The following is a 230,686-nucleotide window of genomic DNA, read 5'->3' as shown; positions in this document are numbered from 1 at the left end:
AGGATAGGCTATTTGATGCGGTTAAATATAGCTATACCTATTTATTTTATGACAGTCTGACTCATGATTTTGAGGGTGCTGATGAAAGCTATAGTAGTGCTCATGCGCAAACCCGCATCCCAACTGACAACGATATTCAGACCCAAGATATCTACAACGCTGCCAGCAATGATGTCATCACGCAGCTTTATCGATCGACTGAAAACTCAGATAAATTGATGAATGGCACAAAAGTAGAATACTTAACTATCCCTTCTGCCAAGCGCGATAGCAGCGATCAAGCAGCGATTGCCAACCGAGCTCCGCTAAAAGGTAAAGCGATCGACCAAGTTAAGGTCATGAAAGTACAAGTAGATGATTATGACCTCGGCATCTATTTGCCCAATGAAAACAACTATTTGCAAAATGCTCATAAGCAAGACTCTGCGCTAGCCGACTTAGTTTCTACTTACGAGCTGCGTCTCTCTGGGCTGAACTCTGTTAGCAAACGTCCCGGTTTAGGTATCAGCTTAGTTGCCTCACTGGATGATCGTTACACCACCACGATTCGCCAGTTATTGGCCTCATCACTATCGGGTCGATTAGCCAATGAGACTGACAATGCAAAGGATAGCGAGCCAAGCTCACGCATTTATCCTACTGGTCATCTACTGCTAACTGGTTTGATCAAACCAAGTGGTGATAGTGTGCTGGATGTACTGAGCAGTCGCCAGCTCGATATTCATCTATACAATCCATACCAAACTGAAACCGTCAACATTCTTAACGATAACTATCCGTTAGCAGCCAATTTCTCAGCAGGGTATGGAATGTGGCTGGCAGAAAACCAGTTAGATAGCGTGGGTTATTTGAACCTCATCACGCGCCAGCCAGATGCTCGTCTACCCAAACTGTTTATGCTCGAACCTTATGACCCTGACAAGCGTGTCATCATTATGCTGCATGGTTTGGCCTCTAGCCCTGCAACGTGGGTCAATCTCACCAACGATATTCTCAATGATGATAAGCTACGCGACAATTACCAAGTTTGGCAAATATTTTATCCAACCAATTTGCCTATTTTAGAAAACCGCTATCAGATTCAGCAATTAATCAACACTACTTACGAGCAGACGGACCCGACAGGACAAAATCGCGCCAGTAAAAACAGCGTGATCATTAGCCACAGCATGGGTGCCCTTATCGCGCGCATGATGCTGTCCGATGATAATTTGGTCGATGATTTGGACAGACTTGATGATCAAGACATTCTCTCTAGTAGTGAAAAACGGCAAATCCGCGATGCACTAAAAGAATCGTTTGGTGAAAAGGAATTAAAAAAACGGTTTGAGCTACAATCCTTGCCACAAGTAGACACCGCTGTCTTTTTATCTGCACCTTTTCGCGGCACTGACTATGCAGACCGCTGGTTTACGCGTGCGCTGCGCCGTATCGTCTATTTGCCAGTCGGTTTGGTCAAGACTGTGACTGATAACTTAGCGACGATTGCCACGCAAGGGGATCTGGCGCAAAACCCATTAGGCGCTTTATATCTACAAAATGGTGCCAGTCAGCTCAGTGACAAATCTTCTTTTATCGAATTAACCAAAGATCTGACGATTAATAGCCGTGTGACTTATCATTCAATTATTGCCAATAATGATGCTGATATCACCAAAGGACTGGCTCAAGCACAGCCTGACGGTGCCAAAATTGATTTATCGCAAGCGGTAGAAGAAGACGCTAAAGACGAAAGCGCAAGTGTCAGCGTGTCAGATGACACATCAGAGCTGCCTCCTGAGCCACTGGTCGCTGCCGTCACTGTTGATAAAAATATCAGTCAGGCCCTAACCCAACGTTTATCAGACGGCATTGTTCCCTATACCAGTGCTCACCTAGATGGCGCTGCCTCTGAAACAGTTATCAATGGCGGTCATAGTATTCAAACCAATCCACAAACTATTTTGACGTTGCGGCGAATTTTGCATAAACAGTTACAAGAATGATGTATGTTTTTGTTATTGGGAACGTTTTAATGCATGGGACACCAAGTAATAAACAGAACAGATGTTTTATGAAGAAATACTCGCTATCCTCAAGTCATTGTTATTCATAACGTTAATTTTATTTTCAAGAGTGTTTTATGATTGTTTTTCTGACTCATAGGTATGTAGCTGTCTAACGGTATGGGTTGCGTGACTATCTAGGGAAGCGCATAATATATACAGCACATGACTGTAATATATGAATTTATAGGGACATAAATTATTCAATTCAGCTAAACAGTGAGTCGCAAGCTTAGCCACAATTTATGCCTAATGTTGCTAAAGTAAAGTTTTGCGTCATTGAGCCATTGCCCGTAATCTTTGTCACCTTGATTTATGTACAGTTACGGACAGTTACTTAAGCGTTGTACGGAAGCCAGCGCTATTCAGCTAACAGATGAGAGTAACCGTTTATGTTCGCTACGTTTATGATTGACCAGCTCGATGCGCTGACACTCGCGCGCATCCAGTTCGCTTTTGTTGTCTCTTTTCATATCGTCTTTCCCGCTTTTTCTATTGGACTTGCCAGCTGGCTGACCGTACTTGAGTTTCGCTGGTTAAGAACAGGCAATCCTGTTTTTGCGGAAGTCTACAAACACTGGGTAAAAATATTTGCCGTGGTGTTTGGTATGGGTGTGGTCTCAGGGGTGGTAATGTCTTACCAGTTCGGGACCAACTGGGCAGTCTTTTCTGATAAGGCGGGTAACGTCTTAGGCCCACTACTCGCTTATGAAGTACTGACTGCATTTTTCTTAGAAGCCTCCTTTTTGGGTATCATGCTCTTCGGTTGGGGCCGCGTTAGTAAGCGCATGCACTTTGTCGCCACTGCAACCGTCGCTATCGGTACGTTGATCTCAGGATTTTGGATCTTGGCCGCCAACAGCTTTATGCAGACGCCGCAAGGCTTCATGGTCGGTGCTGATGGTCTGCTTTATCCAACCAACTGGCTTGAGATTATTTTCAATCCCTCATTCCCCTACCGCTACGCACACATGATGACCGCTGCATTCTTGACGACTGCTTTTGTGGTCGGTGGTATTGGTGCTTATTATCTACAATCCAAAAAACACATCGAACACCGAAAACATGGCCGCGTGATGTTGGGTATGGCGATGATCATGGCGATTTTTGTGGCACCTGCGCAGGTATTAATCGGTGATGAGCACGGACTAAATACCCTTGAGCATCAGCCTGCCAAAGTCGCAGCCATGGAAGGTATCTGGGAAGATGAGCGCGGGGCAGCATTACGTCTCTTTGCGATTCCTGATCAAGAAAATCAAACCAATAAATACGAAGTAAAAATCCCTTATGTCACAGGTTTGATTCTCACCCATTCGTTAGATGGTGAAGTGAAAGGTCTCAAAAACTGGGCACCAGAAGATCAACCACACGTTATTATTGTGTTTTGGGCCTTCCGTATTATGGTTGGCATTGGTATGTTAATGGTGCTTGTGGGTCTATTTAGTGTCTATAAATACTTCAAAAAACAGCAGTTCAATCCTGACAGCAAGCTGTTCCACCGTGCATGGATGATGATGACGCCGCTTGGCTTTATCGCGCTACTTGCCGGTTGGTTTGTCACCGAAACAGGTCGTCAGCCATGGACAGTCTATGGTGTAATCCGTACAGCTGAAAGTATGTCACCCGTAGCGGCCCAACAAGTTGCCACCACGTTAATCGGCTTTATTATCGTTTATACCTTTGTTTTTGGTGCAGGTAGCTTTTATATCTTGCGCTTGATTGGTCAAGGGCCAAAACCTTATACCGATCCTGCCGAAGACAATTTCTACGAGCATTCAGTAACCGAAGGTCAAGGTCGTACGCTGAGCGGAGATAATGATCCTGCTGGTCACACTACCAAGCAAGATATCGACACACCAGCAGATGACATCGATGATGGAGGGTTACGCTAATGTTTAATTTCGGTGATGTATTAGACTTACCCTTAATTTGGGGTGGATTGATTGCGCTTGCAGTCTTCATTTATGTACTGCTTGATGGCTTTGATTTAGGCTGTGGTATTTTATTTCCGTTTGCAGGCTCAGACAAAAATCGTAGCCGCATGATGAACTCTATCGCCCCATTCTGGGATGGTAACGAGACGTGGCTGGTATTGGGTGGCGGCGGTCTATTCGCAGCTTTTCCAGTCGCTTATGGCATCATCATGACAGGGCTGTACTTACCTGTGTTTTTGATGCTGGTTGGTCTGATCTTGCGTGGCGTGGCGTTTGAGTTTCGTTTCAAATCTAGCACGCATCGCTACATATGGGACTCGTTGTTTTTTGTCGGCTCAATCACTGCTGCCTTCTTTCAAGGGGTGATGCTTGGCTCGTTGGTACATGGTCTTGATGCCAGTAATCGTCTGTTCACGGGTGGTCCCTTTGACTGGCTCACGACCTTTTCGATTGTCAGTGGTATTGCGGTCATCATTGGTTATGCGCTATTAGGCTCGACGTGGCTGATCTTAAAGACAGAACATGACTTGCAGGTCTGGGCAAGAAAAATCTCAGGGTGGTTATTGTCAGCACTGGTTGTCGCAATGATTATCGTGACGATCTTTATGTACTTCTCAGACATTGAAGCGCTTGAAAATTGGTTCACCCTAGCACGCTTGCCTTACTTAGCGCCGATGCCGATTATTGCACTCATATTGTTCTTTATCATGCGTAAAGATTTGACTACAGAGCGTGAATACCGTCCTTTCTTATTGACTGTCGCGCTGTTTTTGATGGGTTATATTGGGGTGTGTGTGGCTATGTTCCCTTATATCGTGCCCTATCAGATGACTCTACATGAGGCTGCGGCTGCCGATACATCGCTATCATTTATGTTGGTGGGTGCGGTAATCATGTTACCTATCATCTTAAGTTATACTGCTTATGCGTACTATGTGTTCAAGGGCAAAACTGATCACGAACATATGTACTAGTCATCGTAAATGACAAGCAGCTAGTAATGAGATAAGCAGGTGCTACACATTTTTGTGGCACCTGTGCTCAATTTGTCAGACAAGAGGTCTTTATGAAAAATCTCAGTAAAAAACATTTGAGTAAAAAGCAAAGACAATGGGCTTGGTTCCTAGGCTTATATGCCGCAGGATTTTTGACGATTTTTACGATTGCCCAATTGATTAAGCTGGCAATGGGCGTTTAACACGGTTATCAGACAATACTGTTACCAGATAATGTCGTTACCTATGTGCTACGCTCTCAATTTGCTAGCCCTTGTATTCACTCTTCATTTCTATTGATAAAGATTGGATACGATATAGAAATCATCTGTGTAAAAAAGCAGCGTTGAATAATCAACGCTGCTTTTTTGTGTTTACCAGTGTATTTTTGCTTATCTTATGAACTTACTCGACCTTGATGATTATCGGCATCGTTTTTTTCAATAAACGCATTCACTTGTGCCAAGCGCTCAGCTGTGCCAACATCGATCCAGTTGTCGGTAATCACTTCAGCAGTAATTTGAAACTTTATCATCGCTTGCTTAAGTAATGGTGCCAATGCAGCAGGCTGTCCTGATACGAGCCCCTCTACCAACGTCGGAGACATCACGCTAATACCAGCAAAAGTGAATTTGTCCGCATTGCCAACTGGCTGCTCGCTGGCAAGACCATTATTAATAGCGAAATCACCACCATCATTGTGCTCTGGATTGTCAATCAGTAACAGATGCGCGCGCTGATCCGCGCCTAATGTATAGTCTCGCAACTCAGCAAAATCATAGGTCGTCCAAACATCAGAGTTAACGAGAATAAATGGCTCGTCTCGCAGCTTGCCTGACTGTAATGCCTGAAAAATGCCACCTGCCGTCTCTAACGGTTCATCACCTTCTACTGACCAATGTAGTTTGACTCCATATTGCGCACCGTCGCCTAAGGTATCCATCAGCTTATCCGCCAGCCATGATGCATTGATCGTGATATCGGTAATACCTGCGACTTGTAGTGCTTTAATATGCCAGACAATAAGTGGCTGTCCACCTACTTCAACCAAAGGCTTGGGCGTTTCTAGTGTCAATGGTCGCAGACGTGTGCCCTTACCAGCAGCCAAAATCATGGCTTGTGTAATCGTAGAGCTAGACATGCTTACTCCTATTTTTATTATTTATATCATTAATTTGATTGAGCATCATCTAGGCTGAAGCAAACTTACCTTTGTATGCAGGTACGACAGCATCTTTTAGCCATTGATTAAAAGGTAGGACGGCATGCTTGACCTCATCATTACCTTGTTCAGCCAGCCAGTTTAACTCAATAATTAAATCACGCATGACTTTGGGAATATCGGCCAAATAGCGATCTTTGCCATCGCGTTCAGATAATCGAATAAAAATTCCTAGTACTTTTAAATGACGCTGTACGCCCATTACATTGACGTCGTTTTCAAGCTGAACCACATTATCGGCTGTGGTTAGCGATTGTTGCTTTTGTAGCTGCCAAAAGTCGTTAATCCATGCAGATACTTGGCGCTCTGGCCATTCAACATAAGCATCGCGTACCAATGATACTAAATCATAAGTATAAGATCCGATTACGGCATCCTGAAAATCAATCACACCTAAGCGCGATGTGTCCGCTTGGTCTTGCATGAGGTTACGACTATGATAGTCGCGATGCACAATGACTTGTGGCTGCAGCAGGATTAGATTGATAAGTACCGATTTCAAGTTTTCCCATACCTTCTCATTCAGCTCTACGCCGATATAAGGGATAAACCACTCGCTGAATAGATTCATCTCGCGATCTAATAACGCCGTATCGTAATCTGGCAGCTGATACTGAGATTTTGCAGTACGGGCTGGCACCGTTTGCAGCGCTACTAACGTCTGCATGGCGAGCTGGTAATAGTCATTGATTTGCTCTGGTGTTGCATCATTCAGCAAATGAGCAAACTCTACTGCACCAAAGTCTTGTAGCACCAAAAAACCTTTTTCTAGATTTTGTGCGATGAGCGTCGGCACATTGATTGCAGGCGACATGAGCTTGGCAACATTGATGAACTGCCGCATGGCATCTTGCTCATCAGCAGAATCCATGACGATATAACGCGTATCTCCTGACCCACCAGCCTCTAGCAGTTGAATGCGATGATAGCGGCGCGCACTCGCATCACCCGGTAAGCTGTCTAGATTAAAGGGCTTATCTACAAATACTTGCTGCAACCAATGCTCGAGTTGTTGTTGGCGATTGTCGTTATTGTTATCGGTCATGTCAGGCTCTATAGTGGTTTTATCAGTCATAATGGGCATCGCAGGTTAAATATAAATCATAAATAATTAAAGTAGTGATAAGTCAGGCAAATACTTGCTAAAATGGTCATATCTTAAGCCGCAACAACTGCGTCAGTAGACATATCAAGATATCATTCAATAATTTAACGCTAAGCTGAAATTTTTAGCTCATTTAAAAGCAGCTTGGCTATATTATAAATTTTGGTAAATAGTGTAGCTGATTTGGTTTTTTTTGACTATGATTAGTCGTCATTATATGTAAAACAGCCAAATTCTTGAGATGACGCTATCGATGAGTGATTTTTTAGCCGTTCATTAACAACTCTGTCTTGTTGAATAATACGACTATGCAATTCAGTATCGCAATCCAATAGGCTCTGCAATCATAGGTGTGCCCTTGTTATATTCTCCGCTTTACCAAAGCATTCGTTTGATCTTATTTGGTGCCTTAGGCTTATCTAGCCTAACGGTTAGTGCTGCCATCAACGATGCTGACACACAGACAACTGAGCCATCAAGTGCTGGTAGTACGAGCAGCTACCTCTCTGATACCAATAACAGTAATGTCACTCAAAGCAGTGATTACAACGATATCCGTTATAAAGAAGCGCGCGCTCAGGTCGATAATTCTCAAAGAGCGACTCCTGCCTCTGATTTTGATGACACAGGTTTCGTAAGCGATGCTACGTTAAAGGACAGCGCCTCCGATGATGTTTTGAATATCACAGAGATCAATGAGTCTTCTGATACCGCCTCGATACAATCATCAGATAGGACAGATAGCAATCAGGTAGGCCGCGACACACGCGCTAATGCTATGGTCACGTCTCAAGATACCGTAGCGGATAACCGTCAGCTAGATATCAGTGATGAGAGCGTTCAAGACAGTCTAGTGCGTTTGGCAGAATTTTATGAGCTCACACCAGAGACCCCTGTCTCAAATGACGTAGATAATACAGAAAATGCTGAGTCAGATAGTATACAGAGTATTTTAGCGCCTACAGCGCAGACCATTCCAAAAGTCGGTAAGAACTTACGATTACTGCCAAACGCTATAGATAGTGCACAACGCTGTGAAGGTCAATGGGTCTATCCAAATAGTAACCCCAATTATCAGCGTGCTGTGAATGAGGCTGGCGGTGCAAATGGACAACCCGTACCTGATGTTGACAGTATTCCCAATAATCAAGCACCTCTATTCACAGAATCAGACTACGGTTATTACAATAATATCAATTATGCTGAACTATCGGGTAATGTGAAAGTCGATCAGGGTACCCAGCATATCGAAGCAGAAAAAGTTGTGATTGATCTAAGCAATGGGGTGGCTGCTGCACAAGGTAGAGTCATGTTTACCGATCAGGCGACAGGACAATCACTGCAACGTAGCAACGCACCGAGCAACGCTCAAACCAGCTTTAATGAAAGAGCAAAAAAAGGTGGTCTGATTGGGGTTGCAGACAGCTTAAACTATAATACTGAAACTGGTCAATCAACAGCCAACGATGTGGCTTTTGCTAGTGTTGAGCTACAAGCACACGGTTATGCTAAGCGCTTGAATAAGCCCAATGATAGTGAGTACGAGCTGGACGAGGTCATGTTTAGCACCTGTCCACCCACCAACCGTAAATGGCAATTTGATGCCAAAAGTATCGATTTGAATACTGATACAGGACGCGGCGAAGCCTATAATACGACTTTTCGCATTGCTGACGTGCCCGTCTTTTATCTCCCCTACTTTAACTTTCCAATAGACAGTCGTCGTAGTAGCGGATTTTTGTTACCAAGTGCTAGCGTGAGTAGTGAGAGTGGTGTCGAGATTGATGTTCCTTATTACTTCAACCTAGCGCCCAACTACGATGCCACGCTCAATACGCATGTATACACCGACCGTAATCCTATGGTCTCAGGTGAGTTCCGCTATTTGACCGAAAATTACGGAGAAGGTATTTTTAACGGTTCATACTTGCCTAATGACAAAGAATATAATGACGAAGATCGTAAAAGCTTTTTTTATGATCATTATTGGTCATCCAAAAGTATTCCGCGGTTAAGTGGTGATGCCAAATACAGCTATGTATCAGATGCAGATTATCTTGATGATTTTGATACCTTAGGTTTATCAGATAACACGATCAATCTACCAAGGCGCGCTCGAGTTAATTATTATAATGATTACGTCGATGGTGAGTTAAAAGTAGAAACCTTTCAAACGTTAGATGCGTTTACTGATAATGGTGAGGCTCTAGAGGATAAAGACAAACCCTATTCACGCCTACCACAATTAAAGCTCAACTATCGACTGCCGTGGGCGAAGAACTTTGATATCACTGGTGTACATGATTCTGCCTATTTTAAGAAGTCTATTGATGATGGCTCTGAGGATGAAAAGAGCGGTGCACGCATTTATAACAAAATAAGTGCCGTCTATCCGATGGAGAAGTCTTGGGGCTATATTAGACCGAAGCTAAGCCTACAGCACCTTTATACTTCCTATGATGAAGACAGCTTGGCAGACAATAACATTAGTGAAGGAGATGGTAGCCAATCAGTATTCGTTCCACAAGCCAGTATTGATGCAGGTCTGAATTTCTACCAAGCAGGCTCACCCTTCGGTGCTTTTGATGACACCATGGGTGGCTATCGCCTGCTTAGTCCACGGGTGAAATACACTTATTCACCGTATAAAAATCAAAATGATATTCCTAACTTCAATACTCGTATTGCGTCTATTAACTATGAGCAGCTATTTTCAGACAGTTGGTTCTTAGGCCATGATCGCCTGCAAGATTTGCACTCTATCACGCCTGGCGTCAATTATCGTTACATCGATGCAACGGGTGTGACACGTTTTGATGGTAGCATTGCAGAACAGTTCTATATAGATGATGGTCGTGTTACGCTTGATGATGAACAAAGAGTATTCAACTCTTCTTCCTCAGGTATGGTATGGGATACCAGCACCCAACCTTATAACAATTTTTGGGTTGATGTAAGCGGTGCGCTGACTAACGACTATGATTTGAACTATATCACGACTGAGCTACGTTATCAGCCATCAGACAATAGCTTGTTCAATGTGGGCTATGTCAAGCGTCAGCGTGATGAAAATACGGATCAGTTACCATTGTCCGCATTTACCGCCTCTGCCGTTTTCCCTATCAATAATAGCTGGCGGATATTAGCTCAAGGTCAGTATGACTATAATCGTAACAAGATGCTCGATTCACTCATCGGTGTTGATTATGAAGATTGCTGCTTTGGCTTTGCAGTTTACGGTCGCCGTTACTATAATGACTTAAACGTCAAAGACGAGCCAACACAAGCTGTTATGGCAGAAATTAGATTAAATGGGCTTGGCAGTGGCAGTAGCCGTCTAACACGGTTGCTCTCTGATAAGATATTAGGCTTTGAACCTGTCCAAACTGCATGGAAAGACTAACGAGATTTTTTGCTAGATTACCGCACTATTTGCACAAATATTTATAAGACATTATCTATAACCCTACTATGGGCCACGCTGTCAAATATTTGATTATTAAGTATTGGATTGCGTTGACCGACTACCATCCGATGCGATGACATTGATGAGGAGCATCATGAGATTTTTTTCTTTACGTCAAACCAGCCGCGCTGTACTGCTATCTATGAGTGCCAGTCTTGCACTGACATTAAGTGCTCAAGCAGCGACTGTGAAACCTGCCACAGCACAAGCCTCGACTACTGCTAATCAGAATGCAGTAAGTCGCTTGACACCTGCCAATAGCACCGATGGTATTGTCGCTTTAGTCAATGAAAACGCTATCCTAAAAAGTGAATTGGTCGATGCCATTACACAAACCCAAGCTCGCGCACGAGCAGCAGGAGAACCTATTGCAAACTCAGCGCAACTGCAGTCAGAGGTACTAAACGCGCTTATCTTGCGTGAATTGCAACTATCAATGGTAAAACGTGTTGGCCTATCTCCTGATGAAACTGAGATCAATCAACGCCTTGCTCAAATCGCTCAATCTCAAGGGCTTAATAGCATCTCAGCATTACAGCAACGCTTAGATGCCGCGCGTCCTGGTAGTTATGCCGCATTACGTGCTCAACTGATCGAAGATGCTGCTATTCAAGAGCTGCAGCAGCGTCAAATCAGTCGCCGAGTACGCATTAGCGAGCAAGATATTGATGCATTTTTGGCGTCGCCTGAAGCAAAACGTTTGAACCAAAGTGAATACCAAACTGTGCATGTACGCGTTCCTTATATAGATGACTACAGCCGTCTATCAGCAGCTCAACGTGAGGAAGCGCTAAAAGTTGCACAAGATTTACGTACTCGTTTACTTGCGCCAAATGTCAATGTCTCTGAAGCTGTCGCTGCAAGCCAAGGTAGCTATCCTATCCCTATTCAAGGTGGTGATATGGGCTTTCACAAAGCGGCCTCCCTACCGACAGAGCTATCAAGCAAAATTACCAATCTCGATATTGGTGCAGTCAGTGAGCCGTTACTAACGCCTGAAGGTATCGATATCGTTAAGCTGGCTGATAAAAAAGCCAGTGATACCATGCTGATTCCGCAGTGGCATACTCGTCATATCTTAGTAAAAGTCGATGAGTTACAGACAGATGCACTGGCTGAACAGAAAATTAATGATTTGTATGAGCAACTGCGTAACGGCGCTGATTTTGCTGCCTTAGCATCAACCTATTCAGACGATCCAGGATCGGCTGGCCGCGGTGGTGATCTTGATTGGGTCAGTGAAGAAGATATGGTAGGTCCATTTGAAGCCACAATGAAAAACACAGCCGTTGGTGACTACTCTGCTCCATTCAAAACTCAATTCGGCTGGCATATCCTAAAAGTTGACGGTAAGCGTCAGCAGGATGTCAGCGAGCAATATCGTCGCAATATGGCACGCCAAGCTTTATATCAACGCCTAGCGCCTCAAGCACAAGAAGACTGGTTGCAAGAATTGCGTGCAGGTGCTTACGTTCAAGTGTTAGGCTAACTGCCTATTGTTTGAGTACTCGGCAATGAGCAGTAATATGGGTATGAGACAGCTTAACGAAAAAGGGTATGTGCAGTAGCATGTACTCTTTTTTTATTGCATACACTACGTCAGAAAATGGGGAACTCATGAAAAGTACAGCAGCTAAAATAGCTGAAAGAATGTATGAACTTAATATTACACAAGCAGATATAAAAAGAGCAACAGGTGCAGGTAAAGCGACTATATCAAGCTGGATAAATGGTTATACAAAGCCCTCAAGTCTGTACATTTCTAAACTAGCTACCTGTTTACACTGCACTACCAACTGGCTACTTTCGCATGATGATCAGAAAAACAATATCTACGAAACTACTGAAGACCCTTCTATAGAATGCAGTAGTAAAAGGATGACTCCTATCATTAGCTGGACGATAGCTGCCAACTTTTCTAATAATATACCGACTATAATAAACCATATAGTTGATTGGACACCCAAGCTGCCTCATTTATCTGAACAGGCTTTCTGTCTTGTTATTCAAGGGAGAAGCATGTCGCCTGAATTCAAACCTAAAGAAATTATTTATGTAGAACCAAAGATAGCTTTAGCAGACTTAAAAGATGGCGATTTAGTTATTGTTCGCTATGATCACAATACACAAGCTAATTTCAAGCAAGTTGTTATTGGTGAGGACAAATCCGACATATACCTTAAGACTATTAATCCTGATTGGCCACATCAAGCAATGCAACCGATAGCTGATTTTACACTAATTGGAATAGTTGATAGCAAACTGGTCAAATACAGATAACTAAATACTATAACTAGTCTATAAACAACCTATTGCCTCTCCAAATCATACACAAAGAAAAGCCCCGAACCTAGGGCGATTGGTTCGGGGCTTCAGTGCTTCATGTTATTGTTATTATCTCTCTTCCATGTTGACTCATCCTAAGTCATAAACAGTAACATATAAGACAGCGGGCTGACCTGTTCTTTTATTGATACCGTCTCAACACTGCATCCTTGCGTATCCTTGTGTTGATGAATGTATTATAGGACAATCAATTTGGTACGAATAGAAGCTAAAGACCTTATTTGACGTAAGCATATGCTTACGTTATAAGAGTAAACTTTAACCTATACGTCGTACTCCTCATCAACTAAAACTGCCTTGCGCTTCTCTGCGTTCATCTGACATTTTCTTGCCTTCTTTTTTACCTTCTTCAATCTTGCTATCTGCTTCTGCCACATCTTCTGCTTCTGCAGTAGGCGCATTGCCTTCCTGCTTGCTCGTTTCTTCTGGCTCATATTGTAAAGTCGTCATTACAGGAAAATGATCAGACCCTATAGACGGCATACGTCTGATATCAACCACTGTAAAGCAAGCACTATGAAAAATATGGTCTAATGCCCAACGCAGAAACGGATATTTGACATGAAAGGTGTTGATAAAGTGTCGACCAATACGAGGATCTAGCAGCCCAGAAATACGCTGAAAGCGGCGCGTGGTTTTTGACCATGCCACATCGTTGAGATCACCAGCCAGTATCGCGGTTTGCTCATTTTCTTTGATGTGCTTGCCAACCATCAACAGCTCAGCATCACGCGTGGTAGATTTATCAGCCTCAGTTGGACTTGGAGGCATAGGATGCAAGCAGTATAGCCAAATCACTCGACCACCTTGCAGGCGTAACTGCGTATGAATAGAAGGTATGTCATCAATCATTAGGTACTTCACTTCAGGATCTATGAGCTCAAGCTTAGAGTACAGGTGCATACCGTATAGATTATCCAGCGGAACCTTCACCATATATGGATAATCAGACTCAATTTGCTGTAAGGCTTTCTCCCATTTCTTATCAGTTTCAAGCGTAATTAAAATATCGGGCTGTCTATGCTTGACCAAATCAACCAATTTTTGTGTTTCATCATTGGGTGTTAACACATTTGAGACCATGATTTTTAATTGATGTACTTGCCCTTCTGGCTTGTCTTTTGCTTTTTGAACTTCTTTTTTCCATAGCTTGGTATACGGCAATACCATTCTTAACTGGAACACTAACGTGATACTAAGCACTATAAATAACAACCATTGTCCCAATTGCCACTCCGGGAAAAACATGATCATGCCAACCCATGCAATGACACCAAGCACCATTATCTGAATGCGTGGGAATTCGACGCCACGTACCCACCAATTATCAAGTGGCACCCAACCCCAGATCGTTACAAATGCGATGAATCCTGCTAGCCATTGTAAGCTGTAATATAATAGTGAGAGATCCATAGTATGTAATAACCGTTTATTGAGATGATAATGGGGCCAATGATGATATATGCCATTCATTCCATGACAACACACATCATTGTTTTAAATGAACTGAGTTCTAACTGAACTGACATCAAGTATTAATGACTGAACTGACATCAAGTATTAATGCTAGAAGCTTACTTTAGCATTTCATAAGATTTTCGCCTATATATGAGTCGCGATTCTGCAACAACTGCCATAAAAATTTACAATACCTACCCAATCAAAATAATAAGTATTTTATCGAGAGCCTTATCCTTTACGGATAACCAAATATATTTTGCCAATACCTAAGCGCGACTCTAATAATAACGTAAAGTTATAGTACACATAGTTAATAGTGTATAGAAAACGAGTAAATAATAGCCAAAACGCCTTGCTTTTTTGTACCATTCACGGCATTGTTATCGGTTGGTGATGCAACAAATAATTGTCAATAGGACTGAATTTCATGAGTAACTTAACAGTAGGCTTGGTAGGCTGGCGCGGCATGGTAGGGTCAGTATTGATTCAACGTATGCAGGAAGAAAATGACTTTAACGGTATTACGCCTGTTTTCTTTTCAACCAGCAATGCTGGTGGCGATGCGCCAAAATTCGACGGTATTGAAACTGGCCAACTAAAAGATGCTCATGATGTTGAAGCGCTTGCTGCTTGTGATGTGATTATTACTTGCCAAGGTGGTGATTACACTTCAAAAGTTCACCAGCCACTACGTGATGGCGGCTGGACTGGCTATTGGGTTGATGCAGCAAGTACGCTACGTATGAAAGACGATAGCATCATCATTCTTGATCCCGTCAATCGCAGCGTCATTGATGACGCCCTAGCCAGTGGCAAAAAAGACTTTATCGGTGGCAACTGTACCGTGTCATTGATGCTAATGGCGATTGGTGAGCTGTTTAATAAAGGCTGGGTTGAATGGGTCAGCGCGATGACATATCAAGCGGCTAGCGGCTCTGGTGCCAATAACATGCGTGAGCTTATCTCAGGTATGGGTGTCTTGCATGACGCTGTACAAGATGAACTAGCCAACCCTGCTAGAGCCATTCTTGATATTGATAAGAAAATCGCTCAGACACAGCGTTCAGCAGACTTTCCTACACAGTACTTTGGTGTGCCACTTGCTGGTAGCTTGATTCCTTATATCGATGTGCAGTTAGAAAACAAGCAGTCAAAAGAGGAGTGGAAAGGCGGCGTTGAGACTAACAAGATTCTTGGTAATGACGAAGCTAGCACGATTCCTATCGATGGTATGTGTGTACGTGTCGGGGCAATGCGTTGCCACGCGCAAGGCCTAACGATTAAGCTCAAAAAAGATATCCCTCTAGAAGAGATTGAAGCCGCCCTAAAAAATAGCGGCAATGAGTGGTTAGATTTGGTCGAAGACGATAAAGAAGCCACTATAAAGCGCTTAACGCCAGTCGCAGTGACTGGTACATTAACAGTTGCATTAGGCCGCTTACGTAAGCTTAAAATGGGCCCTGAATATCTAGGTGCCTTTACCGTTGGTGATCAGCTACTGTGGGGCGCAGCAGAACCATTGCGCCGTATGCTGAATATCATTCGTGAGCAAAACAACTAAATCAAATATCCAAAATATCAGATAAAAAAAGACAGCAAGTGCTGTCTTTTTTTGTGATCAATAATCTAAATGACTAAGAACAATGACTATATGCCTTAATACCCATGTATTACTTTTGCTCATAAGCAATCATTACCTCGTTACGACGTAAAAATGGCAATGTCCATGGCTCATCATAACGTGCCAATTCTGGATCACCTGTAGGCGTTAAATTTTTACTTTGCATCCAATTTCGCAGTTCTTGTGTCTTCCTATCTACTTTATCACTTCCAGTAAATCCTGAGAATTTGATAACGCCATAATTTTGAGCGGGTACTTCGATGATTTCAACCTCTGGATTATTCGGTTTTGGTAACGTTTCCATCGTATATTTACTGGGCATCGTGAATTGTACGCGCCACTTTCCATCATCTTGTTGCATACTGACTGGTGCGGTCATTGCGATCTTCTGTGACTCACTATCCGACTTACCATTATCAGGCTGCATGGTGACAGGCGCTGTCATGCTAATTTTGCTGCTACCACCAGTTGGCGCAGTGTTATTACCAAAAATATAATCCGCTAGGATTTTGAACCCTGCACGACTCGCCGCGCGTTGATCACCACTTACCCACGTTTGGGCGATTAATTGCTCATCATAACGGCGTAACTCAAAGTCATCTGATTGTGCCAATAACGTATACTCTGGCTCTTCTGGATCAGCAGCCATCGCCCCTTTTGATATCAATAATATCCCGCCAACCAATAGTAAATAACCTGTCTTTTTCATATAACCTCTCCATTTTCTTAAAGTATGCTCTGATGGTTTTGAATACGTCACTATTATGACTTTTACTTTACCAGCGCAACGTAAGGGTTGTCTGTGTGTTTTGAAGCACTGTCTGTGTCTTTTGGTTATGACAATATTGCATTAATTAAAAAAACGCACTGACTAGCTATATTGACGGCCTGAATATCAATATCCAAAAAATCCCTAACAATGCTATAATTAGCGACATTTTCATAGCTCATATATCGGTTAACATATGCAATTTGTCTTACATAAAACAGCCAGCGGTGCAACTCGTGCACGCCGCGGCACCGTTCATCTCAATCATGGCGACGTGCAAACGCCTGCTTTTATGCCTGTTGGTACTTATGGTACGGTCAAAGGTATGCTGCCACGTGATATCGAAGCCATCGGTGCTGATATCATTTTAGGCAACACTTTTCATCTCTGGTTACGCCCAGGCACGGAAGTGATCGACAAATTTGGCGGCTTGCATAAGTTCATGCATTGGGACAAACCTATTTTGACGGATTCAGGCGGTTTCCAAGTATTCAGTCTGGGTGCCATGCGTAAAATTACCGAAGAAGGGGTTAACTTCAAATCGCCTATCGATGGCGCCAAAGTATTTCTTTCTCCTGAAAAATCCATGCAAATTCAATACAGCTTGAATTCAGACATCGTCATGCAGTTCGATGAATGTACGCCTTATCCAGCGACTCATGATGAAGCGAAAAAGTCTTTAGAGCTTTCATTACGCTGGGGACAACGCTGCGTTGATGAGCACAATAGACTGGGTAGCACCAACGCATTATTTGGTATCGTACAAGGCAGTATGTATCCTGATTTGCGTCAGCAATCACTCGAAGGTCTGCTAGATATCGGCTTTGATGGTTATGCTATCGGCGGTCTTTCGGTTGGTGAGCCTAAAGAAGAGATGATAGACGTCCTAGACTACCTGCCTGATGATATGCCAGCAGATAAGCCGCGCTATCTAATGGGTGTTGGTAAGCCTGAGGATTTAGTTGAAGGCGTACGCCGCGGTGTGGACATGTTCGATTGTGTGATGCCAACTCGTAACGCGCGTAATGGTCATTATTTCGTGACGGGCGATGCAGACAATGCTGGTGTGGTGCGTATCCGTAATAGCCAGTATCGTAACGACGAAGGCCCATTAGATCCTGAATGTGACTGCTACACTTGCCAAAACTTCAGCCGTGCTTATTTGTATCATCTTAATAAATGTAAAGAGATGCTGGGTGCACAATTGGCAACCATTCATAACTTACGCTATTACCAGCGTTTGATGCAAGGTATCAGAGACGCCATTGAGCAAGATCAGTTTGATGAATTCGTTAGCGAATTTTATAGTAAGCGTGGACAAACCGTTCCTGAGTTGAATTTACGTTAATCCATTTTAGTATTTATTGATATTATTAGACATAAAAAAGGGCTTAAGAATTATCTTAAGCCCTTTTTATGTGTGCTGCTTTTATCGCTTGATGATTTACATGTCTAAATCATTATAAATAACTATTAGCCCATCAGTGAGGTAACAAATACCACGATCACAGCGATTGGCGCGATGAATTTTGCAACAATTTGCCAAAGCTGCCATGTAGCATTAGATAAACCAAGCTCTTGCTGAATGCTACGCTGATCCATTTTCCAACCAACGAATACGATGGCGGCAAGACCTGTTAGAGGTAACAGGAATTTACTGGTAATCTTATCTAGTGCATCAAAGATACCGTTACCCATGATAGTAAACTCAGACCATAGGTTGAACGATAGCAATGCGGCAATACCTAATAGCCAAATCACAGTACTGGCAACGATAGTCGATACGGTACGGCTCATCGACGTACGCTCTTCTAGCAGCTCAACCGTTGGCTCTAGCAATGAGATAGATGAGGTGACAGCTGCAAAGGTGATAAGCAAAAAGAACAATGCACCAATGATAGTACCTGCACCCATGCTACCAAAAGCAATCGGTAAGCTGACGAAGATCAGACCAGGACCTGACGCAGGATCTAGACCGTTACTAAAGATAATTGGGAAGATGGCTAGACCGGCCGCCAAAGCGATAACCGTATCCAAAATAACAACGGTACGTGCGGTTTTTAGCAAGTTCACTTCACGACCCAAATACGAACCATAAGCAACCATGATGCCCATACCAATCGATAGCGTGAAGAAGGCATGACCTAATGCTGCAAGCATAACATCAGCCGTCAGCTTACTCATATCTGGCGTGAACAGATAAGCAACTGCCTCACCAAAACCGCCATTCATTACGTTATAACCAACGATAACGAAAAGGATCACACCCAGTAGTGGCATTAAAATCTTAGCTGTTTTTTCGATACCACTCGTTACACCAATACCAACGATGACGGCAGTCAAAATCATAAATACGGTGTGCCAAATCGTCAATGTACCGGCTGATGCTAGCATCGCATCGAAGGTCGCAGCCACAGAATCACTATCTTGACCTGTAAAGCTGCCTGACGCCACTTTGGTGATATAGTTAAGTGCCCAACCACCGATCACACTATAGAAGGATAGAATTAAAAAGCCACCCAAAATACCAGTAGCACCAACGATGGTCCAGCTACGAGATTTACCTTCGCTAGCAGCCACATCCGCAAACGTGTTGACTGGGTTTTTTTGTCCACGGCGACCAATGAGCCATTCAGCAACTAGTATTGGAAAACCGACTAGTGCGATACAGAATAAATAAGCGATAACGAAAGCTGAACCACCGCTCTCACCCACCATATAGGGAAACTTCCATATATTCCCCAAACCAACTGCTGAACCTACTGCCGCTAACACGAAGCCAAAACTTGAGCTCCATTGTGCATGTTCTTGTTTATTGATAGCCATTTTTTGCGTCCTCGTACTTCAAATAACGCTACTGACAATCCTCCTTGATCATCATAAATAGTGACTACTACTATCAAACTATTTAGTAAACACTTCAATGTGAAGTGCCCCGTAACATTAAGAAAGAATTGTTTACAATATCATAAACGCTCAGTTTCTGCTAAGCGACCAAAAAAGTCAAGTACTCATAAATATAAAAAGCCATAACAATTGGTTATGGCTTTTGACAATATTATCTTTTATTAATAGAATTTAGGCAGATTAAAACTGTAAAAAACGACTATCTAGCCTAGATTCTATAGTGGTTCAATATGCGTTTAACGCACCACCCCGCGACGACTTTTTTGTAGTGAATCAATCAGCAATTGAACTTTTGGCTCTTGAGATAGCAGCTCACCTTGCAGAACCTCCAACGCTTTTGCTGTGGTCAGACCCGATCTAAAGATGGTACGATACGCTTGGCGTAAGACATCAATGGTTTCTTTCGACCAATCTTTTCGGCGCATGCCTTCGATATTCAGGCCATGAGCTTTTGCTGGATTACCAGACACCATCGTAAACGCTGCGACGTCTTTTAAAATCAAACTGGCACCGCCGATTAAGCTGTAATCATCTACTGTACAAAACTGATGAATACCTGAATTACCACCGATGATTGTATGGCTACCGATAGTCACATGACCTGCAACGCCCACATTATTTGCCAACACATTATGATCGCCAATCACACAATCATGCGCCACATGAGTATTGACCATCAACAAGTTATGACTACCTATCTTGGTCAGCTCACTATCTTGTGCAGTACCACGATGTAGGCTACAAGCTTCGCGAATCGTATTATGATCGCCAATCTCAAGCCAAGTACGCTCACCTGCATACTTTAGATCCTGAGGATCCTCTCCAACACTCGCAAACTGATAAAACTGGTTATGCGCACCAATGCGAGTCAACCTAGTCACAACGACATGCCTATGCAACACAGTATATGGTCCAATTGACACTTCATCACCAATGATACAGTAGGGACCAATGATGGCAGTCTCATCAATCTGTGCAGATGGTGAGATGAGTGCTGTAGGGTGAATCTGACTCATGATGTGGGCCCTTGTATCATTTAATGCAAATAAATAGTCAGCCAAATGCAGCTGGTTTGGCTTCATGAATGAGGCCAATATCCGCTGCTTTGTTAAATATCAATATAATAGCTCATTATAATTGTGAAGATCGATTCGATATAGCGCCTTATGAATGCTAACTCATTACAAACTTAGGCACTTTTACTGTCTTTAATTTTTTGCTGTTCTTGACGCGCAATCATGATTTGAGCACTCGCAGCAAGTTCGTCTTCGACATGTACCGTACAATCAAACTTATAAATGCCATGGCGCTGCATTACTGTCTTGGCACGAATGATGAGTTGATCACCAGGAATGACTCGGCGCTTAAACCGCACTTTATCTACACCAGCAAATAAATACAGATAGCCATCTTCTGAAGTCAGACCTGCACTAATGAACCCAAGTATGCCTGAAACCTGTGCCATTGCCTCTACCATCAATACCCCTGGCATGATTGGCTCGTCAGGAAAATGCCCATTAAAAAACTCTTCATTAATGGTCACATTTTTGATACCCGTAATGCACTCTCCTGGTGTACAAGCGACCACTCTATCGACCAACATAAAAGGATAACGATGTGGTAAATAATGCTTAATCGTATGATACGTCAGTGGCAGCGTAAGACCTTGCTCAGCCAAGCTTTTGATGTCTTCATCAGTTGGGATATCTATATGGTTATTGCTCATAATGAGGCTTCCTTGCAGTATTTAAAATATTGATTGTTTGTATTCGTATTAGTCACGGCCCATCTGACGAAAACGCACCGCCGCACGTCGCCAGTGAGCAGTTGGCATAGCAGCTGTTCCAGAAGAGTAAGAACCAGCAGTCTTTATAGACTTGGTAACCATGGTCATACCTGATAAAACCACATCATCTGTAATTTCGATGTGCCCTGTGATACCGACAGCACCGCCAATAATGCAACGTTTACCTATAGTCGTACTACCGGCAATACCCGTTTGGGAGGCAATGGCAGTACCGTCACCAATACGTACGTTATGAGCAATTTGAACCAAATTATCAATGATAACATGATTGCCAATAACCGTATCATCAATGGCGCCGCGATCGATGCAGGTGTGGCTACCAATACGCACATGATCACCAATAATCACGCGGCCTAGCTGAGCGATCCGCTCCCAGCCTGAAACACTAGGATTGTTGGTAGGAGCAAAGCCAAACCCTTCGGCACCAATACTCGCACCCGCATGCAATCTTACGTAGTTACCAATGACACAATCATGGCCAATAACCACTTGCGACTTAATAACACTGTCAGTACCGATCTCAGAATGCGCCTCGATCATTACATGGGCATCAAGTGAGCTACGCGCTCCTATCTTCACATAGTCGCCAATGACACAAAAAGGACCAATATTGACATCATCACCAATCACAGCGCTATCAGAGATCACAGCGCTAGGATGGATTCCAGCAGATAGTGACTGACGGGCAAATAGTTGGCTAGCGCTAGCATAAGCTAGGTATGGGTTAGAGACAACCAACGCTAAGGCCGACTCAGGTACTTGGTCACGATACTCTTGGGTGACCAATACTGCACCTGCTTGGCTACCAGACAAACTAGAGATATAGTGAGGGTCTGCCAAAAAGCTTAGCTGCTTTTGGTCAGCAGTAGTTAAACTTCCAACACTGTTGAATGGGTGACGTAACTGCTCAGCACTAATATCAGCTTTATTGATAATGGGCTGACGCTGCTCAATCCGAGTGATAAGTTGCTCAATCGTTATCATAATGACTATTAATAGACTATTGTTATATATAAAACGGTCGTCAAAATAACAATGTGTTTTGACGACCTACTGGGAACTAATGACATTCTAACTTACTTAGACAAATATTTGAGAACGATTAGATATATTTAGATGATATTAGCGATCTAGAATGTATTACCAATCTGGAACTGGACTTTTTCAGTTTCGTCGCCTTCTTTATCACCAAAAGGTACGGCATAACTAAGTGAAATTGGACCAATTGGTGTATACCAAGTCACACCTGCACCTGCACTAAAACGGAAATTATTGTCTTGGGTCAATAGTGGTACACCTGTATCCTCACCGGTGCCAGGATTAACGAAGGTACGGTCTTCTTTGTCACTCGTATCAAATACCTGACCACCTTCAGCAAATAGTACTGGACGCACTTGATCTGCCCAATCCCCTTTAAACGGCATCGGCAAAATCAGCTCACTACCAAAACTAACTAACGCATTACCACCAACCTCTTCTGTACTATACGTCTGATTAGCGGGATCGTTAATAGCATCATAATAAGCTTGTGACTTAGGTCCTAACGTTGATGATTCATAACCACGTACTGAACCATAACCACCCGCGTAAAAGTTTTCGTAGAATGGCAAATCATTACCATAGCCAAGTTTGGTATAACCGCGCGCGATCCAGTCTTTATAAAGCGGATAATACACGTTGCCGCGATAAACGAGTTTCTGATAGCTAGAATCGCCAAGACCAATGGTAGCATCAACAGTGTGGCTCATACCTTTGGTCGGAAACACTGGGCGATCTAGTGTGCTGTAGTCCCAGCCCAATAGTAAGTTGTAAGTCTGATAATCATTTTTAAAGCCAGTACGACCTTCGAAATCCCCAGTGAAGTCTTCAACAGTACCGCCGTCATCGATAATTTCTTGTGCGTTTGATATGCCGAGGAAACGGCCACCACGTACTGTCGTATTGTCGACATTCAGACCAGCACTGACACGCTTGGTCTCATCCACAGGGTAGCTATAATTTAGCGTAGCACCGTAGGCATCAGTGACGTAATTACTAACGTTTCTATCATCATATTTGGTTTCGCGATAGTAAGCACTCACGCCTTGCGAGACGCCATTTTCTGTAAAGTATGGATCGGTATATCCTAAGCTATACGAATCGCGTGTCTCTGAACGTGATAGTGCGGCTTTAACGCGGTTACCAGTGCCCATAAAGTTATTTTGGGTTAAATCCAACTGAAAAGTAACACCGCCGCTCTGCGAGTAACCTGCCGCAATCGTTGAACTACCAGAAGGTTGCTCTTCTACTGTATAGTTGACATCTACTTGATCTGGCTGATTGGGTACTGGTTTTACGTCAACATTAACAGCTTTGAAGAAACCGGTACGCATAAGACGCGTACGCGATAGCTGAATTTTTTCGCTAGAGGCAAGAGACCCTTCCAGTTGACGCATCTCACGGCGCAATACTTCATCTTGAGTTTTTAGATTACCTGTGAAGTTAATACGGCGAACATAAATAGGACGTGCAGGATCGATATAATAATCCACGTCAACCATTTTGGTGTCGTCATTAATGCGTGGTACTGGTCTAACTTGGGCTAAATAATACCCTTCGTTACCATAGCGTCTTTTGAGCGCGGCTGTTGTTTCATCCAGTTTGGCTTGTGAGTATTTTTCATTAGGCGCAAAAGTAACCAACTCTTTTAGTTCGTTATTATCAAAAGTGGGCTTACCTAAGAAATTGACGTCACCAAACTGATACTGCTCACCTTCACTCAAACTGACTTCGATGAACACACTACGTTTATCTTCACTAATATTAAGTACCGCGTTATCTACTGCGAAACGCACATAACCATCGTTTTGATACAATGCTTTTAAATTGTCTAAACTAGCGGCCAGTTTTTCTTGCGCATATCGATCAGATTTTGATAGCAAGCGTGTCCATGATGATTCTTTTACAGCAAAGACATCTTTGATTTCTTCATCACTAAAGTGTTTGTTGCCAATCACATTGATATCAACAACTTTAGCAGGCTTACCTTCGATAAAGCGTACATCAAGCTTGACGCGGTTACCATCAAGTACCGTCTGATCTACTTCAATATTACTGTTGTAATAGCCTTGGCTGATATACTGCTGTTGCAGCTCATTAGCAACGCCTTGCAGGGTCGATTGCTTCAGTACATTACCGACAGACAGTCCAGCATTCCCAAGGCCTTGCTCAAGCCCTTCTTTAGGAATGAGTTTGTTACCTTCAAAATTCACTTCGGCAATGGTTGGACGTTCAATAACATCAAACCTTAGATTGCCACCTTCGACACGGCTTTGAATATCAGCAAAGTTTTCAGTCGCATACAGTGCCTTGATACTGGCAGCTAAGCTACTGTCATTTACCGTATCTCCTACCGTAATAGGTAGAACCGGATAGAGGCTATCAGGGGTTAGGCGTTGCAAGCCATTGAAACCGATGTCAGTCACTACAAATTCTGCAGCCTGTACCGGCATACTCATCATCGCTACAACTAACGGCAACCCAGCCGCGCTCATAAATAAAGGCGTACGCATAAACACTATCCGTCAATAAAAAACTTGCTAAAGTTAAGTTAAAAAGCACATGTTGTCCAGCCCATTTGCACAAAGTCGCAACTCCATGCATGGCTGACTCAGAACACTTTATATAAAAAGCATCACAAAATAAACTAAAAATTACGATTAGTACAGAGGCTATGACACAAAGTATCTTGCGTATAATAGCAACAATCAAAGCGTAAGCGCCATTAAACCATTAGTATATCGTGCTTTATTGATTATATTACTCATTAACCGATCAAAACAGCCTACTGATGTCATTACCAATTGCTAACACCATGAAACCTGCCAGTAAGAGTAAACCGATATTTAACCCCACCATTTGTACCCCTTCAGAGAGCGGTTTACCGCGAATCAGTTCGATGAAATGATAAACGATATGACCACCATCCAATACTGGAATCGGTAAAAGATTCAATACAGCAAGACTCAGGCTAATCAATGCAGCCGTCGATAATACCATCTGCCAACTGATATCAAAGCTTTGCTTGGCAACTTTGGCAATGGTAATCGGACCTGACAAGTTATCCAGACCAATCATACCTGAGAGCATTTTTCCCATCGAGCTTACCGTCATCACGGCTAGCTGCTCAGTCTTCTCGAACGACTTGACCAATGACTCGCCAGGGCCGTAAACCACGGTGGTTTTGTAGGCATCAGGAATAACAATCTCAGTCTGGTCCACCATGGCGCCAATTTGTCCGTAATCATTACCCAAGTTGTCTTTTTTGCCTTGCGGCATAATCTGCAATTGCACCGTTTTGTCATCGCGCAATACAGTAAAATCAAGTAGGACCTCGGGATTATCACGAATAATACGCGTGGCGCTAATCCAATCGTCAATGTTTTGATTATTGATGGCAGTAATACGATCGCCCACCTGTAGACCTTGACGGCTAGCCGCACCATCAGGCGCCAATTCACCAACAATCGGGGCAATCTGTGGCTGCCACGGTAACATACCAAAGCTGGTCAATGCATCTTTACCTTGTGCATCACCCTGCATAAATTGTGTGACTGGTGCTTGATAGGTTTTGATTGACTGATTGGTTGGAGCATCTGACTGCAAGGTAATGCTGACATTATCCGTCTCACCCATACGTCCTGCAAGGCGATAGTTGATACCTTCCCACGTCTGTACGTCGTGCCCATCAATCGCAACAATCTTATCACCGATAGGTAATTGCGCTATCGCAGCTGGGGTATCTGGCAGTACTTGCCCGATTTTGGTAGCCAACTGCTCAGACGGCGTCATAAATAACACCCAAAAGAGCGCAATCGCAATGATGAAATTCATGATAGGGCCAGCGGCGACAATCGCAATTTTCTTGAGCGGATGCTGATAATTAAACGCAAGATGCTGTTCATCTTTTGCGACATTGCCTTCACGCTCATCAAGCATCTTGACGTAGCCGCCGAGTGGCAATGCTGAGATACGATAATCGATGCCACTTTTTTTGCTGGTCCAACCAAATAATTTAGGGCCAAAGCCAATAGAGTATGTTAATACTTTGACGCCGCACATCCGTGCCACGATATAGTGCCCCCACTCATGTAAGGCAATGAGTGGACCTAAGACAAATATTGCCGCAAGAAGCGTTAATAAAAACGTCATGATCTTTTCTCAGTATTGTTGCTTAGCATCATTTTTTAACTAGGAGGCTATTTATTACTAATGATGGCTACGATTATGCCAACTTTGCCACAAGCTTATCAGTAAGGTGACGCGCTATCTTGTCAATGGCTAATATATCTTCTATGTCAGTCGTTTCGTTTAATGGTGGCAGCTGTATATCGTTTAAGGCACGCTCATTGATATCAGCAATGTCAGTTAAACGAATTTGTCCATCCAAAAACGCCGCCACTGCAATTTCGTTGGCTGCATTTAGTACAATAGTCGCCTGCGTACCTGCTTGCATTGCTTGACGAGCCAAACGTAGACAGGCAAATTTTTGTAGATCAGGCTCGATGAACTCCAAACCACTAAGTGCATATAAATCTAATGGCTGCGAGCCACTATCAATACGGCTAGGGTAACTGAGCGCATGGGCAATTGGGGTTTTCATATCTGGACTGCCAAGCTGTGCTAAAAAGCTGCCATCGCTATATTCTACCATTGAGTGAATGATACTTTGTGGATGAATGACCACATTTATCTTATTTTCAGGCAAATCAAATAAATGACAAGCCTCGATCAGCTCAAGTCCTTTATTCATCATTGTGGCTGAGTCGACAGATATCTTTTGACCCATTGACCAGTTAGGGTGCTTGACTGCCTCTGCAACAGTTGCTTGCTGCATCTGTTCAAAAGACTGCTGCAAAAATGGGCCACCAGAGGCTGTTAACCACAGTTTACGGACACCATGATTTGGCTGATGAATTTGGGTGTTGTCTTGCTGAATAGCGAGTGGTAGGCACTGAAAAATAGCATTGTGCTCAGAGTCGAGGGGTAATAACGTAGCATTATGTGTTTTGACCGCATTGATCATTACCTGCCCTGCCATCACAAGCGCTTCTTTATTGGCGAGCAAAATACGCTTACCTGCGCGTGCTGCTGCTAAGGTAGAAGGCAGTCCTGCCGCGCCTACGATGGCAGCAACGACAGTATCAGTTTGTGAATCAGTGGCTATATCTACTAGACCTTCCTCGCCCCCTACTACATCACTATCAATTCCTGCTGCTTTGAGCCTTTTGGCAAAATCATCCACAGCTGCTGTTGGCACGCTAACGCGCTTAGGCAAAAACTGCTGACAGAGCGTAAACAGCTTATCTAAACGATGGTAGCCTGACAATGCGTAGACTTCATAATATTGCGGTTGCGCCGCTAATATTGCCAACGTGCTATCGCCAATCGAGCCTGTCGCGCCTAGTACGGCGATGCGTTGCGTCATAACCATTAATGCCTATGATATTTAATATTTAGAGAATGAGAAAAGAGTAAATGAGGTTTAAAAAATAATCAGGCTATATAGTAATAAATAAAACCGTCGTAAAAGACTAGCTAAAACGGTCACTTAGCTTACTTATCACATTATAAAATTAGCTAAGTGACTTTGTCTTATACCACAATCAGACCAAGCTGCTGTATCGCCCAAAAGCCAAGCGCGAATATCGGAGTTGCAGATAGCAATGAATCAATGCGATCAAGTACACCACCATGCCCTGGTAAGATGGTGCCAGAGTCTTTGACATCAGCACGGCGCTTGAGCATTGATTCAAAAAGATCACCAAGCACAGAAGCCAGAATCGTTAGCGCCGATAGAGCCACAAAGGCGACTAGCGCTGCGCCCGTCAGTTGTAGCTTAAACACACTGATCGCAACGACCACCAGTAGACCTGTAATCAAACCACCGGCCAATCCTTCCATACTCTTATTGGGTGAGACATTGGGAGCCATTTTTCGGCGGCCAAGCTTGCGACCAACAAAATAAGCACCACTATCAGCACACCAGACCAATAAAAATACATAGAGTAGCCACCATGCTGATAGCTGCCAGAGGTAAAAAATCGCAGTAATAGAGGCTGTCAAAATAACCACACCCAACAACGCTAGATGTTTTCCGTACCATTTTGTCTTTGTTGGGAATGCACGCACCCAAGACAGTGCCATCAGCCATATGACAAGCGAGGCCGTCCACCAATATAACCAAGTCACCTTAAACATAAGCGATAGGACAGTTATCACTAAAACTAATAGCACAAAGACAATAGGTTGACGCCACTTCGGCATCAACTTCGCCCACTCATGAGCTGCGATAATGACGCCAACGGCTAAAAGTGGTGCAAATAAAATAGGGGTTTGGCTCGCAAACATTGCAATACCAACGATAATAACGAGAACAATTGCCGTTCTAATTCGTTGCCACATACTTATCGAGCCTTATAATAATGAAGAAGGTACAGTCAAAAAAAATGCATTATAACAGTTAATAGACCTGTGCCCATTAATAGCATTGACCCTCATTAAAACGGTTTATCATCTCGTAAGCAAGCGGTATTAGCGACCTAGAGAATACTGTCTGAATTTTTATGGCTACTATTGCGTCAGCGACTATGCTGATCTATCCCTACCTGCTCGCTGGTTTTACCAAAGCGGCGTTGCCGCTGTACAAACTCAGCAATCATTAAAGCCAGCTCTTCTGGCACAAAATCTGGCCACAAAGTTGGCGTGAAAAACAACTCCGCATAGGCCGCTTGCCATAATAAAAAATTCGATATTCGGTAGTCACCACCAGTACGAACAAGCATGTCTACTGCTGGTGCGTCTGCCAGTTGTACTTGCTCACCGAGCATTTCTGCACTAATATCTTCAGCTCTCAACTCACCTGCCTGCACTTGTTGCGCAAGCTGTTTTGCTGCATGAGCAATATCCCACTGTCCACCGTAGCTAATCGCAATGACTAATGTCATGGCATCAAAGCATGCAGTTTCTGCTTCGGCATCTACCATTAACGCTTGTAATTCTTCACTAAGCTGACTGCGATCACCGATAAAACGTAAGCGAATGCGGTATTTTTTCATACGCGGCATTTGCTCATGAATAGTCGATGCCAATAACTGCATTAATAGTGCAACTTCACTAGGTGGTCGCTGCCAATTTTCGCTAGAGAAAGCAAAAACAGTCAGCACTTCAATACCAGTCTCGACACAATATTCTACGATAGGATCTAACGCAGTTTTACCAGCTATGTGACCTTGACCTTTACCTAGATTATTGGCTTTGCCATATCTGTTATTACCGTCCATGATAATAGCGATATGACGAGGAAGAATGTTAGGAGCCGTAACGGCTGAAGTGGACATAGGCAAACTTGCTTATTGTTAAGGTAAAATAATAATAACGTGTGCAGTAGCGATTAAAAAGCGCCATGTAAATAATTCACAAATTTATCATAACTTAGCGATCAAAATTTTTATAGCTTAAAGTATATTTGAGAAATATCAGTAAACTGCACTTACATTAATAAATCATATTATCCATGTCATAATAAACAGCCAATAACTGCAAGGTATTGGCTGCTAAAATGTAGATAATACTCTGAACCAAGTTTTGCCATGAATGATGAATGGCAAAAATGCTCGTCTTAAACTTCCATCAAGTCGCTTTCTTTTTTACTTAAGCGGCTATCGATAGTTTCAATGTATTTGTCAGTGATTTTTTGGATGTCATCGTTAGCACGGCGCTCATCATCTTCTGAGATTTCTTTCTCTTTGGCCAACTCTTTGATATCATTCATCATATCGCGGCGGATATTACGGATAGACACACGGCTGCTCTCTGCTTCTCCGCGAGCAAGTTTTTGCATATCGCGGCGAGTCTCTTCGGTCAACGCTGGCATTGGCACACGAATCACATCCGCTGTCATCGGGTTTAGGCCCAAGTCTGCTTCGCGAATGGCTTTATCTACCGCTTGTACCATCGTACGGTCAAACGGTTGAACCAATAACGTACGTGAGTCTTCAACGTTCACGCTGGCTACTTGGTTTAGCGGTGTATCAGAACCATAATAGCTGACCATCACGCCTGATAACATGCCTGGGTGTGCACGTCCAGTGCGAACTTTACTGAAAGTACTCTCAAGCGCTTCCAACGTTTTTTGCATGCGTGCTTCGCCGTCTTGCTTAATCTCTTTAATCATTGTGTGTCCTTATTTATCGCTATCGACAAATTTTTTATTTTCTATTGGGATATTTGTTATTAGCCACTCTCTGAAGTGACCAATCAACGCTACATCAATGCAGGGAATTAATTAATGAAAAACGCGTGTGCCTTCGTTTTCACCCATGATGACATTTAATAATGCATTAGGTTTGGTCATATCAAACACTTGTAGCGGTACGTTATGCTCGCGGCATAGCGCGATAGCAGTCAAATCCATCACGCCAAGTTTTTGCTCTAACACTTCATCAAAGGTGAGGCCGTCGTATTTTTTGGCATCAGAATGTAGGCTTGGGTCTTTGTCATAAACGCCGTCGACCTTGGTCGCTTTGAGAATCAAGCCAGCTTCAATCTCGATACCACGCAAACAAGCAGCCGTATCAGTAGTGAAGAATGGATTGCCTGTTCCAGCAACAAAGATACAAACTTCACCATTTTTGAGATAACGAATCGCATTACGACTGCTATAGCTTTCGGTGACTTCACCAATTGGTAATGCAGACATCAAACGCGTTTTGATATTACGGCGCTCAAGCGCATCACGCATCGCCAACCCATTCATGACAGTGGCTAGCATACCCATCTGATCACCCGTCACACGGCCAACCAAACCTTCTTTTTGTAATTGCGCGCCGCGATATAGGTTACCACCGCCAACCACGATACCAACCTGAACACCTAGTCCGCGCAAGTGAGCGATAGACAGGCTCATTTTGTCGAGCACTTCGGTATCGATACCCATGTCTTTGCTACCAGCCAAGGCTTCGCCAGAGAGTTTTAGCAAGATACGAGCGTAACGCGGGTTTTTGTCAGACATGAGGTCACCTTATTATCATGAAATTATAAAGAAAATTATGGGTAAAACACAAATCAAGTTTGCCCGTAACGCTGCACTTAAAGACAAGCGTATTAAACAGGCTAAATTGCGCTAATTGTAGCAAAAACTGCCCGCCATTGGGCAATTTTCACTCGTATATCTTGTCAAAAACCTAGCCTTGATAACTGGCAAATAGATCATATTCGCTGGCATCATCAATCGTCACGGTTAGGAACTGCCCTACTTTAACTTGAGCAGTGATGTCGTCAACATAGACATGACCATCAATTTCAGGCGCATCAGCATAACTACGACAAATAGCGATATTCTCATCGCTATCAATCTCATCGACCAATACCATTAAGGTTTTACCGACTTTTTCTTGTAGTTTTTGCGCTGAGATATCTTGTTGCAGCGCCATTAGTCGCTCATAGCGAGACTGCTTGACGTCTTCAGGGACATGGTCAGGCAAGTTATTAGCCACCGCGCCTTCTACTTCTGAATACGTAAATGCCCCCACGCGATCAAGGCGCGCTTCTACTAGCCAATCAAGCAAGCATTGAAAGTCTTCTTCAGTCTCACCCGGGAAGCCAACCACAAAGGTCGAACGAATCACGATATCAGGGCAGATATCACGCCACGCTTTAATACGCGCCAAGGTGTTTTCGCTGTGGGCAGGACGTTTCATCGCCTTTAGGATACGATGACTGGCATGCTGAAAAGGGATATCTAAATAAGGCAGTAGTTTCTTCTCACCCATTAGCTCGACGACTTTGTCTACATGCGGATACGGATAGACATAATGCAAGCGTACCCAAATACCCAAATCGTTCAATGCTTGGCATAAGTCATAGAATTTAGACTTGAGCGGCATGCCGTTCCAAAAACTGGTCTTATACTTGAGATCAAGACCGTAAGCAGAGGTGTCTTGCGAGATGATAAGTAATTCTTTCACGCCAGCTTTTTTGAGCGCCAGTGCTTCGTTCATCACATTATCGATCGGGCGCGATACCAAATCACCGCGTAAGCTTGGGATAATGCAGAACGTACAGCGGTGATTACAGCCTTCTGAGATTTTTAGATACGCATAATGACTTGGGGTCAATTTGATACCCGCTTCATTAATCAAATCTATTTTTGGATCGTAGTTGGCGTCCAAGCTGCGATTTGGCCTTGGCACGTGCTGTGCAACGGCTGTAATCACTTCATCATAGGCATGCGCGCCTGTCACTGCGAGTACAGCAGGATGCATTTCACGGATTTTGTCCGCTTCTTTGCCTAGGCAACCGGTGACAATCACTTTACCGTTTTTGCTAATGGCCTCGCCAATCGCATCAAGCGACTCTTGCACCGCTGACTCAATAAAGCCGCAGGTATTGACCACGACCAAATCAGCACCGTCATAGTCGCTGGCGACTTGATAACCGTCACGGCTCAGCTCAGTGATAATACGCTCACTATCCACCAAGGCTTTGGGGCAACCTAGTGACACAAACCCAATCTTTGGCGCTGCACTCACTGGCATCGCGGCAGTTGCATTAGCCGTCGAGGCTGAAGTAGCGTGGCTACTTTGAGCAATACTGCGGTTTTGATTGTGGTTGGCTTTATGATGATAAGGCTGGTCAGTATGTGTTTGACTGACATCTGTCTGACTCTGCTCTTGCGGTATTGATGGCTTTGCAGGATTAAAGATAGTGGCAGTGTCTTTTACGGCTGACGTAGGGGCTGTCGTTGTCGTGTTCACTGACTCGGTAGAAGTTTTGGACATGGCTGACCTTGCTAGAGATAAATTGGCTGAGCGCATTGTACGTTTTTTTTGCAAAAATCACCAGTTTTGCCGCTCTATAGTCTTGATTTATGGTTAAATATTGACTCAAACATCCTATTTTTCTGGGCACTATCCATGACTGCTGATTTTATCACCACCAAAACTACCCCTGATTTAGCATTCGTATCACAGCATCTATTCACCGCTATTTTGTGGGTCAATGATCAGTTATCGATAACCCGTTTAAATGCTCAAGCGGAGCAATTACTGGCTATTAGTAGTGGGAGGTTAATCAACCAGTCTATCTTGACGCTATTGGCACCCGATGAATTAAAACTAAAAGAAAATGCTTCTATCGACAATGTCAGTGATGATAGTGAAAATAAACCTCTGGATGAACCCCTCTACTCTTTGACGGAGCGGTTCAATCAAGCACAAAACTACCAACAGCCTTTCATTGACCATGATCACGTCATCCAGACGCCTTTGAATGGCAACCTATTACTTTCGGTCGATTATAGCGTGACGCCTGTTATCTACGAGCAGCAGTCGTATTTTATTATCGAGATGTGGGGCAAAGACCGTCAAAGTCGCATCTCAGAGGAGCAGCGCCAGCAGCAGCAATATGCGGTTGCTCGTCACATGCTACGGTCGGTCGCGCATGAAATCAAAAACCCACTTGCGGGCATTCGGGGTGCAGCGCAGTTATTGCAGCGACAGTTTATTAAATTCAGTGATGCGAATACGACGGCGGCCAATAGTCATTCTAACGCGCTCAGTATCTCACAAGACACTAGCGCTGGCACAAACGATGATTTGCAAAAAATGAATCAAAAGCTGCGTAACTATACCGACATTATCATCTCAGAAACTGACCGTTTGACGCACCTGATTGCTCAGCTGCTTGGCTCAAACCAGCTGCCAAACTGGCAAACGCTGAATGTCCATGAACCACTAGAACATGTTTTGACCTTGGTAGTCAGTCAATACCCACAAGTGACGATACAGAGAGATTATGATTTGTCATTGCCTGAGTTGTGTGCTGACAAAGACCAATTGATTCAGGTATTTTTAAATATTATGAATAATGCGTGTGAGTCTATGACTGAGTTTGAGCAAACGCTACAACAGCACAAGCTCTCTGCGTCTAAGGAATTACCATCAACCGACGTGCAGACCGATAGAGAGACTGCCTATCAGCCAACCTTGCACATTCAAACGCGCGTTGCCTTTCAGCATACGATTGTCGGCCAGCAGCACAAGCAAGTGCTGCAAATCACTATCACTGATAATGGTTCAGGCATTGATCCGGCACTTATCGGACAAATATTTTTTCCGATGGTGACCAGCCGTGCAGCAGGTACTGGTCTTGGCTTATCTATCGTACAAGATATTATCAGCCATCATCATGGTATGATTGATGTGAGCTCTACAGAGGAGGCGAACGGCAAACAAACACGCTTTACATTATATTTGCCTTTTACCCAGCCCGTCACTGAATCATAGAACACATGGCGATATAAAACTGCTAAATTGTAAGACATCCAATCCCAAACCGACAATAATAATTGCTCATTAGGCCCGATACATGACTCAATACAGTGACAACCAAAACCTTAAAAGCGATTCACACTCTCCAATAGTCACCGTCAACAATGCACCCAGCGATCAGCCTGCAACGCTCTGGTTAATCGACGATGATGCAGCGCTGCGTATGGTATTGGCAGATACGTTTGAAGATGCTGGATTGACCGTTATCAGTTTTACCCAAGCGCAGGCAGCATGGACTCGGCTCAATGATGCACTAAAACAGCAAGCGTCAGCCACACAGCTGCCAGATGTAATATTGACTGATATTCGTATGCCAATGATGGATGGATTGTCATTTAGTGACTGGGTACACCAGTACTTTCCGGACATGCCGATTGTCATTATGACAGCGCACTCAGACCTCACCTCTGCGATTAATAGCTATCAGACCGGTGCATTTGAATATTTGCCAAAGCCCTTTGACCTAGATGATGCTGTTGCCACTATCTATAAAGCGATCAACTACCAGCCAAATATGGCGATAGCTCATTATTCGAACGAGTCCGATACCCAAACCACAACTGACGCGCGCGCCGACAGTGATATAAAACCTGAAACACCTGCCAATACCTCCTCTAAACACAGCAAAAATAAAGCTGACGTGACAACTGCCTCTAAAGCTAATAGCAATCCGAGCGGTATCATTGGTCAGTCACAAGCTATGCAAACCGTGTTTCGTGCGATTGGTAGATTGGCGCAGTCCCCTATCTCGGTCTTAATCACCGGAGAGTCAGGAACAGGTAAAGAGTTGGTTGCCAGCGCCTTGCATCAGCACTCACCGCGCAAACAGCAACCATTTATCGCACTTAATATGGCAGCCATCCCACATGACTTGATTGAGTCTGAATTATTTGGTCACGAGAAAGGTGCGTTCACTGGTGCAACGACAACTCGACAAGGACGTTTTGAGCAGGCTAATGGTGGTACGTTATTTTTGGATGAAATTGGCGACATGCCCTTTAGTACCCAAACACGTCTGTTACGCGTACTGGCCAATGGTGAGTTTTACCGTGTTGGTGGACAGCAGCCGATCCAAGTAGATGTCCGTATCATCGCCGCCACTCATCAAAACTTGGAAGAGTTAGTAAAACAAAATCGTTTCCGTGAGGATTTGTTTTATCGTCTTAATGTCATTCGTCTACCGCTACCACCACTGCGCAAGCGTCCCGAAGACATTCCTGCGTTAGCGACCTACTTTATGCAGTCCGCAGCAGAGCAAATGAACACAACACCGAAGCATTTGCATCCTGCGGCCTTACAGATGATGCAGACCTTTGATTGGCGCGGTAATGTACGTCAACTTGAAAATGTCTGCCTATGGCTGACAGTAATGGCGACTGGTGATACAGTAATGGCGACAGATTTGCCACCAGAACTATTAGAAAACACGCCTCTAGACACAGAGCTGTACCAAGAACACGACTCGTCACCACAAGCAAATACAGTGAACCCTCAACTGCAAAATAACGATGACTTGGATAATCACAGCCAAAATAATCACAACCAAAATGATCAAGTTACTCAAGCTCCTGCCAGTCCAAATTGGCAAAAAGCGCTCGCTATTTGGGCTGAGCAGTCTCTCAATACAGGCGAAACTGATATTCTACAAACGGCCACGCCTGAGTTTGAGCGGGTTTTATTGACAGCAGCACTCAACCATAGTGGTGGCAAAAAGATAGAAGCAGCAAGCTTACTTGGTTGGGGGCGCAATACCCTGACCCGTAAATTGCAGCAATTAGATATCTCTGCACCCAGAGTGCCATCCAAAGAGTAAATAAAGGCTTAAAACGCAATATTAAAAAGCCATTAATATCAATTATTTATAAGAATACGTAAAAATAAATGCAAAATAATTAAAAATAATCGCAAATAGGGGTTGACCAAAAATTCAAACTCTATATAATAGCCAACCACTGAGACGCACTACCGAATCAGTTAACTGTCTAGATAGCGTTTGAACTTAATCGCTTTTGATGATAGAGTAACGAAAAATGGGGCTGTGGCGGAATTGGTAGACGCACCAGATTTAGGTTCTGGCGCCGCAAGGTGTGAGAGTTCGAGTCTCTCCAGCCCCACCATTTTCGGATAGTGATAAAAGTTCTCAAACCTATACTAGACCTGCTTTCGAGCAGGTTTTTTTATGTCTGCAATTTGAGTCTAATCCCACGATGGGATAGACCGTGGGATTGCACAGAACTGACCTATCACCCGCAAACCTTGTGTTTATTCGCGTACAGCGCCTTAACTTCTACATCCCATATATTTTAGCGTGGGATTGAGTATAAATATTCGTCATATCTCGTCATTTAAAACATCTAATTATCTGCCCTGCCCCTAGTTACGCTAAAGCCACCGCCAGGATCGTCATGATCGTCGAAAACCATGTTTTTTTATCGTGGGCGAGGCGGGGCTTCGATTGCGTTTTTTGAAAGCCAAAAAAAATCCGCTCGATTTAGAGCGGATATATTGATCTTAAAATTGGTTATTTAATCTTCATCTTTGAGTAGTGAATAGTCTTTGAATCTGATTACTTCCTCACCTAGCCAATCGTTAATCTGTAGCATCGTCTGTTGTAAAGGCATAAGCTCATTGACTGCGAAAACTCTGGCCGCTTTGATTAGATCACCAAAGCCCGCCGCATTGGTCGGTGACGCCCCCATCAGTTGAGGTGGTACTCGATGAGCAGCTGCAATATCTATTCGACTCGCTTCTTTGATTTTAAAGAAGTCATCATTGGCACTGACTTCACTGATCGGTAAGATTTGGATTCCATCCTTTTTACCGTTGGGCGAATACATGAATAGGTTACGAAAGTTACCAGGGCCTTTGCTGTCCTTCAAAGCTTTACGGATTGCATCGATGTCTTCTTTGTTTGTTGCTGGATCATTGATGTATAAGATGTACCCCGCATGACTACCATTCAAGTAATACTTACGTCTGAATAACGTCGCTGACTCATCAAGCCATGCTGCATTTAATGCGGACAAATATTCAGGTGCACCATACACTTCTTGATTAACATCAGGCTCTATAATATGGCAGATATTCTCTGCTTTGTACTTATGGGGTTCGGCCCAGCTATGCGTGGCAAAGTAGTAGCTTTCGCCGTCAGTACCCACACGCATGTACTTACCTAGTGGTACGTTTAGCTTCATAGTTTTTTTTGATCGTGACTGTACTCGCTCAACGTATGCGTTGCCAAACGTCAAATGATCTAGTGCAAGCTTACTGAAATCACGATGTGATAGTAAAGGATGCGGTATAAAAGTACTGGCCAAGATATTGCGCTTAACAAAAATTGCACTACTATGATGTGGTGATGCTCTCATGGTTTTAGACAAGGCATCTGGATCGTATGGCGGCGCATACCATAGTTGATGATTATGACATTCACCCCAGTACAGACTTTGCCACTGCTCCATAACTGGTATCGGATCGCCAAACGTGAAAGCCTCCATACCAGGCATATCTACTGCATCAAGGTTTTCAGTTTCATTCATTAATATATCTCCAGTGCTGATTCGTCATCACCTTGAGCAATTGCCAAGGGTTCTCTATGTAGTGCATGCATAAGTGCCCACGCTAAGTCAGCATGACCAGTATCTTCATTGCGATCGGCTTTATAAGTAACTGCCCTTTCGCTATTGGTAATTGTTTTATGGATCGATGTGAAAGCCCCTACTACATCTGTCCATTCGTGATCAAAGGACAAACGGCCCTTCTTGATAACGTCTTTAGTCTTCAGAACAAACTGCTGTTTGAGCTCTGGGCTATAGTGTAGTTTGACGGCTTGCGGGTAGAACTTAATCACTGACTGATAAACACCAATGCCAAGGCCGGTCACATCAATCGCTATATATTCAACGTTATATTTCTCCGTCATCTCTCTGATGACGTTTGCCTGTGCTTCAAAGTCTGGGTTTTTAAACTGCAAACGCTCTATACCGCGTATCATGCCGTTTGGTGTACTTGGTGCTGCTAATATTACAAGTCCAGCGCTATCACGGCTCAATGACGGATCATAGCCAAGCCATACTGGCTGATTACCAAGTGGCCTTGGCGTGTAAGGCTTCCAGTCATCCCATATCTCTAATGTATCGACCATGCATGACTGTAGTTCGCTGACACTGAAAGCGGACAACGTGTCATCAATAAATTCACACATCAGCAAGTTATTAAACTCGTCCTCGCTGTATTCCATGCGTAAATCATCAATATCAAATAGATCACAACCGCCTTTCATCGCGTCATACACATTGACGATTTGACGCCACTGCTTGTCACCGCAGACCTTGCCATTCTTCAGATTATGCGGAGTCACATCTATTTCGATGCGATCGTCACCTTTACGGCCACGGTTATACAGTTGGCCAGTCCAAAATTTATATGCTTGATGTTGCTTGGATGATGGTGTCGATATGTATGTCTGACGCCATTTTTTGTGCATGGCCATACCTGATGCAACTTTCCTAAATTCAATAAACTTATGAATCCAAAAGTATTCATCCATGTAGACGTTGCCGTGATACGACTGTGCAGTGCGGCTATTGGTGCCTAAAAAATATAAGGTCGCGCTGTAGTCTTTTTCGGGCCCTTCTATATTTAACGTGATCGGATCACCGGTCAGTTCTATCCCTGCAGTTTCCATCGCCCATGCAATGATGTATTCGCGGAATACACGCGCCTGAGCCTTGGATGCTGATAAAAATATTTGATTACGGCCAGTCTCAATGGCATCAAGAAAAGCCTCACGCGCAAAGTACCAAGTTGCACCAATTTGGCGTGACTTTAATAGGTTACGGATACGGTTGGTCAGACCTGCGCTGTACCAGACTTTTTGGTAGTCGAATAGACAGTCACGAAATGAATCTTTGAATTTATCGATGTCATCTATCTGAATGACGTTTGAAGGGTTCTTTTGGCCCTGCTTGCGACCACGATTAGATAGATTTGGATTAAGGTCAGACTGTTTGCCAGACTCTTTATATTTATGGATCTTGGCCATTCTCTCTACTTGACGACCAAGCAGATCAATCTCTTTGAAGTCTTTACCAGTCTTATCGTCCTTATTAATCAGCTGAACCATACGCGCTTCGAGCGTGGACTCTACTCGATCTAAAGGTTTTGCATCATCCCAGCCGTCTGATTTTTTCCAACCATCTACGGTCGTGCGCGGCGTACTGACCATCTCGCTAATCGCGCTGATACTCCAACCTTGCCAATAGAGACCACGGGCAACAGTTTTTGGATTTTCGCCAGTCGGTAGGGTGATAAGGGCAGACATTAACGCAGCTCATAAGGGTATGACGCTACTTTGGTTTATCAGCCTCTCTATATCATGCTTGTTTTGCGTGTATTTGCTCAATCCACGCTTTTTTGTTTTGTTTTTGCCTGTCGCAATAGGTCAAAGTAAAGCTTTGAAATTACGACCCCTAAACTCTCATTATTTACATCATGGACCGTCTATGACTACCAAGACTTTTCGAGTTGCACGAGCTGGCCAAACTACAGACGGCCGTGAAATTACTCGTGACCACATTACTCAAATGGCCGCTGGCTATAACCCAGAAGTATACGGCGCACGGGTGAATTTAGAACATTACCGTGCAATGTTCCCAAACTCTGACTTTCGTTGTTACGGCGATGTGATATCGCTATCGACTGAAGAAGTTGATGATCATTTATATCTATTGGCAGAAGTTGATCCAACGCCTGAACTGATCGCGCTCGCCAAGTCGAAGCAAAAAGTTTATTTCTCTATTGAGTTCTATCCAGAATTTGCTGATACCAAAGAAGCCTATATGGTTGGTTTAGCTTGTACCGATAGCCCTGCCTCGCTTGGCACCAGCTATATGAAGTTTTGCCAAGAGCATCCAGATGAAAGCCCTTTGTCTGCTCGCAAACAAAACCCTGACACTTACATTTCCACTGCCGAAAGCGCTTGGGAATATAAAGAAGAGCCAAAATCAGTCTTTGCAACTGTCAAAGATATGTTTGCCGCCCCTGTCACACCTAAAACAGACAAAGATAAAGATCTGGCCACCGCACAAGCTTTTGCTGAACTGCCGGCAACCATCAAAAGCTTACAAGATGTTATGCAAACAATGGCAAGTTCTATTGACACGATCAACGCCTCTGTTGGGCATTTAAACACGACGGTATCTGATTTTGCTGAAAAGCAAAACGAAGTTGAAACGTCTTTGAAGAGCGTGCAAGACAATCTTGATAATACGCCTGAAGATAATTACACCCAGCGTCCAGCTGCAACCGGCTCATCTGATTACGTCAAATCTGACTGCTAATACTACCTAATAGCAATACTTAACTGACTACTACACACATTAGGACATCACTATATGAAAACTATTACCCGTCAACAGTTTAATGGCTATTTGGCAAATCAAGCACAGCTGAACGGTGTACCCAATGCGACTGATCAATATACTGTCGTGCCATCAGTCCAACAAAAAGTTGAAGTGCGAATCCAAGAATCTAGCGAGTTCTTGAAAAAGATTAATATCATCCCTGTAACTGATCAAAAAGGTGAGGCACTTGGTCTAGGTATCAGCGGTGGTATCGCAAGCCGTACCAATACTAAAAGTGGCAAACGCCGCGACCCTAAAAACGTTGGCGAAGTTGGTCTTATTTATACTTACGTCTGTGAACAAACTAACTTTGACACAGCAATCAACTATAGCAAGCTTGACGCTTGGGCCCGTGTCCCTGAGTTCCAAGAGAAAATCCGCGATGCAGTCGTCAAGCAGCAAGGTCTTGATCGCATTACGATTGGCTTTAATGGCACCGAAGTCGCCGCCGATACTGATATCGAAGCAAACCCACTATTGCAAGATGTGAATATTGGCTGGTTAGAGAAATGGCGTACCAAAGCACCTGAATCAGTCATGACAGAATCAGAAGTCGGTACAGGTCAAGTTTCTGTTGGTGCTAGTGCTGAACACTACAAAAACCTTGATGCCCTAGTCAAAGATTGCCGTAATCAATTGATTGATCCTATCGTCCGTGATGACAGTGCGTTACGTGTCATTTTAGGTCGAGATCTGCATGATTCGCGTGACTTTAATATGGTCAACGACAACAACACGCCAAGCGAAGTCATCGCAGTAAACAGCCTATTAATGCTCGATAAGGTCGGTGGCGTGCAAATTGAGTCTACCCCTCCGAACTTCCCAGCTGATGCCATACTGATTACTCCATTAGACAACTTGTCTATCTACTATCAAGATGAAAGCCGCCGTCGCCATCATAAAGATGAGCCTGAGTATGATCGTGTCGCATTCTACGAGTCAGACAACGAAGCTTATGTTGTTGAAGACTACAAAGCTGGTTGCTTAATCGAAAACGTTGTACTGGTCTAACCAGTACAGCAGTTTCGCAATCTAATGTAGCCAAAAGACTCAATGAAGGATGAAATCATGACAGATAAAACAACCCCAGCGGCTCGACACCGCCAGAAGGCTCTATCACAAAAAGAAGTAACCAATATCACTGCGGGGCCCAATCAAGCCTATCGCATGTTGCAACTAAAATTGCGTGAAGATAAGCAGGCATTAAAGTCCAAGCAATCGATCCAAGCCAAAATTGAGCTGAAGCGCGAATTGGTTGGTCATTATGACGAATGGATCAATGCAACTTTATCAGCTGGCAAAGGTGATCAAGATAATCTCTTGACGACCTTGATGTTATGGCATATCGACATCGGTAACTTTGGTCCTGCGCTTGATATCGCTGAATACGCGATGAAGCATGATTTGAAAATGCCAGACGCGCATCAACGTACGCTTGCTACTGTCGTCGCTGAAGAGATTGCTGATACTGCTAAAAAATTAGCAACCAGCAATGAAATAAATTCTGAGCAAGTCGCTCAAGTACTACGCGCATCCACTATTACCGCTGATGCTGACATGCCTGACCAGGTACGCGCAAAGCTATCACGCCAAGTCGGTGAATTGACTGAGGCTGTCAATCCAGTATTTGCATTAGATAACTTTCAAAATGCGCTGAAATTTGACGAAAATAGTGGCGTAAAAGGCTCTATCAAACGCCTTGAAAAACAGCTCAAAGATGCACAGCCCGAGACTCAATTAGAACCTGTTGCCCCACAATCTGAACAGCTAGAACAGCCAGAACAACCCAATCAACCAGATTCGCCTGAACTACTAGGCGACAACAACTCGTAGCCGCGAGCCGAGGCGGCTCATTGACGCATTCAGTTGATACTGCATATGACTGATATGACCACCGCCTCAACCTATTTTTAACTGTCAAATGGATACTAAAAGAGTAATCAGCTAGTTGGTGAGGTGACGGCTTAACAATACGTGTCTGAGAACAGGCGTACCAAGGCGACGACTATTCGGATGATGACCGGACGATTTATCCAGTATCCCCCTATTTTATTTTTCTTATCAATACTTGGAGTTGTTATGGGTTTTAGTGCTGTCAATCCAGTCGTAGATAACATAGTAATTACTCCTGCATTTATGCCTGATATTTCTGTCAAAGACTTTGCTGACGCAATGAAGCTCGACGGCACAGTAACACCAGCGCGAATGAAATATGCGTTGACTGATTCTGCAAATAGCGTCTGTCGTGAGTTAAAAGCTTGGGCAGCCAATGCACTACACGAGCACGGCTCTCTTACTTTAGAAGATTACGACCTGACTAATGATACAGACAAGTGTTTTAGCTTCAAAAAGGCCGTCTATAACTTAGCAAAGGCACAACTGACTGAACATTATCGTGACTATGACACAGGCAAAGATGCTACTGCTCGTACTAAAGAGCTCACACCGCAAATCGATACGTGCTATCGCAATGCACGCAATGCAATTGCTGATATCAAAGATGAGCCGCATTCAACCATTGAGCTTATCTGATGCGTGTTGTATCGACATTGCAAGGCGACACAGTAGATTTGATCTGCTTACGCTATTTCAGCTTCACTGGCGGCGTTACTGAACAAGTTATGGATCTCAATCCGCATCTGGTTGGTTACGATCTTGTATTGCCTACCGGCGTTGATATCCAATTGCCAGACGCGCCCGAACGTACACAAAAGCAGGTCATTCAATTATGGACGTAACTCAAATTCAGGTATTAACGATTGATGATGTTATGAGTAACCATCTGCAATGGTTGTTGATTACTTTGCCTGTTATATGGGCCGCTGCTGGTGGTGCTTGCATCCGTCTATTGTTGATCCGCGCCGAGCCTTTTTGGATGCGATCTCAAAATGCGACTGCGGGTGTATTGCTTGCAGTTATGCTATCGGATATTACTGCAAAACTATTGACGGGTGGCAACTATGCCACTGGCTACGCGGTCATTTATGGCATGGTCGGACGAGAATTGTTTGTCACATTTTATGACTTTGTGAATGACAATGTACGGCCCCTTCTAATGGCTGCTTTGCGTCACTTTTTCCCTTTTTTATTCAAAGATAAACCAGCCAACGAGGCAGACAATCATGATCATTCTTGAGACGTTATCGACTTTATCTATCATTGTCATTGCCATCGTTTGTGCTATGACAATCATTAAATATCATCGCGAGCTTGGCTCACTGGTTACGCTCACTATTTTATTTTTCGCGCTGAGCTGTGTCGGCTTGGCATTTGATGAGACCACTGGTCGGGACGGTGTGTGGGCCCTACCAATATTTCGTATGCTTGCTGCTGCTGCAACCGCTACTACTTATTTTAAATTACGAGCCTTTTGGGCGCGTTATGGCGTGTTCATTAGCGCTATTAATCAATCAAAAAAGGATAATCTTGTATGAGCACTACCCAACCGATGACACTGATTGACTGTGATTATAAAGTCGCTGCTCGCCGCTTACGTTGTGATGAATCTGCCATCCGTGCTGTTAGTGACGTAGAGTCACGCGGTGCTGGGTTTTTATTTGACAAAGATGACAATCAATGGCGTATTAAAATATTGTTTGAACGCCATATTATGTATCTATTGCTAGAAGACAAACTTGGCCGTGACAAAGCGCTTGATCATGTTCGTACTAGCCCCGATGTGGTCAATACTCGTACGGGTGGCTATAGTGGCGGTACTGCTGAGCACGACCGTCTAAAGAAAGCGCGTCGCATTGATAAAGACCTAGGCTTAGAGTCAGCCAGTTGGGGCATGTTTCAAATTATGGGCTTTCACTGGGAACGAATGGGCTATAAGTCAGCTGTTGATTTTGTGCTAACGCTGTCCAAAGGCGAGCCTGAACAATTAGAAGCTTTTGTCAGATTTATAGAAACTGATCCTCGCTTATTAAATGCCATTCGCACTGGTGATTGGGCTTTATTCGCTGAAGTATACAATGGACCTGGTTATAAAAAGAACAATTACGATACTAAAATGCGCGATCGCAAGAAATACTGGGATAGAGAGCTTGCCGCATGATATTCGATGACAGCCTACGCAAATTCTTAACAGATAAAGTCGGGTTCTTTGCCCAGAACCCTGACCGGTTAATTATTAGCGTAGAAAAAGGTTCTTTGAAATGGACTGGTCAATCATTAAGCCACCGTCAACATTATCAACTGCTGGTCGAAGTTGATGAGTTCCCCGATAGCTTAGATGCCAATTTAGTCATTGTCGCTATTTTGGCATGGTATCAAGAGAATCAAGATCCAGTCCCCCCAAATGGTCCATCACCGATTGAATTTGAATCCTATATATTGAGCAACTACACAACCACGGTAGTCTTTACTATTAAAGTAGAAGAGATTGTCCAGGTATCTACTGATGACACTGGTAACTACGTGTTTAATGCTTGTCCACGTCCAATTCTACACCCGCCAAAACCTTTACATAATCCAAATCTATAATCATGAGCGATTTAACTGAACTAGCCACTGCATTACCTGAATGGGCGACCGCAATAGCGAGTCAGCTAGATAATAAGCAGTTAAAAAAAGTCAATCGCACCCTAGCTATGGAAATGCGAGCGGTCAATCGAGAGCGTATCCGCGCACAAACTGATCCCGATGGTAGCGATTTTGTAGATCCGTTGAAAGCTTCTAACAACCCCATGTTTCGTGAGCTGACCAAAGCGCGTCATCTTAAATTTAACGCAACCAGCCGCTATGCCCAAATTGGTTTCAAAGGTAGCGCCGCTAAGATCGCACGCATCCATCACGAGGGCCAACGCAGTACTGTCCGTCCTGATAGTTCTAAGAAATTCCCCTACCCCAAACGTGAGCTGGTCGGTATCTCTCGCGCTGACAGACATATCATTATTCGAGTACTACGCGAGTCATTAACCGCTGACTAGATGCCCTGCTCTTTTTTGCGTGTATTTACTCAATCCACGCTTTTTTGTTTTGTATCAAAAATCGCAATGAGTGACGATAACGTCATGAATACATCCCCTATCGAAAACGAGCGCCGGCTCCAAAGTTTTATCAATCGAGGCATTGTCACAGACGTTGATCATGCTAATGCTCGTTGCCGGGTGCAGATAGATGGGTTGGAGACCGACTGGCTAAAGTTTGCAGCAGCTCGCATCGGTAAGGTCAAAATTTGGAATCCACCGTGTGTTGGTGAGCAAGTTCTCGTTATTAGTGAGACTGGTGAGCTGTCGACTGGACTGGTAACGACATCGTTTGATTATGATGATCAGCCGATGCCATCCGCCAATGCCGATACGTTTGAGATCCATTGTGATGATGGTGCGACATTTATCTATAACCACGCGACACATAACCTAGGGGTTACTTTACCTGATGATTCTACTACTACGCTTATTTCCAACCGCGTGCAAATATCTGCTAGCGATATTTCTTTTGATTGTAATAACTTTGATGTTAATTGCGAGTCCTATTCTATTGGTTGCCAGTCTTATACCTTGAACGGTCAAACCATCAATCAAAACGGAAAATTAGTTATTAATGACCAACCGTATTTAGACCACGGTCATAAAAACGTTAAGTCTGGCTCAGACACTACTGGGGGCGTTAATGCTTAATCAAGATAACAACGTCACTGTGATCAATGTCAAAGGCATGTCACGCAGTACTGGTCAGCGTATTGACCAAACCAACCATATCTTACAAAGCGTCCGCGATATATTGATGACGCCTATCGGTAGTCGTGTCATGCGCCGCGATTACGGCTCATTGCTACCGTTCTTAATTGACGCACCTATTAATGCCTATTTCATTATGCAGCTTCGTGCCTCCGTCATTCATGCGCTGATGCGCTGGGAAACTCGTGTCACACCAACTCGCATTGAACTGATGACTAACGATAGTGCCTCACAAGGCGTAGCCAGTTTGATGATTGAATATCGTTATGTGATTAGCAAAAAGATTGAACGTACTTATCTGTCATTAGGCGGTGCGCTATGAGTCGTATTGATTTATCTGGCCTACCTGCCCCTGATATTTTAACGCCCTTAGACTTTGAAGCAGAGCTTGCCGATCTTAAAGCTGAATTGACAGCCAAAGATCCACAGCTTGCCGCTGCTTTAACGCTTGAAAGCGAGCCATTGACCAAGATCCTTGAGCTGTTTGCTTATCGTCTGATGTCTAAGACCAATCATATCAACCAAACAGCCAAATCAATGCTGCTTGCTTATACCACTGGCACAACGCTTGATCATCTTGCCGCTGGCGTTGGTGTGACTCGTCTATTGGTCAAGCCTGGCAATCCCAATGCTGTCCCACCGATCCCTGATGTCATGGAATCTGACACGGCCTTACGTCGCCGTGTCCAATTAGAACCTGAACGAGCCTCTGCAGGTAGTAAAGGCGCTTATCTATTTTGGGCACTGTCTGCTGATGGTGATGTTCGTGATGCGAGTGTTGTCACTGCCTCCCCTGGTCGCGTGACGGTCTATGTTCAAAGCCATAATGATGCGATCGCTAGCGATGCACTACGTGAACAAGTAAGACTGGCCGTTGATACGGATGAGCGCCGGCCTTTTACCGATAGCGTACGTATCGCCGCTGGTCAGCCAGAAATTTGGATGGTGCAAGCAGAGCTGACGCTTTATCCAGGGCCCGATAAAGATGTCGTTATCAATGCGGCACGCGCAGCACTTGATAAATATATCGAGCAGGTGCGCTACTTGGGCTATGACGTCACGTTATCTGGTCTATATCACGCATTGCACCAACCAGGCGTCCAGCGCGTCAACCTCTTACAACCCGTACATGATATTAGCTTACCAGATGGCAAGTATGCTGACTGCACCGATGTGATTATCAGTGCTGTGGAGTACCGCGATGTCTAATGGGCTACTACCGAAAAATAGCACCAAGCTTGAGCAAGCGCTTGATACTCAAACTCAGCGTATTGATGCGTTACCTGTTACTTTTGCTCGTTTGATTGATGCTGATAGCTGCCCTGAAGCTTTTTTACCGTGGCTTGCTTGGTCACGCCGCGTCGAATATTGGGACGGTCAATGGACAGAAGCTAAAAAGCGTGACGTAGTAAAAGGCGCAAGAGCTTTTAACGCGCAGCGCGGTACTAAAAGCACATTGACGCAAGCGATGGAAAACCTAGGCATAGGTCATAGTTTGCTTGCATGGCATGAGCTATATCCAAAAGGCACGCCTTATACCTTTACAGTCAAAATTACGAGCGGTCGCGTGAGCGTCCAACAGCAACAAGAGATCTATACCGCGCTGGACAGTGTTAAATCTGCCCGTGATCAGTTCTCTATTGATGCCAGTGTCGTGAATGGCTTGCAATTTTATGTTGCCGGCGCTTGTCGGACTGGCAATATCACTTATCTATCAACTCCAAACGCTTAGGTAACTATTTAGGTAACAATAATGGCCAACTACTATGTATTACTCACTGACTATGGCAAGTCATTTATTGCCAATGCACAAGCGGGTTCACAGCTTGCATTAACGGATGTGGTATTAGGTGATGCTAATGATCAGCCATATCTACCTGATTCGCGTTTGACTCAGACTAGCCTGGTGAATCAAAGAGCAAAAGTAGCTGTAACATCTATCAAGATCGTCAATGACACGACGGCTGAAGTATCTGCAGTTGTCCCGTCCAATGTAGGCGGCTTTAACTTACATGAAGTGGGAATTACCGATAGTAGTGGCAAGCTTGTCTACGTGGGTAACTTTCACGGTGGTTATCGCCCAACGCTGACTGAGGGAGCTGGCGGTGACATGGAGCTTATATTTACGATTACTGCAGACAACCTTGCGACTGTTGTCATTGAAATGGATGGCAATGTGGTCATCGCTACTCGCGATTGGGTTACCGACCGTTTTGCTTTGAAATCTTTAGTGAGTGAACTACACGATATTATCAATCAATTACAGGATGAGCTTATGGCTACTCAGTTTCAATTACTTTCAGATCGTATAGACGAGATACAGGAAGGCATCGCGGGACTTTTAGATTTACAGCCATATAAAGTTGGCGATATTTACCAGACAACTATCAATCATCTGGATGCGGCTGCGGTGGCTACCCATCACGGCTATGGTACGTGGGAACGATTTGCTGAGGGCAGAACCCTTGTCGGACTATCTAAAAAAGCAAGTGATCCTAGCGACTATAAAACTATCGGTAATGAGTTTGGTGAAAATGAGGAAACTCTGACGCTTGCACAGATTCCAAATCATGAGCATACCGTTGATATGCATAGTGGCAGTATTGATGGTGGTACTCGCGCTGGTACTCAGAACACCAGTTCCAGCGCTGCAAATATCAAGACTAACGCTGTAGGTGGCGGTGAAGCGCACAACAACATTCAGCCATCAAAAGTCGTCGGCAAGTGGTTACGTACTGCTTAAAACATTATTTATTTTGGACAAAAAAAGGATCTAGACCATGGCATTAACTACTTACCATCACGGCGTCACTGCTACTGAGACCAGTAATATCACGCCAATTATCAAGTCCGTCAGTACAAGCACGATAGCACTCATCAGTACTAGCGCTGACGCTGATGACACCGCTTATCCTCTTGATACGCCGGTACTACTGACCGGCATTACCACGACTGATGTTACTAACGCAGGTAGCGATGACCAGTTATTGCATCAATGCTTACGCACGATTAAATCTATCCAGAATACGACTGTTGTTGTTCTGCGAGTATCTGAGCCGGTCGATCTGACGACAGTAGATATGCTATTGAGCTGCCAATCTCGCCTTGGCGTTACGCCAAAGATTTTGATCGCGCCTGAAATTGATACCCCAGATATGACACGTAAGCTGATTGAGATCGCCAAAAAACGCCGAGCGTTTGTATATGCCTCACCGCGAGCTGAAGACGGTACGTTGATTACAGTGAAAGAAGATATTGCCGCTTATCGCGATACGTTTGCGGCTCGTGAGTTGATGCTGATTGAAGGGGCTTTTGGTGAGCCGGGAAAGTAATTTCCCCGCCGCCAATCGTGCCACCAGCACCAGTAGGGGCAGTGATATCCGCGTCGGGGTGGTATTTAAAAAATCATAGCATAGCTGGCGAACTGGTCTATTTAGATGCTCTTAAACCAAATAAATCAGGCGGCCTTAGATCAAGCATTACATCCACCGCTTCGACGACAGAGTTAACGCAACATTTATTGAACGACCTCAATATTGATGCCCTTAATTACGCTATTACTGGTTTATTAGGGGAAGATATTGAATGGATATTTGACAAAGCAAACCAAAGAATTAGCTATACAGACACTTTATAGCCTTCAATCATAAGCAAGGATATACGTTATGCAAGACGACCGATTTACATGGATGCACTCAGGCCAATTAGGTGCGCAGCAAATTACAGGCAATAGCAACGGACAGATGCTAAAAGCCTTAGATCAAGCCCTTGTTTTGGGTTTTGGTGATATGACAGTAGAAAGCGCAGTACAAACAGCGTTAAACGTAACCATTACCTATGCTGAGGTGCATAGCTATGAATTACAGCAATTAATTTTAATTAGCGGCGCTGATGACAGCAAACTTAATGGCGTGCATCGCATTATTAGTAAAACAGACACCACGATTGTGATTGATGCCGCTGGTGTAAACAACGTGACTGGCACTATAAAAACCAAGATAGCACCATTAGGTTTTGAGTCTATCTTTGGCACAACTGATCCGTTAAAACGTGCATATCGTAGCGCTAATTTACAAGGTACGCGGACAGTTTTATATCTTGATATGAGCCTACCGACCAGCCATGGCTACAACTCATCGAATCCAGCAAAACGCGCCATGGTCGATATGTGTGAAGATATGACAACGTTAGGTGTTCAAATAAACAGCTATACAGACTCGTATAACAACCGACCAACCGTTAAAAATGGCCAGCTTTTTTGGTATCAAGCAAGGGCGTATGAAAAAAACCACCCCGTGCTTGATACTAAAGAAAATAGCTGGGTGATTGTAGGCAATGGCGATGTATTTTACTTTTTGCAAGATTGGCAGCGATACAATCCTGATACGTTGAAAAATCGCGACTGGTACGCGTTTGGCGATATCCCAAGTTTTGATCCTGATGATAAATTTAATTGTTTTTGGGCGGGGGCTATCAATAGAAATGATACAAGCCCTATCTATTGGGCTTTCAATGCGGCGGCGGCGGGAGGTAATCCTGATAATTTAGAGACTTCATCAAATCCTTTTGCGGTTGGGTTTTTTATCAAGGATGCTATGGGGGTTGGTGGCTTAGAGTTGGTCAGCTTGTCCGTTGACGGCTTAGAAGATCATATTTTATATAGCGGTTCCACCTACAACCCGATGGATGTTAATAGTTTAAACACCGACAATCTAGTAGGACTACCCGCTTATTTAGGTGCTAAAAATAAATTGCGAGCAATCGCACCAAGATTGTTGCTACTGCCTTACAACTTTAACGACAGCTTGGAGTTTGATATTCAGGTGACGGATGAGGTTTTATTGGTTGCTCTATCAAGAGATGGTTTTGCCGATAATGTTTGGGGTTATCTTGCTTTTGACTTAGGGGATTGATTGATATGCCTATTATTAACAGCAACAAACCAAAGGTATTTAGACTGCCTTTAGTTTATCGCAACAACACAGTAAATGGGACTGGTGAAAATGGCTTTATTAAGGGTCGAGTGCTAAATAAAGGCGTGCCAGTTTCAAGGCGGGTTATGTGTTTTCATAGGCGAACAGGACAGTTAATTAGTACCTGCTGGTCAGATTCGGACGGTTATTATCGTTTTGATAATCTTGCTGCTGGTATTAAGGTATTCATCACATCGGTTGACGATACTGTCGCCTCGACTATGCAAAAAGCGGTGACTGGAGATTTTATAACGGTGGCAGATGCGCTGCATGTAGGTGATTTATGAGTGAATCAACAGGCTTTGTCACACTTAATTTTACTGAAACCTTAACTGAGCCTAGTACGATATTGAATTTTGGCAGCGGCGCAACATCCCCGCCCGAACCTCCGACGCCAGTGGTTAAATACTTATCGCTTAGCGCCGTTGTTGAGCGCTTAGTGACTAATGCTAAAGCTGGTCATAAAGCCAGCCAAGAGGCGATTGCTCAAATCGTTATTGATAAATTTAGAACTGATAAATTATTGGCAGAAATAGAAGCCAATGCTTCGGCCTACGCTTAATAAACTAAGGATAAAACCATGACCCAAGTAACCCCAATCATCGCCGTGGCCGCAGCTCTACGCGCTCACTTAGACAAGACGCACCAGTATAGTTTCGTCAAGTCGCTGTCTAACGTTGCCATTGATACTGTTAGTGGTATCAAATATCCACGTACCTGGGATCTAGAAGACCCAGATACTGAGGTCGGCTACCTAAACGCGAATGACGTGACCAGCCTCATCCAACACAATGGCTTTCGATTTTGGGGCAGTCATACCTGCTCTGATCAGGCTGAGTATATGTTTGAGCCAGTCGTGCGTACCTCACAGTTTTTGCTCGATACGATCATCAATGGGTGCTTTCAGTTCATCGATCAACCGCTATCGCCAACGACTGTCCGTGACATCATTCGTGCTATCAATGCCAAGCTGCAGGAGATGGTCAACTTCGGCTATTTAATCGGTGCAAAGTGTTGGTACAACACCGAGCTAAACAGCGAAACGCTGCTCATGCAAGGCAAGCTGTATCTAGATTATGACTTTACCCCAGTGCCTAATCTAGAAAACCTTAACCTGAATCAGACGATCACTGATACATACCTGGTCAACTTTGCCGACTTGGTAGCAGCAGCGGCCTAATAGCCACCTGACGACCCTATTACTAAAAAGGAACCCCTATGTTACCTCGTAAATTAAAGAACTTCATGGCCTACAAAGGCCTTGGTAACCAAAAGCGCTATCAAGGTCAGATCCCAGAGATTGAGCTGCCCAAACTGACTCGTGTGCTCGAAGAGTATCGCGCTGGTGGTATGGATATGCCGGTCAAGGTTGACTTGGGCCAAGAAGCCATGGAGATGACCATCAAATGCGGTGGTCACGAAGCAGATTTGTACCGCGACTTTGCGCGTGCTGGTATTGATAAGGTCGTCTTGTCGTATTCAGGTGCGTATCAGCGTGATGATGACTGCAGTGTGTCAGCGGTCGATATCTATTGCCGTGGTCGCTTAGAAGAGATCGACCCTGGTAGCGCCAAGCTAGGCGACGACACAGAAGAGTCATTCAAGTATGCACTGGCGTATTACAAGCTGGTCGTAGACGGTGAAGATATCATTGAGATTGATGCCATGGCCATGAAGTGTATCGTCAATGGCGAAGACCGACTAAAAGAGATCCGTGAAGCCATGGGAATGTTTACCACCGTCTAAACTGATCATGCAAATTAAGTGACCAAACCAGACACCTATTTGATTAAAACATCGACTAAAAATTACTGATTAAGGATACACCATGAACAACGTAGAAATGCCAACTATCGAACTAGACTACCCTATCATTCGCGGTACTGGCGACAAGCAAAAAGAGATTAAAGAATTCACCCTGCGTCGTCCGATGGGTGGTGACTTACGTGGCCAATCACTGATTGATATTTCAATGGCCAAAGTCGATGCCCTAGCCGTAGTACTCCCTCGTATCAGTAACCCAGTCATCCATGAGCATGAAGTCAAAAACATGGATGCCGCTGATTTGATGGATGTGGGGTTAACTATTGCAGGTTTTTTTACCAAAGCGAAACATCAGTTGCAAGCCGAAACCGAAACCGCAGCTATCCCAACCGCGTAGAAGACTGCATGGCAGACATCGCCTTGGTGTTCGGCTGGACACCAGACGCGATGTATCACATGACGATCGAAGAGCTTGCTGATTGGCGCGAACGAGCGCGTATCCGTAATAACCCTGATGAATGATAACTTGGTTCCCTCACGAATGAGGGAACCAGGACAACATCATCATCATTGATATCAACAATAAAGTGGGCGCAAATACATGGCAGACCTAAGCTTTCGAGCACAGATAGAACTTATCGACCGCATGACTGCACCCATGCGCTCACTCAGTAGCCAAGCCGATCGCTTAGGTCGTCAGTTTGGTGAGACAGCACAAGCAGCGCGTAAACTTCAGTCACAGCAAGGATTGATCAATAGCTTCAGACAACAAAAACAAGCGCTAGCTGATACCTCAGAGGCCGCTGTTCGTAGCCGTGCCCGACTACAGCAGTTAGAGCAGCAAATGCGCGATACGGCCAATCCTAGCGCCGCATTAGTACGTCAATTCGAGGCTGCAGGGCGTGAGTCACAGCGCTTGAATACTCGCCTTGATAGTCAACGGCAGCATTTACAGCAGCTACGTGGTCGTTTATCAGATGCAGGTATTAGCACCAATAATCTATCTGATCATGAGCGTGAGCTTGCGCGTAATATCGAGCGTACCAATCAGCAGCTGGCAGAACAGCGCCGTCGAATGAACGAGGTTCGACAGCTTGAACGTCAATCACAGCAAATGGGTGACATGCGAAACAAGGCCCTAGGTCTGGCCGTAGGTGGTGCAGCAGCAACTTATGCCGGTGCACGGTTCATTCAACCAGGCTTAGACCTAGAACAGAACCTCAGTAAAGTTCAGGCGGTCACCCGTTTAGATAAAAACAGTCCACAATATCAAGCGCTTGTTGCACAAGCCAAAGAGCTAGGAGCATCTACCAGCTTTACATCAGCCGATGCCGCGGCTGGACAGACGTTCTTAGCGATGGCTGGTTTTACCCCTGAATCTGTGAAAGCTGCCATGCCGGGGATGCTTGATCTTGCTTTAGCTGGTGGCATGGAGTTAGACCGAACAGCTGATATCGCGTCAAATATTCTTTCAGGTATGAAGATCGACCCCTCTAAGATGAGTAAGCTTGGCGATGTATTGGCAGGTACTTTCACCCGTTCAAACACAAATATTGAAATGCTTGGCGAAACCATGAAGTATGCCGCACCAGGCGCCGCACTACTAGGTGTGTCATTAGAGCAATCAGCAGCAATGGCTGGTAAGTTGGGCGATGCAGGTATCCAAGCGAGTATGGCCGGTACAGCTATGCGGGCTATTATGTCTAGAATGGCAGCAGGCCCAAAAGCGACAATTGAGGCACTTGATAGACTAGGTATTAAGACCTCTGATGCAAATGGCAACTTGCGCCAAATGCCAGATATATTAAAAGAGATTCACGATAAAAGTAAAAATTTGGGTAATGCAGAACAATCAGAATTGTTCAAGGGCATTGCGGGAGAAGAAGCCGGTGGCGCTTTAGCTGTCTTAGTTGCTGAAGCTGGCAATGGCAAGTTACAAACATTAATCACTGACTTGCAAAACGCTCAAGGAGAAGCTGCTGGATTATCAAAAACAATGGGCGACAATACAACAGGTGACTTCAAAGCGATGACGTCGGCCATTGATGCCCTTAGAACCTCTATTTTTGATGCCAACGGCGGTGCGCTACGTGAGTTTATTCAGTCTATTACGGCGATGACCCAGCGTATGACCGCGTTCGCCAATGCTCATCCACAGCTAATGTCAGTACTAGGGACAATGTTCGCCACGTTAGCCATTGGTGCAGTCGTCATTGGTGGCCTGGGCGCGATCATGCTAACCATCTTAGGCCCTATGGCATTACTACGTGCATCACTGATCACAATGGGACTACCGACGACACTGACACCATTGGGGTTATTAGCCAAGGCGTTTGGTATGATTGGTGGTGCTGTTAGAGCATTGACGCTCACGCTAATGGCCAACCCTATTTTGGCACTATGCCTAGCATTAGCAGTACTGGCTTTTACCATTTATAAGAACTGGGACACCCTAGGGCCGATGTTTGCGGCGCTTTGGGAACGTATCAAAGCCATATTTAATACGGGTATTCAGGCACTTAGATCCTTTATATCGAATTTTAGTCCAGTCAGTGCCTTTACGGCAGCGTTTTCTGCCGTCTGGGGTTACTTGGCTGGACTGGGTGCGACCTTCAGACAGTACGGTGCCAATATGCTCGAAGGGCTAAAAAATGGCATCTTAGGCAGGGCGCAAGCGGTTATCAATTCAATCAGTAATATCGTTGGACGTATCAAGGGTGCATTTACGGGTTCAAAAGGAATGGACATTCACAGCCCTAGCCGAGTCTTTGACAGCTATGGCGGTTATATGATGCAAGGCTTGGGACGTGGCATATTATCCAATGCTGGCATCCCCGTCAGTGCCACTAAATCTATCGCTGGCCAAATCAATGATTATGCACCAATCAGTATCGACAGTCGCAAATCTATCTTGCCGCCTCGTGGTCAGTCTAGTATGGCGATGATGGGCAGTATGAGCAGTGGCAATATTACCATCAACATCAATGGCGCAACCGATCCGCAAGCAGTAGCGCGTGAAGTCCAGCGCGTATTGGCTGGTGAGCAACGCAATCAAATGGCACGTCAGCGTAGCCGCTTATCTGATATTGATTAAGGATTCATTATGTTAGCCAGTTTAGGATTGTTTGTATTTGAGACCACCAGCGCGGCATTTGATGAATTGTCGCGCAAATCTGGTTATCGTTTTGGCACCGGCAACGCTGTCGGTACCAGACCGCATATGCAGTATATTGGCCAAGATAACGACGACATATCACTATCAGGTACGCTGTACCCAGAAATCACAAAAGGTATTGTCTCATTAGATGAATTACGAGATATGGCGGCGACTGGTAAGACCTACGCGCTCATGAAAGGCAACGGTTACTACTACGGCATGTGCTATATCACTGATATCAGCGAGACTGAATCACATCTACTATCTGATGGTACTGGCCGTAAAATTAGCTTTAGCTTAGCACTAAAACTGGCAGATGATAGCGAGCGTGAGCAAGTAGCCATCTTAGATCAGGATCGAGCAGACGTATGACTAACTTATTCAAACTCACAATCGAAGGTATTGATCGCACAGCGCAGGTTGAGAAGCGTCTGATTAGTTTATCAATGACAGACAAGCGTGGTACTGAAGCGGATGAGCTATCACTGACGCTATCTGATCATGACGCAGCGCTGCCCTTACCTACCAATGGCAATGAGATAAGGCTATGGCTCGCGATGCCTGATACTGGCGATATGATAGACAAAGGCACATTTACTATTGACCAAGCCGAGCACAGTGGCACACCTGACCAGCTGCAGATCCGCGCCAAGTCCGCTGACTTTAAATCATCTCTGAAAGTAAAACGCAGTGACAGCTATCATCAGCACAAGCTTGGTGAAATAGCTTTGAGTGTGGCCAAACGTCATGACTTGATATTGGCCATTGATAATGCAGTGTCAGCAATAATGATCGATCATATCGATCAGCACCGTGAGAGTGATATCAATCTATTGACCAGGCTTTGTGATGACCATGATTTGATGTGTACGATTAAGGCGGGACGGCTGATTATCAAACCGATTGCCAATGCAAGATCACCTTTAGGGGCGGCATTGGGAGCAGTCACTATCACTCGTCAGTCTGGGGACAGTCATCGCTATAGTCGTGCTGATCGTACCAGTGACTATGACGAGACGACAGCGAGCTATCATGATGATAAAACTGGTAAGACTAAGCATATCAGCGTCAAAGACGGTAAGTCCAAACCGATGGATGCCCTACCCAATGACAAGTCTCATGTACTGACTAAACCTGCTAAGAGCAAATCAGAGGCGGTATCCAAGGCAAAAGCGAGCGCCAACAAAAAAGCTCGCCAAGTAGCGAACTTTGATTTGACGTTAGCGATGGCACGCCCTGATATTATTGCTGACAGCCCTGCGACGGTGCGAGGCTTTAGACCATATATCGATGAGCATCAATGGACAGTCGTAGAAGTGACACATGACCTATCAGGCAGTGGTTATAGTACTGGCATTAAGTGCGAGGCGGGTTTAACCGAAACAGTTTAGCTACTTAACGCCCAACATTATGAAATATTTGGAAAAACTTATAAGCAGTACGCAATGAATAAACTATAATCATTATTGATAAAAAAATAACTAGGATGAATACAGGAATTTGATATTTTTGAACAAATAATCCTACTACAGCAATAATCAAAGTAAAAAAGTAAAGCAAAGCTAAAATTTTGCTGTTACTCAACAAATTATTATAGTGACTTGTTTTTATCAGATTGGAAACTAGCTTAGTTCCGACTAAGCTCACAACTATTGCAATAAGCGTAAGCAAAAAACCTAACAAGATACCGTACAAAGGTATCAAAACCTTGAATATATCCTTGATAAAATCAGCCTCTTGAGCGAAAAAAAAACCTCTTAAAAAATAGCATATGAGCCCCCCAGCTACTGCACCATAAAGCAGCCAACTATAAGGTTTAATACGCTTCATTAATCTCATCGAGTCTATCCAAATATGCTTTAATTATTTTTTCGTACACACTCTTATCGGGCAATGTTTCTTTTGAATATTTGTAGTCCTTAAAAGTGTACTCAATTTTATCTGCAATTAGGTCTATCCAATCTTTCTCACCGTCTATGTTTATCACTTCTACTTTGGCAGATGTAGCCCCAAGATTTAAAAAATTACGTATAGCAAGCAGGGGATTACTGATAGATCCTGGCATCCTAGTTCTTAGATTGATATTAGTTTCGATTCTTACTGTGTCTGCTCCAGACTTACTCAGTGCCTGTATAGCTTCTGTGCTCCAGTTATCTCCATACTCAGGTATCAGGTCAGGTTTCACCGGAATATTTGCTTGTAGCTTTGTGACAGATTTATTACTTAAAAGCGTTTCCAAAGTACCCTTTGTCAATAAGGGTGAAAGTTCAACCTGAACACCGAATGCTTTATTTAAACAATCTTCAAGTCTTTTGTAATGGTTGCCATGATGATTCCTAATATAAGCAACTATACACTTATTAGGAATGTAAACCAGATGATTAGTTTCAAATTTTCCCTCATCATCACTCATAGCTACATCCCAACCATCAGTACATGCCTTTCCAACCTTTATGGGTTCGCCTGTTCTTACTTTTCTAAAAACTCCACATATATAATTTTCATCAATTGACTGGAACTTATACAAATCACGGTCGTAACTGTCCTGAAAGCTATGATTGCCTATAAGTAATTTTTTAAAGCAATCACTGATTGCTTTAGTATTACCCTGCTCATCTGGCTCAGGCTCTTCAAAAAAACTTACTTTATAAAACTCGACCGTGGTAGACATTTATTATCCTGTACATGTGGCTTGGCATCAAGAGCGAAAGGGTAAGACTCGTCACTATTTGTCGTATGCAAAAATAAAAAATGAGCCAGTATCAACTGGCTCACAATAGATTGATAACGAATAAAGCGTACCACTATGACACGCTTTCATCAATCAGTATTTAACTTCTGTTCATTCAAGCTTTAAGTTCAACAAAATCTAATAGAATTCATCTTTAAAAAAAGCGAGCGCAAACAAAAAAGCCCGCCAAGTGGCGAGCTTTGATTTGACGTTAGCAGTCCTAGTATTCCTAATAAAATGCTATCTATATGTTAGTCATGACCTATCAGGCAGTAGTTATAGCACTGACATTAAATGCAAGGATGTATTATGACTCTTAATTTTCTATTTTAGCTCTCATTACTCTGAAAATAGAGATCGGAGTTATCCCATAAAAATCATCCGGCCTGCCGATAATTTCCTTGTAAGCATCGCTCATTGAAAAAAGAGCATGAAAGAAAGGGTTTGCTTTAACTAGATTACCCTTGAACTTCTCTAAATCTTTCGCATCTTCTTTAACGAATCTATCAGGTATAGCATCTAAGATACCTAGAACTACGAACTCTTCCGAAGATAGAGTTTTATGTTTAAGCGCAGACACCAAATGAGCCGATGTTAAGTATTTTTTATCTAACGCCATCCAAGCATGTTGTGTTGTACCACTGTTCACTTGCATAGTTGCTTGAACGCCAATTGGGTATGCATTGATGACATTAAAAACGGTCTTCATATTAGACTCTTCTTCATCTGAAAACTCTTCTCCAGCTTCCTGATTAAGTTGTCTATGAGCATCTAATGCATTATCGGAGTTTTTACCGAGCGTTTCAAAATCCGCAAAATTGATTAATCCTTGAATCATGACTAATCTACCTAAATTATTGGCAGCTAGTTTTTTAGAAATTAGATTGTATTCATCAAGGAGGTTGATCATATCTCGTGGTAAAACATGGTGCATATCCATCAACTGGTCAAGAGACTCTTCTTTACTATCTCCTTTTATACCTTCCGTATGCAAAATATCGCGAGGACCAGCTGTTACTTTATAAGTAAAATCTTTCTGTTCACGACTAGAAGATGTTTTCTGATTAGGAACGCCATCCATAAGCTGAGCGTAATAAGAATGAATTCTATCTATATCTAGATATATAAAATCATAAATCGATTTCGTGGTTTGTTGCTTTGCCATTTAGTTTCTTTCGCTCTTTTATTCGCTCATCCATCTCATCAAATTCTTTATCAAAGCGCTTCCAGCGGTCACTGAATTCAGACAAAAAAGACGGCAAAAAGTTTTCAGGTATACCTGAATTGCTTTTATCACTCTTATTTGCTTGCTTGTCATTTTTATACATGATGGACTCTAAATAGTTAATTTTACTAAATATTTTCTTTTGTCACATATGAGGATAGCACAAGAATATGTTCGTTTGGACGAATAGTTACAGTTGTAGACCATTATTTACTAAAGCGTACCATTGTGACATGCTTTCATCAATAACTATTTAACTTTTGTCAGTCCCAATCCACCGCTTCACGGTAGACACACCAGCCAAATGGCAATTCTTCAACCAATTCAGCATTTTGCAAAAAGTGCTCAAGCCAAAACGTCATCCATATACTATTTTGTAAATTCATAATATTTTCTAACTTTTTAAGTCTATATGAATGAAGCAAATCCCATTATTGCATTGGCCGGTAGCTAGATACCCTCCCACTGGCTTACTACGGTATTTGCCACCATTTGACAAGTACATAACGGCATCCGCACCCTCACGACCTGCCATAGCCCTAGCCAATTTATAAACATCTTTTAAACTTTGTTGGCTGTACTCAGTAGTTTTAGGTTCGTCTGAATACATATACCAGTTTAATGAGATATTGTTTGGGCTATGAGAAAACCAAGCCGATAAAGGGCTTTCGTCATTCATGATGTACAGTTTTTTAGGCTTACCTTCAGTATCGACAGAGTCTTCCACTTCAGCCGGTTCTAATCCTGCACTAACCAGAATAGCTTTCCCATCAAGCATGCCCACAGTTTCAACAGGCTCGCTTAAATCATCTTGATACCATAGAACTTTGTTCTCTGCTGTTGAATTATCTTCAGACCCTTTAACCTCAATTGCTCCGTTTTCATGAACTACGTAATCATCTTCTGACAGTCCAGCTTCTGCAGCAATCTCCTCCATATCGATTACTTGAGGTTCAGGATCACTACAGCCAATCACGCCAAGTGCCAAAACTCCCACAAAAAATCCTTTTCTAAAGTAAATCACAGTTATTTATTCCCTTCTTCATGTAGACCTTTCTTAATGAATAGACGAACAAACTCAACAAATTCTTCTTTAGTTAATCCAGCTTCATCAAACAAATCATTGCCGATAGTATAACGTTCGCCACTGTCATAACCAGGTATATACCCAGGGAAATATACTTCATTTATCGCAAAACTAGATTCAAGACGGGCAACAATATCAGCGTTCATAGATCGACTATGCGCCTTTGCGGATTTTTTTATTTTATCTCTTAACTCTTCAGGTAATCGAAGCTGGTATTGAACCGTTGTATGTTGGTCAGTCATAGACACTCTCAAAATAAAGTCAGTATTCCACACCCAGTGGGTATTGACAATAATATCCACTGGGTATAATCTTAAAACATATCCAGTGGATATGTTTTTAATTTACTCAAACAAGGTTTTAGTTATGGAAGTTAATCGCAGTCGTCCTTCATCTTACAAACTGAGAATGTCTAAAGATCTACACCAATGGCTCAAAGACAATGCAGCTAAAAATTATCGCACATTAGCTACTGAAATGCATATGCACCTTGAGCAAGCAATGATTAAACAACAAAAAGAAGACGGCAATGTTAAATAGACCTAATACTACCCAGCAGATCAATACTTATATGCGTGGTCAGCAGTTGCTGCATCGTCATTTGCAATTATGTCAGCGTATAAAAAAGGCAAACCGCACTCGCCAAAGTAACCGGTCTGCCTTCACCACAAAAGAAATCAACTTGATCAAAGTTAACTCTTTTAACCAATCAGCTCGAGGAGCTAATCAGTATGTCACAGTATAACACAGCACAAGAAACTATCGATGAAGTTGCAACGCTAACCAAAACAGACTCTCCTGCAGCTTGGATAATGAAAACTGACATTAGTGAAAGCCATGCAAGTATTTTGCATAATTTATTTAATGCACTATTTGTTAGTGAACGTCAGTACAGTATCAAAACTGATCATACACCTAACCATATAAGTATTATTACGCTTGACATCAATCAGGTACAACAGCTCATCAACGCATATTGTGGCAAACTCATTACACATATGGAAATTATTGAAGCGCTCTGCGACTTAGCAGAGCCAAAACTAATTTTGCCATCTCCCGTACCTTTTCGCTCAGAAATAGATGATCAACGAATTGAAGCAATACGATTAGAATATGACCAGTCTAATAAGGCAACGCCACTACCTAAATCTAAGACAGACCAGATTGCGCTTGAACTATCTCAAGTTACTTTTAACGAAGCAGCAGACGAGATAGACAAATGCGATGCCAGTCGGCGATGGATAGAAAGAGCTATGTACCTTGAGGAAAGCCATATAGAGCAGCAAGATACCATTCAGTCTTTGCGAGCCATCATTATTGATATGGCAGAGACACTGCACGTAGCAGACCCGAATGCCCGTATCAGCATGACCAGCAGCGATCTACTGGACTTGGTACACAGTCAAAAAGATATGTCAGACAATGCGTTTTAATAGCTCAATAGTATGAGGAACCAGTCCGAGTGACTGGTTTTTTTGTGCCTACCATTTAATCAATTGCCTCATTTGACTGTATCAATTAAACCCAGTCCTAATGTTGCCAGTATCTTATAGTCATAGTCTTCATTGGCATTTGCCCCGGCTTGTACCAACGCTTCCTCTGCGTGATACATCGCACCCAACAGCCTATCTGAAGGGCTTTCTAGATCCAGTATATCGGGTAGATTAATCAATCTCTGATGATATGACGGCAGATCCTTATGAGATCTTACATCAAGCGCAATATCCTCCAAACGCTGACCAGTCAAGACATACATCACATCAAACCCAATATTCCATAGCTTAATTAACAATGATGAAGGCATATCGCGCTTGCCTGTCTCATAGTTTTTATATGTTGTTTGAGCAATTCTGATAGTTGGCTCTTCATAGACCTCAACCGCCATAAGTCCCAAACGCTGACGCTCTGCTTCTAAGCGCTTCCCCACTTCAATTGACTCCACAGCACACCCCTTATATTTTCGTTTGAATGTATAATATGATTGCAAATACGTTCATTTGACTGTATTATTAAACCGTACCACGTTAACACGCTTTCAATTAGCTATAGGATACCACCAAATGACTGAAACAACATTACAGGCAACGCCCAAGGGAGAGCTGCCACATCTAAAAGATGGTAAACGCAAACCCATACAGCTACGGCTAACGCCAAATGAACATGAAGAGTTGGTAAGCACAGCTGGTAATGAAGTTCGATCCATGAGCTATGTTGCATACCGTCGCTATCAGGCTGGTCTAGAGCTAGAGCAGTCAAAGCAACACTAAAACCAAACCCAGAAGGAAACCAAACCATGAACCCAAACACCAAAAAACTACGCGATAACCCGATCAAAATCAGTGTTGATCACTACGACTATCAGATATTACTGGCCCATTCTGAGCGGTCAGGTATCGAGATGGCCACGCTGGTCAGACAGCTTGCCATGAGCAAGATCCATGACTTGGTATTTCGTGAACAACCTATCGCTATGATACTGCCATCACAAAACACAGTCGAGATGCCATTAGGTCACTTTTGGGCGATGACGCAAGCACCGGTCAGTACCTCAGGAGTAACCAGCCATGCCTAACGATGTCTATATCCACCCAACCCCTGCAGAGCAGCGCTTACTTGAACGTAAGGCTGCCGAGCATGGAGTAAGCGTCGATGAGTTTGTCGCTTGGGCACTGAGACAAGCACTCGCTGAAACAGATAAAGAGTTACAACTCATCGTCAAACACTAAAAGAGGTCTTATATGCGCTGTCCAGCTTGTCATTCCAACTGTTTAATCCTGCGTACCCGCGTCATTACTGACTACTTACGCGACATAGAACACCGCTGCAAAAACGACGAATGCGGACACATATTCGTCACTCAGCAAGAGTATGTACGCTCGATAGTCAAGCCAGACGTGCAGAAAGACAAACCAATCAGCGCAAATGCCTAACCAAACTACCAAACCAGACGAGCAATATTATGCAAACCATGCAAGATGATACCCGTAGCGAGCTAATCACTCGCCTCGTACAAGATTATGGTCTCAAATTCTCCAGCGACCGTCAGTTTTTGCGTTATGGTCGCTGCCCATCATGTAATAAAAAAGAATTATTTACCGGTGCTGATGCACCGTGGACGATCCAGTGTGGCCGCGCTAATAAGTGCAATTACCAAGCATCTACTCGCGATATTTACCCAGACATATTCGCCAATTGGACGAAGAAAAACCCACCAACACCCAGCAACCCAAATGCCACGGCTGACGCTTATCTTCAGTCGGGACGTGGCTTTGATATTGTCAAATGGCAAGGCAGCTATACCCAAGAAGTATTCAAAGACTTCTATTCTGACTTTACCTGTCCTAGTGTCCGTTTCAACATCACCAGCGAAGGGCAAACTCTAGGGTATTGGGAACGGCTGATAGAACCCGCCGCGAATATAAAAAAGGCCCGTGTACAAACAGGCTTTAAATTTAAAGGTCATGCTTGGTTACCGCCAAAGCTGCACCTACAGCATGGTGTCTGGTCATATGTAAAAGAGCTATGGATTACTGAAGGCATCTTTGACGCCATGGCACTGACTGAGAATGGTCTACATGCTATCAGCAATATCACCGCTGGTAACTTCCCAGCGCATACATTAGCGCAGATCAAAGCGCGAATGATTGAGCTTGGCAAGCCCCTACCCAGGCTAGTGATCGCCTTAGACAGCGACCATGCCGGACGCAAAGCCACTGACAAACTGGTAGCCACTGCACGTCAAAATGGCTGGGAAGTCACTGCGGCTCAGTCGAGCGAATACAGTAACGGTGATGATTGGAACGACCTACACAAAGCGGAAAAACTCACTAAGTCAGACCTTGAACGCTACCGCTTTTATGGGGAGCTGCTTATTGCTGAGACAGCAAAGGACAAGGCGCTACTGACGTACAACCAATATGGTACCACTAGCTTTTATATGTTTTTCAACAGTTGCACCTACTGGGTAAAAGTAGACAGCGAAAGCTTTGATAAAGCCAAGCAAATGGACGCGGACAGCGAACCGACAGAGGATCTATTCAATACTGAAGAAGAATTAAAAGAAGCCGTACAGCTATGGCATGACGACCTAATGCAGTCTTGCATGACCGTCACTCAGATCATGAACTGTCAACCGCAAGCACTCTACTATCAGCAAAACCTGGTCACCGATGAATCATGGTACTTTTTTCGTATTCGCACACCACAAGCGGACACCAAAAATACCTTTACCGGTAGCCAACTCTCTGCAGCGGGTGAATTTAAAAAGCGCCTATTATCAGTGGCACCTGGCGTCATCTATCAAGGCAATTCAAAGCAGTTAGATGTGATGCTAGGACGCATGATTAATGGTATCAAGACGGTAGAGACCATCGATTTTATTGGCTATAGCAAAGACCATCAGACTTACATTTTTAATGATGTAGCCATCCGTCACGGTCAGAGCTACCCGCTCAATGCTGATGATTATTTTGACCTGCCAAATAATAAAAGCCTAAAGACACTCGCTGCCAGTCCAAATATCAGAATCGGTGACCGCCCCAAAGATCCAGCCAACTGGTTAGCAGACATCATATCTGGCTGGGGTGTGCAAGGCGTCATTAGTCTGGTCGGCTTCATGGGCAGCCTATTTGCCCAGCAAGTACGCGACCGTCAAAAGTCCTTTCCTTTTTTAGAAATCGTTGGTGAGCCTGGTACTGGTAAATCCACTCTACTTAGCTTTTTTTGGCGCTTGATAGGTCGTGACGGCTACGAGGGTATCGATCCCAACAAAACCACTAAAGCCGGTCGTCTGCGCTCACTATCACAAACCTCAAATATGCCTAGCGTCTTTATTGAGTCTGACCGTGACGGCGCCGGCACTGGTCGCAATAGTCAGTTCAATTGGGATGAGCTAAAAAACCTATATGACGGCGGCACGATTGGTACACGCGGTGTCAAGTCAGCCGGCAACGAAGTCTACGAGCCACCGTTTCGCGGCACTATCGTCATCAGTCAGAATTTGCCCGTGGTGGCCTCCAAAGCAGTACTAAGCCGTATCTGCCACCTATTCTTTGCATTGGACAACCAGACCCGAGATTCTGAAGCAGCAGCCAGACGCATCGAGGCGCTACAGACCGAAGATGTCAGTCATTTCTTAGTCGATATCCTCAAGATGGAAGACAAGATACTGCAGGTATTTTTTGATACCAAAATAGCGCACGAGAATTGGTTAAAAGACAGCGGTGTCAAAGCTTTCCGTGTCGCGCATTGCCACGCGCAGATACTAGCCATGTTTGATGCGATGAAACTGGTATTGCCAGATTTGCAACGCTTGGACGGTGCGGTAAAGCAGGAAGTATTCAATATGGCAACAGAACGCGATCAGACGCTTGATACCGAGCACCCGCTCAATATCCAGTTCTTTGACGTGCTCGAACGATTGAATGCAGCGCCCAACGCAATCGAAGGTGCTGGTCATCATATTCGCCGCTTGCATATCAACCACAGCAAAAACCCAGAACTATTGGCGATCAGTATGCCAGAGATCTATCAGCTTGCGAATGAGTACCGCTATGACCTACCGCCACAATCCGACATGCATCACGCACTACGCCAGTCTAGGCAGTTCAAGTTTGTGGCAGCAAACAAGACCGTAGCGTCTCAGATCACGGGTCGTAGCATTCGTTGCTGGGTCTTTGAAATGCCTAAAAACCTAAGTCTCACTTAAAAGGAAATCAACTAATGAACATTCAAAACCTAATGAAACACGTCGCACAACATGCTGAAAGACAAAGACAGGCTCAAGAGTCTAGCAAAGTAATGGAAACGTTTCGAATGATGATAATGACGACCACGATTAACGACTTGGTGAATCAAGACGCTCTCGATAAAACTTTGCAAAAAAGTGCTGATAAAACGCTGCAAATGTTCAAAAGCGACTGTAAGCCTAGCGATGGCGAGATGGAACAACTTGAAGCGATCGCTAACCTCGCGAAAGTGGAAGTTAAAAGAATATTGAGTGAGTCTGCAAAAATCATGAGGGTTAAGTCATGAACCTAGTCCGCGTCCTATTCCTTTACAACCGTGAAAGCCCTTTACATTGGCTGACCTTCGACACGGTGAGCGGTCAGATGATTGACTGCTCAATGCACCCAACGCACAAGCAGCGCGATCTCTATCAAGGCAAGCATTACAGCATCAACAAAGACAAGATTGAAATGCGCTGTGAGACCGAAGTCTACCAAGAACGTAAGTTTGAATCACTCACTGAAATCAAAATAGGAATAAACTAAATGAGCGACATTATTGACCGCGCCAACGACCAAGCGCAAGAAGAGTTAGAACGTAACTTAGCCAAGGCTGCACGTTTTGATCAGCCATCACTGGCAGAGTGTATCGATTGTGGCGAAGATATTCCTGAGCGCCGGCAGCGCTTAGGCGGTGTCACCCGCTGTATCGATTGTCAAAACAATATAGAGGGAAGGAGGTAGTCATGCCATTACCACTAAGTTTATATCGTTGTCGTGACAGCGTTTGCATAGCAACTGATGAAAACATGGTCAATGAGCATCTAAACCGTGATCGCATGGGTAGAAAATCCCCAGTAAATAAAATGCCAGAAGGTAGCGTTATCTTACATAACAACAAGCCCTACGGTATAGACGAACTGACCAGATTGGCACATAAAAAGGCAAAAACAATGAAACTGGATCTAGACAACCCGTTCTCAATCATCATTGATGATAGGTTTATCAAATGACTATACCATGGACAAAAAAACAGCCCTCACAATTGTGAGGGCTGCTTCTTCAAATTATTTGAGCCAAAGCCCCAAACCAAGAACTCTTAAGTGGCTCAATAGTTACCAAACCAGACCTTTATTATAGCGTCAAATCCGTGTAAAAGCTAGTTATATCAGTCTTTTAAGAGATATTTACATTCATTTGACGTCATAGGAGCATTCAAAGTGGCCAGTATTGAACCACTCAAAACCAGTATTCGCATTATTTGGTATATAAACGGTGAAAAAGACAGCGAAACCTTACTAAACACACCACCAACCGCAGCAAACAAGGCTAACGCGCAGAAAATAGCGGATATGGTTGAGCAACAGATACAAATGGGCATATTCAACCGTGATGCCGTATTCCCATCATCACCAAAGCGACAAGCATCATATTTTGGCTATTACATCCCCGTTTGGGAGAATGCCGAGCAAAGTACAGTCTCTCCAACGACTTGGGCGACCTACACCAGCAAAGTGGCCAACCACATCACGCCATATTGGGAAAATAAGCAAATAAGCAAAATCAGTGCTGAAGATGTCGAATATTGGGTATATAAAGTGCTTAGAGTCAATCTATCACCGAAAACGATTGTCGATATACTAGGTTTATGGCGATCAATATGGAGTTATTGGGCACGTCATCAAAAGAACCCTAACGATCCAAGCCAATACATAAAGCTTAACGCAAAAGATCCCAAAGACATCGAGCCATTCACTCGTGAAGAGATCGCATCAATCATCAATACCGAAACGGACACAACCTTTCGGAACTTATGGACGGTCATGTTATGGTCAGGTCTATCCAGTCACGAGCTGATGCCACTGGCCGTAGAAGATATTGATTTTGATCAGGCAACAGCATATATCAGACGTGGCTTTGTGAAAGGCATTCATAAGGCGACTAAAAACCGACGACGCAAACGGCAAATTGAACTACTACCGATCGTAGCGAATGCCTTGGTCAATCAACGCCAATCGATAACTGATCAAGCCCCTCAAGCTGTCAAGGTACTTGAGCGAGATAATCACACCTATGAAGAACAGCATCTAACGTGGCTTTGGTACAACCCGCGCACCGGTAGCCATTACACATACCCTCAACTTGAAAAACGCTGGAAGCGCCACCTTGATAAATGCGACATACCCTATCGCGCTTTAAACAATGGTCGTCATACTTATGCAAGCCAAGTGCTATCAACGGGCATAATCAGCGCCGAATGGTTAGCCAACCAACTGGGCCACGTAAATACAGACATGATCCACAAACACTATGCAAAGTTCATTCCCAGTGACACGCGCCATATCATCCGCAACTTAGCCAATGCACTAGACAATAGCCAGTAACACAATCAGCAAAAAGCCCTAAATATAGGGCTTTTTTTATACCTCATTTATAGGTTCAAGTAATAAAATACCACAGGGGTAGCAATATAAGGTAATCATAGTAATAGCTTAATAAAACAGCTATAAGTAATTGATATTATTATTATTTATAAATACCTTAATATAGTAATTAAAAGTAATTATTATTACATATATAGTATAAGTATATGATTTATATATATTTTATAGTTTCTTTATTAATACCTTTTAGCTGTGTATTGGATTACTTAATAATTACCTCTAAATTACATAAAAAACCTAATAAAATCAATATGATTACCTATATTACCTAGTTTGCACACCACCCCCAAAAATTTAAAAACATCAAAATAAGACGGTGCACTGGCCACGCTTACGATCTGCTTATATCTTACGTGGGATTACTATGGGATAGCCCTACCTGCTTAAATCAATACTACATACCAACAATATCATGCACTTAGCACCCCAAAAATCCTGAAATTAATAATCATAGAGGTTTCGAGTCTCTCCAGCCCCACCATTTTCGGATAGTGAATAAATTGTCTCAAACCTATACTAAACCTGCCTTCGGGCAGGTTTTTTTGTGTCTGTCATTTAGCATTTCTAGTCATAACTTTTCTAACTCACCTAATACAGCTTCCATACTTTGATACCTTTTCTCTACTCGCTTTACCAATGCTTTATCAACTATACTTTGATAGCGAACATACTCTAGTGGTAATTTTGGAATAGGCTGCTGGCAGTGCTGAATGGCCCAATCTGTCATCGTTTGCTGGCTTTGAGAGTCTATATTAAATGCTCGCTTCCCTATCAGTATTTCAACCATCATGATACCGAAGGTATAGATATCACTTTGTATCGTTGCTCTTTGTCCTTGCCAGCGCTCAGGTGCCAAATACGCTGGTGTTCCACCAGAAAAATTTATTGCGTTTGGTTGATCATTTTTTTGGGCTAATGCAAAATCCGTCAATAGTAAGTCAGGCACTATACACCCACTGTCAGCGTGAGTCGTTAGATTATCACTGAGCAAGATATTACTGGGTTTAATATCATTATGAAGCCAGCCAGCGTTGTGTAGGTTGCAGACTAAATGAGCAGACTCTTTGATCAAGTCATGTTTTTGATTGTCCGTTAACGCTAAATGGTAACTCAACAGCTTAGCTAAGCTGCCGTTTTTATAATGTGGCATGACCAATACCATTAACTGCTGGCTTTGTCCTAATGTATCGATCTCTACATTGTGATGGGCCAATAGAGGTGGTGTAATAGAGATAACTTGAGTTTTCTGCGAATTATATAACGCTTGCAACACGCTTATTTCATGAGTTAAATCTGAGACACTTTGGAGCTTATCTGAAGTGGCGCGCAGCTCCCATTTAATCATGACGCACCCATACTCCAAATGATGTGCACGCGTTAGACCTTGATAATAGCCTTGCTTACTGCTTTGTTTGGTAATTTGCGTGTGACTCTCTTGGGTTTGTTCTGCCCCTTTCTCTATTTGTTGCTGACTGATACGCTGATGCACTATTTTACTATATGCTCGCTCTGATAATGCTTGGGTGATGACTGGTAATAGTTGTCCAGATTGCACTTGCAAGGCTTGTGTAATAGGCAAATTACTGGCACTATTTTTCAAAGTATTATCTCCATATTATAGAGTCGCAATCGCGCACTATCGTTTTACCCAACCGCCACTTTACCGCTAGAGTCATTATGTCACAGTCTAACAATTACGCCCTGCCCGCCCCTTTATTAGCGTTGCTCAGTCAGTATCTGCAAGAACACGTCACACCTACCATTGAGATTGACCCAAGCCAGCTTGCGTATCGCTGGGTCGGTGGACGTACTGGTCACCTGCAGTCTTTGTCTGTCAATCTATTTTTGAGCTTGGAGGATTTGCAAGGTATTGATGTGCAAAAAGCAAAGCTGGTACAAAACACCCGCCAGTTCCTAAAAGGCTATCCTGCCAATCACGTCCTGATGACAGGGACACGCGGTGCCGGCAAATCTTCGCTGATTCGCGCATTGCTACAAGCCTATCACAGTGAGGGGTTACGGATTATCGAGATTGCGCGTGATGATCTACAGGTGCTAGACAAGATTCGTGCCGCGATTAATGCGCTGCCAGCGGACTGCGCTTGTCGGTATATCGTCTACTGCGATGATTTGGCATTTAACGGTCAAGACGAGAGTTATCGGGCGCTAAAAAGTGTGCTTGATGGTGCGCTAGACTCTGAGCAAGACAAGCTACTGGTCTATGCCACCAGTAACCGCCGTCGCTTGCTACCACAGATGATGAAGGACAATCTTGATATTTACAATGGGCAGACGGATGAAGTCAATCCTTACGAGACCATTGATGAGACCGTGTCATTATCGGATCGATTTGGCTTATCATTAACCTTTCATCCTATGGATCAGCAGACTTACTTACAGATTGTGCAGCATTATCTGCGTTTAGAGCAAAGGAAAATTTCAGCTCGCACGGATGCTGATATTGAAATGGATGTAGACGGTGAAAATCTACCTGACAAAATCAGAATGGACGCCTTGCGCTGGGCATCTGAACGCGGTGGACGCTCAGGTCGGGTTGCTTATCAATTCAGCCGTTATTGGAGTGGCAAAACACAATTGGCTATTGCAGACCATAAATCATAGCCGCTAAGCCATACTTTTAAAATTATCTCTTTACAGTCATGCCTAATTGCTGCGTGCAGAGCCTACATACTGCACGCGACTCTCCTTTTGACTGCCCGCTTGATTATCTGCCAAGTCGATAGCCCCATTGACGGTATATTGAGCAAAATCTTCTGCCAGCCATAGATTGCCTTGATAGACACTTTGCGCATCTAAGCGAATATAGGCCATATTTGGCGTTTCGCTATCTGGATTATCAAAGCCCTGATAACGAGCGCTAAAGTGGGTCAAAATGATGTTTTTCAGGCTCATTTTTTGCGCGAATGTGCCCACTATGTGCGCGCTGCTATGCATGGGATCAAAGTCAGGGTTGCGGGCTTGAATAGCCATCATGACCTCGTGCGTATAAGTGGCCTCATGCACCAACAAATCCGCATCCATAACTGCTTCACTCAAACACTCTGGCGTGTCATTGTCCCCTGCTATTACTACTTTTGTCCGCTGCACATCATCATGAACATAGTCTGCTGAACGCAATTTTCGACCGTCCTCAGTGATGACATTTTCACCTTGTTGTAGCTTGCCCCACAGCGCACTTGCTGGGATACCATTTGCTACGAGCTTGTCCGTGTTAAGCGTGCGACGGCTTATGGTCTGCGTGATACCAAATCCATGAGATGGCACGCGATGCGATAACGGATAAACCTCTATCATCAGCTGATGTTGATTATCCAAGTCAATTTTTACTTTACTCTTATTGTCTTCTTGCGACAACAGATCCTCTATCGACACAAAGTTGAGGGTAAATGGCAGATATAGTTCAGTATGTAGGATAAAGGCATCAAGCAGCGCAGAGATGGCTTTTGGTGCAATGAGCGTCAATGGCTCACGGCGACCTGACATCGCGGCACTCGCCAGCAGCCCTGGCAGGCCATAACAGTGGTCGCCATGGACGTGCGTAATACAAATAGCCGTCAATTGACGTAAGGAGAGCTTGGTATGTAGCAATTGCTGCTGTGTGCCTTCGCCGCAATCAATGAGCAGCCACGGGCGTGACTTTTTATTTTGACTGTTGCTATGCGGCTGGTTGCCTTTTGATGAACCAGACGCATGAGGATTCAAGCATTCGATTGCCAAAGCAGTCACATTGCGCTGCTTGGTTGGCACGCCTGCGGAGGTGCCCAAAAAGGTTAATTTTAGCATAGGTCATGTCTTCTATTTATCAGAGGCATGGGTTAGGACCGTTGGCATATCATGGTTTTTTGACCGTCAACCATTTGTCCACCATTGGCTGTACATTCATTGACCATATTAGATTCATAAGATTTCCAGCCACCATAAAAACTAGCGGCACACAGAATCACAACCAGCAGCTTCTGTGACCAAGATTTGATAGATATCTGCTGGTTATCAACCGTTTGCTTGCTTTGCAAGTTCTGATCTAGCGACTGCTTAGCATCAATGTCTTTCTTTGTTTTTGCATGATGCGATGTATTCAAGTCTGTCATTATTTTATCCTAAAAAAGGCTTTGCTTATGAATAAACAAAACCTTTTATCTAAATATTTACTCAAGTATTGAGCAGTGTTAATACAAGCATCCTCTAGAATTGAAGACGGCCGCCCTTCTCTTCCGCTCGCTTAAAGGCATCTCGCTCTTCACAGCGTTGAAGCCAAGTCAAAATACTAGCATATCTGACTTTGTCCAAGCCTGTGCCAGCATTAGCGCCCACAACGGCAAGATGCATTTGAATATCGGCTGCACTAAATTCACTACCAGCAAACCAGTGGTTCTTGCTTAGATGTTGTTCCATCATATTCAGCATTTTTTCCAAACCACTACTGATCATGTTCTTTTCGACCTGGCCTTGGATTTTTTTACTGATAGGTTTGATCAGCATGGGTGATTGATCCACCACCTTTGTAAATACCAAGCGCATCACCAATAGCGGCATCAACGAAGCTTCTGCAAAATGTAGCCAAAACGTATAGGCTTCCCATGCTGTTTCGTCACTATCATCAGGTTTGAACTGCTTTTCTTTATCATAATGCTTAATCAAAAACTCGATGATAAATCCTGACTCGAGCAATACGCGCTCGTCCACTTCTAGCATTGGCGCACTACCAATCGGATGCACTTTTTTTAGGCTATCAGGTGCGCGGTATGCTTTATTGCGCTCATAGCAAGTCAGTTTGTAATCGGCGTTTAGCTCTTCTAGTAGCCAGATGATACGAAACGAGCGTGAGTTTGCTAAATGATGAAGATGTAACATAAACCGTCCTAGTCATATATTATTTTAAGTCAGCCATAACTTATTAGACATGATGCCACGCCTTCAATTAAGCGTGACTGCCCTTGATAATAGCGTAATTTAATCACCTTTGACACTGCAAGTTTGTAGAACTGTAACGAAAGTACGGCCTGACAAGTCAGCTCTACATATATCTAGGACACGGTAATCGTCCGCATTATTCTACATGTAGTGCCTCAATCTTGCGCGTCATCTTATCTATCTTTTGCTGATATTTTTTGATTTGGCGAAAGCGGTGCGCAATTAGTACGCCTTTGATACGGCGATTTTTGAGACGGCGGCGCGGTGGAAAACTACCCACTTGTGGCTCATTGTAGCCATGCAAGCGGTTTTCACGTTTACGCGCCAGATAACCAAGGGCGCTATCAGCAATCATAATCAGCAGTGCGATAAAAATCATGCTGTACATCAGCATGGAGCCGCCTTCATGTAAGTTACGATCCAAAATTGCAATCGAAAATATGAATAAAAATACCGGCTCAAGGTAACACAAAGTCCCAAACAACGAGACAGGTAGCTTTTGACTCGCGACCATCGTCAGTGACATTGCAGCAGTACTGATTATGCCCAATAATGGCAATAGATACCAAAGCTTATGGTTGGTGATTGCCACCTCAAAGCCGCCATTCATATATAACGCAACCAATACGACTGGTAGCAACAATACAAGATCAGAGATCAAGCCTGTGATAGGCGGTACGGCCAGTTTACGACGTAGCAAGTAGTACGGCGGATAACCCAAGCACACAAACAAAGTCGCCCAAGAGATCGCGCCATATTCAAAGATATCGTAAGCAATACCAAGACCTGCACATATAATCGCAGCCCACTGTAGCAAGCTCATGTCTTCATTATAAAAAAAGCGACCGACCACGATCATGATCATTGGGTATAGGAAGTAGCCTAACGTCACCTCAAGCCCCAAGCCATTGACCGGTGCCCACATAAACATCCAGATTTGCGCACCCAAAATCGGAGTAGGTAATATAAATAAAAACCACTCTTTTGCGTTTTTTAGTGTTTTTAGATAATCAAAAATATGCTGCCACTGCTTTAGTACACTCACTAGCAGCACCAGACTAAAAAACATTGTGAGCACACGCCACGAAGCAACTTGCGTACCTGATAACGGTTGCAACAGCAAACCAAATAGGAACAGCAATGAGTATAAAAAATTTGCAGCCACAGCAGTGATCGTACCCTGCGAGGTTTGGTTAGTAGTCAACATCACAACAGCCTTTAGAGATTGGGGCACATCCTTTGCAATTTTAAAAAAAAACAAAAGCCTCAGACGATAACGTCTGAGGCTTTTGCATATAAGGTCGTCGCGCAATCTAAGATAAACGCTTTTAATGTATCTTGCTACATCATGGGCGGCATTATGTCAAAGTCGGCATAGATAAGCAATGCTACTGTGCATCTAGTGTATTAATTTCTACATCCAGTAAATTTAATATATATAAGTGCTTATTTTGCATCAAGTTGTTCGAGTTTTTGCTGTATCTTATCCATCTTTTTTTGGTAACGACGAATTTTGCGAAAGCGATGCGCTTTTAGCACACCATCGATACGCTGATTGATAAAATGACGACGCGGCGGAAAGCCGCCAATCTGAAGCTCTCTATATCCATGCAAGCGGTCATTACGCTGACGAACGAGATAGCCTATCGCACTATCGATTATCATAACCACCAGGGCAAGTGTAATCATGCCGTACATAAAGAGCGAGCCACCTTCATCGAGACTTTGACTCAGAACGGTAATAGACAACACAAATAACAGCAGCGGCTCTATGTAGCTCAGCGCCCCAAATAGCGAGACCGGCAACTTGCTACTCGCAATCATCGTCAGCGACATTGCCAGTGCACTAAATGCACCCAGCAATGGCAGTAGGTACCAAAACTTCATATTTTGTGCCGCCACACTAAAACCGCCAGTGAGATAAAGCATGATCAGTACCACTGGCGTCAGCAATGTCAAATCAAACAACAAGCCAGTAATGGGCGGTACAGCAAGCGTGCGGCGCAATAGATAATACGGCGGATAGCCCAAACATACAAATAGCGTCACCCAAGACACCGAACCATATTGAAAAATGTCGTAGCCAATACCGAGCGCTGCCAGTATCGCTGCCGCATACTGCAAGACACTCATATCCTCACGGTAAAAAAACCGACCAAGCACAATCATCACAAGTGGCAATAAAAAATAGCCCAAGGTGACATCCAGTCCAAATCCATTCACAGGTGCCCACATAAACAACCAAATCTGACCGCCTAAGATCGGTGCAGGCAATATAAATATCAGCCATTCTTTTAAGGTCTTAAGTGTCTTTATATAATCAAAGACATGCTGCCATTGTTTGGTCAAACTGAGCAAGATGACCAAACTTAACAACATCATCAGTACTCGCCATGAGGCTACCTGTGTCCCCGTTAAGGGCAGCATAAACAGTCCAAACAAAAACATCATCGAGAATAAAAAGCTCGACGATACCGCTGCGACAGTTCCCTGAAAAGTTTGATTGGTCGTAAGCATAACAACAGCCTTAAAAGTAAAACCCTGTGTACATTATTAAGAAAAAGTGAATGAAAAATAAAAGCCTCCGACGATAACGTCAGAGGCTTTTTTCTAGAACAATGATCAGAAACTAGACTGAAAAGCTAACTACCAAGACTGTTACTCGTCATCGTCTACTGCATCATTATCCAATGTATAATCGTTGGCATCGCTCAAAGCGGTATTGTCAGTTGCGGCATCGATATCTATCTGCTCCTGACCTTCTACATCAAACGTCCCATCTTCTTTCATCGCATCGACTAATTCATCATCGCCCTCTTCGTGCTCAACACGCGCCATAGCGACTAATTTTTCATCTTTTGACAGGCGAATGAGCGTGACACCCTGTGTATTACGACCAGAGCTAGCGACATGCTCAACTGGCGTACGTACTAGTGTTCCTTTGTCAGAGATTAAAATAATATCATCGGTAGCGTCAACCTTAGTCGCTCGTACCAATGCGCCATTACGCTCACTGGTTTTAATGGCGATTACACCACCACCACCACGATTTTGTGTATTGAACTCTTCGATAAGGGTACGCTTACCAAAGCCGTTTTCACAAGCAATTAGGATTTCATGTACATCATCTTCGATAACGACCAATGATTTGATAAATTCATCAGCAGCCAGACGCATACCGCGAACACCTTTCGCCGTACGGCCCATCGCGCGAGCATCATTCTCATCAAAACGAATCGCTTTACCACTTGAAGCAAACAACATCACTTCTTGGCTACCATTAGTAATGCGAGCGCTGACCAATTTATCACCATCTTCTAGACCAACCGCAATCAAGCCGTTCGAGCGAATATTGGCAAACTGCTTCAGCTCTACGCGCTTCACTGTACCATTAGCCGTGGCAAAGAATACGAAAGGTGGCTCTGCTTGATTGCTATCTTCTACCGAATCGTCATCATTGCTATGCTCTGATACCTCACTTACTACTGAGGTATCTTCTACAATTTTTGGAATTGGCAATATCGTCGTAACGGTTTCATCGCTATTTAAACCAATCAAATTAACCAACGGACGACCACGAGCACCGCGACTGGCAATCGGCACTTCAAACCCGCGTAAGCTAAAGACACGCCCGCTGTCAGTGAAACACAAAACAGTCGAATGCGTTGATGTCACGACTAAATGGTCAATCACATCATCTTCTTTCATCGCGGTTGCAGACTTACCTTTACCGCCACGTTTTTGCGCGACATAATCATCAATCGGCTGAGTCTTGGCATAGCCAGTACGCGACACCGTCATCACAACAGTCTGCTCAGGAATAAGGTCTTCGCGGTTGAAATCCATACGTGAGTCGATGATGTCGGTACGGCGCTCATCACCAAAGTTATCACGAATCTCAATCATCTCATTAGAGATAATGGTCATTAGCTTATCAAAATCACCTAAGATAGACTCTAAATGTGCAATCTCGCGCAGTAGATCTTGGTACTCTTCGGTCAATTTATCCTGCTCAAGACCTGTCAAGCGATGCAATTGCATGTCTAAAATGGCATTGACCTGCTCAAGCGACAAGCGATAACGCTCTTCGCCTTCGATCAGACCAAACGGCGCTTTAGGATCTTCGCCTTCGATGAACTCAGGGCGTACTGACTGACTGCCAGCAGCGGTAAGCATCGCAACGACACTGCCTGAGCCCCATGTGTTGTTCAATAAGCTTTCGCGTGCCAATCCACGGTTTGCTGACGCTTTAATCGTCGCAATAATCTCATCGATATTGGCTAGAGCAACCGTTAAACCTTCGAGCAGATGACCACGAACACGGGCTTTGTTCAATTCATAAATCGTACGGCGAGTCACCACTTCTTGACGATGACGGACAAATGCAGCGATAAGCTGACGTAGAGTCAATAGCTTTGGCTGACCATTATCGAGCGCGACCATATTGATACTAAAGCTAGACTCAAGCGGCGTTTGCAAGAACAAGTTATTAACAATAACTTCGGCAGTCTCGCCGCGACGTAAGTCAATAGCGATACGCATACCGTCTTTATCAGACTCATCACGAATCTCGCTAATGCCTTCGATTTTCTTATCACGAACCAGCTCTGCGATACGCTCGATCAGTTTGGCTTTATTGGCCTGATAAGGGACTTCGGTAAATACAATACGCTCGCGGTCACGGTTGACACCAGTATTACTCATCGGCTCAATATGATAACGACCACGAATATGCAGACGACCTTTACCCGTACGATAAGCATCTAAGATACCCGCGCGGCCGTAGATAATACCGCCCGTAGGGAAATCAGGACCTGAGATATGTGACATCAACTCTTCGGCTGAAACTTGTGGGTTTTCAGCATAAGCAAGACAAGCATTGATCACTTCGGTCAGGTTATGCGGCGCCATATTGGTCGCCATACCGACTGCGATACCCGTCGCGCCATTGACCAATAGGTTAGGAATACGCGCTGGCATCACGCTTGGCATGCGCTCAGAGCCGTCGTAGTTGTCTTCCCAATCGACTGTGTCTTTGTCCAAATCAGCCAGCATTTGGTGGGTCAGTTTGGTCATACGTACTTCGGTATAACGCATCGCTGCCGGAGGATCATCATCGATCGAGCCAAAGTTACCTTGACCATCAACCATTGGATAACGCAAGCTGAAATCCTGCGCCATACGTACGATGGCATCATAGACGGCACTATCGCCATGTGGATGGTACTTACCGATCACATCACCGACCACACGTGCTGATTTTTTATACGGTTTATTATAGTCGTTTGATAGCACGTGCATGGCATACATCACGCGGCGGTGTACAGGTTTGAACCCATCACGCACATCAGGCAGCGCACGCGAGACGATCACGCTCATCGCATAATCCAAATACGACTGCTTTAGTTCATCTACGATGCCAATAGGACTGACCGATTCGCTCATATACACTCCTTCACTCACATTCTTTTTCTAACGTTGACACATCGCTTATGGCACCCATAGATCATATAAAAATACTGCCACATAAATGGGCAGTCATGATCAAAATACATACCATAAAAAAACACTGCTACACGTGCAAAACAATAGGAAAATAGCGATAGTTTTAATGTTTAATAAAAGAAGCTATTTTAGCACAAATTTGTTGATTTAGGGGGTTCTGGCTACCATTAAAATCAAGCCAGACGGTTCATTCACAGTGATATTTTGAATTATTGATATACACTAAAATAATTTTAGTAGCAGGTTTTTTTTGATTAACTGATTTTGCCGTTTTTGCAAACAAACTTGCCATCTGCGAAACAATGAGATACTCCGCCCATTCTACCTGAACAGAGCCTACCAATTGTTCTAACATGAGCTAATGGTTTTCATAACCGTACTATTTTCATAAGTATATTATGGTTTAAATCATGTCAATGAAGCTATTTTTTTAGTGACGCTGGACAAAAAAATCCTAAGCGTTACACTAACTCATCTTTTATAGAACTTAAATAAAGACCTAACAGGCTACTCTTATTATGGATATCATTCTTGCGATTGTTTGGATTTTAGCAATGGTGCTATATAGCTTTTCGAGCGATTATGTTGCTAGCTTTCCTAATCATAACAATCGCGCTGTACCCTATGTCCGTTGGGGAGCACTTTTAGTCGCTATGGCTTTATCAGCATATTTAGCAAAAGCCTATCAAGAAAACTTACAAGGCAACGGTATGTGGGTATTTGTTATCGTCGTATTTGTCATTATTGTTTTAGCCAAGGTCGTCTTTAAATGGGTAATTAATAGACGTTTAAAACGCTAAGCTATACTGAATATTTTTGTTGCTCTCAACCTCTCATCTATTGATCTGAACGCCTTATGACAACTGAACATCAAAACAACCAACTTGGCCTAAACCAAGCCACATCACCAGAAGACACACGAGCAGATCGTAGCTTCGATGCCATTGCCGATCATTTCGAAAAAAAGGTCTACGGCGGTTTAAAAGGTGAAATCCGATTGGCGGTATTACGCCGTGATATTTTTGAATATAGTGCGCAGATAAGTGAAGCGCTTGGGCGACCGCTGCGTATCTTAGATGTGGGTGCAGGGCTTGCACAAATTGCAATAGAGCTTGCCGCTCAGGGTCATAGCGTAGTCATCAATGATATCTCAGCAAATATGCTCGAGAAGGCAAAAGCAAACGCTGAACAGATCGATCAAAAGCTGGATATCACCTGGTACGTCTGTCCATACCAAGCGCTTGAAGAAACGCTTGGTAAAGAGGAAAACGATAAGTTTGATTTGATCATGTGTCATGCCCTGCTTGAATGGTTGGCAGAGCCCGCTGCCGTCATGGACTTCTTTGATCAATATCTAACCGATGATGGTGCGCTGTCTTTGTGCTTTTATAACCCTGCAAGCTTTGATTATCGCAACCTTATTATGGGAAATTTTAACTTACTTGATAATACAGACTATAAAGCAGACAACAAAAAAAGCCTGACACCCAATCATCCCGTTGCTAAAGAAGAAGTGGAGTCTTGGTTAAAGGCGCATGAGTATCAAACAGTGCGCAGCAGTGGTCTACGAGTGTTTCATGATTATGCACCGCTCAAACGCGGCGGTCATAACGACCCAGAGGCAGTGATACGAATGGAGCTGCGCTACTCGCAATTAGAGCCATACAAATGGCTTGGACGGTATTTGCATATTTTGGCAGCTAAGCACGCTTAGTAAATATTTTTTAACTCAGACCTACAAAAACCATTGCTTTATATCAAATAATTTTATAAAGATAAAGGTCTTTAAAACTTATTAGAGCTGTTCATCAACTCTTAGTGATCTGTCGTATTCTGACCAAGTGGTGGCATTGACTTCTTTTTCGTCAAATACCACCACATGCTCTAATAACGGCAAAATACCAATATGTGAGCCAATTTCGTGATTATGATGGCTGGCAACCAATGACAACACAGTCTGTCCGTCATCTAACTGCAATCGATATAAATAGTTGGCACCGCGGAACACTCGTCCAATCACCAAGGCTGTCTGCGTACTATCATCATCATGGATGATATCGTCAGGACGCACGAGCACCTTGATTGGCGTACCATTTGGATAGTCGTATTCGCAGTACTGCGGTTGGCCTGACTCATCGTAGACTTCCATACGGCGATAGATATTGCCAAGCGCCGTCTCCACATGGCCTTCTTTGATGATACCGTCTATCATCGCGCCTTCGCCGACGAACTCAGCGACAAAAGGACTAACAGGCTCATGATAAAGCTGACTTGGGGTCGCCCATTGCACAAGCTTACCTTTATCCATGACCCCAACTTTATCTGCTAGCGCAAACGCTTCGTTTTGATCGTGCGTCACCAATATCGCGGTGGTATTGGTACGTTTGAGGATATCACGGACGTTCATTGCCAGTGATTCGCGTAATACCACGTCTAGGTTAGAAAATGGCTCATCAAGTAGCAGTAATTTGGGATTTGGTGCAAGCGCCCTTGCAAGCGCCACACGCTGCTGCTGACCACCAGACAACTCATTTGGGCGTTTGTCCGCATGTTCCGTTAACTCAACCAAGCTAAGCATTTCAGCCACACGTGCTTTTTTGTCAGCAGCTGACCATTTATTAAGGCCAAAGGCAATGTTTTTTGTTACGCTCAAATGACCAAAAAGCGCATAATCTTGAAACACCATCCCCATGCCGCGCTTGGCTGGTGCCACGGCAAATGATTGGCGAGCTGTTTTTTCCGTTAGACGCTGATTGTTTAAATGAATAGTACCGCCGCGGCTTTGCTCTAAACCTGCAATCGCTCGTAATGCCGTGGTCTTGCCGCAGCCGCTATATCCTAAGAAGCACCCAATCTCTCCTTGCTCTAATACTAAAGACATGCCATTGACGACGATGGTATCGTCATAGCCAACGATCAGGTCTTGTACACTAAAATAAGGATTGGTCGCGATAGTGTTCTCAGTATCTTGGCTCACAGTATAGGCTTGTTCTATAGGCTTGTTGGATTGAGATTGGGCTGTCCGAGTTTGCACTACTGTTGATTGTTTGACAGGAGTAATGCGTGCTCCAGTCTTTACGGACTGAGCGCCTGATGAGTCGTTCATTGAATCAGTGTACATAGACAATCCCAGTTCGCTATTAGTAGATACAATTTTGGATAAAGCAGTAAAAATTATAATATAAGTTGGGCTACACGCCATCGAATGTGGCAAATGTATACAAAGAAATCGCGGTTAGCCTTGTTTGTCACTTTGACGCAATAATATCCAAACAGGAAGCAATCCAACCAGTACAATCAATAGGCTCGGTAATGCCGCCCGCCCCCACATGCCTTCGCTAGTCATTTCAAACACGCGCACTGCCAGCGTATCCCAGCCCTGCCGGCGTGTCATCAATGTGATTGGCATCTCTTTCATTACTTCAACAAACCCCATTAACAATGCCGTGAGCACCCCAGGACTGAGCACCGGTAGCATCACATGACGCCAACGTTGGTAAGCACTGTCGCTAAGTAATTTTGCAGCAGCCTCTTGATTGACGGTCAGTCGTTGCAACTGCCGATCCACTGGCTGAAAACTCACCGTCATAAACCGCGTCGATAACGCCAATAGCATAACGATGACACTGCCTGAGAGTATTTGGGTCGAGGTGATACCAAAAGCAATCATTTGATTGTCTAGCCACGCAATGGGGATAAAAATACCCACTGCCAATACCGTACCTGGCACAACGTAACCTAAATTGGCCAATGTGGTCATTAGCTTGGTCGATTTATCAGGATATTGCCGCTTTATCCACGCAATAATCACTGCCAAAAAGGCAATAAAAAGCGTGGTCATACTAGCAATCATGAGGCTATTGAGGACAAAATCAACATAGCGCGCATCAAAATCTTGGCGAAAATTCAATGCTGTCCAATAAATCAGCTGCAAAAACGGTATCAGAAAAGCCAGTAAAAATACAAACGTACACAGCAAGCTCATCCCTATTTTGGCAGGGGTACTGGCGTCAAAACGCTGATTGCTGCCTTGCGTAATTGAACTACCGCGCTTGGCCTGCCAATACTGCTCAAACAGTACTACAATAAAGATTACACCAATGAGCAATGCAGCCAGCTGCGCGGCTGTGGTCAGACTAAAAAAGCCAAACCAGGCTTTGTAAATAGCGGTAGTAAAGGTATCGACATTGAATACCGAAACCGCGCCAAAATCTGCCAATGTTTCCATACATGCTAGCAATAAGCCACCGATAATCCACGGCAATGCTTGCGGTAATGCCAACCGGAAAAACACACGGCTACGGCTTAAACCCAGCATCTGCCCTGCTTCAATCGCCCGCCGACCTTGTGACAAAAACGCCTGACGCGCCAGCAAATACACATAAGGATAGAATGCCAATGATAAAATGAGGCCAGCGCCCCATACATTGCGTATTGAAGGAATCGCTGTCGTGATACCAAAATCGCGCAGTCCTGTCTGTAACGGCCCACTAAAATCAACAATGCCAATCGTGACAAACGCCAATACATAAGCTGGTATGGCAAGCGGCAACATCAATGCCCACGAAAAAAACCGCTGGCCAGGGAAGCGGTACATGCTGGTTATCCAAGCCAAAACCGTACCGATAGTGCCCGATATAACAGTCACCATAAACAACAAAATCGCCGTATTTTTGAGCACTTGTGGCAGTACGTATTCTGCCATATGTGTCCAAATGTCTGCGACTGGTTGCGTCCACGATAACAACACAATCAAAATCGGCACCAGCATAAACAACGAAATCAGCCCTAAGACTGATTTCGAGATAATACGTTTACGAAGGGCGTGGTCTTGACTGATCGTCTGAGTGTCATTAGCACTGTCATTGACTGTATCGTTTTGACTAACAGACGCATCTGGCGTTGTGATCATAATATCATTACCGTGTCATACTCACTCATCGAGGCTTTTTAAGCATAGACCAAACTCAAAATCGTCATTACTTTAGCAACTAATTCTTAATGACTTATCTTTAAAGGCTGTTTTTTAAAAACTATTCTTTAAAAACTGTTCTTTAAAAAAGATGATTTTGAGCTTAGTATCACGATGACTGGCAGTCCTTTATTTATAACCCGCTTTGTCCATCATTTGAATGGCTTGAGTTTGTAGCTCACCAAATTTCTGTACGTTGATATCGTCTTTTTTGAACTCACCCCAAGATCTCAGCATTTCTGACTCATCAACCCCTTCTTTAACTGGGAATTCTTTGTCTGAGCTGGCGTACAGACCTTGCGCCTCATCAGATGATAACCACTCAATCAGTTTAAGCGTACCGTCTGGATTGTCTGACCCTGCAACTACGCCTGCGCCTGAAACGTTTACGTGTGTACCAGTGGTGCCTTGGTTTGCCCAGAATATTTTCACAGGGAAGTTTGGTTTCTCGTCTAATAGACGGCCATAGTAATAACTGTTGGCAATACCGACTTCACACTGACCAGCAGCAATCGCCTCTAGCATGGCGGTATCATCACTGAATACGTCAGTAGCGAGATTATCAACCCAACCACGGATGACAGCTTCTGTTTTCTCTTCACCCAAATGCTCTATCATGCTGGCGACAAGCGACTGGTTATAGACCTTTTTAGAAGTACGCAAGCATAGTTTGCCTTTCCACTTTGGGTCCGCCAAATCTGCATAAGTCGATAATTGATCGGCGCTGACTTTGCTTGGGTCATAAAAAATCGTACGCGCGCGCAGTGATAGACCTGTCCATTGACCTTTTGGATCGCGATACTTTGCAGGGACATTGGCCTCTAGCACAGACGACGCTACTGGTTGCAGTAAACCTTGCTGCGCTGCTTGCCATAAGTTACCCGCGTCCACCGTCAGTAGCATGTCAGCTGGAGTGTTTTGACCTTCGGCTTGCAAGCGCGCCATCAATGGGCCAGTTTTGTCTGTGACAAGTTCAATCTTGACACCAGTCTGTTCAGTATAGCGGTCTAGCAATGGCTTAATCAGCTGCTCATTACGTGAAGAATAAATAGTAATTGTTTGACCATCTGCACTGGTCGCACCGTCATCATTCGCTGCTTGCTGTTCAGTTTCAGTACCAGCCTCTGTTGTCTCTGTCTCCACGCTGTCTTCGGTTGTAGAAGAATTGCTACAGCCAACCATTCCCAACATCAGGCCAAATATGGCAGCAGACAATACAGGCTTGGTGGTGACTAGATTAGTGCGGATGGTGTTCAGTGGCATGGTTTTCCCCATAGTAATGCGATAAAAAAGATACGGCAAATAGTGAGATAAAATGGTCAAAGCCCCTATTTGTTGGGATTCGTTGGACCATAATTATGGAAACAACATACTAATAGAAATGAGATTAATTATCAATACATTTATCTAACCCAAGATGCTGAAATTATTTGGCTTATTAGTTACTTATCATTTGTCAAAACTTAGTCTTATGAAGGCTGAATACGTTAACGAACGAATGCCAAACCAATTTAGAGCAACCACTGCCCTAACATAACATTGACCGCCGCTTCTGTACGTAATATACGCGGCCCTATATGTACTGGCGTGCACCCGTGTGCGGTGAGTAGCGCTATCTCATAATCGATCCAACCGCCTTCAGCGCCGATGCAGACCAAACTGGGCAATTCCAGCTTTATATCTAATTGTCGAAACTCAGAAAATGACTGCTCAGCATAAGGGTGTGCGACGATGGCTTGATTACTTACCAAACTGGTAAGCGTGTCCTCGACAAATGGCTTAAAGCGTTTTTGCAGCGCAATACGAGGTGCAATGGTATCAACCCCTTGTTGTAGCCCTTCTAATACAAACTCATCAAGACGCTCAAGCATCGGACTTTGCCAATAGCTTTTTTGCGTGCGATAGCTGTTAACAAGTACAATATCGCGTACGCCAAGCGCCGTCATATCCATAATCAAACGCCGCAATACTTTTGGCCGTGGCAATGCTAAAACAACCGTCAGATCCAGTTTGGCAGGCGGGATGATAGTGAGCTGAACATCACATAACTGAATATTATCAGAGGCCATTTTCTCAATAACAGCCGTACCAAGATTGCCACCGAGCTGGCCTATTTTGAGCGTGTCACCGACTTTTGCGCCCAGTATGTTATTGACATGGTCGACTTGCACCAAGTCATTGATCTTTGCCGTGTTTGCAGAGAAGTTTTCAACGGGCAGTAATATGCAATTCATAATATCTCTTGCCCTAAATTTTGGGGAGAATATTGCTCAATAACGTCCTCAATCATCGTAAACTGACGAGTCAACACCGCTTGCTGCTGTACGGTTATTGTCTCGCCAGCTTGCCCTGCCTGCATCGCTAATGATAAATCACTTAACCACACCTCTAGCCGCTGATAAATAAGTGCTATGTCATCAGTGCTATCAGTACCATGCTGATGATTTACTGTACTTTTAGCGCTCTCATTTGAGCCATTTATCGTAATTGGACGATAAAACTGATTGTTTGGCTGATATAACGCACCTACTTCGGCCAGCTTATCGACCACGCTTTGACACGATTGGGTGTAACGACCCATGATAATAGGCGTTGCCACGCTCGCAGGTTCAACTGGGTTGTGTCCGCCTATGTCTACTAGCGACCCTCCAACCAATGCGACATTTGCCAGTGTATACCAAGTCATCATCTCACCCATGCTGTCCGCCAGATAGACTTGCGTATTTACATTGATGCCCTCATCAAGACTGCGGCGTGCCATTGTTAGACCAGTTTTTTGGATCAATGCTGCAACTTCATCAAAGCGTTCAGGATGCCTAGGCACGATGATAAGCAACGTATTGGCTAATGCTGGCCGTGACAATAGCTGCTGATGTAACGATAGCGCCGTCTCTTCTTCGCCGTTATGAGTGCTTGCTGCCACCCAAACTGGTCGGTCTGCTATCGCAAACGCTTTTGCCAGCTCATTTTTTTTAGCAAGCACATTTTTCTTAGAGGGTATCTGCGCACTTGCATCTTTTGCATCAACAATCAGGTTATCGGAATTAATAGCTTCCACATCAATTTTGGGCGTATTGATGACCCACTTTAGCGACCCTGCCACGCGGATCTGTGCGCTATCCGCCCCTAATTGACGAAAGCGTTTGGCAGAATCGCTGTCTTGCGCAATGATGAGCGCAAGGTTTTTCATCATGCTAGTACTCACCGCACCGATTTTTTGGTAACTTTTAAAAGAAGAGGCCGAGAGACGACCATTGACTAGAATACTTGGTATCTGATGCTCAGCAAGCTTGGTCAAGATATTCGCCCATAGTTCAGTTTCGACAAACAGCGCGGCGATAGGCTGTACATGCGTCAAAAATGTCTCAATCACGGCAGGAGTATCAACGGGGACATAGCTGTGGCTCATGCGGTTTTGAGCGATTTCATCTGCAAACCGACTGGCACCGCGAGCAAATCCTGTCTGCGTGGTGTTGGTCAACCATATCTGATAGCCACTAGCCAGTAATGCGTCTAATAAAGGCGCAACCGTATTGGTCTCACCTAGCGATACCGCATGACACCAAATCACACCTTTATTACTGTTATTACTGTGACCAGTAGTCGCTGGACGCGGTGGATACTGCTTGCCAAAACGCTGAGCAACTTCTTGCTGATAATTGTCACGTTTGTGAGAGCGGCGCCATACTTGCAGACGGTATAGTGGTTTTAGCATACCGATCAGAAACTGATAATAAAATGGCGTCTGGTACACCGCTCGGTCAGTCAGTGGCCTATTGTCTAGTAGCATGGTATCAGTGGAGTTGGACGAGGCGTCAGATGGAATATGAGATGATGGCATGGAGTAGCCCAAATTAGTAATGAATCAAACAGCAGGAGGGTAAATGTAAAAACGCGCCAATTCTACCTGAAATCAGCGCGTAACCATAAACTTTTAAAAGTTTACTGAGTAAATAGCGATTAGACGATAATCAGTATCAGTACTGCGACCACGATCACTGCACCAAACAGTAACTGATAGCGCTTGATGCTGTGTTGTTCTTGTTTTTGCGTCGTGATCAGCGCTTGCGCTTGCTCCCATTGAGACACAAGGTTTGCCGCCTCTATATGACCATTATCTGCCGCTTGCTCTAGCCAGTATTTACCACTATCAATATCTTGCGACATGCCTACCCCTTGATAGTACAGCTTGCTAAGTAAACGCTGGGCACGGCTGTCATTTTTGCTAGCGGCTTGCTTCACCCATTCTATACCAGATTTTTTAGCTTCCTCATCATCTGCCGTGAGTCCTTCGCCAAGTAACTCATACATGGCGAAGCGCAGCATAGCAGCCGTATTACCCGCTTCTGCAGCCGCCTCTAATGCTAGCAATGCTTTGTTTTTTGCTGCTATATGGTTGTCTGAAAACACAACTTGGCTACGCGGTTTATCCTGCTTGGCAATGTGCCGCTCAAACTGATCGAGGACTTTGCAAGCTTGCTGATATTCAGTCACGCCTGCGATTTGCGGCACCTCAATCTCGTCTAGCTCTATGAGCAGCTGCGTAAACATTTCTGGTGTCGGTGGGGTTTTTACAGATGACTTAGGCTTAATAACTGGCGACTCTACCTTCGTCAGCTCAGGTTTTATTTGAAGCTCTGGTTGGTGCGGCGCGGTACTTTCCGATAGCTCAGATACAGTAGTTGCAGCAGAAGGTCGCTTGATATTGGCTGATACTACATTAACATCAGCCAATTCATTATTTACCGGTACGTCCTCTGACGGCTCATAGTGATTAGCAGGTTGACTTGTACTAATAGTCGTACTCGAATCTGTCATTGAGTGAATACTTTGGGTCGTATTATGCGTTGCTGACCCAGTCTTTAAATAACTAAGAGTATCTGGATTACTCGCTTGATCCGATAAATCTGGCAATCTTGCGCTAACTGCTTGGTATAGTCCACTCGCCGCTTGTCCACCTTGTACCGCTTCAAACGGCCGATCAATATTGCCAAATAGACGCAGCCCTATTGGCTCTAATGCAAAAAATAAAGGCAGAGCATCAGTAGCCGCATTATTATCACCATAGCCAACCGCCATATGCTGATAAAAGTCATCGGTAATTAATGACAGCTCAGGATAACGCTTACGTAGCTCAAACTGACCATACCAGCGTGGTCTATTTTCCCACTGCTGTGCCAATACGCGACCTGCATAAAATGCCAAAAACACCATAAAGTTGCGATAGTGCTCATCGACGAGTAACGTCGCCTCGTCCCATATACTGCCTTTGATCATGTCACGGCGTACCTGAGACAATAGCGTGTCGATACGCTGTAAGCTCTCAAGCGACTCATCTAGCGCACAATTATGCAGATGTGTCTCATACGCGATACCACCTGCGATAGGACGCCCAGCTAAGAAATCTTGCCAGTAGCCTTCTGCAATATAATCGAGTGGTGTTAAGGGCGAGGCAGACATAGACAGACGTGTCCTTTTTTAGATAAGTTGATTATAGAGGCAATGATAATGATTAAAAATATGAGCATAAAAAACACGGACAGGTTACCTTAACCTAAAATTGAGCGCGCTACAATAAAGGACTAAACAAGCGTACAACATTATCAAATAAGCGTTTTGATCCATGGCGCTGCTGCCACTCTTCATTGTCCAAAATACGGCAACTTTGTAAATATATTTCTTGACAGTCAGCCACTTGAGCGACCATCTCTGGCGTATAAATCGCTAAGCTGACTTCCATATTTAAATAAAAACTGCGCATATCAATATTGACCGTACCAAACAGGCAGTAGTCGTCATCGATGACCACGGTTTTTGCATGTAGCAACCCCCCTCGAAATAGCGCAATAGTCACGCCGGCATCCAGCAGCTCTTGATAATAAGCTTGTGAAGCATGCTGCACAAGGAACGAATCGACTTTTTCAGGAACAATAATCGTCACCTCAACGCCGCGCTTTGCCGCTATCGTCAGTGCACCTGATAGCGACTCATCGGGTACGAAGTATGGGGTGGTGATACGTATGCGCTTATTGGCACGGTGAATCACAGTCACTAACGTGTTGTAAATTACATGCGCTGTCAGCTGCGGTGCTGACGGTATGAGCTGTGCCATCACCTTGTCTACTACAGGCATCTTTGGTATCACAATTGAAGTACTACCGATATCTGGCTGCTCATGATAATCAATCGTATCGCCCAACACCTTTACTCGACTATTCAGATCGTTGATAGTTGGGTCCATCACATACAATTTACGCGTGTAATTGTTAACTCGCTGATGTAGCTCAGCGAGATTGTCGTTATTTTCGGCACCAATATCAGTAACAATAACTTTGGCCATGGCGGTATTGATACTAATAGAGTGCTGGCTGGTGGTTCTGATCGCCACATCAATCCACTGTCCGACATTTTTATTTTGTTTAAAAAACCTCGGATCGACCAAATTAAAGCTACCGATATAGCCAATATATTCGTCAATGACCACCATCTTACGGTGATTACGCAAATCCGAACGCTTAAATAGTGTTTTGAGTAGTCCCACTGGCAGCGACTGATGAACAAACACACCGGCTTTTTCTAATTTACGATGGGCACTACTATTAATAAAACTAAAGCTACCCACACTATCAGCCAATATGTGACACTCAACACCGCGCTGAGCGGCTACCGACAACGCCTCTATCACATCGAGCACTTTTCCTTTGGGATATACAATATAAAACTCCATAAAAACAATGCGCTGCGCTGCATGGATATCCTCAATCAAACGCTGAAAAATTGATGCAGGATCTGTTAACAACTGCATTTGATGATCGGGAAATACTCCTAGCCCTGTCCAGCGCGTTCCTATTTGGCTCACACCGCGGTATTCGATGGGTAGCAGATCTTGTCCTTTATCAAACACCAGATGTTCGCGCCGTGCCATGTCATTCATCATGATGCTTGCTTGATCCACGCGCTCACGGTAGCGTCGTCCAATCATCGGCTCGCCCAGTAGTATGTACGCAATCAGACCGAACACGGGTACGGTATAAAGCACTGCAATCCAAGCAATAGATACACCAATATTACGCTGCACTGATACAACGCGTAACGTCATAACAATCATCAGCACAATATGAAATATCAGACCTAGGCCTGCGTACTCTCCCCACGTCCAGTTAGTGAAGATCTGCCCAATCGTAAAAATATCTATGCTGGCCTCCCTCAATCACGCTCAAAAAACAAAGTATCCGTAGTATAGTAGCTTTTCGCTGTCAAACAACTGCTAACAATCATAACCTACCTCTAAAAAACATAAGTAATCGTCTACCATATATTACTGTTTTTAATACCATTAAAAATTTATTTCCGATTATTTCATAAAATAGTTAAAATAACGTTTGACAGCCAAGTGTAAATCTATATAATACACACCCACAGCAGCAGAGCTTAGTGACAAACATAGGGCTCAGTTGATGTTGAATAAATTGCATCGCAATTGTTCGAAGGGTGATTAGCTCAGTTGGTAGAGCGTCTGCCTTACACGCAGAATGTCGGCGGTTCGAATCCGTCATCACCCACCACTTCTTAGCAAGTGGCTAAACAAGCTAAGAGACCTAAGCAGCGGTAGTTCAGTTGGTTAGAATACCGGCCTGTCACGCCGGGGGTCGCGGGTTCGAGTCCCGTCCGCTGCGCCATATTTAAAACGAATTTAAACTGTTAAGTTTAAGCAAGTTTCGCCTCAAGCATTAGATTGTTTGGGGTTTTTTTGTGTCTGCGTTTTTTGTCTATGTTCCCTCTAATATAACTACATCTCGATAAGCATCTATTTTGTATTAGCAATAGTTATAATCATCCAACGGACGTGCAGGTATTTTAGCACTATGGACGCTGACTCATGCGACTCACACTAGCAATCAACGCCACCATCACTACGCCCATGATAATCAAAATACCGGACATCATATGCGCCGCCTCATAGTTGAGCGCTTCTACTTGCTCATATATCGCAATCGATACCACCTTGGTCTCACCTGAGATACTGCCACCTATCATTAGCACCACACCGAACTCACCAATGGTATGAGCAAAGCTCACCAAACTACCCAAAATAATACCCACGCGTGCTTGCGGTAGGGAGATTTTGATAAAGCGGCGCAGACGACTGGGCTCTAACAGATGCGCGACTTCAGTGACACTTTGAGGAATACGCAAAAACTGTGCATACACTGGCTGTATATAAAAAGGCAGTGAGTAAATAATAGAGCCAACCACTAGACCTTCAAAGGTAAAAATAAGCGGACTAATATTGTGCTCAATAAGCCATTTACCGATACCCATACTTGGACTTAGCAGTAATAATAAATAAAAACCTATAACCGTAGGTGGTAGTACTAGAGGCATGGCAATAATGCCCATGAGTAGAATTTTGAAACGCCCAACTGCCTTCTTTCGACTTGGTTTGGCAAGCCAATAAGCCATAGGGGTTGCAAACAACAGTAAGCACAAGGTCGTGACAGAAGCGAGCTTAATGCTCACCCAAAATGGACTGAGCATATCTGACATAAGAGACTGATCGATCATATAATGTCACGGCTCGTTCTATAGGTAGAGGGTCTAGTCTAACGACTTATTGGATGGACAGGTAGCCTGCCTGCGCGAAGTGCTGTTGTCCTGCATCCGAGCGCAAGTAATCAGTAAATGCCGCTGCTGTGACTGTGTTATTGATAACGACACCATCTTGTAAGATGGCTGGATAGGATGCCGATGGTAAAGTAATGAACTGCTCAGGTTTGGCTTTTATCGCGACAAGTTGAGACTGCGCCACAAAACCATAGTCCACGCTGCCTGTATGGGCGTATTGAAATGCTTGGCCAATATTCTCTGCCTGTATCAGGCTTTTTTGTGCATTTAATTTGTCATACATCTTTTGTGATTGCAGATAGGCTTTTGCAGATGCCCCATAAGGGGCAAGTTCAGGATTGGCAATAGAAATCTTGCTATCATCTGTGAAACTAGCACTTGTAAACGCGTCAAGAAGCGATGCTGGCGTAAAATCATTTAAAGTTTTTGTGACACTATAGAGTGCCAACTGACCTCTAGTATAGGTAAATGGCGAGGCAGATTTATTATTCTTATCGGTATTGTCAGAGATACTTTCATCAGCAAGCTTTGCAGGGAACTCTTGATTGGCAGACAAAAATATATCATAAGGCGCCCCTGCCTTGATTTGAGCATACAGTTTGCCAGATGACGCGTAAGTGACTTCGATATCTAAGTTGTCTTGATTCGATATATTACTATCCGTTTGATAGCTATCAATGATATTAGGTAGGACATCAGATAAGTTGGCTGCCGCAGCGATACGTAGTGTCTGGTGCTGAGCACTTGTCGCAGTCGCCGATTCTGCATTCGTATTTTTATCTGCTGTACAAGCACTTAATGCCAATAGCAAACACGCAGAGGCACTAATAGCAGCTAGTGACCTATCCATTATTGCTGAGCCATTTAGACGAGTCATCTTCGTAATACTCTTGCTTCCAGACCGGAATGTCCGCTTTGATGGTATCTAGTATCCAGCGGCAGGCATCAAATGCTGGATAGCGATGCGCCGACACTACCCCAACCCACACAGCCACATCACCAATCTCTAGCGCACCAATTCGATGAATGGCAATAGCATGAGTGATCTCAAAGCGCTTTTTGGCCTCTTCTATGATAGCGCGGCCTTGATTGATTGCCAAATCTTCATAACCGTAATACGTAAGGCGATCAACGCTCGTGGCATTATTATGATTACGCACACGCCCTTCAAAGCAAACAAACGCACCGCAGCTATCATTATCTAATGTACTTTTGAGCTTATTTTCGTCAATTGCAATATCGAGCAATGCAAAACCGTCGCGCTCAGCAATAAGGTAGGCTTCATCGCTACTGCGTTTGATAGTCATTGAGTGGTTATGGACGTTATCTGTCATTTCTTTTCTCTGTCTGCTCTACTTGTGGCTTATAGCCGCTTATAAATGTGTGTCTAACCACCAGCGACTGGGGTGATAAAAACCACGCTATCGCCGTCATTGATTTGATCTGTCCATTTAGCGAAATAATCGTTCACTGCGACGCGTAGCTCTGCTTGCGAACGGCTAAAACGATGCTTTTGACTGAGCTGTTCGTATAGTTCAGTTAATGAGGTGTTTTGGGGTAATTTGACAGTCTCTTGCTGACAGTTGGCCTCGTCCGCCAAACTGGCAAAATACATGACGTTAATGTCCATCGTTGATTCGATATCAGCTTTTGTCTCAATAGTACTCATAAACCTTTCCTTTTTTTGCAAGCGTCCTTGCTTGATATTCGGTATTTCTCTAGTTATGAACTCATTGTTTTCATACTAAGCATGAGTATAGTCTGACTTACCACCTATCTTTTTAACCAGATGAATATCATCTATAACGATGTCATGCGATAACGCTTTGGTCATATCATAGATGGTCAAGCAGGCAACGCTTACGGCGGTTAGCGCTTCCATCTCAACCCCCGTTTTGTGCGTGACTTTAACCACCGCACTGACGGTAATACTGCTCAGCGCATCATCATATGCAAAGGTCAGGCCAATCTTATCTAGCGGCAGCGGATGACAAAGCGGTATCAGATCATGCGTGCGTTTGGCAGCCATAATACCAGCAATATGTGCCGTTTGTGTAATGCTGCCTTTTTTGGTCATACCATCAGCTGCTTTAATTTGCGCATAAATCTCGCTCGGAAAACAAACCTGTCCCGTCGCATTTGCCTCTCGCATCGTTGCGATTTTGCCACTGACATCAACCATCGTGATGTCACCATTACCATCTAAGTGTGATAAAGCAGATTGGTGATTTGTCTGAACGCTGTTACTCATTGATATAGCCTTTTCTTAGTAATCTCTTTATCGGTATTTTTATTGTTTTAGTAGCGCGGCACACGCCTGCTTAAAATCTTTAGGGGTATTGAAATTGGTTAAATGCTGCCAGTCCTGAGTAAATGGCACGGTTTTTACCATCGGCTGAATAAATGGTATGACGCGACGCGCACCTGTATCAATATAAGCTCTCAAATCAGGTTTAATGTCTAAATGATAAAGTCCTAATAGTGGATATAAATGACTGTCATCTTTTAAGCAAATGACGCGCTTATCAGAAGCTGGAGTAATCGAGTGTTGCAGTTTTTGCCACAAATCGGTTGCGGGTATTAAGCTGTCACAACTCATTACCAATAGCCACGATGCATGCTGATTGTTAGTTGTAAACAGATTATTCGAGCCAGTCAATGTTTGCAATGCTGATTCGATAGCAACTAAAGCACCGCCTGTACGAATCTGCTCATTATTATCCGCGTCAAAATCAGAACCATAGTCAGCAATAGGCATCACAGGCGACTTGGGTGTAGACGAATTGATATCTAAACCAAGATGAAAGCCGCGCCCATTATCCGCAATCAAAATAGGAACTTGCAACTCGCTGGCATGACGAACATGATAATTTAGCAGCTGCTCACCTGTCGGCAGAGTGAGCGTCGCCTTTGGTGTTCCCATACGTTTGGATGCTCCGCCAGCTAAAATAACTATACCTACCAAATTGTCCGAACTGTTTGAGCACGCTGTCATGATGCCACCGTCTATCAGTTTTAGTTAAATAGCCGTCATGGCTTAATCATTTATCATTAATTATTTATAAATCAGTCATGACTGGGATTTTGCGCCAAAAAATGCGGTACAAAATTGCACGGACGAGTACGGCTATCAAACTGCTCTTTTAGGATATTTTCCCACCCTGTACGGCATGCGCCAGACGAACCTGGTAGACAAAATATACCAGTACCATTGGCCATACCAGCCACTGCCCGCGACTGCACCGTAGACATGCCTATCTCATCTTTTGAGATCAAACGGAACATCTCACCAAAACCATCAATCGACTTATCGAATAGTACGCTGACGGCTTCTGGCATACTATCTCTAATAAAGAACCCTGTACCACCTGTGGTGATGACCGCGTGCACGTCTGGGCTGGCAATCCAGCCACTAATCACGGCGCGAATCTGGTAAATATCATCAGTGATGAGCTGACGGTCTGCCAAATGATGCCCTGCTTCGGTCAAACTATCTACTAAATACTGACCTGATGTGTCTTCTGCCAGCGTACGGCTATCAGAAACAGTCAAGACCGCAATATTAAGAGGTGTAAATGGTGCAGCAGACTTACTCATAAAAGATCCTTTATAGATATAATTTTATAATTGTATTAAAAAAAGCTTATGTAAGAAAAGCTATAGCAAAAACAGCATCGGTTAGCATCATGATTAAGGACTGAGAATGCCTTAACCACCGATTATCGAGAGATTGTGCATGATGCCACTGTTCGAGTCATGCAGATGATGATGCTCAGGCTTAATCGGCATAAAGCTATGTAAAGTGTTTACCAGTCCTTGGATATCGTCCTGCTGTAAGTATGGCCGAATATCATAATTACCTTGGTCAAATAAGCACAGATGCACCTTGCCCTGACTACTGACTCGCAAGCGGTTACAAGTATCACAAAAGTGCGCAGCATAAGGCGCAATCATACCAATACGGCCGACATAATCAGGGTGACTGTACTCGACCGCTGGACCATCGGCACTACCACGCTCGTGTGGCTGCCAACCATGATCTAACAAATAATCCGTGATGATATCAGACTGAGCATGTTGGGCAAAAAACAAGTCGCTATTGTCACTGGTCTGCATAAACTCAATAAAACGATAGGTCACTTGCCTATCTTTGACGTAGTCGATCGCGGCGATCAGGTTTTCAAAGGCAGTCTCTGCCATCAAGACGCTATTTATTTTGAGTTTGATATCCGTCGTTTCTAGCAAGATATCCATATCCGCCAGTATCTGCGGCAAGGTATCAAAACCTGTCATTTTGTGAAAAGTAGCCGCATCAAAACTGTCCATACTGATATTGAGCTGATCGAGTCCAGCCGCTTGCCAGCTAGCCAAGTGCTTGCCTAACTTATAAGCATTACTGGTCATCGCCACTGTTTCAATACCATCAATCTGTTTAATGGTTTCGATAATTTCGACAACATCACGGCGAATGGATGGCTCGCCGCCCGTAATTCTCACTTTTTTGGTACCTACTTGGGCAAAGCCGCGCACCAATGTCGCAATTTCAGAAACGCTCAACTCATCATCAGGACGTTTGCCTTGATAACCATTTGGCAAACAGTACTCGCAGCGAAAATTACAAAAATCAGTAATAGATAGACGCAGATACGTCAGACGCCGTGCGAACCCGTCAGTTAAAGGCTGATGGACTTGGGTTGCCTGATCAATCGGCATCATTAGAGCAGACGTTATATAGCTGTCAGACAGCACAGGTGCTGACGCAGGAGAATACAGTTGCGGTCTGTCTATTTTGATATTGTCTTCATTCATATATTACTGCCATCAGTATTGCTTGCCATAAGCGTTACTTTATTATTCGTGTTTAGCATCCCATTGCTAGATTGCTTTTTAATTTCGTTCCATCGTTTTATAGCAGATTGGCAAACGATGAATTAGCGATGTAACCAAGGAAACGGTTGTACGGTAACCTTATCACCAGATGATATATTACCGCTGTCTTTGTCTAATACAATAAAGCAATTGGCGCGGCTCAGCTGTTTTATTCTGTGTGATTGTTGACTTGAAAAGCACTCAACTTGGTGATTACCCGCCTCATCTTGTGACAATACGCCGCGCTGAAAGTCTTTGCGGCCGGGTGATTTTTTGATGTCATTTGTGAGTTTAGCTTTAATCGTTAGGGGCATCGGCTGCTCGGACACACTCGCACCTGACATCTGCCATAATGCGGGTATCACAAACTGTAGCGCGCCCACCACCGTCGAAAGCGGATTACCCGGTAGACCAAAATACAATACGGGCTTATCGAGATTTTTATTTAACTCGCCAAATACAAACGGTTTACCAGGTTTCATCGCCACTTTGTAGTGGTTGATTTGCCCAAGTGTTTCGATCACGGTTGTCAGAAAATCATAATCGCCGACTGAGACGCCTGCTGTCGATATCAGCACATCACAAGCTTGCATGGCTTCATTGACCGCAGCTGTCGTCTTATCCAAATCATCAGGAATGATGCCATAATCACGAATGATTATAGGCAAGTCCGACAGTAGGCTTTTGAGCGTTGGGGTGTTGGAGTTGTATATCTGGGCTAAATGTTTCAGCTCATCGCCAATAGCGACGAGCTCATCGCCTGTCGCGAGCACACCGACGACGAGTGGCTGAAACACGCTCACTTCGCTGACACCCAGATTTGCCAGCAAGCTGATATCGGCAGGATTGAGTCGTTTTCCTATCTTTAGTACAGCTTCGCCAGACTCAATCTCTTCGCCTTGCGCACGGATATTATCGTTGGCTTCGGCCGTTTGCGTGAGCGTTATGCTGTAAGGTTGAGATTTATCGATGGTCGTTTTGATATCAGCAAAGTTGGTATTCTCTTGCATAATGACTGTATCACAACAATCAGGCACCACTGCACCAGTAAAAATACGGACGCCCTGCCCTGCTATTGTCTCACCAATGTAAGCACTGCCCGCTTGAGACTCTCCGATGATCTCGATCGTATTACCTTCTGACAGCTCGCTACCTCTAGCAATAGCATAGCCATCCATCGCAGATAGATTCTGCCTTGGTACATCAAAGGGTGAGGCGATATCTTGCGCTAATATGTAGTTACGACTGTCTAATAGATCGCAGGTATTGATAGCTCTGTTGTGAAGCGGGAAGTCAGTATTATTATTATAATTATTGATACGCAGCTTTATTGCCGCTTGTAGTTCTTCCATGGTAATCATAAAGGTATGCTCTTTTGGTCGTTCTCATTATTTGTGATTGAATCTTTATTATTAAAAGCTATCTTTAGAGTCTATCATTCACAGTATCGATTTTCTTGTATTAACCTTGTCCTGATAAGTTTTGAAGACTGCTAGATCAAGCCAACTCAAATATTTGATGAGTATCACAATATTTATTCATTCAATAAATTTCAGCAAAATCAGACATAGCCTGAGGCAAAAAAAGCACCTTGGCAAGGTGCTTTTTGTAGAGCAAGGTAACATGCTTAATTGATGATTAATGACTGATTCATAATGGCTAAAAGCGATTATGAATCGCGATCTTCATACGGTGTATAAATACCGTCAGCTTACCTCACCAGCCAGCCAATGAAGAGGCGCTATTTTGGGTGATAAATCCATCTGGCGTTTGCCCATTATCTGCTTGCCAGCGCTGAAATGCCATACGAGTATTGGTGCCCACGATACCGTCAGCACCTTTGGTGTCGTAACCCATGCTAGTCAAACGGCGCTGTAAGTTGGTCACTTGCGTGGTTGACAACGGACGCTCATAGCGGGGCCATGATTTTCGCAGACCACTTTGTCCATCAATCGTTTTGCCTAACAGGCTCACCCCTAGCGCATAACTCGACGAGTTATTGTAAACCTTGATAACATCAAAGTTTGGGCTTAGCAGCAATACGGGACCATCTTTACCAGCTGGCAACCACAGCTCCATCTGAGTATCGGCATCTAAATAGACATCATCTATCGTATCGACACCCATCGCCGCCCATCTAGCCGCAGGTTGCTTACTGCCCATCATTGAATAATCAAACGAAGCAGGTACAGTCGCCTCATAAAAAGGCGCTAGACCACGCACCCAGCCTGAGTTGCTCAGATAGTTGGCGGTAGAAGCGAGTGCATCGCCTGTGGCCCAAGGATTGCGATGACCATTACCATCGCCATCAACGCCTTGCTTGAGCCAAGTCTCAGGAATAAACTGTGTTTGTCCCATGCCACCTGCCCAAGAACCATCCAGTTGCGACCATGATACGTCGCCACGCTGAAGTAGCGTCGCTAAGGATAATAGCTGAGCTTCTGCAAATTCTTGACGACGACCATCGTAGGCCAGACTGGCAAGCGAGCTTGGCAAATCACTATTACCCGTGACCGCGCCATATGACGACTCCATACCCCATATTGCTGCGACAATCTCTGCATCAACACCGTACTGCGATTCTAATTGAGACAAGAACGCACGCTGCTCTGCAAATTTGCGCTTACCTACGCTCACACGCCCACTAGAGACAGCAGAGTCCACATACTCCCAAGGCATCTTAGAAAACTCAGGCTGTCCTGAGTCTAGTGAGATAACTTGCTGATTCAGATAAGCGGAATCGAGCAATCGGCGAATGACTCCAGTATCATAGCCTGAAGATATTGCACGCATAGAAAAGTCTGATTTCCAATCAGAAAAGCTGCTATAGCTTGTCTTTGGGGCGGGCTGTGGCTTAATAACTGGCGCTGGTGTTGGCTTCACCTGCACGGTTTGGGTTTGAGTAATCTCAACGCCACCTTGACGGACAGGCTTTTTTTGCATGGCTTGCTGGCTCGTACACCCGACCATCACTAGTGCCGGCATCAGAGTGAGGTATTGTTTTTTTAATCTCATAAAAAGTCTCAAACATAAATAAATAAAATGGACCAAAGCCGCCCAGCCATCAGCGACATGCCTCAATACTAACGCCCAAGTACTGTACGTGGATCAATCGGATTACCGTTCAAGCGAACTTGGAACTCCAGCCCTACTTGATTGGTCTGACCACTGCTACCCATCGTCGCGATACGCTGGCCACGCTGTACCGTATCTCCTTCTTTTACAAGCAATTGGCTATTGTGTGCGTAGGCCGTGATGTAGTCATCACTATGGCGTATCATAATCAAGTTGCCATACTCTGGTAGACCGCTGCCTGAGTAAAGCACCGTTCCTGATTGGCTAGCAAGTACTGGATCACCGACATTGCCAGCAAACCACATGCCCATATTACCCGCTGCTGGATCAATGTTACGCGTCACTGGATTGCGAGTAGGATAATCATAACCAGAGGTCGAATTGGCCGTTGCCTCGTATGCTGGCGTTTGAGACTGGGTTACAGGTGGGGTATAAGTTGGTTGTGGCTGTGCTGGTCTGCTATAGCTGTTATTACTTGCTGTCGTCGCTGCACCGCCCTGCCATAGTTTGAGCCATTGCCCACTATAAATCGTATATTTACTGTCCAGATTATTTAGTGCGCCAATCTGACGATAGTTAAGACGATAGCGTGCCGCAATTTGGCTGACCGTATCGCCACGTTGTACGCGATGGTAGTTAGGGACGCCTTGTGCGTTGGTAATAATCTTAGGACCTGCTTGGTTTGGTGATTGATAAGTAGGTTTGGTTGCACAGCCGACTACAGACAAGGTAGTAACTGCCATAGTGCCAATCAACGCCGCCTTAGCAAGGTGCGATCCGGTCATGATTCTTTTCATACAAGGTTCCTGTTCTTTGTGTTGCTTATCTATTGTTTTATCATCTAAAAGCACTTGATATCACTCAAAAGCCTCTAGATATTGTCACTACAATCAGCGATCTAGCAGATGATTTATATCATTCGTACAGCAAGTGATATGGTGACCATCACCTATGTCATTGATAATCATATCCTATCGAACTTATAAATCTAGTGCCAAAAACTTATCCAATGTCGCCGTTGGGGTATGATGTAAACGTACTGGCGACAGACTGATGTATCCTGCTGCCACTGCTTGATCATCCGTTATGCCCGATGTTAATACAACATTTTTTTGATTGGTTGATTTAGCTGAACTGTCTAAGGGCTGCTCATTTTTGTGCTTGCTGTTTTTACATTTGCGTAAAGACAGCCAGTACGCATCTCGGCCGCGCGGGTCAATCATATGACGGACTGGCTCGGCGATCTGCTTGTGTCCCAATGAGGTAACCTTTCGTCCTTTGATATCACTGCTGCTATCCACATCAGGAATATTAACGTTTAATACATGATAGGGCAAATTTTTGAGAAACTCTAAAATCGAGGTCTCAGTGAGCAATTTGACAATTTCATTTGCCGCCACTTTATAATCACTGGCTGATTCTTGTCCGCCATTTTTTACGCCGCCACCTACCGAAGACGTAGCAATAGCAGGTATGCCCAATAGTTGCGCTGTCAATGCCGCGCCAAAGGTACCAGAAAACATCACGTCCTGTCCTAAGTTTGCACCTGAATTGATACCTGTAATGACACAGTCAAAATCCACGTCACGGTATAGCTCATGCAGCGCCAGATGAACACAATCAGCTGGTGAACCATTTACCGCTATAAATCCCGATGGCAATTGATGCGTATGCAATGGCTTTGATACGCTCAATGCACTAGCATAGCCACTCTGCTCCTCGTTTGGTGCGACTACCACGACCTCACCGATGGTCGATAGTGCTTGAGACAGTGCTAATAATCCTGGCGCATACACCCCATCATCATTACTAATCAAAATCTTCATGTCAGCTCAGTATGTTTGTGTCAAACCGTCTTTTTGTTAGAAATTTTTGCTACCGTACCATATCTTTATTCGCATAAAAATAGCAACCAAAGGCTAGTATATAAAATAAAAAATTTGGCGATTACTCTTGAAAGCCTTGTGATATCAGTATATTAAAACTAAATTATCTTGATAGCCCGAGCGATTATACCTGAACAATAGATAATCACGAACCCAGTCTTTGACCAAAAACTGTCTGGCATTTTTGTCTATTGTTATATTATTTGCCCAAGACGGAGTCGAAATGAGAGAAATAAGTCAACGCGTTACAATATGCAACACCATACAACAATACAAACTGATGCGTTTATACTGATGTGACTTCATTGGTATATGCTACTGATATGTTGCTGTAAAATGCCTTTGGCTCACAAGATATCTACACATAAATCAATATTTTATGTGACTTTTGTTTTTTTACCCATTAACATATCACCATCAAATAAAGATAAGCGAGTGTAATACTGAATGAAGAATCAATCGATATTATCTATAGCTTCTGTGATAGCAAAGACCGCCTCAAAAATCGGGCTGGCAGGACTAATAACGTCTGTTGCCATGCTGTCTCAAGCGTCTAATGCTGCAAACAATCCTGCGACCACTATTCCGTTAGATATGTCTGGCATTAATATCACAAAGCATGAAATTGCTGTGATGCAGGTACTATCAGAGATCTGTCCATCAATGCTGAACGGCAATCAAAAACAACGTTTTTATAAGTCTTATACCGTGCAATTGCATGAACTAATGCCTTCGCTAGAAGACCCAAAAGCAGCCATCCAATACCTGTCAACGCAGCAAGACTATCGTCAGATACTGCAAGGGATTCGTAGCTGGACAATGGGCTTCTCAAAGCAAGAAAATAAAGCCTTGTGCGAAGATTTGGCGAACGCAGAGTATTAATCACTAAAAGCGTGTAAGCGTAGAGAGCCGTCTTGAGCGCTAGAAAAGCCAGTCATAATTAACGACAATAAAAAATGGTTTTGTTCTTTCTGGAGCCCCACCCTCACTATCGTCAAAAATGATACTCTACACTTACCTATTAAGTTTAATGAACATAAAAGCTTGCTGTCATTCCGCTTATAAACCACAAGCGGTACAGCAGGCTTTTTTGTGGTCGTTGAATTTATGCTGATCGAAGTTATCTATAGGTTAGTAAGAGCAAACACTTGATACCTATTCGCTTTTCTTTTTATTCATGCCTTACTTTTTTGCATTTATCGATTCCCCATCGGTTGGCATTTTGCTAAGATAAGGCGTTAATTTTATGTCTATCGTACAGTCGTTCTTGTTTTGATTAATACATTATTTTAGACATGATGTTTAAGGCATGCTGCTTAAAATAATGTATGAAAATTGACATTGAATACAAGCGATAGATACATTTGGTTCCATGATGCGGTGTAATGATATATGACAGTAAAGCGTGTAAAAAATCAGCTAGTACAGCTGGTCGTTGGTGTAAGTATCTCAATGAGTGCAGTGATGGCAAACGCAGCCATACAACCACCTGAGATGGATAATACCGCCTATGTATTGATGGACTATAATACTGGTGAGATCTTGGGTCAAAAAAATGCGAATGAGTCATTACCGCCAGCGTCTCTGACGAAAATGATGACCAGTTATATCATCGAACAGCGCTTAGCATCAGGCGACCTCAAAGAAGACGATCAAGTACTCATGAGCCAAAATGCATGGTGCCGTGGTAGCAGCAGTCAGTCTTGCATGTATGTGCCAGTCAATAAGACCGCTAGTGTCATCGATATGCTACGCGGCATTATCATTCAATCAGGTAATGATGCGTCAAAAGCTATGGCTGAGCATATCGCAGGTAGCGAAGCATCATTTGCAATCTTGATGAATGAGCAAGCGCAAAAGCTTGGTATGGAAAACTCTCATTTCGTCAACTCTACTGGCATGCCTGCTGAAGGTCATCAGGCATCAGCGCTAGATCTGGCCAAACTTGCTCGCGCTATTGTCAAAAACAGTGGTGATTACTACAGTATTTATTCAGAAAAAGAGTTTACCTATAATGGTATCACTCAGGGCAACCGCAATGCCCTACTCGCAACCGATCCTACGGTTGATGGTCTAAAAACGGGCCATACTGATGCGGCAGGTTATTGTTTAGTCGCTTCGAGTAACCGTGACGGTATGCGCCTCATTTCTGTCATCATGGGCACCAAGAGCCAGCAGGCTCGTGCTGATCAGTCGCGTGAACTACTCAACTGGGGCTTTGGCCACTTCACCACAGTGACCAAAGCGCCTGCTGGTCAGTTCGTCAGCAAAGTTCCAGTATGGTTCGGAGAAGCTGATGAGGTAGAACTGGCAACGGGTGATAACTTACAAATCCTAACCAGTAAAACGCAGAAGAATAAAATCACGACCGTGGTTGATATTCCTGACAGCCTAGAAGCACCGATTAAGAAAGGTCAAGAAATCGGTAAGATGATGGCGGTTATTGATGGTAAAGCTGTCGCATCTGTCCCTATTATTGCCACTAATGATGTCGCACAGTCAGGATTCTTGAGCCGTACTTGGCAACATATTGTGCGCTGGGCGCAGAATATGTTCTAAAAACTGCTCTATTTTTATAAATAGAGAGCTAGAGCAAAGTATCTCATTATAAGAAAATGACACAATAAAAAAGACGCCTTAAAATTGGGCGTCTTTTTTATTTGTTGTAAAAAAATCTTGGCTTGTTCATGCTTTTTATCAGAAAATTACATCTAACGGGCTAGGAGATTTTAAAAAGCCAAACGTATTTTTTGAGAGCGTTTTAGGTCCATACTAACCAACGTTTTAACAAGTCACTCAAAGCCTTGTGCTGATAAGTCGTGCTATGACAGTAATCGATGCCCGCTGCCTTTAAACCATACTCGAAATTATCAACATAACGCGCTTGATGTTGGGGATACCAGTATATCAATAGAGCACGTTGCACGCTTTCTTCGTTTTCATGTTGGCGAATAAGTTTTGCTAATAGTTCAGCTTTATCCGCGAGCACGTCCTCAGCGAACATCACCATATCCACTTTCTGCGCTTTTATCTCATTCATGACTTGCTGTGTGTCTTGATGGCAAATAACCGTAGCGCCCAGATACTCTAGCTCATTGAATAAAGTACCGGTCTCTTGATCATAATAATAAATAATCGTTAGACCATTTAGTAGCCGCTGCTGGCGAGATTGCTGTTGATTCGGCATCACTAACGTCAGGGTAAACTGCGTCCCTGACCCCAAGGTACTATCAACTTCGATCGTCGCTCCCATGAGCTGCACCATTTGCTTCACCACAGGCAAGCCCACACCTGAGCCTTCATATTGGCGCGTTTGTGACGAATCCACTTGAAAGAAAGGATTGAAAATATCATCAATATGATTGCTATCAATACCGATGCCCGTATCTTTGACACTGATTTTCCAACGATTACTTTTATCAAAATGCGTCAGTTGTGACGTGATCACTACCTGTCCAGTAGGAGTAAATTTAATGGCATTACTGACTAATATGGATAATATTTGCTGAATTTTTGCAGAGTCGCCATAAAGACTGTAATCTACATGATGAATATTACTGGTTAACGCTAAGCCTTGTTGGTTGGCTATAGGTTCAAACTTTATTAAAAGATCAGATATCAACTGTAGCGGATTAAATTCATTGTTATGAATTTTTATTTGTCCTTTTTGTATCTGATTTAATTGAATAATATGATCCAGTGACAGCACCAATTTATCACTACCATTGCTGATAATTTCGACAGCGTCTTTTTGCTCTCTAGTTAAGGTTTCATAGTCCAATAACTGTAATCCACCCACGATAGCGTTGAGCGATGTTTTTAGTTCATGGGTAATCATGCTTTGGAAATTATGCAACTGCACATCAAGCGAGACATCTTTGTTATGTAGTTGTTGCTCAAAGGCGGCAAGCGTATCATATCCTTGCTTGGCTTCTTGCAGTCGACCAAACAAGATAGCCAAGGCCTTTTTTATTTGTGTCAGCTCTTGAAAGTTAAAGCGCTGCGGAATAATAGGTAGCTGCTCTAGCGCTGCGTTTTTGATGATAATACCGCAGACACCATTTAATGCTTCGATATCTTTGACCGGCCAATTCAGCTTTCGAAAGATATATATACCTGAAATAATAGTCAGTAGTAACGTGGTCAACCACAACGGGATAATGCTACGAAACCAATGTGAACGCAGTACTTTCACATCCATGGTGATGTTGATATAGCCAATCAGCGTGTTATTCCTATTCGTGTTACCGATCGATTCATCCGTAACTGATGACGCGCTCATACTCTCAGACAGATCTGTCGCTAACTGCTGATTAGATGTGGGTTTATTGGGTCTGACACTCTCAAAATCTTCATATTTACTAACGACAGGATAGTTAAAGCTGACCGTATCGGCAAATAAAGCATTTTTCCAGTCATCTAGTGATTGGCTGATATCGTTGATAGGCTGGGATGTGGAATAAAACACAATACTCTGAATGCTCGGCTCATTTTCTAATAAAACATTCACTTGCTCAGCGACGACGTCAGCGCCGTCTGGCGTCGATGCACTAGTTGTTAGTAACGAGGCTAACTGCTGTATATGCTGATGCTTTTCTTGGTAGTGATGTACTAGACCATAAATAAAAGGCAATACAAAACCTGCCAGCAGAGCCAGAATTACGGCCTGTCCAACAGAGCGCCAAATGAGCATAGAAATGGTTTGAGACGAACGATTGTTCATATCACTCTACTGAGTCAAGAAAAGTTTTACTTATATTACAGGTATTTGAGAGATGTGATAAGCGAAAGATTGAGGTAATTAGCGAGTATACTGAACTGCTAAAAAAGCACTATATGATTATAGTGCTTTTTTATTTTACCGTGCTGGGTTGCACGATAAAATAAATCATAGCAGATTATATGATTAACGAGACTTTTTATCTTTAGTAGTGAATTTTTTTGCACGATTGCGCTCACGCTGACGCAATTGCTGTGTTTTTGCCTTGGTTGGCGTGTCGCTCTTATTGGCGTATGGGTTGTCATTTTGTTTAAAGATGACGTTGAGCGGCGTACCTTCAAGCTTAAACACTTGACGGAATTGATTCTCTAAGTAACGCTGATAGCTCTTAGGAAGCGCGCTGGTTTGATTGCCATGGATCACAATAACAGGTGGGTTGTGACCACCGATATGTGCATAACGTAGCTTAATACGGCGACCAGCAATAGTTGGCGGCGGATTGGCAGTGACAGCATCTTGCAAGATTTGCGTCAAGCGATTGGTAGAGACTTCAAACATCGAAGACTTATACGCACGCAAGATAGATGGATATAAATTACCCACACCAGTTCCATGTAGCGCTGATATTAAATGCACTTTTACATATGGGATAAAGTTAAAACGACGATCCATCTCAAGCTTAATATAGTCTCTTTGATCTGGTGTCAAACCATCCCATTTGTTGATCGCGACGACTAGAGCACGACCAGCATCAAGCGCGTAGCCAATCATATGTAAATCTTGGTCAACGATACCTTCGTGCGCATCAATGACAATAACGGTTACATTAGAGTCTTCAATCGCTTGCAAGGTTTTGATAACAGAGAATTTTTCTACTTTTTCATCGATTTTACCACGGCGACGTACACCAGCTGTATCAATCAATACGTAGTCTCTGCCCTCACGCTGATAAGGGATATAAATACTATCACGCGTCGTGCCAGGCATATCGAATACTACCACTCGATCTTCACCCAATAGACGGTTAACCAGCGTTGATTTGCCAACGTTTGGACGACCAATGATGGCAAGCTTCAACCCTCTTGGCTCTACTATATTCTCTTGCTCAGGCATATCAGCCGTTAACACTTCAAGCAAGTTGCCTACGCCGCGACCATGGCTGGCTGCCATCGGATACGGCTCGCCCAACCCTAGTGCATAGAACTCCGCTGGCGCTGAATCATGAACACCATCAACTTTATTGGCAACGACATAGACCGGTTTGCCTAGGGTATGCAAAAACTTGCCAATCTCAGCGTCAGCGCCGATCATACCAGCACGAGCATCAACGACGAACACAATGATATCTGCTTCGTGAATCGCGGTATGCGACTGCTCAGACATATAATCATCGATATTACCGCTGCCGTCATCTGCTTCACCAATACCACCAGTATCCACAACGATGAAAGATTTATCTTCATAAGTCGCATCACCGTATTGACGGTCACGAGTCAATCCCGACAAATCAGCAACCAATGCCTGCCGACTTTTTGTGAACTGATTAAATAAGGTGGATTTACCGACGTTTGGACGACCAATTAAGGCGACCACAGGCTTGATACTCATGGGTTACTCTCAGTGAAAGGCACAATGACGGACAGTACAATTATTCTTATGACCATTGACATAACAATGGCAAAGAATAGGGCTGCACTTAACCGCAAATTAAAATGAATGATAAAACAATAGCAAAAATAGTAGCTGGCTATTTTTTAGCTAAAAAAATAATTGGGACGACTAAATTATATATAGTATATATGGTTAGCACATCGGTCGCATAGAGTACGCGAAAGCCTGTACTTAAACAAGCGATTTACACAAGGCACTAAACGCTGACTAAGCAGCGTTTGTGTTTTATAGATAAAAACTAGTGTACTTGCTTATCAGCGCATTAACTGCCAGATAGCAACTTGTCCCGACGTGCTTTGGGTCATCAGGCGATTGCCTTGTACTTGCAAGTTCGTCAACGCCCCTTTTGTCTGCACGCGGCTGACAATATTGCCAGTAGCAGGGTCAAATAAATGTACCACACCGTCAAAATCACCGACTGCAATATAATTGCCAATCATGACAGGATTGGTTAGGTCACGATAAGCCAGTGCCTCACTTTCCCATAATGTCTCGCCACTATTACGATCATAGGCAACCACTTTACCATCTAGGCTAGTAGCAACGACTTGCTGAGGGTTGACTGCAAGTGCTTTTAAACTAGCAAGCTCATTGACGAACATCACTTGACGTGAGGCCAAATCAATCCCCAATAGCTGACCACTATAACTAATCGCAAACAGCTGGTTTTTATCCACGATAGGTTTGCCATCGACATCGCTCATGCGCTCAACTTCGCTACTTCCAGACCCAATGCCAACACGTCTTGACCACTTTGGCAATCCATTATCAACAGTGACTGCATGCAAACGACCATCAGCAGTCGCTAATAATGCCGTTTCATTATCTAGCAAAGTTGGTGCCGCACTACCACGCACGCTGATCGCTGGTACTTGCGTCGCAAACTGCCACACTGATTCACCAGTCTGTAGTGATAAGCCATGCAAGAAGCCATCATTCGCTGATAACACCACACGATTATTACTGATGAGGGCTGGGGACAGTACCGACCCTGATAACTGCTGCTGCCAGCGTTTTGCGCCAGTCGTGGTATCAAACGCCATCACTTGACCATTGCGAGTACTCACAACCGCTGTTTGACTCAGCGCATCCAACGCCACGCCGCCTGTGATCTGCTCACCGACGTTAATCGACCATAAGCGCTCGCCTGCCTGATTAAACCCTATCAGATCACCACCGCGTGATGCCGTAACGATTTGCCCATTGGCGTAACCAACTTGCAAATCTAGAGGGTCTTTCTTACTGGCTTTTTTGTTACCTACATCGGTGCTAAATACTGGCTGTAGCACGCTGATCGGTTGCGCAATTTGTACCAATTTTACTGGGTCATTAACCACTGGCTTGATACCGCGGTTACACCCAATCACTGCAGTGCTCATCACGGCAAGTACTGCCACATGCATGACTGTCTTCTTGATAGTCTGACTACTTAACGTAGTTTTTAACATTTTGCTAGAGCGAATAGATTGAGTCATTATATGTTCTCACTACAAATGAATTATTATTAATTAGTACATTGGCCAACAGCACATTAGTCATTATGACGTCGTATCAAAAAGCATTTAGTCGATTGCTACTGCTCAATACTATTTTAGTGATTTACTGAGCTTAGTAATTTACTGAGCTTAGTGACTTACTGAGCAGCTTCAACGCTCGTACTTTCTGAGTTTTCAACCACTAATGGCTGCTCAGGAGTAGCTGACTCTTGGATAAGACTGGTGGGCCCAGCAATTGGCTCCGGGGTGATACCCAAGCTTTCCATCTTTAAGGCCAATACTGCACGTGTTTCTTGGCGGCTACGTAATAGCTCCCAAGCATTACTATAAGACTTAATCGCTGATTCTTTGTTATCTTGTGCCAAGTAAATATCACCCAACAGCTCTTGCTGACTGGCTTCAAACGAGCTTGGCATATCGTTGTTGGCCTCTGACAAGGCCGCATCTGCATCGCCTGTCGCCAGTAACGTCTTGGCATAACGCAGCTGAGTAATTGCCTTTAGACCAGCATCACCTAAATCAATGGCGAGTGCTTGCTTGAATGTCTCAGCTGCCGCCGTAAAATCATCATTATCGACCTGTTGACGAGCTTTTATCATCAGCGCTTGCCAGGCATAAACTGACTCACCATGCGTACTGACTAAAGTATCAATATCTTTATCTAGCTGTGTGCGGCTCTGTACAAGCGACTCTTGCGCGTCGGCTTCTAGATCTGGATTTTGCGAAGCCAAGCTGACTTCTTCATTCAATCGCTGGATATCGGCATATTGATCAGCGGCGACAGTATCTACTCGCGCATGGTTGTTCTGCCAGTATGTCCAGCCAAAATAAGCAGCCAGTGCCAACAAAATCGCAGTGACAATATAACTACCATACTGCTTTAACGCTTGCATGGAGTTGTCTGCATTCGGCGAATTGGGGGTCAGAGCCATATATATTTACCTGATAAAATGTACATTAAATTGCTGATGCCAAAATCAAAACTGCGGCGTTGCAAGACGATTATTTACGAGCAAAGTTATCTTTACTCGATAGCCAGTCTTGTGTGACAGTCTGTTGCTCACCCGTCTGCATATCTTTGATGCTGATGGTATTATCATCCAGCTCTTGCTGCGCGATGATGACTGTCAATGCTGCGCCTGACTTATCTGCCTTTTTCATTTGCGCCTTTAGACTCGTTGCACTTGCCATTTTCACGCGTACATCTGGACGACTATAACGTAGGTTTTGTGCATAGCTGATACCTGCACTATAAACGTCAGGATGCGCTACAACAAAGACATCACAAGCGGGTTTGTCAGCAATCGGTGCCACGGCTTCCATGAGTAGCAATAAGCGCTCTAGCCCCATCGCAAAACCAATAGCCGGTTCAGATTTTACAGGTTTTTTGTCTGACTTATCATCATTTGTACCTATGGACTTTAATTGTCCAACCAGACCGTCATAGCGACCACCAGCACATACCGTCGCTTGACTGCCAAGCTTGTCCGTTACCCACTCAAAGACCGTTTTATTATAATAATCAAGCCCGCGCACTAGATGTGGATTGATCTCAAAATCGATACCAAGCGCAGTCAGATAAGCTTGAACTTGTTCGAAATGCGCCACACTCTCTGTACCCAAGAAGTCAGCAAGCTTTGGTGCGTCTGCTAATACTGCCTGCGTACTCGCTTCTTTACTATCTAAGATACGTAATGGGTTGGTCGTCAAGCGGCGCTTACTGTCTTCGTCTAACTGATCTTTTTTATCAGTCAAATAGGCAACCAGCGCTTCACGATAAGCATAGCGCTCATCAAGCTCACCTAAGCTATTGAGCTCAAGACGCATCTCATCATTTAGCCCCAACTCTTTCCACATCAGATGTGTCATTGCAATCAGCTCAGCATCAGCGTCTGGTAGTGCACTACCGAAGCTCTCGACACCCAGCTGATGAAACTGACGATAACGGCCTTTTTGCGGACGCTCATAGCGGAACATTGGACCAACGTACCAAAGCTTCGGCGTGTCCCCACGCAATAAGTTATGCTCGATAACGGCACGTACTGCCCCTGCTGTGCCTTCAGGACGCAAGGCCAACGGCGTCGGTGGCTCAGATTTATCAGTGAAGCTGTACATCTCTTTTTCAACGATATCTGTCGCGCCGCCAATAGCACGGGCGAATAGATCAGTTTGCTCAACGATAGGCAAGCGAATATGCTCATAACCATATCTACCAAGTACATCAGCCAATATCGCTTCTAGATGCAGCCACTTTGCTGATTGATCAGGTAAAATGTCATTAAACCCTTTAATAGCTTTAATCATGATACGGTCATGTCCTTAAAATTTAACAGTTATGTCTATTGTTGTTATCTACGTATTAAAATAAAAAATGTGCTGCCTACCCTTTGTTTACACAGCAAAAAGCAGATACTTATATTGCGACTTATTTTACGCGAATAATCTCGTTCTCGCGCTTTTTCGCCAAATCTTCTGCATGGGCGCGAACCATACTTTCTATTTCATCGACTAAATTGTCAGTATCGATAAGATGGCTTTTTTGACCCATACGGTATACCAGTGATCTTGGTGCAGCACCAACGATACCAATATCTGCTTCTTTTGCTTCGCCTGGACCATTCACTTTACAACCAATGACGGATAAATCCATTGGTTCACGGATGTCTTCCAAACGTGACTCTAATGCCGTCATCACTCTAATCACGTCAAACTCTTGACGCGAGCAGCTTGGGCAAGCGATAAAGTTTACGCCATTTGAGCGAATGTTAAGCGACTTTAAGATATCAAAACCAATCTTAATCTCTTCTTCAGGCTCAGCCGCTAAGGAGATACGAATCGTATCGCCAATACCGTCTAATAACAGGCCACCAAGCGCAATGGCGGATTTGACAGCACCAGTACGGTAGACACCTGCTTCAGTGACACCTAAATGCAGTGGGTTATCAATCTGCGCTGATAGCAGGCGATACGCATCCAATGTCAAAAATACATTACTGGCTTTGACAGACACTTTGTATTGGTCAAAATTAAGACGCTCTAGAATGTCGATATGACGCATTGCTGACTCAAGCATCGCCTCCCCAGTCGGCTCAGTATACTTACGCTGAATGTCTTTTTCTAAAGAGCCTGCATTGACGCCGATACGGATAGGGATATTGTGATACTTGGCACAAGCAACCACTTCACGCACCTTAGCATCGCTGCCAATGTTACCAGGATTGATACGCAAACAATCAGCGCCAGCTTCAGCCACTGCTAAGGCAATCTTATGATCAAAATGCACGTCTGCAACCAAAGGTACGCTCACCAGTTTACGAATCTCACCAAAGGCTTTGACGGTATCCATCGTCGGCGTTGATACGCGCATCAAATCAGCGCCAGCTTCTACGCAACGCTCGATTTGGGCGACGGTTGCTGCCACATCGCAAGTGTCAGTGTTGGTCATGCTCTGTACGCTAATTGGCGCATCACCACCAATCGCAACATCGCCGACATAGATTTTTTTGGTCAAACGGCGGTTAATAGGCGATGGCATTGACATAGATAAATCCTTGAATCAAAAATAGAAAAACCACAGGCTTGTATATATAAATGAGCTTAGACGTATAGTAGTTTTATTAAACACTAGTAATCATGCTCGATAAGAGGCTAATGATGACTAAGGTACTAGCTCAAAAGTAGCTTGCTTATCCGTTGCATAAGTATCTAAAGCAACTGTTTCTTGATTGAGCATCAAGCTAACATTATCGATATTATCAATTTGCACACTAAATGGTGGCACACCTGATAGGTCATAGTCACCTGCCGTCTGTGAACCGCTGATGAGACTATTACCCGATGCATCCGTGATACTAACCACAGCATCATCGGTCAACTTCACGTTTAAAAAAGCCGTATCTGCACTGGCAGCACCTAAATTCAACGCAGAGCCAGACGCACCGACCCCACTTGCATCATTGCTAATTGCAGCCCCTTGCGCTTGCTCAATAGCAGATACATCTTCAACAGTAGAGACAGGCTCTTGGCTGTTTTCTTTACTCGCATTGCTCACCATACGGAATAAAAATACTGCCAAGATAATGAGCCCAATCACACCTATGATCAATAGCGGATTAAAACGAATACGATTGTGCGTATCGCGCTGCAGCGTGCCCATTGGTTGCAATGGTGTATCAGTATTGTTGACCGATTTGGCTTTGAGCTCATTGGGGTAAGCGGCATCAAAGCTATTCGCGATTTTGGCTGAGTCTAGGCCCAAGTATTTGGCATAGTTAATAGCAAAGCCACGAGCAAATGCCGCTTGCGGTAGTTCAGCAAAGTTTTCGCTCTCTAGTGCTTCTAGATGACGTTTTAAGATAAATAACTCGGCGGCGGCCTCTTCTAAACTGACTTGCTTCGTTTTACGGGCTTGCTGCAACGTGGCACCAAATGATCCCTGAGCGTTAGATTGAGTGTTTGATGATGGGGTGATCATTTCCATGGTGCCTCTGGATTGTTAAGCCAAGTCTTAAGTTGTTTCGCTTCGTCGCTTAATGGATAAGCGGATAAAAGCTGCTGTGCCAATTGCTGGCGAGTTGTAATGTTGTTTTGTGCTGCCGCAAGTTTGATACCTTGTAGGAGCAATCTAGGACTGATGCCCTGCCCTTGTACCAATATCAAGGTCTCGTCATATAAGCGCTGAGCCTGCGGTACTCGCTGCTGCTCAAGCAATAAATCTACCAGCTCGATATGAGCAATGATACTATTGCGATTACCATCGAGCGCCCGCAAAAACGCTTTAGCAGCGGCACTATTATCATTTAGCTGAAGGTATGTACGCCCTAAATTCTCTAACGCACCGATACGGCCTTCGTAACCTAATGAGGCGCCTGCAATCTCAAACTGCTCCGCCGCCTCACGATAGCGCTTCATCTGTGATAAATAAACACCGTAATTATTGTGTGCTTGCACAAAGTCTTTATCGAGCGCGATGGCTTTTTTAAAGTACTGATCGGCTTTTGCAAGATTAATGCGGCTGCCTTCTTGCTGCAACAAAACGCCCATCATATCATAGGCTGGCGCGTAACGGCTATCAGCAGAAAAGGCTTTTTCGAGTTGACGCTGTGCCGTATCGAGCTCATTTTTGCGGATATATTGTGCAGCAAGCGAGGTACGTACACGAGCAATTTCTTGCTGATCTAAATTGCGATCACCGCTGGGCCTTGTGGATGTCTGATAAGGTGCGATGCCTGACAAGTCATTGTTTGGCGTACTTTGACAGCCACTTAGCAATAATCCTGCGAGTGCGACGGCCAGTAATGCGCACTTCGGCGCAGTGACTCGGTTCGTCACCACACCTGCCTTTTTATAGAGGTTGAAAAATGGTTTTTGATCTACCAACTGATAAGAATTTTTAGAAGTCATCATAGCCGCCATCATAAAACTGTGGTTCAATGCGTTCGATCTTCGAGGCATCAGTTTAATAGATTTAGCCCCTATAAGTACAATTTAGTTGTTATTAATTGCTATGTTCTTCAATCTTGAGCGTTATTGATACATTTTCATTACCGTTGCGACAGATAAAAGACAGCTAAGCTTTCAGAACAGACGGATATTTATCCTGACATATGCAAAACGTATCAAACATTTTCACGATCTTTGATGCTCTGTTGCCACGCTGCTGAACGTCTGGTACGGTCAGCTACTTGTCCAACCAACTGACCGCAAGCGGCATCAATATCATCACCGCGCGTTTGGCGAATAGTGCAAACAAACCCAGCTTCACTTAGTATATTGCTAAACGCGTGAATGCGGTTGTTGCTTGACTTATCGTACGGTGCATGCGGGAACGGATTAAACGGAATAAGATTTATCTTACTTGGTAGCCCTTCTAATAGCGCAACCAACTGATGAGCATGCTCATTACTATCATTGACACCATCAAGCATCACATACTCAATCGTGACGTGCTTTTTATGACGCGGATTGACATCATAGACGTAGTTTTTCGCAGCGGCAATCAGCTCATCTAACGGATACTTTTTATTGATGGGCACTAATTCATTACGCAGCTCATCATTTGGTGCATGCAACGAGATGGCCAATGCCACATCAATATCTTGCGCCAGTTGATACATTTTTGGTACGACACCAGAAGTCGATAACGTTACACGGCGTTTTGATAGCCCGTAAGCATGATCGCTGAGCATGATCTCCATTGACCCTACCACTGGCTTATAATTCAATAGTGGTTCGCCCATACCCATCATAACCACGTTGGTGACATTATTTTCCCATAGGCTATGATCCACGTTTTCTAAGCTTTCATTTTCGTCCGTCATATATGAAGCATTAGCGACCCATAACTGTCCGATAATCTCAGCTGCACTCAAATCACGCTCAAACCCTTGCTTGCCCGTACTACAAAAACTACAATCAAGCGCACAGCCAACTTGTGAAGACACACACAACGTTTTACGGCCGTTTAGTTTACTGTCATCAGCCGGAATCAATACGGTCTCGACCAACGAGCCGCCAGTGACTTCAAACACCCATTTACGCGTGCCATCATCGCTGTATTGACGATGAATAACCTTGGGCGGGACCACACAAGCATTCAGTGACAATTTATCACGCAATGACTTACTCAAGTTGGTCATTTGCTCAAAGTCCGTCACACCATGCTGATAAATCCACTTGATGACCTGAGTCGCACGAAATGGCTTTTCGCCGATACTTTTGAAGTAATCAGACAGCTGTGCTTGTGTCATGCCTAATAGATTGGTTTTTGCGTGCGCCTCGTCTACTAGCTTAATACTATCAGTAAGCTTGGTAGGTACGTGCTGGGTTGGTGCTTGAATAGTTGACATAATAGGTAACCTTTTTGCATGCGCTTAAATAAGCGCTGCAATTATTGAGATGAGCGTTGCCGTACATACGTATGGCAGGAATGCATGAGCAATCCGTTATGAGCGCAGTTTCTAATAAATTGATAAAACGCTAACACAATAAATGAATATTGAGTAAAAACATACTGATAAGGGATTGATAACGCTAGTTAAAACTAATAATGAGGGAAACGTCGGACAATTTCAATCTAGATTGCGCTATTATAATCGAAGTTACTCACTGGTAAATAGCGAAAACGATTTATAGCGAAAACGGCCTATACCCATAAGATATAAGCCGTCTTGCAAAACCAATTATTAACGATCAATATGCTAAATAATAGCTGACATTAATAACCGCTGCTATTAACGCGTACGTGCACAAACTTCATCATCGCTGAAGAAGTAGCTGATTTCACGTGCTGCTGATTCAGCTGAGTCTGAGCCATGTACCGCGTTTTCATCGATGCTGCTCGCGAAGTCAGCACGGATAGTGCCTTCAGCGGCTTCTTTTGGGTTAGTCGCACCCATGATTTCACGATGCTTAGTGATCGCGTTTTCGCCTTCTAGTACTGATACCAATACTGGACCTGACATCATGAAAGATTTTAGGTCATTGTAGAATGGACGCTCAGCGTGCTCAGCATAGAAACCACCTGCTTTTTCGTCATCAAGTTGTAGCATTTTAGCGGCAACGATTTTTAGACCCGCGTCTTCAAAGCGGCTATAGATAGCGCCGATGTGGTTGCCAGCAACTGCGTCAGGTTTGATGATAGATAAAGTACGTTCGTTAGCCATGAAAAGCTCCTAATAAATAATAAAATCGATAAAAGTCAAAGGGTTAATACTTTGTTTTGTCTTTGGCCGCAATGTTGGATTTGGACTTATTTGACTGACAAGTGGTTTGTCAAATCAAAAACCTGAACGCCAACATAGGATTGCTGCCTATTATAATGATTAAGACCATAAATGATAGGGTTAATTTATGACTATAACTTGCATAAAAGCAAATTTATTATGCAGTAGTCGTTGATAATGCTATCAGTTATAACAAAAGCAAAAACCCCAATGCTAAGCACTGAGGTTTTTATTGATACTACAGCCTACTGAATCACAGTAGCGCTAAAAACTAAGCATCGTACGGATCACGCAATACGATGGTCTCTTCACGGTCAGGACCAGTTGAGATAATATCAACAGGACAACCGATCAAATCTTCGATACGTTTGATATATTTTTTCGCATTTTCTGGCAGGTCGTCATAATTAGTAATACCAACGGTAGACTCACTCCAGCCTTGCATCGTTTCGTACTTAGGCGTCACTGACTCATAAAACTCAGCATCATGTGCACCTGCACACTCAGTCTCAGGTAGGTTATAACCCACACCGATTAGCAACTCTTCAAGACCATCCAATACGTCAAGCTTAGTTAAGCAGATACCTGACATAGAGTTCAGTACCACTGCACGGCGTAATGCTTCAGCATCGAACCAACCACAGCGGCGCGCACGACCAGTCGTTGCACCAAACTCATGGCCGACTTTAGCCAAGTGAGCACCAACATCATCGAACAATTCAGTTGGGAATGGGCCACTACCAACGCGCGTGGTATAGGCTTTAGTGATACCCAGTACGTAGTCTAAATATAATGGACCGATACCGGTACCCGTTGATACGCCACCAGCAGTTACGCTTGAGCTGGTCACAAACGGATAAGTGCCGTGATCGATATCAAGTAGTGTACCTTGCGCACCTTCAAACATGAGGTTTTTGCCAGCTAGACGTAATTGATTTAGGTCTTCAGTTACATCAGTAACCATGCCTTTAATCTCTTCTTTCCACTCTTGGCAAAGCTTGTACGTCTCATCAAAATCAATCGCTTCAACTTTGTAATACTCAGTCAGCTGGAAGTTGTGGTATTCGATTAAGTTACGTAGTTTTTCTTCTAGATCTTCACGGAACAAGTCAGCAAGCTTGATCGCACGGCGAGCGACTTTGTCTTCGTAGGCAGGACCGATGCCGCGACCTGTTGTACCGATTTTGCCGCTGCCACGCTTGGCTTCACGAGCTTGGTCAAGTGCCACATGGTAAGGCATGATAAGTGGGCAGTTTGGAGAGATACGTAGACGCTCACGTACTGGTACGTTGTTGTCTTCTAACTCTTTCATCTCTTTTAGTAATGCATCAGGAGCTAACACCACGCCATTACCGATAAAGCAAGTGACGCCTTCACGCAAGATACCCGATGGAATCAAATGCAAGACCGTGGTTTTGCCATCGACAACCAACGTGTGACCAGCATTATGACCGCCTTGGAAGCGGGCTACTGCTGAGGCTTTTTCGGTAAGTAAATCAACGATTTTACCCTTACCTTCATCGCCCCATTGGCTACCCAAGACTACAACATTCTTACCCATGATCAATCCTTACCTTTATGTATTGAGGTGTGTGCAATAAAAGCTAAAAAATTAAAGTGACTTTATTGACGATATCTTTCTATATAAAAAAGCTTTTTATCTAAAAACTTAGCGTTCTAATAAATGGTGCTTAATAAGCGCTCGCTTAACAAATGAATAGTTAAATCGTTTGTAGCTGCCACTGATTGTCAGCAAAAATCAAACGATGAGTAACGTCATTTGGGATGTCCTGTGCGTCTAGTGGCATGGTGACGCGATAGCCTTGCTGACGTAGACTCTCAACTTGTTGTAAGAGTGTCTGCATCTCATCTTCATTGGCATTATTTATAGCAGCAAAATCAACTAGTACTGTGGTTGGTGCATCAAGCTGCGTATGCGCCAGCAAGCGACTGACATCCATACTAAAGCCTGTGGCAGCACGAAGTGTCTGCGTCTGGCTTTGCATACCGTCGAAACGTCCGCCGCGTACTAGGGGCTGTGTCTCACTATTAATATAACCGTTGAACACGATACCTGTATGATAGTGATAGCCTGACAACTCTGTCACATCGATACTGACTGGACACTGCCAGTGATTTTCTAAATAAGATTTGAGGCGTTGTAACTCATCGACAGCAGTCGCGACTTGATCGTCTTGTTGAGCTGTGTCTGACAATTTAGATAATAAGTTTGCAATGTCATGACCAAAGCGTGCCAACACATAAAAATCATCGCCCATCGGTAACTCTCGGCAAAGACGCTTCAGTTCCGGAAGGTTTTTATTGGCGTATAAGTACATCAATTGCTCAGTGGCGCTGTCTGGCAACTCAGCCAATTCGGCTAAACGCTTAAATATCGCCACATGACCCAAATCAATATGGAGTGCAGCACTCATATTTAAGGTGTTTACCATGGTAAACAACACATCGATCAACTCAATATCTGCTGCCAATGACGCGCAGCCAAATATCTCAGCACCTAGCTGCAATGGGGTGCGTGAGCCAAACAATCCTGATGGCAAGGTATGAATCACATCACCGACGTAGCAATAACGAGCGATACCCGTACCGCCATGATGCGCATCGATACGCAAGATCTGCGGGGTAATATCCGCGCGCACGCCCATTAGACGGCCCGTCAACTGATCGATAATCTTAAAGGTTTGACGCTTCAAATCTTCTGATGCATCACTCAGCAAAGATTCAGTAAACTCAATCATCGGCGGACAAACCAGCTGATAACCATGAGTGATAAGCTGCTCAATCAGTTGATGCCTAAGCACTTCTTGCTTATGGGCATCTTCAAACAGGACATCGACCACCCCATCAGGCAACAGCCAGCTATTGGCAACATCGCTGCCAAAGTTGCTCAAGTACGGCATGCTATTAGACGCAGTACTGCTTTTGGCAGACTGAGTCACTGTTTCATTTGGAGGGTTTTGCTGGGCAGATTTTGCAGAATCAGAACTAACAGACACAATAAATCCTTGTTTGGCGTATCGCTTACCAAAAACGCGGTACTGATGCGGTACTCAAAGGTTGTTTTACCAAGTATTGACGCCGAGTGTTTTTATTTTTAACGCGCAACATCATTGACCCAATTATTTATAAACAAACCAGGTGACTTTAAGAGGGCGAGTAATAAGTATAATTTGGAATGATAAGACGAATATCTTTATGCGCTAAAAAATTGCGACAAATAATCAAGGCACTTTATGCTTTAGTTTAGCATAGCACTCAAGGTTCGCCTAGTGACAATTAGCCATAATACGCATCTAATTACTGTCTAAGTGCTTCTCATTAATGAGGTAGATGTAGCCGTTAACACTCATATATTTAGCTCGGCAGTAACAGGCTACAATAGCGTTTATTTTTTGTTATACATACACTGATGAGCATGATTACGGCAGCGTCATCAACACAGACTCATGGTACACTAACACATATTTTTATCTCGGAAGCCTTATGTCATCTGATTACCACCCAAACCCTGCCATCAACCAAACCAATGTCTTAGGCACAGCGCTTGCCAGCTGTTGCTTCGACCCTATCACTGGCTATTATCGCAATGGCTTTTGTCATACGGGCAACCATGATGTTGGTCAACATACCGTTTGTGCCAAGATGACCAGTGAGTTTTTAAACTTCTCAGCCAGTCGTGGCAATGACCTTATCACTCCTTTGCCTGAATATAACTTTGCCGGTCTTAAGCCTGGTGATTATTGGTGTATCTGCGCCCTGCGTTGGGTCGAAGCACTAGATTTTGATATTGCTCCGCAAATAAAACTAGAAGCTTGCCACGAGAGCCTATTGGCATTGGTAGATATCGACACGCTAAAAAGCTATGCATTGTAAAAGGTTGTTCATAGATAGTGCGACCAAATAATAACAACTGCGATTAAGATAAATTTTGATTCTTGCAGCTGTTCATTATATGACAGGAGGGTGTGTGGAAAACGACAATAACCAATTAATCAAAAAAACGGCTCACATTGCACCTGACTCTAATATGAGCCACATTTATGCCAATATGAATGACAGGCATCTCTATCTAGATGATGATGACAGCTATATCTATGGCGATGCTGAAGCCACGACTCAGGATACCATCGAGACCATGACGGTCTATGATCCTGACTCTGAGCGCTATGAAGATATTGATTCGTCAAGTAAGGATGAAGTGGTTAATTGCTATGCTTACTCGCGAAAAACAGGCGAAAATCTAGACAAAATCGCCCTCACTGATGTGAGCCGTGCGCTGAGTAATAATGGTCAGTTTATTTGGCTCGGTCTCTACGACCCCAGCCTAGAAACCATGGTCAAGGTAAAAGACGCCTTTGATCTGCACGAATTAGCGATTGAAGATGCCTTTGCCGATCACCAGCGGGCCAAAGTAGAGAATTACGACAACGATATGGTCTTTGTGGTGCTCCGTACCGCCAAGCTCGAAGACAATGTCATTCGTTATGGTACGACTGCGATATTTATGGGCAAAAACTACCTGATTACGATTCGTAATGGTCCGTCAAACTCCTATGCGCCTGTACGCGAGCACTGTCATCGTCGCCCAGAAAAGCTACGCATGGGTCCCATATTTGTACTCCATGCCATACTCGATTTTATCGTTGATAACTATATGCCGATCACCGATCGATTGGGACGATATTTGCGTGAGCAAGAGCGTTATGTTTTCACCTATGAATTTGATAAAGGAACGCTAAAAAACCTATATCAGCTCAAATCACAGCTGGTACATATGCGCGCTATCATCCTACCCGTGCAAGACATCTGTAGCTTCTTTATCAATCATAAAAAAAGCGAGATAGTCTCAGGATTTTCTCAAGCAGCCAAGCCATATTTTCGCGATGTGAATGACCATCTCTTGCACTCATTGGATGCCATTAATGGTCTTAATGAGATGCTAAGCGTGGTCATGAACACTTATATGGCAATGGTCAATATGGGACAGAACGAAGTCGTACGTAAGCTTGCGGCATGGGCAGGTATCCTCGCCGTACCAACCGCCATCGCTGGTATTTACGGTATGAACTTTGATTTTATGCCCGAGCTCCATTGGAAGTATGCGTACTTCGTTATTATGATAATGATCATCGCTCTTTGTAGCTTCTTATATTATAACTTTAAGCGACTCAAATGGTTGTGATAAAAAACCAAACATAAAAAAGGGCTACCAGTGGTAGCCCTTTTTTATGCTGATCGTCAAACATTATTCACGGCGGTGCTTGGTATGGCTGTCTGGTGCTTGCGCATTGTCAGGCAGCATGGCCTTGACCGTTAAATTTGCATACTGTCTATCAAGATTGTCTTCTGGGCGACCAAATGTTTTTGCCGTCCAAGTCAGTATGACAATAGCCCCACTCAATAGCATGATTGCCACAGAAATCGTGGCCAGCAACCATAGATGAAAATAATCTGACACTGCCTGCACATCGACCACTAGATGTCGTGATAAAGCCGTTATGGCAATAAATATTAAAAACTGTACGGGCAGACGATGGGTTTTAAAGTAAATTCCTATCATAGCCAGTAGCTCAAGATAAATGAATAGCATCAAAATATCTTTTAAATCCGCTGAGCCTTTTTGGACAATATAAATAAACTCTTTACCTGCTGTCCAGACCACCACCACACTGATTAGAAATAAAATAACGTAATGACAGACATCGACAAACTCTCTACCAATACCTTGTAGTCGCTCATGAACACCTACGTTTTTTTTAGCCATGTTTAGGTCCTATCAACTGAAATGTGGTTGATTTAGCCTGAGTCTATGTTACCTCAGGCCCCTTATATATCGGCAATCAGTATTCGCATGACTATTTTTTTAGCCGTTATTCAAACCCGCTGATTTTTCAGCAGCATCGACCGTTTGGCGAATAAGCGTGTTGATAGTCATCGGTCCAACGCCGCCTGGTACTGGCGTATAAGCACTGGCAATGTTTTCCATGCCTTTCATTTCGATATCACCAACACCTCCATCATCTGTTGGATGGAAACCTGCATCAATGACAACCGCTCCTGATTTAATCCACTCCGCTTTAATCAGCTCAGGTACACCTACTGCACCAACAACGATATCTGCACGCTTAATATAGGCTGCCAAATCTTGAGTTCTTGAATGGCAAATCGTCACCGTACAGTTAGCATTCAATAGCATCATCGCCATTGGCTTACCTAAGATAGCACTGCGTCCTACGACCACTGCTTCTTTACCTGATAGCTCGATATTGTGATGCTCTAACAAATGCATAATGCCCTGCGGTGTGCATGAGCCATAAGCTGACTGCTGCATCGCCATACGACCAAAACCAAGACAAGTCACACCATCGACGTCTTTTGCTAAGTCAATCTGCTCAAAACAAGCACGCTCATCAATATGCTCAGGAACAGGATGCTGTAGCAAAATGCCGTGTACATCTGGATTACTATTTAGCTCATCTATTTTTGCCATGAGCTGCTCAGTGGTCGTAGCACTTGGCATCTCAACGCGTATAGAGTCCATGCCAACACGCTTGCAAGCGTTGCCTTTCATACGAACATAAGTGGCAGAGGCTGGATCGTCACCAACCAATATCGTCGCTAAGCTTGGGGTGCGGCCAGTCTTTTCCTTAATCGTATCTACGCGCGTGCGCAGATCCTGTTCTATTTGTTTGGCAAGTGCTTTGCCGTCCAAAACGGTGGCGGATTCTTGGGCAGTAGACATAGTAACTCCAATAGAGGGTACGATATAAAAAAATAAAGACAGCGCGCGCAAATACTTTGCATGCCTGTCCTTTGCTTCGTCAATCTGTGACTAAGAGTAATATTGTACCTGTGTACGCTACAAAATCCTAGCGTAAGATAAAACTCAGTTCTTTACCTTTCGTATAGTATAAAAAGAATCATAAAATAGTATAAGGCTATTGAAAATGCTCTGATACAGACTGCGCTCCTCTTCCTACATACACTTTTCTACTACACTGGAAATGTGTTTCTATTAACCTTAAATGTCAGCGTGTAATTTTTATGTTGATTGTGACTAATCTAGTTTGTGCTACAACTCTAATTGCGATCCAATAACTAACTTTACAATCGTACATATAATTACAATAAGGCTATAATTCAATTACAACAAATCTTTATTATCGATAATATTTTGTCAGCGCGCTGTAAGTAAAATATTATGAAATTTAGAAAGGATATTAATGGCCTTAGGGCAATCGCTGTTATCGCTGTCGTGTTATTCCACTTTAACGCTTCTTGGTTGCCTGGTGGTTTTGCTGGTGTTGATGTTTTCTTCGTCATTTCAGGATTCTTAATGACTGGGATTATCTTTAGGGGTATTGAGCAAGATAATCTTTCTATCTCAAAGTTCTATATCGCTCGAGCCAATAGGATCATTCCTGCTTTGGCCCTACTTTGCTTCGTTTTATTAGCTTTTGGCTGGTTTTACTTAACGCCTTTAGAATATCAATTATTGGGCAAGCATGCTGCTAGTAGCGTAAGTTTTCTATCTAATTTTACCTATTGGCGAGAAACCGGTTACTTTGCCGCTGCTTCTCACGAAAAATGGCTATTACATACTTGGTCACTATCAGTAGAGTGGCAGTTTTATATCATTTATCCTCTAGTACTGGTCGCCATACGTAAATTTATGTCTATGAAGACTATAAAGCTCATGCTTATAGTGGGAACAGTAATAGGCTTTATTTTCTGTGTAATTGCTTCCTATGAATGGACTAGTGCCTCTTATTACTTATTCCCTACCAGGGCATGGGAGATGATGATTGGTGGGGTTGCCTATCTCTATCCTTTGAAGTTGCAAGAGCACAGAAAAAAGTTTCTAGAATGGGCAGGTTTGTCTTTGATCTGTGCTTCTTACTTTTTTGTATCGGCAGACAATATTTGGCCAGGCTATTTGGCACTCTTTCCTGTTGTGGGCTCATTTTTTATTCTTCAAGCGCAGCGCAATGACAGTATCATTACCCATAATATTGTATTTCAGAAAATAGGATATTGGTCTTATTCAATCTATCTATGGCACTGGCCCCTTGTCGTTGCTATTTATACTTTCTCGCTACCTGAATACTATATTTATATAGGTATGGCGTTATCTATCCTTCTTGGCTTTCTGAGTTATAAATATGTTGAGAGAATCAAGTTTAGTAATGATTTTTATAACCTAATCAGTTATCTTAGAAGTCCTCCTATATACATTGCAGGAGTTGTTGCTCTACTAGGTAGTGCCTTATTTGTCAATTCTAATGCAATAACAGACTATCGTTTTTCTGAAGAGCAGTTATCCATAGTAAACCAGCAAAATCAAAATCCTGCAAAAACAGACTGCGGAAAGCCTAAAGATGGCGTTTCTTCTGGCTGTATTTATGGACAGGGTCCAGTAAAAGCAATTATCATTGGTGATAGTCATGCCTTAGCCCAAAAATCTGCGATTGGTGACAGAGTTATAAAAGCTGGAGGAAGCACTCTAAATTTTGGGATGAATAGTTGTAGCACGATAAAAGGGGTGTACTCAATTGATAGGAATAATCGAAATGCAGATTATAGTTGTGGAAAACTGGTTGCAAATGCAATTAAAATTTCAGCAAATAGATATCCAAACATTCCCATAATTATCATCAACAGATCCTCTTTGTATATAAAAGGGTCTAATGAAAAGGAAAACTTTGAGTCAATGCCACCAACTTATTTTGTGGATAAAATCTTTACTGAAAGGAATAATAAATATGAGGAAAATTTAGTGGGACATATGATTGATACTGTATGTGATTTTACTCAGAACAGTCCCGTTTATTTAGTCAGACCAATACCTGAAATGAGAAAGCATGTACCAAAAGATATGTTGAGATACTCGATGATAAATGGAAAAAGAAAATCTATCAAGATTACACTCGAAGAATATAATCAACGTCACGACATTGTATTTAGAATGCAGGATAAAGCTGTGAAACAATGTGGAGCCCAATTATTAAACCCTCTCCCTTATTTATGCGATCGTGAATATTGTTATGGAGATATTGGTGGTGTTCCACTTTATTATGATGACGATCATTTAAGTAGTTACGGCGCGAAATTAATTTCGCCCATTTATGATGAAGTTTTTGAATAGTTGATGCTTTATCTTATTGTCTCAAAGTAAAGAACTTAAACTTTCTATTTCATCGCTCTGTGGTTGTAGTATTTTTTAAATATTACTGTTCATAGCCCTATAACTATAGTTTAATAAATAGTTAGTGTAGTTTTGGTAGAGGATAACCGAGCTATGCTAAAAAATATAGAAATGTACTTGGTAATCTAGCTACTCAAAAAGCTGTTTATCATGACCGAGAAACGACAGGGCTAGATCAGGAAAAACGTATATTAAACCGTCAATCACATAGTAACTAACAGCCGGAATATTTCAGTAACTGCAAATCAGCTAGACATATAAACTAAGCTCCTACACTATGATAAGATTGTGTTGTTTAATCATCAGAATAAACTTAAACCCCATTTAACTTGAAGAAGAAGGCAACCTTTATGAAAGATTTAGTACAGGAATGGAGAGACTCTGGTGTACAAGAAGGTGATACCTTACTTGTTCATAGCAGTATTAAAAGGACTTTTAAACGGTATTTGGAATCAGGTATAAAGTTAAGTCCAGAAGATATCATGAATTCATTCATAGAAGCAGTTGGCGAATCTGGGACTGTATTATTTCCCTTATTCAATTTTGACTTTACTAAAAGTGGTGATTTTGACATAAGTACCACACCATCGCATATGGGTGCGTTGACTGAAGCTGCAAGAAAGCATCCTGAGGCTATAAGAACGGGTCATCCCATATATTCCTTTGCAGTTATCGGTGCCCAATCTGATAAGTTTAAGGGTGTGAATAATTTCAGTGGGTATGGTGCAGACTCTCCTTTTGCTATATTGCTGGAAATGGGAGGTAAAATAGCAGTATTAGACTTGCCAGATCAAGACAGTATGACTTTTTATCATCATGTAGAAGAGATGCATGAAGTGGACTATCGTCATCATAAAGTTTTTCATGGTAGTTACACCAACGCTTTAGGAGCCACAGAAAATAGAGATTATGGCTTGTTTGTCAGAAATATAGAAGAAGGCGTTCTGACCTATGTAAACCCAACTGGTGAACTTATGTGGGATGAAGGCCTTTATAGTGGCTCCAGACCTAACGAAGGTTCTGGATTAAGAGTTATTGCTGCACAAGACGTTTATGATTTCACTTCAAACATAATCAAATCTAACCAAGCCAAAAACACTCTTTATCGTCTCGAAGGAGAGGCATAGGATGGTGAATCTTGGCGTCGATATGCATAAACTTTGTGAAAGACTTTTCCCTATATGCAGAAGTATTACTGGCGATGGATTTCGTGAGTCTTTAGATATTTTAAGAAATGAATTAGATTTACAAGATTTGAAAACTTTTGAAATACTGACGGGTACGAAATGTTTCGATTGGGAAATCCCTAGAGAGTGGAATATTAGAGACGCTTATATAATTGCACCTGATGGTACAAAAATATGTAACTTTAAAGCCTCTAATTTGCACGTTGTTGGTTATTCTACTCCAGTAGATAAAGAGGTTTCTCTCGAAGAACTACAGGAGCATCTTTACTCACTACCAGAACAACCAGATGCCATACCTTACATTACCTCTTATTATAAAGAAAGATGGGGATTTTGTATTTCTGAAGTTGAAAGGGAAAAACTAATTTCAGGGCAATATAGGGTTTATATAGATAGTGATCTTAAAGATGGTAGCCTAACCTACGGTGAGTTGATTATTCCAGGTGAAAGTAAAGACGAAATATTCATCTCTACTTACCTATGTCACCCATCAATGGCCAATAACGAGTTATCAGGTCCTGTAGTAACAGCATTTATTGCAAATTGGCTTTCAAGTCTGCAGTCTCGAAAATATACCTATCGAATTGTTATTATTCCTGAAACCATTGGCTCTATTGCTTATCTTAGTCGCAACTATAAAACGATGAAAGAGCGTGTCGTGGCAGGCTTTAATATATCTTGCATCGGTGATGATCGAGCTTACTCTTATCTGCCGTCGAAAGAAGGTAATACGCTTGCAGATACTGTAGCAACCCATGTATTAAAGTACTCTCATCCTGACTATATCAGATATTCTTTTTTAGAAAGACAAAGTGATGAAAGGCAGTACTGTAGTAGTGGTATAGACCTTCCAGTTTGCTCAGTTATGAGAAGCAAATATGGATGCTACCCTGAATATCATACTTCGCTAGATGACTTAAAGTTGGTAACACCATCTGGATTACTTGGAGGGTATAATGTGTTGAAAAAAATTCTTGAATCACTTGAGATGAATGAAACACTTTGTACTACTGTACTTTGTGAGCCTCAACTTGGAAAAAGAGGACTTTATCCTACCATTAGTACCAAAGAAAGCAATTCCATAGTTAAAGATATGATGAACTTTTTAGCATATTGTGATGGAAGTAAAACAAATTTGGAAATTGCAGAAAAAATCAATGCTCCTATTTGGACACTTGAAGATACTATTAAAAAACTGAAAGAGGCTAACCTACTTAGAACAGTTGCCTAGTACTTTTTGGTATAAAAGAATAAAGCCAATAGGCAAGAAAATTCTCTTGCCTATTGGGACTTTGCTAATGAGCATTAGCAGTCTTTAGAATTAATATACAGTCGTAGCCAGTTTCTCATTGCAAATAACACCTTTCAAATTCAATGTTTATGCCGAAAAACCTATAGTAAATACTGAACTTTAAGGTATATATATTTCAGCTTTACCATTCAAAACTTCTTCATCATTTACATAGCACAACGTAGAAAAGTAGGCTCTTTTTCTTTCTACATCAACGCTGATAACTTCAATCTTAGCAACCACTATGTCATCAATGAATATTGGTTTCTTAAATTTAGTTTCTTGCGACACATAAATGCACCCTGATCCCGGCAGCTTCATAGCAAACAACGAGGAAAAAAAGCTTGAAATCATGGCACCGTGTGCTAATCTTTTCCCAAACTTACTACTTTTAGCATATTCATCATCTAGATGAATCGGATTGTAATCTTCCGAAAGCTGAGCAAAGGCTTTGATTTTTTCATCTGTAATTAAATGTGTAGAGCTTTCTTTCATTCCAATAGATATGTTACTTATATCAGCACTATTACTCATATTAATACCCCTATATTACTTCCTTTGCAAAATTAAAATGCAAATTATTAGGACAGACTATAAACAATTATCAGGTCATTGAAACTACTTCTTTATTTCTCTAACCAACGTGAACGCTTCAGCTGCGTGAACACCAACACAGTAACCTCTGTGCTTAGCAAGCAGCTCAATGTGACTGACATTACGTGAATGAGGAATAGCTCGCATCTCTTCACTATAAGCTTCCGATGCCTTTATCTTTGTAGCTAGATGATCTGTTATATCTATAAACACATTGGGTATAAAAGACATTAAGCCGGGCGTTTGCCATTCTGTACTTGATAACACTTCAAAAGCATATATAGCTTCGACAGAGAAATCTGGCTGCGGTCGACAGGCTGTCATAACAGCTTTGTGCGTCACTTGATGATCAATATTTAAGTCACCGATATGATGTGTATAAATAATTTCTGGTTTAATTTCAGAAATTTTAGATTCAACCTCTTTCACAATGTCCAAAAGTGGTACAGCATCCATGCTGTTATCGGGGAAACTTAAGTTAGTGGAAGATTTAACTCCTAATATTTCCGCAGCTTGCTGAGCTGCTGAAAATCTTTCAGTAGCCTCATCTGCCACTATTTCACGTGAACCTACACCATCTGTCATAAACAAAAGGTGTACGGTGTCTCCTTCTGCTACATGACGAGCGATCGTGCCACCACAGCCCATAGCCTCATCATCCGTATGAGAGGCTACCACAAGTACGGTCTTATTCATTGAACAAACTCCAATCAGTTGGCGTGCCACGTTTCACAGCTGTTTTTAGACTTTTACCTATAATCTCTTGCTCATATTTAGGAGCTAAACCATACCCAGGTCTAATACGGCGTATACAATCTTGGGTCACAACACTATCTGCTGGCATGTCTTTTACAAAATATACCGAACGCCTGAATACGGCATTGGCCTCTTCTGCAGGTTTTCTATCGTACCCTACCTCTCCAAGCGACAACCAAGAATCTTTTGTTTGAGAAACCAGCATTTTTAACTCATCAGGTTCTATTGAAAATTCAGAATCTGGACCTTTATCATTTCTATCTAATATGAAGTGCTTTTCAATAAGCGTTGCACCCAAACCTGTAGCAACGACAGCAGCGGTATTAGAAATAGTATGATCAGATAATCCTATTTGTACGCCAAACTTCTCTCTCATATCAGAAATCGTCAATAGGTTAGACTGTTCGACAGGCGCAGGGTAACTGCTCAAGCAATGCAGTAAGATTAAATCCTGACAGCCAGCATCTTTTGCTGCTGCGACCATCTCCTCGATTTCTTCAAAATTTGCCATGCCAGTTGACATAATCAAAGGTTTTTTGGTTGAGGCTACATACCGAATCAAAGGTAAATCTGTTGCTTCAAATGAGGCAATTTTGTAAGCTGGCACGTTCATATCTTCGAGTAAATCAACAGCTGTCTCATCGAAGGGTGTCGAAAAACAAGTGATACCTATATCACGAGCATGGTCAAACATCGCTTTATGCCATTCAAATGGTGTCTGCGCTTGCTGATATAAATCATAAAGTTTGTAACCGTCCCATAAACCACCTTTTATCAGAAAGTCGTCCCTATCACAATCAATAGTCATAGTATCTGCAGAATATGTCTGCAATTTAATTCCATCAGCTCCACACTTCTTAGCGGCGGTAATTGTATCTAGCGCTTTTTGTAGCTCACCATTGTGGTTTGCTGAAAGCTCTGCCAATACATAAGGTGGAAAATTTTGTCCTATTTTTCGTCCATCAATTTCAATATGAGACATTTATATATCCTTTAGTTTAATTTTAACAGTAGCGATAATTTCATCATCTATTCGTTTTGCATTATCGAACTCTAGTTGATATGACCCTTCTCTAAGAAAGGCTTTTGGATAGTCGGGGGCATCCAGCATACGTATATAATCATACACTTGGTCTAGCGTTAAATTCTGTGGTATCTCACTTTGCTTTGGCGTTCTTCGAGAGAATACTACTGCCTTCCCTTCTTGAGATACTGGTTCTATCTGATTTACGATGATATTAGCCATCATTTGCCAAGATAGCTCGCTTGCGCGTTGATAAATATCTTCTGCACGCCCTGCTACACTGAGTGGTTCTTTAAGATAGACAGGCCCTGTATCTAGACCTTCTTCCATTCTAAGTGCCGTCACTACCGTATACTTATGACCACGGACAATTAGATTTTGTAGCGGTGAACCCCCACGACCGTAAGGAACATCTGTCATATGAAAACAGATACATTCATAATTGGTAACAATATTAATGGGTACTATCCAGCGCCAATGAGGAAAAAAAATATATCTGGGAGAAAAACCGCCTTGTATTTTCTTATTAAGCTCAGCAGGCGTGCTAACATAATGCCAGTTACCCGCCAGATTACGCGTAAGCTCATCGAACATCTTTCTATTCCAATCACCGACGGCTGCTACTATATAGTTCATAGATCCCTCTTCAAATACTTCATAATGAGAACATCATGACCATTTTGATAAAAGTGATTACTCTTTGAAAATCCAAACTTTAAATATAAATTTACTGCTCTCTCATTCGAGTTATAAACCTCTAAATTTAAGACTCTAAAAGATAAAACGTTATGGAAGTAAGTTAAAGCTGACTCCATCAATAAAGATCCTATTTTTTCTACTTTTTCATACAAATTAGCGTATATACCAAAAGTTGCACTTTTTTCTTCTAAATTTATATCAGTAAAATAAACCACACCTACCAGTTGTTGTTTATACTGTGCCACAAAATATCTCTTACTATCGCTGTTTTTCAGACTATCTATGAAATTTAGATGGTCAGTCTTATCGATAATACCTTGACTGTGCATCTGCTCTCTAACCCTTGGATGATTACGCATTTTGAGTACGCACATTTTTATATCATAGGATACATCCGTAAGATCTAGAAGGTCGACTTCTCCTAAGATAGACGTATCTACTTTCATTATTTGTGTCCTTCTAACATATGATTGGAAACTCTTCTAGCACCTAATCCATCAGTTATTCGCTGAGTGCGAGACCCTATCAATGATATCCATGTCTCTATCGTTGCAATTAACTCATTCAGCTCGCTTATATCTCTAAGCAACTTAATCATACTATCACTAGCCAAATCTTCTGCTATTTTACGTTGATTTTCAGCAGTGATTAATTGAATAGTTGGCAACCCTAAACAGCAGCGTTCCCAAGTAGTAGCACCAGCTGCGCCTATCGCCAAGTCTGCATTACTCATCAACTCTGCCATATTACTAGCGTTAATTATTACTGTCGTTTTTACCGCCATGCTAGCTGCTTTACTTTTAATGTTTTCTAAAAACGGGGCAGTCTCTCCCATCACAACGGTAATTTCAATTTGCTGAGACAACTGTATACAAGACAATCCATGTAAAATCTGTTCAGTATAATTATCTGGATCAACGCCACCCAAAGTGATTAGGATATGGTTAACAGATATATTGCTATTACGACGTTTGAGGCTGTCCTCACGCCACAATGCAAATTCTGGTCGTAACAGGGAGAAGTCGGTACCTGCTAGTACTTTACAACTATTGGGGACCAAGCCTTCATATTTATTAGTGGTTGCCCCATAGTTTTGATCCAATAATAAATCTGCGATATGTACTCTGTCACCTAAGTCATCGATTACCATTAGTTTATCGTGATAAGGAGCGACCAAACTCTGCCAATGGTAGTCTAGAGCATAATGGTCGACGATAAGCCAGTCAGGTTTCAAATTTACTAAAATAGGTATACAGTCTTGAGCATCTTGCATCTGCGTTGTTCCAAGCCAGTTAGCATGAAAAAGCAGATGCTCCGCATCAAGTCCTGCAGAAATATCGTCTTTTGATTCATCGTTATCGCTCATAAAATCAAATGTACTGTCATTGCTGAGAACATAAACCTTAAAACAAAAATTTTCTATTTTTTTTATCAGATGACCTTCGTGATCGCGGCAGATAAAATAACATGCGCACCCTCGTGCACGAAGCTCATTTGCTAAGGTTAGACTGCGCATTACATGACCTGTACCCATTTTAATAGAGGCGTCAACACGAAAAACGAACGTCAAGAAAGATACCTACCCTATAAATACTCTGATTTTATTGTTATCGCCCAAACAGCAAAAAATGGAAACAATCATTTCCATAATCTTTTACACATAAAATTTTACTTATCAGTATCGATAATTGTCTTACTATTTCAACAACTCTTTAAGTATAGCGACTGTCTTATCCTGCTGAGCTTCTGTCATTGTTGGAAACATCGGAATGCTCATCGCTTCCTGATAATATTTTTCCGCATTAGGAAACTGTCCCTGCTTAAAACCCATTTTCTGATAATAAGGATGAGTATGTACCGGAATATAATGCAAATTCACTAAAATACCCGCTTTACGCATCCCCTCAAACACCTCTAGATGAGTTTTGCTGATTTGGTCTAACTTTAACCGTATCACATAAAGGTGCATACCAGAGTAACTATCAGGATGCTGCCACGGTAAAACCACAGGCAGATCTTGTAAAAGACGATCATATCGTCTCGCCAATGAATGCCTCTCGTCAACGAAAGTTTCTAAACGCTGCATTTGTGATGCGCCCAAAGCTGCTTGTATATCAGTCATTCGGTAGTTTAGCCCCAGTTCAATCTGCTCATAGTACCATGGACCTTCTTTTTCGTGAACCATTAACGCTTCATCACGGGTGATACCATGGCTGCGAAACAAATCTAGTCTTGTTGCCAGTTCTGAGTTATTGGTCAATGCCATGCCGCCCTCAGCAGAGGTGACTATCTTGACAGGATGAAAGCTAAATACAGTAATGTCACTATACTTGCAACTACCAATTGGCTCACCCCTATATTTGCCGCCAATAGCATGTGATGCGTCCTCTATAACACTAAAACCAAAACGTTGTGACAGCTCATAAATAGCAGCCATATCACAAGGCTGTCCACTGAAGTGTACAGGTACGACAATTTTAGGAAGCTTCCCTTCCTTTTCTGCAATAAGAAGTTTCTCTTCTAGCTTATCTGCACATAAATTATAGGTAGCCGGGTCAATGTCAACAAAGTCTACTCGGGCACCACAGTACAGTCCACAATTTGCTGAAGCTACAAATGTGTTAGGTGAAGTCCATAGCCAATCGCCCTCTCCAAGACCTAATGCCAAACAAGAAATATGTAGCGCCGACGTTGCGCTATTAACAGCAAATGCATGACGAACCTCACATTCATCAATCACTGCCTGCTCAAATTTAGATATTTGAGGACCCTGTGTCAAAAAATCTGATTTAAGCACTGTGATAACTGCTTCGATGTCTAATTGATTAATATCTTGACGACCATAAGGGATCATCTAAAATCTCCTGATTGTTTATAGCCAGCATCGATTAAGGATCAAGCTTACTAAACTTAATCCAACCCAAAAAAGGGCACTGGCTGATCGATACTACTTTATATCTTATCTAAAATCGCTACACATAAATTAGTACTTGTTACATAAATTTTTGATGAACGGTATATTAAGACGATGGATAGTAAATTATAATTTATTACTCCGGTATAATAATAAAATAATTCAAATTATTTGTATATTTATGTCGCTATTTTAATATCAACAATATAAATATATTACGGAAATAATACAGATAAAAAATGATAAATATTTACAAAAATAACTACCTTTTAGAGAAAAAACTTGTCTATTTAGTAAGTTTATCCTCTTATTGATGTTAGGAATGTCGGATATAAAGTTGCTTATCTCAATACACTATAAATTCCAACCCCACACCTGCTCCAATATCGCTTGACTGATTATCAGAGTCTACGCCCCATAAGCGAGATGTCACTAAAGTTTTTGGATTCAACTGATGTGCCCATGATATGTCAATAGCTGTCAGCTTATCCTTCATTGGAAATGCTTGGTTATCAGACTTTCCAGTGCGACGATCTAACTCTCCTGATTGATTGACCTTGACATATTGCAGTTTTGTATTTACAAAGTTCCGACTGTCGAGCCATAACCTACCACCTACTGATACACTCTCAGCATCACCGCCTAAAGAGTGTCCGAGTGGATAGCCTTGTTGGTAATAGCCATCGGTGTATAAAAAATGATCATAAGACACACCTTTTACTTCTCCACTACTACGAGTATCTGCGTATTCAGCATATAACTGATAGGGTTTTCCATGAGCTTCAGAAGCATAGTCTACGCCCGCTAAATACATATTTTTGGCTGGAAGACCACCCGCTTCATCTTCACCGATATATTGTCCGTAAACACTCGCTGGCACATGAAGTAGCGGTGCTAATTGTATTTTTGCATCGAAGCCACCCAACTGATTGGCTGGATCATCGTCTGCATTACCAGCAGTAGCCTCATTATCTTTGGTCCCTAAAACAGCGTCGCCGAATGAGCTAAAATTCTCTGGACGACCTTCTCCGCCCCACATAAAGGTTCGAGACGCACCAACTTCTAACCAAGGTAATGGACTAGCCGACAGTCTTGCCCCAAATAATTTGGTGTCTGAAACGGCCTCGTAATCATCCAATTGACCAGCAAACAGCTGATATTGCCAAGGGCCGACCCAGTTCAAATACTGATTAGTCGGTGCAGTTTGCGTATCACGCTGCATCGTAAAACCAGTAACCGGAATACTAGCATCCCCTCGGATAAGACTACCATCATTCCCTGGGCCCCACCATGCTGGAATTTTACCTGCTATTAACCATTGATTGGCAGCAGTTCCTGCAATATATGAACCCTCAAAGCTGATATCGTCACCGTTATCTACTAAGTTATCATTCTTTAAATTGGCTTGAAATTTCATTTCCCAGTTTTCTTCACTGAGTCCTATTGATGCTGAAAGCTGTTGGCCTGCCAAATGATCATCTGCAAAAGTTTGTGGCAACTGCTGACGATCGGTCTGTACATAAGCGTCTACTTCAGCCTTCACCAAGGAGTTGGGGTTTTTAGCAAGTGTTACACGGACTGACTGTAATACTTTTTGCTGTGCGTCAGTACTCACCTGAGCCGTGGTGAGTGCTTTTATAATTTCATTAGCAGTCAACGGCCATGTACTGGTGCTTATATGCGTCACGCCTTGAGCATTCAACCAGTCAAGCTCTGATTTTAGCTTCATGTCGTTCATATACAGGTTTTGAGCAGATGCGGTCGTTGACAATATAGAGACAGAAAATAAAGTACCAACACTCATGAGTACAGTTAGTTTTTTAGATATCATTGATGGTTTTTCCAGTATTTGAATTTATTTAACAGCATCACCACTACCTTTACCTAAAGCAGTGCCAATGATATAAGAAAAGTAGTTTTTTAGACTTAGACTATCGATCATCTCTTTATCCATTTTAGCCAAGCGTTCAGGTGTAGACATATCTACTCCACTTAATTGCGCCAGCCCAGTAATACCAGGTAGTACATCATAAACGCCTTGATCTGCTCTGGCTTTGATGAGATCTTCTTGATTGAATAGATTCGGTCTTGGACCTACTAAGCTCATTTCACCTTTTAAAACATTTACTAGCTGTGGTAATTCATCTAGCTTGGTTTTGCGTAATATCTTACCTAGCTTAGTGATGGAGGTATTGTCCACCAAATGACTGGCTACCGACTCTGTCGTCACTTTCATCGTGCGAAATTTAATTAGTTTAAAAGGCTTCTGATTTTTACCAATACGCTCTTGAACGAACAAAGGCGACCCGGTGTCTAAATAGCCTACTACTGTAGCAGCAATTAATAATGGAGAAGTAGCGACTAACCCTGCCGATGAAAATGCTATGTCTAACGATCTTTGCAACATCATACTATTATGATTAGTAAGACTTGATCTATAATATTGAGCTGTTTTTTGAATAGACTCAGCTGTCGTATGTTTGGGTTGCCAATCTAATAAGGTTTTGGACTTTTCAATATCGACTTGCAATGATCCTGATAGTCTTTCAGCAATACCGGGCTTACCCAAGATATTTGCTGCTATGTTAATCATGTTAGTCGGTATCGATAAGGCTTTATTTTTTACACCAAGACCCCTTGCTATTTTATCTAATAGTCCAGCTGTTGAAATATCATCGTCATCTGATATTAAAAATATTTGATTTTTGGCATTTTTATGATCGATGCACGTAATAATAAAGTCTGTAAGGTTATCTACCGATACTAAGCTACGTAAATTTGTGGTAATACCGCCTATCGGTAAAGGTAGACCTTTATAAGTCCACTTCATGAGAGAGCGGAAGTTACCTTTGACATTTTCGCCATAGACCAAAGTGGGACGGATAATTACCACTTCTAATGGTGTGGACTCTGCTAATTTGAGCAAACTCTTCTCAGCCTCGTATTTAGAGATACTATAAGGGTCAGTAGGGTATGGCTTTGATTCGGCAGTGTAAGGATGACCTAATTCTGTATTCTCGCCATTTACTTTAATTGAGCTGATAAAGATAAAGCGCTTTACCCCCGCTTGCACCGCTTGGCGAGCTAGATTGAGAGTGCCATCTACATTAACTTTACGAAATTCAGCTAAAGGGTCTGTAGCGGCTTCTTTCATAACATGGACACGAGCTGCTGAATGTACTACTACATCGATGTCTTTTAAGGCACCTGATAAATCGGTATTGTTCTCTAAGCTATTTAAGATTCTATAAGCACAATCTTGCTGTAATTCAGGCAGCTTACGTACCCCAGCTATAGCTTGATGCTCTGTAGTTATTAAACGCTTTACCAATGATTTCCCTACAAAACCATTAGCTCCTGTCACTAAAATATTCATTTCTAACCCCATTAGCGTTATTTTAACTATTTTTTTTCAAGACTAATTTATAAAAATCTAAATAGTTTTTCCAAACTTTCTCTTTTTCAAAGTTCTCAATGACCCATGCTCTTGCGTTAGGGTATCTTTCATTAAAATTAGGATCTTTAGAAGCTTCATCAATTGCACTAGCCACAGCTTCGAAATCTTGGAAAACAAATTTTTCGCCACTAACTCCAATTTTTACACTATCCTTAACTCCTATAACGTCATAAGCAAAAGTAGGGACACCGCAGCTTGCTGCTTCAATGGCTACATTACCAAAACCTTCACGATGAGTGAGAAATAAGTGTAAGTCGGCAGTTTTGAAAAAATCCTCAATATTTTCACTATAAGGTACATGCTCAACATTAGAATGATTAGATATGACTTTTTCTAAAAGTTCTTCCGCCTCTTTTCCTTCTACTGGACCTACTAAACAAAACCGAACGCTATTACTATCAACAATCTCTACAATCTTGACCAGATCCTGTAGTCCTTTATCGAGACAAATACGTCCAGCAATTAACACTAAAAACCTATTATCTTTACTAATAACTTCATCAGACTCCATATATATATTAGATGAGCCATTAGGGGTAAATATAGAAGCATCTACACCATTTGAAGAGCCAGAGCCTAATATAAAAGATTTTTTTAAATCAGCTATTCCTTCATTAACGTATGCATCCATTAAGGAATTAGAAATAAATACTACTCTGTCAGAAACAGATAACGAAATCTTATCCAAAAACTCATAGAATTTTCTCTTTCGACCTTTATAGTTCTCATAGGCTCTTCCTCTTACAATAGCAACTGTATTACTCTGACACGTAATAGAAGTTGCTAAACTACCCAAAAGAAGAGCTTTAGGAGTTGAATAAACTACTAAATCAAAACGATAGAAAGTCAAATAAAATGTCAAAGTAGTTAAAGATATAAAATCTTTTAATAATGACGGCCTTCGAATGAATTTTATATTTAAGACTTTTCCTACTTTACGCTCAATTAAACTTTCAAAATCTTTTGCACTGCCCCCTGAAATAAAAGTCATATCAAATTCTGAATTATGTTTAAAATACTCAAGCTGACCTCTACATAACATTTGATATGAAATTGCATCTGTCATTATAAAACATACTTTTTTAGCCAATTTAAATAACTCCCTTTGCTTGAGCGATGGGAACATACGTATTGCGTATTGATAAGATTTCAGCTTCGATCTGATCTCTTTCTTGTTTAGACAATATCATAGCATTACGACGATTGCGGGCAACCTTCAACGCAGTGTGAGTGAAAAACTTTATCGCAAAAGTTTTAGCCAAGTTGTTAGCAATTGCTTTCGCTTTCGTTTTGAAACTGAACACCTGCTTTGCATCATGTATAATCGTATGACGCCCCATTGAATAAGCAGTGAGTAACTGGTTCTTTGTCACATTACTATCTTCGCGGTAATAATAAAGTGGTTCAGAAATAAAAGCCACACGCAAATCGTTCTTAGAGTAAGACCGTACCCATAAATTGGTATCCTGAGATTTAAGCATGCTTTCTTTGTATGGGTTCCGCTTAAACCAAGCTGTTCTACCAAGTAGTGAAGCATGTACAATACCCGATCCTCCACCCAATAAATTTTTGGGTGAAATTGAGTGTTCTGGACTTACGCAGCGAATCCCAACAGGCTCATTATCATCACTTAGAGAGCATAAACCTGTAGAAACTAAATCAATTTCTGAATCGGACAACAGCAGTTTTAATTGCTTCTCTAGACGTACGGTAGATATTAAGTCATCTGCATCCATACGTGCCATGAAGTCATACTTGGCCAAACCAGCCGCTTGATTGAGACGTGCCGCTAAACGATAGTTATTACCATCTGAATAGACCGTCACTCTAGGGTCATCTATAGATCGCGCTATTTCTAGTGAACGATCGGTAGAGCCATCATCAATCAAAATGAGTTCCCAGTTTTTATGAGTCTGTGCAAATACGGAGCGTACCGCATCTAGCAAAGTGCGCTCTGAATTATAAAATGGAATACAAATAGTAACAAAAACTGATTCAGTCATCAAAATATCTCAAAAATAGGATTCATTATATAAGGAGTTAAGTTACTAAATTTGGTAGTTGCTAGAATAAAATAAACAAGAAAAAGTAACGCGCTTATACCAGTAATATAAACATTATTTATCTTTTTAAAGACAACTGGTAATATCAATATCAAAGTCCATGTAAAATAATTTAGCAATCGCTGAGGGCCAGATGGATTTGCACCTAACATTGCTACTGGTATAAGAAAGACAACACCCACCGCATAAAAAGTAAGTAGCTTCAGAAACTGTTCATGCTTAATCTTATAATAATGCATGATAAAGTATACGAAAATTAATAATATGACAAAGAACCCTAATGTCAATAATCCGCCTGCTGATTCAGAAACTTCGCTGTATGTCTCGTAACGTTCATTTGTTGAAGCAAGGTATTTGATCAAAAGTCCACTTATCAAGAACGAACCTACAAAGGTAGCTATCAGCTTATATGAAAGTTTTATCCTTAAGTGCACTAGAAAATAAAAAGGAATCATAAATATTGCTGTAATATGAAATAAAGAAGCTAAAACAATTACAAGCATATAAGGTATTAATTTTCTTTCCAACATATATGGTATAGCTAGTGCAAATATAGCCATTGCTATACCTTGCCGTAAACCATTAAAGAAAAAAGTATAGAAATTTAAAGTCACAAATAAATAAACAGAAAATAGATAGTTGGCACTATACCTTTTTATAACATTAAGATAGCAAAATACTACTATTGCACCTGTAATGAAGAACAACCAAAAATAGTTATGAGTAATTCGCAGTAAAAAATACTCTAACCACTGATAGCCAATTTCAACTGATTCACTGAACTCGAAATTGTAAATATCTAACTGAGTTCTAAACTCTCTTGTATAATTACCTGAATCTGTTCCTACGCGATAACTACGCATACCCGGGAATAAAGATAACGTTAGAAAAGGTATCCAAAATGCTTTACGATTTAGCGTTTTCTGCTCTAGTACTATCCAGAACATTACAAAACCAAGAACTAACAAATATGGCAGCATTTAGTCCTCTACAGAATATATCTAAAAATAGATGAGATAATTATAAACCTTTGTACACTTGAGATAGTATTTGTGCATTAGTTGAAGCATCAAACCCTTTCGATTTTAGCGTCTCTAGCGTTTGCTCTTCACTTGGCGAAACGTATTTTGAGCCTGATAAAGCAGATACCCAAGGTTCTACTGAGTCTATAGACAAAAAATCTACTAACTCTAATCTCAAGTCTACTTCTTTAGAAACCTGATCTGACACTAATGCTTTCAAACCGACCGACTGGCTCTCTACCAATACTACAGGAAAGCCCTCATGTAAAGATGGCATTATCATATAGTCTGCACTAGCCATCAATTCTGTGATATCAGTCCGAACACCTAAAAACTTAACGTTGTTCATCAAAGACAGATCTGCTACTTGTTGTTTCAAAATGTCGTATAGTGAGCCTTGTCCTGCAATATACATGGTAAAGGCTATGTCTTTACTCTTTAATGCTTGAGCAATCTTTAAAGAAAACTGGTGATTTTTGACCTCATTGAGCCTGCCTACTTGGATTATTTTTATTCCCTGCTCATCACTTTCTTCTCGGATGTAATCTTGCGATTCTTTCGCAAGTTTTATCACACCCTGTATATCTACAGCATTTGGCAGTATTAGTACTTCTTTAGTATTACCAAATAAATAGTTAGCAGCAGACTTACCACACGCAATTTTATAGGTGGCTATCTGCCGATTAGTCAATATAGCCCATTTTTCATATACTTTTTCCAATATGCCAGACTTGCCATTGCTTGTATTATGAGAATGAGAGATCCGATGCTTTATTCCAGCATATTTAGAAGCAAGTAAATGAAATGCATTGCTCAATAACATATGAGAATGTACAATCTCGTATTGAGGGTTATTGCGCAAAAAATGCCTTAATCTTACCATACGCTCGATCGGATTCTTCGCTAATATTGGAATAATCTTACCACCAAGATTATTAATTTCTTCATCGTAATCACCAACTTCGTTTGTAAAAGTTACAAAATCAAATTGAATCTGGGTATGATCAATATGTCGATATAGATTCATCAACATAGTCTCAGCGCCAGCACGATCCATCTTTCCTACTATATGTAAAACACGCTGTAAAGCCATTATTTTTCCACCTCAATATATTTTACATCAAATTCGTACATAGAGATAACTTCATCTATCAAAAAGACAAGATAATTCAAAATTACAAATAAAGATATTGTATAGTTTTCAAATATTAAATAAAATTCAAATAGTAATTAGCTGTTTCCTGAAATCTTTCTAAACTTTATTGTATTTAAAAAATTATTTGTATTGAAAGTTCCTATTTTATTATCTGAAGATCCTAATGAATATAGAGTCCAACTTTTATTACACGAACAAATTGATATCCTAGTGTTTGTAACCAGACTTATTTTTCAAATATTTCTAAGTACAAGCTTGGATCTCATTCATATCCAAGATTCCTTCAAAAGATACATCTCCTTTCAAAGTTTTCAATGTCTACGTTTAAAATATTTTTTCAGACTTCAAAAAATATTTAAAGCTATCTTAAGATCATGGACGACCCTTTTATTTACCTCTGCAAACTACTCTAATATTTGATATAGTCAAGCCTATATAAATCCGCTACATAGTTATCCTCGCTAAGCATACTAATGTATAACTTGCACTCGGTTTCCTTGTATCGAAATTATATTGAACCGACTATAGTAGTTACCAACTTTTTATAGGAAGAATATTTTTATGGGTTTATAATTCATTCAATTCCTAAATACTTGATAAGCATCACGACCTAATCAATGACAAATTATCTTTATAATAGGGATCTCACAGCGATCAACTCACCACTCGGCCTATCAAAATAACAACCCTTCCGAAAGGAGCAAGATGGGTCTCGATCCTTTTACATTGCATTTTAAGTATTCTAGGCGTTCTTTTTATAATTATTTGAAATATCCTACTGAATGCCAGATATCACCAATATACCATTGGTAATGCACAGATTATCAATAGCATATTGGTAATAGAATTAGTGCCGAGTATGTCTACGTGCTGGAGATAGTTGGTTGAGACCTTTTCGTATACTAAAAATAATAGGTATCGCTACCTTAGTGGGTAGTTTAAGGCTCAGTATTAAAAACCTCACTTTGAGAGGAATTGAACTGTAATTCTGATATTTATTCATTGTATCATTATGTTCCTTTGCTCTTATAAAAGCTTCTTTAAGATACTGACTTTCTATCATAGTTAATACAGACCATAAACATCTATAGGTACAAGATGCGAAAGCTTCTTTAACACTGACATCATTTGTAATTTTATTTATGTATGTTTCTATAAGAGAGTAAGCAACAAAAATATCCAACATTCTTATATCTTTTGAATTAGTGACTGATGATTTATCTTGCCAGTAAACATAAACTGGATAGTTCAAAAAAGCAATTTTTGGCTGGTAGACCATCAATAATTGGCTAACTAGAACTTTATCTTCCATATAACGAATATTAGTAGAAAATTTTATATCATTAAATAAAGTATTTTTAAATAATTTATTCCATAAGGCACTATGGTTTTCACCAGAAAGTATAGAGCACAAAAAGTCGTTTGAGTGGCTTGCTATTTGTGGAGAAACCTTTATCTCGCTTGTATCAGAAGCAACATAGTACTCTCCTACAACCAAATCAGATGAACTTTCGACCGCCTTCCGAACAAGATGCTCAATACCTTCCGGTAGTACGTAATCATCAGCATCTACAAAATAAATATACTCTCCTACGACCAAACTTAGTCCTGTATTGCGAGCAACAGAAACACCCTCGTTCTCTTTATGAATGACTCTAGCTCGCGGCTCTTGTGGTAAAAAATGTTCACAAATTTTCTTCGTATTATCAGTTGATCCATCATTTATAATGACAATTTCTATATTTTCATATGACTGACTAGAAATACTATCTAAACATCTCTTTAGAAACTGCTCTCCATTATAAACTGGTACTATAATTGATACTTTAGGAAAAATAAGCATTATGACTCTTTATTAAGTGAACTGGTTAAAAAGTTGATACCTTCATTCTTCAAATTTTCTCGTTTTTTATTAATTTCTTTCCAGTTTAGAGGTTTATGTAAAACCTCTGTATCAATGTCTACAACGCAATCAAATAACCTTTCTTCTAAATCAAACTGCTTAAGTAAGGATTCAAAACGGGTTCGTCCTCTACTTGTATTTGCAATAGCTATGAATGGCTTATTAAATATAATTGAAAAAACACAGCCATGGAATGAGTCTGTAACAACAAAGTCACTCTCTTGTAATGCTTTTATCCACTCTTCTACGGCAGGAAAAATATAATCCTCCGATGATTTGGCATAATTTTTATCAAATACTTTAGGCATGATAAAAAACAGCTCAGAGTTGAGTCTTGTACCAATATTTAGAAGCCCTTGCATACGTAGCTCTTTAGGATCTAATACATAGCAAAATATACCACGACCCCCTGAAGGGTAGGTAGAGGGTATATCTGCAACAGATAAGTAGTCTTTGGCTTCCAAAAGCATAGTTGGGTCGCACGTTTGAATAGCTGCAACTTGCATATTTTTCTTGAGCAAATCGATAGCACTTTCTTCCCTCACAGAAACAGCATCAAATGTTCGTAGAAGTTTGCTACAGCGAGTGGTTTCTTTGGTATCGAAACGCCAGTCATCTGTACCCAATGAAGCGGCATAGCTGATTTTTTTTAAACGTTTTTTCGCAAAACCTAAAAAATAAAGTGCTAAGTCAGGGCAATATTCTGGTCTCCATACCTGATCGCTACCTACTATGATAGCGTCTAAACGTTTTGCAAATTTAGGAGTATTAGAGAGTCTGATATGACCACTAGAAGGCTGTATATTATTTTCAACAAACGCTCTTGTATTAGAAGAAATACTTTTAACTTCCTTCTCATTTGGGTAATAAGGTTTTCTGAGGCCATACAAAAATTTAGCTTTTATCGAGCGCTTAGTATGACTTATTACTTTTTTTCTTTTACTTAGAGGTTCTCTTTTTACATCGATCAATATCGCTTGGTGACCGGACCTTTCAATAGCTAGTCTCAAAGCATAGGCTTGTAATATACCACCGTAATTATGCCAAAGTGGCAAAGTTAATATTCCAACTTTCATAAGGTTACCTTTGAGAGTAGTGATAACATAAGTCCTTGCGCTAACTCGGACGCCCCTTTGGCTCTAGAATACTTATTGATATATATAGTATCTCCAGAAGAGTTTGTGACAACTCCAGATGAATTTACGCAATGTTTAATAACAGAAAGAAGCTCGTTCGATTTAATACTTTCTAAACCTCCCTGTTGAGAGGCAAGTAGAAACATTAATGTAGCCGAAGAATCAATCGTATTGTCATTGGTATGACCAATGAATTGTGCCCAATATTTCTTATCCAAGCGAGCAGTATCTAAAAATTTAACCAAATTTTGGAGTGTTATCATGTATTCGTTAGGCTCAGCTAAAGAAGACTTAGCGGCTAAGGGTGCAAGTCCCAAAACCCACCAACCAAGTCCCCTGCCCCAGTTTACTGGACCAAGAGGCATGTTAAGTGTTAGGTCTATTGCATGAAATGGCAGAATACCATTTTTTTCAAGCCCTATATCCATCACATTTTTTATCTGTCTTTTAGCAAGAATAGAAGCTTGCTCACAATCAGTTATCTCTGAATACATTATTAGAAAGGGACAAACCAAACCTATCGTATCTATAAAGGCAACATTTACACCTTTACGATAACGAACAATACCATCATCGGCAACGAAAAAGAGAACATTTCTATAAACTTTATCTGAAGCAATAAGGTACTTTTTGGATTTTGTAATAATGTAGAGGCGTAAAAATACCAATCCAAACATTGCCTGATCTACTTTATCAAAAGTAAAAAGTAATTCACCATCTTCTGAAATAAAATCTCGACATCTTGCCTCTACTTTATTCAAATAGACTGATTCACCTGAAGACTCGTATGTATCTATAATACCTAAAAGAAGAAATGCCAGTGGAAAATTAAAATAAGCGTAACGTTTCTGGCGATCGTCTCTTTTAAACCAAGCTTTTAGCTTGGAGAGCTTCACATATAGGCTGTCTTCATCGTTGAATGACATAACAGTGCGCTTATTTTTAAGCATGTCTAGACTGGCACGAATGACACTATCGCTAGCTTGGGCTATATTAGGATAGTCTACTGTCGCTATAGGTTTTCGTTTCTTTTTATTAATAAAAATATAGAGACATAAAAAACTTACAATAGATGCAAAAAAAAGCGTAATGAAAAAGAACCAAACCATAATAAATCCAAGAATTACAAAAACATTGCTATGATCTAAGGAAAAATACACTGCCTAAAAAATATTATCTTCTGTGTTGCAACTTTCGCATCAGATTTTTCTGTCCTCGAGAAAGTGCATAACCATAAGCTTGCATTGGAATAAATCCAGGAGTCTTCTGTCCTTCTAGGAGAATTTCTATAGCATGCGAGCTTTTTAGCTTTTTAGCATCGTATATGATCCATCCTAAATATCTCGCTCTCTCAGAACTATATATCTCAAGATCGAATACGTGCGAATAATTATTAAGCACACCAAGAGCGTCCATCGCAACCATCGTCTTCACACATTTGAAACATCGCGAACAATTTCGTACTTGACTCTTTGAGCGATTTAGAAACTTGTTTGAGTCTGCAAGTATACAAACATTAAGATGGCTATTAGATGGCGAAAATGAGGCCACAGTTGCAATTTTATCGATTCTATCATCATGTAAGCCTGCAATCATGACCTCAAAACTTTCAGTGCATAGAGCTTTTGATACTAATAAATCATAGTGCGTTGCATCTCCTGATGCTGAGTCAAGCTTGAATTTTGAAACAGGATAACCAGATGCGTAGTAAAACTGCCGAAATAGCGATGGAAATAATAAAGCAAATGAAAGATTGCGAATAGAGTGTGTGGGCACAAATGAAGTATCAAGAATTTCACTAAGATTTGAATCAACTGTAATCAATGGCAATTCCATTTCTGCAGCCGCTTCGGCTACACTCTTGCAAGTTTGCTGAAATAACAACCTAGAACTTTCTCCACCATAATCTCCAAATGCGCCGCTATTGAACAAAGTCAAATGTGTTACGGGAAATGGGCTGTCAAAACTACTTGCTACTGCATGAAACGAATCAACACCAAGCGAAAGAGCAGTTCCTATAGAAGTGGGATTGAAAGAAAAATCTTGCGTTTCAGCGTTAACATTGATAATAGGTAATTCTGGATTCAAAACCCTCAAACCAGGGAGCAATATCTCAGTGACACCATAATACAGACGCGTAGAGACAGGCGTTTCGAAAGAAATATCCTGCCCTTGATAATGGGCTAATAGTACGAAAGCGACAAAAAATGCATCTCCACATTCTGTAGACATATACTTTGAATATTCATCCTTAACCTCAAACCAAAGGCGATCGCTACAATTTTTATATTCGTAATCGCAGTAAACTCTAGTTGCTGTTTCGAGATTTTCAATACCTATTTTATGAACTTTTATCATGGTTTTCCTATTGATTTTATTATATAGACTGCGGCAGAATCTATCTCGACTCTTATTATTAATTTCCTATGAATCTTCCAAACCATAAAATAGTAAGATCATCTGTAAAAGCTATCGCGAGAAATGAAAAAGCTTACTACGATTGATTCCGAAGTTTAATATCCCAGGGAAATAATCATCGTGATATTTGATATATTGTTTAGACATTATTGTTTCTTAAATTCAAAACGCCTTTCAACTTGTGGACGATGTTAATCATAGACTCATCCATAGTGACGTCATTATTGTCTAATAATGCTTTGTAATGCTTAGCTTGAACAAAATTACCTTCCAAGATAGCATGGAACCTCATAATTTCAGAATGCAGATCTTTATTTTTCTGTTGTGGTAATAATTGCAAAGCAGCTATAAGATCAGCTTTAGTTTTTACTTTAAATACTCTAGGCATCTGTTCATACCATGCTCTACCAAACACAATAGTTGGTGTTCCTCTTACTGCACTCTCCCAACCTATTGTACCACTTATGGTAGCCACTGCTTGAGCTTGGTCTATTAGCTCAAATGGGTCATAATCTACCGATACAAACTTCACTCGTGAAGAAATTTGGGAAATACGTTCGTAAAAGATTGGATCGCGACCTGATGCACCTTCTAGTTTGGAATAAAACTGAGATTTATGTTCTTTGATTACAATATCTGTACCCTTAGGCAAATAGTTGTCGAGCAATTGAATCATCAAAATCTGATCGGAGTAAACACCACCTGTTGGACACGATGTTTCTTCGGGCTGATAGTGTAGTGCAATTAATATAAATTTTTCAGACAAGCTTGATGTTATGACTGTGCTGTAAGTCTTTTTGAACATATCAATTTTTTTATTACGCTTATCTTCCATAACGTAAAAGTCATGCCATGAATACTGGGTTTCATTAGGAGAAAATCCTTTTTCAACCCAATAAGTATGTGGCTTGCTTGCGCGTGGCACATAACTGCGTATAAACTGTTTTACATGAGCTAAAGGTCGTGAGACACGACGCTTCTTATCGTTGACTTCATGTTTAACCATGTAGCTTGGAATTGCTTTTTTGTAATCACCCTTTACCTTAGCAATTCTTTCTTGAATTGATTTTGAGGGTAATGTTTCTTCTGCTGAGATATCTAACAACCTTGGCATGGCATCAATATCATCAATAATTATACTATTGCTGCCAAACGGTGTAAGCTGAAACATAATAAATTTTATATTCTTAATTTTGCAAACTACGTAAAGTGCATAATCAAAAACACGGTGAGGTATCGAAGGAGATATGACTAAATCGATATTGCTACTACTAACGATATTGAACCAATATCCTAAAAGATCGCGAAAAAAGTGTAAACGAGTTGTAAACGGAAAAGATTCTCCATCTGGATCGAGTCTATCCATCATTTTCAATGCTATAAGTTCATAATATGATATTGATCTGAGCTCTTCTTCATCAAAAACATATCGATCTATCTCCGGTGGAAACCCTAGCCCTTTCCAAGCATCGTCCATGTTTTGTATGTAAGCATTATTAGATATATTTTTTCTAAATAGATTTAGATCATAGCTCCAACAAATAATGTATGAAGGAATTATATTGAAATCTTTCTCAAGCTCTTGGCTTACTTTAATCCAAGGTTCAGCAATAGTACATAGATAAATTGCATTCATAATATTTGGTAAACTCTATAGCGTTAAACACTAAATTGAATGTGAATCCAAAGGAATTTGACTAATTTTAGAAAAATATAACTAAAAAAAACCTTAGAAGTGTTCTTCTAATAACTTCAATAGTTTATTTAACAAAAAACTAAATCACGTTATCCTGTCTGAAAACAGACCATAGATTATTACATTCTATTAGTATGTAATAGTTATTAACGCTATGAAAAGTATCAGACTTTCTATTACCTTCTAATAATTAAATAGGGCTAGCTTGCTATAATTTTTCAGCATTGGGTTTATCTGCAAAGATCATAATTGCTACTATGGCAAAAATAAATTTTACATTGATAAGGACATTGCCTTTAATATTTTCAAATTAGATCTAAGAGCGCCACCAAATCGTGGCCTGTCCTGTCTTTCTTCAACGTTAAAGAATATTTGAGTGAATAGAAAATTATTACTCGCAGCAAAAAGCATTAATTCTGTTCCGATGGACTCATAAGAATCAAAATATCCTAGTGCCTCATAAACTTTTGCACTGTAGCCTTTCATACCACATAGAGGATCTTTAATACCAAACTTTTTGTTAGTTGCTAGGGCAAATAAATGCTCACTGAACCGTGGTTTATTACTTCTAATACCCAAGACCATATCCGAGCCATTTTCAAGCGCATCTATAAAGCTTTTGATAAGTTTGGGATTGTGCTGTCCATCAGCGTCCAGCGTTATTATTACTTCGCAGCCAATCTTGTGCGCTCGAGCAAAACCAGAGTTTAGTGCCCCGTCGTAGCCTAGATTCACTGTATGATTAACTACTGTAGCGCCAGCTTTTAGAGCCAATTCTGCTGTACTATCATTAGAACAATCGTTAACTACAATAGGTCGACCATACTTTGACGCTGCCTTTACAACATCAAAAATAGTATTTGCTTCGTTGTAGGCAGGAATGACTAATCCTATTTTAGATCTATCCATTTAATATGCTCTCCAGACTTAAGATCGTGACGTACCGTTTGGCCAATAACTTTGTCAATATGGTATGGCGCTAAACCATCTGCTGGACAAGGACGTAACATTGTCAAATGGTCACGTGTGATAACCGTACCTTCTATTAAATCTTCAGTCAATCTAATAGAACGGCGTTGCACAATAGCGGTTTGTAATTCATTGTCTTCGATCTTTTTAACGCTTGAACCGAGGGCATATTCCAGTTCGCGAGAACGATCAACCATTTCTTTCCACGATACTGGATCCATAGAGAACTTATGATCGGGGCCTTCACGATTGGTATCATCTGTAAAATGTTTCTCTATTATTTTAGCACCTAAAGCAATTGCACCTAACACCGTAGCATGTCCAGGTGTATGATCACTCAACCCCAACACAAGGTTTGGATACATATCTTTGAAAACACGTAATACATTTAGCTGTACATACTTAAAATTTTCTAGGCTAGCTGTGTAGTTAGTATTACACTGCATGAGACAAAGTTGCTCATTAATTTTTAGGCCTGCTGATACAGCTCTAATTACGTCATCCATACTGGATGCACCGCTAGCAATAATATACGGTTTCTGCTTTTTAGCCACATATTCAATCATTTCAATCCACGTTATGTCTCCTGATCCTATTTTGTAGGCTGGTACATAAGGGTCAATATAATCAACTAAATCAAAACTATACGCACTTGTAAAGAAATCAATCCCTACACTCCCACAAGTAGATTTTAACTCTTCCGTCCAATCTAGATTGACACTTGCATCTTTATAGACTTCAAAAACAGACTTTTTCCATTTCTTTTGATGTGAAGTTTCGTCTTGAATATTTTTAAATCCAAGATCACTGACAATCGTATCTGCCTTAAAATGCTGAAACTTAGCAGCATTCGCACCTGACTCAGCTGCCAGACGTATAAGCTCTTTTGCACGATTAATGTCGCCATCATGACTTGCACCAATATCAGCGATAAAATAAACCGGTTTGTCGTTACCAATCTTTGTACCAGCTATACTAAAATAATTATTCATCAAATATATTCCTTAGTAACTTTAATAATTTCTTGGTTTAAGCAAGGTAAGGTAACTCCTAAAGTTTTTTCAAACTTACTGACATCCAATCTCATGTTTCTCGGGCGATAAGTTTTCACAATATCTACATCAGCAATTTTTGCTCTAGTCATGCTGGAAGTATTTAGTTGTAAAGCACTTGCAAATTTATAGGCAAAATCAGCTTTACTTAAACCACTTCTTGACCCTAAATTGTAAATTCCAGTAACGTCTTTTGTTATCACTAGCGCTATCATTTCACATAAGCAACTCATTGATAATGGGCTAAAAAAAACATCATCAAAAACTTGAATTTCTCTTTGATTTTTGAGCGAATGATATAACCAGTCTGTAAAACTAGAACGTTTAGGTGCATTACTTTTCCCAAAGAAATTGGTTCTTAAAATGGCAGAGTCAATGCATGAAGCAGCAAGTTCTCCTGCATATTTGGAAAAAGCATAGTAGTTTTTAAGTGTGACATTTTCTACCTGATGCAAGCCTTCACCATCGTAAACTTGGTCACTAGAAATATGAACTAGTTGTACTTTTTTTTCTTGATTCTTTATCCAAGATACAATATTTTCGACGACTTTAACGTTAATGGTATATGAATCATCAGGATGCTTTTCACAGTAATCCACATCAGTAAGTGCAACTAGATTTATTATGGCATCTGGGTTTATATCATCTAGATAGCTCATTGCTTGCTCATAGTTATTGAGGTTTGCATTGGTCTCTTGTTGTCGACCAAAATGCCCTTCAATAGTCCATTGAGGCAAATAGTCTTTATCGAAAAGCTCCTGCCCTAACAAACCACCTGCACCTAAAACTAGTAGTTTTTTGTCAGTCATATTATATTTTTCCGCAGTAATTGAAATTTCATAGTTGTAGTAACTCTGGAATCAATTACTCATCTAAACTACCTTTAGACTGCAGCACTTGATATAGAAGCTCAGCTAAAACCCAGTCATCAGGTGTATCAATATCTTGTACCAAATAGCGAGGTAGCATATATGGGCTAGCACTTTCTGACAAAACGGGTATTAACTGTTTAAAAGCTTCTGCTCTTCCCCAATAGAACTGACCTGCATCATGATATGCTTCTTCTAAGTCTTGAGACCTTTCATTGAACAGCTCAGGCTGGAACATCTCAGCCCGTTTATTACTGTTAATTTTGAATGCTCTTTGAATAGGAGCGGCATAGTTAGTGGCTGTGAAACAGTAACTAGCTTTACTCTCTTTAAACTGCCTGTAAGCTTTAATAATTTTTTTAGATGTGACTAAAGGCGCGGTTGCATAAATACACAGTACTTCCTCATAAGTCTCACCTTGAGATTCAAGATATTCAATAGCATGTTTAATGACTGGGATAGTCCCTGTGAAATCATCAGACAATTCTCGTGGTCTAATGAAAGGAACTTCTGCGCCGCAGCTCTTAGCAACATCTGCTATGGCTTTGTCATCTGTGGAAACGATAACTTTATCAAAGCAATCACTTTCGAGAGCAGCCTCTATAGACCAAGCAATCATTGGTTTACCACAAAAAATCTTTATGTTTTTTTGGGGTATACGTTTACTACCACCACGAGCAGGTATTATTGCAACTCTCATAAATTCTACCTATTTATTTTTTAGCTTATAGCCTGATATCTGAATATATACTGCATTTGTAATTTTATTTTAAAGAATAAAACTTTGTCCTAAGTCTTAACATAGAGACCTAGGACAAATAGTATTGTAATAGACAATCTACTAAGATTAAATGTTTCCAATTTTTTCACGATTAACATCAATCCACTGTTGCAAGTCGGCGTCACTCATCCATTCTGGGTTATTATCGCTAGCATATACAAAGCCTTCAGGGACACGTGTACCGTCTTTAATGCGTTCTTTGGAAGTTGCCCACTCATTAATAGTAGGCAAAATCTTGAAATGCTCAGGATATTCGTAGGTGTAATAGGCATCCTCAGCACTGATCATTTGCTCGTGTAGCTTCTCGCCGGGACGAATACCAATAACCTCTTGTTCGGCCTCTGGGGCAACTACTCGGGCTAAATCCGTCATTTTCATTGATGGAATTTTTTTGACATAAATCTCGCCACCAACCATGTCTTCAAAAGCATGCCAAACTAACTCGACACCATCTTCTAAAGAAATCATAAAACGAGTCATGCGATCATCAGTAATAGGTAGAACGCCTTTATCTTTTATTGACATAAAGAAAGGAATAACTGATCCACGAGACCCCATAACATTACCATAGCGTACTACTGAGAATTTAGAACCATGTTCTCCAGAATAAGAATTAGCAGCTACAAATAGTTTATCAGAAGCAAGTTTAGTAGCTCCATAAAGATTAATTGGGCTACTGGCTTTATCTGTGGACAAAGCCACAACACCCTTAATACCTTTATCGATACATGCATCGATCAGGTTCATGGCACCGTCAATATTAGTTTTGATACATTCAAAAGGGTTGTATTCAGCTGTAGGAACAATTTTAGTCGCTGCTGCGTGTACAACATAGTCAACCCCGTCTAAAGCACGATACAAACGATCTTTATCACGTACATCACCAATAAAGAAACGAACGCGGTCATCACCTGCAAATTTTTTTGCCATTTCCCACTGTTTCATCTCGTCACGTGAGAAAATAATTATCTTTTTAGGATTGTATTTTTCTAAAGTCATAGGAACGAAAGTGTTACCAAAAGAACCTGTACCACCAGTGATAAGAATTGTTTGATTAGTTAACATTTTTTACTGTACCTTATTTATTTAAATCACAAAATTCATCGATAACATCGACAACTATATTAATATTTTTCGGAACTTCACCGTCAGTAATACTGTGAAGATCTGTATAAACTAAGCTACTAGAGAGGCTCAGTAAGAACTCTTCTACATAATCTACTGGTTCTATATTGTCTAACACTTTTTCAAGGTTGTAAGCAAAGTTTTCATCATAACGAATCAAACCAGGATAAGATTCATACCAAGGAGTTCCAAATATAATGCAGTGCTTATTAAACTGAATAGCCTCCCAACCAGCAGTACCAGTAACTGTAGCGACAGCTAAAGAGTTCAATATCAGTTTTCGCGAGTCATAATCTGTAGGAACTATATAAGTATTCTCTAATTTGTTTATTTTGTCCCAATAAGATAGATAACGTCCTTTAGGGCCGAAAAAAGAATCAGAAAACTGTGTATAGTGCTCCTTGACAATAATAGATACATCTTCTGGTAGAGCAGCTCTCAATTTTTCTAGCATATATATTTGATCTGAAAAGTAACCACCCAATGGAGCAGTTGTTGCTTCAGGTTGGTAATGAAGCGGCACGTAAACGTATTTTCCTGAAGATATCTCGTCAGCTTGTTCAGTTTTCAAAGTATTATTTAAGTGGTTTTGTATCAGATTTTTTTTGAAATCAGCTGATAATTTACTATAGTAGAGAGAAGAGAATAAACCACTAGCTCCATAATAATTAAACGCATTATGCTTCCAGCTGTTTCGCATATTAATCTGTTTAATCTCTTTCAAAAATCCAGACTTCACAAAAGCAGGTCTTACAACCTTTTTAATCTTAGGTAGAAACTTATTTTTCTTGTCATTATCAAACTGTTTTTTCATGTAGTGAGGAGTAAAGTAAGTCCTATTATCATAAGGATATACTGATTGCTCTTTAAACTTACCTAAAGTTTCCGAATCTATAGTTCTTCTTTCAAAGAGATTAGACAAATTATCATCTGGAAATAAACTTTGCGTTAGATAATACCAGCCTTTGAAGGGCATAACATTAAACATAAGTGTTTTGATACCAAGTTTTTTCGCTATCAAATACATTGGAAAGTCATATAGTAGATGTGGCAAATTACTAAAAACAATAGCATCTGGTTTGATCTCGTAAAAAACAGAATACCAATAGTTCAGTTGTTCCTTAAAAAGTCTGTCTCTTTGGCTAAAAGAATAGCCTCCACCGTTGTCAGCACGATCTAATATCTTCAAATAACAATAATAGTTTTTTAGACTAAGACTATCTATATTAAATGACTTAGGATTTACTTTGTAAAGGTTTTTGAGTTCGTAAGCATCTACCACTTCATGAAAAAAACAATCATTTACTTCTTTTGACAACTCCTCATTGAGGCCTACCCAATAAGGGACCTCATAACCCAAGGACTTAATTTTTTCAAATACATCAAGCCAAAACTTATCTTTTTTTGCAGAAAATATAATTTTGATGATGATCTCTCCTATGAATGTTGAGCCATTAGTTTAAATTCATCGTTGCTCTTTAGGAGCTCCTCAAATGTACCACGATCAACTATTTTACCGTGATCCATTAAATAAATAATATCACATTTTTCAACTGTTTTTAGACGATGAGCGATCATAATAATAGTTTTCTGACCACTAAAATCATGGATGGCATCCATAATTATTTTTTCAGTAATACCATCTAGTGCACTGGTAGCCTCATCGAACACTAAAACATCTGCTTCATGATAAAGAGCTCTAGCAATACCAATACGTTGACGCTGACCACCTGAAAGCTGGACACCACGCTCACCTACTTTTGTATTTATGCCATTAGGAAGTTCTTTAACCAGCTCGGTTAGATTAGCAAGATCTATAGCTTTATTAACTTGCTTTAGATCAATATCCATGGGAGGTAAACCAAAAGCAATATTTTCTGCAATCGTGCCCTCACTCAAAAAAATACTTTGTGGTACAAAACCTAATGTATCTTGCCAAGCACGTTTGTTTTCAGGCGTGATACAAGTATCATCCATAAAAATACTGCCACTTTGCGGCGTTAATAGACCAAGTAATAAGTCTATTAAGGTAGACTTCCCAGAACCGGATGAACCAACCAAACCAATTACACTATTAGCAGGAATAGTTATAGTGACACCATTTACGGCCGGTATTGATTTACCAGGATAACTAAATTTAATATTATCTAAGGTGATTTGTTTCTTTAACTTTGTACGCAATGATAGTGTTTCTTTAATAACAGGTTTATTTTGATCGAGTGATTTTTCTAAGTCACCTTTGACTGCATCAAATGCCGCTAAGCTTCCTTTAATTTGTGCGATACTGCCATAAATTTGTTGTAAAGCTGGTAGGAGTTTAAAGGCCGCTAGAGCATAGACGGCTAAAATTGGCAGTACTACCCCTAGATCACCTTCGTGCAACTTAATCAGTAGTAACACCAATCCAATCATAGAACCGAAAGCTATTAATTCCATAAAGTAGCGAGGTACTTGACTGATACCAGCGTTAACACCTATAGCACGTGCATAAATTCTACCGCTACTCTCAAAGCGGTTTGTGAAATCTTCACTTCTATTAAGTAGCAATACATCTTTTATGCCACCGAACCCTTCATTCATTAGCCTAAAACGATCAGTAGAAACCTCAGATAATTTGCGACCATTAGAAACTAATTTTTTACGGACAAGTTTGTAAAGCGAAAAATAAGCCAAAGCAAATATAAGTAAGCCAACTATAGCTATCATGGGGTTATAGATTATAATACTTACCGATATAAGAATAGTTAGCACTATCTTCGCATTCATTCGCATCAGGGGCTGCACTATTCCGCCAGTTATTCGCATGGCTTCTGTAGATACTTGTTTGGTCAGTTGGGCACTACTACCGCTAGCATGAAACTGCCAATTTTCTCTCATATAATAAGCGTAAAGGCGATCAGCAATTTCAATACCTACTTTAGCTCCATAGAGTGATAACTTCCAAGTCGTATACATAGAAACTATTGTAGAAAAAGTTAAAGCAATAAGGACCAGCAGACCTGTGTAAAATACAAAGTCTATAGGATTTGTTAAGCCAGACATTTGATATAACCTGGCAAAAATGTTGTCTTTTTCTAGTATAGAAATATCACCTACCAAAGTCATAAAAGGCGCTATAGAAGCAATACCTAGCAACTCCGTAAAAGCCATAACCACAACGAGAACTTGTAATATATAGAACTGTCTAATCTGCTCTGGTGAAAGCAGTGAAAACAGCTGCTTTATAATTTTAAACATATAATTTCACTATAAAATTAATCTAGAAACTGAACATACCAAGGCATCGCTTTAACAATCCCATCATTGATAAAAAATTCAGGTGAGTAACCTAGCAGATTCTTTATTTTACTAATATCCGCCTGTGAGTGGCGCACATCTCCTTCTCTAAAGTCACGATAAACAGGTACTTTGCTATAGGTAACACCATTATCTTTAAGCGCCTCTTGAATATACTCAAACAAAGTATTTAAGGTGGTACGACCACCAACTGCCACATTATAAACCTGATTCTTCGCTTCAAAATTAGTAGTTGTTGCCGCTAGAATATTTGCTTGTACTGCATTCTCAATAAAATTGAAATCTCGACTAGTATCACCATCACCATTGATAAATACCTTTTCACCTTTAATCATCGAGGCAGTCCATTTAGGAATCACCGCAGCGTAAGCACCATCAGGTGTTTGTCTTTTACCAAAGATGTTAAAATAGCGTAAACCTATTGTATTGAAGTCATAAGTACGTGCAAACACTTCCGCATATAACTCATTAACATATTTGGTGACTGCGTATGGCGACAATGGTTTTCCAATATTGTCCTCTACTTTTGGTAGAGCAGGGTGATCACCATATGTAGAGCTACTAGCAGCATAAGTAAAGCTTTTAACCTTTGCATCACGAGCGGCTACTAGCATATTCAAATAGCCACTGATATTCGTATTATTTGTATTGATAGGGTTTGCAATAGAGCGTGGTACAGACCCTAATGCCGCTTGATGAAGGACATAATCAACATTTTTGCACGCTGCTTGGCAATCTTCAAAATTACGGATATCACCCTCAATGAAGGTGAAACCTTGCCAGTGCTTTTTACTCACTAGTTTTTGAACTTCATCTAAATTTTGCTGAAATCCTGTAGAGAAATTATCTAAACCGACAACCTTTTGGTTAAGCAGCAACAAAGTTTCAAGTAAGTTTGAGCCTATAAAGCCTGCCACCCCTGTAATAAGCCATGTTCTGGGGTGTTGCTTCAACGTTTCTTTAACTTTTTCATAAGCTATCATTGTCATGATTTTTTCCATATCGCTCAAAAGGTTTACAGACGAATATCAGTTTCTTTTTTTTCAAAAATGTACTTTAAATCATAGAGTACGTGATTTTCTTTTCCCAAGTTTCTAATGTAATCTACACCCATTTCTACAAACTCATTATGAGCGACAGCTAAGATAATACCGTCATAGTTATTCATAGATGGCTTACTGATAGGCATAACGTTGTATTCACGCTTTGCTTCTTTACCATCTACCCAAGGATCATAGACATCAACATCAATATTGTAATCTTGCAACTCATGTACAATATCGATGACCTTAGTATTACGCACATCTGGACAGTTTTCTTTAAAGCTCAACCCCAAAATTAGAACCTTGGCACCTTCGACCTGAATACGTTTTTTTATCATAGCTTTGACTAACTGCGTAATCACGTACTTACCCATGCTATCGTTCAAACGACGACCAGCAAGGATAATCTCTGGGTTATAGCCGATCGCTTGTGCTTTGTGTGTGAGGTAATACGGGTCAACGCCGATACAATGACCACCAACAAGGCCTGGACGGAATGGCAAAAAGTTCCATTTTGTACCTGCTGCTTCTAGTACTGCTTGCGTATCAATATCCATCTTATTAAAAATAACTGCTAGCTCATTGATTAAAGCAATGTTGACATCTCTTTGAGTATTTTCAATAACTTTAGCGGCTTCCGCTACCTTAATAGAAGGAGCCTTATGTGTTCCAGCAGTAATAATCAGGTTATATACGTCATCAACAAAGTCCGCTACTTCAGGCGTTGATCCTGCCGTCACCTTCAGAATATTAGTCACACGATGCTCTTTATCACCTGGATTGATACGCTCAGGACTGTAACCTGCGTAAAAATCTTGATTAAATACCAATCCAGAAATCTTCTCTAATACTGGAATACACACTTCTTCAGTCGCACCTGGATATACCGTTGACTCATAAACTACGATATCGTTTTGCTTTATTAAGCTACCGATAGCTTCTGATGCTTTAATCAAAGGAGTCAAGTCAGGCTGCTTATAGTCATCAATAGGTGTAGGTACCGTCACAATAAAAAAATTACATTCCTTCAGATCACTTATATCAGAGCAGTAATTCAAATACTCTGATTCCACAAGCTCTTCCTTACTCACCTCTAGCGTATGATCTATACCAGATTTCAACTCTGCTATACGATTTGAATTAATATCAAAGCCAATTACTTCAACTTTTTTACCGAATTCAACGGCTAATGGTAATCCGACATAACCGAGACCAATTACGGCGATTTTAATGTTATTAATATCTAGCATAGTATTCTGTTCACCAATCTTATTAATGTAAGTTTCTAAATTAGGAGCGCACCGTAGTATCTTCTTTATATCCAGCTACAAAATGTCTGAACTGTGCTTTCAACCATATTACATCATGTAACTGCGCTTTATTTTGCAACTGTGCAAACATATTTTCAATGTCTTCCAGAGTATGTCTATGCTCAATAGCCTGCATTATTAGCGGATGAGCAGTATCTTCAACATTATCTTCACCAATAATAAGTTCTTCGTAGAGTTTTTCACCTGAGCGTAAGCCGGTGAAAACAATTTCAATATCACCATAAGGGTTTTTTTCGTCTTTAATCTCAAAGCCACTAAGGTTAATCATACGCTGTGCAAGATCTACAATCTTTACAGGCTCTCCCATATTAAGAACAAACACCTCTCCACCTTTAGCCATGGCACCCGCTTGAATTACTAGATTTGCAGCTTCGGGTATGGTCATAAAATAGCGTGTTACATCTGGATGAGTTACAGTGATAGGAAGACCTTGTTCAATTTGCTTAGTAAACACAGGAACTACAGATCCTGATGAACCGAGAACGTTCCCAAATCTCACCATACTAATACAAGTTTTGCTATCTGGCTTAACTAGTTTAGCTTCGTAACTCAATGCTTGACATATGAGCTCTGCTAAGCGTTTGGAAGCACCCATTATGTTAGTCGGTCTAACAGCTTTATCTGTAGATATTAAAACGAATGTCTCGATGTCTGCTCGAATAGCAGCACGCGCACAGTGGTAAGTCCCACAACTGTTATTGATAACTCCTTGAAACGGATTATGCTCAACAATAGGTACATGCTTGTAAGCAGCAGCATGATATACGGTTTGAATGTGATAGGTTTTGAATATCCTTGTGAGGTTATGCTCATCGGTAACACTACCAATGATAGCGACAATCTTAATCTGCTCATAAGATGAGTTGCTGGACTTTTTTGCTAAGAGTTCTTGATGAATACTATACAAAGCAAACTCTGACATCTCATAAAGTATCAAGCAAGTTGGCTTATTTTTTATAATTTGTCGGCACAGTTCACTTCCTATAGACCCACCTGCTCCTGTTACTAGAACACTTCTATCTGTTATATTCTTACCTAATAGATAATCGTCCGGCTCAACAGTTTGCCGGTCTAGTACGTCTAATATGTCAATCTTGCGCATATGACTAACAGTTACTTTTTCATCAGCAAGCTCTTCTAGACTAGGTAATTCTTTAATTTTAATTGAAATATCTGCTAGTTTATCGATAATTTGTCTTTTGCGTGCACGACTGATCGATGGCATAGCCAAGAATACCTGTGCAATGTCTAACTTATCTACTAAGTCGACCAGATCATTAGCTGTATAAATTCTTTTTCCGAAAAGCGAAGCTCCTGTGAGCTGTAAATCATCGTCAATGAAAGCAGTCACATTGTATTTGTGCGAGCCTCTTAGACCTTCGAAGAGTTCTCTGCCCGCAAGACCGGCACCGTAAATCAGCACGTTATCATAGACCTCACCATTGGATTGACGATGTATACGCTTACCTTGCCAACGGGTTAATATCTCTTTAATGGTAAGCCTACTATTCCATAACCAAATAAAGAATAGGAAAAGATAGAAGATAGGTACTGAACGGGGTATGTTTGGCAACCATTCAAAATAAAGTATAATCTCATATATGACGATTAATAGAGCGAAAAGCTGTAACACACTTCGCATTACCTCATCAAAAAATACTCGAGCTACCCCATTGTAGAAACCAATTAGGTACAAGCCGATGATAGGTATAATTGCATATAAGATCATTGCTAATAAACTAATATGAAGCTCTACGTGACCATAACGTATTAGTAAAGCTAAAAACATGCAGAGAACGGCCATTAAAAAATCAAAAGCTATTAAGATACTTCTTTTTATCCCTCGCGGAAGCGCCAACAAACCTAGCGCACAGCGATTTGACCATTTACTAATAGTACTAGATAGCCGATAAGTATTATCAAAATCTGAACTCATAGATGCAGTGCCCAACTGATGATGCAATAACTATTTATTATTACCATATGCGTAGCTGTAGTGATAGCTATACTTATCCATAATGCCTTGTTGCAAATCATTGAGAATAATTCCATCGACCTGAACATTTGCCTTATTTAATTGATTAATGGCATAGATGACTTGCCCTTCTACAGATTTATTATATCTGGTTACCATCAATATCTTATCAACATACTGTGACAAAACTATAGCGTCTGAAGCTGCTAGTACTGGAGGTGAATCAATAAAAATATAGTCATAATGGCTATTAAGCTCTATCATTAAATTTTCAAATCTATCGCCAGACAATAGTGAAGATGGATTATGCGGATATTCCCCTCTAGGTATAAAGTCAATGTGATCCATAGCAGTAGGATGAATAAATTTCGCTACGGATTCTTTCGCGCCTTCATCATTTTCATTTTCTTGTGATAAATAGTCGGCTAGACCATTACTAAGTTCCATATTAAACATTCTATGTAATTCACCTAAACGCATATCTGCATCAATCACTAGAACTTTCTTGCCTAGCTGTGCAAATACTTCTGCTAAATTAGCAGAAATAAATGATTTACCCACGCCTGGGCTCTCACCCGATATTAAAATAACTTTTGCGCGCTGCCCGGTTTTTCCTTCTACTGGCATACCAAACAATAAATGAGTTCTTAGACTCTTTATAGATTCATAACTTAAACTATTACGATCAGTATGAGCTAACAACCGATCAGGTGTTTTCTTATTCCTAGAAAGTCTAGATAAAGATGGTGAACGTGGCACTGTTGCAATAACTGGTACACCCGTTTTTGCCTCTAAACGTTCTGGATCTTTTACAGTATTTCTCAATAAGTTTCTAAGCAATACTAATACTGCCCCTAGAGTAAATCCTACTAATGCTGCTAAAATTATTATTAGTTGCTTGTTAGGTGCAATAACTCTATAGGTACTAATAGGCATATCTATTATGCGAGCATAACCTATCTGTCCAGCTTTCACTATTTTAAGCTGCTGATAATTTTTAAGTAGGTTTAAGTAAATTTCTCGGTTGATAGCAACATCTTCTGATAGCTGCAAAAACTCCCTTTGGGTTTCAGGAAGACCTTCTATTCTATTATCAATATCCTGTACTCTGCTTTGCAGCTCCACTATTTGATCATCGATTTGAATAACTAGCGGGTGTTCATCAGTATAGTAGGTCGTCAAATCAGCTTTTTTTAACCTTAACTCACTCAACTGGCTATCTATACGAGCATTCTCTGACAATAGTAATCCCGCTTCTTGCTCTATGTTAATAGTGCCATTTTCTGTACGAAACTCATTAAAAATTGCTTCGGATGCTTCAAGCTTTTGCTTGAGCATAGGTATTTGAGTTTCCATGAAGTTGATTGTTTTAGTTGTTTCCTCAGAGACACTTGACTGATTTTGAGAAACATAAGACGTGACAATCTGCTTGAGTATCAAGCTTACTTGCTGCTGATTTGAACCCACTAATGTCAGTTTAATAATACCTGTATTATCACCTCGTTCGACTACTGACAGCGCTCCATTTATAGAATCAGTTACATTCTGTAAGGATTGTTTAGTGATTCTTATAGGATGATTCCCTACTGGAAGATCATTAACAGTTATATTGACAGCACCATCTGAATTTCTAAAACTATGAGGTTGATTGAATTTACCTTTAAAATCATTTAAACCGTTGCTAAGTAGAAACCCCGTACCGGACCTCACTAAAGTGAATGACTGGTCTAGGTACGTTTGTGAAACTTCAAAATTTGCAACTCGAACTTGGCCATCTTCAGTTTCAAGAACTACTCCATCAGAAGTGTTCATTTGAGTCTCTGTACTGTTACTTTCGATTCTGTCTAGATTATCAACGGTAGGATCGCTCAACCGAACATCTAAATGCAGTTGTTCAACAACTGGCCTTAAGACCATCCGCGACTTTATGAGCTCAGCTTCGGTCTCTGCAGGGCTAGCATTTGCAGATATCAAGTCACTCGAACCTAGAGCTGATGAAATACCTCCAGATTTTTCATCGATTTGAATCAAGGCATCTGATTTGAAAACTGGATTTAAATATCGACTATAAAGTATGCCTACTATCAGACCTAATACTGCAAAAAAAAGTAAAATTTTCCAGCCACGCAATAATGCTAATAGCAAAGCCAGCAGATCTATGTCATTTTTAACTGTTTCGTTGGCGGCTTTCGATAAGTTTTCTGTATCTTTATTCATAAATATCCACTACTTAGCTGATTTTGTTGAACCACTGACCTAGGCTTTCAATGATATCTTTTTTGGCAGTCTCAAATGCTAATTCATCATGATTATAAGGATCTGAAATATCTTTATCTACCCAATGCCCAATTTTAAATGTTTTACCACGGCAATGTGGCCATCGTTCTTCTATCCACTTGGTTTGACCATCTGACATTGTGAATATAATGTCTGCTTCCATAACTAGCTGTTCATCTATTTGTTTTGCAACGTGACCAGACATATCTATATTGTTTGATTTCATCACTGCCTGAGATTTTGGATCCACTGGGTTACCAACTACTGCAGAGAGTCCAGCAGAATCAACGTTTTTTTGCGGATATTGTTCTTTTAGTAAAGCTTCAGCGATTGGACTACGGCAAATATTACCGACACAGACAACCAAAATGCTATCAAACGCCATACTGATCGCTTCCTATAGAGTTGAAAAACTTCTAATTGCTGAAGTTGATGGTAACAGAGAACTAAGTACACGGTTCCAGCGCGTAAGACCTGTCGGATCGACATAGACGATATCATTAGGCAACATCTCAAACCGGCTAGTCAATGGGAAGCTGGTGAGCGCTTGCATATCTACATAGTATATATTTGTACGCTGGTATTCAGGCTGATCGCGTACTACATAGATTTTAGCCGCATTAGCCGTATTAGAGTTCAGTCCAGCTGACTCACCAATCACCTGCGCTAAACTCAATCCTTGATCAATTATAGGCACGGGTGCAACTTTGCCAAACTCTCCTAAGACATATACTTTATTGATATCTTCGCTACTGACACGAATAGAATCACCATCTTGGACATAAATTTGATTGGCTGATAATCCCGCTTGCTGTAGAGACTGTAGTCCCATGCGATAATCAGTACCATTTCTTCTCAAGACGATACTGTTTGAGTTACCTTCTCTCGTCGTACCACCAGCCATAGATATTGCACTGTATAACGATACAGGTTCGTCGGCAATATTGAATTGGCCAGGTTTATTGACTTCACCATCGATAAAAAACTTATTACCCCTATATTCAGCAACTTTCACTTGCGGGTCTGCATACTTTAGATAGCGCTGTAATCGTGAACTCAAGTTTGCAGTGAATTGTGGCACACTTAGCCCACTCGCTTGTATACGCCCTATCAACGGAAACTGTATAAATCCCTGCTGATCAACAGGATAACCAGATGCTCCTGCAGCATTAATATCAGGATAGTCTACCAAAACGATATTCAATACATCAGATGGCGCGATACGGTAATTCATCCTATTAGACGATCGTACTAGAGTAGATAGGTTACTGCTCATTTGTGAGCGAGCGATTTGCTTAGGCGGTAATGTCGCAAGCGTCAGCGGTAGTACGTTGAAATCAATACCGTTGTCTGCAGTAAAAGAACCACTAGGCGGTAACTCACCAGCTTGAAGCCCAGAATTGATGGTTGTAGTAGCACACCCATATAGCATACTGCTAGCTAACAAACACGCTGTACTTAACAACTTAGTTGTCTGTCTCATATCAAAGAGCCTCTTCTATCACTGCAATCATGTAAAACGACCAAAAAAAATTTTGTACTAATGCTTTTGAGTCGATGTTACTTCTTTACATCTTTAACAAAAACAATCGGCATCATAACATAAGTTAGCTAACAGTAAGCAATGTTCTTATTGATTGATACAAAAAGCTATTTTGATACCGCCTGTATTAATACTAACTTTTTACTTCACAGTTAATTCATTGTTTTACATACACTAATATCAAGTAGTATTTGTAGTCTAAAATTGGTACTTAACCATGATAACAACTCATATAGAAAGCAAGTTCACACTTACTATGCCATTTGCAAATTTTGTGAAGAAGAACGGCTATTGGGCGAATAAAATAAAAGACTAAAAAGTCCGATAATCATTTCAATTTATTAGTATAATATGTACCGCTAAAAGCAAATATACTATCTATTAATTAGTAGTAGTAAACTTTGTCCATACTAAGGCCAATGTCTAAAAGCTATAAACATTCATACATTGAGAAATGTAAACCCACCGACTCAAGGACATTAAGATGAAAGATGAAAAATTACAGAAAGCACTAGCCCGTATGGGACTTGGTTCACGTCGCCAAATGGAAGAAGTGATTAAAGCAGGTCGCGTATCTGTTAATAACGGTCCAGCAACGATTGGTGACCGTGTCACGCCAGGCGATGAGATTCGTGTGGATGGTCGTCAGATCAAATATACTGCCGAAAATGAGAAGCGTCGCCGAGTGATCGCTTATTACAAGCCTGAAGGTGAAGTCTGCTCAGCCAAGGATCCAGAAGGTCGTCCGACTGTGTTTGAGCGCTTGCCAAAGCTCACTCATGATCGCTGGGTCATGGTTGGACGTTTGGATATCAATTCAACTGGCTTACTATTATTTACCAATGATGGTGAGATGGCACATCGCCTAATGCATCCTTCTAGCGAAGTTACGCGTGAATATGCTGTTCGTGTGTTGGGTGAAGTAACTCCTGATATCGCCCGCACCTTGACTGCTGGTGTCATGTTAGAAGATGGCATGGCGCAGTTTGACGATATCAAAGAAGGCGGCGGTGAAGGCGTTAACAAGTGGTATCACGTCCAGCTCAAAGAAGGTCGTAACCGTGAAGTACGCCGCTTGTTTGAATCACAAGGTCTGAAAGTTAGCCGCCTATTGCGTACACGCTACGGTACGATCGCCTTACCGAAAGAGTTACGTACAGGTCGTTTCTTAGAGCTCGATAAAAAAGAGATCAATACGTTGACCGATTTGGTGAGTTTACGCCCACGTTACGGCACAGGTCTACATGGCGCGGCTAAAGAAAAGCAAGAGCGTATCAGAAACAAGCCGCTTAAAGCACGTCGTACGGACACTCGTAATGACAATCGCAACAGCAGCGCGAAACCTAAAAGTAGTGCTAGCCCTGCCAGCCGCGGCACGCGTAATACTCGTGACCGCAACGATAAGCGCTAGTTAAGTTTATTTAACGTTATTCTAAGTTTTTGGTAGATTTAGAATAAACATAAAAAAAGCGGTCAATGACTATTCATCATTGACCGCTTTTTTGTGTCTCTTTTACAGGCGTCACAGTTGCTCAGTATAAAAATAACGGCTCAGCTATCGTGGCTATTAATATAATGCTTTATGACTCGCAGCTCTTTTAGCTGCTCCTCGTCCATTTGTGCCAGTAGTCTATCCAAACGCTGTTCGATATTATCTAAAACACTTTGCAATAACTCACTAGCCTCTAACCTCTTTTCACTATTCTCACTAGTGACATGCATATTTGTTAGTTGGTAGTGACTGGCTAGCATTTCGGGTAACCGTGTTTGCAACATTTTATTCAACACAAATTGCGGTTCTGTTATAGCAGGCGTTTTATGTTGAGCTTGTAATGCTGCCTGATAAGCTTGATAGCTACTCACTTTGTTATCGATACGCTTTAATTGCCGTAGCTGCTGATCTGACAAGCTTTTTAAGTGCTTTTTATTCAAGTTAAGCTGTTCCCAACTTAACGTAGCCAGTGACAATGGCGCATGATCATCTTGATATATAAGCACACCTGGGGTAATACCGACCGCTTTGTGCAACGCATGCCAGCCTTTTTTACCCAAATAAAAGGTCGTGACGGTGGTTACGATGCCAATACCTATCAATATACTCATAACTGTTTACTACTTATGGCTTAATTCTGTGTATGACTATTCATCGTTAGCACTTAGCGTTTAATATCTTCTGCTACTGGATTTTTCACATCCGTGCTACTCGAAGTAGGTGACTCAATAGCCTCTGTTTTCTTACTGAGATTACTCAACGGCTGCATTGTTGAATCCACATTTGGATGATCAAAACGCGTTTGCAGATAGCGATTGGTCGCGAGCAGCTTTTGCCCATCTTCGTGGTATGAGGCATTGAGTAGATCATCGAACTGGGTATTAATTGTCTCAAGTACCTCTAACAATGCTTCTTTACCAGTGACATCTGAATGTTTGATCTTAGTGGTATCAGCGCGCGCGCCATCCGCTACATCTAGATCATGCAAGCGGCGATAATCGGCTACTGCTTGTGGTACGTGTCTGTCCATCAGATTTTGGATCATGATATAAGTTTCAGTGACAGTATCTTTATCATCAATTTTGCCATCATTATTGGTATCACCATAAATCAAGCGGAGTTTTTTACCTTTTCGATTGATTTGCTCAAGTGCAGTTTTGACTTCAACGGGTAGGCTTTTTTCAGGAATATAGCCTAATTGTGGCATTGCTTTATATTCAAGCATTTTGGGCGCGGTGACTTTCTTAATACCACGATACCCTAAATATAACCCAGCGGCCGGCAGCACTCCGTATAGTACAAACATCACTAACATAGCAGTCACTTGGGTCATCAGGTTGTCCTTGTTGTTTGACAGAATAGTTTGGCAAATTTCTTATTATTTTAATCAGTATTTTAAGCTAGGCGATTTTGGTTTCGTCAACTTTATTGCTTAGCACTGCTTTTATTAAACAAAAAAATAAGGCTCTATTAAAGCCTTATATTGTTATACATTGAGTCTGTTATGTTTTTGGACACTTATTTATTTTTACCAAGAAAATACTAAAGCTACTAGCTTTGCGTGCGGCTCTTGACGTAACGATGGGTTGAGGCAAGACGATTTAGAACGGTTTGATGCAGCTCATCCAATAGCTCATCAAGCTCATAATCAATTTCTAAAAATAAATCTGTAAGCATATCGCCTGCCGTCATTTTACCTTGTACCATATTGTTTTTGGTGCGATGCGGACTAAAACGCTGTAGCTGCTCATAATGATGCAGGGCTTCAGGGATACTTTCGGACACGAGCTTGTCAATGACAAACTGGCGCTCGTTATGTTGTTGCTGTTGTTGCTCGTTTAGCTCACTACTCCACTCACGATAGCGTTTTAGCTTACCGTTGATACGATCTAATATCGCAACGGCTTCGATAGGCATGGCATTTAGGGTGGCCTCATCGACCACATCAACAAGCTCAGTCATAATCGGACAACGTCCATGTTTGAGATACCATAAAGTATCGGGGGCAAAAGGCGGTCTGTTGGTCGGGCGCATGTGAGCACGATTGGACAAATAGCGATCAGTCAATGGGGTTGATGAGCGAATGTCGTTCACTTGCGCCAATGCATCACGTATACGGTCTACCCGCTCAGGTGGAGTTAATGCAGCGCGCTCGTGATTTGATTGAGTGCCGTCATTATTATGATGGATATCGACATTATCACTATTGTCATTTAAATTATGGTTAACGCCCATCTCCTGCGCATTGTTGGCAGCTAACGTTGGTAGGTCATCTTGAGCTTGCCCAAATGACTTTAGCATTCTTGTCAAACTGACTACCATGACTTGCTCTGCCCCTCGTCCAGTACACACATATTGTGCTCGTATTGCATACGTTCATTCAATAGCGTATCTTAACAGGTTTTTGCTGACCTGCCAGTACGCAAAGTGTCAACATTCCTACTCTCTCCGCTCACTTCCTCAATGCTAAGCGCCTTGTTATGAATGCTTCTGATTATATTTCTGGTTTCCTGCTTGGATTATCGCTCATCATCGCCATCGGCTCACAAAATGCCTTCGTACTCAAACAAGGTCTCAAACGCGAGCACATATTTTTTGTTTGTCTGTTTTGTGCGGTAAGCGATGCACTATTAATATCAGCGGGCGTTGGCGGATTTGGTGCGGTCACCGCACGCTATCCGCATGTGGTAGATATTGCAAAAATAGCAGGCGTTTTATTTTTATTAGGCTACGGCTTACAGAGTCTGTATGCCAGCGTACGCGTATCACACGCTTTGAACGTTGATGGACAAGTAGTGACCAGCTTAAAGAAAGCGCTGCTACTCTGCTTTGGTTTTACTTGGCTAAATCCACATGTCTATTTAGATACATTGGTACTCGTTGGGATGGTTTCAACAGGCGCAAGTAGCAAGCTCACCTTCGCCGTTGGTGCAATTAGCGCGTCATTCTTTTTCTTCTTTGCCCTAGGTTATGGCGCACGCCTGCTCAGACCTCTATTTGCGAAGCCCAAAGCGTGGAACATACTGGATGCGTTGGTAGGATTGCTGATGTTGTATCTGGCTTGGCATCTATACCAAAGCTAAATACAACATTAGGCGTTAAATCTAGATAAATTAAGATGCCATTACCAGCTATCTGATAAGGCCTCTTAATTCAATTATTAGAATTTTAAGTGCTCAATATTAGAGACAGAATAAATAGCTTAGATCAAAGCAGGAAACAGTGTGCGCAGACCGCTAACGATAATCTCGATAGACACGGCTGCCAATAGCATACCCATGATTCGGCTCATAATATTCAGACCAGTATCACCCAACAAGCGGCTGATACGACCAGCTGCCATCAATGCCAGATAGCAAAATAGACTAATGAAGAGACCAGCAATGATGATGGCAGATACCTGCAAAATGCCTGAGACTTGTGATGAATAAATAATAACGGTAGAAATACCACCTGGTCCAATCATCATCGGTATCGCAAGGGGGACCACTGCTGAGGCCATCGTCGGCGGTGCATCTTGCACGTGGTCGACATCGAAATTCTCTTGATCAGGCTTAACAGGGTTGCCTTCACCATTCATCATATTTAGTGAAATCAAGAACACCAATATACCACCAGCTAGCTGAAACGAGCCAATAGAAATACCTAGTGCTTTTAGTAAGGTCTCACCCGCCACCGTAAAAAAACTGATGGTGATAAAAATGGTCAAACAAGCGACGCGCGCAACTTTGCGTCGATTGTTCATCGAATAGCCGCGAGTCAAATCCAAGAACAACGTCAATGCGCTAAATGGATTGATCAATACCATAAAGGCTAGGATTATCTTGATAATTTCAGTATTCACTGAGCGCTCGCTTGTCTATTGATACCACTGGTGCAAAAAGATAAGGCCATCGTGCGAGTGCGACGATGACCCAATAGGCAATTCATAATAGCATTGTAACATAGGCAGATAAGCGAGTTAAATCATTAACTTTGCTCGGTTACTCTCCTATGTCATCTTGGCGAGAAATGCAGCGAATATAAAAAGCGGCGGCTCAGATGAAGCTGAAATAATTGATGGCCTATGCACTAAAATCTAAGCCGATATCCAAGGCAGTAGTACTGTGCGTTAGGTAACCCATCGCGATAAAATCGACTCCCGTACTGGCGGCTGCTTGTACCGTTTCTGGTGTAATACCACCAGATGCTTCAGTCTTTGCGCGACCTTTACACATGGCAACCGCTTGCGATAAGACTTCTGGCGACATATTGTCTAGCAATACCAAACTCACACCCGCCTCTAATGCCTGCTCTAATTGCTCTAGTGTATCTACTTCAACCTCGATAGGAATCAGATGCCTAGCAAAATGTTGTGCTTGCTCAATAGCCGTCTTTATATCACCGGCAATGGCGATATGATTGTCTTTGATTAAGATCGCATCGTCCAAGCCCAAACGATGATTGCGTCCGCCACCGCAGCGTACCGCGTATTTTTGTACAATACGTAGACCTGGGATAGTTTTACGCGTACAAGTAATTTGTGCCGGATATTGCGCCACGCTATCGACGATCTGGCGGGTCGCTGTCGCAATACCGCTAAGATGTGTCATGAAGTTCAATGCTGTACGTTCTGCTGTTAGCAAATGGCGTGCATTACCACGGACAATGGCCAATACGGCACCAGCGGCGACTGTTTCACCATCCTGTACTTGAGCCACAAACTCAATGTTTGCATCAACTAAGGCAAAAGATAAACGCGCCAAATCCATACCGCATATCACACCTGATTGCCGCGCCTTGATCTGTAATTGTGCTTGCATATCTGCTGGGATAGTGGCTTGCGAGGTGACATCACCACGTCTGCCCAAATCTTCCGCTAGCGCATCTTCTACCAAGGGTTTAAGCAATACGTCATCCAATGCTGGCTCTTTTTCAATTGTCATCTTTGTTCCTCATGTAAGCATGATACGAATAAATAGGCGTAATACGGATAAATAGACATGATATGAATAAAAACGTCTAAATATTTAAACTCAAAATGAGCATAAATATAGCGTAAAGTTGACGCTCCTACAAGGGAAGGTGAAAAATTTTTTATTGAGCCAGTAGATTTGGATACGACGTTGATTCAGTCGTGTTTATTCATGCTCACTATTTACGCTTAGGAAGTTTACTGTCCATCAATAAGCTTTGTAGCTCGATATCATGGCGAAAACGATAGAGCTTGGCAGGGCGACCACGCTGAGCATTACTACTCTCTCCTGTCTCCGTCACGAGATTCTGTGACTCAAGCAAACGGCGAAAGTTTTGCTTGTGCAAGCGTATGCCTGATAATGCCTCAACACTATGCTGTAACTGCGATAACGTAAACACGTCAGGTATCAAGCCAAAGATAAGCGGTCGATATTCAATCTTGGCGCGTAGTCTTGAAATAGCAGTGGCAATCACACGGCGATGATCGTAATACATCGGTATGCCGATACGCTGAGACCAGTCGCTTGGCAATTCAACCGTTTGGTAATTGGTTGGATAATTGGGCGCTTCAGGTATTAGTCCTGCCTCGTAAAGCATCTCGTAGCGTAGCAGTACATGCTCTGCGATCCATTCTCTGCTTTCATCAGTCTTATCGCCAACTGATTTAGTTTTTATGAACTCGCTATCTTTCAAGAACCCTTCGCTTAGTCCCCAACACAAACCAATACGTTGACGCCTACGCTGCCGGGCAACTGAGTCTTCAGCGGTACTTGCCCACTCCAATAGCATAGGGATGATAAAGTCCATAATAATGCTAGGCATACCATCTAGATGGTTCTCCCATGGGAAATAATCATACCAATCTCGCCACAGCGCTTTGCTTTGAAGCGCCTGCGTTTGCGTCTCTTGCACTAGGCCCAAATAGCTAACATAGACGAGCGCATGACCATCAATATTACGTCTATTGGTATCAACAAAGGTATATAACTGCTCCAAATATCCAAGCGGTTGCTGCGTCTGCTCTTCTACCCATTGACGCACGCCTGCCTGTAGCGAGCGATGTAGCGGCATGAGTGGCCCATTTGGCAGCAGTTTGCCTTGGTCAACGGTTAGGACACGAGCGATATGATCGGTAATCGCGACCAACACGGCGACCACTTCTGTTGTGCCGCTACCTTGCTGGTGCGCATGTGAATAAGACAACGTCATAGTTTTGGGGATTATCCTGTCTCTTTAAAATGTCATAAAAGGGATCTCAAGGCTAATAATGATGGTACGCCTCAAATCTAAAACAGTATAACGTGAATCTTGAAATATCATAGTCTGGCGTTGTAATCATAAAGCATCAAAATCAATCGCTAAACGTCAGCTTCTGTATAAAGACAAACTAAAAATGCAGACCATTTGAATAACTCACCGGTAATGAAAATAGCTGTACTTAATCAGCAGGTATACAAAAAACACTTGTATTTATGCTCAAAATGAGCATAATTAAAAAATGAATTGACTTTATATCGCCAAATATCCTGTTCTAGTACACCCATTTATCACTATAGCGCCAACAGAGGTTGCCATTATGAAAATTTATCCTTACGACGCACCCATCATGAGTACCGACAATCGCATCGCCACTCAGACGAACATCGAATATGCCAGAGCAAAAATGCCAGCAGACTTGCCTCGTGCTGAACGCATTGTGGTTGAAGAAAACATCAAAAAATTATTGAAAGATAATAACGCCGTACTGGTGGCACATTACTACGTTGATCCTTTTATCCAAGACTTGGCCCTCGCGACAGGTGGCTGTGTCGGTGACTCGCTCGAAATGGCGCGGTTTGGACAAGCCCATAGCGCCCAGACCCTAGTCGTCGCTGGCGTACGCTTTATGGGCGAATCAGCAAAGATTTTAAGTATGGAAAAAACCGTGCTCATGCCAGATTTGGAGGCGGAATGTTCGCTCGATTTGGGCTGTCCTGCTGATGAGTTTTCCGCGTTTTGTGATGCCCACCCTGAGCGTACCGTCGTCGTCTATGCCAATACCAGCGCCGCGGTGAAAGCGCGCGCCGATTGGGTTGTGACCTCATCGGTCGGTATCGACATTGTCCGTCATTTGCATGCACAAGGCGAGCCGATTATTTGGGGGCCTGACCGTCATTTGGGCAAATACATCGCTCGTGAGACGGGTGCAGATATGCTGCTTTGGCAAGGGTCTTGCCTCGTGCATAATGAGTTCAAAGCCACTGAATTGCTGCAATTAAAAGCCGAACATCCAGAAGCCAAGGTCTTGGTACATCCTGAGTCGCCCGATAGCGTGGTGGCACTCGCTGATGTCGTCGGCTCAACCAGTAAACTGTTGCAATCAACGTATGAGATGGATACTGACACCTTTATCGTCGCGACTGACCTAGGGATATTGCATGAAATGCAAAAACGCTCACCGAACAAACGCTTTTTGGCAGCGCCTACCGCTGGTGAAAGTGCGAGCTGTAAGAGCTGTGCATTTTGCCCTTGGATGGCGATGAATGGCCTAAAAGGTATCGAGCAATGCTTGACCAATAACAGCGGTGAGGTACTAATGACGCCTGAGCTTGCCGCCGCTGCTAGAAAACCCTTACAACGCATGCTTGATTTTGCTGAATCACAAAAGCAACGCGTGGCGGCCAGTGGCGATATCATCCAAGACCGTGCATTGTTTGCCAATGTTGGGGCAGCCTAGCATGAGTAAGCCGCACTCAGCCAACCATACCCGTACCACCATTCCTGATAACCGTATTCCTGATAACTATAGGAGTAGTCGCATGAGCCATATCATAAACACTGACGTCCTTATTATTGGTGCTGGACTGGCAGGCTTGAGTACAGCGTTATCGCTACCGAAGTCACTGAATATCACGGTTTTGAGTAAAGCGGCGCTTGAGGTTTGCTCAAGTCATTATGCCCAAGGCGGTATTGCTGCCAGCTTAGACAAAGATGACTCTGTGTCTGATCATGTTGCTGATACCTTGGTGGCTGGTGCAGGGCTTTGCACACCTGACAATACTGCCAGTATTTTGGGTGCAGGACAACAAGCGGTTCAATGGCTATGTACGCAAGGTGTCCCTTTTACGCAAAATTCACCTAAAGTTTGGGATAATACAAACGCACAGGACTTCTCTCAGTTACAGACCAACGATTTGCATTTAACAAAAGAAGGCGGTCACGGCTGTAGACGCGTGGCACATGCAGACGATGCGACGGGTCGACACGTGATGGACGCTTTGACCATCAAAGTACAAGCGGCAACCAATATCACTGTACTACCTTATCATGAAGCGCTTGAGTTACTGACATTGCCTATAGCGAGCAGTCAGCCTTTTTTTACAGATGGTAGCGATGCTAAGCATTGCGGAGGCGCGCTTGTCTTTGATCATACCAATGGACGCCCGCTTACCTTTCATAGTCGTGCTGTCGTATTGGCTAGTGGTGGATTGGGTCAATTATTCAAGCGTGCCAGCGCGCCGAATGTCTGCGTCGGTGATGGCGTGATGATGGCATGGCAAGCAGGCTGCCGCTTGGCAAACTTAGAGTTCATTCAGTTTCATCCAACAGGCTTAGCATTGGATGACAGCAGCTTTTTGATATCTGAAGCACTGCGCGGTGAAGGGGGACGGTTATATTGTCCGCAAACTGGTATCCGCTTTATGTTGGACGTGGATACACGTGCTGAATTGGCACCGCGCGATATCGTCGCTCGGGCGATAGCCGCGCAGATTGATAACAATGGGCTTGGCTACGTGCATCTTGATGTCAGTCACTTGCCTGCTGACTTTATAAAAGCGCATTTCCCGCAGATTTACCAAACGCTATTAACGCTCGGGATTGATATCACGACAGATCCTATTCCAGTCGCCCCGACTGCGCATTATAGTTGTGGCGGTGTGGTGACTAATGCCAATGGATTGACGGATGTGCCAGGACTTTATGCGGCTGGTGAAGTCGCTTATACAGGGCTACATGGGGCGAACCGCTTAGCAAGTAACTCACTATTGGAGTGCGTGGTGGTTGGTCGCAATATTGCAGCCCACTTGCCTCAGTATTTAGAACGTTTAGAACACTTAGAAGAGATAAATGCTGACATTTATTATGAGGCAGCTCAATCAGCTACTACTGTTTGGTCAGCGCCAATTCTTACAGATATGCAGCCTGTGATCTTGCCTACCTCTGGGCTTGTCGCACAACAATATGGTCATGGCAATAAAACGCTTGATGTTATTGACACTAGTCTCGCAAAAACTGATGTTGCTAAAATAACCATAGAACTAAAATTGCTCATGACGGCCAACATGGGAATCACCCGTAGCGCCAGTCAATTAGAGCAAGCATTAGACCAAATACAAAAGTGGCAAGACTGGCTAACAGATGCTGATTCTGATCAATCCGATGCAAGCAATAAACGCAGCCCTACTACTGTCAGTGAACTTGCATACTTTCAATTAGCTAGGCAGCTTGAATTAGCGACCTTAATCATCCAGTCTGCCTATCAGCGTTTTGAAAGTCGTGGTGGGCATTATCGCCTTGATTATCCAAATCTAGCGGCTACTTCTCGGACAAGTGTGGTTGAGCCGCTAAAAAAATTCACACTTGAGTCATTCATTAATATTATAGAAGAAGAGAAGACACCTATTCCTATTATAGAAAGCACTTAAGTCTACTAAAAGCAGTATCTAACTCTATAGTTAAAGAGGTATTTAAGCTATCATTACAGATAGGCTCTAAATATCCTCTACTATTTGAGTGTTAAAGGTATGGCTGCTGACATTTTGTTTGTGATTGCCCTGATGATGGTCGTCAGTTTGGTTTGGGGCGCACTTGCTATCCCTTATCTACGCAAACGTTTACCGAAGATATACTTAATTGCGCGCTCTTGGTGGCTGATGTTAGCGACGCTATGCACGTGTTATGTGATCGCAAAGATAGCGAACGACAACCAAAACTCCAATTATCAAGCGCACCCCTATCAATGGCTGATTGTTTTATTCTTTATCTTAATCGGTTTACGCGGTGGCTATGAGATCAAACGCCTGTGGTGTCTACGCAGTAGAGAAACCCTTATTAAGAAACTCCGAGCACGCGGTTTGCAGCCAGACCCTCTACGCTGTCCTAATGCCTCCTTGGACGCTACGCAAAACTATACGCGGCTTAACTTTTTAGATCTGCTATTCAGTGTTGTCTTTGCCTCCCTAATAGTTAGCCTGATCGCCTTACAGCAATTGACGTGGCAACGCGAACAATACGGTGTGTTGCTCTTCGTACTATTTGCCAGTCAGTTCAACGATATTGCCCAATATCTATGCGGGCGATTGCTGGGGCGTAGACTGTTTCAACGAGGACTTGCTCCAACGATTAGCCCCAATAAAAGCATTGAAGGTGCCGTCTTTGGGAGTTTTTTTGCAGCGATATTGGCAGCATTATTGGGTCTTTGGCTCACCCCTTTTAACAGTTGGGTCTGTCTGCTAGCGGCATATGGCTTGGCGGTAAGTGGTATTTTTGGCGATCTATTAGAGTCAGCATTTAAGCGCCAGCATGGGGTAAAAGATACGGGAACCATGCTCGCTGGACATGGTGGCATATTAGATAGAATAGACAGTTTGCTCATTGGTGTTCCGTTATTTACCCTGTTTTACTGGCTACTTGGTCAACTATAATTACAGTACGGATAGCAACATTATCTGGTTTTATCCAATTTGCTACGTAATAGCCAATTGAGTACAGGCTTAGGCAAATGATTTAAAACACTCGTGATATATCGCATCGAACGTGGAAATACTGCCACCTCTACATCATCATCAATCGCTTGCATAACATGACTGACTGCTGTTTGCGTACTCATGATAAATGGCTTATGACTGGCATCACCGTTATTCAAATCACGTAACGCTTGGGTGTCGATATAGCCTGAGGCAATAGCATTCACTTGAATATCATAAGGAGCAAGTGCCGCTCGATACGCGCTGGCAGTCGCAATCATTGCGCGTTTGCTTTTTGCATATAGACTGGCATAAGGATAATCCATTGTCCCTGCGATAGAAGCAATACAGACAAGGCTTGGTCTGCCACGTTTGGTCAAATCCAATGCCTGATGTGATTGTTTTAACCGCTGCTTTAATTGACTGCTTGCCCATCTAAAAACCTGCTCAAATGCTTGTAAATTAATCGCTAGCATCTGATCGCTGTCGGCTTGGTTCAACTGATGGACACGTTCATTAGTATAACTGCCAGCACTATAGATAAGCCTTTGAAATCTAATATTAGACAAACTGTCCAACAACGCTTGTGTCTGATCCTGATCGGTCAAGTCGCATGCATAGGTCACAATAGTAGGATATTGGCTGTTGATATCGGCTATCTTTGCCGCATTACTTCCTACAACGCTCACTTGCCAGCCAAGCGCTTGATGATGCAGCGCCAATGCCAAGCCAAGACCACTTGTACCACCAATAACGATAATATGTGGCGTGTTGTTCATATGACTAGATAACTTAGCGGGTTTCATAGGTCATGCTGCTGTATGTAATCGGTCGTACGTTGGTAGCCGTACTGCCATTGCGCCTGCATTTGCTGCACAAAGCCATCATAGTCACGATGTATGAGCTCAACGGTCATTTGTTTTAGGTTAAAACGCTTTTGCACATTTTGCCCTATTAGTTGCTGCGCGTTATCTGCGAATGGCAGCCAATGTAGCTGATGGTTTTTACTAGTAGTATGCGATGGCTCTTTCATTGGATTATAACCATGCACTTGTGCCAACCGGTCATTGGGGTCAAAGCCAAAAACACGCTGAATCGCAGGAGCAGCAAGCCATGAGTCATACCCTGCTTTGGTCTCGGCAAATACCGTCTCAGCCAACTGACAAGCCAGCTCAATCGGTGTGAGATTAATCACGCCGCCCAAGCACCAACCAAGCTCTGTGATATGCGTGGGCGGTAGATAATACATATCAGCCATAGAAGCGCGAACCACTGGGGCAAAATTCCATTGAGTTTGTACTTTCACAGACGGGTGTATGCGCCCGTTTGCAAAGGTATGTGCAGGTGACGTCATTTGCTCGTCGGCCAGACTCGATACTGAATTTGACAAATTTGCTAAGCGCGGCGGCACAAACAATAACTCTTGCAGTGTTAGTGTTGTATTAAACGAATCATCAGCAGGCGTTTGATACAGGCGGCTAGCAATGATAGCTATCTCTGGTGACATTTTATGAGCAGCGCTATTATCGTTGCTACCATTATTGTTACTAATAGCAAACTGCGACAACTCATCGAGCCACTCTGCCTCGTTATGGATACGAAACATCGCCAACTGCTGTAGCTCCTCTAACAGTCGCTCGTAGCTGTCTGCTTGCTGCTGACGTTGTCCATTGTCTCGCAACTTTGACAACCGCCAACGTTTGAGTGCATGGGTCATATAGCGCAGCTTTAGACGCCTACTGGCTTCCTCTGGTGCGACATGTCGGATTGCAGTAATGACACGATACAATTCGCGACTGCACATCAACGCTTGCAAATCTTTAGGATCAGGCGCAAGTTGCACTAAGTAAGCAGACAAACCACCACCGCAAGTACCAACGATAATGTCTGGCGCTAAGTCATGAGACACTAAGGCTGCATAGCTACCCAAATAATAACCAAAACGTGAGCCACCGCCTGAAAAAAGCTGCACACGCTCATAAGGCTTGACCCGCTCATTATTCATCTATCACTCATCATCAGTTTGTGCGGTTTTAATCGCTAATGACACGGTAAAAATACCAAAGCGATCGATACGCATCGTGATCTTTTTAAAGCCTGCGCGCTCAACCAGTTGATCCATTTCTGCTTGCGAACGACAGCGCATCACCCAACTGCTACCGCGGTGATTGTTCAATGTTTTACTAATGAACTCCTGCTCAGGGTGCCAAGGCTGGTTGGTATAAATCAAATAACCGCCCGATTTTAGGCTATCATAAATACCAGCCAATGCCGTCGCTGGTAATGTATTGTCAGAGAACAGTTCAAACAACCCAGAAGCGATGGCGATATCAAATGTTTTCGTATCCGTACTGGTATCTTTTGTCCGTACATTAGTATAACTGGCAGGATCAAAGGCATCTTTTTTGCTTATCACTACCCTACTAGCCATTGCTAATTGCTCTGCTTTTGCTTGCAGTGCTTCGATATTATGCATCTCATAATCACGTAGCTCAGCGTGCAGATCTGCAAACTCTGTCAGTAGATCAAACGCATAAAAACCATGTCCACTCGCGATATCTAATAGTGTTGGTTGGTATGGTTTATTGCTGCTTTGGTTTTTATCTTCGATATCTGCAAGTGCTAAGCGTGCCAGCTCTAATATATGCTCACGGCGAATACGAATACCCTGCCAGCCAATATTATTTAGATAGAATTTATCGACTGCCTGTCCGAATTTATTCTGACCGCTGGGCTGATTATAATAGACATGATCCAATGAATGACCAGAATCAAACCCATGCTCCAGCCCTGTAGCAATCGCATCGCTGACATGACCGAATTTCTGCATGGCAAAACAGGTAATCGCAAAGTTTGGATTGAATGGTTTAATCGCTAACCGATCCACTTTATCTTTACTGGCGCTGTTTAAATGGGCGGTACTCAAATCAGGCGCTTGTACTTGTGTGCTAAATACCTGCTCGGCAAACTCGATGCAGTCTGCGAATACGTCGGCTTTATTGGTTTCATGAAAAATCGCATGATAGCTATCTGGATACAACTGCCAGCGTTTCGTCGGGGTATTAATCGCTTCATAGAATTCCCGCTCAGCCTGCTTATCGACCACATAATCCTTACCCGCGCATAAGACAAACGTCGGTACGGTGATAGCCCCAGCATCATCGAGCAAGCGCTTACCCGTCGCATGAGTGTCGATGAGCAAGCGCTTACCCGTCGCATGAGTGTCGATGAGCAAGTCAGTCGAGATACTGTTGGAGATTAACGGATCCGCATTATAGGCTTGCTGCGCGTCTTTATCATGGGTCAAAACTTGTGCTTTGACATAGCTGCTGACACGTGACATCAGACCTAGCGTGCGTGCTACCTTCAATGACGGTATGGCAAAAGGCATATACAGACGAATACGCAAAGCTGGCGTGCCCAATATCATCCCGCGAATATTGGGCGCATAATCATGTACCCATGCGGCTGCCAGTACCGCGCCAATACTACTGGCCACAATCAGCGTGTCTTCGATAGCGATACCAGTTTGTCCCATGACCAGTTGCACAAAACCGTCTAAATCGCGCTCAAGCTCTGTTACGCTCTCAGCATGATCTTTGATACCGCCTGAGCGACCATTGCCGCGTGCATCCCAAGCAAATACTTGATAGCCCGCTTTTGCAAACTGCTCTCCTAGCTCTGCCAATCGCCCCGAGTGCTCATGACCTCGGTGCAATAAAATAACTTGGCGTAGTGGCTGGCTGGCTTCTTTTATCTGCTCTAAAGACATCGTTAGCCAATAACGATAATAAATAGCCGTACCATCATAAGCGTTATAACAACTTTCGCCATTGATGATTTTCTCCTCAGGAACATGAATATCGTCGGTCATATCCTTTGGGACATTTTTAGGTTTTGTAATAGCAGATGGCATTGTTTTGGACTCCAAAAAGGAAGCTTGAGTAGCAGAATTTGACATAGAAAATTTGGAAGCAGAGCCGTCAGGAGATAAGGTATCAGTTTGAATAGAATCATCATGGCAGATTACGAGAGGGGCTGATTTGTCTGACCGACATAAAGGCGGGTTACGCATCAAGTATAACGCTGCCATATAGCGCAGTCGATTGAGGCAAGTCTTTAGTAACATGACCTCTGTCAGTATAAGAAACTGTCCCATTCTAGGATGAAACCATGATATCGGTGCTTTCATACGTATTGGTGCTTTCATACCCATAACCGCACCAAGCGTACCCAACACAAAAGCACGGTCGCTTTTACCCAAAGGCCCGTGATTGGCACGGTTGCCTAAAACTGCATCACTGGCTATACCCAACAATTCGGTACTGATACTAAGCGCGATCAAACTAAAAATGTGCTGCTGATGAGCTGATAAACTGATTACTGACGCATCACTTTTCTGGTCAGCGACATGAGGTAACAGACTCGCTAACAACGCCGTATCGGCAACGATATCACCTACTTCGTTCAGTACGGCACCTAGCGTTGACGCTTGATTATGTTCACGCGCCATCATACCGTCGATGGCATTGAGTGCCATACGTACAAATAATGAGGATGGTAATAAAAGCCATAATCTTTGTTTTTCGACAGCAGGCTTGGCAACCACATATGCCGTACCCACGCTTAATAGTACAGCAGATACTGTCACTTGATTGGCAGTAATTTTTTGCTCAACCAGTGCATTACTTATCGGGCGAAGCTGATCTTGAAAGTGAGATTTGAGCTGGTATAGCGACATAATGCTAGTCAAATATTGTCAGTGCTTTAATGTATCAATAAAATTTTGTTTGGTAAAGAATTATAGCGCCTTAAGCTATTACTAATGGAGAACCAACGCCTGATAATTTTCTATACATCCTCGTTGCCCATGTCAGTATTGCTAAGCTGATATGCTACAATCGCAAACTTCTTAAAATATCTTGTTAAAAATGCTGCGAGCCGATCACCATGCAAAGCTTAATTACCCTCGTTTTGGTCTTGATGCCAATGTTTATTGGCTTTGCCATTCCCTCTAACCCAACCATGACCAAACTTGCCGATAAAGGCTTGTCTTATTTAGTATATCTTATCTTAGCATTGATCGGTATTGAGCTATCACAGGTAGAAGGACTGGGTAATCAAGTTGGCGAAATTGCCCTGTATGTGACCGTCTTATCTATATTGACGATTGGCACAGGATTGTTTGCACTTATGGTGTTTGACCGCGTACGACCATGGCATGCCAAAAAACCAAGCGTCAAATCCAATGAGCATCGCGTTAGTATTCGAGGTAGCTTAGCTCAGGTCGTTTGCGTCGTGATTGGCATGGTAATTGGTTACTTCTTGCCTACTGATTATATGCCACCTGAAAACTCTATGACGGTCATGCTGATGATTTTGATCTTGTTGGTAGGTATTGGTCTCAAAGGCTCAGGTATTACGCTAAAAGAAGTCATGCTCAATAAGCGCGGCGTCGAGATGAGCATTATTTTTACGCTATCGGTGCTAGTTGGTGGGCTTGTGTTTGCCTTACTATTCACAGATGTGTCATGGACGAAAGGCTTGGCGATGGCATCAGGGTTTGGTTGGTACTCGCTATCAGCGATTGTCATGACCGATGCTTATGGCGCTGTGTGGGGCAGTGTCGCGCTATTTAATGATTTGGTACGGGAGTTCTTTGCGCTGCTATTCATTCCTGTATTTATGCGCAAATATCCTTCGGCTGCTGTCGGGCTTGGCGGTGCGACCAGTTTAGACTTTACCTTGCCTATTATTCAACAGTCGGGTGGACTAAAAGTTGTGCCACTGGCAATCAGTTTTGGCTTTTTGATTAATATTGTCTCTCCCGTACTGATGGTGTTCTTTTCGGCATTAGGGTAGTTGCTCATAATCAATTCTTATTTAAACGGTTCACAATGCTTTGCGTATTTCCCATACTTTCTCTGATAAGAGATATAGTCTAAGTTCTTTAAGTCATTTACTTCAATACTTGCCATTAGAGTTACGCGGCGCTGTTTTGACTCAATATTTTTTAGATTGAGCGCTTTAAAACTAGGATCTGTATAAGCGTTGTCGTTAACTAATAATTTATTTGAGCAGTCATAAGTATGGATACGCGCGGCAGCAATACCATGTTCTAATACCAACACATTTTTGACGATAAGCGCTTGATTGCGAGGTAAGGACACAAATCCAAAGGTTGCTAAAACATCCTCATCTATTTCACTTGATGCAACATGACCAAAAATAAACACTGTTGCTTCTGGATATTCACTGAGTTTTTCTTCAATTTTTCCGAATTCAATATCGTAAATATCAGGTAACTGGCTGCTCATAGATGGAAAAACCCACTAAACTCCATTTCAAGTGCCTCACCTCCCTCAATTACTACTGTACAACCTTTCACATCGACTACCTTATGCTTTGACGTTTCAAGGCACTCATCTATATCATCAAGTACGCCATCCCCGTCTAAATCTGGAATATCTGGTACTGACGTAATAGGCAGCTCTTCAATACTTTGATCGAGCGCATTACTTTTTAGTGGCGTTTGACAACCTGTCAGTATCAATACACTATCAAACCTGTCACTACTGTCGATAACTTAATGTTCATGCCTTACTCATCCCTAAGTCAAAACCCTAAACCCCACTCGCCTGCTTCGCAAACAAGCGCATCAATGGCTTGATTTTACCGACGCGATACATGCCTTCATTACGGATCTGCTGCACGGGTCGTGCTTGTGCAAGCGACCCTGCAAACAACCAGTTGAGTGCCGAGAAGCTATGCATCATCAGGCTATTATGCGGACGGCGCGAACGTTCATAATGACGCAGTGTTTGATTGCTGCCCCACAGCGTGCCGCCACTACGGGTAAAGTCATGCATCAACTGCTCACACAATACTTTTACATCGAGCATACCGAGGTTCAACCCTTGCCCTGCTAGCGGATGCACGCCGTGGGCCGCATCACCGATGAGTACCAGGTTGTCAGCGATGTAGCTTTTTGCTTGCTGTGCTGTTAAAGGAAAACTGGCAATGGACTCAATCTGCTTGATAGCGCCAAGCTCGTAATGGCTCGCTGCCGCAAGTTTGTCCGCGATAAAACGATCCTCTTCCTCTATCAATGCCAATGCCTGATTGCGCGGCAATGTCCATACGATAGATTGCCAATGTTGTGGATTTACCTTATCGTCATCAGTAATATCCGCTAGCGGCAATAGGGCTAGTGTGCCCGTTGGCAACATGGCTTGGCGGGCAGTCGCTTGATGCGGTTTCTCGGTCTGAATCGCACAGCAAATCGCTGTTTGATTATAATCAAGCGTATCGAGCCCAATCCCTGCTTGCTGACGGACAAATGAGCTACGACCGTCAGCACCAACTAATAGACGCGCATCAATCGCTGTCCCATTATCTAAGGTCACACGGTAGCCTTGCTGCGCGCCTAGCCAGTCCATATTCACCACTTTGTGACCAGCGATAACGGTCAGATAGTCGCTGACATCCGCTTCATGCAAACGCTGCCATAATGCATGCTCAATAACAGCCGGCTCCACCATACTACCGAGTATCTCAGGTACAGCGCTTTGATCATAACTATCACCAAATAATAGCTCGCCCATGCCGTTCAACTGCCATACCTGCATTTGGGAATAGTCGGCTTTACGCTGAGATGCGGCAATGTGTTGCCACGCGCCAACCTCTTTGAGTAAGTTAATACTCGCCAGACTAAGTGCATAGACACGCGCGTCACGTTTGCTTAGCACCGCTTGCCACGCTGACTCGTCACGGGCAGGACAGGCATCAACTAAGGTCACTGGCATTTTATCCTGCGCCAGCTTTAGCGCGAGCGTCGCGCCAACGATACCGCCACCGATAATCAGCGTATGATTGTCTTTCATAAACTATCCTTTTTGGAGCATTGTCCGTCCATCATTCTATAAACGATGCACGGACGACTCCCCTCTTATTTATTGTATATTTTTAAAAAATCGTATTTTTATGCGCTGTTATGACTTTAGACCCATCGCGTAGGTCGCAACCAATGGCTTGATATTTGGCAATTTATCAAAGGCCAGTAATGCCATATTTCGTGCCAGCTTAATGGCGGGATTAGGATGGGTAAAGCCATGTACCACGGCATCACAGAAGCGAATCACTCGCTTTTGATCGGTTTGACGTGCTTTTTCATAACGCTGTAGTAATGGCGCATTACCGATATCGTCGCCTTTGAGCACTTGTGAGCTCATCATTTGTGCCAATACATGCGCATCGCGCATACACAGATTGAACCCTTGACCCGCGACAGGGTGCAAAGTATGAGCGGCATTGCCCATAATGACGCAGCGACCCTCTACTTGCTTATTTGCCAAGACACGGGACAACGGATACGCGCCGCGGCGGCCAGCAGTAACGAACTTACCAGCGCGTTGTCCAAACGCTTGCTGTAGCGTCTGCAAGAAATAGGCGTCGTCTTCTAGATATTTGGTTTCTTCGCCTGTTGGACAGACCCAAACCACAGATCGTCTATGGCCTTGTTGATAGTCATCATTGCCATCGCCTTCTGGATCCGTCAGTGGTAGCACCGCCAGTGGACCTGCTGGGCTAAAACGCTCAATCGCCATATGCTCGTGCGCCGTATCGGTCTCGACCACACCAACGATAGCCGTTTGCTGATAGTCATAGGTGGTAGTGCCGATATTTAACAACTGACGTACCGTAGAATCGCGTCCATCACAAGCGACTAATACGCTGGCTTGTAGCTGTTGCTCATTTTCTGCTGCGTCATCGTTGCTAAAACTGAGCGTCACGCCGTCCACTTGTTGGGCAACGGCATTGACACTGGCATTATCAATCAAGGTCACGAGTGGCGACTGCTGTGCGGCTAATAAGAGCTTACGTCCAAGCCATGCGTTTTCAATGACTTGTCCAAAGGACTCCACTTTCTCTTCGGCTTTATTCAGCTGCGCGCGTCCAAAACTGCCTTGCTCACTAATCTGCACGCTATCAATACGGCACGCATGGCTTTGTAGCTCATCCCACAGTCCAATCTCTTGATAGATCTGCACCGTGCGCCGCGATAATGCCGTATTACGACTGTCCAAATAATGACTGCGCGTACGGTCATCGGTCGGACTGATGGTTGGATAACGGTTTTTTTCTAATAGCGTGCTAGCAATGCCGTGATGCGCCAGTAGTAAGGCAAAAGACAAACCGACATGACCGCCACCGACGATAAGCACTTGCTGGTCGGTGATTGCCTCTCTCTTTTCAGGTAGGCTTTCAGAATTGGATAAAGGTGAACCTGTCTCTTGCATCGTTGTTGTTCCTATTATAATTGTTGGGCAGACACGTCTTTGGCGATTGATAGCCGTTTTATTGAATAGCCTTTATATGATAAAGGCCGCTTTTTACTCAATCGTAAAGCGTTGTAATATCGCTCATAGATTACCACAAATTGCCTATCATGCCGTGCTCTTAACCGTAGACAAATCGTTCATCCACTCTCATCGCAAGCAAGGTTTATATTGGTAAAATCAGTAAAAACTTAACTTATCAATATCTCAATGCGAGCGTCACTTTTCATTAATGATGTTATCTAACTGATAAATGAACTTAATAGATATTCCGTTGACCCGATTTAGAGTAGGCCTGTGCATTGATTGCAATCGACATACAAAAACAACGCTATCTGCTCAATGTATCGCTTGAATTTTAAAAATTCTCTACCATAATGAAGGCAAGACTTTTATTTATTATCTTCCACAAAACCAACAATAATATTACCGTCATTTTTAGTATCTACTATAACTACTCAACACCCATATAACGCTACTAACTACTTTATCTCTGAAACCCGTGACGCTATCAAAATTAAATCACAGCGCCGGGCACACAATACAAGGATAATCGCTTGACTGATACCATGAGCCGCCGTATAAAGTTTGAATCCCTAACGCCAGCACAGCTCAAAACCGTGCTAGGTGAATATAACAATCACATGAAATACATCCAAGAACGCCTCGATATCAAAATCATGCAACGCCAAGGCGATTTTTGCTTAAGTGGCGATGTGACCGCTGTCGAGCGCGGTGAACGTATTATCTATAAGATGGTCGATGAAGCCCAAAATACCAAAGATATCAGCGCAGAAGAGCTGCATCTGATTATCCAATCTAGCATCTCGCGTGATGAGGATATGGACGACGATGAGCAGGATGATGATATCGAGGATGCAGAATCAGATGAGGCTAATGAGTTTACGCCTGTCAGTCTGCGTACGCGCAAAGGTCGCATCATACCACGCGGTGGCAACCAGCAGCGCTATGTAAAAAACGTCTTAAGCTCTGATGTGTCGTTCGGTATTGGCCCTGCTGGTACTGGTAAGACCTATCTTGCGGTCGCTTGTGCTGTCGATATGCTTGAGCGTAACGAGATTGAGCGTATCTTGCTCGTGCGTCCAGCCGTAGAAGCTGGCGAAAAGCTGGGCTTCTTGCCTGGTGATTTGACGCAGAAAATTGATCCATACTTACGCCCATTGTATGACGCGCTTTATGAAATGATAGGCTTTGAAAAAGTCGGTAAAATGATCGAGCGTCAAATTATTGAGATCGCACCCCTTGCTTATATGCGTGGTCGTACGCTCAATAACTCATTTGTCATTTTGGATGAAGCGCAAAACACCACGCCTGAACAAATGAAAATGTTTTTGACACGTCTGGGCTTTGGTTCACGTGCAGTGATTACTGGTGACATTACACAGGTCGATTTGCCGCGCGGTCATAAGTCAGGCTTAGCGCAAGCGATGGAGATCTTAAAAGACATCGAAGAGATTCATATCACAAAGTTTGATTCAAAAGACGTGGTACGCCATCAGTTGGTACAACAAATTGTTGAAGCTTATGATGTGTACGATGAAGAGCAAATGGCTTTAGAAGAAAAACGTAAGTTTGAACGTATCAAAGAGCAAGAACGTAGACAAGCTGTGGCTAATGCTGCTGCCAAACTGTAATAATAATGCTAGAACAATTCACTATAAAGATTTATATTGCATAGAAAAACCGGATTACTAAAGTAGTCCGGTTTTTTCTTGGCAAAGATTGCTTAGGTTTAGTATTACTTGGATGAGGCATGGTCTAGATCGAGTATAGCCGACTAAACACGCCCATTCATAATAAAACAGGACAACAATATGAACCAATTTGACAGTAATAATAGCCACCAAGATCATAGCGCCACTAATGATGATGACAGCTTGGTAGCACTAGATATTAATGCAGCCGATAGTATCGATAATGAGACGCTTGATACGTTTTATGATCGTAAGTATCTATTATCTGTCATGATGGCAACTTTAGATTATATAAATGCGCGCATCAATCAAGGTCTGACACTACCCTACTTTGCAGATATCGATTCTGAGCTGTGGCAAGAAAAACCTAAAACCTTGGATATATACATTACAGATGAAATCGAAGGCCAAGCCCTCAATTTAGAGGCGCGCGGTAAGGACTACGCGACCAATATTTTGTCTTATCCAAGTGAGTTGCCTGTCGCCATCATTGGAATAATGCCAACGCTGTCTCTTGGTGAGCTTATTATCTGTCATGGAGTCATGGTACGAGAGGCACATGAGCAAGACAAAACCGTGGCACAGCACATCAGCCATTTGCTGATACATGGCGTGCTGCACCTACTGGGTTTTGATCATGAGCTCGGAGAGGCCGAGCAAGATGAGATGGAGCGCTTTGAGATTGAGATTTTGGCAGGCCTAAACCTACCAAACCCTTATCTTTGATTCGGTCTTAATCAATCTTTAGTGGTCGGCAGCTTTTGCGCTTGACCCATTTGATTGATCATTTGATCCAAGCCTTTGACATGGACGCTACGCTGCGGGAATGGAATCTCAATCTTCTCGTCATCCAACGCGTGTTTGAACTGCTCAAGTAATTGGCACTGCATGGTCCACCAGTCAGCATTGGTTGTCCACACGTTCAATGTCAAATCAACTGAATTGTCACCAAGATTGGTCACTCGTACAATAGGCTCAGGATCGGTAAAAGACAACGGGTTATTTCTGGCGAGGCTCAGCATCAGATCTTTGGCTATTTTGATATCCGCATCATAGCCAATACCCACTGTGATATCGACGCGGCGATTGGGCAACGCGGTATAGTTGACAACTGGTGAGGTTGTGATATCGCTATTCGGAATGATGATGTCGTGATTGTTAATCGTTGTCAGATGCGTGTTGACCAACGTAATCTCAGTCACCGTACCCGTATAGCTGCTGATTTGTACATAATCACCACGCACAAACGGGCGAAAAGTCACAATCATGATGCCAGCGGCAAAATTCGATAGCTGATCCTTTAGTGACAAACCAACCGCCACCGCGGCACCACCTAAGATAGCAACGACCGAGGTAGTCTGTACGCCAACTTTGCTAAGTGCGGCTAAGACTACGACTACCAATAGCACGCCATACAACAGGCGGCTTAAAAAGCCAGAGACTGTTTCATCTAAATGACTACGCGTCATGAGACGGCCAGAAAAGTCGACGGCTTTTTTGGCAAGCCAACGTCCAACGATAAATATAATTATTGCCAAAGCCACCTTGATGACTATCTCTAATGCATTGCTGGTAAGCGTTGCAACATCTATTGTAAAACCTAAAAATTCCATACTAACTCTTTACTCTATAGCGATGTGTTATAAATTTGGGTGTCGATTACTCTTAATTATTGTCATCAAATATTATGACGTATTCGTTGATATTCTATGTTTATTTATCGTGTCACTGATTTTTTATCGCTTTAGTTTTGTAGTTTTAGTTTTGTGGCGTTAGTAAGTAACATCCACTTTGTCGCTATAGCGATAAGTACGTATTAGTCGTAACTCAACAATATCATTCATCTCTTTGGTGAATTGTCCAAAAGGTGATGCTTGCCGTACTGACTGTTTTGCGGCCTCATCCAATATCGTCGAATTTGAGCTTTCTAGCAGACGAATGGCTTTGATATTGCCATTATTACTAATGATGACCATGAGCCGCACTTCACCAGTAATGCCTTGCGCCCTTGCTTGCACAGGATAATGCAGATTGCCGACACGCTCGACATGCTCACGGAAGGTATTGATATAGTCGGCTGCTGCCCCGCGTGTGGTCGAGTTACTATCCATGGTGACCACTTTGGATTTGGTTGCATAGACTTGCTGACGCTGAGACAATTGCGCTTCTAAAGTAGCGATTTGCTTACGCAGACGCTCTTCTTGCGCCATGATGTCATCTTGTGCTTGTTTGCTATCATTATCCGACTCTACGCTTGCCTGACGCCAGCTTAACGTGGTGCGCAGATAGCTCTCTTGATAGCGCTGCTGTCGAACTTGGCGCTGTAGATTGATGACGTCTTGTGTCTCGCTCATTTGCTCAGCAGACAATGGACTCATTTGGTCATTCTCTTGTCTCAGCCGCTCCTCTATGGTACCGCCGCCTTCTTGTGAGGCGTTGGCAATAAAATGCGCGTCTTCGTTTGGCTTCATATTATCGGTGAGCGCCTTTGCCACATCCTGCATCATGGCCGCAGGGTCTTTACCCATCGAAAAGCTGATGCCAAAAATAATCAACACGTGTATGGCGACCGCAATGACAATCGCTACAGGTAAGCTCACATCACGCTTGGGAGGCTGCGCCGAAAAATGGTAGCTTTGTGAGTCTTTGATATAGGCCACAATGGGTCTCAGCTGATAGGTCAGGCGTATGATTTATGAATGAGCATGTAGTGATATGCACGATATATGTTGGCGCTATCATAACATGACATAGAATTGTGTCGCTAGCCTAACCGTCAATGTCAAAATTTTGGCCCAGCCATTCGGTGTTTACGACCTTTCATCCATTTAAGAAAAAAACAGGTCATCGAAAATGTTATAAAACCAATATAGTGTTTATAGTGTCAAATGAATTGTCATAAAACGCATGTGTCCATTTTGAAGCCACTGTATTTGTTATATACTGTTTTAAAACGCTGGTGCTAAGCCCTATAATTATAAGGATAATAAGTTTGAGCGACTTTGATAACGTGAATAATTCAGACAGTTTTGACGAGTTCTTTGAGAACATCGGCTATCGTTTTGACGAGTCACTTGGTAGTGGTTGGGAGCGTATCGCTCAATCGGTTAAAGACATCTATCATAAAACGACAGACAAACTCGAAGATGAGATATCCCTACCAGTCGCACAAAAATACGTCAACGAGGCGCTACAAAGCTTTGTGACGGATAATGTAAAAGCCATACTAGAGCTGCGCGTTGAAATGCATGATGATTGGTTTCGCTTATACTGCACGGTTGATGCTGGCGGTATTTATGCTGAAGTGGCCAGTAATTTTAGTTTGGTACATGTGCAGCTAGATCGTAATGTTCAACGTTTTGTGTTTGGTCAGCAGACGTATACCGATATATTAAATCTACGCTGCGAGTCTTTTGTTAAGCGCCAAGGTGTCAAGCTGGCTATTTGGTTTTATCACAGCGTCCTCAAAAAAGACCCATTGGGTTTTATTCTCTCCTACGTCAATATTGCTCGCCCAAAAGACGAAGTGATTTACCTCGACATTAACCGCTGGCTAAAAAACAATAAAAAGATCATGAGTACGTTGTATAAAGTACAGATCAACTATGGAAAGCTTGAAGAAGAGCAAATGGTTTTGAAGGCACAGATTAACTATCGTGACTTATTGGCCTCAAGCAATAACGAAGATATCATTAGCGACGATGATGAGCCGCAATTGATGCAAGGCCCCATCAATCCAATAGACGATGCCACCGAACCAAGCCAAGAATAACTATCCAAGATAAATTATGTCTCCATAAAAAACGCTGCATCTGTAAGGCTAATAACCTTTAAGGTGCAGCGTTTTTCGTTAAACAGAATAATCGTCAGCTACCTCTACCAATAGTTCTCAACAGCGATATTACCCTCACCTCGGCGATTCATCACCAGACCCAATGTCTTCAATGCTTCTTTGGTGTCATCCACCATATCTGGGTTACCACATAGCATGACATGCGTCGTATCAACATTTAAATCGATACCCGCGCGCGCTTGCAACGTGCCTTCTAATAACAGCTTCGGCAGACGTTCTGACAATGCCCCGTCGACAGACTCTCGGGTGACGATAGGAATGAAGATCAGCTTTGCTGGATTATCCACCAAAGTGCCAAAGTCTTCTTGCAAGCGTTCGATTTGCTCGACGTAAGCAAGCTCATCCGTCGAGCGTGCGCTATAGGCCAGTACAATATGCTCGTAATCTTCCCATGTCTTTAGATCTTGTAGCATCGATAAAAATGGTGCAAGGCCAGTCCCTGTCGCGAGCAGCCACAAATCTTTTGGCAATGGTTTTTGATAACGCGCTAACGTTAAAAATCCAAATGGCATGGTATTAAGCAGTAACTCATCGCCCACTTGTAGATGTTGCAGCTGTGAGGTAAAAGCACCATCAGGGATCACAATAGAGAAAAACTCTAGCACCTCATCGAATGGCGAAGACACAATCGAATAGGCTCGAAAGATATCTTCATTCAATGCTTCATCAGAGGCTTCATCACTTGCCTCAACCTGTTGGTAATATTTCAACTGGCTGGGATTGACACCCAAACGGACAAACTGTCCGGCAGTAAACTTAAAACTATCGGGACGGCTGACGGTAAAACTAAATAAATTTGGCGTCCATGTGGTTTTGCTGAGCACCGTTACCGTTTGAATATTGTCACTCATAACTGTTCATCACTCATATTTTATTAAATAGTATTTTTATAAGATAAGTTTGCCGAAGACAAAAATTAAGCAAAAAAAGATGCGCCAAGCTTATCATAAAGCGGGCGCATCTTGGTTTTTTAACCGTAACAACAGATAAGCAACAAATGACTTATCTTATCGCATAAATCATTGAATTTACCAAATACGAGCCAAGCTCGCCCATTCGATCATACTGTTTGGCAAGATACCAAAGAATAGGATAATGGCCGTCACCGCAATAACCATAATACCACCGGTACGAATACCCCATTGTCCAGACACGTCAAACTCGATGAATTGCTTAGGACGTTTGAACAGTGTGAGTAACACGCGCAAGTAGTAGAATAGACCAATTGCACTACCTAGGATAATCATCGCCGCTAAGAACCAGTTGGTACCTTGTACAGCAGCCAATATCGCAAATAGCTTGGTGATAAAGCCAGCGGTCAATGGAATACCAGCCAGTGACAACATCATGATAGTCATCACCGCGGTCAATACTGGACGACGCCAGAATAGCCCTTGATAATGTGTCAGCTCATCAGCCTCACCAGATAGGCGATATGGACTCGACATCAATGTCACCACACCAAAAGCACCGATAGACGTAAAGGCATACACCGCCATATACATACTAGAGATGCTATCAGCAGCAGCGCCAATACTGACGATAACGATCATCACATAACCCATATGGGCAATGGATGAATAACCCAATAGACGTTTGAGGCTGGTCTGACGCACAGCCAACAAGTTACCTACCAAGATAGACAAGGTTGCCATCACCATCAATAACATCTGCACCGATGGCAATGCCAATAAAGAGGTATCGATTAAGAATCGAACCGCCAGCGCCATCATGGCAACTTTTGATACCGATGCCAAAAAGGTCGCAATAGGAACAGGCGCGCCTTCATAAACATCTGGCGTCCACATATGAAAGGGAGCAGCCGAGAGCTTAAAGGCAATACCAAACATCATCATCGCCGCACCCAATATCAGTAGTGGCGATTCAAACAAATTGCCTAGCACCATACTGATTGGCTTAAATGCTAGTGAGCCTACTTCTGCATAAATAAAGGCCATACCCATGAGTAAAGTCGCTGACGCGGTCGCCGACAACACTAGATACTTCAGCCCCGACTCAAGCGAGCGGTTACGCATATAAGTGTAAGCGAGCAAGCCATATAAGGGCACTGACAACATCTCTAGACTCATAAAGAACGACGCCATGTGCTGCGCGCTTACCATCAGTAGTGCACCAATGGTCGATAGCAGCATGAGCAAGTACAGCTCTTCTTTATTGTCTTTGAGGTTGGCCAAATACGCATACGATAGCGTACAACAAGCCAATGCGCAGATCAGGATCACCACCATATTGAACTGAGCAAAGTTATCAATCACAAATAACTGCTCAGCATTTGGCGCGATAGCGCCGCTTTCGATAAAGCCTGTCATTTGCCCAAGTAACGTAACCAGCGCAATATTCAAACCGACCACGGTAATTGTACCAGTGACCATATGCGAGCGCTTGATAGTGATGGCAATCATCACCACGAGTACCGTAATCACTACGGCGATAATCGGCGCGTAAGGCACAAGCCCTATCAAATCATTCATTGTAATCTCATTCATGACTTAACGTGCCTCCATTACATCAAGCAGTTGCGACGCATCTACCTGTGTCACTTGACTGTATATATATGCGTTATTGATCCACTGCATCGCGTGACTTGAGGTATCAAGGAACGGCTGTGGATATAATCCGAGCCATACCAAACCAGCCGCTAACATCAGTAGTAATGACAGCTCGCGCTTGCCCAAATCTTTTAATTTGCGTGCAGGCAAGCCATGTGACTTAGTCTCTCGCTCTGCTAATGCGGCAATATTATTTTCACCAAATAACGCGCGATGAATCAAAATGAGCGAGTATAAGCCTGCTAGTACTAAGCTGAATGTCGCAAATACCACAAACACAGGATATTGAGCAAATGAGCCGAATAGAATCATGAACTCGCCAATGAAGTTACCTGTCCCTGGAATACCAAGCAACGCTGCACAGAAGAACATCAATATCGGTGCGTAGTAACGGAACTGTCCCCACATACCACCCATCAAGGTCAGATCGCGTGTATGCAGACGCTCATATAGCTGTCCTGCCATGATGAATAGTGCGGCTGAGCTCAAGCCATGAGCAAGCATCTGGATCATCAGACCTTGTAAGCTGAGCAATGTTCCAGCATAAATTGCTAGTACCACAAAACCCATGTGCGAGATACTGGTATACGCGAGCAAACGCTTCATATCAGTCTGCATAAACGCAAGCCAAGCACCATAGAAGATACCAATCGTACCTAAGGTTATCGCTATCGGCGCAAACTCTTGTGACGCTACTGGAAATAATGGTAAGACAAAACGAATCAAGCCATATGCAGCCGTCTTAATGAGTACCCCTGCCAAATCCACCGAACCTGCCGTTGGTGCCTGCGCATGCGCATCTGGCAACCAACCGTGGAAAGGAATGATTGGCAATTTCACCGCAAAACCAATAAAGAAGCACAGCATGATGGGATATTCCCAGCCGCCAAGTGACGTACCGAGCAAGTCATTATAGTTAAAGCTCACTACCCCTGTTTGGGCGTAGCTGATAATGACCAATACCAAAATACCGATGAGCATGATAAGCCCAGATGCTTGAGTATAAATAAAGAACTTGGTTGCGGCGTATTCTTTGGTTTTGCCAACCACATCATGACCCCAAATGGCGATCAAGAAGTAGATAGGAACCAGCATCATCTCCCAAAAGAAGAAGAATAAGAATAGGTCAATCGCTAAGAAAACCCCGATGACGCCGCCCAAACTCCATAGCAAGTTTAGGTGGAAGAAACCAACGCGGCGCTGAATCTCATTCCACGAACAGGCAACAGCTGCCACACCAAGCAAGCCTGTTAAGGCTACCATCATCAGTGACAAACCATCTAGCGCCAAGTGAAAGCTAATACCAAAGCTCGGTATCCACGGCACACTAAATTCTGCGACCCAAGGCACGGCAGCATCTGGCGCGATAACCTGCTTACTCATACCGCTAAAATCACCCTGCTGCCAAAGCACCAATGACAAAGCAAAGGTCAACATCATACCGATCAAGGCAATCCAGCGCGGCAGACGTTTATTAAATCGCTCCACCAACCAGCATAGCAATCCTGCAATAAAAGGAATTGCGATTAATGCTGGTAGCATCCACGTTTGTTGTAACTCAATCATCTTTACACCACCGTCATCATTACCAGCACCAGCAATACAGCCATACCCAAGCCAAAGCTTGTGGCATAACCTCGAAGTGACCCTGTTTGCGTCGCAGACAATACTTTATTACCTGCTGAGGCCAGCTTAGGCAAGATATACCACGTTTTATCGATAGGGTCGGCTTTTAATAAGCGGCCGATGAACAAAAAGGGTTTTACAAAAATTATATCGTATAGCGCATCAAAACCTAGGCCATGATAGCACCAGTGATATAGCGCCCCGCCGATACGTGAGCGCTTAAAGCTCGTGAGCATACGTCCTTTATTAACCACATATAGTAGTGCAGCTATTATCAAACCTGCTGCCATTGCACCCATCGCGATATACTCTGCGGTGTGCTTGGCATGATCTTGACCAGCAACTTCTAATAGATGGCCAACGCTCTCTGGCAATACACCGTCTAATGGTGGCGTGATCCAAGCACCAACGGCGGTAGATAACACTAGCAATACAGTCAAAGGTAACCAATAAGACACCCCTGATAGCTTATGCGCATGGGTTTTTTCTTCACCGAAGAATATAATCCAAATCATACGGAATGTATAAATTGCCGTTAAGAATGCGCCGAATACACCCATATAGAATAGTACTAAGTGACCTGTTGCATAAGTTTCCCAAAGAATGGCTTCTTTAGAATAAAAACCAACGGTAACCCAAGGTATCGCAGCGAGCGCACCACCACCGATGATATAACACCAAAATACCAATGGTATCTTTTTGCGCAGACCGCCCATCTTAAAGATGTCTTGCTCATGGTGTACCGCAAGAATGACCGCACCTGATGATAAGAACAGCAATGCTTTAAAGAAAGCATGGGTCATTAGATGGAAGATTGCCCCTTGCCATGCACCCACGCCAAGTGCTAAGAACATATAGCCAATCTGACTCATGGTTGAGTACGCAAGGATACGTTTAATGTCTGTTTGCGCGAGCGCACAGAATCCAGCAACGACCAACGTCAATGCCCCGACGCCGCCAACCCAATACAATAAGATACCTGGGGTCAGCTCAAACAATGGATGTAGACGGGCGATCAAATAAACCCCTGCCGTGACCATCGTTGCCGCGTGAATCAATGCCGATACTGGTGTCGGGCCTGCCATCGCATCCGCAAGCCATGTGTGTAATGGCAGTTGCGCTGATTTACCCATCGCGCCACCGACCAACATCATAGTGGTTAGCATCATCGTTGGGTTATTGACATCAAACACTTCTGGCGCGCGCGTAATAATCTCTTGGATATTAAGCGTGCCGAATTCGCGGAATAATAAGAACAAACCAAAGGCTAGGAACACATCGCCGACACGCGTGACAGTAAAAGCTTTCATAGCGGCACGGCCGTTGGCTCTATCATGGTAATAATAACCAATCAGTAAGTACGAACAGATACCTACGCCTTCCCAGCCAAGATATAGCAAGAACAAATCATCTGCTAGCACCAGTAATAACATACTGGCCACGAACAAGTTCATATAGCTAAAGAAACGGGCAAAGCCAGTGTCGCCTTTCATATACCAAGAGGCAAACAGATGAATCAAAAAGCCAATCCCAGTGATGACGCCTGTCATAGTCAATGCTAAGCCGTCAAAGCTCAAGCCAAAATGCGGCGCAAAGTCGCCAACTTGGAACCATGTCCATAGCGGAACTTCAATTACCGTTCCAGCTGGATTGGTGGTCAAAAAGGTATAACTAACCACTAGCGTACATAGAGCTGATAGCAGCATGCTACCCACACCAACAATCGCTGCGACCGCCTCTGATAATTTGTCACGCATAAAGGCTAAAATCAAAAAGCCAATGAGCGGGAATATAAAGGTTAATGGTAATAAACTCATGACATCATCCTTTCATCTCATTGGCGCTATCGACATCTAGATGCCCACGCTGATGATAAAAACGCAATAATATTGCCAGACCAATTGACGCTTCAGCCGCGGCTAAGGTCAAAATAAAGATAAACATAATTTGCCCGTCTGGATCGACCCAGCGACTACCTGCCACGACAAATGCCAATGCTGCCGCATTCATCATGATCTCAAGGCTCATGAGCATAAATAAGAAGTTACGTCGTACCATGACGCCGCATAGACCGATGGCAAATAAAATCCCTGCCAAAATCAGTCCATGGCTCATGGGTATCATACCCAGTACATTTTGCGCCTCAGCAACTGGCTGTACTAAGCCTGCCACCTCGTGGGCAAACGGCACGTTTGACACATCTTGTGCCACGCTTGCTGCTAGTACCATTAGTCTGACTCCTTGCGCGTCACTTTGTTCGCACCTGTTTTCATGCCTACCTTCATACCAACATAGTCATGCGGGTCAACATCTTTATATTCGTAGGGCTTAGCCATTTTTACGGCGTCACTATCTGTATAGTCGTTGTTTTTGTAAATACTGTCATTTTCGTATTGCTCAATACTACCCACGCTTGGCTGAAAGTCTTGGCTTGCATGACCGACGATCTCTTCATCGATTGACTCTTTGCCCAAATGGTAAGCAGCAACCAAGGCTGCGAGTAATAACAAAGCTGCAATTTCAACCAGCATGATATATTTAGTAAATAGCACCGTACCTACTGCTTTGGCAGAGATAGTCGTGCCACCCATCATAACCGCTTCGTCGTGATTAAGACCAATCATCGCGTATAGCACAACGGCAATGATTATCGTCAATCCTGTCGGTATCGCCCAAGTGCCTGCATCGAGCCAACGCTCTTCGCGCTCGTCATTACTCATGCCCAAATTAAGCATCATAATGACAAAGACGAATAGCACCATAATGGCACCAGCATAAACGACAATCTCTAACGCACCCGCAAATGGCGCACCTAATACAAAAAATATCCCAGCGATTGCCAGTAACGATACAATCATCGATAAGATAGCATGCACTGGATTGGCCTGAGTCACGACGCGCAGACTGGCAAATATTGCCACTGCTGCAAGCGAATAAAACCCAGCTAGTTCAGGATGGTTCAAAATATTCATCATGGTAGCAAGCTCCTTAGATCAATCGGTGCAGACTCATTTTGTGCTGCGCCTTTTGGTTTATCTGCTACCGCCATACCTGTCACACGATAATAGTTATAATCAGGGTATTTACCTGGTCCTGAAATAAGCAAATGCTCTTTTTCGTAGACCAAGTCTTGGCGCTTATATTCACCCAGCTCAAAATCTGGGGTCATTTGAATCGCTGTCGTTGGACAGGCTTCTTCACACAATCCGCAAAATATGCAGCGCGAAAAGTTAATCCGAAAAAACTCTGGATACCAGCGTCCATCGTCGCGCTCGGCTTTTTGTAATGAGATACACCCGACCGGACAGGCCACCGCACACAAGTTACAAGCCACACAGCGCTCGTCTCCATCAGGATCACGCGTGAGCACAATTCGTCCGCGAAAACGCGGCGGTACCGGTACCGGCTCTTCAGGATAAAGAATGGTGTCACGCGGTCTGAGCGCATGACTGTTGACCATCCACATGCTGCGGACAATGGTAAATATACCAATGACGGTCTTTTTTATGGTAGTAAACATGGGATTATTATCCTTATCAGCTTTACCCTAGTTCATCAATGATGGCTAATGACGGCTACTAGTAATGACTATAACGTTGGGGAAAAGATCAAAATGACCGCAGCAGTGATTAATAGATTAATCAGCGTTACTGGCAGACATACTTTCCAGCCAAAATTCATCACTTGATCATAACGCGGACGCATGAGTGAGCCTCGAGCCAAAATAAACATGGTCATAAAGAACAGCGTTTTAATCATGAACCAAAAAGCTGGTGGAATAAATGGAATATCTAAATTGAAGGGCGCAAGCCAACCACCAAAGAACAAGCAAGTCATCAAGGCAGAAATCAAGACAACGTTGACATACTCACCAATGAAGAACATACCGAACTTCATGCCAGAATATTCGACATGATAACCTTCAGCCAGTTCTTGCTCTGCTTCTGGTTGGTCAAATGGATGCCTATGGGTAACGGCCACGCCAGCGACCACAAAGGTTAAAAACCCAAAAAACTGCGGAATGATATACCAGCCGTCCGCTTGGGCTTCGACAATAGCACGTAAGTTAAATGAGCCTGTTAATGCAACCACACCCATCAGCGATAAACCCAAAAACACTTCGTAACTGATCGTCTGTGCCGCTGAACGTAGGCCGCCCAATAACGAGAACTTATTAGCAGACGCCCAACCACCGAACATCACCGCATAGACAGCAATACCAGCCATGGCAAAGAAAAACAGAATACCAATATCCCAATCAACCACGCCAAGCGTTGGCGAGATAGGAATGATGGCAAATGAAGCTAAGGCAGTAAACATCGCGACCGCAGGTGCCAACGTGAACATAAACTTATCGGTAAAGTTTGGTGTCCAATCTTCTTTAAAGAAGATTTTGAGCATATCGGCGACTAACTGCAATGAACCAAAAGGCCCGACACGGTTTGGACCATAACGATCTTGCCATAAGGCCAACATACGGCGCTCATAGATAATCATCATCGCGGCAACCAATACCACGACTAAAAAGATGACTAGCGATTGACCCACTAAAAACAGAATAGACCAAGTATCAAAGCTCATGCTATTGGCCAAAAAGCTTGGCACATCAGGGATAATACGGGTAACTTGCATATTACACCTCCTGTGTGGTAGTCGACGCTGCGTTTATTTGCGCTGTATCGTTATTGTTCATCATATCGTTAGCCATGCTACCCATCATCGTTACTGGTGCATCTACTTTACATACCGACGCTGGCATTGATGGGTGAATGATACTCACCTGCCCAACTGGGTAACCGATACAGCCTTCTGCTAAATAACCGACCAGCTGTACTGGCAAGGTGATTTGTTGCTTGTCAATTTCAATCGCTAGGTAATCACCAGCAGCGATATTCCAGTCTTTGGCATCATCTATACCGATACGCCATGCAGCAACGGGTAGTTGCTCTGCGACGATTGGGCTACGTGATGCCATCATTGAGCTGGCATAGATATTATGAATCGGCACCAGTTTCGCTTGACCTTGCTGCAAGTCAGTTGTATTCGAAGACATCGCTTCTGGCGCCACATATTGACGAGTGGCTAGGCGCTCTAGCTGATCGAACAAACGCACACCTGGATCACCATTTTTCAGATGACCGCCGACTTTGTCTTGGTACTTGTTCCACGCTTGCGGTGAGTTCCAACCTGCTGCATTGGCAAAAGGAATCATCGAGCTTGGCGTTTCTTTACCGCTATAACCTTCCATTGAGAAAGTCAAACCAGTGTCTAAATCTTTTGGCTGCATTGGCTCGTGCACGGATATTGGCGCCCGCATAGCAGTACGACCTGAATAACGACGTGGCTGACGAGCAATTTTCAGACCTGTTATACGGTAATCAGCATCAGGCGCAGCACCTTTGATACCTGCAAGTTTAGGATGGGTGGCGATCAATGCATTGATGACATCATCTAATTGCGTCCAGTCGACATCACGACCTTCAATGCTGCTATGCACAGCATGTATCCAACGCCAGCCTTCTTTGATACTGCTCATTGGATGGTAGTATTCGTTATCGTAAACTTGGAAGAAGCGCTGCGCACGACCTTCAGCTGATATCAATGTACCATCCGCTTCTGCAAAGCTTGCCGCTGGCAATACGATATCGACGTCTTTATGCCAATCAAGGAGCTGATGATCTAATGCAATGACCGTTTTATCAGTCAATAGTTGCGTCAATTTATTGGCATCAATCGCATCTGTTAGCTGGTTTTCTGCAACCACAACCACATCGTAATCACTGGCTAACAGCTCTTCAACTGACTGACCGCCAAGCATACAAACGCCCATGCTATTGGCATCAGGAACCGTTAGATAGATACTTGCTTGTGCCTGATACTTGTTATTTACTTCTTTTAACTCAAGGTTTTCAGCAGGCTCACGTTCGACATCATCCTGAGCTTCTGTATTTACACCCGTTTCAGGTTTGTTTGGCTTAGCAGATAAATCTTGGTCTTCTTCAGGCTGGTCATTAGCTGCTTTTGCTTGGGCTGCCTGTACTTTGGCGTTATGTGCCTCGACCTGCTTTTGCTCAGTCGCTTTGATTGTCGCGCGTTTTTGGGTCAACGCTTGGGTAATCTGTGCCGCTGCTTCTATCAATGCGGTAGAAGACAAGCTACTACCCGAGACAACTAACGGCTTATCGGCTTGAATCAAGTCATAAGCGATTTGCTGCGCCAACGCTTGCATATCATCAGTTTCAGCACTTGCATCAGCTGCTTGTGGATCTGCTATGTCTGCTAAATCATCAGCGAAATTAGCAATTTCATCAGCAACCTTGAAGCCAAGTTTAGTGATGTCTTCAGGGGTCGCAACTACGCTCACTTTACTGATATCTTCTAGCTTAGTTTGCGTCACATCAATGACATAGACTGGGCTTAGCGCATCTTGAGCGATACGCTTAACAGGTTCAGCAAGCCACGGCTGCGTTTGCAGCGCCGCCGCCATTTTCAAGCCTTCATTTTTTGCGGCTTGACGTACTGACAGCGCAACACGTGATGAAGTTTGCGTGATGTCTTCACCTAATACGAGCACTGCATCATGCGTTTCGATATCGGTCATGCTAGGGTTATAAATGCCTTCAGTGCTAAGCACTTCGATGCATTTATTGACCAGTGCTTGCTGCTGATGATTCAGACCTGTTGAAAAGTTATCAAAACCGACCAGATTTTTTAGCGCAAAGTTAGTCTCTAAACTGGCACGCGGTGAGCCAATTCCGATGACTTTTTTATCTTTGATACGTTTGATGGTTTCATCAAGTGCATAGTCAATATTGATTTTGACATGCTTGTCATTGATACGTTCAAGCGCTTGGGTTGGACGATCCTCACGATTGACATAGCCATAACCAAAACGGCCACGGTCACATAAGAAATAACGGTTTACTTCACCGTTATAGCGGTTTTCGATACGGCGCAATTCACCATAACGCTCGCCTGGTGAGATATTACAACCAGCTGAGCAACCATGACAGATGCTTGGCGCATACTGCATATCCCATTTACGGTTGTAGCGCTCAGAGTGGGTTTTATCAGTAAACACACCGGTTGGGCAGACTTCAGTCAAATTACCTGAAAATTCGCTTTCAAACTGCCCATCTTTATCACGGCCAAAGTAAACGCGGTTGTTTGAGCCATAAACGCCTAAATCTTCGCCGCCCGCGTAGTCTTTATAAAAACGTACACAGCGATAGCAAGCGATGCAGCGGTTCATCTCATGCGCGATGAATGGGCCAAGCTCTTGGTTGTGATGCGTGCGTTTGGTAAAGCGATAGCGACGACGGCTATGACCTGACATATACGTCATGTCCTGCAAATGACAATGACCACCTTCTTCACAAGTTGGACAGTCATGTGGATGGTTGGTCATGAGTAGCTCAACCATCGACTTGCGGAATGCTTTGGCTTCATCGTCAGTCACAGAGATGTACATATCATCGCCAGGAGCGACCATACAAGACATCACAAGGCGACCTTTGCCCGCTTCCATGTCGTCTTTATTCTGAAATTGCTTGACCGCGCACTGACGGCACGAGCCTACTGAGCCAAGGGCTGGATGATAACAAAAATACGGCACATCAATGCCGAGGGATAAGCAGGCTTGTAGCAAGTTATCTGCGCTATCTACTTCGACAGTGGTTCCATCAATATGTATGACTGCCATGCCGCTCTCCTTATTTCACTACTGGCTGTTGGTTGGCTGCAGCATCAATAACATCGACACCAACCGCCTGCGCGATTTTTTGATCAAACTCTGGACGGAAATATTTAATCGCACTCATTAGTGGTTCCATCGCCCCTGGGGCATGCGCACAGAATGTTTTACCAATCCATAAGTCACGCGTCAGACCTTCTAGTTTTTCTACATCGCCCACTTGCCCTTCACCATCATTGATGGCGGTAAGCAGTTTAACGCCCCATGGCAGACCATCACGGCATGGTGTACACCAACCGCACGACTCACGCTGAAAGAAAATCTCAAGGTTGCGCAGTAATGGCACCATGTCTTGTGATTCATCGACGACCATAATTAGACCAGTACCCATACGGCTACCAGCGTTTTGAATGGTGTCAAAATCCACCACCACATCCAAATGTTCTGCGGTCAAAAAGTCAGTCGAGGCGCCGCCCGGTAGCCAAGCTTTCAGTGTTCTACCATCTTTCATACCACCCGCTAAATCTTCAATGATTTCGCGTGCCGTATAACCAAACGGTAATTCCCAAAGGCCTGGATCATTGACCAATCCTGAGCAGCCAAATAGTTTGGTGCCCGGCGTTTTGCTTTTGCCTTTGATTTCAGATAACGACTGATACCACTCAACGCCATGATTCAAAATCGATGGCATATTACACAGGGTCTCAACGTTGTTAACAACGGTTGGACGACCCCATGCACCAGAGATTTGTGGAAACGGCGGCTTGGTACGTGGGTTAGCACGGCGGCCTTCTAGACAGTTAATTAACGCTGTTTCTTCACCGCAGATATAACGTCCAGCGCCCGTATGCACATGCAGATTAAAACTAAAATCTGAGCCTAAAATATTGTCGCCCATGAGATTATTGGCCAAGCACTCTTCGATAGCAGCGACTAAACGCTCAGCGGCCAAGATATACTCACCGCGGATAAAGATATAACCGTCGGTGGCGCCAATCGCATGAGCGGTAATTAGCATACCTTCGATCAGCTGAAACGGTAGACGCTCCATGAGCAAACGGTCTTTAAACGTGCCCGGCTCCATTTCATCAGCATTACAGATGAGATAACGCGGCAAACCATCCGGCGGCGACATAAATGACCATTTAAGACCAGCGTTAAAACCTGCACCACCGCGACCTCGAACATTAGCCGCTTTAATCATATTGCCGACGTCTTTAGGCGATTTGGATAGCGCTTCTTTTAGACCCGTAAAGCCTTTTAGAGACTCATAAGTGGCTAAATCAAGCACGGCATCATGATGCGCTAAACGCCAAGTCAAAGGCTTGGTTTCGCTAGTGGCTGTCGCTTTATCACCATAGATTGGAACACGCTGTGCATTTAGCTGGCTTGGCGCTTGGCCTTGACCGCGACGAGCAATTTGCTCTGAAATCGTTAAACTCATGCGTATAGCTCCAATAATTGCGCGACCTCAGATGGCTGGACAGGGCCGTAAGTGTCTTCATCAATCAGTACCGCTGGCCCTTTATCACAGTTGCCCAAGCAGCAAATTGGCAATAGGGTAAAACGTCCATCAGCAGTGGTTTGACCATACTCAATACCCAGCTGTGATCTGATTTCAGCTGACAGCGCTTCATAACCTGTCAAATAACAAGCCACGGAGTCACATATGAGAATCACATGGCGACCGACAGGTTGGCGATAAATACGGTTAAAGAAAGTCGCAACCCCATCCATGTCTGACATCGGGATGTCTAAGATGTTGGCAATGGCGTTTGCTTGCGCATCATCGACCCAACCGTTGCGCTTTTGCACAATTTTTAGCGCATCTAATGAGGCAGCACGCGCCTGTGGGTAATGGTGCATAAACTCATGAATGGCAGCAATTTCATCACTAGTAAGAATGCTTTCCACATGTACTTTTGGCATTTTGTCGGAAACAATTTTCATAATCTTCTGTCTTTCCTCACTCATCCTGCTCTATCACAAGCCAATATCAGTCTGATTAAAACTGTGGTTATATTGGCGAATGACAGCATTTTGGTGTGCCATCAGGCAATAATATATTGATGAACAAATACTTTTGAAGCAGCGGCTCTAACGATCACAATCCGCCATCACAATATCAATCGATGCTAGGTACATAATGGCATCAGAAACCAGCGAGCCATTGATGACCGATGGCATCTGCTGTAAATGTGCAAATGTCGGTGTGCGGATACGGGTACGATAGCTCATCGTGGCCTTGTCTGAGGTGATGTAATAACTATTCAGACCTTTAGTCGCCTCGACGATCGTCGTACATTCGCCTGCTGGCATCACAGGACCCCAAGATACCGAGATAAAGTGATTAATCAGCGTTTCGATATCATTTAATGTACGGTCTTTTGGCGGTGGTACAGCCAGTGGATGATCCGCTTTATAAGGGCCTTGTGGCATATTGTCCATGCACTGGCGAATGATACGCAATGACTGACGCATCTCTTCGACTTTGACCATACAGCGATCATAAGCATCACCGTTGTAGCCAACTGGCACTTCAAAGTCGTAATTCTCATAGCCCATGTATGGACGTGCTTTACGTAGGTCGAAATCAACGCCTGTCGCGCGCAGACCAGCGCCAGTCACGCCCCAAGCAAGTGCTTGCTTGGCATTGTACTGAGCAACCCCTTGAGTACGGCCTTTGAGCACGCTGTTTTGCAATGCTGCTTTGACATACTCGTCCAAGCGTTTTGGCATCCAATCTAAGAACTCACGAACCAGACGCTGCCAACCACGTGGCAGATCAGCAGCTGTACCGCCGATACGGAACCAAGCTGGATGCATACGATAGCCAGTCACGGCTTCGATCACGTCATAGGCTTTTTGGCGATCGGTAAACATATAGAATACAGGGGTCATACCGCCCGCATCCTGAATGAACGTACCGACGAATAGTAAGTTATTGGTGATACGGAAAAACTCACTCATCATCACACGGATGGTTTCCGCACGCGGCGGCACGGTAATGCCTGCCAGCTTTTCGACTGACATGATATATGGCAGCTCATTCATTACACCGCCAAGATAATCAATACGGTCGGTATAAGGAATAAATGAGTGCCACGTTTGACGCTCCGCCATCTTTTCTGCGCCGCGGTGGTGGTAGCCAATATCTGGAATACAATCGACGACTTCTTCACCATCTAGCTGTAGTACCAAACGGAAGGCACCGTGAGCAGAGGGATGGTTAGGACCGATGTTCAAGAACATAAAGTCTTCGTCACGACCTGAACGCTTCATGCCCCACTCTTCTGGGACAAAACGCAAGTTTTCTTGCTCGTATTGTTGCTTGGCGGTATTCAAAAAGTACGGAGTAAATTCCGTCGCGCGCGCATGATACTCTTTACGCAGTGGATGACCTTCCCAATATTTTGGCAATAAGATACGGGTCAAATGCGGATGACCTGTAAAGACAATACCGAACATGTCCCACACTTCACGCTCATACCAGTTGGCGTTTGGCCAAATATTGGTGGCGCTCGGTACATTGACATCGTCTTCGCTCAGCGCGACCTTAATACGTACATCACTATTGCGCTCAAGCGACATCAAGTGATAAAACACCGTAAAGTCACTGTCAGGCAAACCCGCGCGATGCTGGCGTAAACGCTCATCTATCGCTGACAAGTCAAATAGCATGACATACGGTTTAGGCAGTTTGCGCAAGAATAAGAGAATATCTAATAAATCAGCACGCGCCACCCAAACCGTTGGAATCTCATCCACAGTCTGCTGCACGACAAATTTACCAGCATACTTTTGCTCCAGCTCTGTGATAACTGCTGGGACGGGCTTGATCTTAGGATCTATGTTTTCGACTACCGTGACCATGAATGATGTATTCCTTCATTAATCATAACTGAACTATGTTAGTCATAACCGAACTATGTCAACCATAACTGAGCTATGTTAATCATAACCGAACTATGATAAGCGCATAAAATATTGAAACTGTTGCTACAAGTCTAAATGCTGTTTGAAACTTAAATACTGTCTGGGCTGCGCAAGTTTTTGACAGCGATACGATCTGCCTGCTTGCGGTCACGCTCAGGCGTCATTTGCGGCTGATAGATACCCTGCTCATTGACATGGATACCCAGCGGACGACGCTCTTTAGTAATAGATTCTTGTAACAACATCAAACCCTGAATAAGCGCTTCTGGACGCGGCGGACAACCTGGCACATACACATCAACAGGGATAATCTTATCGACGCCTTGTACGACAGAATAAATATCATACATGCCGCCCGAGTTGGCACAGGCACCCATAGAGATAACCCATTTTGGCTCAAGCATTTGCTCATATAGGCGCTGTATGACAGGGGCCATTTTGACAAAACAAGTACCAGCGACGATCATGACATCCGCCTGACGAGGCGAGGCACGAATAACCTCTGCCCCAAAACGTGACAAATCATGGACGGCGGTTAAGGTAGTAGCGTATTCAACATAACAGCAAGAGGTACCAAAGTTAAATGGCCAAAGTGAGTTCTTACGCCCCCAGTTTGCTGTTGAATGAACGAGGTCTTCGAGACGACCCATAAAGACGTTTTTATTCACTTCATCTTCGATAGGATCATTGACCGTTTGACTGGTCTGTGCAGGATAGGTATCTGCATCGGGGTTGGCTTTTGTTAATGTGTATTTCATAACATACAACCTTCATATTAGGCTTGGCGTGGCAATCATCTTGCTCGCGCTGTCGCCATAATTTTATTATTAATAAGTGGCTAATCATCAGCGATCATTAATACAAACAGAACTGACGCCTTCATGCTTTGCTGCTCGTTTTTACAAACGCTACAAGCTGAGCATCAACTGCTATTAACGTTCAGTTTTGTCCTGCTGAGCAGACGTCGCAAAATCCACAGAAGTAACGTTACCTGTGGTATTAATATGATCGATGTTTTGTAGATGACGACGATTGGTCTCAATATTGTTTGAGACATTGATTTGACCGGATGACTGCGCTGGCACTTTACCTGTCGGATCGACCATTAGCTCATGAGCGCCATCAAACTTGGTGATGTCTGCCAAATTAAAGCCTGCAGGCGCCGCATATAAGCGTGCTTTTTTGCGTAGCTTGTCAGCAGGTGCCCAGTTCATCGCACCCAAGCTCAGCTCGTAAATCAAACCGATAATCAGAATAGTGATAAACGTGCCAGCGGCGGCAAAGCCAAGCCAGCCTGCCTCGCGTACCGAGACAGCATAAGCGTAGAGATATAGCGCCTCTAAATCAAAAATCACAAAGAAGATTGCGACCAAATAAAATTTGGCAGACAAACGAATACGGGCGTTGCCAGATCCGACAACACCCGCTTCAAATACTTCTTCCTTTTGTGAGCCTTGAGAGCGACCGCCAAGTAAGCGCGGTACGACCAGCATAAAGACAACTAGCCCAATGGCGGCTAAGATAAAAGCAATGGCTGACCAATTAAAAGCAGACATGATAATACGTGCTCCTCACCCAATCGAGTGTTAGACACAGCGCAAGCACTGACCCACTCAGGCCATGTTGCGACAGGTATAACGCAGACGAAAACACAAAGTGACTTTATTTAAAAAGTGACTTTATTTAAGTAATTGTCACTGTGTTTAAGTAACTGTCATTGAGTCACATGTTAGGTATTTTGCTGGTAACAACCAATTATCAAGCTTATTGACGACGATGTCAGACGTGACCAACTGTAGAGATTCCGGTATGCGCGCGGATAAAGGCTGGTCGCCCAACGCATCTTCTAACAACGTAAGATCAACGTATTAAATCAATATCATATCTGACTGCTTACTTAATTGATTTAATAGCTCATTACACGTGGTCAACAATGACGTGACAACTGGCATAAATTATTTACGTACTATACGCATATCAGTGCCTAAAAGCTAGTTTTTAACTGTATTGAACGGTCACTTTCTGTGTAAAAAAAATGTGTTTTTTTTACTATGAATTATGATATAGACCTTACCTTATATTAACCCCAAATCCGTACTTTTGGCTATGAGCAAACACTGTCACGCTATTTGTCAAAAATCAAGTGTCCGAATACCCCACTTTCATCACCCAAGTCCTCCCCCAAAGTGAGCATTTTTGCTTTATAATGACCCACCAGATTTTTACGATATGCCATCATCAAACCTTAAACTCTATTATTCTTATAATAAAGATTATTAAAATATCGCAACGATACGAGTTTTGATGATGCGCGCTGCGTTTATCTATATTTGTCATATCAGCGCTACCCTCTTTTTTGCTTTTGTCTTACAGGTCACGTTATGAGTCAACTCAATCCCAAACAACAAGAAGCCATGCTCTACGTATCTGGTCCCTTACTCGTCCTTGCAGGTGCAGGCTCCGGTAAGACCTCGGTGATCACACGTAAGATCGCTTACCTGATCCAAGAATGTGATATGCCAGCTGAGCGTATTACTGCTGTGACCTTTACTAATAAAGCGGCACGTGAAATGAAAGCCCGTGTCAGCAAACTACTACCAAGTGAGAAAATGCGCGGGCTGACGGTATCGACCTTTCACCAATTTGGTCTACAGTTTTTGCGCTATGAGTTGATTCATACCCCGCTAAAGGGCAATTTTTCTATCATGGACAGTGACGACAGTAAGCGTTTGCTCATGGAGCTTATGATGCGCGATAACTTGAGTGGCGCTGAGAGTCGCGAGCTCGTTGGCAAGGCTGTCAAGATGATCTCTGATTGGAAAAACGATTTGGTCGAGCCCGATCAGGCGATGGAAACGCTAGACGATCCAGAAGAGATGATTTTTGCCACGCTTTATGCGCTTTATGAGCGTAACTTACGTGCGTATAATGCTGTCGATTTTGATGATTTGATTGTATTGCCAACTAAGATATTACGCGAAAACAGAGAGCTGCGTGACAAGTGGCAAAACCGTATTCGTTATCTATTGGTCGATGAGTATCAAGATACCAATACCGCTCAGTACGAAATGATTAAAAATCTGGTTGGGCCACAAGGACGGTTTACCGTAGTGGGTGATGACGATCAGTCTATCTATGCGTGGCGCGGCGCAAAGCCTGAAAACATGGCATTGCTAAAAGAAGACTTTCCAAAACTGAAAATCGTCATGCTGGAACAAAACTACCGCTCGACTACGCGTATTTTGACTTCTGCTAACGCGGTTATTACCAACAACGAGCATTTATTTGAAAAGAAACTGTGGTCAGATAAAGGCCAAGGCGAAAAGATTCGAATCATCAACTGCCGTAATGACGATGATGAGTCTGAGCGCGTCGCCAAGGAAATCGTCACGCACAAATTGCGCTTTGGCAATGAGTGGGAACAGTATGCCGTACTGTACCGCAGTAACTTTCAGGCACGTATGCTAGAGGCACAATTACGTCAACTGCAAGTGCCTTATAAATTATCAGGCGGTCAGTCATTCTTTGCGCGTAGTGAAATCAAAGACATCATGGGGTATTTGCGTCTGATTTTGAACCCTGAGGATGACAGTGCGTTTTTGCGTATTATCAATACACCTAAGCGCGGTATGGGACCCGCCACGCTAGAAAAACTCGGTTTGTTTGCGCAAGAGCACAGCATATCGCTATTGGCCTCTTGTACCCACGCTGGTCTGACTCATGTATTGCCGTCAAAGGCTTATGGTACGATAAAAGAGTTTGGTGAATTCATCGAGCACTATACGCGTGAGCTGGATCAACACCCAGACCCTGTGCCGATCGTACGCCAGATGATTGATGAGACAGGTTATATTGACTTTGTCCGTAGCGATGCCAAAACGCCGCAACAAGAAAAAAACCGTATTGATAATATCGATATGCTGTACACCAGTATTCAGTCCTTGATTAATCGCGCTGAAGAAGATGAAGACCGAACGATTGATACCATCATTCGTAAGCTGGTTCTGCTTGATATGCTTGAGCAACAGCAAGAAGAAGAGAACACTAACAAAGTCAACTTGATGACCTTGCATGCGGCAAAGGGCTTGGAGTTTGATTTTGTTTATATCATGGGGCTTGAGGAAGAGATGCTGCCGCATCGCAACTCTATCATGAGTGAAACGGTCGAAGAAGAGCGCCGTCTGATGTACGTGGGCATTACCCGTGCGCGTCGTGAGCTGACATTGACGCTCGCGACTCAGCGCCGTGCCGGTGGTCAGATGCGCGTTACCTCAGAATCAAGATTTTTGGACGAGCTGCCTGAGGATCATATTGATTGGCCCGCCAAGGCCAAAAAGAAAAAAGCGACCAAAGACCCAGAAGCCGTTGCTGACGAATATCTGGCCAATATTCGAGCGTTATTGGGTAAGCGTTAATCTTAATCAAAACACTTAAACACCTAAGTAATAAGTACCTAAGTAAAATGCTTGCGAAAACACGCTTTAGACACTGTGCAAAAAGCGATTGTTATAATCGTTATTGTTATTGTTCTTTATATACTGTAAACACTTGACTGTAAAAACTTGGAACACTTATGCCTACCCCGACGCCCAATCAGGAACGAACAGCCATGCTATCAGGAGACTATAATTCGGCTGAATATAGTGCCGAATATAAGCTTCTGTATCTGCAAGGGTTGGTTGCTGATAAAGCATACGAGGCCATTACAGAGTTTTTGGAAAAGCAGTCCGAATATGAGATTGCCAACCTGCTAGAGTCCTTCCCAACTCAAAACCGTCTGTTGATTTGGGCGCAGGTGCCAGAGCACATCAAGGGTGAGGTACTTGCCGAGCTAGATGTCGATACGCGCCAGCCATTGATGGAGAATATTTCTTCTCAAGAAATCTCCTTATTTACCCAAGATCTTGATGCTCAAGACATCTCTGAGATTTTGGACACTGTCACTGAGAGCGTACGTACCTCAGTTATGGCAACGCTCGACGAAGAGACTCGGGTCCAAGTCAATAAGCTTGATACTTATGCCGACTGGGAAGTGGGTAGCTATATGGATCCCGATATTATCCAGATAAGGGATGATATCTATTTGGCAGATGTGCAAAAATGGCTGCGTGAAAACGACGACCTGCTCGATGACGAGAGCCAAGAGCTGCTAGTTGTTGATCAAAGCCAGCAATTGCTAGGGCTACTGAGTCTAGTAGATTTAATTAAGCATAAACAAAACACCTTGGTCTCGGAGCTGATTGACACTGCCATTACGATTAATGATCGCTTGGATATCCAAGATGCTGCGGCGATTTTTCGTTCAGAGGATATTCGTTTTGCGCCTGTCATCAATAGCCATGGCGAGCTGGTTGGTCAACTAAACGGTGAAGATATCATGGAGATTATCCAAGATGATGTCGACAGCACCATGAAAAACCTCGCTGGTGTTAGCCAAGATGAAGAGCTATTCGCGCCTATTCTAACCAGTGCTAAAAGCCGTAGTGTCTGGTTGGGCATTAACCTCTGTACCGCGCTTTTAGCGGCAGCAGTGATTGGACAGTTCGAGGAAGTGTTGGCAGAAGTGGTGGCGCTGGCGATATTGATGCCAGTTGTCGCCAGTATGGGCGGTATTGCAGGCTCGCAAACCTTGACAGTCGTTATCCGCGGTATGGCAATGGGTCAAATCGGTGGTTCTAACCGAGTCTGGCTCCTGAACAAAGAGCTGTGGGTTGGCGCGATAAACGGTATCATTTGGGCGATAATCATGGCATTTATTGCCCAATTATGGTTTCATGACATCAAAATTAGTGCTGTCATTGGCTTTGCCATCGCGATTAATATGACGGCGGCTAATGTCTCAGGAATTAGTATACCGCTGATGCTAAAACGTATGAATATCGATCCTGCACTATCCGCCTCAGTGATTCTAACCACTGTCACAGATATTGTCGGTTTTATGTCATTTTTAGGCTTGGCGAGTGTGTTAATACTCTAGTGAATTGCTGGATAATAAAGTATCCAATAAAAATATAGCATTGCTATTTATATATCGTTGTTGTTTATACAATATTGTTGGATAGTCTTAATTTATAAAACTTCTAAATCGTTAAGTGAGTGTGTTATGCAAGCTGTGCAAGTGAAAGTAGTCAACCCTAAAATTACAGAAAATGAAGCATTTTCTCTACCGACTCGTGCCACCGATGGCAGTGCTGGTATCGACTTACGTGCTTGTATTGATGAGCCTTTAACGATCAAAGCAGGCGAAACTCACTTGATAGGTACAGGCCTTGCCGTTTATATTCAAGACCCTAATTATGCCGGTATGATTCTGCCGCGCTCGGGACTTGGCCATAAGCATGGTATCGTCTTGGGTAACTTGGTTGGGCTGATTGATGCCGATTATCAGGGTGAGCTGATGGTTAGCATCTGGAACCGTAGTGAGAATGACTTTGTTCTCAATCCAAGCGATCGCATGGCACAGTATATCGTGGTGCCTGTTGCCCGTCCTGAGTTTGAAGTGGTTGCAGAATTCAGTGATGAAAGCGTACGCGGTGCTGGCGGATTCGGACATTCGGGTCGTCAGTAACCATTCCTTAGCAAGTAAGTTTTGGACAGCGACTTAAATCGTCACTAAGCTAAATCGTAACCAAGATAGCGACTAGAATTTATTTTTTTACATTAATAGAATATTGCGCTGTCCATTTTCTATTCATAATCACCTATTTACCACGTCAATAAGGAGAATAAGCCATGCCATCTTTTGCGGCGCAGCAATCCTTATTTCGTGCTTATGACATCCGTGGTACAAACACGCATTTCACCGATGAGTTTGTACAAGCGCTGGGCCATCGTTTTGCTCAGCTCTATGGCTCTCAACGCAGCCAATTCACAAAAAATAGCGATACCAGTATTGATACCAATGTTATTACCGCTAGCGATAGCAATGCCGATACGCCCATAGACACTACGCAAAATAATAATGGCGTTGATAATATTAGTATGAAAAATATCGTCGTTATTGGCTATGACATGCGTCATGGCAGCGAATCGATTGCACGTACACTCTCTACTATATTAACCCAACGGGGTTTATGCGTTATCCAGCTTGGTCTTGTTACCACACCCATGATGGCATTTTGGGCAAAGCAGTATCAAGGCCATGGCATTATTGTAACCGCCAGCCACTCTGCCAAAGACATATTGGGTATCAAGTGGTTGGTCAATCATAAATCTCCCAGTAATGTAGAGATACAAACTCTGTATCAACAAATAATCTCTCATACTCATTACTCATCTAAAAATCAGGTCGAGCAAGCAACCTTCTCAAAATCAGACTTACACTATACAAATATTAGTAACAATACTGAACTATCTAGAACGTTGCTTAAAGAGCTACCTGCCAAACAAGTGGCAGACGTCTATATCGCGGCTATCGAGCAAGTCTTTTGTCAGTTGCCTCAGGATAATCAGACAGCACCTACAAAAACTCAAAAAACAGCAGCTAAGCTTGATCTGGTTGTGGTTATTGATTGTATGCACGGTGCCACTGGCAATATTACACAGCGCTTATTTGACCGTTTTTGCCAGCATGTCATTGTGCTCAATGACACGCCAGATGGCAGCTTTCCTCTTGGTAATCCCGATCCAGCCGAGCCCAACCGTCTGACAGCGCTGCAGCAAGCTGTTGCTTCTCATCATGCCGATATTGGTCTGGCATTTGATGGTGATGGTGATCGTTTGATGATCGTTGATAATGATGGCAAAGTGGTCATGCCTGATCACCTACTCTACTTATTAGCACGTATTGCCATTACAGAACGTCCTGATTCTTTGACCAGCTCTTTAGCGTCTGAGGTGCTATTTGATATTAAATGCGCACATCATCTGCCAAAGCTACTGGCGGATCTTGGCGCGATGCCAGTGATTAGCAAAACCGGTAGCAGCTTTATGCGCCAACAGGTACAGCATCCTAATAGTCAAATTGTCTTTGCAGGTGAGCTATCAGGACATTTTATCTTTAATGATGGCCGCTTTATCCCTTATGATGATGCCATATATGCTGCATTACGCTTACTGCATTGGTTTGCCAAGTCTCGTAATATCTCAGATGATAAAAATGCGCTATCAGATATTCTTCAACGCTTGCCCGCCATGGTCAGTACGGCTGATCATTATTTGCCGATGCCGCAGACTGCTAGGACAGATTGCTCAATCATGGAGCAATTAACGAGGGTTTGTACCTATTTGCAAGATTTAGCGAGCGTGACTACTCATGCTGATTTGTTTGATATTTCTGATTACCGACTAGACGCCGCTAATCTACCAACTGCTTTATGTGCGTCACCAGTCTGTACTTGCTCCACCGTCAGATCACATATAGCCGTCGAACAAGCCAAGTCTTTATTACCAGCTGGTACTAGGCTTAGCTGCATTGATGGCGTCCGCTTGGATTTTGCGCACGGATTTGGGGTATTGCGTCAATCAAATACCAGTAATAGCCTGACAGCACGCTTTGCTGGTGACAGCATGGATGACCTAAAAGATATTCAAGCGACCTTTGCCGCGTTGTGTCGCCCATTTAATGCAGAGCTGGCAACACAGATTGTCGCCATGCCTGCTGAATAACTGCATTGAACCTGTATAAATTAAATATGCTAAAAAGAACAACCCATTTAAAACCCGCCCTTTAGGAGTTAGGAATGACACTTAATTTAGATGACGCCAAAAACACCGCCGAGGTATTAACCACCGCACTGCCCTATATTCAGCGCTTTGTTGATAAACTCATCGTAGTGAAATACGGCGGCAATGCCATGACCGATCCTGAGCTTGAAAGCTCATTTGCACGCGATATTGTCTTGCTAAAAACGGTCGGTATGCATCCAGTCGTTGTACATGGTGGTGGTCCACAAGTTGATAACTTACTAAAAGAGTTGGGTCGTCAGTCTGATCGTATTGACGGGATGCGTGTGACTGACAAAAGCACGATGGATATCGTAGAGATGGTGCTTGGCGGTAGTGTCAACAAATCGATTGTTAGCTTAATTAACAAGCACGGCGGGCGCGCGATTGGCCTCACGGGTAAAGATGCCAACTTGATTCAAGCCAAAAAACTGATGATGGAAAAAATCGGTAACGACGGTGTCGCTGTCCCTGTAGATTTAGGGTTTGTGGGCGACGTAGTGAGTGTTAATAAAGACGTCATCAATATGCTCATTGCCTCTGATTTCATTCCCGTTATCGCACCGCTTGGTGTTGATAAAGAAGGCAATACTTACAATATCAATGCAGATCTAGTCGCTGGTAAAGTGGCTGAGTTTTTGCAAGCTGAAAAGCTGATGTTATTGACCAATATCAAAGGTGTATTGGGCCGTGACGGCGAGGTAGTGACTGGGCTAACACCCAAGAAAGTCGATGCCTTAATCGAAGATGGCACGATCTCAGGCGGTATGATTCCCAAAATACAGTGTGCGCTTGATGCGGTACGTAGCGGTGTTAAAAGTGCCGTTATCGTCGATGGACGCGTTCCTCATGCCACGTTACTGGAGATTTTCACCAACGAAGGGGTCGGTACACTTATCAGCCGTGAGATAGACTCATCATTGAGCTAGCAAAATATAGCAATGCTAAATGTAGAAAAGCCCGAGTTAATATGAACGCTCGGGCTTTTTTGTGCAGTTTTATCTTTAATGATGAGACTGGCTTAATTTTTATGAATTAAATTCACGAAAAAACTTTATCAAACTCTGCTTCATCAAAACCGCACAGCAATATTGCTTGATCTTTATCTGCCAACTGACCTTCTACAATCGGACGTTTGATCATGCTGGTATTTTCTACGAGTAAATCTATCGCGGTGTCTACACTAGCATCAGCCGCTTGCTTTTGACTGTCGTCTAGCTTGCGCCATGTCGTTCCACGCTTATTAAGCACTTTATCAATCCCTAACGCATTTACCCAGCGCTGTACCATTTCTTTGTCGACACCTTGTTTTTTATAATCATGAAACTCATAGCTAACGCCTAGCTCGTCTAGCTTGGTAAAGGCTTTTTTCATCGTGCTGCACGACTTGATACCGTAAATACTGATGGTCATTGCGACTCCTTATAGTTACTCATAAATACTTGCGGATGTTTCTATTATACCTAAGGCTGACGGGATATAGAGAATGCTTTACTTTTAATCGTCAAACCTAATAAGCAACTACATCATATCGTCGCAATTTTTGCCAAATTACGCTATGCTATGGCATTGTCAAATTCCACCTATTTTGAACAGTATTAAACAAATCCGTATTAAATAAATCAGTATCAACCAATTTCGAGCCGACTATGAGCAACGCCGTGACAGCAGACCAATCAGAAAACAACTATTATAACCCGCAAGCGATAGAAGCCGCGCAGCAGACCAAATGGGCCACTGACAAGCGCTTTGAAGTCAGCAATGAGCCAAGCGATAAACCAAGTCGTTATATGCTATCGATGTTCCCTTACCCAAGCGGCAAGCTGCACATGGGCCACGTACGTAACTATACGATTTCTGACGTATTAAGCCGTTATTATCGCCTCAAAGGGTATGAAGTCATGCAGCCAATGGGCTGGGATGGTTTTGGCTTGCCAGCTGAAAACGCCGCGATTGCCAATCAAACCCCGCCTGCTGCGTGGACGTTTGCCAACATCGACAACATGCGCGCACAGCTTAAATTACTTGGCCTATCTATTGACTGGTCACGCGAGTTTGCCACTTGTAGCCCTGAGTATTATCAGTGGGAACAATGGCTGTTCTTGCAGTTGTACAAAAAAGGCTTGGTTTATAAAAAGCTATCGACGGTTAACTGGGATCCAGTGGATAATACTGTCTTGGCAAACGAGCAAGTCATCGATGGTAAAGGCTGGCGTAGTGGCGCGGCCGTCGAAAAACGCGACATCCCCATGTATTACTTCAACATTACCGACTATGCTGATGAGCTATTGGATGATTTGGATCAGCTAGAAGGTCACTGGCCATCTGAAGTATTGACCATGCAGCGCAACTGGATTGGTCGTAGTGCCGGTATGGAAGTACATTTTCCTTATGAGCTGGCTGGTGAAGAAAACACGCTAGATGTATTCACCACTCGTCCTGATACGTTGATGGGTGTGACTTATGTTGCTGTTGCCGCAGAGCATCCACTTGCCCAATACGCTGCTGAAAATGATGACATGATCGCTCAATTCTGTGCATTGTGCAAAAAAGGCTCAGTGGCTGAGGCTGATTTGGCCAAAGCTGAAAAAATCGGTATGGATACGGGTCTGACCGTCACTCATCCACTGACTGGTGAAGAAGTGCCAGTTTGGGTCGCCAATTACGTATTGATGAGCTATGGCTCAGGCGCAGTGATGGCGGTACCTGCTCACGATGAGCGCGATTACGAATTTGCGGTGAAGTACAACCTACCGATCAAGCAAGTCATTAATACGCCTGATGGCTACTTTGACGAGCTAAAAGCAGATGCGAAAGCAAACGAGACTGAGGTCAATCTTGCTTATACTGAGCGCAACACTTTGGTCAACTCAGGTGAGTTTGACGGTCTAGACTTTGAGCAAGCGTTTGAAGCAATGCTTGCCAAGCTTGAGCCAAAAGAACTTGCTAAGAAAAAAATCCAATATCGCTTGCGGGATTGGGGTGTGTCGCGCCAGCGCTATTGGGGTTGCCCTATCCCAATGATCAACTGTGAGCATTGTGGTACGGTGCCTGTTGAAGAGCAAGATTTGCCAGTTGTGTTGCCGACTGATGTTGTGCCTGATGGTCGTGGTAATCCGCTTAAAAACATCCCAGAGTTTGTCAATACCACTTGTCCTAAATGTGGCAACCCTGCCGAGCGTGAGACCGATACCTTTGACACATTCGTAGAGTCAAGCTGGTATTACGCGCGCTTTGCTAGCCCAAATGATGCACAAAACATGGTCAACAAGTCTGCTGCCAATAAATGGCTGCCTGTCGATCAATACGTTGGTGGTGTCGAGCATGCAGTGATGCATCTGTTGTATGCGCGCTTCTTCCACAAGCTCATGCGTGATGAAAACCTGGTTACTGGTGACGAACCATTTGCCAATCTAATGACGCAAGGCATGGTGCTCGCTGGTACGTTCTACCGCGTCAATGCTGATGGCAGTACGACCTACTACTTTGCAGAAGACATCGATATCGACTTTAACGAACGCGGTCAACCAATCAAGGCCATCCTAAAGTCAGACGGCCAGCCAGTCACGATCGGCAAAATCGAAAAAATGTCTAAATCAAAAAATAACGGCGTAGATCCACAGCTAACCATTGATAAATACGGTGCTGATACGGTTCGTCTATATACGCTATTTACCGCACCTGCTGATCAAACGCTTGAATGGTCAGATGATGCGCTGAAAGGTCCTTATAACTTTGTGAAAAAAGTATGGCGCATTGCTAACGACCATATGCAAGCGCTAATAGCAGCCAATATCAGCATTGATATGCTGAACGGTGCTATCTTGAACACAGAGGGTCTGAGCAAAGAAGCCAAAAACTTACGCCGTAAAACGCACGAAACCATCGCAAAAATTGATAGTGATTTGGGTGATCGTTTAGCATTGAATACGCCTGTATCAAGCCTGATGGAACTTGCCAATGAGTTATCTGCCTTTAACGCCAGTAGCGAGCAAGAGCTACACGTTAAACACGAAGCGTTGACCAATCTGCTGATTATGCTATCAGTCTATGCGCCGCACGTTGGTGAGCATTTGCTTGAGCAGCTAGGCCTTGATACCTTGACCCTAGACTACCCAGCCGTTGATGAAAGTGCGCTGGTACAGGACATGATCACAATGGTCGTTCAGGTCAATGGTAAAATGCGCGGTAAGATGGATGTCGCACCGAACAGCGATCCTGAGCAACTAAAAGCACAGGCTCGGACGATGGAAAGTGTGGCAAAATTCATCACAGGCGAGATTAAAAAAGAAATCGTCGTACCCAACAAGCTGGTTAATATCGTGGTTGCAGGCTAGTCGCCTAGGCTTAGTGCTCTAAGCCTTTTTATCATATGAGGATAGCGTTTATGTCGTATAAGCATCGAGCTGGACAATCACAACCAACGCCAAGCGCACTGCACTTTGGTACAAAACAATCTGGTGGAAAGAAGATTGCGGCGGCATTGCTCGCAGCATTACCCATGTTTGCGATATTGGGTGCAACGGCGGGTCTAAGTGGTTGCGGTTTTCAACTACGCGGTTATGATACCCCTATGCTACTCAATGATAGCAAGACAGCCGTCATTATCGAAGATAATCGCACCTCATTTCCTCTAAAATTACCATTGACACGCCGCCTAATCACGTTAGGTGTCGATGTCATTGACAATATGACAGTTGATGATGTGATTCGCAGCAATCAACAAGCTGATGCTAAACCGATTGCAGCGATCGATATCAGTAACGTGCGTTTTAAACGTTACGAGTTGGTGGGTGTATTAACAGAGATTCGCTTGGTACTCTCCGCCGATGTCAGCTACCAAACGATCGAGAATGGCAAGCCAGTCACACTTACCAATCCCATTCAAGTCGAGCGTAGCTATCAGTACAATGAAGCCTCCGTCAGTACTGACGATCAGCAAGGCGACCAGATTCGTGATTGGCTCTATGACAGCTTAGCACGCCGTATCACGGATCAATATGTGGCGATTTCTCTACCGAAAGTCGCACCTGCTGCCAAACAGTCTGTACTGCTAAATAAAGGCGCAACGCCAACCGTTGTTGTCGTACCTGAGAAGTAACTTTTAACAAATACTGTTATGAAGCTCTACCATTTGCAGCCATTTGAACAAAAAAATAACGAGCGGGCGTACTGTACTTAATTCATTAGTCAGTCAGCTAAGCAAGTTCGACAGCGCTCGTAATATTTTTGCAAATGCTATCATCTGTTTACCAACCTGTGTCCTACCATGCTATGCAAAATACCTTTATACAAGCTTATCCAAAACTACTGCAGCCTTCGGTTTCGGTAGCGGGCTTGTGGCTGGCGCATGGTGATGAGCCATTACTCAGTCAATGGCTGATTGATGCGCTGCGTCCGCATTGGCGCGCGCAAAACTATGCGATCAAGCGCATAGAGCTGATATCAGTGAAGAGTTGGCAAGAGGTATTGTCAGAGCTTGGCAGCCAGTCTCTATTTGATGATGCCAGTGCGGTAATCGTGACTGGCAATCATAAGCCTGACAAAGCGGTTATTGCTGAGCTTGAGCGCTTTGCTGTTGAGGCGCAAACAGGTACGCACAGTCATAGCGTATTATGGCTAACACCCAAGCAAGACAAACGCAGTCAGAGTAGCAAATGGTTTGCCCCTTTTGCTCAATACGGCACTGTTATTGATTGCAATTTATACAATGAGCAGCAGCGCCAGCAGTTACTACAGATACAGGCGCAGAAGTTTGGATTACGACTGTCGCAAGAAGCGTGGCAGCTCCTCATGTCACACACTGAGCATCATCTACTCAGTGCCTACCAAACGTTATGGCGATTGTCTTATCTGTTTGCACCACAATTAGCTGTTAGCAATAGTGATAATAATGAAGATAACGACCAATCCAATAACTTTACGCAGCCGGTAAATAACGTGGCGTTGGACATCAAAGACTTGCAAGTTGCTTTGGTCAGTGACGCTCAATTTAGTGTGTTTGATTTGTCTGATGCGATGCTCGCGGGTAATAGCACGCAAGTTGCAAAAATCATGTTTCAGCTAAAGGCGACCGATGAGCCAACGACTTTAGTGTTATGGGCAATCAGTAAAGACATGCGGCAAATTATACAACTGATGGATGGACAAGACCCACAAGCACTGGGCATTTGGCGTAGCAAGCAGGGTCTCTATCAACAAGCCTGCCGTCGTCAGTCAAAGTCCCAAACGACCGAGTGGCCTGCTCTGCTCTATCGCTGTGACCAAGCCATCAAAGGCCTTATTCGCCAGCCAGCATGGGAGCTGTTATTGCAAGCAGCATTAGAGCTAGCAGGTAAGCGCTTGTTTGCGATGCGATAGACTATATACTAGTAGTTAGGCACGTCTTTCTGTCTTTGTCCTGCCTATTGCTTTCTTTGTCAAACTTATCCTACTGAAAACTCTTTCTAAAACACACCTCTTTGTTATCCATTGCTAAATATATTCTTTCTAATATTCAACCATTAGCAGCCACTTATTTTCTGTCATGTTATTTGTTCTAAACAAGCCTTAACCTTTCGTAAACTAATTATCATTCCCTTTTGCACATGAAGTCTCTACTATATCTACACTTGATTTAATTGTGATTGGATTGTTGTCATGCGCAAAATGAGCAAAAAGTCTGCTATCAAATGGGGCGTTATCGCCTTAGTCGTCGTAGCGCTAGGGGCTTTAGCCTATACCTTCTTAAAACCAAAAGAGACCACCCCCAACTATTTGACCGCGACAGCTGAGATTGGTGATATTGAAAACAATGTCATGGCGTCTGGTAAGGTCAAAGCCTTAAATACCGTTGATGTCGGCGCACAGGTATCTGGCGAAGTAAAACGCTTGTACGTTGAAGTTGGTGATGAGGTAAAACAAGGCGATTTGATTGCACAGATTGATCAAGTGACCCAAAAAAACAACCTGAGCAACGAACAAGCCAGCCTTGAGCAAAGTGTGGCTGCCATCCAAAGCGCACAAGCAGAATCGTTAAGCAAACAAGCCAGCCTAAAAAGTGCGTATGCCGATCTTGCCAGTCGTCAATCTGAGCTCAAGCAAGCGCAATCTGATTTTGCGCGTTTGCAAGACTTAGTCGCTATCGATGCCATCTCCCAGCAGGAATATGACACACAAGCGACTAGCGTTGAGACCGCAAAAGCAGCCGTTGCCAATGCTCGTGCTGCCATCGACACGGCCAAAGCCGCGATTGCGACCACAGAGGCCAATATCAATAGCCAACAAGCGGCGCTACGTAAGTCACAAACCAATGTCAGCACAGCTGAAGAAGATCTGAGCTATACCACTATTCGTGCCCCAATATCAGGTACTGTGGTATCGATCACAACGGAGCAAGGCACCACTGTCAATGCCAATCAGACCGCACCAACCATTGTCACATTAGCAGATCTATCGACCGTGCGTATCAACGCGCAAATCTCCGAAGCAGACGTTATTAACGTCAACGCAGGTATGCCCGTATATTTCAACATCATTGGTAACCCTGACCAAAAATTTGACTCTGTACTCAAAGCCATTGAACCTGCCCCTGAACAAATCAGCGATACCAGCTCCACCGATTCTGCTATCTATTATGTCGGCTATATCGAAGTACCCAACACCGATCGCCGCTTTCGTATTGACATGACGGCACAGGTTTATGTCGTGATTAATCAAGCAAAAAACGTCTTACTTATTCCTGCTGCTGCCCTACAGCCTGTCGGCAAAACCGAAAAAGCAGTCACAACTAACGATGATCCAAATGCAAAAACAGCCAAGGTTCGTGTCTTGAAAGCGGATGGCAGTGTGGCTGAACAAGTTGTCAAGACAGGTATCAACAACCGCGTCGATGTACAGATTTTAAGTGGCCTGAATAAAGGCGATGAGGTGATACTGAGTGAAGAAGGCCCAGAAAAAGGCGGTAAAGGTGGAAGACCGTTTTAATACCTAAGTAGATAAACCAGCGTCCAATCATGATAGATAAGCGTTTTATAATTTTATATAAGTCATTATACAAGCAGTACTGATATAGGCAGCAGCGTAAATGAACACCAAAAGCCCCAACCCTAATGCCGCAGCAGACACTCCATTGATGCAGGTCAAAGGGCTGATCAGAGAGTTTAAAGCTGGTGAACAAAACATTCGCGTGCTCCATGATATCGACTTGACCATCAATCAAGGCGAGATGGTCGCTATCATCGGCCAGTCAGGCTCTGGTAAGTCAACCTTGATGAACATCTTGGGCTGCTTGGATCAAGCAACGGCTGGTGAATATAAAATCTATGGTCAATCGGTCAGTCGCTTAGACGCTGATGAACTGGCAAAACTGCGCCGTGAGCATTTTGGTTTTATCTTTCAGCGCTATCATCTACTCGGCGATATCAGTGCCAGAGATAACGTCTCAGTCCCTGCGGTATATGCAGGAATGGACGGTCAAACGCGTAGTGATCGTGCCGAAAAACTCCTAGCAGACTTAGGATTGGCAGAAAAAGTCAATAACCGTCCAAACCAGCTCTCAGGCGGGCAGCAGCAGCGCGTTTCCATCGCGCGAGCGCTGATGAACGGTGGCGATATTATCCTTGCAGATGAGCCAACAGGTGCGCTTGACAGCAAATCTGGCGAAGATGTGATGAAAATACTACATGACCTCAATGATCAAGGTCATACCATCATCATGGTCACGCATGACCCCAAACTTGCGGCGCAAGCTGAGCGCGTCATTGAGCTCAAAGACGGTTATGTGATCGCTGATTATAAAACTGAGCATTATCAGCAGACCCATAATGAACCAGAACCTATTTTAGACAACAATCGTAAAAGTGTATTCAGTAGCTTTATTGATCGCCTGCTCGAAGCATTCAAAATGTCCTTACTGGCGATGCGTGCTCATAAAATGCGTACTCTGCTGACAATGCTCGGTATTATTATCGGTATCGCTTCAGTCGTGTCAGTGGTTGGGCTTGGTAAAGGCTCACAGGCGCAAATTTTAGAGAATATCAGTGCGCTTGGCACCAATACCATTACCATCAGTGACGGCTACCCTTACGGCGACCCAAGGCGTCAATACAATGATGATAATCTGACTCCGCAAGACGCTGAGGCCGTCGAAAACCAGCCTTATGTGATCAGTGTCAGCCCCCAACTCGATAGCAATATGAATGTGCGCTACCGCAATGTACAAGAGGCAGCTAGTGTCAGCGGCGTTGGTAAAGACTACCTGACGGTCAGTGGTGAGACGCTAACACAAGGTCAAGGCTTTGATGCGCAAAGTATCGACCGCCGTATGCAGGACATCATTATTGATGACAGTGCCAAGCGAACCTTTTTTCCGGACAATGCCAACCCCATTGGCGAAGTGCTGCTTATCGGTAGCGTACCTGGACGTGTGATCGGTGTTCTTGCACCTAATGATGGTGGTTTTGGCCCCAGTGTCGACACCCCAACGCTCTATATGCCCTACACCACGATGATGTCGCGCATCAAAGGCGGCTCGAACATCGAAAGCTTTGTGGCGTTGATTGATGACAATATCTCTTCTTCCGCTGCTGAATCTGCTATCTCACAATTGATGATAAGCCGTCACGGTACTGATGACTTTCGCATACGCAATTCAGACTCTATTCGCCAGACGATTGAGTCAACGACGACTGCCATGACTTTACTGATCTCATCCATTGCCATCATCTCCTTAGTCGTTGGCGGTATTGGCGTAATGAATATCATGCTGGTGTCTGTCACTGAGCGTACCAATGAGATTGGTGTACGTATGGCCGTTGGTGCGCGCCAAAGTGATATCATGCAGCAGTTCTTGATTGAGGCAGTCTTAGTTTGTATCTTGGGCGGTTTACTGGGGATTGGACTGGCCTTCGCCATTGGTGAATTGATCAATCGTGTGGGCGGCGACAGTTTCAAAGTCATCTATTCACCGACATCTATTATTGCCGCGTTTGTTTGCTCGACACTGATTGGCGTTATCTTCGGCTTCTTGCCTGCGCGTAATGCAGCAAAACTTGATCCCGTCGAGGCACTTTCTCGCGACTAACAAACAATGATCATCACTATTTGAGCAAATATTCAGGGCAAAATAATAGTTTAATGATAAAAAACTAAAAAAAACATGTGATTTTACGAGAGATTTGCACTTTTTTTATCATGTGGGGTTGTAATTGTCAGAATTATATATATAATGTGCTCTCACGTTTAGGGATACAAACACTTTAAACGTTAGGGCTGTTAGCTCAGTTGGTAGAGCAGTTGACTTTTAATCAATTGGTCCCGCGTTCGAGTCGCGGACAGCCCACCATATTTTAGTTTGATCTTTATTAATCGTTCTACCCTATCCGGTAGTTATTTAATAAAGTTAGTTTAAAAAGTTCTTTCACGAGAATTTTTACTTGCAGTAAAATGCAAACCTAGTTTGGATACAGTGTTTTTAGAATTTACGAAAATGTAAATTCTCTTGCACTCAGATGAAGTAATAATTCATTTAATCCTCGCTTAGGGCTGTTAGCTCAGTTGGTAGAGCAGTTGACTTTTAATCAATTGGTCCCGCGTTCGAGTCGCGGACAGCCCAC

205 protein-coding genes and 5 tRNA genes (1 of these 210 only partly in view) are annotated in these 230,686 nt (G+C 42.9%); 83 read left to right on the top strand and 127 right to left on the bottom strand.

Features of this window, described 5'->3' with window-relative positions; translation table 11 throughout:
• The 4 genes from QO189_RS01120 to QO189_RS01105 all read left to right on the top strand — a co-directional run.
• Positions 1–1,985, top strand: the 3' portion of a protein-coding gene (locus tag QO189_RS01120; protein WP_371531173.1) for an esterase/lipase family protein. 487 nt of this gene lie to the left of the window's left edge; the window shows 1,985 of its 2,472 coding nt (coding positions 488–2,472); its start codon lies beyond the left edge, outside the window; the stop codon is at positions 1,983–1,985.
• Between the two features lie 452 nt (positions 1,986–2,437).
• Entirely contained in the window at positions 2,438–3,937 is a 1,500-nt protein-coding gene (locus tag QO189_RS01115) for a cytochrome ubiquinol oxidase subunit I (protein WP_371531172.1), read from the top strand.
• A complete protein-coding gene (gene cydB, locus QO189_RS01110; RefSeq protein WP_201599754.1) occupies positions 3,937–4,953 on the top strand; it encodes a cytochrome d ubiquinol oxidase subunit II in 1,017 nt (338 codons plus the stop codon). Before QO189_RS01115 ends, cydB begins: the two co-directional genes overlap by 1 nt.
• Before the next feature lie 92 nt (positions 4,954–5,045).
• Positions 5,046–5,177 (top strand): hypothetical protein, encoded by a 132-nt coding sequence (locus QO189_RS01105; RefSeq protein ID WP_263281220.1) that lies wholly within the window; start codon positions 5,046–5,048, stop codon positions 5,175–5,177.
• A 194-nt stretch (positions 5,178–5,371) separates the two neighbouring features.
• Here the strand turns inward: QO189_RS01105 and murU are convergent, their stop codons facing one another.
• Together murU and QO189_RS01095 are read right to left on the bottom strand one after the other, a co-directional pair.
• Positions 5,372–6,115, bottom strand: a complete 744-nt coding sequence (gene murU / locus QO189_RS01100; RefSeq protein WP_371531171.1) for an N-acetylmuramate alpha-1-phosphate uridylyltransferase MurU — start codon at positions 6,113–6,115, stop codon at positions 5,372–5,374.
• A 49-nt stretch (positions 6,116–6,164) separates the two neighbouring features.
• The gene (locus tag QO189_RS01095) at positions 6,165–7,271 is read right to left on the bottom strand and encodes an aminoglycoside phosphotransferase family protein (RefSeq protein ID WP_371531170.1); all 1,107 of its coding nucleotides are present in this window, start codon (positions 7,269–7,271) and stop codon (positions 6,165–6,167) included.
• A gap of 388 nt (positions 7,272–7,659) precedes the next feature.
• Here QO189_RS01095 and QO189_RS01090 point away from each other — a divergent pair, with 388 nt between their 5' ends.
• The 3 genes from QO189_RS01090 to QO189_RS01080 all read left to right on the top strand — a co-directional run bounded on the left by QO189_RS01090 (position 7,660) and on the right by QO189_RS01080 (position 13,047).
• A complete protein-coding gene (locus tag QO189_RS01090; protein WP_371531169.1) occupies positions 7,660–10,704 on the top strand; it encodes an LPS-assembly protein LptD in 3,045 nt (1,014 codons plus the stop codon).
• Between the two features lie 157 nt (positions 10,705–10,861).
• Complete coding sequence (locus QO189_RS01085) at positions 10,862–12,256, top strand: peptidylprolyl isomerase (protein WP_371531168.1); 1,395 nt, start codon at positions 10,862–10,864, stop codon at positions 12,254–12,256.
• A 128-nt stretch (positions 12,257–12,384) separates the two neighbouring features.
• Positions 12,385–13,047: a helix-turn-helix domain-containing protein gene (locus QO189_RS01080; RefSeq protein WP_371531167.1), complete on the top strand. Its 663-nt coding sequence runs from the start codon at positions 12,385–12,387 to the stop codon at positions 13,045–13,047.
• Between the two features lie 348 nt (positions 13,048–13,395).
• Here QO189_RS01080 and QO189_RS01075 read toward each other — a convergent pair whose 3' ends face one another.
• Positions 13,396–14,526, bottom strand: coding sequence for an endonuclease/exonuclease/phosphatase family protein (locus tag QO189_RS01075; protein ID WP_371531166.1), 1,131 nt, complete (start codon positions 14,524–14,526; stop codon positions 13,396–13,398).
• Positions 14,527–15,001: 475 nt separating this feature from the next.
• On the opposite strand from QO189_RS01075, the gene asd reads away from it, so the two are divergent.
• On the top strand, positions 15,002–16,135 hold the full coding sequence (gene asd / locus QO189_RS01070; RefSeq protein WP_371531165.1) for an aspartate-semialdehyde dehydrogenase: 1,134 nt from the start codon (positions 15,002–15,004) through the stop codon (positions 16,133–16,135).
• Between the two features lie 109 nt (positions 16,136–16,244).
• Here asd and QO189_RS01065 read toward each other — a convergent pair whose 3' ends face one another.
• On the bottom strand, positions 16,245–16,904 hold the full coding sequence (locus QO189_RS01065) for a heme-binding protein (RefSeq protein ID WP_371531164.1): 660 nt from the start codon (positions 16,902–16,904) through the stop codon (positions 16,245–16,247).
• 256 nt (positions 16,905–17,160) lie between these two features.
• Between QO189_RS01065 and tgt the strand changes: the two genes are divergently transcribed.
• Entirely contained in the window at positions 17,161–18,312 is a 1,152-nt protein-coding gene (gene tgt / locus QO189_RS01060; RefSeq protein WP_371531163.1) for a tRNA guanosine(34) transglycosylase Tgt, read from the top strand.
• A 125-nt stretch (positions 18,313–18,437) separates the two neighbouring features.
• Here the strand turns inward: tgt and QO189_RS01055 are convergent, their stop codons facing one another.
• The 12 genes from QO189_RS01055 to rimO form a co-directional block, all read right to left on the bottom strand.
• A complete protein-coding gene (locus tag QO189_RS01055; RefSeq protein WP_371531162.1) occupies positions 18,438–19,790 on the bottom strand; it encodes a sodium-dependent transporter in 1,353 nt (450 codons plus the stop codon).
• 317 nt (positions 19,791–20,107) lie between these two features.
• A complete protein-coding gene (gene lpxA / locus QO189_RS01050) occupies positions 20,108–20,887 on the bottom strand; it encodes an acyl-ACP--UDP-N-acetylglucosamine O-acyltransferase (protein ID WP_371531161.1) in 780 nt (259 codons plus the stop codon).
• Positions 20,888–21,060: 173 nt separating this feature from the next.
• The gene (fabZ, locus tag QO189_RS01045) at positions 21,061–21,597 is read right to left on the bottom strand and encodes a 3-hydroxyacyl-ACP dehydratase FabZ (RefSeq protein WP_201601351.1); all 537 of its coding nucleotides are present in this window, start codon (positions 21,595–21,597) and stop codon (positions 21,061–21,063) included.
• Between the two features lie 48 nt (positions 21,598–21,645).
• The gene (gene lpxD / locus QO189_RS01040; protein WP_371531160.1) at positions 21,646–22,662 is read right to left on the bottom strand and encodes a UDP-3-O-(3-hydroxymyristoyl)glucosamine N-acyltransferase; all 1,017 of its coding nucleotides are present in this window, start codon (positions 22,660–22,662) and stop codon (positions 21,646–21,648) included.
• A gap of 146 nt (positions 22,663–22,808) precedes the next feature.
• Entirely contained in the window at positions 22,809–25,229 is a 2,421-nt protein-coding gene (gene bamA, locus QO189_RS01035) for an outer membrane protein assembly factor BamA (RefSeq protein WP_371531159.1), read from the bottom strand.
• 262 nt (positions 25,230–25,491) lie between these two features.
• Positions 25,492–26,868, bottom strand: a complete 1,377-nt coding sequence (gene rseP / locus QO189_RS01030) for an RIP metalloprotease RseP (protein WP_371531158.1) — start codon at positions 26,866–26,868, stop codon at positions 25,492–25,494.
• Between the two features lie 73 nt (positions 26,869–26,941).
• Positions 26,942–28,150: a 1-deoxy-D-xylulose-5-phosphate reductoisomerase gene (gene ispC, locus QO189_RS01025; protein ID WP_371531157.1), complete on the bottom strand. Its 1,209-nt coding sequence runs from the start codon at positions 28,148–28,150 to the stop codon at positions 26,942–26,944.
• A gap of 161 nt (positions 28,151–28,311) precedes the next feature.
• Positions 28,312–29,121, bottom strand: coding sequence for a phosphatidate cytidylyltransferase (locus QO189_RS01020; protein WP_371531156.1), 810 nt, complete (start codon positions 29,119–29,121; stop codon positions 28,312–28,314).
• Between the two features lie 176 nt (positions 29,122–29,297).
• Positions 29,298–30,056: a polyprenyl diphosphate synthase gene (gene uppS, locus QO189_RS01015; RefSeq protein ID WP_371531155.1), complete on the bottom strand. Its 759-nt coding sequence runs from the start codon at positions 30,054–30,056 to the stop codon at positions 29,298–29,300.
• Between the two features lie 281 nt (positions 30,057–30,337).
• Entirely contained in the window at positions 30,338–30,892 is a 555-nt protein-coding gene (gene frr / locus QO189_RS01010; RefSeq protein WP_238038451.1) for a ribosome recycling factor, read from the bottom strand.
• A 111-nt stretch (positions 30,893–31,003) separates the two neighbouring features.
• Positions 31,004–31,729, bottom strand: a complete 726-nt coding sequence (pyrH, locus tag QO189_RS01005) for a UMP kinase (RefSeq protein ID WP_093068829.1) — start codon at positions 31,727–31,729, stop codon at positions 31,004–31,006.
• Positions 31,730–31,901: 172 nt separating this feature from the next.
• Positions 31,902–33,497, bottom strand: a complete 1,596-nt coding sequence (gene rimO, locus QO189_RS01000) for a 30S ribosomal protein S12 methylthiotransferase RimO (protein ID WP_371531154.1) — start codon at positions 33,495–33,497, stop codon at positions 31,902–31,904.
• A 135-nt stretch (positions 33,498–33,632) separates the two neighbouring features.
• Here rimO and QO189_RS00995 point away from each other — a divergent pair, with 135 nt between their 5' ends.
• The 3 genes from QO189_RS00995 to QO189_RS00985 all read left to right on the top strand — a co-directional run bounded on the left by QO189_RS00995 (position 33,633) and on the right by QO189_RS00985 (position 37,165).
• On the top strand, positions 33,633–35,003 hold the full coding sequence (locus QO189_RS00995) for a nitrogen regulation protein NR(II) (protein ID WP_371531153.1): 1,371 nt from the start codon (positions 33,633–33,635) through the stop codon (positions 35,001–35,003).
• An 82-nt stretch (positions 35,004–35,085) separates the two neighbouring features.
• A complete protein-coding gene (locus QO189_RS00990) occupies positions 35,086–36,861 on the top strand; it encodes a sigma 54-interacting transcriptional regulator (RefSeq protein ID WP_371531152.1) in 1,776 nt (591 codons plus the stop codon).
• Between the two features lie 219 nt (positions 36,862–37,080).
• A tRNA-Leu gene (locus QO189_RS00985) sits at positions 37,081–37,165 on the top strand.
• A gap of 408 nt (positions 37,166–37,573) precedes the next feature.
• Here the strand turns inward: QO189_RS00985 and QO189_RS00980 are convergent.
• The gene (locus tag QO189_RS00980) at positions 37,574–38,587 is read right to left on the bottom strand and encodes a phage portal protein (RefSeq protein ID WP_319050039.1); all 1,014 of its coding nucleotides are present in this window, start codon (positions 38,585–38,587) and stop codon (positions 37,574–37,576) included.
• Positions 38,587–40,371, bottom strand: a complete 1,785-nt coding sequence (locus tag QO189_RS00975) for a terminase large subunit domain-containing protein (RefSeq protein ID WP_371531151.1) — start codon at positions 40,369–40,371, stop codon at positions 38,587–38,589. The genes QO189_RS00980 and QO189_RS00975 overlap by 1 nt, the downstream gene beginning before the upstream one ends.
• Before the next feature lie 181 nt (positions 40,372–40,552).
• Here QO189_RS00975 and QO189_RS00970 point away from each other — a divergent pair, with 181 nt between their 5' ends.
• The 26 genes from QO189_RS00970 to QO189_RS00845 all read left to right on the top strand — a co-directional run bounded on the left by QO189_RS00970 (position 40,553) and on the right by QO189_RS00845 (position 58,421).
• Positions 40,553–41,389, top strand: a complete 837-nt coding sequence (locus QO189_RS00970) for a GPO family capsid scaffolding protein (protein WP_371531150.1) — start codon at positions 40,553–40,555, stop codon at positions 41,387–41,389.
• A 54-nt stretch (positions 41,390–41,443) separates the two neighbouring features.
• Positions 41,444–42,463, top strand: coding sequence for a phage major capsid protein, P2 family (locus QO189_RS00965; protein WP_286797835.1), 1,020 nt, complete (start codon positions 41,444–41,446; stop codon positions 42,461–42,463).
• 57 nt (positions 42,464–42,520) lie between these two features.
• Positions 42,521–43,285 (top strand): phage terminase small subunit, encoded by a 765-nt coding sequence (gpM, locus tag QO189_RS00960; RefSeq protein WP_371531149.1) that lies wholly within the window; start codon positions 42,521–42,523, stop codon positions 43,283–43,285.
• Between the two features lie 246 nt (positions 43,286–43,531).
• Entirely contained in the window at positions 43,532–43,984 is a 453-nt protein-coding gene (locus QO189_RS00955) for a head completion/stabilization protein (RefSeq protein WP_371531148.1), read from the top strand.
• Complete coding sequence (locus QO189_RS00950) at positions 43,984–44,190, top strand: tail protein X (RefSeq protein ID WP_093071408.1); 207 nt, start codon at positions 43,984–43,986, stop codon at positions 44,188–44,190. Before QO189_RS00955 ends, QO189_RS00950 begins: the two co-directional genes overlap by 1 nt.
• Positions 44,181–44,588 (top strand): hypothetical protein, encoded by a 408-nt coding sequence (locus QO189_RS00945; protein WP_286797831.1) that lies wholly within the window; start codon positions 44,181–44,183, stop codon positions 44,586–44,588. The genes QO189_RS00950 and QO189_RS00945 overlap by 10 nt, the downstream gene beginning before the upstream one ends.
• The gene (locus tag QO189_RS00940) at positions 44,575–44,886 is read left to right on the top strand and encodes a hypothetical protein (RefSeq protein ID WP_075106257.1); all 312 of its coding nucleotides are present in this window, start codon (positions 44,575–44,577) and stop codon (positions 44,884–44,886) included. The genes QO189_RS00945 and QO189_RS00940 overlap by 14 nt, the downstream gene beginning before the upstream one ends.
• On the top strand, positions 44,883–45,509 hold the full coding sequence (locus QO189_RS00935) for an N-acetylmuramidase family protein (protein WP_371531147.1): 627 nt from the start codon (positions 44,883–44,885) through the stop codon (positions 45,507–45,509). Before QO189_RS00940 ends, QO189_RS00935 begins: the two co-directional genes overlap by 4 nt.
• On the top strand, positions 45,506–45,937 hold the full coding sequence (locus tag QO189_RS00930) for a phage tail protein (RefSeq protein WP_371531146.1): 432 nt from the start codon (positions 45,506–45,508) through the stop codon (positions 45,935–45,937). Before QO189_RS00935 ends, QO189_RS00930 begins: the two co-directional genes overlap by 4 nt.
• A 2-nt stretch (positions 45,938–45,939) precedes the next feature.
• Complete coding sequence (locus QO189_RS00925; RefSeq protein ID WP_371531145.1) at positions 45,940–46,383, top strand: phage virion morphogenesis protein; 444 nt, start codon at positions 45,940–45,942, stop codon at positions 46,381–46,383.
• 84 nt (positions 46,384–46,467) lie between these two features.
• Positions 46,468–47,076: a phage baseplate assembly protein V gene (locus QO189_RS00920; RefSeq protein WP_371531144.1), complete on the top strand. Its 609-nt coding sequence runs from the start codon at positions 46,468–46,470 to the stop codon at positions 47,074–47,076.
• On the top strand, positions 47,069–47,458 hold the full coding sequence (locus QO189_RS00915) for a GPW/gp25 family protein (RefSeq protein ID WP_075106261.1): 390 nt from the start codon (positions 47,069–47,071) through the stop codon (positions 47,456–47,458). Before QO189_RS00920 ends, QO189_RS00915 begins: the two co-directional genes overlap by 8 nt.
• The gene (locus QO189_RS00910; RefSeq protein WP_075106262.1) at positions 47,455–48,345 is read left to right on the top strand and encodes a baseplate J/gp47 family protein; all 891 of its coding nucleotides are present in this window, start codon (positions 47,455–47,457) and stop codon (positions 48,343–48,345) included. Before QO189_RS00915 ends, QO189_RS00910 begins: the two co-directional genes overlap by 4 nt.
• Positions 48,338–48,868, top strand: coding sequence for a phage tail protein I (locus tag QO189_RS00905; RefSeq protein WP_371531143.1), 531 nt, complete (start codon positions 48,338–48,340; stop codon positions 48,866–48,868). The genes QO189_RS00910 and QO189_RS00905 overlap by 8 nt, the downstream gene beginning before the upstream one ends.
• A 21-nt stretch (positions 48,869–48,889) precedes the next feature.
• Complete coding sequence (locus QO189_RS00900) at positions 48,890–49,879, top strand: phage tail protein (protein WP_371531142.1); 990 nt, start codon at positions 48,890–48,892, stop codon at positions 49,877–49,879.
• 37 nt (positions 49,880–49,916) lie between these two features.
• Positions 49,917–50,468, top strand: a complete 552-nt coding sequence (locus QO189_RS00895) for a hypothetical protein (protein ID WP_371531141.1) — start codon at positions 49,917–49,919, stop codon at positions 50,466–50,468.
• A 333-nt stretch (positions 50,469–50,801) separates the two neighbouring features.
• Positions 50,802–52,049 carry a hypothetical protein gene (locus tag QO189_RS00890; protein WP_371531140.1) on the top strand — a complete coding sequence of 416 codons (1,248 nt, stop codon included), beginning with the start codon at positions 50,802–50,804 and terminating at the stop codon, positions 52,047–52,049.
• A 5-nt stretch (positions 52,050–52,054) separates the two neighbouring features.
• Complete coding sequence (locus QO189_RS00885; RefSeq protein ID WP_371531139.1) at positions 52,055–52,396, top strand: hypothetical protein; 342 nt, start codon at positions 52,055–52,057, stop codon at positions 52,394–52,396.
• Positions 52,393–52,671 carry a hypothetical protein gene (locus tag QO189_RS00880; protein ID WP_371531138.1) on the top strand — a complete coding sequence of 93 codons (279 nt, stop codon included), beginning with the start codon at positions 52,393–52,395 and terminating at the stop codon, positions 52,669–52,671. The genes QO189_RS00885 and QO189_RS00880 overlap by 4 nt, the downstream gene beginning before the upstream one ends.
• An 18-nt stretch (positions 52,672–52,689) precedes the next feature.
• On the top strand, positions 52,690–53,289 hold the full coding sequence (locus QO189_RS00875) for a phage tail sheath C-terminal domain-containing protein (RefSeq protein ID WP_371531137.1): 600 nt from the start codon (positions 52,690–52,692) through the stop codon (positions 53,287–53,289).
• 38 nt (positions 53,290–53,327) lie between these two features.
• Positions 53,328–53,855, top strand: coding sequence for a phage major tail tube protein (locus tag QO189_RS00870; protein ID WP_286797811.1), 528 nt, complete (start codon positions 53,328–53,330; stop codon positions 53,853–53,855).
• 82 nt (positions 53,856–53,937) lie between these two features.
• Positions 53,938–54,270, top strand: a complete 333-nt coding sequence (locus tag QO189_RS00865) for a phage tail assembly protein (protein ID WP_371531136.1) — start codon at positions 53,938–53,940, stop codon at positions 54,268–54,270.
• Positions 54,271–54,278: 8 nt separating this feature from the next.
• Entirely contained in the window at positions 54,279–54,395 is a 117-nt protein-coding gene (locus QO189_RS00860; protein ID WP_075106269.1) for a GpE family phage tail protein, read from the top strand.
• Positions 54,396–54,474: 79 nt separating this feature from the next.
• Positions 54,475–56,967 carry a phage tail tape measure protein gene (locus tag QO189_RS00855; RefSeq protein WP_371531135.1) on the top strand — a complete coding sequence of 831 codons (2,493 nt, stop codon included), beginning with the start codon at positions 54,475–54,477 and terminating at the stop codon, positions 56,965–56,967.
• Positions 56,968–56,976: 9 nt separating this feature from the next.
• Positions 56,977–57,402, top strand: a complete 426-nt coding sequence (locus QO189_RS00850) for a phage tail protein (RefSeq protein ID WP_371531134.1) — start codon at positions 56,977–56,979, stop codon at positions 57,400–57,402.
• On the top strand, positions 57,399–58,421 hold the full coding sequence (locus QO189_RS00845) for a contractile injection system protein, VgrG/Pvc8 family (RefSeq protein WP_371531133.1): 1,023 nt from the start codon (positions 57,399–57,401) through the stop codon (positions 58,419–58,421). The genes QO189_RS00850 and QO189_RS00845 overlap by 4 nt, the downstream gene beginning before the upstream one ends.
• Before the next feature lie 4 nt (positions 58,422–58,425).
• On the opposite strand, the gene QO189_RS00840 is transcribed toward QO189_RS00845, so the two are convergent.
• The 7 genes from QO189_RS00840 to QO189_RS00810 form a co-directional block, all read right to left on the bottom strand.
• Complete coding sequence (locus QO189_RS00840; protein WP_205962057.1) at positions 58,426–58,860, bottom strand: hypothetical protein; 435 nt, start codon at positions 58,858–58,860, stop codon at positions 58,426–58,428.
• Positions 58,847–59,701 (bottom strand): hypothetical protein, encoded by an 855-nt coding sequence (locus tag QO189_RS00835; protein WP_371531132.1) that lies wholly within the window; start codon positions 59,699–59,701, stop codon positions 58,847–58,849. The genes QO189_RS00840 and QO189_RS00835 overlap by 14 nt, the downstream gene beginning before the upstream one ends.
• A gap of 376 nt (positions 59,702–60,077) precedes the next feature.
• The gene (locus QO189_RS00830) at positions 60,078–60,926 is read right to left on the bottom strand and encodes a hypothetical protein (protein ID WP_160021634.1); all 849 of its coding nucleotides are present in this window, start codon (positions 60,924–60,926) and stop codon (positions 60,078–60,080) included.
• Positions 60,892–61,089, bottom strand: a complete 198-nt coding sequence (locus tag QO189_RS00825) for a hypothetical protein (protein WP_075106277.1) — start codon at positions 61,087–61,089, stop codon at positions 60,892–60,894. Before QO189_RS00825 ends, QO189_RS00830 begins: the two co-directional genes overlap by 35 nt.
• 160 nt (positions 61,090–61,249) lie before the next feature.
• Positions 61,250–61,372 (bottom strand): hypothetical protein, encoded by a 123-nt coding sequence (locus QO189_RS00820; RefSeq protein ID WP_371531131.1) that lies wholly within the window; start codon positions 61,370–61,372, stop codon positions 61,250–61,252.
• Between the two features lie 8 nt (positions 61,373–61,380).
• Positions 61,381–61,983: a hypothetical protein gene (locus tag QO189_RS00815; RefSeq protein ID WP_371531130.1), complete on the bottom strand. Its 603-nt coding sequence runs from the start codon at positions 61,981–61,983 to the stop codon at positions 61,381–61,383.
• Positions 61,984–62,012: 29 nt separating this feature from the next.
• Positions 62,013–62,315: an Arc family DNA-binding protein gene (locus QO189_RS00810; RefSeq protein WP_160021632.1), complete on the bottom strand. Its 303-nt coding sequence runs from the start codon at positions 62,313–62,315 to the stop codon at positions 62,013–62,015.
• Positions 62,316–62,439: 124 nt separating this feature from the next.
• On the opposite strand from QO189_RS00810, the gene QO189_RS00805 reads away from it, so the two are divergent.
• Together QO189_RS00805 and QO189_RS00800 are read left to right on the top strand one after the other, a co-directional pair.
• Positions 62,440–62,613, top strand: a complete 174-nt coding sequence (locus QO189_RS00805) for a hypothetical protein (protein WP_160021631.1) — start codon at positions 62,440–62,442, stop codon at positions 62,611–62,613.
• A gap of 191 nt (positions 62,614–62,804) precedes the next feature.
• A complete protein-coding gene (locus QO189_RS00800; RefSeq protein WP_371531129.1) occupies positions 62,805–63,506 on the top strand; it encodes a hypothetical protein in 702 nt (233 codons plus the stop codon).
• A 68-nt stretch (positions 63,507–63,574) separates the two neighbouring features.
• Here the strand turns inward: QO189_RS00800 and QO189_RS00795 are convergent, their stop codons facing one another.
• Positions 63,575–64,015, bottom strand: a complete 441-nt coding sequence (locus QO189_RS00795) for a helix-turn-helix transcriptional regulator (protein WP_160021629.1) — start codon at positions 64,013–64,015, stop codon at positions 63,575–63,577.
• A gap of 118 nt (positions 64,016–64,133) precedes the next feature.
• On the opposite strand from QO189_RS00795, the gene QO189_RS00790 reads away from it, so the two are divergent.
• The 10 genes from QO189_RS00790 to QO189_RS00745 all read left to right on the top strand — a co-directional run bounded on the left by QO189_RS00790 (position 64,134) and on the right by QO189_RS00745 (position 70,183).
• Entirely contained in the window at positions 64,134–64,340 is a 207-nt protein-coding gene (locus QO189_RS00790) for a hypothetical protein (protein ID WP_319050012.1), read from the top strand.
• 26 nt (positions 64,341–64,366) lie between these two features.
• Positions 64,367–64,645: a hypothetical protein gene (locus QO189_RS00785; protein WP_075106283.1), complete on the top strand. Its 279-nt coding sequence runs from the start codon at positions 64,367–64,369 to the stop codon at positions 64,643–64,645.
• Positions 64,638–64,799 (top strand): hypothetical protein, encoded by a 162-nt coding sequence (locus tag QO189_RS00780; RefSeq protein WP_160021626.1) that lies wholly within the window; start codon positions 64,638–64,640, stop codon positions 64,797–64,799. The genes QO189_RS00785 and QO189_RS00780 overlap by 8 nt, the downstream gene beginning before the upstream one ends.
• Before the next feature lie 12 nt (positions 64,800–64,811).
• On the top strand, positions 64,812–65,003 hold the full coding sequence (locus tag QO189_RS00775) for an ogr/Delta-like zinc finger family protein (protein WP_075106284.1): 192 nt from the start codon (positions 64,812–64,814) through the stop codon (positions 65,001–65,003).
• A gap of 29 nt (positions 65,004–65,032) precedes the next feature.
• Positions 65,033–67,780, top strand: a complete 2,748-nt coding sequence (locus QO189_RS00770) for a toprim domain-containing protein (protein ID WP_371531128.1) — start codon at positions 65,033–65,035, stop codon at positions 67,778–67,780.
• A gap of 14 nt (positions 67,781–67,794) precedes the next feature.
• The gene (locus tag QO189_RS00765) at positions 67,795–68,106 is read left to right on the top strand and encodes a hypothetical protein (protein WP_371531127.1); all 312 of its coding nucleotides are present in this window, start codon (positions 67,795–67,797) and stop codon (positions 68,104–68,106) included.
• Positions 68,103–68,345 (top strand): hypothetical protein, encoded by a 243-nt coding sequence (locus QO189_RS00760; RefSeq protein ID WP_371531126.1) that lies wholly within the window; start codon positions 68,103–68,105, stop codon positions 68,343–68,345. The genes QO189_RS00765 and QO189_RS00760 overlap by 4 nt, the downstream gene beginning before the upstream one ends.
• Positions 68,346–68,543: a TraR/DksA C4-type zinc finger protein gene (locus tag QO189_RS00755; protein WP_160021621.1), complete on the top strand. Its 198-nt coding sequence runs from the start codon at positions 68,346–68,348 to the stop codon at positions 68,541–68,543. It begins immediately after the preceding gene.
• A 2-nt stretch (positions 68,544–68,545) separates the two neighbouring features.
• Positions 68,546–68,812 (top strand): hypothetical protein, encoded by a 267-nt coding sequence (locus tag QO189_RS00750; protein WP_075106291.1) that lies wholly within the window; start codon positions 68,546–68,548, stop codon positions 68,810–68,812.
• 207 nt (positions 68,813–69,019) lie between these two features.
• Positions 69,020–70,183 carry a tyrosine-type recombinase/integrase gene (locus QO189_RS00745; RefSeq protein WP_371531125.1) on the top strand — a complete coding sequence of 388 codons (1,164 nt, stop codon included), beginning with the start codon at positions 69,020–69,022 and terminating at the stop codon, positions 70,181–70,183.
• 628 nt (positions 70,184–70,811) lie between these two features.
• Here QO189_RS00745 and QO189_RS00740 read toward each other — a convergent pair.
• A complete protein-coding gene (locus QO189_RS00740) occupies positions 70,812–71,843 on the bottom strand; it encodes a protein kinase (RefSeq protein WP_371531124.1) in 1,032 nt (343 codons plus the stop codon).
• A 77-nt stretch (positions 71,844–71,920) separates the two neighbouring features.
• On the opposite strand from QO189_RS00740, the gene QO189_RS00735 reads away from it, so the two are divergent.
• Positions 71,921–72,865, top strand: a complete 945-nt coding sequence (locus tag QO189_RS00735; protein WP_371531123.1) for an ATP-binding protein — start codon at positions 71,921–71,923, stop codon at positions 72,863–72,865.
• A gap of 42 nt (positions 72,866–72,907) precedes the next feature.
• On the opposite strand, the gene QO189_RS00730 is transcribed toward QO189_RS00735, so the two are convergent.
• The 6 genes from QO189_RS00730 to gyrA all read right to left on the bottom strand — a co-directional run bounded on the left by QO189_RS00730 (position 72,908) and on the right by gyrA (position 80,620).
• A complete protein-coding gene (locus QO189_RS00730; protein ID WP_371531122.1) occupies positions 72,908–74,047 on the bottom strand; it encodes a ribonuclease Z in 1,140 nt (379 codons plus the stop codon).
• Positions 74,048–74,079: 32 nt separating this feature from the next.
• Entirely contained in the window at positions 74,080–74,352 is a 273-nt protein-coding gene (locus QO189_RS00725) for a hypothetical protein (protein WP_371531121.1), read from the bottom strand.
• 94 nt (positions 74,353–74,446) lie between these two features.
• The gene (locus tag QO189_RS00720) at positions 74,447–75,115 is read right to left on the bottom strand and encodes a glutathione S-transferase (RefSeq protein WP_371531120.1); all 669 of its coding nucleotides are present in this window, start codon (positions 75,113–75,115) and stop codon (positions 74,447–74,449) included.
• Between the two features lie 196 nt (positions 75,116–75,311).
• Positions 75,312–76,382 (bottom strand): EamA family transporter RarD, encoded by a 1,071-nt coding sequence (rarD, locus tag QO189_RS00715; protein WP_371531119.1) that lies wholly within the window; start codon positions 76,380–76,382, stop codon positions 75,312–75,314.
• Positions 76,383–76,621: 239 nt separating this feature from the next.
• A complete protein-coding gene (gene rarD, locus QO189_RS00710; protein ID WP_201601315.1) occupies positions 76,622–77,692 on the bottom strand; it encodes an EamA family transporter RarD in 1,071 nt (356 codons plus the stop codon).
• A 141-nt stretch (positions 77,693–77,833) separates the two neighbouring features.
• Positions 77,834–80,620 carry a DNA gyrase subunit A gene (gene gyrA, locus QO189_RS00705; RefSeq protein WP_371531117.1) on the bottom strand — a complete coding sequence of 929 codons (2,787 nt, stop codon included), beginning with the start codon at positions 80,618–80,620 and terminating at the stop codon, positions 77,834–77,836.
• A 578-nt stretch (positions 80,621–81,198) separates the two neighbouring features.
• Here gyrA and QO189_RS00700 point away from each other — a divergent pair.
• The gene (locus tag QO189_RS00700; RefSeq protein ID WP_371531115.1) at positions 81,199–81,480 is read left to right on the top strand and encodes a hypothetical protein; all 282 of its coding nucleotides are present in this window, start codon (positions 81,199–81,201) and stop codon (positions 81,478–81,480) included.
• 56 nt (positions 81,481–81,536) lie between these two features.
• Positions 81,537–82,394, top strand: coding sequence for a methyltransferase domain-containing protein (locus QO189_RS00695; RefSeq protein ID WP_371531113.1), 858 nt, complete (start codon positions 81,537–81,539; stop codon positions 82,392–82,394).
• 81 nt (positions 82,395–82,475) lie between these two features.
• On the opposite strand, the gene QO189_RS00690 is transcribed toward QO189_RS00695, so the two are convergent.
• The 7 genes from QO189_RS00690 to QO189_RS00660 all read right to left on the bottom strand — a co-directional run bounded on the left by QO189_RS00690 (position 82,476) and on the right by QO189_RS00660 (position 92,862).
• A complete protein-coding gene (locus QO189_RS00690) occupies positions 82,476–83,801 on the bottom strand; it encodes an ABC transporter ATP-binding protein (RefSeq protein WP_371531111.1) in 1,326 nt (441 codons plus the stop codon).
• Between the two features lie 114 nt (positions 83,802–83,915).
• The gene (locus QO189_RS00685; protein WP_371531109.1) at positions 83,916–85,592 is read right to left on the bottom strand and encodes an ABC transporter permease; all 1,677 of its coding nucleotides are present in this window, start codon (positions 85,590–85,592) and stop codon (positions 83,916–83,918) included.
• Between the two features lie 189 nt (positions 85,593–85,781).
• Positions 85,782–86,915 (bottom strand): extracellular solute-binding protein, encoded by a 1,134-nt coding sequence (locus QO189_RS00680; RefSeq protein WP_371531107.1) that lies wholly within the window; start codon positions 86,913–86,915, stop codon positions 85,782–85,784.
• Positions 86,916–87,163: 248 nt separating this feature from the next.
• A complete protein-coding gene (locus tag QO189_RS00675) occupies positions 87,164–87,886 on the bottom strand; it encodes a 16S rRNA (uracil(1498)-N(3))-methyltransferase (RefSeq protein ID WP_371531105.1) in 723 nt (240 codons plus the stop codon).
• Positions 87,883–89,493, bottom strand: a complete 1,611-nt coding sequence (locus QO189_RS00670) for a 3-deoxy-D-manno-octulosonic acid transferase (protein WP_371531103.1) — start codon at positions 89,491–89,493, stop codon at positions 87,883–87,885. The genes QO189_RS00675 and QO189_RS00670 overlap by 4 nt, the downstream gene beginning before the upstream one ends.
• A gap of 119 nt (positions 89,494–89,612) precedes the next feature.
• A complete protein-coding gene (locus QO189_RS00665; RefSeq protein WP_371531101.1) occupies positions 89,613–91,112 on the bottom strand; it encodes a tetratricopeptide repeat protein in 1,500 nt (499 codons plus the stop codon).
• Between the two features lie 109 nt (positions 91,113–91,221).
• Positions 91,222–92,862: a cardiolipin synthase gene (locus tag QO189_RS00660; RefSeq protein WP_371531099.1), complete on the bottom strand. Its 1,641-nt coding sequence runs from the start codon at positions 92,860–92,862 to the stop codon at positions 91,222–91,224.
• 279 nt (positions 92,863–93,141) lie between these two features.
• Between QO189_RS00660 and QO189_RS00655 the strand changes: the two genes are divergently transcribed.
• Together QO189_RS00655 and QO189_RS00650 are read left to right on the top strand one after the other, a co-directional pair.
• Positions 93,142–93,217 (top strand) — tRNA-Val (locus QO189_RS00655).
• Positions 93,218–93,254: 37 nt separating this feature from the next.
• A tRNA-Asp gene (locus QO189_RS00650) sits at positions 93,255–93,331 on the top strand.
• Positions 93,332–93,515: 184 nt separating this feature from the next.
• Here QO189_RS00650 and modB read toward each other — a convergent pair.
• From modB to surE, 12 genes are all read right to left on the bottom strand, one after another.
• Positions 93,516–94,217, bottom strand: coding sequence for a molybdate ABC transporter permease subunit (gene modB / locus QO189_RS00645; protein ID WP_371531097.1), 702 nt, complete (start codon positions 94,215–94,217; stop codon positions 93,516–93,518).
• 46 nt (positions 94,218–94,263) lie between these two features.
• The gene (gene modA, locus QO189_RS00640) at positions 94,264–95,127 is read right to left on the bottom strand and encodes a molybdate ABC transporter substrate-binding protein (RefSeq protein WP_371531095.1); all 864 of its coding nucleotides are present in this window, start codon (positions 95,125–95,127) and stop codon (positions 94,264–94,266) included.
• A complete protein-coding gene (locus QO189_RS00635) occupies positions 95,120–95,611 on the bottom strand; it encodes a molybdenum cofactor biosynthesis protein MoaE (protein WP_238038473.1) in 492 nt (163 codons plus the stop codon). Before QO189_RS00635 ends, modA begins: the two co-directional genes overlap by 8 nt.
• Positions 95,612–95,664: 53 nt before the next feature.
• Positions 95,665–95,946, bottom strand: coding sequence for a MoaD/ThiS family protein (locus QO189_RS00630; protein WP_371531093.1), 282 nt, complete (start codon positions 95,944–95,946; stop codon positions 95,665–95,667).
• A 75-nt stretch (positions 95,947–96,021) separates the two neighbouring features.
• Positions 96,022–96,528, bottom strand: coding sequence for a cyclic pyranopterin monophosphate synthase MoaC (gene moaC, locus QO189_RS00625; protein WP_371531091.1), 507 nt, complete (start codon positions 96,526–96,528; stop codon positions 96,022–96,024).
• Positions 96,529–96,567: 39 nt separating this feature from the next.
• Positions 96,568–97,272 carry a molybdenum cofactor guanylyltransferase gene (locus QO189_RS00620; protein WP_371531089.1) on the bottom strand — a complete coding sequence of 235 codons (705 nt, stop codon included), beginning with the start codon at positions 97,270–97,272 and terminating at the stop codon, positions 96,568–96,570.
• A gap of 71 nt (positions 97,273–97,343) precedes the next feature.
• The gene (gene moaB, locus QO189_RS00615; RefSeq protein ID WP_371531087.1) at positions 97,344–97,874 is read right to left on the bottom strand and encodes a molybdenum cofactor biosynthesis protein B; all 531 of its coding nucleotides are present in this window, start codon (positions 97,872–97,874) and stop codon (positions 97,344–97,346) included.
• Between the two features lie 111 nt (positions 97,875–97,985).
• A complete protein-coding gene (moaA, locus tag QO189_RS00610) occupies positions 97,986–99,086 on the bottom strand; it encodes a GTP 3',8-cyclase MoaA (protein ID WP_371531085.1) in 1,101 nt (366 codons plus the stop codon).
• A 122-nt stretch (positions 99,087–99,208) separates the two neighbouring features.
• Complete coding sequence (gene glp / locus QO189_RS00605) at positions 99,209–100,507, bottom strand: gephyrin-like molybdotransferase Glp (RefSeq protein ID WP_371531083.1); 1,299 nt, start codon at positions 100,505–100,507, stop codon at positions 99,209–99,211.
• Between the two features lie 355 nt (positions 100,508–100,862).
• Complete coding sequence (locus QO189_RS00600) at positions 100,863–102,161, bottom strand: lytic murein transglycosylase (protein ID WP_371531081.1); 1,299 nt, start codon at positions 102,159–102,161, stop codon at positions 100,863–100,865.
• A gap of 68 nt (positions 102,162–102,229) precedes the next feature.
• The gene (locus tag QO189_RS00595; RefSeq protein ID WP_371531079.1) at positions 102,230–103,018 is read right to left on the bottom strand and encodes a M23 family metallopeptidase; all 789 of its coding nucleotides are present in this window, start codon (positions 103,016–103,018) and stop codon (positions 102,230–102,232) included.
• Positions 103,019–103,201: 183 nt separating this feature from the next.
• Positions 103,202–104,047: a 5'/3'-nucleotidase SurE gene (surE, locus tag QO189_RS00590; protein WP_371531077.1), complete on the bottom strand. Its 846-nt coding sequence runs from the start codon at positions 104,045–104,047 to the stop codon at positions 103,202–103,204.
• Positions 104,048–104,554: 507 nt separating this feature from the next.
• Between surE and QO189_RS00585 the strand changes: the two genes are divergently transcribed.
• Together QO189_RS00585 and QO189_RS00580 are read left to right on the top strand one after the other, a co-directional pair.
• Positions 104,555–104,989, top strand: a complete 435-nt coding sequence (locus QO189_RS00585) for an MCR_0457 family protein (RefSeq protein ID WP_058025084.1) — start codon at positions 104,555–104,557, stop codon at positions 104,987–104,989.
• A gap of 510 nt (positions 104,990–105,499) precedes the next feature.
• Positions 105,500–106,666, top strand: a complete 1,167-nt coding sequence (locus tag QO189_RS00580; protein ID WP_371531075.1) for a D-alanyl-D-alanine carboxypeptidase family protein — start codon at positions 105,500–105,502, stop codon at positions 106,664–106,666.
• Between the two features lie 202 nt (positions 106,667–106,868).
• Here the strand turns inward: QO189_RS00580 and QO189_RS00575 are convergent, their stop codons facing one another.
• The 12 genes from QO189_RS00575 to QO189_RS00520 all read right to left on the bottom strand — a co-directional run bounded on the left by QO189_RS00575 (position 106,869) and on the right by QO189_RS00520 (position 122,735).
• A complete protein-coding gene (locus QO189_RS00575; RefSeq protein WP_371531073.1) occupies positions 106,869–108,830 on the bottom strand; it encodes a sensor histidine kinase in 1,962 nt (653 codons plus the stop codon).
• A gap of 183 nt (positions 108,831–109,013) precedes the next feature.
• Positions 109,014–110,435 carry a ribosome biogenesis GTPase Der gene (gene der, locus QO189_RS00570; RefSeq protein ID WP_058025087.1) on the bottom strand — a complete coding sequence of 474 codons (1,422 nt, stop codon included), beginning with the start codon at positions 110,433–110,435 and terminating at the stop codon, positions 109,014–109,016.
• 317 nt (positions 110,436–110,752) lie between these two features.
• A complete protein-coding gene (bamB, locus tag QO189_RS00565; RefSeq protein ID WP_371531070.1) occupies positions 110,753–111,973 on the bottom strand; it encodes an outer membrane protein assembly factor BamB in 1,221 nt (406 codons plus the stop codon).
• Positions 111,974–112,131: 158 nt separating this feature from the next.
• Positions 112,132–112,926, bottom strand: coding sequence for a YfgM family protein (locus QO189_RS00560; RefSeq protein ID WP_371531068.1), 795 nt, complete (start codon positions 112,924–112,926; stop codon positions 112,132–112,134).
• A gap of 70 nt (positions 112,927–112,996) precedes the next feature.
• Complete coding sequence (gene hisS / locus QO189_RS00555) at positions 112,997–114,298, bottom strand: histidine--tRNA ligase (protein WP_371531066.1); 1,302 nt, start codon at positions 114,296–114,298, stop codon at positions 112,997–112,999.
• A 121-nt stretch (positions 114,299–114,419) separates the two neighbouring features.
• Positions 114,420–115,535, bottom strand: a complete 1,116-nt coding sequence (ispG, locus tag QO189_RS00550; RefSeq protein WP_238038487.1) for a flavodoxin-dependent (E)-4-hydroxy-3-methylbut-2-enyl-diphosphate synthase — start codon at positions 115,533–115,535, stop codon at positions 114,420–114,422.
• 117 nt (positions 115,536–115,652) lie between these two features.
• A complete protein-coding gene (locus QO189_RS00545; RefSeq protein ID WP_371531448.1) occupies positions 115,653–116,468 on the bottom strand; it encodes a helix-turn-helix domain-containing protein in 816 nt (271 codons plus the stop codon).
• Entirely contained in the window at positions 116,465–117,400 is a 936-nt protein-coding gene (pilW, locus tag QO189_RS00540; protein ID WP_371531064.1) for a type IV pilus biogenesis/stability protein PilW, read from the bottom strand. Before pilW ends, QO189_RS00545 begins: the two co-directional genes overlap by 4 nt.
• A 212-nt stretch (positions 117,401–117,612) precedes the next feature.
• Complete coding sequence (gene rlmN / locus QO189_RS00535; RefSeq protein ID WP_371531062.1) at positions 117,613–118,842, bottom strand: 23S rRNA (adenine(2503)-C(2))-methyltransferase RlmN; 1,230 nt, start codon at positions 118,840–118,842, stop codon at positions 117,613–117,615.
• A 384-nt stretch (positions 118,843–119,226) separates the two neighbouring features.
• Positions 119,227–119,658 (bottom strand): nucleoside-diphosphate kinase, encoded by a 432-nt coding sequence (gene ndk, locus QO189_RS00530; protein ID WP_371531060.1) that lies wholly within the window; start codon positions 119,656–119,658, stop codon positions 119,227–119,229.
• A 331-nt stretch (positions 119,659–119,989) separates the two neighbouring features.
• Positions 119,990–121,279, bottom strand: coding sequence for an adenylosuccinate synthase (locus QO189_RS00525; protein WP_075106326.1), 1,290 nt, complete (start codon positions 121,277–121,279; stop codon positions 119,990–119,992).
• A 160-nt stretch (positions 121,280–121,439) separates the two neighbouring features.
• Positions 121,440–122,735, bottom strand: coding sequence for an ATP phosphoribosyltransferase regulatory subunit (locus QO189_RS00520; RefSeq protein ID WP_371531058.1), 1,296 nt, complete (start codon positions 122,733–122,735; stop codon positions 121,440–121,442).
• A 487-nt stretch (positions 122,736–123,222) separates the two neighbouring features.
• On the opposite strand from QO189_RS00520, the gene QO189_RS00515 reads away from it, so the two are divergent.
• Together QO189_RS00515 and corA are read left to right on the top strand one after the other, a co-directional pair.
• Positions 123,223–123,612 carry a DUF2237 family protein gene (locus QO189_RS00515; protein WP_058024362.1) on the top strand — a complete coding sequence of 130 codons (390 nt, stop codon included), beginning with the start codon at positions 123,223–123,225 and terminating at the stop codon, positions 123,610–123,612.
• A gap of 154 nt (positions 123,613–123,766) precedes the next feature.
• On the top strand, positions 123,767–124,921 hold the full coding sequence (gene corA, locus QO189_RS00510) for a magnesium/cobalt transporter CorA (RefSeq protein ID WP_371531447.1): 1,155 nt from the start codon (positions 123,767–123,769) through the stop codon (positions 124,919–124,921).
• Between the two features lie 63 nt (positions 124,922–124,984).
• Here the strand turns inward: corA and QO189_RS00505 are convergent, their stop codons facing one another.
• Together QO189_RS00505 and folD are read right to left on the bottom strand one after the other, a co-directional pair.
• Entirely contained in the window at positions 124,985–125,503 is a 519-nt protein-coding gene (locus QO189_RS00505) for a phosphate-starvation-inducible protein PsiE (RefSeq protein WP_371531056.1), read from the bottom strand.
• A 99-nt stretch (positions 125,504–125,602) separates the two neighbouring features.
• Complete coding sequence (folD, locus tag QO189_RS00500; protein WP_371531054.1) at positions 125,603–126,481, bottom strand: bifunctional methylenetetrahydrofolate dehydrogenase/methenyltetrahydrofolate cyclohydrolase FolD; 879 nt, start codon at positions 126,479–126,481, stop codon at positions 125,603–125,605.
• A 459-nt stretch (positions 126,482–126,940) separates the two neighbouring features.
• Between folD and QO189_RS00495 the strand changes: the two genes are divergently transcribed.
• The 3 genes from QO189_RS00495 to QO189_RS00485 all read left to right on the top strand — a co-directional run bounded on the left by QO189_RS00495 (position 126,941) and on the right by QO189_RS00485 (position 131,362).
• On the top strand, positions 126,941–128,884 hold the full coding sequence (locus QO189_RS00495) for an acyltransferase family protein (protein WP_371531052.1): 1,944 nt from the start codon (positions 126,941–126,943) through the stop codon (positions 128,882–128,884).
• A 410-nt stretch (positions 128,885–129,294) separates the two neighbouring features.
• Positions 129,295–130,071, top strand: a complete 777-nt coding sequence (locus tag QO189_RS00490) for an AAC(3) family N-acetyltransferase (RefSeq protein WP_371531050.1) — start codon at positions 129,295–129,297, stop codon at positions 130,069–130,071.
• A 1-nt stretch (position 130,072) separates the two neighbouring features.
• Positions 130,073–131,362, top strand: a complete 1,290-nt coding sequence (locus tag QO189_RS00485; RefSeq protein ID WP_371531048.1) for a DUF4910 domain-containing protein — start codon at positions 130,073–130,075, stop codon at positions 131,360–131,362.
• 180 nt (positions 131,363–131,542) lie between these two features.
• Here the strand turns inward: QO189_RS00485 and QO189_RS00480 are convergent, their stop codons facing one another.
• From QO189_RS00480 to QO189_RS00330, 31 genes are all read right to left on the bottom strand, one after another.
• Positions 131,543–131,956, bottom strand: a complete 414-nt coding sequence (locus QO189_RS00480; RefSeq protein WP_371531046.1) for a MaoC family dehydratase — start codon at positions 131,954–131,956, stop codon at positions 131,543–131,545.
• A gap of 84 nt (positions 131,957–132,040) precedes the next feature.
• Positions 132,041–132,712: a PIG-L deacetylase family protein gene (locus tag QO189_RS00475; protein WP_371531044.1), complete on the bottom strand. Its 672-nt coding sequence runs from the start codon at positions 132,710–132,712 to the stop codon at positions 132,041–132,043.
• Positions 132,705–133,754, bottom strand: coding sequence for a pseudaminic acid synthase (pseI, locus tag QO189_RS00470; protein WP_371531042.1), 1,050 nt, complete (start codon positions 133,752–133,754; stop codon positions 132,705–132,707). Before pseI ends, QO189_RS00475 begins: the two co-directional genes overlap by 8 nt.
• Entirely contained in the window at positions 133,755–134,432 is a 678-nt protein-coding gene (locus QO189_RS00465) for a formyltransferase family protein (RefSeq protein ID WP_371531040.1), read from the bottom strand. It lies immediately after the preceding gene.
• Positions 134,429–134,941, bottom strand: a complete 513-nt coding sequence (pseH, locus tag QO189_RS00460) for a UDP-4-amino-4,6-dideoxy-N-acetyl-beta-L-altrosamine N-acetyltransferase (RefSeq protein WP_371531038.1) — start codon at positions 134,939–134,941, stop codon at positions 134,429–134,431. Before pseH ends, QO189_RS00465 begins: the two co-directional genes overlap by 4 nt.
• Positions 134,941–136,065 (bottom strand): UDP-2,4-diacetamido-2,4,6-trideoxy-beta-L-altropyranose hydrolase, encoded by a 1,125-nt coding sequence (pseG, locus tag QO189_RS00455; RefSeq protein WP_371531036.1) that lies wholly within the window; start codon positions 136,063–136,065, stop codon positions 134,941–134,943. Before pseG ends, pseH begins: the two co-directional genes overlap by 1 nt.
• A gap of 126 nt (positions 136,066–136,191) precedes the next feature.
• Positions 136,192–137,349 carry a UDP-4-amino-4,6-dideoxy-N-acetyl-beta-L-altrosamine transaminase gene (pseC, locus tag QO189_RS00450; RefSeq protein WP_371531034.1) on the bottom strand — a complete coding sequence of 386 codons (1,158 nt, stop codon included), beginning with the start codon at positions 137,347–137,349 and terminating at the stop codon, positions 136,192–136,194.
• 406 nt (positions 137,350–137,755) lie between these two features.
• Positions 137,756–139,240 (bottom strand): capsule assembly Wzi family protein, encoded by a 1,485-nt coding sequence (locus QO189_RS00445; RefSeq protein WP_371531032.1) that lies wholly within the window; start codon positions 139,238–139,240, stop codon positions 137,756–137,758.
• Positions 139,241–139,264: 24 nt separating this feature from the next.
• Positions 139,265–140,785: a hybrid nucleoside-diphosphate sugar epimerase/sugar transferase gene (locus QO189_RS00440; RefSeq protein ID WP_371531030.1), complete on the bottom strand. Its 1,521-nt coding sequence runs from the start codon at positions 140,783–140,785 to the stop codon at positions 139,265–139,267.
• 22 nt (positions 140,786–140,807) lie between these two features.
• Positions 140,808–141,932 carry a glycosyltransferase gene (locus QO189_RS00435; protein WP_371531028.1) on the bottom strand — a complete coding sequence of 375 codons (1,125 nt, stop codon included), beginning with the start codon at positions 141,930–141,932 and terminating at the stop codon, positions 140,808–140,810.
• Between the two features lie 25 nt (positions 141,933–141,957).
• Entirely contained in the window at positions 141,958–142,869 is a 912-nt protein-coding gene (locus tag QO189_RS00430; protein ID WP_371531026.1) for a glycosyltransferase family 2 protein, read from the bottom strand.
• Positions 142,869–143,909: an EpsG family protein gene (locus QO189_RS00425; protein ID WP_371531024.1), complete on the bottom strand. Its 1,041-nt coding sequence runs from the start codon at positions 143,907–143,909 to the stop codon at positions 142,869–142,871. The genes QO189_RS00430 and QO189_RS00425 overlap by 1 nt, the downstream gene beginning before the upstream one ends.
• A gap of 40 nt (positions 143,910–143,949) precedes the next feature.
• Positions 143,950–145,044 (bottom strand): glycosyltransferase, encoded by a 1,095-nt coding sequence (locus tag QO189_RS00420; protein WP_371531022.1) that lies wholly within the window; start codon positions 145,042–145,044, stop codon positions 143,950–143,952.
• 910 nt (positions 145,045–145,954) lie between these two features.
• Positions 145,955–146,950 (bottom strand): glycosyltransferase family 2 protein, encoded by a 996-nt coding sequence (locus QO189_RS00415; protein ID WP_371531020.1) that lies wholly within the window; start codon positions 146,948–146,950, stop codon positions 145,955–145,957.
• Positions 146,950–148,086 carry a polysaccharide pyruvyl transferase family protein gene (locus QO189_RS00410; protein ID WP_371531018.1) on the bottom strand — a complete coding sequence of 379 codons (1,137 nt, stop codon included), beginning with the start codon at positions 148,084–148,086 and terminating at the stop codon, positions 146,950–146,952. Before QO189_RS00410 ends, QO189_RS00415 begins: the two co-directional genes overlap by 1 nt.
• Positions 148,083–149,255 (bottom strand): glycoside hydrolase family 88 protein, encoded by a 1,173-nt coding sequence (locus tag QO189_RS00405; protein ID WP_371531016.1) that lies wholly within the window; start codon positions 149,253–149,255, stop codon positions 148,083–148,085. Before QO189_RS00405 ends, QO189_RS00410 begins: the two co-directional genes overlap by 4 nt.
• 64 nt (positions 149,256–149,319) lie before the next feature.
• Positions 149,320–150,504, bottom strand: a complete 1,185-nt coding sequence (locus tag QO189_RS00400; protein WP_371531014.1) for a hypothetical protein — start codon at positions 150,502–150,504, stop codon at positions 149,320–149,322.
• Positions 150,505–150,703: 199 nt separating this feature from the next.
• A complete protein-coding gene (locus tag QO189_RS00395; protein WP_371531012.1) occupies positions 150,704–152,200 on the bottom strand; it encodes a hypothetical protein in 1,497 nt (498 codons plus the stop codon).
• A 333-nt stretch (positions 152,201–152,533) separates the two neighbouring features.
• Positions 152,534–153,169 carry a glycosyltransferase family 2 protein gene (locus tag QO189_RS00390; RefSeq protein ID WP_371531010.1) on the bottom strand — a complete coding sequence of 212 codons (636 nt, stop codon included), beginning with the start codon at positions 153,167–153,169 and terminating at the stop codon, positions 152,534–152,536.
• Entirely contained in the window at positions 153,151–154,221 is a 1,071-nt protein-coding gene (locus tag QO189_RS00385) for an N-acetylneuraminate synthase family protein (RefSeq protein ID WP_371531008.1), read from the bottom strand. Before QO189_RS00385 ends, QO189_RS00390 begins: the two co-directional genes overlap by 19 nt.
• Positions 154,221–155,090: an NAD(P)-dependent oxidoreductase gene (locus tag QO189_RS00380; RefSeq protein WP_371531006.1), complete on the bottom strand. Its 870-nt coding sequence runs from the start codon at positions 155,088–155,090 to the stop codon at positions 154,221–154,223. Before QO189_RS00380 ends, QO189_RS00385 begins: the two co-directional genes overlap by 1 nt.
• A 55-nt stretch (positions 155,091–155,145) precedes the next feature.
• Positions 155,146–155,850, bottom strand: a complete 705-nt coding sequence (gene pseF / locus QO189_RS00375) for a pseudaminic acid cytidylyltransferase (RefSeq protein ID WP_371531004.1) — start codon at positions 155,848–155,850, stop codon at positions 155,146–155,148.
• 147 nt (positions 155,851–155,997) lie between these two features.
• On the bottom strand, positions 155,998–156,996 hold the full coding sequence (gene pseB / locus QO189_RS00370; protein WP_371531002.1) for a UDP-N-acetylglucosamine 4,6-dehydratase (inverting): 999 nt from the start codon (positions 156,994–156,996) through the stop codon (positions 155,998–156,000).
• Positions 156,997–157,009: 13 nt separating this feature from the next.
• Positions 157,010–158,374: a hypothetical protein gene (locus QO189_RS00365; protein ID WP_371531000.1), complete on the bottom strand. Its 1,365-nt coding sequence runs from the start codon at positions 158,372–158,374 to the stop codon at positions 157,010–157,012.
• A gap of 119 nt (positions 158,375–158,493) precedes the next feature.
• Complete coding sequence (locus QO189_RS00360) at positions 158,494–160,293, bottom strand: ABC transporter ATP-binding protein (protein WP_371530998.1); 1,800 nt, start codon at positions 160,291–160,293, stop codon at positions 158,494–158,496.
• 17 nt (positions 160,294–160,310) lie between these two features.
• Entirely contained in the window at positions 160,311–161,336 is a 1,026-nt protein-coding gene (locus tag QO189_RS00355; RefSeq protein WP_371531446.1) for an NAD-dependent epimerase/dehydratase family protein, read from the bottom strand.
• Positions 161,337–161,368: 32 nt separating this feature from the next.
• Positions 161,369–162,646 carry a Vi polysaccharide biosynthesis UDP-N-acetylglucosamine C-6 dehydrogenase TviB gene (gene tviB, locus QO189_RS00350; RefSeq protein ID WP_371530996.1) on the bottom strand — a complete coding sequence of 426 codons (1,278 nt, stop codon included), beginning with the start codon at positions 162,644–162,646 and terminating at the stop codon, positions 161,369–161,371.
• Positions 162,647–162,686: 40 nt separating this feature from the next.
• Positions 162,687–164,663: a polysaccharide biosynthesis protein gene (locus QO189_RS00345; protein ID WP_371530994.1), complete on the bottom strand. Its 1,977-nt coding sequence runs from the start codon at positions 164,661–164,663 to the stop codon at positions 162,687–162,689.
• Between the two features lie 30 nt (positions 164,664–164,693).
• Positions 164,694–166,919, bottom strand: coding sequence for a polysaccharide biosynthesis tyrosine autokinase (locus tag QO189_RS00340; protein WP_371530992.1), 2,226 nt, complete (start codon positions 166,917–166,919; stop codon positions 164,694–164,696).
• Positions 166,920–166,932: 13 nt separating this feature from the next.
• Positions 166,933–167,364, bottom strand: a complete 432-nt coding sequence (locus QO189_RS00335) for a low molecular weight protein-tyrosine-phosphatase (protein WP_371530990.1) — start codon at positions 167,362–167,364, stop codon at positions 166,933–166,935.
• A 12-nt stretch (positions 167,365–167,376) separates the two neighbouring features.
• On the bottom strand, positions 167,377–168,462 hold the full coding sequence (locus QO189_RS00330; protein ID WP_371530988.1) for a polysaccharide biosynthesis/export family protein: 1,086 nt from the start codon (positions 168,460–168,462) through the stop codon (positions 167,377–167,379).
• 544 nt (positions 168,463–169,006) lie between these two features.
• Here QO189_RS00330 and rluB point away from each other — a divergent pair.
• The gene (gene rluB / locus QO189_RS00325) at positions 169,007–169,933 is read left to right on the top strand and encodes a 23S rRNA pseudouridine(2605) synthase RluB (RefSeq protein ID WP_201602464.1); all 927 of its coding nucleotides are present in this window, start codon (positions 169,007–169,009) and stop codon (positions 169,931–169,933) included.
• Positions 169,934–170,073: 140 nt separating this feature from the next.
• Here the strand turns inward: rluB and QO189_RS00320 are convergent, their stop codons facing one another.
• The 3 genes from QO189_RS00320 to QO189_RS00310 all read right to left on the bottom strand — a co-directional run bounded on the left by QO189_RS00320 (position 170,074) and on the right by QO189_RS00310 (position 172,366).
• On the bottom strand, positions 170,074–170,625 hold the full coding sequence (locus QO189_RS00320; RefSeq protein WP_371530986.1) for a hypothetical protein: 552 nt from the start codon (positions 170,623–170,625) through the stop codon (positions 170,074–170,076).
• Between the two features lie 53 nt (positions 170,626–170,678).
• Positions 170,679–171,347 (bottom strand): hypothetical protein, encoded by a 669-nt coding sequence (locus tag QO189_RS00315; RefSeq protein ID WP_371530984.1) that lies wholly within the window; start codon positions 171,345–171,347, stop codon positions 170,679–170,681.
• Between the two features lie 218 nt (positions 171,348–171,565).
• Positions 171,566–172,366 (bottom strand): hypothetical protein, encoded by an 801-nt coding sequence (locus tag QO189_RS00310; RefSeq protein ID WP_371530982.1) that lies wholly within the window; start codon positions 172,364–172,366, stop codon positions 171,566–171,568.
• 128 nt (positions 172,367–172,494) lie between these two features.
• Here QO189_RS00310 and QO189_RS00305 point away from each other — a divergent pair, with 128 nt between their 5' ends.
• The gene (locus QO189_RS00305) at positions 172,495–173,097 is read left to right on the top strand and encodes a LysE/ArgO family amino acid transporter (protein ID WP_371530980.1); all 603 of its coding nucleotides are present in this window, start codon (positions 172,495–172,497) and stop codon (positions 173,095–173,097) included.
• Positions 173,098–173,216: 119 nt separating this feature from the next.
• Here the strand turns inward: QO189_RS00305 and QO189_RS00300 are convergent, their stop codons facing one another.
• The 3 genes from QO189_RS00300 to QO189_RS00290 form a co-directional block, all read right to left on the bottom strand.
• A complete protein-coding gene (locus tag QO189_RS00300) occupies positions 173,217–173,858 on the bottom strand; it encodes a MarC family protein (protein WP_201602473.1) in 642 nt (213 codons plus the stop codon).
• A 220-nt stretch (positions 173,859–174,078) separates the two neighbouring features.
• A complete protein-coding gene (gene nadC, locus QO189_RS00295; protein WP_371530978.1) occupies positions 174,079–174,939 on the bottom strand; it encodes a carboxylating nicotinate-nucleotide diphosphorylase in 861 nt (286 codons plus the stop codon).
• Positions 174,940–175,147: 208 nt separating this feature from the next.
• A complete protein-coding gene (locus tag QO189_RS00290) occupies positions 175,148–176,179 on the bottom strand; it encodes a hypothetical protein (RefSeq protein ID WP_371530976.1) in 1,032 nt (343 codons plus the stop codon).
• Positions 176,180–176,546: 367 nt separating this feature from the next.
• On the opposite strand from QO189_RS00290, the gene nadA reads away from it, so the two are divergent.
• The 3 genes from nadA to QO189_RS00275 all read left to right on the top strand — a co-directional run bounded on the left by nadA (position 176,547) and on the right by QO189_RS00275 (position 180,654).
• Positions 176,547–177,686, top strand: a complete 1,140-nt coding sequence (gene nadA / locus QO189_RS00285) for a quinolinate synthase NadA (RefSeq protein ID WP_371530974.1) — start codon at positions 176,547–176,549, stop codon at positions 177,684–177,686.
• Positions 177,687–177,768: 82 nt separating this feature from the next.
• The gene (nadB, locus tag QO189_RS00280) at positions 177,769–179,655 is read left to right on the top strand and encodes an L-aspartate oxidase (RefSeq protein WP_371531445.1); all 1,887 of its coding nucleotides are present in this window, start codon (positions 177,769–177,771) and stop codon (positions 179,653–179,655) included.
• 99 nt (positions 179,656–179,754) lie between these two features.
• Positions 179,755–180,654: a phosphatidate cytidylyltransferase gene (locus tag QO189_RS00275; RefSeq protein ID WP_371530972.1), complete on the top strand. Its 900-nt coding sequence runs from the start codon at positions 179,755–179,757 to the stop codon at positions 180,652–180,654.
• Positions 180,655–180,674: 20 nt separating this feature from the next.
• On the opposite strand, the gene QO189_RS00270 is transcribed toward QO189_RS00275, so the two are convergent.
• From QO189_RS00270 to QO189_RS00260, 3 genes are read right to left on the bottom strand one after another with little or no spacing between them, the layout of a single operon-like run.
• On the bottom strand, positions 180,675–181,502 hold the full coding sequence (locus QO189_RS00270; protein ID WP_371530970.1) for an SDR family NAD(P)-dependent oxidoreductase: 828 nt from the start codon (positions 181,500–181,502) through the stop codon (positions 180,675–180,677).
• Complete coding sequence (locus QO189_RS00265; protein ID WP_371530968.1) at positions 181,499–182,701, bottom strand: patatin-like phospholipase family protein; 1,203 nt, start codon at positions 182,699–182,701, stop codon at positions 181,499–181,501. Before QO189_RS00265 ends, QO189_RS00270 begins: the two co-directional genes overlap by 4 nt.
• A 3-nt stretch (positions 182,702–182,704) precedes the next feature.
• Positions 182,705–185,437, bottom strand: a complete 2,733-nt coding sequence (locus tag QO189_RS00260; RefSeq protein ID WP_371530966.1) for an alpha/beta fold hydrolase — start codon at positions 185,435–185,437, stop codon at positions 182,705–182,707.
• Between the two features lie 209 nt (positions 185,438–185,646).
• Between QO189_RS00260 and QO189_RS00255 the strand changes: the two genes are divergently transcribed.
• Positions 185,647–186,558, top strand: coding sequence for a lysine exporter LysO family protein (locus QO189_RS00255; RefSeq protein ID WP_371530964.1), 912 nt, complete (start codon positions 185,647–185,649; stop codon positions 186,556–186,558).
• A gap of 17 nt (positions 186,559–186,575) precedes the next feature.
• Here QO189_RS00255 and QO189_RS00250 read toward each other — a convergent pair whose 3' ends face one another.
• The 4 genes from QO189_RS00250 to QO189_RS00235 form a co-directional block, all read right to left on the bottom strand.
• Positions 186,576–187,013 carry a hypothetical protein gene (locus QO189_RS00250; protein WP_371530962.1) on the bottom strand — a complete coding sequence of 146 codons (438 nt, stop codon included), beginning with the start codon at positions 187,011–187,013 and terminating at the stop codon, positions 186,576–186,578.
• Positions 187,010–187,249 carry a hypothetical protein gene (locus QO189_RS00245; protein WP_371530960.1) on the bottom strand — a complete coding sequence of 80 codons (240 nt, stop codon included), beginning with the start codon at positions 187,247–187,249 and terminating at the stop codon, positions 187,010–187,012. The genes QO189_RS00250 and QO189_RS00245 overlap by 4 nt, the downstream gene beginning before the upstream one ends.
• Before the next feature lie 70 nt (positions 187,250–187,319).
• A complete protein-coding gene (locus QO189_RS00240) occupies positions 187,320–188,579 on the bottom strand; it encodes an FAD-dependent monooxygenase (RefSeq protein ID WP_371530958.1) in 1,260 nt (419 codons plus the stop codon).
• Positions 188,580–188,687: 108 nt separating this feature from the next.
• Complete coding sequence (locus tag QO189_RS00235; RefSeq protein ID WP_371530956.1) at positions 188,688–189,995, bottom strand: UbiH/UbiF/VisC/COQ6 family ubiquinone biosynthesis hydroxylase; 1,308 nt, start codon at positions 189,993–189,995, stop codon at positions 188,688–188,690.
• A gap of 608 nt (positions 189,996–190,603) precedes the next feature.
• Here QO189_RS00235 and QO189_RS00230 point away from each other — a divergent pair.
• Both QO189_RS00230 and ybeY read left to right on the top strand, forming a co-directional pair.
• Complete coding sequence (locus QO189_RS00230) at positions 190,604–191,689, top strand: PhoH family protein (RefSeq protein ID WP_371531444.1); 1,086 nt, start codon at positions 190,604–190,606, stop codon at positions 191,687–191,689.
• Between the two features lie 180 nt (positions 191,690–191,869).
• On the top strand, positions 191,870–192,475 hold the full coding sequence (gene ybeY, locus QO189_RS00225) for an rRNA maturation RNase YbeY (RefSeq protein ID WP_371530954.1): 606 nt from the start codon (positions 191,870–191,872) through the stop codon (positions 192,473–192,475).
• Between the two features lie 11 nt (positions 192,476–192,486).
• Here ybeY and QO189_RS00220 read toward each other — a convergent pair whose 3' ends face one another.
• Positions 192,487–193,362, bottom strand: coding sequence for a mechanosensitive ion channel family protein (locus QO189_RS00220; protein ID WP_371530952.1), 876 nt, complete (start codon positions 193,360–193,362; stop codon positions 192,487–192,489).
• Positions 193,363–193,521: 159 nt separating this feature from the next.
• Entirely contained in the window at positions 193,522–194,409 is an 888-nt protein-coding gene (locus tag QO189_RS00215) for an energy transducer TonB (protein ID WP_371530949.1), read from the bottom strand.
• 332 nt (positions 194,410–194,741) lie between these two features.
• Between QO189_RS00215 and QO189_RS00210 the strand changes: the two genes are divergently transcribed.
• Positions 194,742–195,521 carry a hypothetical protein gene (locus QO189_RS00210; protein WP_371530947.1) on the top strand — a complete coding sequence of 260 codons (780 nt, stop codon included), beginning with the start codon at positions 194,742–194,744 and terminating at the stop codon, positions 195,519–195,521.
• A gap of 104 nt (positions 195,522–195,625) precedes the next feature.
• On the opposite strand, the gene QO189_RS00205 is transcribed toward QO189_RS00210, so the two are convergent.
• The 14 genes from QO189_RS00205 to ndhC all read right to left on the bottom strand — a co-directional run bounded on the left by QO189_RS00205 (position 195,626) and on the right by ndhC (position 212,983).
• Positions 195,626–196,453: a ferredoxin--NADP reductase gene (locus QO189_RS00205; RefSeq protein WP_371530945.1), complete on the bottom strand. Its 828-nt coding sequence runs from the start codon at positions 196,451–196,453 to the stop codon at positions 195,626–195,628.
• Positions 196,454–196,630: 177 nt separating this feature from the next.
• Positions 196,631–198,109: an NADH-quinone oxidoreductase subunit NuoN gene (nuoN, locus tag QO189_RS00200; RefSeq protein ID WP_371530943.1), complete on the bottom strand. Its 1,479-nt coding sequence runs from the start codon at positions 198,107–198,109 to the stop codon at positions 196,631–196,633.
• Between the two features lie 3 nt (positions 198,110–198,112).
• Positions 198,113–199,738: an NADH-quinone oxidoreductase subunit M gene (gene nuoM, locus QO189_RS00195; protein ID WP_371530941.1), complete on the bottom strand. Its 1,626-nt coding sequence runs from the start codon at positions 199,736–199,738 to the stop codon at positions 198,113–198,115.
• Between the two features lie 2 nt (positions 199,739–199,740).
• Entirely contained in the window at positions 199,741–201,615 is a 1,875-nt protein-coding gene (gene nuoL, locus QO189_RS00190) for an NADH-quinone oxidoreductase subunit L (protein WP_371530939.1), read from the bottom strand.
• A gap of 4 nt (positions 201,616–201,619) precedes the next feature.
• Positions 201,620–201,928 carry an NADH-quinone oxidoreductase subunit NuoK gene (gene nuoK / locus QO189_RS00185; protein WP_025653102.1) on the bottom strand — a complete coding sequence of 103 codons (309 nt, stop codon included), beginning with the start codon at positions 201,926–201,928 and terminating at the stop codon, positions 201,620–201,622.
• A gap of 98 nt (positions 201,929–202,026) precedes the next feature.
• Complete coding sequence (gene nuoJ / locus QO189_RS00180) at positions 202,027–202,773, bottom strand: NADH-quinone oxidoreductase subunit J (protein WP_371530937.1); 747 nt, start codon at positions 202,771–202,773, stop codon at positions 202,027–202,029.
• Positions 202,770–203,318 carry an NADH-quinone oxidoreductase subunit NuoI gene (nuoI, locus tag QO189_RS00175; RefSeq protein WP_193012319.1) on the bottom strand — a complete coding sequence of 183 codons (549 nt, stop codon included), beginning with the start codon at positions 203,316–203,318 and terminating at the stop codon, positions 202,770–202,772. Before nuoI ends, nuoJ begins: the two co-directional genes overlap by 4 nt.
• Positions 203,319–203,386: 68 nt before the next feature.
• Positions 203,387–204,379 (bottom strand): NADH-quinone oxidoreductase subunit NuoH, encoded by a 993-nt coding sequence (nuoH, locus tag QO189_RS00170; RefSeq protein WP_371531443.1) that lies wholly within the window; start codon positions 204,377–204,379, stop codon positions 203,387–203,389.
• 52 nt (positions 204,380–204,431) lie between these two features.
• Positions 204,432–207,500 carry an NADH-quinone oxidoreductase subunit NuoG gene (nuoG, locus tag QO189_RS00165; RefSeq protein ID WP_371530935.1) on the bottom strand — a complete coding sequence of 1,023 codons (3,069 nt, stop codon included), beginning with the start codon at positions 207,498–207,500 and terminating at the stop codon, positions 204,432–204,434.
• Positions 207,501–207,510: 10 nt separating this feature from the next.
• Entirely contained in the window at positions 207,511–208,935 is a 1,425-nt protein-coding gene (nuoF, locus tag QO189_RS00160; protein ID WP_371530933.1) for an NADH-quinone oxidoreductase subunit NuoF, read from the bottom strand.
• Positions 208,932–209,441, bottom strand: a complete 510-nt coding sequence (gene nuoE, locus QO189_RS00155; RefSeq protein WP_371530931.1) for an NADH-quinone oxidoreductase subunit NuoE — start codon at positions 209,439–209,441, stop codon at positions 208,932–208,934. Before nuoE ends, nuoF begins: the two co-directional genes overlap by 4 nt.
• Before the next feature lie 147 nt (positions 209,442–209,588).
• Positions 209,589–211,364: an NADH-quinone oxidoreductase subunit C/D gene (gene nuoC / locus QO189_RS00150; RefSeq protein WP_371530929.1), complete on the bottom strand. Its 1,776-nt coding sequence runs from the start codon at positions 211,362–211,364 to the stop codon at positions 209,589–209,591.
• 152 nt (positions 211,365–211,516) lie between these two features.
• The gene (locus tag QO189_RS00145; RefSeq protein WP_101206265.1) at positions 211,517–212,185 is read right to left on the bottom strand and encodes an NADH-quinone oxidoreductase subunit B family protein; all 669 of its coding nucleotides are present in this window, start codon (positions 212,183–212,185) and stop codon (positions 211,517–211,519) included.
• 174 nt (positions 212,186–212,359) lie between these two features.
• Positions 212,360–212,983 (bottom strand): NADH-quinone oxidoreductase subunit A, encoded by a 624-nt coding sequence (gene ndhC / locus QO189_RS00140; RefSeq protein WP_102091044.1) that lies wholly within the window; start codon positions 212,981–212,983, stop codon positions 212,360–212,362.
• Positions 212,984–213,808: 825 nt separating this feature from the next.
• Between ndhC and QO189_RS00135 the strand changes: the two genes are divergently transcribed.
• The 5 genes from QO189_RS00135 (at position 213,809) to argB (ending at position 221,020) form a co-directional block, all read left to right on the top strand.
• Positions 213,809–215,842, top strand: coding sequence for a UvrD-helicase domain-containing protein (locus QO189_RS00135; RefSeq protein WP_371530926.1), 2,034 nt, complete (start codon positions 213,809–213,811; stop codon positions 215,840–215,842).
• A 158-nt stretch (positions 215,843–216,000) separates the two neighbouring features.
• Entirely contained in the window at positions 216,001–217,404 is a 1,404-nt protein-coding gene (gene mgtE, locus QO189_RS00130; RefSeq protein ID WP_371530924.1) for a magnesium transporter, read from the top strand.
• 126 nt (positions 217,405–217,530) lie between these two features.
• Entirely contained in the window at positions 217,531–217,995 is a 465-nt protein-coding gene (dut, locus tag QO189_RS00125; RefSeq protein ID WP_371530922.1) for a dUTP diphosphatase, read from the top strand.
• A 164-nt stretch (positions 217,996–218,159) separates the two neighbouring features.
• Positions 218,160–220,034, top strand: coding sequence for a phosphomannomutase (locus QO189_RS00120; protein WP_371530920.1), 1,875 nt, complete (start codon positions 218,160–218,162; stop codon positions 220,032–220,034).
• Positions 220,035–220,108: 74 nt separating this feature from the next.
• Complete coding sequence (argB, locus tag QO189_RS00115) at positions 220,109–221,020, top strand: acetylglutamate kinase (RefSeq protein ID WP_371530918.1); 912 nt, start codon at positions 220,109–220,111, stop codon at positions 221,018–221,020.
• A gap of 112 nt (positions 221,021–221,132) precedes the next feature.
• On the opposite strand, the gene QO189_RS00110 is transcribed toward argB, so the two are convergent.
• Positions 221,133–221,504: an arsenate reductase gene (locus QO189_RS00110; RefSeq protein ID WP_371530916.1), complete on the bottom strand. Its 372-nt coding sequence runs from the start codon at positions 221,502–221,504 to the stop codon at positions 221,133–221,135.
• Positions 221,505–221,740: 236 nt separating this feature from the next.
• On the opposite strand from QO189_RS00110, the gene leuS reads away from it, so the two are divergent.
• The 7 genes from leuS to QO189_RS00075 all read left to right on the top strand — a co-directional run bounded on the left by leuS (position 221,741) and on the right by QO189_RS00075 (position 230,685).
• On the top strand, positions 221,741–224,428 hold the full coding sequence (leuS, locus tag QO189_RS00105; protein WP_371530914.1) for a leucine--tRNA ligase: 2,688 nt from the start codon (positions 221,741–221,743) through the stop codon (positions 224,426–224,428).
• A 50-nt stretch (positions 224,429–224,478) separates the two neighbouring features.
• Entirely contained in the window at positions 224,479–225,192 is a 714-nt protein-coding gene (locus tag QO189_RS00100) for a hypothetical protein (protein WP_371530912.1), read from the top strand.
• A 173-nt stretch (positions 225,193–225,365) separates the two neighbouring features.
• Positions 225,366–226,451 carry a DNA polymerase III subunit delta gene (locus tag QO189_RS00095; protein ID WP_371530910.1) on the top strand — a complete coding sequence of 362 codons (1,086 nt, stop codon included), beginning with the start codon at positions 225,366–225,368 and terminating at the stop codon, positions 226,449–226,451.
• 279 nt (positions 226,452–226,730) lie between these two features.
• Positions 226,731–228,056, top strand: coding sequence for an efflux RND transporter periplasmic adaptor subunit (locus QO189_RS00090; protein WP_371530908.1), 1,326 nt, complete (start codon positions 226,731–226,733; stop codon positions 228,054–228,056).
• A gap of 100 nt (positions 228,057–228,156) precedes the next feature.
• Entirely contained in the window at positions 228,157–230,154 is a 1,998-nt protein-coding gene (locus QO189_RS00085) for a MacB family efflux pump subunit (protein WP_371530906.1), read from the top strand.
• Between the two features lie 185 nt (positions 230,155–230,339).
• Positions 230,340–230,415: transfer RNA gene (locus tag QO189_RS00080), tRNA-Lys, on the top strand.
• 197 nt (positions 230,416–230,612) lie between these two features.
• Positions 230,613–230,685: transfer RNA gene (locus QO189_RS00075), tRNA-Lys, on the top strand.
• Position 230,686: the final 1 nt, after the last annotated feature.

It is taken from the genome of Psychrobacter sp. Arc29, assembly GCF_041431175.1.
Classification (GTDB): Bacteria; Pseudomonadota; Gammaproteobacteria; order Pseudomonadales; family Moraxellaceae; genus Psychrobacter.
This window is presented reverse-complemented; position numbering and strand designations above follow the sequence as displayed.

Coding starts and splice junctions, on each gene's coding strand:
- QO189_RS00905 (WP_371531143.1), top strand. CDS start 48,338: ATGTCTAATGGGCTACTACCGAAAAATAGCACCAAGCTTGAGCAAGCG.
- folD (WP_371531054.1), bottom strand. CDS start 126,481: ATGTCTACTGCCCAAGAATCCGCCACCGTTTTGGACGGCAAAGCACTT.
- pseH (WP_371531038.1), bottom strand. CDS start 134,941: ATGAAAGTAGATACGTCTATCTTAGGAGAAGTCGACCTTCTAGATCTT.
- bamB (WP_371531070.1), bottom strand. CDS start 111,973: ATGACTCAATCTATTCGCTCTAGCAAAATGTTAAAAACTACGTTAAGT.
- QO189_RS00870 (WP_286797811.1), top strand. CDS start 53,328: ATGTTACCTCGTAAATTAAAGAACTTCATGGCCTACAAAGGCCTTGGT.
- hisS (WP_371531066.1), bottom strand. CDS start 114,298: ATGATTAAAGCTATTAAAGGGTTTAATGACATTTTACCTGATCAATCA.
- rseP (WP_371531158.1), bottom strand. CDS start 26,868: ATGACGTTTTTATTAACGCTTCTTGCGGCAATATTTGTCTTAGGTCCA.
- QO189_RS00695 (WP_371531113.1), top strand. CDS start 81,537: ATGACAACTGAACATCAAAACAACCAACTTGGCCTAAACCAAGCCACA.
- QO189_RS00675 (WP_371531105.1), bottom strand. CDS start 87,886: ATGAATTGCATATTACTGCCCGTTGAAAACTTCTCTGCAAACACGGCA.
- QO189_RS00145 (WP_101206265.1), bottom strand. CDS start 212,185: ATGAAATACACATTAACAAAAGCCAACCCCGATGCAGATACCTATCCT.
- QO189_RS00405 (WP_371531016.1), bottom strand. CDS start 149,255: ATGGTTTGGTTCTTTTTCATTACGCTTTTTTTTGCATCTATTGTAAGT.
- QO189_RS00845 (WP_371531133.1), top strand. CDS start 57,399: ATGACTAACTTATTCAAACTCACAATCGAAGGTATTGATCGCACAGCG.
- QO189_RS00785 (WP_075106283.1), top strand. CDS start 64,367: ATGAACCCAAACACCAAAAAACTACGCGATAACCCGATCAAAATCAGT.
- QO189_RS00900 (WP_371531142.1), top strand. CDS start 48,890: ATGGCCAACTACTATGTATTACTCACTGACTATGGCAAGTCATTTATT.
- QO189_RS00825 (WP_075106277.1), bottom strand. CDS start 61,089: ATGTATAAAAATGACAAGCAAGCAAATAAGAGTGATAAAAGCAATTCA.
- QO189_RS00840 (WP_205962057.1), bottom strand. CDS start 58,860: ATGAAGCGTATTAAACCTTATAGTTGGCTGCTTTATGGTGCAGTAGCT.
- moaB (WP_371531087.1), bottom strand. CDS start 97,874: ATGAGTAAGTCTGCTGCACCATTTACACCTCTTAATATTGCGGTCTTG.
- QO189_RS00240 (WP_371530958.1), bottom strand. CDS start 188,579: ATGAAAGACAATCATACGCTGATTATCGGTGGCGGTATCGTTGGCGCG.
- rimO (WP_371531154.1), bottom strand. CDS start 33,497: ATGTCCAAAACTTCTACCGAGTCAGTGAACACGACAACGACAGCCCCT.
- QO189_RS00600 (WP_371531081.1), bottom strand. CDS start 102,161: ATGAGATTAAAAAAACAATACCTCACTCTGATGCCGGCACTAGTGATG.
- QO189_RS00380 (WP_371531006.1), bottom strand. CDS start 155,090: ATGACTGACAAAAAACTACTAGTTTTAGGTGCAGGTGGTTTGTTAGGG.
- QO189_RS00995 (WP_371531153.1), top strand. CDS start 33,633: ATGACTGCTGATTTTATCACCACCAAAACTACCCCTGATTTAGCATTC.
- QO189_RS00360 (WP_371530998.1), bottom strand. CDS start 160,293: ATGTTTAAAATTATAAAGCAGCTGTTTTCACTGCTTTCACCAGAGCAG.
- QO189_RS00095 (WP_371530910.1), top strand. CDS start 225,366: ATGCAAAATACCTTTATACAAGCTTATCCAAAACTACTGCAGCCTTCG.
- QO189_RS00340 (WP_371530992.1), bottom strand. CDS start 166,919: ATGAATAAAGATACAGAAAACTTATCGAAAGCCGCCAACGAAACAGTT.
- asd (WP_371531165.1), top strand. CDS start 15,002: ATGAGTAACTTAACAGTAGGCTTGGTAGGCTGGCGCGGCATGGTAGGG.
- QO189_RS00430 (WP_371531026.1), bottom strand. CDS start 142,869: ATGACTGAATCAGTTTTTGTTACTATTTGTATTCCATTTTATAATTCA.
- dut (WP_371530922.1), top strand. CDS start 217,531: ATGCAAGCTGTGCAAGTGAAAGTAGTCAACCCTAAAATTACAGAAAAT.
- gyrA (WP_371531117.1), bottom strand. CDS start 80,620: ATGAGCGAATCGGTCAGTCCTATTGGCATCGTAGATGAACTAAAGCAG.
- tviB (WP_371530996.1), bottom strand. CDS start 162,646: ATGCTAGATATTAATAACATTAAAATCGCCGTAATTGGTCTCGGTTAT.
- moaC (WP_371531091.1), bottom strand. CDS start 96,528: ATGAGTAACAGCGTTCAGACAAATCACCAATCTGCTTTATCACACTTA.
- ispC (WP_371531157.1), bottom strand. CDS start 28,150: ATGGTTATGACGCAACGCATCGCCGTACTAGGCGCGACAGGCTCGATT.
- nadC (WP_371530978.1), bottom strand. CDS start 174,939: ATGACAATTGAAAAAGAGCCAGCATTGGATGACGTATTGCTTAAACCC.
- QO189_RS00345 (WP_371530994.1), bottom strand. CDS start 164,663: ATGAGTTCAGATTTTGATAATACTTATCGGCTATCTAGTACTATTAGT.
- QO189_RS00580 (WP_371531075.1), top strand. CDS start 105,500: ATGACAGTAAAGCGTGTAAAAAATCAGCTAGTACAGCTGGTCGTTGGT.
- mgtE (WP_371530924.1), top strand. CDS start 216,001: ATGCCTACCCCGACGCCCAATCAGGAACGAACAGCCATGCTATCAGGA.
- QO189_RS00875 (WP_371531137.1), top strand. CDS start 52,690: ATGACCCAAGTAACCCCAATCATCGCCGTGGCCGCAGCTCTACGCGCT.
- QO189_RS00890 (WP_371531140.1), top strand. CDS start 50,802: ATGCAAGACGACCGATTTACATGGATGCACTCAGGCCAATTAGGTGCG.
- QO189_RS00770 (WP_371531128.1), top strand. CDS start 65,033: ATGCAAACCATGCAAGATGATACCCGTAGCGAGCTAATCACTCGCCTC.
- QO189_RS00700 (WP_371531115.1), top strand. CDS start 81,199: ATGGATATCATTCTTGCGATTGTTTGGATTTTAGCAATGGTGCTATAT.
- QO189_RS00385 (WP_371531008.1), bottom strand. CDS start 154,221: ATGAATAATTATTTTAGTATAGCTGGTACAAAGATTGGTAACGACAAA.
- QO189_RS00495 (WP_371531052.1), top strand. CDS start 126,941: ATGAAATTTAGAAAGGATATTAATGGCCTTAGGGCAATCGCTGTTATC.
- QO189_RS00950 (WP_093071408.1), top strand. CDS start 43,984: ATGCGTGTTGTATCGACATTGCAAGGCGACACAGTAGATTTGATCTGC.
- lpxA (WP_371531161.1), bottom strand. CDS start 20,887: ATGAGTCAGATTCACCCTACAGCACTCATCTCACCATCTGCACAGATT.
- cydB (WP_201599754.1), top strand. CDS start 3,937: ATGTTTAATTTCGGTGATGTATTAGACTTACCCTTAATTTGGGGTGGA.
- QO189_RS00720 (WP_371531120.1), bottom strand. CDS start 75,115: ATGTTACATCTTCATCATTTAGCAAACTCACGCTCGTTTCGTATCATC.
- QO189_RS00420 (WP_371531022.1), bottom strand. CDS start 145,044: ATGGCTTTACAGCGTGTTTTACATATAGTAGGAAAGATGGATCGTGCT.
- QO189_RS00475 (WP_371531044.1), bottom strand. CDS start 132,712: ATGAATAAGACCGTACTTGTGGTAGCCTCTCATACGGATGATGAGGCT.
- QO189_RS00915 (WP_075106261.1), top strand. CDS start 47,069: ATGCTTAATCAAGATAACAACGTCACTGTGATCAATGTCAAAGGCATG.
- QO189_RS00895 (WP_371531141.1), top strand. CDS start 49,917: ATGGCATTAACTACTTACCATCACGGCGTCACTGCTACTGAGACCAGT.
- moaA (WP_371531085.1), bottom strand. CDS start 99,086: ATGAATGAAGACAATATCAAAATAGACAGACCGCAACTGTATTCTCCT.
- QO189_RS00425 (WP_371531024.1), bottom strand. CDS start 143,909: ATGCTGCCATATTTGTTAGTTCTTGGTTTTGTAATGTTCTGGATAGTA.
- nadB (WP_371531445.1), top strand. CDS start 177,769: ATGAGCCATATCATAAACACTGACGTCCTTATTATTGGTGCTGGACTG.
- modB (WP_371531097.1), bottom strand. CDS start 94,217: ATGATCGATCAGTCTCTTATGTCAGATATGCTCAGTCCATTTTGGGTG.
- pyrH (WP_093068829.1), bottom strand. CDS start 31,729: ATGTCTGACAAAAACCCGCGTTACGCTCGTATCTTGCTAAAACTCTCT.
- QO189_RS00415 (WP_371531020.1), bottom strand. CDS start 146,950: ATGCTTATTTTTCCTAAAGTATCAATTATAGTACCAGTTTATAATGGA.
- rluB (WP_201602464.1), top strand. CDS start 169,007: ATGAAAGATGAAAAATTACAGAAAGCACTAGCCCGTATGGGACTTGGT.
- QO189_RS00970 (WP_371531150.1), top strand. CDS start 40,553: ATGACTACCAAGACTTTTCGAGTTGCACGAGCTGGCCAAACTACAGAC.
- QO189_RS00820 (WP_371531131.1), bottom strand. CDS start 61,372: ATGAATTTACAAAATAGTATATGGATGACGTTTTGGCTTGAGCACTTT.
- QO189_RS00965 (WP_286797835.1), top strand. CDS start 41,444: ATGAAAACTATTACCCGTCAACAGTTTAATGGCTATTTGGCAAATCAA.
- QO189_RS00680 (WP_371531107.1), bottom strand. CDS start 86,915: ATGCCACTGAACACCATCCGCACTAATCTAGTCACCACCAAGCCTGTA.
- QO189_RS00835 (WP_371531132.1), bottom strand. CDS start 59,701: ATGTCTACCACGGTCGAGTTTTATAAAGTAAGTTTTTTTGAAGAGCCT.
- QO189_RS01095 (WP_371531170.1), bottom strand. CDS start 7,271: ATGACTGATAAAACCACTATAGAGCCTGACATGACCGATAACAATAAC.
- ybeY (WP_371530954.1), top strand. CDS start 191,870: ATGAACCAATTTGACAGTAATAATAGCCACCAAGATCATAGCGCCACT.
- QO189_RS00585 (WP_058025084.1), top strand. CDS start 104,555: ATGAAGAATCAATCGATATTATCTATAGCTTCTGTGATAGCAAAGACC.
- QO189_RS00575 (WP_371531073.1), bottom strand. CDS start 108,830: ATGAACAATCGTTCGTCTCAAACCATTTCTATGCTCATTTGGCGCTCT.
- QO189_RS00865 (WP_371531136.1), top strand. CDS start 53,938: ATGAACAACGTAGAAATGCCAACTATCGAACTAGACTACCCTATCATT.
- QO189_RS00725 (WP_371531121.1), bottom strand. CDS start 74,352: ATGACAGACTTGAATACATCGCATCATGCAAAAACAAAGAAAGACATT.
- QO189_RS00620 (WP_371531089.1), bottom strand. CDS start 97,272: ATGACAGCGTGCTCAAACAGTTCGGACAATTTGGTAGGTATAGTTATT.
- QO189_RS00685 (WP_371531109.1), bottom strand. CDS start 85,592: ATGATCACAACGCCAGATGCGTCTGTTAGTCAAAACGATACAGTCAAT.
- QO189_RS00955 (WP_371531148.1), top strand. CDS start 43,532: ATGGGTTTTAGTGCTGTCAATCCAGTCGTAGATAACATAGTAATTACT.
- QO189_RS00780 (WP_160021626.1), top strand. CDS start 64,638: ATGCCTAACGATGTCTATATCCACCCAACCCCTGCAGAGCAGCGCTTA.
- QO189_RS00435 (WP_371531028.1), bottom strand. CDS start 141,932: ATGACAGATGCAATTTCATATCAAATGTTATGTAGAGGTCAGCTTGAG.
- corA (WP_371531447.1), top strand. CDS start 123,767: ATGAGCCACATTTATGCCAATATGAATGACAGGCATCTCTATCTAGAT.
- nuoN (WP_371530943.1), bottom strand. CDS start 198,109: ATGAATGAGATTACAATGAATGATTTGATAGGGCTTGTGCCTTACGCG.
- modA (WP_371531095.1), bottom strand. CDS start 95,127: ATGGATAGGTCACTAGCTGCTATTAGTGCCTCTGCGTGTTTGCTATTG.
- ndhC (WP_102091044.1), bottom strand. CDS start 212,983: ATGTCTGCTTTTAATTGGTCAGCCATTGCTTTTATCTTAGCCGCCATT.
- QO189_RS01075 (WP_371531166.1), bottom strand. CDS start 14,526: ATGGATCTCTCACTATTATATTACAGCTTACAATGGCTAGCAGGATTC.
- QO189_RS01115 (WP_371531172.1), top strand. CDS start 2,438: ATGTTCGCTACGTTTATGATTGACCAGCTCGATGCGCTGACACTCGCG.
- QO189_RS01065 (WP_371531164.1), bottom strand. CDS start 16,904: ATGAAAAAGACAGGTTATTTACTATTGGTTGGCGGGATATTATTGATA.
- QO189_RS00810 (WP_160021632.1), bottom strand. CDS start 62,315: ATGACTGACCAACATACAACGGTTCAATACCAGCTTCGATTACCTGAA.
- QO189_RS00270 (WP_371530970.1), bottom strand. CDS start 181,502: ATGAAACCCGCTAAGTTATCTAGTCATATGAACAACACGCCACATATT.
- QO189_RS00085 (WP_371530906.1), top strand. CDS start 228,157: ATGAACACCAAAAGCCCCAACCCTAATGCCGCAGCAGACACTCCATTG.
- QO189_RS00750 (WP_075106291.1), top strand. CDS start 68,546: ATGCCATTACCACTAAGTTTATATCGTTGTCGTGACAGCGTTTGCATA.
- tgt (WP_371531163.1), top strand. CDS start 17,161: ATGCAATTTGTCTTACATAAAACAGCCAGCGGTGCAACTCGTGCACGC.
- QO189_RS00505 (WP_371531056.1), bottom strand. CDS start 125,503: ATGGCTAAAAAAAACGTAGGTGTTCATGAGCGACTACAAGGTATTGGT.
- QO189_RS00480 (WP_371531046.1), bottom strand. CDS start 131,956: ATGAGTAATAGTGCTGATATAAGTAACATATCTATTGGAATGAAAGAA.
- QO189_RS00920 (WP_371531144.1), top strand. CDS start 46,468: ATGAATACATCCCCTATCGAAAACGAGCGCCGGCTCCAAAGTTTTATC.
- nuoF (WP_371530933.1), bottom strand. CDS start 208,935: ATGAGTTTAACGATTTCAGAGCAAATTGCTCGTCGCGGTCAAGGCCAA.
- QO189_RS00980 (WP_319050039.1), bottom strand. CDS start 38,587: ATGAATGAAACTGAAAACCTTGATGCAGTAGATATGCCTGGTATGGAG.
- pseI (WP_371531042.1), bottom strand. CDS start 133,754: ATGTCTCATATTGAAATTGATGGACGAAAAATAGGACAAAATTTTCCA.
- QO189_RS00765 (WP_371531127.1), top strand. CDS start 67,795: ATGAACATTCAAAACCTAATGAAACACGTCGCACAACATGCTGAAAGA.
- QO189_RS00885 (WP_371531139.1), top strand. CDS start 52,055: ATGCCTATTATTAACAGCAACAAACCAAAGGTATTTAGACTGCCTTTA.
- QO189_RS00975 (WP_371531151.1), bottom strand. CDS start 40,371: ATGTCTGCCCTTATCACCCTACCGACTGGCGAAAATCCAAAAACTGTT.
- frr (WP_238038451.1), bottom strand. CDS start 30,892: ATGATTAAAGAGATTAAGCAAGACGGCGAAGCACGCATGCAAAAAACG.
- QO189_RS00205 (WP_371530945.1), bottom strand. CDS start 196,453: ATGAGTGACAATATTCAAACGGTAACGGTGCTCAGCAAAACCACATGG.
- QO189_RS00630 (WP_371531093.1), bottom strand. CDS start 95,946: ATGAGTACTATTGAGACAAAAGCTGATATCGAATCAACGATGGACATT.
- nuoM (WP_371530941.1), bottom strand. CDS start 199,738: ATGATTGAGTTACAACAAACGTGGATGCTACCAGCATTAATCGCAATT.
- QO189_RS00830 (WP_160021634.1), bottom strand. CDS start 60,926: ATGGCAAAGCAACAAACCACGAAATCGATTTATGATTTTATATATCTA.
- QO189_RS00395 (WP_371531012.1), bottom strand. CDS start 152,200: ATGAATGCAATTTATCTATGTACTATTGCTGAACCTTGGATTAAAGTA.
- QO189_RS00390 (WP_371531010.1), bottom strand. CDS start 153,169: ATGGATAGATCTAAAATAGGATTAGTCATTCCTGCCTACAACGAAGCA.
- QO189_RS00290 (WP_371530976.1), bottom strand. CDS start 176,179: ATGACGTTGTCTTATTCACATGCGCACCAGCAAGGTAGCGGCACAACA.
- QO189_RS00855 (WP_371531135.1), top strand. CDS start 54,475: ATGGCAGACCTAAGCTTTCGAGCACAGATAGAACTTATCGACCGCATG.
- QO189_RS00355 (WP_371531446.1), bottom strand. CDS start 161,336: ATGATAGCTTATGAAAAAGTTAAAGAAACGTTGAAGCAACACCCCAGA.
- nuoL (WP_371530939.1), bottom strand. CDS start 201,615: ATGAGTTTATTACCATTAACCTTTATATTCCCGCTCATTGGCTTTTTG.
- lpxD (WP_371531160.1), bottom strand. CDS start 22,662: ATGATAACGATTGAGCAACTTATCACTCGGATTGAGCAGCGTCAGCCC.
- QO189_RS00930 (WP_371531146.1), top strand. CDS start 45,506: ATGATATTCGATGACAGCCTACGCAAATTCTTAACAGATAAAGTCGGG.
- QO189_RS00545 (WP_371531448.1), bottom strand. CDS start 116,468: ATGATCACCCCATCATCAAACACTCAATCTAACGCTCAGGGATCATTT.
- QO189_RS00560 (WP_371531068.1), bottom strand. CDS start 112,926: ATGGCTCTGACCCCCAATTCGCCGAATGCAGACAACTCCATGCAAGCG.
- QO189_RS00260 (WP_371530966.1), bottom strand. CDS start 185,437: ATGTCGCTATACCAGCTCAAATCTCACTTTCAAGATCAGCTTCGCCCG.
- QO189_RS00670 (WP_371531103.1), bottom strand. CDS start 89,493: ATGCCATCATCTCATATTCCATCTGACGCCTCGTCCAACTCCACTGAT.
- QO189_RS00305 (WP_371530980.1), top strand. CDS start 172,495: ATGAATGCTTCTGATTATATTTCTGGTTTCCTGCTTGGATTATCGCTC.
- QO189_RS00335 (WP_371530990.1), bottom strand. CDS start 167,364: ATGGCGTTTGATAGCATTTTGGTTGTCTGTGTCGGTAATATTTGCCGT.
- QO189_RS00265 (WP_371530968.1), bottom strand. CDS start 182,701: ATGAATAATGAGCGGGTCAAGCCTTATGAGCGTGTGCAGCTTTTTTCA.
- gpM (WP_371531149.1), top strand. CDS start 42,521: ATGACAGATAAAACAACCCCAGCGGCTCGACACCGCCAGAAGGCTCTA.
- rarD (WP_371531119.1), bottom strand. CDS start 76,382: ATGTTGACTACTAACCAAACCTCGCAGGGTACGATCACTGCTGTGGCT.
- nuoI (WP_193012319.1), bottom strand. CDS start 203,318: ATGTTTACTACCATAAAAAAGACCGTCATTGGTATATTTACCATTGTC.
- fabZ (WP_201601351.1), bottom strand. CDS start 21,597: ATGAGCAATAACCATATAGATATCCCAACTGATGAAGACATCAAAAGC.
- QO189_RS00775 (WP_075106284.1), top strand. CDS start 64,812: ATGCGCTGTCCAGCTTGTCATTCCAACTGTTTAATCCTGCGTACCCGC.
- QO189_RS00445 (WP_371531032.1), bottom strand. CDS start 139,240: ATGATATCTAAAAAACTAACTGTACTCATGAGTGTTGGTACTTTATTT.
- QO189_RS00635 (WP_238038473.1), bottom strand. CDS start 95,611: ATGACAGATAACGTCCATAACCACTCAATGACTATCAAACGCAGTAGC.
- QO189_RS00250 (WP_371530962.1), bottom strand. CDS start 187,013: ATGAGCAGCCAGTTACCTGATATTTACGATATTGAATTCGGAAAAATT.
- QO189_RS00485 (WP_371531048.1), top strand. CDS start 130,073: ATGGTGAATCTTGGCGTCGATATGCATAAACTTTGTGAAAGACTTTTC.
- bamA (WP_371531159.1), bottom strand. CDS start 25,229: ATGCGTACGCCTTTATTTATGAGCGCGGCTGGGTTGCCGTTAGTTGTA.
- QO189_RS00275 (WP_371530972.1), top strand. CDS start 179,755: ATGGCTGCTGACATTTTGTTTGTGATTGCCCTGATGATGGTCGTCAGT.
- QO189_RS01020 (WP_371531156.1), bottom strand. CDS start 29,121: ATGTGGCAACGAATTAGAACGGCAATTGTTCTCGTTATTATCGTTGGT.
- QO189_RS00990 (WP_371531152.1), top strand. CDS start 35,086: ATGACTCAATACAGTGACAACCAAAACCTTAAAAGCGATTCACACTCT.
- ispG (WP_238038487.1), bottom strand. CDS start 115,535: ATGTCAATGCCATCGCCTATTAACCGCCGTTTGACCAAAAAAATCTAT.
- argB (WP_371530918.1), top strand. CDS start 220,109: ATGACACTTAATTTAGATGACGCCAAAAACACCGCCGAGGTATTAACC.
- QO189_RS00690 (WP_371531111.1), bottom strand. CDS start 83,801: ATGTACACTGATTCAATGAACGACTCATCAGGCGCTCAGTCCGTAAAG.
- QO189_RS00940 (WP_075106257.1), top strand. CDS start 44,575: ATGATCATTCTTGAGACGTTATCGACTTTATCTATCATTGTCATTGCC.
- nuoJ (WP_371530937.1), bottom strand. CDS start 202,773: ATGATGAATATTTTGAACCATCCTGAACTAGCTGGGTTTTATTCGCTT.
- nadA (WP_371530974.1), top strand. CDS start 176,547: ATGAAAATTTATCCTTACGACGCACCCATCATGAGTACCGACAATCGC.
- QO189_RS00880 (WP_371531138.1), top strand. CDS start 52,393: ATGAGTGAATCAACAGGCTTTGTCACACTTAATTTTACTGAAACCTTA.
- QO189_RS00515 (WP_058024362.1), top strand. CDS start 123,223: ATGTCATCTGATTACCACCCAAACCCTGCCATCAACCAAACCAATGTC.
- QO189_RS00735 (WP_371531123.1), top strand. CDS start 71,921: ATGTCACAGTCTAACAATTACGCCCTGCCCGCCCCTTTATTAGCGTTG.
- QO189_RS00790 (WP_319050012.1), top strand. CDS start 64,134: ATGACTGAAACAACATTACAGGCAACGCCCAAGGGAGAGCTGCCACAT.
- murU (WP_371531171.1), bottom strand. CDS start 6,115: ATGTCTAGCTCTACGATTACACAAGCCATGATTTTGGCTGCTGGTAAG.
- QO189_RS00255 (WP_371530964.1), top strand. CDS start 185,647: ATGCAAAGCTTAATTACCCTCGTTTTGGTCTTGATGCCAATGTTTATT.
- QO189_RS00730 (WP_371531122.1), bottom strand. CDS start 74,047: ATGCTAAAATTAACCTTTTTGGGCACCTCCGCAGGCGTGCCAACCAAG.
- QO189_RS00330 (WP_371530988.1), bottom strand. CDS start 168,462: ATGAGACAGACAACTAAGTTGTTAAGTACAGCGTGTTTGTTAGCTAGC.
- rlmN (WP_371531062.1), bottom strand. CDS start 118,842: ATGTCAACTATTCAAGCACCAACCCAGCACGTACCTACCAAGCTTACT.
- glp (WP_371531083.1), bottom strand. CDS start 100,507: ATGATTACCATGGAAGAACTACAAGCGGCAATAAAGCTGCGTATCAAT.
- QO189_RS01105 (WP_263281220.1), top strand. CDS start 5,046: ATGAAAAATCTCAGTAAAAAACATTTGAGTAAAAAGCAAAGACAATGG.
- pilW (WP_371531064.1), bottom strand. CDS start 117,400: ATGATGACTTCTAAAAATTCTTATCAGTTGGTAGATCAAAAACCATTT.
- uppS (WP_371531155.1), bottom strand. CDS start 30,056: ATGTCCACTTCAGCCGTTACGGCTCCTAACATTCTTCCTCGTCATATC.
- QO189_RS00440 (WP_371531030.1), bottom strand. CDS start 140,785: ATGAATATTTTAGTGACAGGAGCTAATGGTTTTGTAGGGAAATCATTG.
- nuoG (WP_371530935.1), bottom strand. CDS start 207,500: ATGGCAGTCATACATATTGATGGAACCACTGTCGAAGTAGATAGCGCA.
- QO189_RS00805 (WP_160021631.1), top strand. CDS start 62,440: ATGGAAGTTAATCGCAGTCGTCCTTCATCTTACAAACTGAGAATGTCT.
- QO189_RS00850 (WP_371531134.1), top strand. CDS start 56,977: ATGTTAGCCAGTTTAGGATTGTTTGTATTTGAGACCACCAGCGCGGCA.
- QO189_RS00945 (WP_286797831.1), top strand. CDS start 44,181: ATGGACGTAACTCAAATTCAGGTATTAACGATTGATGATGTTATGAGT.
- pseB (WP_371531002.1), bottom strand. CDS start 156,996: ATGTTAACTAATCAAACAATTCTTATCACTGGTGGTACAGGTTCTTTT.
- nuoE (WP_371530931.1), bottom strand. CDS start 209,441: ATGAAAATTGTTTCCGACAAAATGCCAAAAGTACATGTGGAAAGCATT.
- QO189_RS00320 (WP_371530986.1), bottom strand. CDS start 170,625: ATGAGTATATTGATAGGTATTGGCATCGTAACCACCGTCACGACCTTT.
- QO189_RS00525 (WP_075106326.1), bottom strand. CDS start 121,279: ATGGGTAAGAATGTTGTAGTCTTGGGTAGCCAATGGGGCGATGAAGGT.
- QO189_RS00120 (WP_371530920.1), top strand. CDS start 218,160: ATGCCATCTTTTGCGGCGCAGCAATCCTTATTTCGTGCTTATGACATC.
- pseF (WP_371531004.1), bottom strand. CDS start 155,850: ATGAGAGTTGCAATAATACCTGCTCGTGGTGGTAGTAAACGTATACCC.
- QO189_RS00465 (WP_371531040.1), bottom strand. CDS start 134,432: ATGAACTATATAGTAGCAGCCGTCGGTGATTGGAATAGAAAGATGTTC.
- QO189_RS00135 (WP_371530926.1), top strand. CDS start 213,809: ATGAGTCAACTCAATCCCAAACAACAAGAAGCCATGCTCTACGTATCT.
- QO189_RS00665 (WP_371531101.1), bottom strand. CDS start 91,112: ATGTCTGCCTCGCCCTTAACACCACTCGATTATATTGCAGAAGGCTAC.
- QO189_RS00410 (WP_371531018.1), bottom strand. CDS start 148,086: ATGAAAGTTGGAATATTAACTTTGCCACTTTGGCATAATTACGGTGGT.
- QO189_RS00755 (WP_160021621.1), top strand. CDS start 68,346: ATGAGCGACATTATTGACCGCGCCAACGACCAAGCGCAAGAAGAGTTA.
- pseC (WP_371531034.1), bottom strand. CDS start 137,349: ATGATCCCTTATGGTCGTCAAGATATTAATCAATTAGACATCGAAGCA.
- rarD (WP_201601315.1), bottom strand. CDS start 77,692: ATGCTTACGACCAATCAAACTTTTCAGGGAACTGTCGCAGCGGTATCG.
- QO189_RS01085 (WP_371531168.1), top strand. CDS start 10,862: ATGAGATTTTTTTCTTTACGTCAAACCAGCCGCGCTGTACTGCTATCT.
- QO189_RS00800 (WP_371531129.1), top strand. CDS start 62,805: ATGTCACAGTATAACACAGCACAAGAAACTATCGATGAAGTTGCAACG.
- QO189_RS00400 (WP_371531014.1), bottom strand. CDS start 150,504: ATGATAAAAGTTCATAAAATAGGTATTGAAAATCTCGAAACAGCAACT.
- ndk (WP_371531060.1), bottom strand. CDS start 119,658: ATGGCTAACGAACGTACTTTATCTATCATCAAACCTGACGCAGTTGCT.
- QO189_RS01055 (WP_371531162.1), bottom strand. CDS start 19,790: ATGGCTATCAATAAACAAGAACATGCACAATGGAGCTCAAGTTTTGGC.
- QO189_RS00490 (WP_371531050.1), top strand. CDS start 129,295: ATGAAAGATTTAGTACAGGAATGGAGAGACTCTGGTGTACAAGAAGGT.
- QO189_RS00315 (WP_371530984.1), bottom strand. CDS start 171,347: ATGACCCAAGTGACTGCTATGTTAGTGATGTTTGTACTATACGGAGTG.
- QO189_RS00230 (WP_371531444.1), top strand. CDS start 190,604: ATGAGCCGCCGTATAAAGTTTGAATCCCTAACGCCAGCACAGCTCAAA.
- surE (WP_371531077.1), bottom strand. CDS start 104,047: ATGAAGATTTTGATTAGTAATGATGATGGGGTGTATGCGCCAGGATTA.
- QO189_RS00220 (WP_371530952.1), bottom strand. CDS start 193,362: ATGGAATTTTTAGGTTTTACAATAGATGTTGCAACGCTTACCAGCAAT.
- nuoH (WP_371531443.1), bottom strand. CDS start 204,379: ATGAGCTTTGATACTTGGTCTATTCTGTTTTTAGTGGGTCAATCGCTA.
- nuoC (WP_371530929.1), bottom strand. CDS start 211,364: ATGGTCACGGTAGTCGAAAACATAGATCCTAAGATCAAGCCCGTCCCA.
- QO189_RS00935 (WP_371531147.1), top strand. CDS start 44,883: ATGAGCACTACCCAACCGATGACACTGATTGACTGTGATTATAAAGTC.
- QO189_RS00760 (WP_371531126.1), top strand. CDS start 68,103: ATGAACCTAGTCCGCGTCCTATTCCTTTACAACCGTGAAAGCCCTTTA.
- QO189_RS00925 (WP_371531145.1), top strand. CDS start 45,940: ATGAGCGATTTAACTGAACTAGCCACTGCATTACCTGAATGGGCGACC.
- QO189_RS01080 (WP_371531167.1), top strand. CDS start 12,385: ATGAAAAGTACAGCAGCTAAAATAGCTGAAAGAATGTATGAACTTAAT.
- QO189_RS00100 (WP_371530912.1), top strand. CDS start 224,479: ATGTCGTATAAGCATCGAGCTGGACAATCACAACCAACGCCAAGCGCA.
- leuS (WP_371530914.1), top strand. CDS start 221,741: ATGAGCAACGCCGTGACAGCAGACCAATCAGAAAACAACTATTATAAC.
- QO189_RS00910 (WP_075106262.1), top strand. CDS start 47,455: ATGAGTCGTATTGATTTATCTGGCCTACCTGCCCCTGATATTTTAACG.
- QO189_RS00110 (WP_371530916.1), bottom strand. CDS start 221,504: ATGACCATCAGTATTTACGGTATCAAGTCGTGCAGCACGATGAAAAAA.
- QO189_RS00090 (WP_371530908.1), top strand. CDS start 226,731: ATGCGCAAAATGAGCAAAAAGTCTGCTATCAAATGGGGCGTTATCGCC.
- QO189_RS00235 (WP_371530956.1), bottom strand. CDS start 189,995: ATGCAAGAGACAGGTTCACCTTTATCCAATTCTGAAAGCCTACCTGAA.
- der (WP_058025087.1), bottom strand. CDS start 110,435: ATGAGTATCAAGCCTGTGGTCGCCTTAATTGGTCGTCCAAACGTCGGT.
- QO189_RS00595 (WP_371531079.1), bottom strand. CDS start 103,018: ATGAAAAGAATCATGACCGGATCGCACCTTGCTAAGGCGGCGTTGATT.
- QO189_RS00860 (WP_075106269.1), top strand. CDS start 54,279: ATGGCAGACATCGCCTTGGTGTTCGGCTGGACACCAGACGCGATGTAT.